Source organism: Dyadobacter sp. UC 10, from assembly GCF_008369915.1.
Taxonomy (GTDB): domain Bacteria; phylum Bacteroidota; class Bacteroidia; order Cytophagales; family Spirosomataceae; genus Dyadobacter.
This window is the reverse complement of sequence record NZ_VSRN01000001.1, coordinates 1,153,430-1,384,115: the sequence shown is the minus strand read 5'-3', so window position 1 is coordinate 1,384,115 and position 230,686 is coordinate 1,153,430. Positions and strand designations below refer to the sequence as shown.

Annotated in this window: 179 protein-coding genes, 1 pseudogene and 1 riboswitch (2 of these 181 cut by a window edge); of the genes and pseudogenes, 111 read left to right on the top strand and 69 right to left on the bottom strand. The window is 46.2% G+C overall.

All coding sequences use genetic code 11. The features are described 5' to 3' along the window. The 3 genes from FXO21_RS05390 to FXO21_RS05380 form a co-directional block, all read left to right on the top strand. Positions 1 to 62, top strand: the final stretch of a protein-coding gene (locus FXO21_RS05390) for a M20/M25/M40 family metallo-hydrolase (RefSeq protein ID WP_149639136.1). The gene continues 1,009 nt to the left of window position 1, outside the view; the window shows 62 of its 1,071 coding nt (coding positions 1,010–1,071); its start codon lies beyond the left edge, outside the window; its stop codon occupies positions 60 to 62. Between the two features lie 98 nt (positions 63 to 160). After that, entirely contained in the window at positions 161 to 1,213 is a 1,053-nt protein-coding gene (locus FXO21_RS05385) for a PA0069 family radical SAM protein (protein ID WP_149643377.1), read from the top strand. Between the two features lie 120 nt (positions 1,214 to 1,333). Then, positions 1,334 to 2,599 carry an exo-beta-N-acetylmuramidase NamZ family protein gene (locus tag FXO21_RS05380; protein ID WP_149639135.1) on the top strand — a complete coding sequence of 422 codons (1,266 nt, stop codon included), beginning with the start codon at positions 1,334 to 1,336 and terminating at the stop codon, positions 2,597 to 2,599. Here FXO21_RS05380 and FXO21_RS05375 read toward each other — a convergent pair. The 7 genes from FXO21_RS05375 to FXO21_RS05345 all read right to left on the bottom strand — a co-directional run bounded on the left by FXO21_RS05375 (position 2,590) and on the right by FXO21_RS05345 (position 9,057). Beyond that, a complete protein-coding gene (locus FXO21_RS05375) occupies positions 2,590 to 3,231 on the bottom strand; it encodes a hypothetical protein (RefSeq protein WP_149639134.1) in 642 nt (213 codons plus the stop codon). The genes FXO21_RS05380 and FXO21_RS05375 overlap by 10 nt on opposite strands. 3 nt (positions 3,232 to 3,234) lie before the next feature. After that, entirely contained in the window at positions 3,235 to 4,278 is a 1,044-nt protein-coding gene (locus FXO21_RS05370; protein WP_225865576.1) for an ATP-grasp domain-containing protein, read from the bottom strand. A gap of 10 nt (positions 4,279 to 4,288) precedes the next feature. Further along, positions 4,289 to 4,999: an NRDE family protein gene (locus FXO21_RS05365; protein WP_149639133.1), complete on the bottom strand. Its 711-nt coding sequence runs from the start codon at positions 4,997 to 4,999 to the stop codon at positions 4,289 to 4,291. Beyond that, positions 4,987 to 5,472 carry a DinB family protein gene (locus tag FXO21_RS05360; protein WP_149639132.1) on the bottom strand — a complete coding sequence of 162 codons (486 nt, stop codon included), beginning with the start codon at positions 5,470 to 5,472 and terminating at the stop codon, positions 4,987 to 4,989. Before FXO21_RS05360 ends, FXO21_RS05365 begins: the two co-directional genes overlap by 13 nt. 483 nt (positions 5,473 to 5,955) lie before the next feature. Next, a complete protein-coding gene (locus tag FXO21_RS05355) occupies positions 5,956 to 6,690 on the bottom strand; it encodes a LytR/AlgR family response regulator transcription factor (RefSeq protein ID WP_149639131.1) in 735 nt (244 codons plus the stop codon). 254 nt (positions 6,691 to 6,944) lie between these two features. Beyond that, positions 6,945 to 8,246 carry an ethanolamine permease gene (eat, locus tag FXO21_RS05350; protein ID WP_149639130.1) on the bottom strand — a complete coding sequence of 434 codons (1,302 nt, stop codon included), beginning with the start codon at positions 8,244 to 8,246 and terminating at the stop codon, positions 6,945 to 6,947. Positions 8,247 to 8,274: 28 nt separating this feature from the next. Continuing rightward, entirely contained in the window at positions 8,275 to 9,057 is a 783-nt protein-coding gene (locus FXO21_RS05345; protein ID WP_149639129.1) for a phosphatidylinositol-specific phospholipase C/glycerophosphodiester phosphodiesterase family protein, read from the bottom strand. Between the two features lie 197 nt (positions 9,058 to 9,254). Between FXO21_RS05345 and FXO21_RS05340 the strand changes: the two genes are divergently transcribed. Beyond that, positions 9,255 to 10,949, top strand: coding sequence for an amino acid permease (locus FXO21_RS05340; RefSeq protein ID WP_149639128.1), 1,695 nt, complete (start codon positions 9,255 to 9,257; stop codon positions 10,947 to 10,949). A gap of 2 nt (positions 10,950 to 10,951) precedes the next feature. Here the strand turns inward: FXO21_RS05340 and FXO21_RS05335 are convergent, their stop codons facing one another. From FXO21_RS05335 to hxpB, 4 genes are all read right to left on the bottom strand, one after another. Next, positions 10,952 to 11,410, bottom strand: a complete 459-nt coding sequence (locus FXO21_RS05335; RefSeq protein ID WP_149639127.1) for a hypothetical protein — start codon at positions 11,408 to 11,410, stop codon at positions 10,952 to 10,954. A 39-nt stretch (positions 11,411 to 11,449) separates the two neighbouring features. Then, positions 11,450 to 11,902, bottom strand: coding sequence for a hypothetical protein (locus tag FXO21_RS05330; protein ID WP_149639126.1), 453 nt, complete (start codon positions 11,900 to 11,902; stop codon positions 11,450 to 11,452). Positions 11,903 to 11,977: 75 nt separating this feature from the next. Then, on the bottom strand, positions 11,978 to 13,318 hold the full coding sequence (locus FXO21_RS05325; protein WP_149639125.1) for a sensor histidine kinase: 1,341 nt from the start codon (positions 13,316 to 13,318) through the stop codon (positions 11,978 to 11,980). 216 nt (positions 13,319 to 13,534) lie between these two features. Beyond that, a complete protein-coding gene (gene hxpB, locus FXO21_RS05320; protein WP_149639124.1) occupies positions 13,535 to 14,209 on the bottom strand; it encodes a hexitol phosphatase HxpB in 675 nt (224 codons plus the stop codon). Between the two features lie 89 nt (positions 14,210 to 14,298). Then, a riboswitch (TPP riboswitch) is annotated at positions 14,299 to 14,394 on the top strand. Between the two features lie 93 nt (positions 14,395 to 14,487). Here hxpB and thiM point away from each other — a divergent pair. The 7 genes from thiM to FXO21_RS05285 all read left to right on the top strand — a co-directional run bounded on the left by thiM (position 14,488) and on the right by FXO21_RS05285 (position 21,050). Further along, a complete protein-coding gene (gene thiM / locus FXO21_RS05315; RefSeq protein WP_149639123.1) occupies positions 14,488 to 15,285 on the top strand; it encodes a hydroxyethylthiazole kinase in 798 nt (265 codons plus the stop codon). Between the two features lie 14 nt (positions 15,286 to 15,299). Then, a complete protein-coding gene (gene thiE / locus FXO21_RS05310) occupies positions 15,300 to 15,956 on the top strand; it encodes a thiamine phosphate synthase (protein ID WP_149639122.1) in 657 nt (218 codons plus the stop codon). 51 nt (positions 15,957 to 16,007) lie between these two features. Further along, positions 16,008 to 16,850 carry a bifunctional hydroxymethylpyrimidine kinase/phosphomethylpyrimidine kinase gene (gene thiD, locus FXO21_RS05305; RefSeq protein WP_225865575.1) on the top strand — a complete coding sequence of 281 codons (843 nt, stop codon included), beginning with the start codon at positions 16,008 to 16,010 and terminating at the stop codon, positions 16,848 to 16,850. Continuing rightward, the gene (gene tenA, locus FXO21_RS05300; RefSeq protein ID WP_149639121.1) at positions 16,847 to 17,518 is read left to right on the top strand and encodes a thiaminase II; all 672 of its coding nucleotides are present in this window, start codon (positions 16,847 to 16,849) and stop codon (positions 17,516 to 17,518) included. The genes thiD and tenA overlap by 4 nt, the downstream gene beginning before the upstream one ends. Positions 17,519 to 17,719: 201 nt before the next feature. Beyond that, positions 17,720 to 20,038 carry a TonB-dependent receptor gene (locus tag FXO21_RS05295; protein WP_149639120.1) on the top strand — a complete coding sequence of 773 codons (2,319 nt, stop codon included), beginning with the start codon at positions 17,720 to 17,722 and terminating at the stop codon, positions 20,036 to 20,038. A 169-nt stretch (positions 20,039 to 20,207) separates the two neighbouring features. Then, entirely contained in the window at positions 20,208 to 20,477 is a 270-nt protein-coding gene (locus FXO21_RS05290; RefSeq protein WP_149639119.1) for a 2TM domain-containing protein, read from the top strand. Between the two features lie 78 nt (positions 20,478 to 20,555). Further along, positions 20,556 to 21,050, top strand: a complete 495-nt coding sequence (locus tag FXO21_RS05285) for a pyridoxamine 5'-phosphate oxidase family protein (RefSeq protein WP_149639118.1) — start codon at positions 20,556 to 20,558, stop codon at positions 21,048 to 21,050. 79 nt (positions 21,051 to 21,129) lie between these two features. Here the strand turns inward: FXO21_RS05285 and FXO21_RS05280 are convergent, their stop codons facing one another. Next, positions 21,130 to 21,669, bottom strand: coding sequence for a YciE/YciF ferroxidase family protein (locus FXO21_RS05280; protein ID WP_149639117.1), 540 nt, complete (start codon positions 21,667 to 21,669; stop codon positions 21,130 to 21,132). Positions 21,670 to 21,927: 258 nt separating this feature from the next. On the opposite strand from FXO21_RS05280, the gene FXO21_RS05275 reads away from it, so the two are divergent. Further along, positions 21,928 to 22,842, top strand: a complete 915-nt coding sequence (locus tag FXO21_RS05275; RefSeq protein ID WP_149639116.1) for an LEA type 2 family protein — start codon at positions 21,928 to 21,930, stop codon at positions 22,840 to 22,842. A 6-nt stretch (positions 22,843 to 22,848) separates the two neighbouring features. On the opposite strand, the gene FXO21_RS05270 is transcribed toward FXO21_RS05275, so the two are convergent. Further along, the gene (locus FXO21_RS05270; RefSeq protein WP_149639115.1) at positions 22,849 to 24,792 is read right to left on the bottom strand and encodes a glycoside hydrolase family 127 protein; all 1,944 of its coding nucleotides are present in this window, start codon (positions 24,790 to 24,792) and stop codon (positions 22,849 to 22,851) included. 114 nt (positions 24,793 to 24,906) lie between these two features. Here FXO21_RS05270 and FXO21_RS05265 point away from each other — a divergent pair, with 114 nt between their 5' ends. Further along, entirely contained in the window at positions 24,907 to 25,626 is a 720-nt protein-coding gene (locus FXO21_RS05265; RefSeq protein WP_149639114.1) for an outer membrane beta-barrel protein, read from the top strand. A 1-nt stretch (position 25,627) separates the two neighbouring features. Here FXO21_RS05265 and FXO21_RS05260 read toward each other — a convergent pair whose 3' ends face one another. Next, positions 25,628 to 26,995 carry a sigma-54-dependent transcriptional regulator gene (locus FXO21_RS05260; protein ID WP_149639113.1) on the bottom strand — a complete coding sequence of 456 codons (1,368 nt, stop codon included), beginning with the start codon at positions 26,993 to 26,995 and terminating at the stop codon, positions 25,628 to 25,630. Between the two features lie 340 nt (positions 26,996 to 27,335). Here FXO21_RS05260 and FXO21_RS05255 point away from each other — a divergent pair, with 340 nt between their 5' ends. Next, positions 27,336 to 28,583, top strand: coding sequence for an efflux RND transporter periplasmic adaptor subunit (locus FXO21_RS05255; RefSeq protein ID WP_149643374.1), 1,248 nt, complete (start codon positions 27,336 to 27,338; stop codon positions 28,581 to 28,583). Between the two features lie 98 nt (positions 28,584 to 28,681). Here the strand turns inward: FXO21_RS05255 and FXO21_RS05250 are convergent, their stop codons facing one another. Next, on the bottom strand, positions 28,682 to 29,032 hold the full coding sequence (locus FXO21_RS05250) for a four helix bundle protein (RefSeq protein WP_149639112.1): 351 nt from the start codon (positions 29,030 to 29,032) through the stop codon (positions 28,682 to 28,684). Between the two features lie 132 nt (positions 29,033 to 29,164). On the opposite strand from FXO21_RS05250, the gene FXO21_RS05245 reads away from it, so the two are divergent. The 12 genes from FXO21_RS05245 (at position 29,165) to FXO21_RS05190 (ending at position 53,621) form a co-directional block, all read left to right on the top strand. Further along, positions 29,165 to 29,842, top strand: coding sequence for an ABC transporter ATP-binding protein (locus FXO21_RS05245; RefSeq protein WP_149639111.1), 678 nt, complete (start codon positions 29,165 to 29,167; stop codon positions 29,840 to 29,842). Between the two features lie 180 nt (positions 29,843 to 30,022). Next, the gene (locus FXO21_RS05240) at positions 30,023 to 30,613 is read left to right on the top strand and encodes a hypothetical protein (RefSeq protein WP_149639110.1); all 591 of its coding nucleotides are present in this window, start codon (positions 30,023 to 30,025) and stop codon (positions 30,611 to 30,613) included. 12 nt (positions 30,614 to 30,625) lie between these two features. Continuing rightward, entirely contained in the window at positions 30,626 to 33,055 is a 2,430-nt protein-coding gene (locus FXO21_RS05235) for an ABC transporter permease (RefSeq protein WP_149639109.1), read from the top strand. Positions 33,056 to 33,235: 180 nt separating this feature from the next. Next, complete coding sequence (locus tag FXO21_RS05230) at positions 33,236 to 35,596, top strand: ABC transporter permease (RefSeq protein WP_149639108.1); 2,361 nt, start codon at positions 33,236 to 33,238, stop codon at positions 35,594 to 35,596. 95 nt (positions 35,597 to 35,691) lie between these two features. After that, positions 35,692 to 38,067: an ABC transporter permease gene (locus tag FXO21_RS05225; RefSeq protein WP_149639107.1), complete on the top strand. Its 2,376-nt coding sequence runs from the start codon at positions 35,692 to 35,694 to the stop codon at positions 38,065 to 38,067. A gap of 97 nt (positions 38,068 to 38,164) precedes the next feature. Further along, positions 38,165 to 40,552 (top strand): ABC transporter permease, encoded by a 2,388-nt coding sequence (locus FXO21_RS05220; protein WP_149639106.1) that lies wholly within the window; start codon positions 38,165 to 38,167, stop codon positions 40,550 to 40,552. A gap of 156 nt (positions 40,553 to 40,708) precedes the next feature. Beyond that, positions 40,709 to 43,090, top strand: a complete 2,382-nt coding sequence (locus tag FXO21_RS05215) for an ABC transporter permease (RefSeq protein WP_149639105.1) — start codon at positions 40,709 to 40,711, stop codon at positions 43,088 to 43,090. Between the two features lie 62 nt (positions 43,091 to 43,152). Continuing rightward, positions 43,153 to 43,374: a DUF433 domain-containing protein gene (locus FXO21_RS05210; RefSeq protein ID WP_225865574.1), complete on the top strand. Its 222-nt coding sequence runs from the start codon at positions 43,153 to 43,155 to the stop codon at positions 43,372 to 43,374. A gap of 279 nt (positions 43,375 to 43,653) precedes the next feature. Beyond that, on the top strand, positions 43,654 to 46,113 hold the full coding sequence (locus FXO21_RS05205; protein WP_149639104.1) for an ABC transporter permease: 2,460 nt from the start codon (positions 43,654 to 43,656) through the stop codon (positions 46,111 to 46,113). A gap of 177 nt (positions 46,114 to 46,290) precedes the next feature. After that, positions 46,291 to 48,705, top strand: coding sequence for an ABC transporter permease (locus FXO21_RS05200; RefSeq protein ID WP_149639103.1), 2,415 nt, complete (start codon positions 46,291 to 46,293; stop codon positions 48,703 to 48,705). A gap of 17 nt (positions 48,706 to 48,722) precedes the next feature. After that, positions 48,723 to 51,137 carry an ABC transporter permease gene (locus FXO21_RS05195; RefSeq protein ID WP_149639102.1) on the top strand — a complete coding sequence of 805 codons (2,415 nt, stop codon included), beginning with the start codon at positions 48,723 to 48,725 and terminating at the stop codon, positions 51,135 to 51,137. 108 nt (positions 51,138 to 51,245) lie between these two features. Continuing rightward, the gene (locus tag FXO21_RS05190) at positions 51,246 to 53,621 is read left to right on the top strand and encodes an ABC transporter permease (RefSeq protein WP_149639101.1); all 2,376 of its coding nucleotides are present in this window, start codon (positions 51,246 to 51,248) and stop codon (positions 53,619 to 53,621) included. Between the two features lie 32 nt (positions 53,622 to 53,653). Here FXO21_RS05190 and FXO21_RS05185 read toward each other — a convergent pair whose 3' ends face one another. Both FXO21_RS05185 and FXO21_RS05180 read right to left on the bottom strand, forming a co-directional pair. Continuing rightward, positions 53,654 to 54,034 carry a type II toxin-antitoxin system VapC family toxin gene (locus FXO21_RS05185; RefSeq protein WP_149639100.1) on the bottom strand — a complete coding sequence of 127 codons (381 nt, stop codon included), beginning with the start codon at positions 54,032 to 54,034 and terminating at the stop codon, positions 53,654 to 53,656. Next, positions 54,034 to 54,246, bottom strand: a complete 213-nt coding sequence (locus FXO21_RS05180; protein ID WP_149639099.1) for a DUF2281 domain-containing protein — start codon at positions 54,244 to 54,246, stop codon at positions 54,034 to 54,036. The genes FXO21_RS05185 and FXO21_RS05180 overlap by 1 nt, the downstream gene beginning before the upstream one ends. Before the next feature lie 229 nt (positions 54,247 to 54,475). Here FXO21_RS05180 and FXO21_RS05175 point away from each other — a divergent pair, with 229 nt between their 5' ends. The 14 genes from FXO21_RS05175 (at position 54,476) to FXO21_RS05105 (ending at position 84,207) form a co-directional block, all read left to right on the top strand. Next, complete coding sequence (locus tag FXO21_RS05175; RefSeq protein ID WP_149639098.1) at positions 54,476 to 54,844, top strand: hypothetical protein; 369 nt, start codon at positions 54,476 to 54,478, stop codon at positions 54,842 to 54,844. Positions 54,845 to 55,219: 375 nt separating this feature from the next. Continuing rightward, a complete protein-coding gene (locus FXO21_RS05170) occupies positions 55,220 to 57,658 on the top strand; it encodes an outer membrane beta-barrel family protein (RefSeq protein ID WP_149639097.1) in 2,439 nt (812 codons plus the stop codon). A 323-nt stretch (positions 57,659 to 57,981) separates the two neighbouring features. After that, positions 57,982 to 60,393: an ABC transporter permease gene (locus FXO21_RS05165; RefSeq protein ID WP_149639096.1), complete on the top strand. Its 2,412-nt coding sequence runs from the start codon at positions 57,982 to 57,984 to the stop codon at positions 60,391 to 60,393. A gap of 102 nt (positions 60,394 to 60,495) precedes the next feature. Further along, on the top strand, positions 60,496 to 62,898 hold the full coding sequence (locus FXO21_RS05160) for an ABC transporter permease (protein WP_149639095.1): 2,403 nt from the start codon (positions 60,496 to 60,498) through the stop codon (positions 62,896 to 62,898). A gap of 68 nt (positions 62,899 to 62,966) precedes the next feature. After that, a complete protein-coding gene (locus FXO21_RS05155; protein WP_149639094.1) occupies positions 62,967 to 65,339 on the top strand; it encodes an ABC transporter permease in 2,373 nt (790 codons plus the stop codon). Positions 65,340 to 65,491: 152 nt separating this feature from the next. After that, positions 65,492 to 67,924, top strand: coding sequence for an ABC transporter permease (locus tag FXO21_RS05150; RefSeq protein WP_149639093.1), 2,433 nt, complete (start codon positions 65,492 to 65,494; stop codon positions 67,922 to 67,924). A gap of 84 nt (positions 67,925 to 68,008) precedes the next feature. Next, complete coding sequence (locus tag FXO21_RS05145) at positions 68,009 to 70,384, top strand: ABC transporter permease (protein WP_149639092.1); 2,376 nt, start codon at positions 68,009 to 68,011, stop codon at positions 70,382 to 70,384. A gap of 291 nt (positions 70,385 to 70,675) precedes the next feature. Continuing rightward, entirely contained in the window at positions 70,676 to 73,051 is a 2,376-nt protein-coding gene (locus FXO21_RS05135; RefSeq protein ID WP_149639090.1) for an ABC transporter permease, read from the top strand. A 42-nt stretch (positions 73,052 to 73,093) separates the two neighbouring features. After that, positions 73,094 to 75,466 carry an ABC transporter permease gene (locus tag FXO21_RS05130; RefSeq protein WP_149639089.1) on the top strand — a complete coding sequence of 791 codons (2,373 nt, stop codon included), beginning with the start codon at positions 73,094 to 73,096 and terminating at the stop codon, positions 75,464 to 75,466. A gap of 222 nt (positions 75,467 to 75,688) precedes the next feature. Beyond that, positions 75,689 to 78,118, top strand: coding sequence for an ABC transporter permease (locus tag FXO21_RS05125; protein ID WP_149639088.1), 2,430 nt, complete (start codon positions 75,689 to 75,691; stop codon positions 78,116 to 78,118). A gap of 328 nt (positions 78,119 to 78,446) precedes the next feature. Further along, positions 78,447 to 79,943 carry a capsule assembly Wzi family protein gene (locus FXO21_RS05120; RefSeq protein ID WP_149639087.1) on the top strand — a complete coding sequence of 499 codons (1,497 nt, stop codon included), beginning with the start codon at positions 78,447 to 78,449 and terminating at the stop codon, positions 79,941 to 79,943. Between the two features lie 212 nt (positions 79,944 to 80,155). Continuing rightward, the gene (locus FXO21_RS05115) at positions 80,156 to 82,555 is read left to right on the top strand and encodes an ABC transporter permease (RefSeq protein ID WP_149639086.1); all 2,400 of its coding nucleotides are present in this window, start codon (positions 80,156 to 80,158) and stop codon (positions 82,553 to 82,555) included. Between the two features lie 64 nt (positions 82,556 to 82,619). Beyond that, positions 82,620 to 82,907 (top strand): hypothetical protein, encoded by a 288-nt coding sequence (locus FXO21_RS05110; protein ID WP_149639085.1) that lies wholly within the window; start codon positions 82,620 to 82,622, stop codon positions 82,905 to 82,907. A 97-nt stretch (positions 82,908 to 83,004) separates the two neighbouring features. Then, a complete protein-coding gene (locus FXO21_RS05105; protein ID WP_149639084.1) occupies positions 83,005 to 84,207 on the top strand; it encodes a YncE family protein in 1,203 nt (400 codons plus the stop codon). 58 nt (positions 84,208 to 84,265) lie between these two features. Here FXO21_RS05105 and FXO21_RS05100 read toward each other — a convergent pair whose 3' ends face one another. The 3 genes from FXO21_RS05100 to FXO21_RS05090 are packed head-to-tail and all read right to left on the bottom strand — an operon-like array spanning position 84,266 to position 86,905. Next, positions 84,266 to 85,123 (bottom strand): carbohydrate-binding family 9-like protein, encoded by an 858-nt coding sequence (locus tag FXO21_RS05100; protein WP_225865573.1) that lies wholly within the window; start codon positions 85,121 to 85,123, stop codon positions 84,266 to 84,268. After that, positions 85,107 to 85,577 carry a GNAT family N-acetyltransferase gene (locus FXO21_RS05095; protein WP_149639083.1) on the bottom strand — a complete coding sequence of 157 codons (471 nt, stop codon included), beginning with the start codon at positions 85,575 to 85,577 and terminating at the stop codon, positions 85,107 to 85,109. Before FXO21_RS05095 ends, FXO21_RS05100 begins: the two co-directional genes overlap by 17 nt. Before the next feature lie 8 nt (positions 85,578 to 85,585). Continuing rightward, the gene (locus FXO21_RS05090) at positions 85,586 to 86,905 is read right to left on the bottom strand and encodes a hypothetical protein (protein WP_149639082.1); all 1,320 of its coding nucleotides are present in this window, start codon (positions 86,903 to 86,905) and stop codon (positions 85,586 to 85,588) included. A gap of 205 nt (positions 86,906 to 87,110) precedes the next feature. Between FXO21_RS05090 and FXO21_RS05085 the strand changes: the two genes are divergently transcribed. From FXO21_RS05085 to FXO21_RS05070, 4 genes are all read left to right on the top strand, one after another. Beyond that, on the top strand, positions 87,111 to 87,692 hold the full coding sequence (locus FXO21_RS05085) for an RNA polymerase sigma factor (RefSeq protein WP_225865572.1): 582 nt from the start codon (positions 87,111 to 87,113) through the stop codon (positions 87,690 to 87,692). 780 nt (positions 87,693 to 88,472) lie between these two features. After that, entirely contained in the window at positions 88,473 to 90,929 is a 2,457-nt protein-coding gene (locus FXO21_RS05080) for a T9SS type A sorting domain-containing protein (protein WP_149639081.1), read from the top strand. 110 nt (positions 90,930 to 91,039) lie between these two features. Beyond that, positions 91,040 to 92,428 carry a GH1 family beta-glucosidase gene (locus tag FXO21_RS05075; protein ID WP_225865903.1) on the top strand — a complete coding sequence of 463 codons (1,389 nt, stop codon included), beginning with the start codon at positions 91,040 to 91,042 and terminating at the stop codon, positions 92,426 to 92,428. A gap of 64 nt (positions 92,429 to 92,492) precedes the next feature. Further along, positions 92,493 to 92,849: a hypothetical protein gene (locus FXO21_RS05070; protein ID WP_149639080.1), complete on the top strand. Its 357-nt coding sequence runs from the start codon at positions 92,493 to 92,495 to the stop codon at positions 92,847 to 92,849. 2 nt (positions 92,850 to 92,851) lie between these two features. Here the strand turns inward: FXO21_RS05070 and FXO21_RS05065 are convergent, their stop codons facing one another. Then, positions 92,852 to 93,079, bottom strand: coding sequence for a hypothetical protein (locus FXO21_RS05065; RefSeq protein WP_149639079.1), 228 nt, complete (start codon positions 93,077 to 93,079; stop codon positions 92,852 to 92,854). Positions 93,080 to 93,342: 263 nt separating this feature from the next. Here FXO21_RS05065 and FXO21_RS05060 point away from each other — a divergent pair, with 263 nt between their 5' ends. Next, positions 93,343 to 94,383: a DUF4097 family beta strand repeat-containing protein gene (locus tag FXO21_RS05060; RefSeq protein WP_149639078.1), complete on the top strand. Its 1,041-nt coding sequence runs from the start codon at positions 93,343 to 93,345 to the stop codon at positions 94,381 to 94,383. A 72-nt stretch (positions 94,384 to 94,455) separates the two neighbouring features. Here FXO21_RS05060 and FXO21_RS05055 read toward each other — a convergent pair whose 3' ends face one another. Together FXO21_RS05055 and FXO21_RS05050 are read right to left on the bottom strand one after the other, a co-directional pair. Then, positions 94,456 to 95,253, bottom strand: a complete 798-nt coding sequence (locus FXO21_RS05055; RefSeq protein WP_229245209.1) for an IS3 family transposase — start codon at positions 95,251 to 95,253, stop codon at positions 94,456 to 94,458. 41 nt (positions 95,254 to 95,294) lie between these two features. Continuing rightward, on the bottom strand, positions 95,295 to 95,813 hold the full coding sequence (locus tag FXO21_RS05050; protein ID WP_149638667.1) for a helix-turn-helix domain-containing protein: 519 nt from the start codon (positions 95,811 to 95,813) through the stop codon (positions 95,295 to 95,297). 128 nt (positions 95,814 to 95,941) lie between these two features. Between FXO21_RS05050 and FXO21_RS05045 the strand changes: the two genes are divergently transcribed. Then, positions 95,942 to 96,916: a ComEA family DNA-binding protein gene (locus tag FXO21_RS05045; RefSeq protein ID WP_149639077.1), complete on the top strand. Its 975-nt coding sequence runs from the start codon at positions 95,942 to 95,944 to the stop codon at positions 96,914 to 96,916. Positions 96,917 to 96,922: 6 nt separating this feature from the next. Here the strand turns inward: FXO21_RS05045 and FXO21_RS05040 are convergent, their stop codons facing one another. After that, positions 96,923 to 97,693, bottom strand: a complete 771-nt coding sequence (locus FXO21_RS05040; protein ID WP_149639076.1) for an LOG family protein — start codon at positions 97,691 to 97,693, stop codon at positions 96,923 to 96,925. A gap of 129 nt (positions 97,694 to 97,822) precedes the next feature. Between FXO21_RS05040 and rpiB the strand changes: the two genes are divergently transcribed. Beyond that, on the top strand, positions 97,823 to 98,254 hold the full coding sequence (gene rpiB / locus FXO21_RS05035) for a ribose 5-phosphate isomerase B (protein WP_149639075.1): 432 nt from the start codon (positions 97,823 to 97,825) through the stop codon (positions 98,252 to 98,254). Here the strand turns inward: rpiB and FXO21_RS05030 are convergent. Beyond that, on the bottom strand, positions 98,251 to 99,663 hold the full coding sequence (locus tag FXO21_RS05030) for a hypothetical protein (RefSeq protein WP_149639074.1): 1,413 nt from the start codon (positions 99,661 to 99,663) through the stop codon (positions 98,251 to 98,253). The genes rpiB and FXO21_RS05030 overlap by 4 nt on opposite strands. Before the next feature lie 206 nt (positions 99,664 to 99,869). On the opposite strand from FXO21_RS05030, the gene rbfA reads away from it, so the two are divergent. From rbfA to FXO21_RS05015, 3 genes are read left to right on the top strand one after another with little or no spacing between them, the layout of a single operon-like run. Beyond that, positions 99,870 to 100,253, top strand: coding sequence for a 30S ribosome-binding factor RbfA (gene rbfA, locus FXO21_RS05025; protein WP_149639073.1), 384 nt, complete (start codon positions 99,870 to 99,872; stop codon positions 100,251 to 100,253). 18 nt (positions 100,254 to 100,271) lie between these two features. Beyond that, complete coding sequence (locus tag FXO21_RS05020) at positions 100,272 to 101,498, top strand: FtsX-like permease family protein (protein ID WP_149639072.1); 1,227 nt, start codon at positions 100,272 to 100,274, stop codon at positions 101,496 to 101,498. A gap of 44 nt (positions 101,499 to 101,542) precedes the next feature. Then, a complete protein-coding gene (locus FXO21_RS05015) occupies positions 101,543 to 104,176 on the top strand; it encodes a M1 family aminopeptidase (RefSeq protein WP_225865571.1) in 2,634 nt (877 codons plus the stop codon). Between the two features lie 11 nt (positions 104,177 to 104,187). Here the strand turns inward: FXO21_RS05015 and FXO21_RS05010 are convergent, their stop codons facing one another. The 6 genes from FXO21_RS05010 to rplU all read right to left on the bottom strand — a co-directional run bounded on the left by FXO21_RS05010 (position 104,188) and on the right by rplU (position 109,404). Beyond that, on the bottom strand, positions 104,188 to 105,252 hold the full coding sequence (locus tag FXO21_RS05010) for a LacI family DNA-binding transcriptional regulator (RefSeq protein WP_149639071.1): 1,065 nt from the start codon (positions 105,250 to 105,252) through the stop codon (positions 104,188 to 104,190). Positions 105,253 to 105,759: 507 nt separating this feature from the next. Further along, entirely contained in the window at positions 105,760 to 106,812 is a 1,053-nt protein-coding gene (locus tag FXO21_RS05005) for a ferredoxin--NADP reductase (RefSeq protein WP_149639070.1), read from the bottom strand. Positions 106,813 to 106,817: 5 nt separating this feature from the next. Then, positions 106,818 to 107,930 carry a hypothetical protein gene (locus tag FXO21_RS05000; RefSeq protein ID WP_149639069.1) on the bottom strand — a complete coding sequence of 371 codons (1,113 nt, stop codon included), beginning with the start codon at positions 107,928 to 107,930 and terminating at the stop codon, positions 106,818 to 106,820. A gap of 80 nt (positions 107,931 to 108,010) precedes the next feature. Beyond that, positions 108,011 to 108,607 carry a NifU family protein gene (locus FXO21_RS04995; RefSeq protein ID WP_149639068.1) on the bottom strand — a complete coding sequence of 199 codons (597 nt, stop codon included), beginning with the start codon at positions 108,605 to 108,607 and terminating at the stop codon, positions 108,011 to 108,013. Positions 108,608 to 108,733: 126 nt separating this feature from the next. Then, positions 108,734 to 109,018, bottom strand: coding sequence for a 50S ribosomal protein L27 (gene rpmA, locus FXO21_RS04990; RefSeq protein WP_149639067.1), 285 nt, complete (start codon positions 109,016 to 109,018; stop codon positions 108,734 to 108,736). A gap of 74 nt (positions 109,019 to 109,092) precedes the next feature. Continuing rightward, a complete protein-coding gene (rplU, locus tag FXO21_RS04985; RefSeq protein WP_149639066.1) occupies positions 109,093 to 109,404 on the bottom strand; it encodes a 50S ribosomal protein L21 in 312 nt (103 codons plus the stop codon). A gap of 350 nt (positions 109,405 to 109,754) precedes the next feature. Here rplU and FXO21_RS04980 point away from each other — a divergent pair, with 350 nt between their 5' ends. The 7 genes from FXO21_RS04980 (at position 109,755) to FXO21_RS04950 (ending at position 115,142) form a co-directional block, all read left to right on the top strand. Further along, positions 109,755 to 110,408 (top strand): thioredoxin family protein, encoded by a 654-nt coding sequence (locus FXO21_RS04980; RefSeq protein ID WP_149639065.1) that lies wholly within the window; start codon positions 109,755 to 109,757, stop codon positions 110,406 to 110,408. Positions 110,409 to 110,425: 17 nt separating this feature from the next. Then, positions 110,426 to 111,337 carry an SMP-30/gluconolactonase/LRE family protein gene (locus FXO21_RS04975; RefSeq protein WP_149639064.1) on the top strand — a complete coding sequence of 304 codons (912 nt, stop codon included), beginning with the start codon at positions 110,426 to 110,428 and terminating at the stop codon, positions 111,335 to 111,337. 99 nt (positions 111,338 to 111,436) lie between these two features. Next, positions 111,437 to 112,114, top strand: coding sequence for a DUF1361 domain-containing protein (locus tag FXO21_RS04970; protein ID WP_149639063.1), 678 nt, complete (start codon positions 111,437 to 111,439; stop codon positions 112,112 to 112,114). Next, positions 112,089 to 112,463: a diacylglycerol kinase family protein gene (locus FXO21_RS04965; RefSeq protein ID WP_149639062.1), complete on the top strand. Its 375-nt coding sequence runs from the start codon at positions 112,089 to 112,091 to the stop codon at positions 112,461 to 112,463. The genes FXO21_RS04970 and FXO21_RS04965 overlap by 26 nt, the downstream gene beginning before the upstream one ends. Before the next feature lie 34 nt (positions 112,464 to 112,497). Further along, positions 112,498 to 113,610, top strand: a complete 1,113-nt coding sequence (locus FXO21_RS29135; RefSeq protein WP_149639061.1) for a hypothetical protein — start codon at positions 112,498 to 112,500, stop codon at positions 113,608 to 113,610. 24 nt (positions 113,611 to 113,634) lie between these two features. Next, entirely contained in the window at positions 113,635 to 113,931 is a 297-nt protein-coding gene (locus tag FXO21_RS04955; protein WP_149639060.1) for a winged helix-turn-helix domain-containing protein, read from the top strand. A gap of 251 nt (positions 113,932 to 114,182) precedes the next feature. Further along, positions 114,183 to 115,142: a hypothetical protein gene (locus tag FXO21_RS04950; RefSeq protein ID WP_149639059.1), complete on the top strand. Its 960-nt coding sequence runs from the start codon at positions 114,183 to 114,185 to the stop codon at positions 115,140 to 115,142. Between the two features lie 54 nt (positions 115,143 to 115,196). On the opposite strand, the gene FXO21_RS04945 is transcribed toward FXO21_RS04950, so the two are convergent. Continuing rightward, positions 115,197 to 115,697 (bottom strand): DUF2911 domain-containing protein, encoded by a 501-nt coding sequence (locus tag FXO21_RS04945; RefSeq protein WP_149639058.1) that lies wholly within the window; start codon positions 115,695 to 115,697, stop codon positions 115,197 to 115,199. A 188-nt stretch (positions 115,698 to 115,885) separates the two neighbouring features. Between FXO21_RS04945 and recG the strand changes: the two genes are divergently transcribed. Next, a complete protein-coding gene (gene recG / locus FXO21_RS04940) occupies positions 115,886 to 118,006 on the top strand; it encodes an ATP-dependent DNA helicase RecG (protein ID WP_149639057.1) in 2,121 nt (706 codons plus the stop codon). Positions 118,007 to 118,012: 6 nt separating this feature from the next. On the opposite strand, the gene FXO21_RS04935 is transcribed toward recG, so the two are convergent. The 9 genes from FXO21_RS04935 to FXO21_RS04895 form a co-directional block, all read right to left on the bottom strand. Further along, on the bottom strand, positions 118,013 to 119,356 hold the full coding sequence (locus tag FXO21_RS04935) for an FGGY-family carbohydrate kinase (RefSeq protein ID WP_149639056.1): 1,344 nt from the start codon (positions 119,354 to 119,356) through the stop codon (positions 118,013 to 118,015). A gap of 126 nt (positions 119,357 to 119,482) precedes the next feature. Then, on the bottom strand, positions 119,483 to 120,178 hold the full coding sequence (locus tag FXO21_RS04930; RefSeq protein ID WP_149639055.1) for a GDSL-type esterase/lipase family protein: 696 nt from the start codon (positions 120,176 to 120,178) through the stop codon (positions 119,483 to 119,485). Positions 120,179 to 120,254: 76 nt separating this feature from the next. Beyond that, the gene (locus FXO21_RS04925) at positions 120,255 to 120,950 is read right to left on the bottom strand and encodes a hypothetical protein (RefSeq protein ID WP_149639054.1); all 696 of its coding nucleotides are present in this window, start codon (positions 120,948 to 120,950) and stop codon (positions 120,255 to 120,257) included. Positions 120,951 to 120,955: 5 nt separating this feature from the next. Continuing rightward, positions 120,956 to 121,636, bottom strand: coding sequence for a hypothetical protein (locus tag FXO21_RS04920; RefSeq protein WP_149639053.1), 681 nt, complete (start codon positions 121,634 to 121,636; stop codon positions 120,956 to 120,958). A 286-nt stretch (positions 121,637 to 121,922) separates the two neighbouring features. Beyond that, complete coding sequence (locus FXO21_RS04915; protein WP_149639052.1) at positions 121,923 to 123,233, bottom strand: TolC family protein; 1,311 nt, start codon at positions 123,231 to 123,233, stop codon at positions 121,923 to 121,925. A gap of 15 nt (positions 123,234 to 123,248) precedes the next feature. After that, complete coding sequence (locus FXO21_RS04910) at positions 123,249 to 123,911, bottom strand: ABC transporter ATP-binding protein (RefSeq protein ID WP_056281229.1); 663 nt, start codon at positions 123,909 to 123,911, stop codon at positions 123,249 to 123,251. 223 nt (positions 123,912 to 124,134) lie between these two features. Next, the gene (locus tag FXO21_RS04905) at positions 124,135 to 126,555 is read right to left on the bottom strand and encodes an ABC transporter permease (protein WP_149639051.1); all 2,421 of its coding nucleotides are present in this window, start codon (positions 126,553 to 126,555) and stop codon (positions 124,135 to 124,137) included. Between the two features lie 3 nt (positions 126,556 to 126,558). Continuing rightward, the gene (locus tag FXO21_RS04900; protein WP_149639050.1) at positions 126,559 to 127,476 is read right to left on the bottom strand and encodes a winged helix-turn-helix domain-containing protein; all 918 of its coding nucleotides are present in this window, start codon (positions 127,474 to 127,476) and stop codon (positions 126,559 to 126,561) included. Between the two features lie 13 nt (positions 127,477 to 127,489). Beyond that, positions 127,490 to 127,738: a hypothetical protein gene (locus tag FXO21_RS04895; protein WP_149639049.1), complete on the bottom strand. Its 249-nt coding sequence runs from the start codon at positions 127,736 to 127,738 to the stop codon at positions 127,490 to 127,492. A gap of 188 nt (positions 127,739 to 127,926) precedes the next feature. On the opposite strand from FXO21_RS04895, the gene FXO21_RS04890 reads away from it, so the two are divergent. From FXO21_RS04890 to FXO21_RS04880, 3 genes are read left to right on the top strand one after another with little or no spacing between them, the layout of a single operon-like run. After that, complete coding sequence (locus FXO21_RS04890) at positions 127,927 to 129,171, top strand: MFS transporter (RefSeq protein ID WP_149639048.1); 1,245 nt, start codon at positions 127,927 to 127,929, stop codon at positions 129,169 to 129,171. A gap of 57 nt (positions 129,172 to 129,228) precedes the next feature. Beyond that, positions 129,229 to 129,450 (top strand): hypothetical protein, encoded by a 222-nt coding sequence (locus FXO21_RS04885; protein WP_149639047.1) that lies wholly within the window; start codon positions 129,229 to 129,231, stop codon positions 129,448 to 129,450. Continuing rightward, positions 129,443 to 129,856 carry a putative toxin-antitoxin system toxin component, PIN family gene (locus FXO21_RS04880; protein WP_149639046.1) on the top strand — a complete coding sequence of 138 codons (414 nt, stop codon included), beginning with the start codon at positions 129,443 to 129,445 and terminating at the stop codon, positions 129,854 to 129,856. The genes FXO21_RS04885 and FXO21_RS04880 overlap by 8 nt, the downstream gene beginning before the upstream one ends. Positions 129,857 to 129,892: 36 nt before the next feature. Here FXO21_RS04880 and FXO21_RS04875 read toward each other — a convergent pair whose 3' ends face one another. After that, the gene (locus FXO21_RS04875) at positions 129,893 to 132,295 is read right to left on the bottom strand and encodes an ABC transporter permease (protein WP_149639045.1); all 2,403 of its coding nucleotides are present in this window, start codon (positions 132,293 to 132,295) and stop codon (positions 129,893 to 129,895) included. Between the two features lie 111 nt (positions 132,296 to 132,406). Then, complete coding sequence (locus FXO21_RS04870) at positions 132,407 to 134,800, bottom strand: ABC transporter permease (RefSeq protein ID WP_149639044.1); 2,394 nt, start codon at positions 134,798 to 134,800, stop codon at positions 132,407 to 132,409. A gap of 207 nt (positions 134,801 to 135,007) precedes the next feature. Here FXO21_RS04870 and FXO21_RS04865 point away from each other — a divergent pair, with 207 nt between their 5' ends. Further along, positions 135,008 to 136,492, top strand: a complete 1,485-nt coding sequence (locus tag FXO21_RS04865) for a glycine--tRNA ligase (protein ID WP_149639043.1) — start codon at positions 135,008 to 135,010, stop codon at positions 136,490 to 136,492. 67 nt (positions 136,493 to 136,559) lie between these two features. Here the strand turns inward: FXO21_RS04865 and FXO21_RS04860 are convergent, their stop codons facing one another. Continuing rightward, a complete protein-coding gene (locus FXO21_RS04860; RefSeq protein ID WP_149639042.1) occupies positions 136,560 to 136,817 on the bottom strand; it encodes a helix-turn-helix domain-containing protein in 258 nt (85 codons plus the stop codon). Positions 136,818 to 137,522: 705 nt separating this feature from the next. On the opposite strand from FXO21_RS04860, the gene FXO21_RS04855 reads away from it, so the two are divergent. The 4 genes from FXO21_RS04855 to FXO21_RS04835 all read left to right on the top strand — a co-directional run bounded on the left by FXO21_RS04855 (position 137,523) and on the right by FXO21_RS04835 (position 143,029). Beyond that, positions 137,523 to 137,741, top strand: coding sequence for a hypothetical protein (locus FXO21_RS04855; protein WP_149639041.1), 219 nt, complete (start codon positions 137,523 to 137,525; stop codon positions 137,739 to 137,741). Between the two features lie 234 nt (positions 137,742 to 137,975). Further along, positions 137,976 to 139,190 (top strand): HlyD family secretion protein, encoded by a 1,215-nt coding sequence (locus FXO21_RS04845; protein WP_149639039.1) that lies wholly within the window; start codon positions 137,976 to 137,978, stop codon positions 139,188 to 139,190. Between the two features lie 115 nt (positions 139,191 to 139,305). Continuing rightward, positions 139,306 to 141,456: a peptidase domain-containing ABC transporter gene (locus FXO21_RS04840; RefSeq protein WP_192579356.1), complete on the top strand. Its 2,151-nt coding sequence runs from the start codon at positions 139,306 to 139,308 to the stop codon at positions 141,454 to 141,456. A gap of 97 nt (positions 141,457 to 141,553) precedes the next feature. Further along, complete coding sequence (locus FXO21_RS04835; protein ID WP_149639037.1) at positions 141,554 to 143,029, top strand: nicotinate phosphoribosyltransferase; 1,476 nt, start codon at positions 141,554 to 141,556, stop codon at positions 143,027 to 143,029. Between the two features lie 32 nt (positions 143,030 to 143,061). Here the strand turns inward: FXO21_RS04835 and FXO21_RS04830 are convergent, their stop codons facing one another. From FXO21_RS04830 to FXO21_RS04820, 3 genes are all read right to left on the bottom strand, one after another. Then, positions 143,062 to 145,872: a M16 family metallopeptidase gene (locus FXO21_RS04830; protein ID WP_149639036.1), complete on the bottom strand. Its 2,811-nt coding sequence runs from the start codon at positions 145,870 to 145,872 to the stop codon at positions 143,062 to 143,064. 148 nt (positions 145,873 to 146,020) lie between these two features. After that, a complete protein-coding gene (locus tag FXO21_RS04825) occupies positions 146,021 to 146,737 on the bottom strand; it encodes a lipocalin family protein (protein WP_149639035.1) in 717 nt (238 codons plus the stop codon). A gap of 182 nt (positions 146,738 to 146,919) precedes the next feature. Further along, positions 146,920 to 149,895 (bottom strand): DNA polymerase III subunit alpha, encoded by a 2,976-nt coding sequence (locus FXO21_RS04820; RefSeq protein ID WP_149639034.1) that lies wholly within the window; start codon positions 149,893 to 149,895, stop codon positions 146,920 to 146,922. A gap of 54 nt (positions 149,896 to 149,949) precedes the next feature. Here FXO21_RS04820 and FXO21_RS04815 point away from each other — a divergent pair, with 54 nt between their 5' ends. Beyond that, on the top strand, positions 149,950 to 150,231 hold the full coding sequence (locus FXO21_RS04815; protein ID WP_149639033.1) for a type II toxin-antitoxin system RelE/ParE family toxin: 282 nt from the start codon (positions 149,950 to 149,952) through the stop codon (positions 150,229 to 150,231). Positions 150,232 to 150,237: 6 nt separating this feature from the next. Beyond that, the gene (locus FXO21_RS04810) at positions 150,238 to 150,537 is read left to right on the top strand and encodes a HigA family addiction module antitoxin (RefSeq protein ID WP_149639032.1); all 300 of its coding nucleotides are present in this window, start codon (positions 150,238 to 150,240) and stop codon (positions 150,535 to 150,537) included. Between the two features lie 12 nt (positions 150,538 to 150,549). Here FXO21_RS04810 and dinB read toward each other — a convergent pair whose 3' ends face one another. After that, complete coding sequence (gene dinB, locus FXO21_RS04805; protein WP_149639031.1) at positions 150,550 to 151,779, bottom strand: DNA polymerase IV; 1,230 nt, start codon at positions 151,777 to 151,779, stop codon at positions 150,550 to 150,552. Between the two features lie 131 nt (positions 151,780 to 151,910). On the opposite strand from dinB, the gene FXO21_RS04800 reads away from it, so the two are divergent. Further along, positions 151,911 to 152,672, top strand: coding sequence for a LexA family transcriptional regulator (locus FXO21_RS04800; RefSeq protein ID WP_149639030.1), 762 nt, complete (start codon positions 151,911 to 151,913; stop codon positions 152,670 to 152,672). A gap of 5 nt (positions 152,673 to 152,677) precedes the next feature. Here the strand turns inward: FXO21_RS04800 and FXO21_RS04795 are convergent, their stop codons facing one another. After that, a complete protein-coding gene (locus FXO21_RS04795; RefSeq protein ID WP_149639029.1) occupies positions 152,678 to 154,459 on the bottom strand; it encodes an ABC transporter ATP-binding protein in 1,782 nt (593 codons plus the stop codon). A gap of 231 nt (positions 154,460 to 154,690) precedes the next feature. On the opposite strand from FXO21_RS04795, the gene nusB reads away from it, so the two are divergent. From nusB to coaE, 6 genes are all read left to right on the top strand, one after another. Further along, the gene (gene nusB / locus FXO21_RS04790) at positions 154,691 to 155,854 is read left to right on the top strand and encodes a transcription antitermination factor NusB (protein WP_149639028.1); all 1,164 of its coding nucleotides are present in this window, start codon (positions 154,691 to 154,693) and stop codon (positions 155,852 to 155,854) included. 100 nt (positions 155,855 to 155,954) lie between these two features. Continuing rightward, positions 155,955 to 156,257 (top strand): YtxH domain-containing protein, encoded by a 303-nt coding sequence (locus tag FXO21_RS04785; protein ID WP_149639027.1) that lies wholly within the window; start codon positions 155,955 to 155,957, stop codon positions 156,255 to 156,257. Between the two features lie 9 nt (positions 156,258 to 156,266). Further along, positions 156,267 to 156,707 carry a DUF1573 domain-containing protein gene (locus tag FXO21_RS04780; protein WP_149639026.1) on the top strand — a complete coding sequence of 147 codons (441 nt, stop codon included), beginning with the start codon at positions 156,267 to 156,269 and terminating at the stop codon, positions 156,705 to 156,707. 58 nt (positions 156,708 to 156,765) lie between these two features. Continuing rightward, positions 156,766 to 157,068: a preprotein translocase subunit YajC gene (gene yajC / locus FXO21_RS04775; RefSeq protein ID WP_149639025.1), complete on the top strand. Its 303-nt coding sequence runs from the start codon at positions 156,766 to 156,768 to the stop codon at positions 157,066 to 157,068. Positions 157,069 to 157,081: 13 nt separating this feature from the next. Continuing rightward, positions 157,082 to 157,771 carry a YbbR-like domain-containing protein gene (locus FXO21_RS04770; protein WP_225865570.1) on the top strand — a complete coding sequence of 230 codons (690 nt, stop codon included), beginning with the start codon at positions 157,082 to 157,084 and terminating at the stop codon, positions 157,769 to 157,771. A gap of 17 nt (positions 157,772 to 157,788) precedes the next feature. Then, the gene (gene coaE / locus FXO21_RS04765) at positions 157,789 to 158,394 is read left to right on the top strand and encodes a dephospho-CoA kinase (RefSeq protein ID WP_149639024.1); all 606 of its coding nucleotides are present in this window, start codon (positions 157,789 to 157,791) and stop codon (positions 158,392 to 158,394) included. On the opposite strand, the gene FXO21_RS04760 is transcribed toward coaE, so the two are convergent. From FXO21_RS04760 to FXO21_RS04750, 3 genes are all read right to left on the bottom strand, one after another. Then, a complete protein-coding gene (locus FXO21_RS04760) occupies positions 158,391 to 160,139 on the bottom strand; it encodes a DNA polymerase III subunit gamma/tau (protein WP_149639023.1) in 1,749 nt (582 codons plus the stop codon). The genes coaE and FXO21_RS04760 overlap by 4 nt on opposite strands. 35 nt (positions 160,140 to 160,174) lie before the next feature. Continuing rightward, positions 160,175 to 161,023: a glycoside hydrolase family 16 protein gene (locus FXO21_RS04755; protein ID WP_225865569.1), complete on the bottom strand. Its 849-nt coding sequence runs from the start codon at positions 161,021 to 161,023 to the stop codon at positions 160,175 to 160,177. A gap of 130 nt (positions 161,024 to 161,153) precedes the next feature. Further along, positions 161,154 to 161,591 (bottom strand): DUF6934 family protein, encoded by a 438-nt coding sequence (locus tag FXO21_RS04750; protein ID WP_149639021.1) that lies wholly within the window; start codon positions 161,589 to 161,591, stop codon positions 161,154 to 161,156. A gap of 112 nt (positions 161,592 to 161,703) precedes the next feature. Between FXO21_RS04750 and FXO21_RS04745 the strand changes: the two genes are divergently transcribed. The 6 genes from FXO21_RS04745 (at position 161,704) to FXO21_RS04720 (ending at position 170,651) form a co-directional block, all read left to right on the top strand. Further along, positions 161,704 to 162,705: a GSCFA domain-containing protein gene (locus FXO21_RS04745; protein WP_149639020.1), complete on the top strand. Its 1,002-nt coding sequence runs from the start codon at positions 161,704 to 161,706 to the stop codon at positions 162,703 to 162,705. A 59-nt stretch (positions 162,706 to 162,764) separates the two neighbouring features. After that, the gene (locus tag FXO21_RS04740; protein WP_149639019.1) at positions 162,765 to 163,871 is read left to right on the top strand and encodes an Mrp/NBP35 family ATP-binding protein; all 1,107 of its coding nucleotides are present in this window, start codon (positions 162,765 to 162,767) and stop codon (positions 163,869 to 163,871) included. Between the two features lie 69 nt (positions 163,872 to 163,940). Continuing rightward, positions 163,941 to 164,198, top strand: a complete 258-nt coding sequence (locus FXO21_RS04735) for a NifU family protein (protein WP_149639018.1) — start codon at positions 163,941 to 163,943, stop codon at positions 164,196 to 164,198. Between the two features lie 144 nt (positions 164,199 to 164,342). Next, on the top strand, positions 164,343 to 166,058 hold the full coding sequence (locus tag FXO21_RS04730; RefSeq protein ID WP_149639017.1) for a D-alanine--D-alanine ligase family protein: 1,716 nt from the start codon (positions 164,343 to 164,345) through the stop codon (positions 166,056 to 166,058). 112 nt (positions 166,059 to 166,170) lie between these two features. After that, positions 166,171 to 168,861: an MGH1-like glycoside hydrolase domain-containing protein gene (locus FXO21_RS04725; protein WP_149639016.1), complete on the top strand. Its 2,691-nt coding sequence runs from the start codon at positions 166,171 to 166,173 to the stop codon at positions 168,859 to 168,861. A 26-nt stretch (positions 168,862 to 168,887) separates the two neighbouring features. Then, entirely contained in the window at positions 168,888 to 170,651 is a 1,764-nt protein-coding gene (locus tag FXO21_RS04720; RefSeq protein WP_149639015.1) for a phospho-sugar mutase, read from the top strand. A gap of 56 nt (positions 170,652 to 170,707) precedes the next feature. Here FXO21_RS04720 and FXO21_RS04715 read toward each other — a convergent pair whose 3' ends face one another. From FXO21_RS04715 to FXO21_RS04700, 4 genes are all read right to left on the bottom strand, one after another. Next, positions 170,708 to 170,971, bottom strand: coding sequence for a Txe/YoeB family addiction module toxin (locus FXO21_RS04715; protein WP_149639014.1), 264 nt, complete (start codon positions 170,969 to 170,971; stop codon positions 170,708 to 170,710). Further along, on the bottom strand, positions 170,968 to 171,165 hold the full coding sequence (locus FXO21_RS04710) for a DUF2683 family protein (protein WP_149639013.1): 198 nt from the start codon (positions 171,163 to 171,165) through the stop codon (positions 170,968 to 170,970). The genes FXO21_RS04715 and FXO21_RS04710 overlap by 4 nt, the downstream gene beginning before the upstream one ends. Before the next feature lie 68 nt (positions 171,166 to 171,233). Then, a complete protein-coding gene (locus tag FXO21_RS04705; protein ID WP_149639012.1) occupies positions 171,234 to 172,988 on the bottom strand; it encodes a M56 family metallopeptidase in 1,755 nt (584 codons plus the stop codon). 32 nt (positions 172,989 to 173,020) lie between these two features. Beyond that, positions 173,021 to 173,389, bottom strand: coding sequence for a BlaI/MecI/CopY family transcriptional regulator (locus tag FXO21_RS04700; RefSeq protein WP_149639011.1), 369 nt, complete (start codon positions 173,387 to 173,389; stop codon positions 173,021 to 173,023). 188 nt (positions 173,390 to 173,577) lie between these two features. Between FXO21_RS04700 and FXO21_RS04695 the strand changes: the two genes are divergently transcribed. From FXO21_RS04695 to FXO21_RS04680, 4 genes are all read left to right on the top strand, one after another. Next, positions 173,578 to 176,694, top strand: coding sequence for a SusC/RagA family TonB-linked outer membrane protein (locus FXO21_RS04695; protein WP_149639010.1), 3,117 nt, complete (start codon positions 173,578 to 173,580; stop codon positions 176,692 to 176,694). Between the two features lie 3 nt (positions 176,695 to 176,697). Continuing rightward, a complete protein-coding gene (locus FXO21_RS04690; protein WP_149639009.1) occupies positions 176,698 to 178,125 on the top strand; it encodes a SusD/RagB family nutrient-binding outer membrane lipoprotein in 1,428 nt (475 codons plus the stop codon). Positions 178,126 to 178,152: 27 nt separating this feature from the next. Next, the gene (locus FXO21_RS04685; RefSeq protein WP_149639008.1) at positions 178,153 to 178,629 is read left to right on the top strand and encodes a hypothetical protein; all 477 of its coding nucleotides are present in this window, start codon (positions 178,153 to 178,155) and stop codon (positions 178,627 to 178,629) included. Positions 178,630 to 178,777: 148 nt separating this feature from the next. Next, positions 178,778 to 179,923, top strand: coding sequence for a carboxypeptidase-like regulatory domain-containing protein (locus FXO21_RS04680; RefSeq protein ID WP_149639007.1), 1,146 nt, complete (start codon positions 178,778 to 178,780; stop codon positions 179,921 to 179,923). On the opposite strand, the gene FXO21_RS04675 is transcribed toward FXO21_RS04680, so the two are convergent. Then, positions 179,924 to 181,474: an FG-GAP repeat domain-containing protein gene (locus tag FXO21_RS04675; protein WP_225865568.1), complete on the bottom strand. Its 1,551-nt coding sequence runs from the start codon at positions 181,472 to 181,474 to the stop codon at positions 179,924 to 179,926. Between the two features lie 213 nt (positions 181,475 to 181,687). On the opposite strand from FXO21_RS04675, the gene FXO21_RS04670 reads away from it, so the two are divergent. From FXO21_RS04670 to FXO21_RS04660, 3 genes are all read left to right on the top strand, one after another. Then, a complete protein-coding gene (locus FXO21_RS04670; protein WP_409014739.1) occupies positions 181,688 to 184,933 on the top strand; it encodes a SusC/RagA family TonB-linked outer membrane protein in 3,246 nt (1,081 codons plus the stop codon). Between the two features lie 56 nt (positions 184,934 to 184,989). Further along, the gene (locus tag FXO21_RS04665; protein WP_149639005.1) at positions 184,990 to 186,729 is read left to right on the top strand and encodes a RagB/SusD family nutrient uptake outer membrane protein; all 1,740 of its coding nucleotides are present in this window, start codon (positions 184,990 to 184,992) and stop codon (positions 186,727 to 186,729) included. A 97-nt stretch (positions 186,730 to 186,826) separates the two neighbouring features. Next, complete coding sequence (locus FXO21_RS04660) at positions 186,827 to 190,378, top strand: FG-GAP-like repeat-containing protein (RefSeq protein ID WP_149639004.1); 3,552 nt, start codon at positions 186,827 to 186,829, stop codon at positions 190,376 to 190,378. Between the two features lie 80 nt (positions 190,379 to 190,458). Here the strand turns inward: FXO21_RS04660 and FXO21_RS04655 are convergent, their stop codons facing one another. The 5 genes from FXO21_RS04655 to FXO21_RS04635 form a co-directional block, all read right to left on the bottom strand. Beyond that, a complete protein-coding gene (locus tag FXO21_RS04655) occupies positions 190,459 to 190,860 on the bottom strand; it encodes an Hsp20/alpha crystallin family protein (RefSeq protein WP_149639003.1) in 402 nt (133 codons plus the stop codon). 27 nt (positions 190,861 to 190,887) lie between these two features. Next, positions 190,888 to 191,091: a hypothetical protein gene (locus tag FXO21_RS04650; RefSeq protein ID WP_149639002.1), complete on the bottom strand. Its 204-nt coding sequence runs from the start codon at positions 191,089 to 191,091 to the stop codon at positions 190,888 to 190,890. Positions 191,092 to 191,095: 4 nt separating this feature from the next. Continuing rightward, positions 191,096 to 191,353 (bottom strand): hypothetical protein, encoded by a 258-nt coding sequence (locus tag FXO21_RS04645; RefSeq protein WP_149639001.1) that lies wholly within the window; start codon positions 191,351 to 191,353, stop codon positions 191,096 to 191,098. Between the two features lie 127 nt (positions 191,354 to 191,480). Further along, positions 191,481 to 191,846, bottom strand: a complete 366-nt coding sequence (locus FXO21_RS04640) for a hypothetical protein (RefSeq protein ID WP_225865567.1) — start codon at positions 191,844 to 191,846, stop codon at positions 191,481 to 191,483. 26 nt (positions 191,847 to 191,872) lie between these two features. Beyond that, positions 191,873 to 192,421, bottom strand: a complete 549-nt coding sequence (locus FXO21_RS04635; protein WP_149638999.1) for an RNA polymerase sigma factor — start codon at positions 192,419 to 192,421, stop codon at positions 191,873 to 191,875. 436 nt (positions 192,422 to 192,857) lie between these two features. Between FXO21_RS04635 and FXO21_RS04630 the strand changes: the two genes are divergently transcribed. After that, positions 192,858 to 193,223: a hypothetical protein gene (locus FXO21_RS04630; RefSeq protein ID WP_149638998.1), complete on the top strand. Its 366-nt coding sequence runs from the start codon at positions 192,858 to 192,860 to the stop codon at positions 193,221 to 193,223. A 76-nt stretch (positions 193,224 to 193,299) separates the two neighbouring features. On the opposite strand, the gene FXO21_RS04625 is transcribed toward FXO21_RS04630, so the two are convergent. Next, positions 193,300 to 194,337 carry a Gfo/Idh/MocA family oxidoreductase gene (locus FXO21_RS04625; protein ID WP_149638997.1) on the bottom strand — a complete coding sequence of 346 codons (1,038 nt, stop codon included), beginning with the start codon at positions 194,335 to 194,337 and terminating at the stop codon, positions 193,300 to 193,302. Between the two features lie 139 nt (positions 194,338 to 194,476). Between FXO21_RS04625 and FXO21_RS04620 the strand changes: the two genes are divergently transcribed. Next, positions 194,477 to 194,674, top strand: a complete 198-nt coding sequence (locus FXO21_RS04620) for a hypothetical protein (protein WP_149638996.1) — start codon at positions 194,477 to 194,479, stop codon at positions 194,672 to 194,674. Beyond that, a complete protein-coding gene (locus FXO21_RS04615) occupies positions 194,671 to 195,066 on the top strand; it encodes a type II toxin-antitoxin system VapC family toxin (protein WP_149638995.1) in 396 nt (131 codons plus the stop codon). The genes FXO21_RS04620 and FXO21_RS04615 overlap by 4 nt, the downstream gene beginning before the upstream one ends. Positions 195,067 to 195,072: 6 nt before the next feature. Here the strand turns inward: FXO21_RS04615 and FXO21_RS04610 are convergent, their stop codons facing one another. Then, on the bottom strand, positions 195,073 to 196,026 hold the full coding sequence (locus FXO21_RS04610) for a sugar phosphate isomerase/epimerase family protein (protein WP_149638994.1): 954 nt from the start codon (positions 196,024 to 196,026) through the stop codon (positions 195,073 to 195,075). 121 nt (positions 196,027 to 196,147) lie between these two features. On the opposite strand from FXO21_RS04610, the gene FXO21_RS04605 reads away from it, so the two are divergent. The 8 genes from FXO21_RS04605 to FXO21_RS04570 all read left to right on the top strand — a co-directional run bounded on the left by FXO21_RS04605 (position 196,148) and on the right by FXO21_RS04570 (position 205,959). After that, positions 196,148 to 197,434 (top strand): Gfo/Idh/MocA family protein, encoded by a 1,287-nt coding sequence (locus tag FXO21_RS04605; protein ID WP_149638993.1) that lies wholly within the window; start codon positions 196,148 to 196,150, stop codon positions 197,432 to 197,434. Between the two features lie 117 nt (positions 197,435 to 197,551). Continuing rightward, positions 197,552 to 197,983, top strand: coding sequence for a tRNA (adenosine(37)-N6)-threonylcarbamoyltransferase complex ATPase subunit type 1 TsaE (gene tsaE / locus FXO21_RS04600; RefSeq protein WP_149638992.1), 432 nt, complete (start codon positions 197,552 to 197,554; stop codon positions 197,981 to 197,983). Between the two features lie 31 nt (positions 197,984 to 198,014). Further along, the gene (locus tag FXO21_RS04595) at positions 198,015 to 199,241 is read left to right on the top strand and encodes an alanine dehydrogenase (RefSeq protein WP_149638991.1); all 1,227 of its coding nucleotides are present in this window, start codon (positions 198,015 to 198,017) and stop codon (positions 199,239 to 199,241) included. 199 nt (positions 199,242 to 199,440) lie between these two features. Continuing rightward, a complete protein-coding gene (locus tag FXO21_RS04590) occupies positions 199,441 to 199,845 on the top strand; it encodes a hypothetical protein (protein ID WP_149638990.1) in 405 nt (134 codons plus the stop codon). 143 nt (positions 199,846 to 199,988) lie between these two features. Continuing rightward, positions 199,989 to 200,426, top strand: a complete 438-nt coding sequence (locus tag FXO21_RS04585) for a DUF898 domain-containing protein (RefSeq protein ID WP_149638989.1) — start codon at positions 199,989 to 199,991, stop codon at positions 200,424 to 200,426. A 152-nt stretch (positions 200,427 to 200,578) separates the two neighbouring features. Then, positions 200,579 to 201,493 carry an ABC transporter ATP-binding protein gene (locus FXO21_RS04580; RefSeq protein WP_149638988.1) on the top strand — a complete coding sequence of 305 codons (915 nt, stop codon included), beginning with the start codon at positions 200,579 to 200,581 and terminating at the stop codon, positions 201,491 to 201,493. Between the two features lie 30 nt (positions 201,494 to 201,523). Further along, positions 201,524 to 202,849, top strand: coding sequence for an ABC transporter permease (locus tag FXO21_RS04575; protein ID WP_149638987.1), 1,326 nt, complete (start codon positions 201,524 to 201,526; stop codon positions 202,847 to 202,849). 134 nt (positions 202,850 to 202,983) lie between these two features. Continuing rightward, positions 202,984 to 205,959, top strand: a complete 2,976-nt coding sequence (locus tag FXO21_RS04570) for a glycosyltransferase family 117 protein (protein ID WP_149638986.1) — start codon at positions 202,984 to 202,986, stop codon at positions 205,957 to 205,959. Positions 205,960 to 206,040: 81 nt separating this feature from the next. Here FXO21_RS04570 and FXO21_RS04565 read toward each other — a convergent pair whose 3' ends face one another. The 4 genes from FXO21_RS04565 to FXO21_RS04550 all read right to left on the bottom strand — a co-directional run bounded on the left by FXO21_RS04565 (position 206,041) and on the right by FXO21_RS04550 (position 210,121). Next, positions 206,041 to 207,207 (bottom strand): endonuclease/exonuclease/phosphatase family protein, encoded by a 1,167-nt coding sequence (locus FXO21_RS04565; protein WP_149638985.1) that lies wholly within the window; start codon positions 207,205 to 207,207, stop codon positions 206,041 to 206,043. Between the two features lie 21 nt (positions 207,208 to 207,228). Then, complete coding sequence (locus FXO21_RS04560) at positions 207,229 to 208,134, bottom strand: alpha/beta fold hydrolase (protein ID WP_149638984.1); 906 nt, start codon at positions 208,132 to 208,134, stop codon at positions 207,229 to 207,231. A gap of 61 nt (positions 208,135 to 208,195) precedes the next feature. Continuing rightward, on the bottom strand, positions 208,196 to 209,362 hold the full coding sequence (gene dnaJ, locus FXO21_RS04555) for a molecular chaperone DnaJ (RefSeq protein WP_149638983.1): 1,167 nt from the start codon (positions 209,360 to 209,362) through the stop codon (positions 208,196 to 208,198). 96 nt (positions 209,363 to 209,458) lie between these two features. Then, on the bottom strand, positions 209,459 to 210,121 hold the full coding sequence (locus FXO21_RS04550; protein ID WP_149638982.1) for a nucleotide exchange factor GrpE: 663 nt from the start codon (positions 210,119 to 210,121) through the stop codon (positions 209,459 to 209,461). 110 nt (positions 210,122 to 210,231) lie between these two features. On the opposite strand from FXO21_RS04550, the gene queG reads away from it, so the two are divergent. The 12 genes and pseudogenes from queG (at position 210,232) to ppk1 (ending at position 229,480) form a co-directional block, all read left to right on the top strand. Beyond that, positions 210,232 to 211,179, top strand: a complete 948-nt coding sequence (gene queG / locus FXO21_RS04545) for a tRNA epoxyqueuosine(34) reductase QueG (RefSeq protein ID WP_149638981.1) — start codon at positions 210,232 to 210,234, stop codon at positions 211,177 to 211,179. Between the two features lie 79 nt (positions 211,180 to 211,258). Next, positions 211,259 to 211,672, top strand: a complete 414-nt coding sequence (locus tag FXO21_RS04540; protein ID WP_149638980.1) for a DUF1761 domain-containing protein — start codon at positions 211,259 to 211,261, stop codon at positions 211,670 to 211,672. A gap of 706 nt (positions 211,673 to 212,378) precedes the next feature. Further along, entirely contained in the window at positions 212,379 to 215,507 is a 3,129-nt protein-coding gene (locus FXO21_RS04535; protein ID WP_149638979.1) for a SusC/RagA family TonB-linked outer membrane protein, read from the top strand. Positions 215,508 to 215,526: 19 nt separating this feature from the next. After that, positions 215,527 to 217,110 carry a SusD/RagB family nutrient-binding outer membrane lipoprotein gene (locus tag FXO21_RS04530; protein WP_149638978.1) on the top strand — a complete coding sequence of 528 codons (1,584 nt, stop codon included), beginning with the start codon at positions 215,527 to 215,529 and terminating at the stop codon, positions 217,108 to 217,110. Positions 217,111 to 217,267: 157 nt separating this feature from the next. Next, positions 217,268 to 217,990, top strand: coding sequence for a porin family protein (locus tag FXO21_RS04525; protein ID WP_149638977.1), 723 nt, complete (start codon positions 217,268 to 217,270; stop codon positions 217,988 to 217,990). A gap of 34 nt (positions 217,991 to 218,024) precedes the next feature. Then, on the top strand, positions 218,025 to 218,228 hold the full coding sequence (locus FXO21_RS04520; RefSeq protein ID WP_149638976.1) for a hypothetical protein: 204 nt from the start codon (positions 218,025 to 218,027) through the stop codon (positions 218,226 to 218,228). Continuing rightward, positions 218,225 to 218,674: pseudogene (locus FXO21_RS04510) on the top strand (PIN domain-containing protein). The gene FXO21_RS04520 and the pseudogene FXO21_RS04510 overlap by 4 nt, the downstream one beginning before the upstream one ends. Before the next feature lie 206 nt (positions 218,675 to 218,880). Next, on the top strand, positions 218,881 to 219,753 hold the full coding sequence (locus tag FXO21_RS04505; RefSeq protein ID WP_149638973.1) for a ThuA domain-containing protein: 873 nt from the start codon (positions 218,881 to 218,883) through the stop codon (positions 219,751 to 219,753). 42 nt (positions 219,754 to 219,795) lie between these two features. Continuing rightward, complete coding sequence (locus tag FXO21_RS04500) at positions 219,796 to 222,969, top strand: PVC-type heme-binding CxxCH protein (protein WP_149638972.1); 3,174 nt, start codon at positions 219,796 to 219,798, stop codon at positions 222,967 to 222,969. Between the two features lie 185 nt (positions 222,970 to 223,154). Continuing rightward, complete coding sequence (locus FXO21_RS04495) at positions 223,155 to 224,852, top strand: hypothetical protein (RefSeq protein WP_149638971.1); 1,698 nt, start codon at positions 223,155 to 223,157, stop codon at positions 224,850 to 224,852. Between the two features lie 196 nt (positions 224,853 to 225,048). Beyond that, positions 225,049 to 227,004, top strand: coding sequence for a DNA topoisomerase (ATP-hydrolyzing) subunit B (gene gyrB / locus FXO21_RS04490; RefSeq protein ID WP_149638970.1), 1,956 nt, complete (start codon positions 225,049 to 225,051; stop codon positions 227,002 to 227,004). 166 nt (positions 227,005 to 227,170) lie between these two features. Beyond that, on the top strand, positions 227,171 to 229,480 hold the full coding sequence (gene ppk1 / locus FXO21_RS04485) for a polyphosphate kinase 1 (RefSeq protein ID WP_149638969.1): 2,310 nt from the start codon (positions 227,171 to 227,173) through the stop codon (positions 229,478 to 229,480). Between the two features lies 1 nt (position 229,481). Here ppk1 and FXO21_RS04480 read toward each other — a convergent pair whose 3' ends face one another. Then, positions 229,482 to 230,686 carry the 3' end of a bifunctional UDP-N-acetylmuramoyl-tripeptide:D-alanyl-D-alanine ligase/alanine racemase gene (locus tag FXO21_RS04480; RefSeq protein WP_149638968.1) on the bottom strand. 1,270 nt of this gene lie beyond the right edge of the window, so the window shows 1,205 of its 2,475 coding nt (coding positions 1,271–2,475); its start codon lies off the right edge, out of view; it ends in the stop codon at positions 229,482 to 229,484.

The window sequence follows — 230,686 nt, the reverse complement described above, 5'->3', positions numbered from 1 at the left end:
AGTTGATGTACGACGTGCTTTTGTCGCTCAAAGGCGACGAGGATTTCAGATATATTAAGTAAATTTAGCATACGCAGACTTTCCAGGCTCCATAACCTGGAAAGTCTTGACCCATACAACCCATTTTAACATCAACAAACATGAAAATCATCACTACAAAATGGACAACCGGGCGCGGGGCAGGGGAGCCGCTATCAATCCCCACAACAAATTCTTCAAGCAATCCACCGAGTATACTTCCGAAGACTGGCAGCAATGGGAAGACCCTGAGGTAAACCCCAAAACACAGTTTATTGAGGAGGAATCCAAAACTTTACTAAGCGTTTCCGACAGTCCCGATCTGGGGAACTTCCATTCCGTGAACCCTTATCGGGGCTGTGAGCATGGTTGTATATACTGTTACGCGCGTAATTCGCACGAATACTGGGGCTTTTCGGCAGGACTTGATTTTGAAACGAAAATCGTAGTCAAAAAGAATGCTCCGCAGCTTCTCGAAAAGCTCTTTAATTCTAAAAAATGGCAGCCGACCAGCATTCATATTTCGGGGAATACGGACTGTTACCAGCCCGGTGAAAAGAAATACCGCATTACGCGGCAGCTGCTTGAAATTTGTCTGCGCTATCGCAATCCCGTGAGTGTGCTCACCAAAAATGCATTGATACTCCGCGATGTGGATATTTTTGAAAAATTGGCGAAGCTTAACCTTGTTCACGGAGCTATTTCGATTACATCACTAAATGAGGACCTCAGGCACAAGCTGGAACCGAGAACGGTAACCGGCAAGAGGCGTTTGCAGGTTGTGAAGACACTGACCGAAGCCGGCGTGCCAATGGGCGTGATGACCGCGCCGATTATCCCCGGATTGAATGATCATGAGATTCCAACTATTATCGAAGCTGCTGCTGAAAACGGAGCGCTTTGGGCGAATTACACGGTGGTAAGATTAAACGGTGCGATCGCGACGATATTCGACGAGTGGGTGCATCACCACTTTCCGGATCGTGCGGCAAAGGTTTTGAACCAGATCAAGGAATGTCACGGCGGGAAGGTCAACGACTCGCGGGCTGGATACCGCATGGTAGGCGAAGGAAATTTTGCGGAGCATATCAGGCAGCTGCACCACCTGGCGTGTCGTAAATTTTTTAAGGGTTCAGAAATACCGGAGCTGGATGCCACGCAATTTATGCGGGCAGGGCAGATGCGCTTATTCTGATCTTTGTGCCACGAAAGCACCGCAGCGGCGGCCGCGAATATGGCACGAATAATTAGTGCCTTATTCGCGCATTCGTGGCAATAAAAACCTTAGTTTTAAAAATCTTCAATCCTGATCCCGATGAAACCAGTGCTGTTCACATTTTACCTCGCCGCCAACATTCTGCTGTTCAATAACTGCGTCAATTCTTCTGCCAACAAAAATCCGGTGTTGACGGGAAATGATTCGATCAGCACCGCAGGCGTCAATCCAGTGGCAAATGTGCCGATCACCGGCGCAGACCAGATCTCGGAATACATTCCATATCTGAAAGGAAAAAAGGTAGGAATCGTGATCAATCAAACCTCTATCATCGGCAATAAACCGATGGTCGACAGTTTGGTTGCATTGGGGATCAATGTAGTAGCCATTTTCGGGCCGGAGCATGGTTTCAGGGGGACTGCCAGTAACGGAGACAAAGTTAGCGACAGCGTGGATCCGAAAACGGGTATTCCGGCGATTTCACTTTACGGGAAATTAAAAAGACCTACGAATGAACAAATGGCCAAGCTGGATATTATGCTGTTTGATATTCAGGATGTAGGCGCTCGTTTTTATACCTATATCAATACACTAGGGCACGTCATGGAAGCCTGTGCCGAGAATAATAAGGAAATGCTCATTCTCGACAGGCCTAATCCGAATGGATTCCTGGTCGACGGACCGATATTGGAAGATCACTTACATTCGGGTATCGGCATGTATAAAATTCCGATCTCGCATGGATTGACGATCGCTGAATTGGCACAAATGATCAACGGAGAAGGCTGGCTACCCAACAAAATGCAGTGTAAATTGAAGATTGTCAAAATCGCGAATTACACGCATGATACCCCCTATATTTTACCCGTACTACCTTCGCCAAATCTGAATACGCAGCAATCCATTATGCTTTATCCGCACATTTGCATGTTCGAAGGCACGATCGTGAGCCAGGGGCGTGGGACTTATATGCCGTTTACAGTGTTGGGAGCGCCTTTGTTGAAAGACAAATACAAGTTTTCATTTACTCCAAAAAGCATAAAAGGAATGAGTGAAACGCCATTGCACCAGGATAAAGAATGTTTTGGGCTCGATCTGAGGGAATATGATATGAAGGATATCCGGAAGTCGGGCAAGCTGCATCTGGGCTGGCTGATCGACATGTACAAAGCCTATCCTGATAAAGAGCGATTTTTTGACAGGTCGCAAAGCAAGCAAATGGGTAATTTCGATTATTTGTCCGGAAATGAAAATCTGAGAAAACAGATCATCGCAGGGACGTCCGAAGAAGAGATCCGTAAAAGCTGGGAACCGGGACTTTCACAATACAAAGAGGCAAGAAAAAAATACCTGATCTATCCCTGAACCCTGTATTTTCTATAAAATTTCACGGCCTGCATGACCGCGAGCGAGATGAAAATGATTGAAAAAATGTGGGTTGATATCCAGGGACTGAGCGCTGAGGTCTTTTCCAGGATTTTTTGAAAGATCATTACAAAAAGAAAAACACCCGCAAACGTGCCCGCCGAGGTGCCGGAAACGTAAGCATATTTCTCGTTTCCCGTTACCGCGATCATCTCAGCATTCACCAGATACAGATTCCAGCCCAGCCAAAAGGGTATTTGCACGAGATTAATGCAATTGAGGAAGATACCGAGCAGAAAGGGCGGGTAACCCGATAAATAGTCCGGTATCGCATCGTTTCCCACCGTTTGCTGCGCATTGAAAAAAGAAGCTGCCAGCAGCAGCATAAAAAGAATGGACAGGATTTCAGTGGCTTTTGTGAAACGCTTGTGTCTGTGAAGCCACTTTGCGGCTTTCAGTGTTAATAAAATCAGCAAAAACTCGACGACCACGACACCCGCGACGAACATGACCAAACTGCTCATTCCCTGAGTGCTAAATATTTTCAGCGCAATTACATTGATATATCCGAGCGGCAGCGAGCCAACCATACTGACTATAAAACCAACAAGAATGTTTTTAAGATTTACCATTCGCTAGAATCTTTCCAGCTTTTTGACATGAAGTTTATTTTGTCTGAGCATATCCAGTCCTTCGAAAAAAGTCATAAAACGATGTCCGTTCTGGTGGTTTATTTTACTGATTTTGAAAAGCATTGAAAAATGCCTGACAATTTCCTTCCAGGCAGTAAATATCGACTGGCCCGGATCATAAATGTGGGTAGGCTCGCTTCCGGCCCCGTTCAGCTCTATAATCGAAAGATTCTGTCCGTTTTCCAGCTCTTCGATCGTATTATACTTAATATCCAGGCGACCATAGTGAAAGTGAGGTACTTGCAGGCAAATCCGGTTTAATACCGCCGTCAGTTTCACATTGGCCCAGGAAGTAGCATTGACGAAACGCGAGCCACGCGCATGGTTTCCGTACGGTACCAGGTTAATACGTTCGCCAGGAGCAGGGATATCCATGAGCCGGGAACCGTACATCTTTTGTAACGCATTCATTTGCAAATGGTAGCGTGGGTTTTTTTCGACTAATGCCTGTATGTTGGACCTGCCGTCACCCACGACAATCAGGAATTCTTTGGCGACGATCCCTGTAATTTTACCTTTTTCCTTGTTCGGAAACCGGACATAAAAAATCCCGATTTCATTAGGCAGATCCACATACTCCTGTATCAGAAAATCAAAGTCAACTTTATTGATATATGCGGCCAGATCTTCCTCGTTTTCCAGTTTTTGCACGGCCATGCCCCGCATTCCAATATCTGGCTTGGCGATCAGCGGAAAGCTCATTTTCAAATTAGTATACTTTGCACGGATGGCAGTTAATGCTTCGCCAGGTCTGGCCAGGACGGTTTTTGGATAAAATTCTGCTGGCAAAAGGTCATAAATTTCCTTTTTTGACTCCATTAAAAATCCCCCGTTCCGTATGGATGGATTGGAAGCGTTAAAGAAAAAAAACGACCGGGCACGCAACGAGTAGTAAAACCACACAAAGTACATTGGAATATAAACGATCCCGAAAGGCCAGTACTCCCAGTGCGTCAGCTTATGGAACAGAAGCGCGTATTTTTTCAAAACAGGTTCTTTAAACGGAAATGAAAGAATTTGATAATTTCTGTTCTTTCGACAGGTCGCAGTGGTACAGTTCACTCTTGTTATTTTCGATCACGGCCTGGGTTATACTGAATGTTCGCATTCCATTGCTCCTGCGAATAACCAGTCCGTTTTCCGTATCGTCATTCGCGGTCTGGGAATGAAAATGTTTTAACTCTTCCACATTCGCAGCTGGATTTTCTTCCAGGAAATTTTCAAACCACCTGGCCCTTTCCATTTGAACGGCAGGCGTATACAATGTACTGGAAGACCAGATATAATCTCCGGCTGCGGGTAACGGGACGGTTTCTTTTCTCTGTCCGTCCCACCTTAGCTGAAAAAGGGCCTTTTGCTGGACAAGGACAATGGTAAATGGCTCAATATCTTGTAAATCAGCATATTGCCAGGCGGTAACAGGCGAAAGGTCTGAGATAATATCCAGCAGTACCAACCCGCGGCTTTTCCGGTGAAATGCCGAAGGTGAATGAGCGACTGCCGCTCCGTTCAGTAAAACAGCCACATTTCCGAAATCATCGGTAGCAAACCAGGTACCGCCTGCTTTGGGATCTTTGGGAAAAGTGATCTTTTTATTTCCGATCAGATAAGGCGCGGGCGCCAATGAGGCCGGACGGTCCCGGTGTTCGTCGCGGTTTGAAGTAAGGATGATCTTATCTCCCTTCGCGACATATGTTACTGTGCACATTGTCTGTATTCGATAGTGGAAGGGGCGAGCCCGAAACTTTCGGCAACCTCAATATTGTCCATGTCCAGGATAGCGACCCTGATCAGCGCCTGATGGTGGATGCAATGTTCGAGATTATAAAGCAACTCCCTGTAATAATTGGTGGCGATAGTCAGCTCACGGCCTGCTACCTTTTGCAAAAGGGCCAGCAACTTATCCGGCTTGTCGATCGTTTCCCTGATCTTTTGAATGCAACTTCTCGCATAATCGGGCAACGTTTCGATTGTAGTGTTCCGCTGGCGGCTGTCGTAGTTGATTTCGCCCTGCTCGTACTGGATAACCAGGCACTGAAATAATTCGATAATATGCCTGGTATGCTGTCCAATACTCGACCCGCTGAGTTCGCGGCAGGGACTATTGTACTGTTCTTGTGTAAGCTGACTTAAAAATGAATCTACTTCGCCTAAAGTATGCCTGACTGATTGAATGAGCATATTGGTGTCATATTTTGTAAGGTGAGCGAATTTGTCGGCTAAAAAATTATTCCAGTCGATATTCCGGCAATTTTCGCTGCCTGTGCATATGGGCAAGCCAGGGATTTAGTTGTATTGTGTAAAAACGAAACATCCCAGGGATAACTTCCCAGGGATGTTTAATTATTCTCAACGATATTTAATTTAAGGGCAAACTGATTTAGTTTAGGTTATATAATGTGTGCACAATGCAATTTTATATGCATAAATGCCAATTTTTTATAGATACGAATGTCCGGATGAAATAGATGTCTGCAAGTAAAATTATTTTTTTAAAATTTAATTATTATTCCCTGATTATTTTGGAGAAAAATAAGATTTTTTTAAAGCTATTAAAAATAGTTCGATAGCATTGATCTCCCAAATTTATGGGGCGAACCAAAGCTTTTCAGGGGTGAAGTGGTAAAAAGTGTGGGTGATGCCTGGAAAGAAGTTGAAGTCTGCCTAGGAAAAGGTTTTCACCTTGCTCAAAAGCTCATTCCTGTTGTCGTTTGTGATCGGGATTTCAATGTCGTTGATCATTACGTGCACGTAGTCGATTGCAGTAATTGCATCCAGATTGATAATAAAGGATTTGTGAACCCTGAAAAACAGGTTTGCCGGCAGCTGTTGCAGCATGTTTTTCAGCGTTTCCCTGATCGTGTACTTTTTGTTTTTGGTGTGCAGTTCCAGGTAATTGTCGTCGCTGCGGATATACAGGACGTCGGAAAGCTGGATTTTAGTAAACATCTGTTTTTCCTTGATGAACAGCGAATCTTTAATTACCGTGGTATCTTCCTTCTCTTTACTGGTCGATTCGCCAGCCAGGGCTGCCAGACGATAGTTTTTAAGTGCCAGTTTTACGGCGGTGTAAACCGTTATCTTCTGAAAAGGCTTTTGCAGAAATGCATGCGGCGCGGATTGCAAGGCTGCATTTACGACCGCGATGTCATCGTGGCTGGATAAAAATAGGAATGGAATGCCCAGTCTCTCACGTATATAGTCTGCCAGGTCAATGCCGGTCTGATAGCCATTCAAATTGATATCGAGTATGGCAAGATGAAATATCTTGTCGTTCAATAACTCAATTGCAGTAGGATAATCTGTGGCAATATCATTTGCTTCATAACCGAATCCGTTCAAAAGAAATTGAAGGTGTCTGGCAATGATGAAATCATCTTCAACTATTAAAATGTTCATTTTTTTGAAATGCGTCGCTGCCCAGGCACCGGGCAATGAACTTGATTAGGATTTACGGTAGAGGCCTCAAAATTTTTATTGGAAATATATTGAAAATAACGATTAAAAACAGTTCGTACACAACTACTTATCAAAATTTATAGAATTATTTGTCAAAATAAGCCTTTGCCCACACTGCACCGGCAAAAATGCATGGTTTAAGTAGTAATAGTGGCATAGGGTTATTTAGTTTTCGCTTCATTCCATTCCTCACTCTAATGAGTTTTATGGCGGCCGGTTAACACAAATAGCAGTGTCACAATAGCAAGCCCGGCGAAAAACCACAGGCTGAGTATAACATTGTAATACACGATAGCGAACAGACAAACGCCGGAAAGTATCAGCGCGATTGCAGGGAAAAAGGGATACGCAGGCACGGTAAAAGGTCTTTCGAGACCAGGCTCTTTTTTTCTTAGTTTAAAAAGTGCAGCCATACTGATCATATACATCACCACCGCACCAAGAGCCGCAAGTATGATAACCTGATCGGTGGTTCCGAGCAGCAGCGCCACGCAGCCGGCTGCTCCCCCCGCGACCAGCGACCAGTGCGGTGTTTGAAAATGACTATTCACATTACCCAGAAAGGACGGCAAAAAACCGCTTCTTGCCAAAGCAAAAATCTGACGCGAGTAACCGATGATCGTTCCGTGGAAAGACGCGATCAGCCCGAACAGGCCCAGGCTGGCAAAAAGCTGCGTGAGACTGCTGTCCCTGCCCAGCACAATCCCCAGTGCGGCGGGCAAGGGATAGTCGATTTCGCTCAATGACTGCCAGGGCGCGATTCCGCCGGTTACGATCATCACTGCAAGTGCCAGTATAACCAGCGTGAGGATTCCATATATATAACCCCTGGAAATGGTGCGTTTGGGATCTTCCACTTCTTCGGCAACCATCGCAACGCCTTCGATTGCCAGGTAGAACCAGATTGCGAAAGGCAGTGCCGCAAATACGCCCGGCCAGCCAAATGGCATCGGGTCGGTTACGAATGTATCATAGGAAAAACTGGGTGCTATGATGCCGATGTAAACCAATAATTCTCCCACAGCGAGGAGGGTGACAACCAGCGAAAAAAGTGCGGATTCCTTGATACCCAGCAAATTGATCACGATGAAAATTGCATAGCAGGCGAATGCTACCTGAAGTACTTCAAGCGAAGGATATAAAAAGTGGGCATAGCTGCCCAATGCAAATGCGATAGCAGTGGGTGTGACCAGAAATTCGATCAGTGTTGCATATCCCGCGATCAGTCCGCCCCACCAGCCAAATGCCCGGTGCGCGTAAGAAAAAGGCCCGCCAGCCTGCGGAATGGATGTAGTCAGTTCAGTAAAGCTAAAAATAAAGGTTACATACATGACCGTCACCACCAGTGTGGCGATCAGAAATCCGACTGTGCCCGACACACCCCAGCCATAGTTCCAGCCGAAATATTCACCGGAAATAACAAGTCCGACGGCGATTGCCCAGAGGTGGATGGGTTTTAAAACTTTTTTGAGGGAGGCGCTTTGTTCGGACGACATGCAGGGTTTGGTTAGCGTTTGGTAATGCTTATCGGGGCGCCGTTCGCAGATAGTCGCCCATTTCTCTCACTTTGTCGGTATTCAGGTAATCGACGCCCATCGACATGAGTGTGCGCCAGGAATTAATGTTGTCGGGCGTGGCCCATATCCTTACTTTTTTCCCTAGGTCATGGACCTGGCCGATCACTTTTTGCAAATTCTTCTTTTCTTTTTCTGGCAGGGGGCCCTCGCCGTTCCATTTCGAATATTTCTGGAAAGACTGACTCACTAATCCGATCCGTTTCAGTTGCTCCGGCGTATAGGTATGCTCAGGGCGGCCGTCGAAAAAGATGTAGGCAGGATAATCTCCAAACCGGGCAGGTTCCGGCACGTTTCCGCTGATCACAATTTTCACCGAACCGGACGGGGCGAATCCCTTTTGATGTGGTTCTAATAGTTTTACTAGCGCGGCCAGCGTTTCGGGTCCCGAAGTTTTCAGATCGATCAGTAATTGAAGTGGTACGTTCCCCTGAGGGTAAATGCTACCGTTATTTTTTCGGGTCTGTTCAACAATGGGATTGAGGTAAAGGGTAGAAAATGTTCTTTTCGGTTTAATTTCCTTCAACTCGTGTGCTACAAACAGGCTGTCGTCGACCAGATAAAGATCGGCTTCCATGGAGCCAAATTGCTGCTCATAGGCGTCGTAAAAAGGGTTTTTTCTTATATAGTCATTATGCGAATGCGCCTGAGCAGTTGTGTAAGCCTTGCTATTTTGCGAAAAAGCGAGCGGTGCGAAAAGTAACAGAAGTATGGAAGTAAATATCAATCTCATATCGTTGTAAAAGAACAGGTAAGCCCCAAATCAGATCAATAACACAATCTTCTTCGGTTTCATTTATAAAGCAAGAATTTTCTTCGGAAAGACACGGGCAAATCAAACAAATTTGCAGCCGGCTCGGACATGCGTTGAGAATATCATTATTTTAGCCAAACTTATCGCATTCCGGTACAAGGTAAATCAGCTCCTTCATGAAACAAAATTCTTCCCTATTTCGTAAAAAAACAGTTGAGCAAATACTGAAAGACGCGCATTCAGGCGAGCATGGAGGACTGGCCAAGATACTGGGCGTGCGAGACCTGGTCTCTCTCGGAATTGCCGCAATTGTGGGGGCAGGAATATTCAGTACAATCGGACTGGCGAGTTACAATGGCGGCCCGGCGGTGTCATTGCTCTTTATTTTTACGGCGATAGCCTGCGTGTTCACAGCATTGTCGTACGCACAGTTTGCAAGCACGGTACCAGTATCCGGTAGTGCCTACACGTATGCATATGTTGCTTTCGGGGAGCTTTTTGCATGGATCATCGGCTGGGCACTGATCCTTGAATACGCCGTTTCCAATATGGTGGTGGCAATATCCTGGTCGGAGTATTTTGTGAGTATGCTCAAAGGATTCGGAATTACATTACCCGGCTGGCTGACGATCAATCAGGAAACTGCATCGGAGGCATTTGCCAAAATGCAGACTCTGGGTGCAGCGCAGCTTTCCACTTACGAAAAGTTTGCAGCTACTGCCTACGAAACCGCCCCGCGGATCGGCGATTTTGCGATTATGCTCAACCTGCCAGCCGGCATTGTGACCTTGTTGATCACCGCACTGGTATATGTCGGTATCCGCGAGTCGAGGACCGCAAGTAATATCATGGTGGTTTTGAAGATCGGCGTGGTATTACTCGTAATTCTGGCGGGCGCTTTTTACGTAAAACCGGAAAACTGGTCGCCTTTCGCACCCAACGGAGCGAAGGGTGTTCTGAGCGGGGTAGCGGCAGTGTTTTTTGCTTTTATAGGTTTCGATTCAATTTCTACAACAGCGGAAGAATGTAAAAACCCGCAGCGGGATATGCCCAAAGCGATGATCTACTGTCTGATTATCTGTACCGTTTTATATGTATTGATCACGCTGGTACTCACCGGCATGGTTAATTACACCGAGCTGAAAGTGAGCGATCCGCTCGCATTCGTTTTTCAGGAAAACGGCCTGGATTTTATGGCGGGAGTTATTTCGGTAAGTTCGGTGATCGCGATCACAAGCGCATTGCTGGTGTATCAGCTGGGGCAGCCGCGCATCTGGATGACCATGAGCCGCGACGGATTGTTATGGAAACGTTTCTCTAAAATCCACCCGAAGTATCAGACGCCGTCCTTTGCTACTATCGTCACGGGTTTTGTCGTAGGTATTCCCGCATTGTTTTTCAAAATGGATTTCTTCGTCGATCTGACGAGCGTAGGTACTTTCTTCGCTTTCATTCTCGTTTGCGGGGGAGTGCTTTATCTCGATCACAAAGGCATTTCGGCCCATTCCAAATTTCGCGTTCCTTATCTCAACGGGAAATACCTGGTTGGGATATTGCTTGTAATTGCCATAGCAGGCCTTGCGATGTACGGTCAGGAAGTTGTTGCGGAATGGTCAGGATTGTCGGCAGCGGAAATTGTTGAACATAAGCTGCTTACAATTATTTTCTGGATCACCTGGATTGTGATGGCGGGAATGAGCTTCAAATACAATTTTTCAATTCTCCCCGTTGCAGGTATATTAACCAATCTGTATCTGATGACCGAATTAGGCTCGTCCAACTGGCTGATCTTTGTGATCTGGCTGGCGATCGGGCTGGTGATTTATTTCAGTTACGGATACCGTAAAAGTAAGCTGGCAGTGCAGCAGTAACGTTACTTTTTCTCCACTTTCAGCATAATCCGCCGGACTTCCTTCTGACGGGTAGTATCAAGCGTCGGGCCCGGATAGAGGGATGTAAGTATGAAACGGTACTGTTGTCCTGCAAAGGATTTATCGAGTGTATCGGCCATATTGTAGCTGCTTCTCGTTTTCGTGCTGTCCTTCTGAAAGAACCTGCAATCGCCGAGGCACATTTTCACATGCTCACTGACTCTCCCTTCTGTCGTGACACCCGTCAGTAGCAGGTCTACCGTCGCATATCCTGCCCAAACACAGTTTGCACCCTCAGGACAGCGGCTGTCTCCGTAACCGTAAAAGGTGACGGTCGCTTTTGGAACATCGTTTATATCGATGGTTTCCTTGTACGCGATACCTTCCCGTTTATCGATAGTGTTATTCTGGCAGGAAAGTACACACCCCAAGGCGGCAATCGTCAACAGAAGCTTTTTCATAACGTATAGATTTTAGTTCCTGGAAGATCTGGGGAAGCCTTACTGCCTCTCCACTCTGAGCCTGATCCGGTGATTCTCTTTATTTGGGGTATCGGTTGATTTTCGGGCAGGAGTCAGTGATGAAAGTATGAATCTGTATTGTTGTCCCGCAAAAGATTTGACAACCGTATCATTCACCATGCGGGCAATCTCGGTTGTGTCTTTGCGCACAACCCCGCACTCTCCCAGGCAAATTTCAACGTGCTCTTCAACCCGGCCAGTAGCTGTCACGCCCGACAACAGCAAGTCCACAAAAGCATAGCCTCCCCATATGCAAGTGAGATCTTCCGGGCAGCGGCCGTCGTAAAAATCGAAAAAAGTGAGGGTAGCTCTTGGCACGTCATTGATCTCGATCGTTTCCTTGTAAGCAAGGCTGTTATCTTTATCAATGTAAGTTTTCTGGCAGGAAAAAACGCAGCAAATCCCGGTAACGATCAACAGAAGCTTTTTCATAGAACGCTGATTAAATTTCTAGAAAAGACTTGTGTGGGGTAAAAAAGGTTGTAAGTATGTACGATTCTTACCGGCTTAAAAAATCAACGTAAAAACAGTCCCTTTTCCAACTTCGGAAGTTACATTCAGCTGGCCGTTATGTTGCTGCAGGATCTGGCGGGAAAGACTTAATCCGATACCCGAACCCGTTTTTTTAGTCGTATAAAACGGGATAAAAATATTTTCAATTGCCTCAGGTTCAATGCCGTCACCATTGTCGGCTACCTCGATCATCACCGTGTTGTCCGTTTGGTATGCTGATAGGGTAATAAGCCGGTTGGTCTGGTTGGAGAACGATTCCGACGCATTTTTGACTAAGTTGATCAGTACCTGCTGAATTTGACTGGCGTCGGCTTTCACAATCAGCGTTTCCGGTTTGACCGACAACTTCCACAATACACCCGACCTGACAAGATCGGTTTGCAGCAGCTGCAATACTTCGTGCAAAAGCTCGGAGACATTGTTGTTAGCAATTACGGGCTTGGGCAATGTCGTAAAATCGCGGTATGCATTCACAAACTGCATCATCCCTTTACTCCTTTTTTCGAGGGTCGATAATGCCTCTTTGAGATCATTCACAGCCTCCTGGTCACTCGTGGATTTTTCGATGTCCTCATTCACAATGAGCCGCATGGTACCTACCAGGGAAACGATCGGTGTCATGGAATTCATGATCTCGTGCCGCAAAACGCGCGTCAGGTTCTGCCAGGATTCTACTTCCTGCTGCTGAAGCTCGGTTTGAATATTCTGCAGAACCACGATCCGCACCCACATGCCCCGCAGCTGGATCGCTGCTCCCTGCAATGCAAGCGGCTGGTCGGAAGGGGTACGGTATAGCTCTCTCACGCCGCTGTTCAGGTTGGAAAGCAGCTCGTATAGTCTTGGGTGCTTGTCTTTTAGTTCGATCAGTTGGTGTAGCCGGTAGATACCCAGCATTCTTAAAGCTGCATTATTGATCAGATTCACCTGCCCGGTACTGTCGAATGTGATGAGTCCCGTGCCGATATGCTGTACGATCGTATTCAGATATTGCAGGTTGGCTTCTTTCTCAGCCCTGGCCTGCCGGAATGCATGCAAAACTTCATTGAATTGCTGGTTCAGCTCCTTGAACGTCCGCCCCATTTTATTGTCAGACCGGAAGTTGATCGTAAAATCGGAGTACCGGACGGATTCCAGAAAGTAGGTCAGCTTGCGGTTGACATTCGTAACATACTGATATAGCAGCGAAGCCTGGACGAAAATAAAGATCGTTCCAAGCACGTAAACAAGCATTTCATTGGTATGTCTGGCCGCAAGCCATGCCAATGCGATCACACTCAGGATAATAATTGCGATCCTGATCATGATCATAATACTGAAATGCCGGAGTCCGATCATGCCTGTGGGAAGTTAGGAAAAGGGTGGGGATGGTTGGTCATTTTTGTCATTGGTGGTCATTAGTTGTTATTATATAGTCAGGTGTTGTTGCAATTCTTTTCCAATGCTTTATTTGAGAGTGTCCAAAAAAACATCAAACAATCAATGACAACTAACGACAATCAATGACCACTAATGATCAATGACAAAAGCATCAACAATTAATCAAAATCCTCCTCACTCCTCCACCACACTCTGAGGTACCCCCGACATTTCGCCCAATATATATTTTTCCAGCGAGCTGATTTTGTAATGCGCCATATCAAATTTCGGATCCTTGAAAACTTCGGCCGCAGGTACCGAAATCGTGACCATTCCAGCCGCGTGCGCCGACCGTAATCCGGCGTGGGAATCTTCAAATGCAATGCATTCTTCCGGTTTCACGCCCAGTTTTTTGGCGGTTGTCAAATACACTGCGGGATGAGGCTTGGTGAATTCTTCCAGTTCCCCAGAATGCCAGGTATCGAAGAAATCGGTGATTCCCAGCCTTTCCAGCACACCTTCGATCAGCTCCATGTGGGAAGCCGAAGCTACTGCCAGTTTCAAGCCCTCCGCTTTCAGTGTTTTGAGCAACTCTATCGCACCGGGCATTGCTATGGCGTTGTTCAGGATCAGGGTATGTGCTTTTTCCAGGATCTCTTTTTCAAGCTCTTCAAAACTCGGGGTGTTCCAGGGTTGGATTTTATGACAAAAATCAAGGAAGAGCTTGATTGACAATCCCGTTGTCTGCAGTTTCAATTCTTCGGTCAATTTAAAATTAACTTTCTGCATTACTTCATGCGCCGCCTGGTGCCACATCGGTTCCGAGTCGATAAGCAACCCGTCCATATCAAATATTGCTGCCTTGATCATTATATGTTTTCTGTAAATCGAAATCTGCGCTTTCGGATTAGGTGAAATGTTTTTTAATAACTCCTTAAAACTACTACTTTCGCAAATAAGAATGGCTTTGGGGGTGTCCAAAAAGAGGACTGAGATTCATACCCTTTGAACCTGAAACAGTTGATACTGTCGGAGGAAAAAGCGTGCAGGGTGTTACTAACCCGTTCTTTTACGCAAATACAAAACCAGAAATAAGTCGAAGTTTCCCCCGGTTTGCCCGTTCCATCAGTCCGATTAAATACATTGATATGGATTTTCATTTAGAACAAAACCTTGTTAACCTCAGAAATACCACACCGCTGGTGCACAACATTACCAATTTTGTGGTGATGAACTACACGGCCAATGCATTGTTAGCTGCGGGAGCGTCGCCTGTAATGGCACATGCGGTGGAAGAAGTGGAAGAAATGGTGTCGATTTCAGGGGCTTTGGTCATTAATATCGGCACCCTCTCTCCGCCCTGGGTTGCCGGCATGAAAGCAGCTATGAAAAAGGCCGGCGAGTTGAGGAAACCCATCGTGCTCGACCCGGTAGGCGCCGGCGCGACCAGTTACCGGAATAATACTTTGACGGAACTTTTAGACGTAGCTTCCCCGGCGATCATTCGCGGAAATGCATCGGAAATATTGGCATTGGCCGGTGCTAATGTGCAGACAAAAGGTGTTGACAGTACCGCCAGCTCAGATCTGAGCCTGGAAGCGGCCTGGGCATTGAGTAAGAAATTTGACTGCGCAGTGAGTGTAAGCGGCGCAGTGGACGTAATCGTAAAAGGGAATCAAACCGCCTATGTTTCAAACGGCGTGGCTTTGATGACGAAAGTGACCGGAATGGGCTGCTCGGCGACTGCGATTGCGGGCGCGTTTGCCGCTACGGTCGCAGATCCTTTCGAAGCGGCCGTATCGGCAGCGGTAATGATGGGCGTTTGTGGTGAGCTGGCATACCGGAATGCCAAATCTCCCGGCTCGTTTCAGGTTGCATTTCTGGATTGCTTGTCTGATATTACGCCGGCACACCTGGCCGAACTTTCCAAAATCAAAGTATCCTGATTAAACAATATGCAATGGCAACTCCCGAAACCGATATTCAGCTTTACCTGGTAACCGACGAAGCCGCCTGTCTTGGCCGCGACTTGCTCTGGGTGGTTGAGGAAGCTGTGCAGGGAGGGGTTACCATGGTGCAGCTCAGAGAAAAAACATTGTCCACCCGGGCATTTATTGATAGGGCTAAACGGCTGAAAGCTATTTTGGAACCTTACAATGTGCCTCTGATCATCAATGATCGTGTAGACGTGGCGTTGGCAGCCAATGCCGACGGTGTGCATGTAGGACAGAATGATATGCCATTTGAACTATTGAACCAAATGCTGCCGCCTGAAAAGATCATAGGTATCTCGGTCGAGAATGATCGGGATGTAATTGAGGCAGAGGAGTGGGATATTTCTTATCTGGGCGTTAGTCCGCTGTTTGAAACACCTACTAAAACCGATACGCAAAAACCCTGGGGGCTTGACGGGCTTCGCGGGATCAGCACGCAAAGCAAACATCCGCTTATTGCCATAGGCGGGATCAACCTGACCAATGCCGGCGCCGCCATGCAAAACGGAGCCACCGGAATAGCGGTAGTATCAGCGATTTGCAGCGCAACTTCCCCCTACGAAGCCGCTTTCCGTCTGAAATCCATGATCCTGGCCGCCAAAGAACCAAACCATACCTCCTAACAACCCCGAACCACCCCATCAACCCCGAACCACTCCCAACCACCCCTACCAATGCCCAACCGCCCCCAACAAGCCCTGAACCGCTACCCAACCGTACTGACCATCGCTGGCTCCGATAGCGGAGGAGGCGCGGGTATTCAGGCAGACTTGAAGACCATCGCAGCTCTGGGTGCTTACGGAACTTCCGCGATTACGGCGCTCACGGCGCAGAATACATTGGGCGTGAGTGCAATACACCCTGTGCCGCCTGCATTTCTAAGGGCGCAGCTCGAAGCGGTATTTGAAGATATCACTGTTGATGCGGTCAAAATCGGGATGGTCAATACGATTGAAGTAGCGCTTGTGATTTCGGAGATCATTGCTAAATACAAGCCGGGATTTGTGGTGTTCGATCCGGTGATGGTTTCCACAAGCGGATCGAGGCTCATCCAGGACGAAACGGTTTCTGTACTCTGGGAGGCGCTTTTTCCAAAGGTAAACCTGATAACCCCTAATCTCGACGAAGCGCAGATATTGATCTCAGAGCAGATTGAATCGGTTGAGGCGATGAAAATAGCCGCCGAGGAAATGGTACGGCGGGGTTGCAATGCGGTTTTGCTAAAAGGCGGGCATCTCGTTGCCCCGGTGCTTTCTGATATTTTTGCCCAAAAAAACCAGGATACCCTGATTATGGAAAGCGAATATATCGACAGTCCGAACGTGCACGGCACCGGTTGTACATTGTCCTCGGCTATTGCATCATTTATAGCAACAGGAAATTCACTTCCCGAAGCAATCATTTTTTCAAAAAAATACATTTCAGGCGCTATTGAGGCTGGCAAAAATGTGACGACAGGAGCCGGGCCCGGACCGCTGAACCATTCTTTTTCTCCCGTTCCAATGCAATTAATATGACGAAATTTACGGACCTGCTCTGGGAGCAGACTTTGCCGATTTATGAAAAAATAAAGCTTCATCCATTTAATCAGGAGCTCCAAAAAGGTAGTCTGCCGCCCGAAAAATTTAGATATTACATTTATCAGGATTCACTTTATCTCGCCGATTTCGCCCGGGCAATTGCAATGACCGGTACCAGGGCAGCTAACAGTCATGAGCTGCTGGATTTCCTGGAATTTGCGCAAAATGCAATTTTAGTAGAAAGGGCGCTGCATTTGAGTTATTTCAAGGAATACGAGATTGAATTTGATTCGGGAAAGGGACCAGGCTGTTTTGCTTACACCAATTATTTGCTCGCAACCAGTGCATTTGAACCCTATGAAGTTTCAGTGGCTGCATTGCTTCCCTGTTTCTGGATTTACAAAAAAGTCGGCGACCATATTTACGCCAATCAAACCACCCCTAATCCATATCAAAACTGGATCAATGCCTACGCGGGCGAAGAATTTGCACATTCCGTTCAGAAAGCCCTCAACATATGCAACCAGCTCGCAGCGTCCGCGTCAGAACAAACCCGCCAAAGAATGATCGAAGCCTATATTACGGCAACGAAAATGGAATATTTGTTTTGGGATGGGGCGTATAAGCTGGATGGTGGCTTTGGGCTGTATGGTTTAGGATGTTAGCTGTTAGCCATTAGCCGTTGGCCTTTTTATGTTTTACTGATTTAACTTTAATCGTGTAAGATTACTCAACAGCCAACAGCCAACAGCCAATAGCCAACAGCCTAAGGCCTAAAGCATACAGCCAAAATACCATTCAATCAATCTTTCCGAAAAAAATTAGGGTAGCCCGTAGCTAAGTTGTCAAGACCGAAACAACTAGCTATGAAAAAGTATTTCTTCTCTCTGATTGCCGCCGCATTCGGCGTTGCGGCTTTTGCTCAGCAACCTACGCAGACTGTAAAGGGTCGGATCGTAGACACAGAATCACAGCAGCCGGTGATCGGTGCGAACGTGATTATTACTTCCCTCAATCCTATTCAGGGAGGGGTTACAGATACCGAAGGAAATTTCAGGATCCCGCAGGTGCCTGTTGGCAGGCATTCCATAAAAGTAACCTCGCTTGGTTATGACGATGCATTTCTGCAGGAGATTTCAGTAGGGTCGGGAAAGGAAGTGGAGCTGAATATGAGACTGACAGAATCCTTTAAAGCATTGGATGAAGTGGTTGTAAAAGCGCAGAAGGAGACCGGTGCACCGCTTAACGATATGGTCAGCGTGAGCGGGCGATCTTTTACGGTAGACCAGACCAAGCGTTTCGCCGCTTCCGTAAATGATCCGGCGAGGATGGCACTTTCATTTGCAGGAGTGGCCACCAATGACGACGGCGGTAACCAAATCGTCATTCGGGGTAACAGCCCGAAAGGGTTACTGTGGAGAATGGAAGGCGTTGAAATTCCCAACCCCAACCACTTCGCTGCCGAAGGTTCATCAGGTGGTGGTGTAAGTGCTTTGAGTGCCAATGTGCTGGGAAATTCGGATTTTTTAACCGGTGCTTTCCCCGCTGAATATGGAAATGCTACTTCCGGGGTCTTCGATCTGAAATTAAGAAAAGGCAATAATGAAAAGCGTGAATACGCTATGCAGGCCGGTGTATTGGGGCTTGATTTCGCAGCCGAAGGGCCTATCGGAGCCAAAGGTGGTGCTTCTTATCTGGCCAATTACCGCTATTCTACCTTATCCATTTTAAGTAAAGTAGGAGTGCAGGTTGGCGGTGATGCTGTCAACGATTTTCAGGACGGAGCGTTTAAAGTTTACCTGCCTTATGATGAAAAAGCGGTGGTTTCGGTTTGGGGAATGGGCGGGATCAGTACTTCCACCATCAATAATGAAGAGACAAAGGAGAAATTTACGTCCAACAGGGGAATTATAGGGGTAAACTATCTGCGCTATATCAGTAACAAAGCGTACATGGAAACCATCGTCTCGTATGCCGCGACCAAGCAAAGCGGTGATTTTGTAGACAAGGAGGATGGGACTGCGTTTCAGCAGAATTTTATCAACCAGACTTTAAGAATTTCGACGCTCTTTAATTATAAACTGAATGCAAGAAACACGATCAGGGCAGGAGCGATTATCAATCATATGGACTTCAATCTTTTTGACCAGGATAATGAAGACGGACCCTGGGTTAAAAATGTCGATCAACAAGGCAGTACACAACTTTTTCAGGCTTACGGACAGTTAAAGTCGCGGCTTTCGCCGAATGTTACCGTCAATGCAGGGGTACATGCGATGTTGCTGGGGTTGAACAAACAGCATTCCATTGAGCCGCGTGTAGGACTAAAATGGGCAGTTGCGTCAAGGTCAACGGTTAGTTTCGGGGCTGGCCTGCATAGTAAAACGGAATCCATTTCTACCTACTTCACACAAATCAAGGCCAGTGAGGGCCAGGATAATCTGATCAACAAAGACCTCAAACTAATGAAATCGGCACATTTGGTAGCGGGGTATGAATTCAGGCCTTCGGCAAGCTGGCGGATATTGGCAGAAACCTACTATCAGCATCACTATCACGTCCCGATAGGCCCGGCGAACACAACCAGTCCGTTTTTGCTGCATAATTCCCTGATGAACGAAATATCAGGTTTCGTAAGCGATTCCCTGGTGAGCGAGGGGACCGGCAAAAGCTATGGTCTGGAGCTTACAATCGAGAAGTCGCTGACAGGCGGGATTTATCTGATGAGCACTACCTCGCTTTACCAGTCCAAATACACAGGCCGCGACGGCATTGAGCGGGACAGCCGGTTTAACGGGAAGTTTGTGCAGAATCTCCTGGCTGGGAAGGAGTGGCGTGTCGGTAAAAACAAAACGAACATTTTTGCAGCAAATATCAAGCTCCTGGCCGCAGGAGGCAATATGTCTACGCCGGTCGACCTCGGAAAATCGCGGGAAAAAGGCAGGACCGAGCGTGATTGGACAAGAAGCTATTCGGAGCAACTTCCCCATTATTTCAGGGGCGATGTGCGCGTGAGCTATACGAAAAACAAGAAACGTACCGCGTCGACGATTTCCCTGGACGTTCAGAATGTGACCAACCGGTTGAATGCATTTGACAGGTACTATGATAAAAAAACAGATCGGGTGAAGTTGATCACGCAAACCGGGCTGATACCCGTTTTAAATTACCGGCTTGAATTTTAGAAGGTACATTGAAGTTTACCCCTGCATTTCGTTCTTTCGTCGGGGAATTTCTACACTCCGTCGGGTGAAGATTGAATTCAGGCCGCCAGTTCGTTAGTTTTGAGTTATAGCTCCTGAACATCAGGATATTATAGGCAACTGATTCATCTAACCAAAAAACGAAAAGAAGATGGAAACTCCGCGTGATGCAGTTCTATGGAAAAAGGCGAAAAAAAGGGCAGCTTTCAAAATTCATTTGCGCACCTACCTGATCATCAACGCCGGCCTGTGGCTATTGTATTTCTTCACACACTATCCAAATTTCAACCCCATTCCCTGGCCGGTCTTTCCGATGCTGGGCTGGGGTATCGGGCTGGGAATGCATTATTTTACCGCATACGGCAATCTGGATGAAGATGCGCTGGCCAAACGGGAATATGAGCGGCTGGTAAGGGAATAGACTTTGCTCGTTTCCCCTATGGAATGGTTGTTTTAGGATCTTTTGATAAATGATTCATAAGACAAACTAAACACCATCATGGAAAAGGATTTTGAAGATCAAGAAGCGATAAAAAAATTGAAGTCGCTGGCTGAGGACATTCGTTTTTGTATGTACACCACTTACAAAAACAACCGGATCGATTCACGCCCGATGACTACGCAGGAGATTGATAATGAAGGAAATGTGTGGTTTTTTGCTAGTCGTAACTCCGAGCCGGCCAGTAATAACGGCGAGTCGGTAACCCTGATTTATTCAGAACCTAAAAACAATACCTACCTGAGTATTTCCGGTAATGCCGGACAGGTTCACGACGAGGCGAAAAAGGAGGAACTGTTCAATGTCATGTCGAAAGCCTGGTTTCCGGAAGGAAAAGACGATCCCGATCTGGTGCTAATCAGGGTTGTAACCGAAGAGGCTGCATATTGGGATGCTACATCTTCGAAAATGGTCGTATTCTTCTCGATGCTCAAGGCGGCATTAACCGGCACAACGCCGGAAGGAGGTGATCACGGAAAGTTGAATCTGACCTAGTGTACTATCTTTATACAGAAAAAAAGTGGTGACCCGCATCAGGCAGGTCACCACTTTTTGTTTTAACACATATGCCAGTTTATTCTACACTAGCCTCCTCGTTCACGTAAGCCTCTGCCAGCTCAGTCAGCTTGTGGTCGGTTTCACCTTCCTGATCAAGTGTTTGCTGAAGCATTTCTGCGGCATCGTTGTGGCCCAGTGTCCGGGCGATGTTGCGCAGGGTGCCATAGGAAGCAATTTCATAATGCTCCACTTTTTGCGCGGCCATAATGAGCCCGCAATCGCGCACCATTGTTCCTTTGTCCGTACTGGTAATGATCTCGTTAGCCTCCTCGATCAACCCTTCCATAGCAGCACATTTTTTTGCCTGCGCTTTTTCTCCTAGCATTTCAAAAACCTGTTCCAGGCGGGTCGCATGCTCTTCGGTTTCAGTGGTATGCTGCTCAAAGGCTGCTTTCAGTTCGTCGGAAGTTGCATTTTTGGACATTTTCGTCAATGCTTTTGCCAAATGCTTTTCAGCCCAGTAAATGTCTTTCAGGCCGTCTACAAAAAGTTCTTTTAATTTTTCACTGTCATTTCCTGTGATTTGTTTGGTGGCTTTGCCTTTCGTCGCTTTCATGATTGTTGATTTTAATGGTTAAGATTGTTGATTGGTTGAATGTGGTGCATCCAACTGAGGCAGCCGTTATAAAAAATCCATTCCAATACCCTGAGTGCATCCCAGCAGACTTCGTTCGGCTCACATGCAGAAATTAGTACACACATATTAGTTCAAACCCGGCAGTAGCAACGGCTAAGCATTGATCACATTGAGAACGCCGGGTCGGCGGAGAACGGAATGGTTTTAGTATTCTTCACCTAAATCATACCCACGCAAATGAAAAACCGTAAAACACTTATTACGCTCATAGTCATTATTATACTTGTGGTTGGTGGCTGGTTAGGATGGAATTACTACAAAAAGGAGAATGCAAACCCGGTTTCAGGGCTCAAACCCAGAGTGGAAATGGGTATCGGGCATATCACCAATATTACCGACAGTACCATTGATCTTTCACTTAAATTACTGGTACATAACCCTTTGCCTATCGAGCTTGATATCAAGCGTTTCGACTATTTTGTTCAAATGAACGGAGTAACTATTGTCGAGGATGAATATGCCAAACCATTGCTGATCAAGTCGCGTGACAGTACGATGGTCAGCGTGCCGGCAAAGTTGAAAATCAAGAAGTTGAAACAGGAGGGAGATTCGGAAGCCAGGCAGGGCGAGGACAGCGCCAACTACCATTTTGAAGGCAGGTTTACGCTGAACAGATCTTTCTTAGGCAAAGATTCCATCACGCTCAGCAAAGATAAACGACTACCCCTATATCGTCTTCCAAAAGTGGAGATCGTAGATTTTGACCTTACCAAGTTTCGTTTGGGGAAATCAGAAGTGATGTTGCAGTTGAAGTTTTCCAATCAAAATCCCTTCCCTGTGCAGTTTGAGGATCCTTCCTATGTGGTGAGCCTCGGCACGCAGGAGCGGCTTGCGGAGGGTAGTGTGAAAGGGGCTACCAAAATCAAGGGAAAAAGTAGTGAAATCTATCAGATCCCGCTCACTGTGGAAATGGGCAAATTACTCAAAGCGGTGGGGCAGGTGGTTACCAAAGGGAAATCCATTCCGTTTACTTTATATTTCAAAACCAAGCTCGTGTCCGACAATGACATTTTCAAGAAAAGTGATGTCAATGTCATTGTCGACGGTGAGCTGAAAGACCTGGAAACTGTCAAAAAGAATCTTGCGAAATGAGCAGGTTTATTTCGCTGAATCGAACCAGACGGTCATTTCGTTAGCGCCGCGGTTTGCCCAGGCGTAGTAGGGGATAAGCGTCGCGCTTTGCGATTTCAGCACATTGATACCTCCCAGTATATCTTTGCGAAATTCAGGGGTAAATGCCTGATCAGGTGAAATGGTAAGAGACAACGCTTTCCCGTTGTTATCGTGCCCCTCTGCACAATACAGAACCGGCCCGCGTTCTATGGCGACTTTCCCGTGGTTTGTCTTGATATTTTTATTTGAAACAACCTGACGAACCGGCATATCCAATGCAACTTCTATCACGTCACCTTTTTTCCAGGTGCGGTCAATGCGTACGTAGCCGTTGTTGGCTGCGGCATCGATTTTTTTGCCATTTACCTGTAACATAACCGGCTTGGGCTGGCCGGAAGTGTAGGTGTACAAGTCACCCGGAATGGCCTGTCCCGAAGCCCAGCCGGGAATTCGGACGGAGATCGGAAATGCGCCTGTTTTCTCCGGAGTAACGGTTATTTTGACTTTTCCTTCCCAGGGATAATTCGTTTCCTGCATTATTTTTACCGCATTTCCGTCCAGGGCGAGTGTAGCTTCATTTCCGGCAAATAGGTTGATAAAGACCTCTTTATCTTTAATAGCATATACGTAAGCAGGCATGGAAGGTAAAAAGCGCGACACATTAGTCGGGCAGCAGGCGGTACCGAACCAAGAACTCCGAACAGCGCCGGTACCTTTGCCAAAGTCATTTTTTCCATTGGAAGCCATCGGGTTTACATAAAAAAATTCGTTGCCCTTCACAGACATTCCGCCCAGAAACCCGTTGTACAGAACCCGTTCGAATACGTCCATATATTTGCTTTCACCTGTATGGAGGTACATTTTATGGTTCCAGAGCATATTGGCAATCGCCGCGCACGTTTCCTGATAAGCATTATCATTGGGCAATATGTAGGCTTTGTCAAATGCCTCCCCATCTTCCCGCGCACCGACTCCGCCAGTGATATATTGCTTTTTATAAGTCGCATCCTGCCAGATCGAATCCAGGGCATTCTGGTACTGCGCATCATTTTCAACCATCAGCATATCCGTAACGCCTGCGTACAGGTACTGTGCCCGCACTGCGTGACCCACCGCTTCCCTTTGCCTCACAAAAGGAACCTGGTCCTGGAAATACGCAGGTCCGAGTTTGTGCTCGTCGAGAAACAATGGCCGTTTATCAGACCGCCCGCGCATGGCGATGAAGAATTTGGAAAGTTCGAGGTACTCTTTCTTTCCTGTGGCGTGATAAAGGCGGATCAACGCAGTTTCGGTTTCTTCGTGACCTGGAACTACCATCAGCTGTCCAGGCTTTGGGCCAATGGTTTTGACCAGGTGATCCGCGTTTTTGATCGCTACATCCAGCAAAGTTTTCTTGCCTGTGGCCTGGTAGTGGGCAACAGCCGCTTCATAAAGGTGCCCCACATTGTAGAGCTCGTGGCTGCCGTTTTCGAAAGAATAGCGATAGGGGCCGGCAATCCAGTCGTAGGAGCCGGTAGTATCTTTGTTGATTGTCCTGATCGTGTATAAATATCCATCGGGCTCCTGGGCCGCTGCAAAAAGCGTGATCAGGCTGTCGACGTAATGATCAAGCTTAGGGTCCGGGTGATTTTGTAACACATAAGAAGCGCCTTCTACAACTTTGAAAACATCCGAATCATTGAAGCGCACACCCTTGAATTCGCCCTTTTTAAGCCCTCCTGCAACAGCAAAATTGTCAAACCGGCCCGACTCTTCGCATTGATGGAGCGCGTGGGGGATCGTGGTTGTCCGGGCAGTTTCCAGCCTTTCATGCCAGAATCCGGAGGTGGTTTTTACGTTTTTAAGGGGAACCGGTTCTAATGCAGGACTTTGCGCAAAAAGGGATATGGAGCAAAAGGATAATAAAACAGCCGAAAAGTATTTTGTCATTTTTGAAGCTTTTGTAGGTAATATCTTCCTGATTTTCCTAAATAAATATACCAGCCTGAGGCAACGGCTTGGCGCTGATTGCTGTCTGGAAAAAGTAATCTAACTCAAACTGATATGCGCATCTACTATACCATCGCATTTTTGCTAGTGAGTTTGTCCTGTTCTTTCGCGCAAAATTCTCCGTGGACCTTCGGTGTAAAGGCAGGTATCGGGAAAAGCGGGTCGAATAGAACGGTAATCCGCGACATTGAAGTGCGGGACGAATATCAACGGGGCAATAATTATAGTATTGGTCTGCGTACCGGCTACAGATTTCTCAAATATTTCACAGCCACTGCTGATATAGAATTCCAGCAGTTCAGCGACGAGCGACTTAGGGTCTTTAACTTCAATGCTGAGAATGTAGGGCGGATTGTTAATACAACACAGTACGATAATGAATTCCAGCGCGTCCAGCTGCCTGTAGCATTGCAGTTCTCTCCGTTTACAAAAGGCTTTCAGCCATACTTGAAAGCGGGCATTATGCCTTTCTGCATATTGAAAGGATCTTTTGATAATCAATTCAGGAGTTCGGTAACCGGCATAGAGGAGCCCAGAAAGCTGAAAGCGGATTTTGATCTGTTACCCAACAGAAAACTGGACCGGCAAATGCATTTTTTTGCAGGTTTTGGTATTAAAATCGGCAGGCATTTGTCCGTGGAGGCTGTGCGCTATTTTGCAGGCAGAATGGACTACGTTAGCGGGTACAGTCAATTCAATAAAGTACTCTACCCCACCTACTCTTCCTACGCCTTGCGTGGAACGCAGCTTTCCTTGACTTATCACATTTGGTAATTCACAGGCCGTACTTTTCCATTCTCCGGTACAATGCGGCCCGGCTTAATCCAAGCTCACGTGCTGCGTCGGTAATATTTCCGTTGAACCGCTTCATCGCTTTCACGATCATCGTTTTTTCCATGTCTTCCAGATCGAATCCGGTGGCGGTTGTAGGCTGTCCGGCCGAACTTTTAAGGAAGAGATCGTCGGGTTGCAGGGTTTTTTCCTGAGATAAGATCACAGCACGTTCTACCGCGTGCTGCAATTCCCGGATATTGCCTGGCCAGTTGTACTGCTGCATTTTCTTGATCAACGCATTGCTGATGTCGTTGACCGGGCGGTTGTATTTTTTCGCGTATTGTTTGAGATAATGATCTGCAAGTGCGCTGATATCCTCGGGTCGTTCACGTAGTGGCGGCAGGTCCAGCTCGATGGTATTGATCCGGTAAAGCAGATCCTGCCGGAATGTTTTTTCGGCCACCATTTTTTCGATATTCATATTGGTAGCACACAAAAGCCGCACGTCCAGGGAAATAGGCTTATTGGAACCCACCCGCGTGACCCTGCGCTCCTGAATTACTGTCAGCAGCTTGGCCTGCAATGCCAGGGTCAGATTTCCGATTTCATCCAGGAATATAGTGCCGCCTTTTGCTTCCTCAAATCTCCCGGCCCGGTCTTCCTTCGCGTCCGTAAACGCTCCTTTTACATGTCCGAAGAGCTCGCTTTCAAATAATGACTCGCTCAATGCGCCCAGGTCGACTACCACGAAAGGCTTGTCGGCACGCTTGGAATTTTGATGAATATGTTTGGCAAGCTGGGTTTTGCCGGTTCCGTTTTCTCCCAATATCAGCACATTGGCGTCGGTACCCGCCACTCTTTCGGAAGTACTCAAAAGTTGGCGCATGATCTCGCTTGTCGCTACGATCGCATCCCCAGGAGCTTTGGCTTTTTTAGGATCTTCCTTAGACCTTTCCTCCTGTACAACGACAGGTTTATCATTCCCGCTTTCCAGCGCAACTGCAATCGTAGCAAGTAATTTATCATTTTCCCAGGGTTTGAGGACGAAGTCAATTGCGCCGGATTTGATCGCGCGGATCGCCATTTCAATGTCCCCATAAGCGGTGATCATAATCACTTTCGCAGCCGGGTTGATGTCCAGAATGCGGTCCAGCCAGTGGAAACCCTCTCTTCCGCTGTTCACGTCGCGGGTAAAGTTCATATCCAGCAGGATCAGATTATAATCGCCGTTGGTAACCAGAAAAGGCAATTTCTGCGGATTTTTTTCTATGTCTACTGCCTTTGCATGACGTTTCAGCAAAAGTTTGGCGGCGCTCAGGACGTCCACATCATCGTCAATGATCAGGATTTTGGCTTCGGAGAGTTGCATGGCTATTTGAATATTGCACAATTGAATGTTTGGAAAGATAGCGGATACAATTTAAAATTCATTTTCAAAGCTGCCAAAAAGTCGGTATTTTACCCAAAATCATCAAAAAAACGGCTTGTCCGCCGCCGAACAAAAATGTCCGATAACGAACATTGAAGGCATATTCGCAATATATATAGCTATTGGTAATCAGTACTTTATAATCAATTATCCTCTTTGGCACAGGGATTGGATAATCAGAGGAAACTATAAAGGAGAATTTTCAATAGCACATATAATGGAAGTCAGGACACCTAACTCAACAAACACCAGTAACAACGGTTTCTCCGGAGGATCATCAATGGATAAAATCAAGCCAAAGAAATTCTGGACTACCCAGCGGATCGGCATTATCGCCGGCAGCACTTTATTGGTCGCTTTTCTGGTTTACCAGTTTTTCTTCGCCGACAAGCGCAGCAAACTGAATGTAGAACAGGACAAGCTTACTGTATCAACGGTTAAAACGGGCCGGTTCGACGAATTCATTGTGGTAACCGGTGTCGTTCAGCCCCTCAAAACCATTCAGCTGGATGCGATCGTGGGCGGATATGTTACCGAGAAACTTATCGAAGGCGGTAATATGGTAAAGCAGGGGGATATTCTTTTGCGGCTTGAAAACCAGAACCTGAAATTGAGCTTCCTGCAATCGGAAACAGAAGCGAGCCGATTGGTCAACGATCTTCAAATAACCCGGCAAAACCTGAAAATTGCGCGATTTAATCTGCAAAAAACATTGAGTGACCTGGATTTTCAATTGGATCAGGCGAAAGATGCGCACGACCGTAATACCAAACTTTATAAGGACAAAGTGATCCCCGAGGCGGATTTTCTTAAAACCAAAAGGGATTATGAAAAGCTGGTCCGCCAGCGTGAGATCGAGATTGAATCTCAAAAATACCAGGAGGAGAACGCCAGGATGACGATTACGCAACTGGAAGGCACACTGGCCAATACCCAGAAAAACGTAAGCCTGTGGAGGCAAACACTGGACAATCTTGTGGTAAAAGCGCCGGTTTCAGGATTACTTTCTTCCATGAATGTAGAGGTGGGTTCGAATATCAACCAGGGGCAGAATATCGGCCAGATCGATGATTTGAATGGATTTAAAATGCGTGTAAGTGTGGACGAACATTACATTTCACGGATTTTTGCCGGACTGCAGGGTTCCATGGAATTCAATGGAAAAGACTACGGATTAAAGATCATCAAAATTTATCCGGAAGTATTGAGCGGCCGGTTCGAAGTGGATATGCAGTTTGACAAAGGTGCTCCTGAGCTTATCAAGAGAGGACAATCAGCGCCGATCCGCCTGCAACTCGGCCAGCCTTCTGAAGCGACATTGCTTCCAGTAGGCGGATTCTTCTCCGAAACTGGCGGTAACTGGGTATACGTTGTCGGCGACGACGGCAAACGCGCCGCAAAACGCAGCATTACACTAGGCCGCAAAAACCCTGAATATTTCGAAGTACTGGAAGGCCTGAAGCCCGGAGAGAAAGTGATTACCAGTTCTTATGAGAATTTTGGAGATAATGAGGTTTTGGAGTTTTGAAAAATGGCTACTGGCCAATGGCTATTAGCTGTTAGCCAGTAGCTTTTAGGAATGGCAGTTAGTTATCAGGTGTTGCAGAAATAAATGGATTGTGAAAGCTAGCGTAGCTTCTGAATGAAACTGTTAAGCATCTTGCGAATTTCTGTCAGGCTTGCATTCAGTCTTTCATAATCTGCCAAACTAATGAGCAGAAGATCTTTTGAAAGTAAAAGCTGATATTCGAGCTCAGCTGCAGAACCGCTGGCAATGGTCATAAATCTGGCTAGTTCAGCCTCAGAGCTCCTGCCGCAGCCTTCTGAAATGTTTGATGGAATTGAAGTGGCAGAACGACGAATCTGACTGACCAAGCCATATAGTTCTTCCTTAGGGAAAGTTTTGGTGATCGAATAAACATACAATACAAGATGATGACTTTTTTGCCAAACCCTTAGATTTTTAAAATTTCTCATTTGCCGTGTAACTGGATTGAACAATGTGCTTTAGACTCCAACCCAACTAAAAAGTAACGCATACAAATCTCATCTATCATAAACCAACAGCTAAAAGCCAATAGCTAATAGCGAATAGCCAAAGAAAGACCAATGATCAAAATTACCAACCTGCATAAGATCTTTTCTACTGAGGAAGTGGAAACTACGGCCCTGAACGGGATTGACATGGATGTCAAAGATGGCGAGTTTGTAGCCATTATGGGACCGTCGGGATGTGGAAAATCTACATTACTGAATATCCTTGGACTGCTGGATAATCCGAGTGAAGGATCTTACGAGTTTTATGGCACGGAAGTAGCCAAAATGTCTGAGCGCCAACGCGCACAGATCCGTAAGGGAAACATCGGTTTTGTATTCCAGAGCTTCAATCTGATCGACGAACTGACCGTTTACGAGAACGTTGAGCTGCCATTGCTTTATCTGAAAACACCTCCGGCCGAGCGTAAGGAAAAAGTAGAAGCTGCATTGACCCGCATGAATATGATGCATCGCCGCAACCACTTTCCACAACAGCTTTCAGGTGGTCAGCAGCAACGTACCGCCATTGCGAGGGCCGTGGTAGCGACGCCGAAAACAATACTTGCGGATGAGCCAACAGGTAACCTCGACTCTAAAAACGGAGAAGAAGTAATGAACCTGCTCAGCCAGCTCAACGCATCCGGCACGACGATCCTGATGGTGACGCACTCCCCGTACGACGCCGGGTTTGCACACAGAATTGTGAATTTGTTTGACGGAAAGATTGTGACGGAGAAGGTGCATATCTAGGAGCTGTTGGCCATTGGCTGTTAGCTGTTAGCGATTGGCTGTTCGTTTTTTGTTTTACTTTTTTCGGAAAGAGTAGAGGTATTTGAAGTCGTTTTTTGCCTAAAAGCTAAAAGCTAAAAGCTAAAAGCTAAAAGCTAAAAGCTAAAAGCTAAAAGCTAAAAGCTAAAACCAAATTTAACCATGAAAAGAATCCTGACCATTTTGCTGGCATGTACCAGCACATTTTCTCTCGCTCAGAAAAAAAGTACGCTGAGCAGAAGTATTGATGATGACGGCAAAAAGATGTCGATCCGTGTTACGGGAACCATTGATGGTCGGGAAATCAATTTTAACCGGTCTTTTGATGTCGCCGGTATGAGCAAGGACGAACGGAAGGAGCTTCGTGACGAAGTTTTGGAATCGATCGATTCAGGCGGGTTGGATATACCGGAGCCGCCTGTACGAATGTCAATACCTGCACCTCCCATCCCGCCGCAGGTTTTGGAGCCCGAAGCGTATGTTTCAGTTGGTAAGTCGCCGGGGATATTCCAGTCGGGCGATAGCCACGGGAAAACTTTCCAGGGGCTGGATTCCGCTGGTTACCGTAAGCACGTAAAGTACAATCCGCACACAGGCGAAATGTTCCTTCAATATCATTTCAGGAAGAACAATGAAGAGTTCGTTTACGAAAAAACCGTAAATGCGGCTGACAAATCGGAGACGGAGCGTCAAAGCGTGATCGAGCGTTTTGAACAGGAAATTGAGTTGCCTGGTAAAGGTGTGGGAATGTAAGCGTCAGGAGCAATGCTGAGAAACTATCTGACAATTGCCTGGCGGAATCTGCTAAAACACAAGTTTTACTCGTTCCTGAACATTTTTGGTCTGTCGCTTGGTTTGGCAAGCTGCCTTCTGATCACACTTTATGTGGTCGATGAACTGAGTTATGATCGCTCATTCTCAGATTCTGACCGTATTTACAGGGTCAACTCGGATATCCGTTTTGGCGGAGCTGATATGAAGCTGGCCGTCGCGCCGGACCCGCTGGCTTTTACCCTTCAAAAAGATTATCCCCAGGTGGAATCCGTCGCAAGGTTGCGGGAAGACGGCAGCTATCTGGTTCGCCGGACCGGCGCTGCTGAAAATTTGAAAGAAGACGTCGTCAGTTACGCCGATTCGACCTTCTTCCATGTCTTTTCCATTCCCCTGGTTTCCGGAGACCCTGCGCGGGTACTCAGAGAACCCAATACCATGGTGATTTCAGAACGTGCTTCGAGGAAATATTTCGGTTCCGAAAATCCGATTGGGCAAAGCTTACTGCTCGATAACCAGGCTGTTTACACGGTGACTGGTGTTATGAAGAACATCCCGGATCACTCGCATCTGTCGCAGCTGAATATGCTCCTGGCGATGAGTGCATACGCCGATAGCCGCAGTAACAATTGGGGAAGCCATAATTTTGTCACTTACCTCAAATTGCGGGAAGGGGTTACTCCGGCACAGTTTGAAAAAAACTTTGATACCGTTCTCGAAAAATATACCGGGGCCTGGGTGAAACAGATCATGGGTGCTTCGCTGGATGAGATGCGTAAATCGGGTAGTTATATCAAATATTCACTGATGGCGCTGACTGATATTCACCTGCATTCGGACCGGACAGCGGAAATCAGTGCAAATGGAAATATCCAGTATGTTTACATTTTCGGGGTCGTAGCCATCTTTTTGCTGGGAATCGCTTGCGTAAACTTTATGAACTTGTCGACCGCCAGATCGGCAAACCGTGCCAAAGAGGTGGGCGTAAGAAAAGCTTTGGGATCGAAACGGGCGTACCTGATGGGCCAGTTTCTGACGGAAGCGATTATGCTGAGTTTTCTTTCACTAATCCTGGCAGTGGCTATTGGATATGCAGCATTGCCACTGTTCAATAACCTCGCCAGTAAGCAGATCGCTTTTCCTTTTGAAAGCGCTCTATTCTGGATCGTGGCCATTTTTACTGCTTTGGTCGTTGGCGTGATGGCGGGAAGTTATCCCGCGTTTTTTCTATCGTCATTTAAACCGTTGAAGGTGTTGCGCGGTGCGATTGAACAGGATGGAAAGGGCGGTTATCTGCGGAATAGTCTGGTAGTATTTCAATTTGTGATTTCCGTAATGCTGATCATCGGCACCGGCGTCATTTATAACCAGCTCAACTACATTCAAACCAAAAAACTGGGCTACAACAAAGACCAGATACTTATCATAAAAAACGCGTATGCACTGGATACGAAGGCGCGTGCATTCAAGGACGAAGTAGCTCAGTTGCCCGACATTCAAAGCAGCACGCTGACCAGCTTTTTACCGACCCCTTCTTCACGGACAGATAATACCTTTTTCCCCGAAGGTGAAATGCAGCAGGAGAAAGGTATAAGTATGCAAAAATGGGCCGTGGATCACGACTATATCAAAACATTAAATCTTAAAATGAAATCCGGACGTGGTTTCCAGCGTGATTTTCCTTCCGATTCTTCGGGGATTATTATCAATGAAGCCGCCGCCAGGATCCTGGGCTTTGCTGATCCGATCGGCAAACGCATTTATGATCTAAATACTAATTCAACCGAGAAAGATCAAACGTATACTATACTGGGTGTAGTCAGTGATTTTCATTTTCAGTCACTCAGGAAGAATATTGGCGCATTAAGCCTGGTGCTACGTCCGAGTTATGGGCTGGTAGCGGTTCTAATGAAGGGTGGAAATCACAAACAAACTGTCGCCAGGGTCGAGTCGCTCTGGAAGGAAATGGCGCCGGGACAACCTTTCAATTACAAGTTTATGGATGAAGATTTCGACAATGAGTACCGGAGCGAGCAGCGTATCGGTCAGATATTTATCACGTTTGCAGTCATTTCCATTATCATTGGGTGTCTGGGCTTGTTTGGATTATCTGCTTACACTGCGGAAAGAAGGACCAAGGAAATCGGAGTGAGAAAGGTTCTTGGTGCAAGTGTTCCGAATATCATCGCGCTGTTATCAAAGGACTTTTTGAAACTTGTTTTTATATCGATCGTTATCGGAAGCCCGCTGGCCTGGTTTGCAATGAATACCTGGCTGCAGGGATTCGCGTATCACATTGATATAGCCTGGTGGATGTTCGCCGCTGCCGGCATACTCTCAATCCTGATCGCACTGCTGACAGTTAGTTTTCAAAGTGTTAAAGCAGCGTTAATGAATCCGGTGAAGAGCTTGAAGAGTGAGTAGGGGGTGGCTGGCTATTAGCTGTTAGCCATTAGCCATTAGCTGTTGGCTATTCTGAAAATTAAATCAAGTATTACTGGCTGTGAGTTGACTATAAATCTGGTATCAATTAGCTAACCGCCAATGACTAAAAGCTAAAAGCTAATGGCTAACAGCTAAAAGCCAATCCCCAATCCCCCAATCATGCTAAAAAACTATCTGAAAATCGCCTGGCGGAATTTGCTGAAGAACAAGACATTCAGCTTTATTAATATCCTTGGCCTGGCGCTTGGGATGGCCCGCAGCTTGCTGATTATCCTTTGGGTACAGGATGAAGTCCGAATGGACCGGTTTCATGCGAATGATAAGCGCCTGTTTTCGGTGATGGAAAATCAGCATTATTCCGGCGTGATCAACACTTTTCCGGCTACGCCGGGTGTATTGGCTGAAAATATTGTAAAGGATATCCCCGAAATTGAATTGGCCAGCCAGGTACTTTGGGAGGAGGAGCCCGTTTTGATGGTCGGTAATAATTTCGATAATGAAAAAGGCCGGTATGTGCAGGGTGATTTTCTGAACATGTTTTCATTTGAACTGGCACAGGGTGACGCGAATACTGCATTGAAGAGGCCGGACGGTATCATTATTTCTCAAAAGCTGGCCGATAAATATTTCAAAGGGGCCGATCCCATAGGGAAAACCATTCGGGTTGATAATAAGGATGACGTAATTGTGACGGGCGTGCTCAAACCGATCCCAGAGGCTTCATCAATGAAGTTTGAGTTTTTGATGAGCTACGACCGTTGGCTTAAAAGCAATGCCTGGGCCAAAGAATGGGGTAACAACGGTCCCAGATGTGTTGTACTGCTGTCGAAAAATGCCAGCCTTGAAAAGGTTAATGCGAAAATCAGGGGATATATTAAAACCAAGAATAAAGGCAGCAATGTCGATCTGTTTCTGATCAACTATGGAGAGTCATACCTGTACTCCAATTGGGAAGCAGGTAAGCAAAACGGTGGTAGAATTGAGTATGTGCGCATGTTTACGGTGGTGGCGATTTTTATCCTGGTCATTGCATGTATCAATTTCATGAACCTGGCTACGGCACGGTCTGTGAAACGTGCCAAGGAAGTGGGCCTTCGCAAAGTCGTAGGCGCTTATCGCACAAGCCTCGTCGGCCAGTTCATGGGTGAATCGGTGCTGATCACTTTTCTGTCACTTCTTTTCGCACTGGCGATCGTGATCGGGTTGCTTCCATCGTTCAATACCCTCACTGAAAAGCGGTTATATGTGGATTTTCTGGATCCTGTCATCTGGCTCTGGCTCATCGGGCTCACATTGATAACAGGCATTATAGCAGGAAGTTATCCGGCTCTTTTCATGTCGTCGCTTAATCCTGTCACGATTTTGAAGGGTGCCTTGAAATTCAAACCGAATGCTACTTATTTCAGGCAGGGGCTTGTCGTTTTTCAGTTCGGCTTGTCTATTCTCCTGATCCTGGCCATGATCGTCATTTACCGGCAGATCAGTTACATTCAAAACAAAAACCTGGGATTCGCCCGTGAAAACCTGCTTTATCTTCCGGATATCGAGACGGGGATGAGCGAAAATTTTACTTCATTCAAGCAAGCGCTGGAAAATGAGCCTGGTATCAAATCTGTGTCCCATTCGCAGGCAAGTCCCCTGGAAGTGGGCAGCTCCACCATGGGTGTCAGCTGGCCGGGAAAGGATACCACGCAGCAGTTGCTTTTCAGCGTCAATCCCGCCGGTTATGACCTGATCAAAACGATGGGTGTAAAGCTGCTCGACGGGCGGGATTTCAGTCCTTCATTTGGTACCGATACGTCCAACTATCTCATCAATGAGGCGGCAGCAAAAAAGATCGGCTATAAAGATCCGGTAGGCAAGGAGCTTACGATGTGGGGTAAGAAAGGTAAGATCATCGGGCTGATGAAAAACTTTCATATCGGTTCCCTGCATGTTCCCATTGAGCCGCTGATCCTCAGCCTGCAACCGGCCAAATCTTCATGGGGGGTAGCATTGATCAGAACGGAAGCGGGGCAGACTGAAACAGCAATCAAAAACATCGAAAAGCTTTACAAACGCTATAACCCGGGCGTGCCTTTCAAGTATCACTTCGCCGATGAAGAATTTGGCAGACAATACAAGGCGGAAAATGTAGTGAGCAAGCTTGCCAACTACTTTGCCTTTCTGGCTATTTTTATCTCTTGCCTCGGTTTATTCGGGCTGGCTGCATTTACTGCGGAACAGCGAACTAAGGAAATTGGTGTTAGAAAAGTGCTGGGCGCCAGCGTCACAAACCTGGTTGGTATGTTATCGGCAGATTTTGTGAAACTGGTGGGTATTGCCGCAGTTATTGCCTTTCCGCTTGCCTGGTATTTTATGAAAAGCTGGCTGGAGAAATACGCTTACCGCATTGATATTGAATGGTGGTTTTTCGTTGTAGCCGGCATCGCGGCGTTAATCATTGCGCTGGTAACGGTAAGTTTCCAGGCAATCAAAGCGGCTCTGATGAATCCTGTGAAAAGTTTAAAAAGTGACTGAAAAGGGAGGAAGGAGGAAGGAGGAATGGAAGAGGTATTTATTCCCCTTTCTCCATCCTTCCTTTCTCCTTCCTCCCTTTACTACCATAAAAAGCTATGCTGAAAAACTACTTAAAAATCGCTATCCGCAATTTTACGAGGAACAAGGTATTCTCCTCGATCAATGTGGCCGGGTTGTCGCTGGGACTTACCTGCTGCATGCTTATTGTGCTGTATACCAAAGATGAGGTCAGTTTTGATCAGTTTCAGAAGCACAAAAACGAACTTTACCGGATCCAGGCTACAATGCCGGAAGAAAATGGCACGCGTACAATCGGTAGTTCCAACGCAATCCATGGACCAGGTTTCAAACGCGAAATTCCGGAGATAGAGGATGTGGTGCGGACACAAAGCAGCTCTTTCGTGATCAAAAAGGGTGGTGAGCTATTGAATGAAGAGATCCTTTTTGCCGATGATAACTTCTTTTCTATATTCTCCATGCCCCTGCGGTCGGGAGATCCGAAGAAGGTTTTAACCGATATCCATTCCATTGTTTTGTCGGAGGAACTTGCGGAGAAATATTTTGATACAAAAGACGCTGTCGGAAAGACTATTGATTTGAAGATCGAAGACGGTTTCGAGTCTTTTGTGGTTTCGGGTATCGCTAAAAACTGCCCCCAGAACTCGTCGGTGCAATTTAAAGCTGTACTACCTTTCAAATTCCAGGAAGCGAGGAACTGGACTGACAGCGAGTGGCTGGGTTTTTACATGAATACTTTTTTGCTTCTGCATAACAAAGCTGATTATCAAATGGTATCAGCCAAAATGAACCGGATTTTCACCAGCAAGCTTAAAGAAGCGGGTAAATTCGATGACCACGCCAAACGGATCACTTTCGGGTTACAACCTTTTCTGAAAATTCATATGGGCAGCGAAACCGGCGATTTGCGGAATGGCCTGGCGCATGGCAGCAGCCCTGTTTATACTTACATTCTTTCCGGAATCGCAATATTTATCCTCATCATCGCCTGTATCAATTTCGTGAACCTGACCGTGGCGAGATCGCTCAGCCGGGCAAAGGAGATCGGGGTCCGTAAGGTGGTTGGAGGACTCAGGAAGCAACTCATTTATCAGTTTCTGGGGGAGTCGTTTCTGCTATCGTTTGTAGCGTTCGGTTTTGCTATTGTGCTGACAATGATGGTTTTGCCGACATTTAACGAGCTGGCAAACAAGCGACTGGCGCTTTCCTATTTGCTTGATACCAATCTGGTAGCGGGTTATCTTGGCCTCCTGGTTGCCACCGGGCTCGTCGCTGGGTTCTATCCCGCTCTGATCTTGTCCGGTTTCAGTCCGGTGCAAACACTCTACAACCGCACCCGGTTTTCAAACAAAAACTATCTGACAAAAGGGTTAGTCGTTTTTCAGTTCGCATTGTCAGTTTGCCTGGTAATCGGCACGATTGTGATTTATTCACAATTCAAATACCTCACAACAAAGGATCTGGGATATAGTGATAAAAATCTGCTGTTTTTTAATGTAGGCAGAGGTGGTAACCCGAAAATGGATGTGATCCGGCAGGAGCTTCAAAATATGACGGGTATACAGTCTATCGCCGCCTTTAACGGAAATTACAATGGAACCGGTGCGAAGATTGGGGAAAAGGAAATAAGTTTCGGCTACATCGGTGTTGATGATAATTTCCTGAAAACCATGGAGGTGCCGGTTACAAAAGGCCGTAATTTTTCCAAAAGTTACCCTTCCGATCCAATGCAGTCCGTAGTTGTGAATGAGGCTTTTGTAAAGAAAGCCGGCTGGGCAGACGCGATCGGGAAAGAGATCAATTTCGAATGGAAAAATCAGAAAATGAATGTCATCGGAGTGATAAGAGATTACCATTATGCATCCCTGAAAGATACCATTAAGCCGCTTTTGCTTACCCAGGATCCCAATTACCGGCTTGGCGCTATCTACGCTAAACTGGATTCCCGGGATATTCCGGCGACCGTTAAAGCCATCGAAAAGGTTTTTCGTAAACACGTTCCATTTATGCCGTTTGAATACAGGTTCGAAGATGCCTCAAATCTGAAAAGGTATGAATCCGAGGCGAAATGGAGGGAAATGATTACACTGGCAGCGATCTTGTCCATTTTTGTTTCCTGCATCGGGCTGTTTGGGCTGGCAACATTCAATGCAGAAACAAGGGTGAAAGAAATCGGGATCAGGAAAGTGCTGGGGGCATCCGTCACAAGCATCGCTGCATTGTTATCTCTGGATTTCGTAAAACTGGTGATTATCTCAATACTAATCGCCCTACCGATCGCCTATTACGCCGCGGATAGCTGGTTGCAGGATTTCCCTTACCGTATTGCTATATCATGGATCTATTTTGCGGCAGCAGCTTGCCTTGCTATTATGGTAGCGGTCATTACGATCAGTTATCAAAGTATCAGATCCGCCATGCTGAGCCCGGTCAGGTCGCTGAGAAGTGAGTAAGGGTTGTTGGGTGCAGCTTCAAATTTTATATACTGAATAAATTAATTTTTTACACTAATGGAGCCGGAAGCTGATTGCCGACGGCCTACAGCCGAATATGCTTTCTAACCATCTGAAAATCGCATTCCGGAATCTGCTTGGTTCCAGGTTATTTACTGCGCTGAATGTCATCGGGTTAACCGGTGGTATGGTTGCCGCGGTATTCATTTTGATGTGGGTTCAAAATGAACTCAGCTTCGACGGGTACCATAAAAAAGCAGACAAGATCGCAAGGGTTGTAACCCATTTGAAATTGAGTAAGGAGGAAACCTGGCATTGGGCTACCACACCGCTTTTGCTGGCGGGACAGATCCGTGATTTGCCAGAAATTGAATCGGTTACCAGATTAAACAGCGCTACTAATCTGCCGATCAAAGTAGGAAACAGGAAGGTTTTGGGTGAAAATGCCGCGTATGTCGATTCGAATTGGTTTAGTGTTTTTGACTACCAAATCATCGACGGTTCGCAGAAGCAGTTTGCGTCAGGCGTGAGAAATATAGCCATGACGCAATCCAGGGCCAAGCAGCTCTTCGGCTTTGAAAATGCAGCTGGGCAGGTCGTAAAGATCGATACGCTTGATTATACAGTTGCCGCAGTTTTCAAGGACAACCCAGCCAACTCTACTTTTCAATACAACTTTCTGGTGCCTCTGTCTGCATATCTGGCCAATCCGCAGACCTTAAAGAACGAATCGAGCTGGAATAACTTCAACCAGCAAACCTTTATCGTTTTGAGAAATGATGCTGACTTGAAAAGGGTTGGGCAGAAGCTCACAAAGATTATCTCGGAATACAAAAGGGACGATAGCGGCAAACCTTCCAGCGATACGGTTCTGGAACCTGAACGTTTGACGGATATGCATTTCAATAGTGAAATTCAAAACGCGGACAGCAAGGGTGACAGGAAAACGAACTACATTTTCCTTGGTCTTGCTACTGTTATTCTGCTGGTTGCGTGTATTAATTACGTTAATTTAACCACAGCCAGATCAACCGTCCGATCAAAGGAAATAGGGGTGAAAAAACTGCTTGGTGCGGGCCCTGGTCACTTATTCAGGCAATTTATGACTGAGTCGATTCTTACTTGCCTCGCGGCGCTTCTCATTTCCTTATGCCTCATTTACATTCTTTTACCCCAATTCAATAACCTCACGGGCAAGCGTTTTGAAATCACCTTTTCAAACCCGGCAATCTGGGCCATTCTGCTTGGTACTACATGGCTTTCGATCGTTCTGACAGGCATTTATCCTTCGATACTATTATCTTCTTTCAAGCCTTTTGATATTTTGAGGGGAAATAATATTCTCGGTACCAGCAACTCAGGTTTTCGTAAAGCATTGGTTGTTACGCAGTTTACGGTTGCTGTTGTCTTTCTGATCTCAACATTGGTCGTGTGGCGTCAAATTAAATTTATCCGTGAGAGAGAATTGGGTTACGACCGCGCACATACGTTCACTTTCCGACTGCCCTGGGGAATGAAACAAAAAATTGATCCGGCTACTTTGAAAGCGAGGTTACAGAATGAATCGAGTATTGCGAATATTACCGTCGCCAGCCAGAATATCGTCCAGATCAATAGCAGTACGCAGGGATCATTTGACTGGGAAGGCCGCCCCAAAGATTTCAATCCAACCGTTTCACAGCTTGCGGTTGAACATAATTTTCAGAAAATGTTCGGCTTGCAGCTGCGTGAAGGCCGCTGGTTTGAAGCGAACCGTGAAACAGATCGCTCTAATGTGATTTTGAATGAAGTGGCCGTCAAAAAGCTCAATTTAAAGAAGCCGGTAATTGGCCGGAGATTTGATTTTCAGGGTAAGAAAGGGGTTGTTATCGGCGTGGTAAAGGATTTTCATTTCAAAAGTCTGCGCGAGAAAATTGAGCCACTGGTACTGTTCAATGACCTGAGCTGGGCTTCAGGTATTTATGTAAAGGCACATCCCGGAAAAGATGCAGCCGCAATAAGGGTGGTTGAGAAGGCTTGGAGTGAAATGGTACCTAATCACCCGTTTGACTATAAGTTTTTGGACGACACCTACGAAAAGCTGTATCAAACCGAGCAGCGCACTGCAACGCTTTTCAATACATTCACAATCACTGCCGTCCTGATTTCCTGCCTGGGGCTTTTCGGCCTGGCTACATTCACCGCCGAACGTCGTGTGAAGGAAATTGGGATCAGGAAAGTTTTGGGGGCTTCTGTCGGCGCAATTGTATCATTGTTATCCCGCGATTTTGTAATACTGGTTTTGATTGCAATCGTGATCGCCTCGCCGGTTGGGTACTATTTTATGAACAGCTGGTTGCAGGGTTTTGAGTACCGCATCGAAATCAACTGGCTCACATTCACCCTCGCAGCCCTCGTTGCGATCGGCATTGCAATGATCACAGTCAGTTACCAAAGTATAAAAGCCGCATTAATGAATCCGGTAAAATCATTGAAGAGGGATTGAGGGAAGGAGAAAGGAGGAAGGAGAAAGGGGATTAAAAGTGACTCAATTTTTCCCTTTCGCTTTCCTCCATCCTCCGTCGTCCCTTTCCTCCATCCTCCCTTCTTCCAAGTCCGTCCCTTTCCTCCATCGTCCCTTTCCTCCCTTTTTTAAAAAAATATGCTAAAAAATTATCTGAAAATCGCGATCCGTACTTTGTGGAAAAACCGGTTGTTTACTGCGATCAATTTTGTTGGATTGTCGCTGGGGCTTGCCAGTGCCGGTGTACTGATCCTTTTTATTCAGCGCGGAATCACATTTGATACATTTCATGAGGATATTGATCAGATATACTCTGTGCAAACCGAAATGAAGGACGAAAGGTATAATTCGACTGTTCACCCGATTTTGCAGCAGCTCGTCAAAACATTCCCTGAAATCGAAACAGGCACGCATTTTCAGCGCTGGAACGATGCCTGGATTAGTTATAAAGGCAAGGATATTCAGGGAGATACGAAATACGTTGATACCAGTTTCTTCGATGTTTTTTCTTTCAAACTCAAATATGGCGACGCAAAAACGGCACTTAAAGGCAGGCAGTCTATTTTGATCAACCAAAAAATAGCAGATGCACTTTTCGGTGACAAAAACCCGGTTGGAGAGACGGTTGCCCTTAACGATACACTCAATTTTACCGTGGCGGGCGTGTTGGACCACGTACCCGAGAATTCGTCCATGCAGTTCGAGGTATTGCTGCCCATTTCGCTTTTGGAAGCAGATGAAGGTTTCAGGAACGGCGCTGACTGGTATAATACCTTTTCTTCGGTATATCTGAAAATGAGGAAGGGGACTGATATCGCAAAGCTGGAAGCACAGTTGCCGAAGTTTGCTAAAACACATTTTGGTCCCGCTGGCGGCGACAGGAAAGTCCGTGTCGAAGAATTCAGAAACTATATTCACCGAAACAATCCCGGATTCAGGTGGATGATTTACGGAGCAATAGGCATTGTCGTTTTTATTCTGCTGATCATCAGTATCAATCTGGTCAACCTGAATACCGCGATTGCATTTACGAGGGCCAGAGAAGTAGCGGTCCGAAAGGTCACTGGCTCTACCTTGCGGCAGATTTTGATGCAATTCTGGACCGAGTCTGGAATAGTCCTGCTTGCTTCGCTCCTGTTTGCGATGGTACTGGGCGCATCTTACCTGGTACCTCAGTTCAACGAATTCAGGCAGGGCCGGATGCAGCTTACCCTTAATTGGGAGCAGGATTATGTGACGGTAATGGCGCTGGCTGGAATCATTAGTTTCATTGCACTTATAGCCGGGACTTATCCGGCCATTTATCTCAACCGTCTGGATTTACGCGATACGATCAAAGGAAAATTATCCAATAAAACGCATTCCAGGAAATGGGCGAGAGGATCAATGATCGTAGTTCAATTCGCGATAGCCTTCGCGTTGGTGATCGGAGCAATCGTAGTGCGCAAACAGGTGAGCTTCATGCGGGAAGCGAAGCCAGGCTTTGATAAAGAAAATGTGGTTATTGTACGATCCGATCTGCAATACAAGGACAGAAAATCCGCTGGTATCCAATTTAAATCCATTCTCGACGAGCTCAGCAGGGATTCCAGGGTGAAAAGTATAGCCACCTCCGGAGTAGTTCCTTCCAAATACTGGAGTAACTATAATACCTATATGCCCGAAGGCGGGACTGGTTCGGAAGTTCGTTTCAGGCATTCAGGCACCGGACCGGGCTATACGCAGACTTTCGGGATCAGGATGCTGGAAGGAAGGGATTTTTCTGAGGAAATCGATAAGGACGGGAAGAATCATCCGGTTGTAATCAATGAATCGGCGATGAAAGCGCTGGGCTGGACTACGGCTGTCGGCAAGCGTATCAGGCAAAACAATAACCCGGACGTGTATACGGTCATAGGCGTAATGAAAGACTTTCATTATCAGGAGTTAAAGGAGAAAATTGAACCGCTGCTGCATTGGTACAACGGTCCGGCAGCACTCGATAGCTATTTGAGTATCAGGCTTAACGATACCGGACAAGCCAAAGGTGTGCTGGCCGAACTGGAAGGTACAATGAGAACAATCCCTGCCAGAAAGCCTTTTGACGCTTTTTATTTGTCGGATGAGCTGAACAGGCAATACAACCATCTTGACGGGATCTGGAAGATGGTCAATTTCGTGGCTACACTTGCTATCGTAATTGCACTGGCCGGAGTATTCGGGCTAATCACACTTGCTGCCAATCAGCGGATGCAGGAAGTAGGGATCAGGAAAGTGCTTGGCGCGTCTGTTCAGGAAGTTACCTATCTGCTTGCAAAGGATTTTGTAATCCTTGTTCTGATCGGCGTTTTGGTCGGTGTACCCCTGGCCCACAGTTTTGAAGTCCGGTACCTTCAAAGCTTCAATTACCACACCCAGCTTACCTGGAACGTATATTTGCTGGTCGGCTGTGCAGCACTTGTACTTACGGTTTTAACTGTCGGCTTTCAAAGTATCAAAACCGCGCTGATGAATCCGGTGGATAGTTTGAAGAGTGATTGAAAGGGTGAGGGAATATGCTTTTTCGCGTTTTAATAGTTATTTTTGATAAAAACGTGAATGCTATGAATTTGGAACGGATAACATTTGACTCGCGAATGATGGGCGGGAAGCCCTGCATCCGGGGAATGCGGATTACGGTCGGAACAATTGTTGGGCTTGTGGCTTCGGGGCAGACCTTTGACGAAATATTGCGTTTTATCCCTATCTCGAATCTGAGGATATTAATCAGGCACTATCCTGTACAGCCTGGTGCTCCGAAGAGTTGGAATTACCTTTTCAGGTAGCATGAAAATTCTTATTGATATGAATCTGTCTTCCATGTGGACAGATTTTTTTTGACTAATGGGTTGTCGCAATTCACTGGTCGATAATAGGTAAAGCTACTGACGCAGACAGTCCAAGTCCAATTCTGAACAAAAGTGTCCGAAAGCGGACACTTTTGTTGTTTTAAATGAGTGATAATCATTTGATTTATAGCTGGTTATGTGCTTGGTGGGTGTGCTGGTATAATAATTCAATCGGGTTAACGGGACCTTTTGCAAACGACGCTCTATCTATTAGCCATGATTAAAAACTATTTGAAAATCGCATGGAGAAATCTGCTTAAAAGCAAGATTTTTTCCGGCATTAATGTCTTCGGACTATCGGTCGGAATGACATGCTGCATGCTGTTGCTCCTTTATATTCTCAGCGAAATTTCCTTCGATAAGCACCACGAACACGCCAAAGATCTGTACCTGCTCCGAAGTGAGAATGTGCAGCCTAATGGTGAAAAAATGGATAATCCGCGCGCACCCTCACCCTATGCGCAGGCAGTGAAAGCAGAATTTCCCGAGGTGGTCCAGGTAACCAGATTATGGCAAAACTTCCTGGAAGACAAAACCTTGCTGAAAGTGCAGGGTGAAGGGGATAATGTCAGGGCTTTTTATGAAACCAAAGGTATTCATGTAGACTCTACATTTTTTGATGTATTTACCTACGATTTTGTTGAAGGTGACGCCAGGACTTCCATGCGCGATCCACATTCGATTGCGCTGTCGGAGGAATTGGCGAAAAAGCTTTTTGGCAATGAGTCTGCATTGAACAAGACCATTCAGGTAGGAGGTAAGACCGGTAACAATGAAAATTTTAAAGTAACCGGCGTTTTTCGCGATGAGGCCAGGCGATCTCATATTGATGCACGCTATTTCATTTCCATGCAGGCCGGCTGGATAGGTGACTATCTCAGAGAATCAAAACAGGACTTCACAAGTAACAACATGTTTTACAGTTATTTGCGGCTGCGTCCGGGCACAGATCCGGGTCAGTTCAGCAAAAAGCTCCCTGCATTCATTGAAAAGTACGCCCGCGCCGATCTCAAATTTGCAGGTTTTGACAAAAAGTTGGCCTTACTGTCAGTTGCTGATATCCACTTGTTCAGCCTGATCGACAAAATTGTGACGCCTACCACGAGCACGACTTACCTGTACGTGCTGGCCTCCATCGCGATATTCACCTTGCTGATAGCCTGTATTAACTTCATGAACCTCGCTACGGCGCGCTCGGCTAAGCGAGCTGCGGAAGTAGGAATTCGAAAAGTGATGGGAGCAGGGAAAAACGGACTGATCGGGCAGTTTTTAGGTGAATCAATGGTGCTTACCTTCGTGGCGCTTGGCCTTGCATTCGTGTTCGTACTGCTTTTTCTGCCTTTTTTTAATCAGTTAGCGGATAAGTCACTACTGATAAGTGACTTACTGAAGCCAGAAATTATCCTCGCATTTGTGGCGCTTGCCCTGCTTACCGGTGTCATTTCAGGTAGCTACCCGGCCTTTTATCTTTCGCTTTTTAATCCGCTGGACGTCGCGAAAGGTAAATTCGTCAACTCCGTCTCGGCGACTACATTGAGAAGGGGGCTGGTCGTTTTTCAATTCGTGATCTCGATTGGGCTGGTTGTGGGTACATTGGTGATTCAGGAGCAGATACGTTTCATGCACGAGCAGCCATTGGGTTTTACCAAAGACCAACAAATAGTAATTCCATTCCGTAGCGGCGAATCGCGTAAAACCTATCCTGCATTACGGAATCAGTTGTTACAAAATAACCAGATCACGGCTGCTGCGGGCACTTCCTATTACCCGGGAATCATCAATCCCAGCGATATGACGGTGTATGTGGGCGGCCGGGCAGTGCGGGAAGATGGTATTGTTAAAACTAACTGGGTAGCGCCTGAGTTTATGGACATGATGGGGTTCAGGCTTGCAGCGGGCAGAATGTTTTCCAGCGAGTTTCCCGCAGATACCAATTTGAAAATCGTAGTGAACGAAGCCACGCTCAGAAAGTTTAATATCCCGCTGGAAAAGGCCGTGGGTCAAAAACTGAGCTTCGACGATCGTTTTGACAAACTGACCAAGGGCATTGAGATCATCGGTGTAGTGAAGGATTTCCATTTTCAGGACTTACATCAGGCGATTCAACCCTACGCTTTTTTTCTGCAGACGGGGCCTTTCCATAACTATATCATCGCGCACGTTAATACCAATGATGTTGCCAGAGTATTGCCTTTTATCGAAACTAAATGGAAAGCATTAAACCCTGACGAGCCATTTACTTTCAGTTTCTTAAATGAAGATTTTCAAAGAAATTACACTGCCGACGCCCGCACTTCGAGGATCGTCAACTCTTTCACGGTCATTTCAATATTGATCTCATGCCTCGGCCTTTTCGGGCTGGCAGCATTTGCGGCGCAACAAAGGATCAAGGAAATAGGGGTCAGGAAGGTACTAGGGGCTTCCATTGGCAGCATAGTCGGTCTGCTTTCCGGCGATTTCATTATGCTCGTTTGCATTTCAATCCTAATCGCTACGCCGCTAACCTGGTATGTCATGGACAAATGGCTGCAGGATTTTGCGTATAAGATCAGTATTCAGTGGTGGATGTTCGCACTAGCCGGCGCATTATCTGTCATAATCGCCATGATAACAGTGAGCACCCAGGCAATCAAAGCGGCGATGACAAATCCGGTAAAGTCGCTGAAAAGTGAGTAGGGGGGAGCTTAAGGCTCCAGGCTGTAAGCTATAAGCTTTTTGTTCGTGAAGTTGACTAGACTCTGACGGGATTTAAGATTGATTTTAATAACCAAAATTACTGGCTTTGAAAAAGCCTATTGCATAAGGCATATAGCATAAAGCCTAAGGCATAAAGCTCTAAGCATCTCACATAAAATGATTCAAAACTACCTCAAAATCGCGCTTCGTAACCTCTGGAAAAACAAGGGTTACGCTTTGATCAATATTGCAGGCCTCTCGGTGGCTTTCTGCATTAGCGTTTTTCTTTTTCTGACAGGCTATTTTGCGCTGTCATTTGACGAGTTCCATGCAGACAACGACCGGATCTTCAAAACTTATTTCTTTGAAAATGCGCCGCAAAAGGCAAAAAAGGCCGGTTCAATGCCGCATCCGCTCACGCCGGCCCTGAAAGCCGAATTTCCTGAGATAGAAGGAGCTGCCCGGATTTTGAACGGAGGCGATGTGGTGGTTTACAAGGGCAAATATTTCGATAAGGACATCAAGTATACCGATGCCGATTTCCTCAAGATATTTACTTTTCCCTTGCTTAAAGGCAATGCTTCCTCGGCGCTGAATGATCTCAGCAGCATCGTGATCAGCGAGGATATGGCCGAAAGCGTTTTTGGAAAGGAGGATCCCGTGGGTAAGGAGCTTCAGTTGGGTATGGATGCCAATAAGAGACAGTACATTGTCACCGGGGTCCTTGCCGATTTTCCGGATAACTCGACTATAAAATTTGATGCGTTTGTACGGGTTGAGAATGCAGGCGGCTTTCAGCGCGAAAAAGACCAGTGGGATGCGCATTCACATGCCGTTTTTGTAAAATTGAAACCAGGCGTAGACCAGGAAGCTTTCGAGCAGAAGCTGAGGCCGTTCACTCAAAAATATTTCAGTGAAAGTATTGCTTCACTTAAAAAGCAGGGTGCCAAACCGGATGGAAAAGGCGATATTTTTGCGTTGAGACTCTTGAAGCTGACGGACGTTCATTTTGATACCGATATGTCCGGTGGCGCACCGATCGGGCTGGTATATGCGCTGATGGCGATCGGTATTTTCATTCTGCTGATCGCAAGTTTCAATTTCATTAATCTCAATGTCGCAAGATCATTTATCCGTGCCCGTGAGGTAGGAGTACGAAAATCGCTCGGGGCATTGAAGCAGCAGCTTTTCCTTCAGATATGGGGCGAAGCCGGGGTGATCTGTCTGGCAGGTTTTTTGGTCGGAGTAGCGCTGACCATATCGCTGCTTCCAACATTCAACAGTACATTTCAGTCTAAGCTGAATCTAGATTACATTTTGCAGCCGGCTACAGTCCTGCTGATTATCAGTTTGTTCGTCTTTGTAGCACTGATTGCGGGTGGTTACCCCGCCTGGCAAATGTCGCGGTTCAATGCAGTGGAGGTTTTGAAAGGAAAGGTATCCATGAAAAAGCCTGGGTTGTTACGCAACTCGCTGATTGTAGCTCAGTTTACATTATCGAGCCTTTTGATTTGCTGCACGATTATCGCTGTTCAGCAGGTGGATCATTTGAAAACACAGCCGCTCGGATTTCAGAAAGAGGAGATCATCAGTATTCCGGTCGGGAATAAGGTGGACGGACAGTTGGCGCTCCGGCGTTTGAGGAACCGTCTCAAAGACGATCCGGGTATTCTCAGCATGACGGGCAGCGGCGTAAATTTGGGAATCGGAATGGACCGCAGCTCTTCCAGAAGTGTGCTCGGGTTTACATTCAACGACCGGGAAGTTTCCACCGATTGGCTTCACATCGATTACGATTATCTGAAAACCCTTAACATTAAACTGATCGCAGGCCGTGAGTTTGATCCAGCCTACTCAAGTGATTCGGTGGGCCGCGTGATTATTACCGAAAGCATGGCCAAAATGATTGGTGAAATGGATCCTGTCGGAAAATTTTTCCAGACTGACACAGCGGGCATCAAGCATCAGATCATCGGCCTCGTGCCTGATTTTAACCTGTATTCTTCCAAAAACGAAAAGAAGCCGATCACCATGTACATCTCGCCCTCGGGGGGGATCAGCTATATTTTTGTGAGGGTAACCCCGCAGAGCCTGGCAACTTCCATGAACAAGTTGAAGAATGCCTGGAAGGAAATTACGCCGGAATCAGAGTTCAAAGGCAGTTTTGTGGACGAGAACACGAATTCGTGGTACCGCGAAGAAGAGCGGCTTTCGCAGGTGTTCAGCCTGGCATCGGGTGTAGCGATTATATTATCGTGCCTTGGCCTGTTCGCAGTTGCACTGATCGTAATCGAGCAACGGACAAAGGAAATCGGTGTTCGGAAAGTACTCGGGGCGAGCATTTCAAACCTTGTGCTGGTGCTGTCAAAAGATTTTGTAAAGCTCGTTGTTGTGGCTATTCTGATCGCCACCCCGCTGGCCTGGTTTGCGATGCAGGCCTGGCTGGACAACTATCCTTACCGGATCGAAATCAACCCGATGATTTTCGTTTTTGTAGGTCTTGCAGCAATTGTCGTTGCAGTTGGAACGGTTAGTTTTCAAAGCATAAAGGCTGCATTGATGAATCCGGTAAAATCTCTGAAAAGTGAGTAAGCTATAACTATAAAGCCATGATCAAAAATTATCTCATCACCTCGTTCCGGAACCTGCGCCGGAACTGGAATTTTACAATCATTAATGTAACCGGTCTCACGCTGGGATTGACGTGCTGTCTGCTGATCTTTTTTACGGTCAGATATGAGCTGAGCTTTGATACGCATAACAAACACATTGACAAAATTTACAGGCTTTCGATACATACCAAAGCGAATGGTGATAAAGGGTATGGCACAGGCATGCCGCTGCCTGTGCTCGCCGCACTCAGGAGCGACTATCCCGAAATCAAGAACCTCGTTACCTGTACTTACGGAATCCGCGAAGTGCTCGTAACGATTGGTGAGGGAAAGAACCTCCGGAAACTTACTTCGCCGTCTTACGCAGTCGGGTTTATAGGTCCGGAATACTTCAACCTGCTAGATTACACCTGGATAAAAGGCTCACCGGCAACGTCGCTGAGCAATCCCGGCTCGGTGGTATTGACAGAAACCCAGGCAATGAATTATTTTGGTCCCGGCAGTCCGATGGGCAAGACAATCCGCGTCAATAACAATATGAATTTTGTTGTAACCGGTATCATCAAGGATCCCCCGGTAACGAGCAGTTTCCCATTTACGACCATGCTTTCTTTCTCTTCACTGAAAGAATATGGTTCATTCACGAACTGGGATGACTGGCAAAGTACTTATGGTGGCGGACAAATGTATATGCGCCTGCCGGAAAATATGAGTGAGGAGCGAATGGAGCGAAACCTGGCTGATCTGAGTAAAAAATACAGGGACCCAAAAGCGGTGGCGGAAACCGACATGGTGTTGCTGCCGGTGAAGGACATTCATTTTACAACTACCATGCAAAATTACGCCGGCCGTACGATCAGCAAAGGTATGATCTGGTCGATGGTATTAGTGGGCATATTCATCCTGATCACAGCCTGCGTCAATTTTGTCAACCTGGCTACGGCGCAAGCTTTGAGAAGGGCCAAGGAAGTAGGGGTAAGAAAAGTGCTTGGCAGTACCCGTACGCAGCTACTAAGGCAATACTTTTCCGAAACGGGTGTGCTGACGGTAATTTCAGTGCTGCTTGCCCTCGTGCTGGCGCAAATTGCACTTCCGTCTGTATCCGAAACCCTGAATATCAGCTCGGAGGGAGTTAGGTTTTTCGCGGATCCCTCTATTTTGCTATTTCTGCTGATTATGGCAGTTGTGACTACCGTCCTGGCCGGTTTCTATCCCGCGCTGGTTGTGTCGGGGTATCAGCCTATTCTTGCGTTAAAAGGGAAAATGAAGGCGTCGGGCGGAGGTCAGGCGAATTTGAGAAGGGGATTGATCGTGCTGCAGTTTACGATTTCGCAAGTTGTGCTGCTGGGTACACTGATTGCGTACATGCAGATGAAACATTTTCGCACAATGGATCTGGGGTTTGTTAAGGATGAAATTATCAATGTGCCTGTTCCTGACCGTAACCCCGGCCAGCTGGAAACGCTTCGCGCCAAGCTTGAAGGCGAGCCTGGGATTAAGAATATGAGCTTCAGCGCATTTACGCCCATGTCGGGCAGTAACTGGCAAACTGTATTTAAGTATGAAAATGACACTGAATTCCTGGATTTTGAGATCGTTATGCGCCCTGCGGACACGTCTTACATTAAAACTTACGGACTCCAACTGGTAGCCGGACGAATGTACCTGCCCGCGGACACAATCCGGGAATATGTGATCAATGAGGCATTTGCTCAAAAACTCGGATTTAAAAACCCGGAGGATGCACTCGGGAAGCGGCTGGCCATCGGCGGCTCTGATTACAAATTGCCGATTGTAGGTGTAATCAAAAATTTCAATACGTATAGTCTGCACCGGGAAATTATCCCCTGCGCGCTGACGAGCCTTCGGGGTAACTACAATACATTAGGTATCAAACTTGCAGCTGGCGCAGATCCGGCCCTGATTCGGAAAATTGAAACTGTGTGGTCGGCTACTTTTCCTGATTATTTATTTAAATACACATTCCTTGATCAGACTATGAACAGCTTCTACCAAAAAGAGGAGCGTTTGTTTGAACTCTTTAAGATACTTGCAGCAATAGCGATTTTTATAGGGTGCCTGGGGCTGTACGGCGTAGTCGCATTCATGGCCGAGTCGAGGACCAAGGAAATGGGTATCCGCAAGGCCGTGGGTGCATCGGCGCTTAATATTTTCGGTTTGTTCTCACTCGATTTCGTGAAGCTGGTATTAGTCGCGCTGGTGATTGCATCGCCGGTTGCCTGGTATTTTATGAATGAGTGGCAGCAGGATTTTACCTATAAAGTCAATGTCAGCTGGTGGGTTTATGTACTGGCAGGAATATTCGCAATTGTGGTGGCGATGATCACGATCAGCTTTCAGAGCATCAAGGCGGCACTTACCAATCCGGTGACGGCGCTGAGAAGCGAATAAATTTGGCTACCTGGCTTCGTACGTGCAACTTTCCAACAGAAAGTGTAATCTATTGAGCGCGAAGCCAGGTACCTAAGCCTGGCACATTCTGTAAAACCCCGTTTAGCCGTGATCAGGAACTACTTTAAAATTGCATTACGTAACCTTTCCAAAAACAAGGTCTATTCATTTATCAACATAATCGGGCTGGCAGTTGGTATTGCTGTTGCCATGCTGATCGGACTTTGGGTTTGGGACGAGCTGTCGTTTAATAAATACCATAAGAACTACGATAAAGTAACCCAGGCCTGGATCAACCAGACTTTTAACGGCCAGACTTTCACAGGAACCGCGGTTTCAATTCCGGCGGTGACCGAAATGGCTACCAAGTATGGCTCTGATTTTAAATTTACCTCACTGGCTTCATGGAATTACGGTCATTTACTGGCCAACGGCGACAAAAAGATCAACAAATCGGGCATGTACGCGCAGCCGTCGCTTCCCGAAATGCTTTCCCTTAAGATGATCAGAGGTGACTATAATGCATTGAAAAATCCGGGGTCAATTGTTATCTCCGAATCGCTGGCAAAATCACTTTTCGGAAAAGAAGAAGCACTTAATAGAACGCTGCAGCTGGATATTAAAAAGAATGTGAAGGTGACAGGGGTTTATGAGGATATTCCTTTCAACTCCAATTTTCGCGAACTGTATTTAATCCTTCCCTGGAGTGACTACCTGCAGGCGGAGAGCTGGGTGAAATCGGCCGAGAAGGAGTGGGGAAACCATTCCTTCCAATTCTTTGCGCAGGTTGCTGATAAAGCCGAGATAGCCAAGGTTTCATTGAAAATACGGGACGTGGAATTGCCGCATGCTTTTTCAAAAACCGATAAACCGCAATATTTCCTGCATCCAATGAGCCGCTGGCACTTGTATTCGGATTTTAAAAATGGGCTTAACATAGGTGGCGGCATCCAGTTTGTCTGGCTGTTCACAATTATCGGCATTTTTGTATTACTTCTGGCCTGCATCAATTTCATGAACCTCAGCACTGCCAGGTCTGAAAAGCGCGCCAAGGAAGTGGGCATTCGTAAGTCAATCGGTTCGCTTCGGAGTCAGTTGGTTTTCCAGTTCCTGAGCGAATCGTTTCTGGTCGTGTCCTTTGCGTTGGTGCTTGCGGTGTTAATCGTGCTTGTCTCGCTGCCTGCATTCAACGAGCTGTCGGGGAAACAGGTGAAGTTTCCATTCCTGGTACCACAGTTCTGGCTTGCGCTGATCGTATTCTCCCTGTTTACCGGCCTGGTTTCGGGCAGCTATCCCGCATTCTATTTGTCGTCTTTCAACCCCTTATCGGTGCTGAAGGGAACGTTCAAGATTGGCAAATGGTCGGCAGTGCCGCGGAAAATAATGGTTGTTATGCAGTTTACGGTCTCTATTACCCTGATCATCGGAACGATCATTGTTTTTCAACAGATACAACACGCCAAAAGCAGATCTGTCGGATATGACAGGCAGGGACTGCTGCAAGTCGAGATTTCCCCCAATCTGTACGGTAAATATTATCCACTTCGTGACGACTTGCTGAAAACGGGCGCAGTTTATGAAATGAGCGAATCGTCGAGCCCTACTACCAGTATTAACTCCAATCAGATCGGTTTTGAGTGGGATGGAATGGAGCCAGGCTCGGTACCATTGTTCGGTACAATTGCGTGCACCCACGACTTTGGCAAAACAATAGGCTGGGAAATAATCGATGGAAGGGATTTTTCGAGGAATTTCTCGACCGATACTGCGGCTTTTGTACTTAATGAAGCTGCCGTTAAACTGACGGGCCTTAAAGATATTGTGGGCAAAACGATCCGGTTTAATAAAAAGCCAATGCAGGTGGTCGGTGTGATTAAAGATATGGTCATGCAATCGCCTTACGAGCCTGCCGTACCTACTGTGTTTATGCTCAACTATGAGTGGGCCAACCTCATCAATGTGAAACTCCTGCCCGGCAAACCCGTCGACCAGGCGCTGAAGAAAGTAGAAGCGGTATTCCGTAAACACGATCAGGATTCACCGTTTGCATTCAAGTTTGCTGATGACGAATATGATGCGAAGTTCAGGGCCGAAGAAAGAATAGGCAAGCTGGCCCGTGTATTTGCTGTTTTGGCAATATTTATATCCTGCCTTGGCTTATTTGGATTGGCAGCTTATACCGCAGAACAGCGTACAAAGGAGATTGGTATCCGCAAGGCATTGGGGGCCAGCGTGGCGCAGATGTGGGCAATGTTATCCAAAGAATTCATTTACCTCGTCCTGATCTCCTGCATGATCGCATCCCCGATTGCTCTGTACTTCCTGAGTGACTGGCTGAAAAAATACGAATATCATATTGAGCTAAGCTGGATTGTTTTCGCGGTATCCGCGTTCACCGCGGTCATTATAACTCTTTTGACCGTCAGTTTTCAGGCTATCAAGGCCGCGTTGACTAATCCCGTTAAGTCGCTGCGCAGTGAGTGATGAAAAAAACAAAGGTATTCACCACATGATGTTTACCAAGGTACCGTACCAGTGAAATTTTGGATCCGCGAGATCAAAGAATAACCTTCTGTGATTGCGGTGGCAAGTATCATCCGGTCAAACGGGTCTTTGTGATTTGCAAATAGAGGGAGTTTTTGGTAAGAAATTGTATGTTCTTCCGAAATGCCTATTGTCGTGATCTGATTGAAGTTTGATTTCAGAATTGTTTCTGAAAGGGAATCCGGTAATATTAATTTTCCGGTTGTTAGTTTTACTGAAATCTCAAACCAGGTTGTGACGCTAACATTAATGTCATTGTCGAACGTCTCAATCAAAGCTTTTGTCTTTTTAGATAGCTTTGCATTATCCTCTAAAAACCATAACAAGGTGTGTGTATCGAGCAAGTATTTCATTACATGTATTCCTTTAAATCGTCTAGGGGATCATCGAAATCGTCGGACATAATTATTTTTCCACTCAATATACCGGCAATACGTTTTGTCGGACGGTCATTCTTTGTCTCCTCGATAAATGTAACCATCACCTCCGTTTTTTTTTCGACAGGCGGTTTTTCGCTTAATGTTACTTTTCCATTCTCATAAACTCCCTTCACAGTTACTAACATGGTACTGTTGATTTGTTGTTAATCAAATATACAAATTTTCGCCTCTGGATTTTTCGGCGGAGTACGAGCAATGAGCGAACGGCAGTACCCAAGTAACCATTCGTCGATAAAAATTACCTGGTGGTCTGGTGATTGGTCCAATTCGCAGATTGGCGGTTAAGGCGGATTAAACGCAAGGAAGAAAACCTCCTCTAACCACCATAAACGAACAAATTAAACATTGGAAACCATGAAAAAGACCATCTTAGCAATCGCCACAATAGTAACATTGACCATCGGAAACGGCTTCGCCCAAAGTTACAGAGGACACCAAACCCCTGCCGGCAACACGAGAGTCGACAACGCTTACGAGGAATTCCAGATCAACAAGCTCGACAACATTGTAAGACTGACCCGCAAGCAGGAAAACCAGATCAAAAAAATCGAAAACAAATATGATCGTTTGGCACCGCGAAATAAAAGATATCACACCTATCAGGGCGCGGTAAGATTGGAACAGCAGAAACAAAAAGAGATACTTTCGGTACTTACGCCTGTGCAGCGCCAGCGTTTATACGCCTACCAGAATGCCGGCAGACGTAACAACTGGAGAGGATAACATATATTGAAATTTAGCCATGAAAAGTAAGCCAGCCAGATCATACGATCTGGCTGGATTTGTTTAGGGCCAAATCGTCCGGCCATGAACCGGACTGCTGATCGGGGCGGGACTGCAACAGATCGACTTTGAAAAATTAACCGTTTAAAATTGGAAATAGCCGTTCATCATTTACCGGTGAAAATCTCACATAGTACCTTGCATCGCAAAGTACCTTCTTATACATTTGTTGTCATAGGGGCAGGATAGCCTGATTTTGTGCCTGCCGCACACCATTTACCTAACTACATATTCCTGATCAGTTTTTAAAAGAGCCGAAATCTCTTGCAGGATCCGCTTTGCCTATTGCATCTATTAGCCCCTAAATAAAATAACATGAAATCACTACTACTTATCCTGCTGACATTGCTGCTCTCGGGATTGCTTTGTATTCAAAACACCTTTGGCCAGGCTTCGTCCGATCGCCACGTCAGGGGTACCGTTGCTGATTCTGTAAGCGGCAAGTCAATGGATTTTATTACCGTGAACCTGATGGTTGACAAGGTCACCGCTGTAAAGGCCGATTTTACAAAAGAAGACGGATCTTTTGTATTTAAGAAACTGAAACCAGGCAAATACACGGTAGTTGTTGTGGGGGTTGGTTATAAAACTAAAACGCTACCCGCCGACCTGAGTGACAGCACTAAATCTTCCGTTGATCTGGGCAGGATCCAGCTGAGCCCCAATACAGTTGGATTAAAGGAAGTGACCGTGACAAGCGTAAAGCCCATTGTGCAGCAGGAGGTGGACAGGATTACCTACGATTTGCAGGCCGATCCCGAAAGTAAGATTTACAGTGTGCTGGATATGATGCGCAAAGTACCTTACCTGGCTCTCGACGGTGACGAAAACATACAGCTGAAAGGAAATACGGATTTCAAGATACTGATCAATGGTAAGCCTTCCAGTATGATGGAAAGAAGTTACAAAGAAGTATTGCGCAGCATGCCAGCCTCTTCGATCGACCGGATAGAGGTAATCACTACGCCGCCTGCCAAATATGATGCAGAGGGCCTTACCGGGATTATCAACATTATCACCCACAAAAAAATTGATAACGGTTATAATGGTACCATTAACGTCAGTGAGCGATTTCCGGTAGGCGGCCCGGGGGTAGGAGGGACATTTGCAGCGAAGCTTGGCAAGATCGGTATGACGGTTTTGATAGGTGGGAGCCAGTACCGCACACCGTCGACTTTGAATGCGGTCAACAGAAATACTTTTGGAGAACGCAGTAGCAATATGGGCCAGGACGGGTCGTCGCGGTCGGAAAACAATAGCGGATATTTGGGCTATGAGATCAGCTACGAGATTGACACGCTGAACCTGCTGAGCGCTCAGCTGAATATCAATGGAAGCTACTCGGACGGATCAGGTTACCAGCGCTCCCGGCTGAACGGAAATGGGGAGATACTCGAAGCTTACCGCATTAATAACAGCAATCGGGGAAATGGAAACGGGATGGACGCGGCACTGAATTTCCAGCGTACTTCCAAAGTGGATAAAAACCGGCTTCTCACTTTTTCCTACCGCTATTTTGGTTTCAATAATAAACAAAAGAGCATATTGGACGTCACAGAACAGATCAACTTCGGATTACCAGACTACCGCCAGGTAAACGATCAGGGTTTTTCTGAACAAACTTTTCAGGTGGATTATGTGTATCCCGTGAAAAAGCTGAGTATTGAAGCAGGGTTAAAAGGCATTATGAGAAATAACCGCAGCGACTTTCAATACGATACGTTTGACCCTGAAACCGGAAATTATCTCGTGAATAATGAGATGAGTAACAAGTTCAGCAATATTCAGAATGTGTTCGGGGCGTACAATACCTACCAGTACAATCTTAAAAAGTGGTCATTGAAAGCTGGGGTAAGGATTGAGCAGACGATTGTTGATGCGGATTTCATATCCACAGACTCGAAAGTGCGGCAAAGCTATTTTAATGTGATCCCTTCAGTTTCGGTCAACAGAAAATTGAAAAACAATAACGCGCTGAACCTGGGATATTCGCAGCGTATCCAGAGGCCTGGTATCTGGCAGCTGAACCCTTTTGTAGACCGTTCTAACCCTAATTTTGAACGGACCGGGAATCCTGACCTCCGTCCGGCCTTCGTTAATGACGTCCAGTTGAGTTACAGTATCAACAAAAAAGCATCGGTGAATGCAGGTCTGGGACTTACTGCTTTTCGCGACCTGATCTTTGGCGTAGCTGTTTACGATCCTGAGACTAACATCACGCAGACTTCCTTCGAAAACTCGGGGACGGCCCGGCTGATCATGGCTATGCTGAATATCAATTATCCGATTACCAAAAAATGGAATTTCAGCCTGAACGCGCGGGCGGCACATGGAAAAGTAAAAGGTACAGTCAACAACGTTCCGGTAACAAACCAGGGGATCATGTCACAAACTTCTGTTTCGACAGGTTATCGTCTGAAGAACGACTGGCGGATCAATGCAAACCTGAATATCAATGGCCGGAATATCAACTTGCAGGGTGTCAGCAACGCGATGACGAGCTATTCATTCAGCGTGAACAAAGATGTGATCAAGGATAAATTGTCACTTTCGGCGGCGGCCAATAATCCTTTTACGAAATTCAGAAGTTTCAGGAGAGAAACGTTTGGCCCGGATTTCGATCAGCTGGATTACCGCAGAGACTATTTCCGGACTTTTAATTTCAGCGTAAACTACAAGTTTGGTAAACTGAAAGAGGCCATTAAAAAGAACAAAAGGGGTATCCGCAACGACGACGTGCAAAGCGGGGGCTAGGCGATATCAGCCGACAGCGCGCAGGTAAGCCATCACGGTGTTTTCAGAAGGTTTTGATTGTTCATTTGTAATTGACAAAGTTGTCCATTACAAATGAACAATTTTGTTTATTACAAATGGACACCCAGGCGAAAGTCAATCGAACACTGGACAAAACTGTCCGTTTCCGAACGCATTAATTAACTCAAAATACTGAAATTGAGTGCTTTAAATTAATGGCACAAATTTATAGCCTTCTGAGCATCACAACCTAGGCCACCAAACACCGAACAGCTAATAGCCAACAGCCAATAGCTAAAAGCAAACAGCAAAATCCACCACCCATGCTAAGAAACTACCTGAAAATCGCCTTTCGCAGCCTGTGGAAATATAAAACCAACACGTTTATCAGTGTCGCCGGGCTGGCAATCGGCGTTGGCTGTTTTCTTCTATTGGCGACCTACGTTTTGCATGAGCTTCGGTACGATCGTTTTCAGCCAAATTCGGATCGCATCGCCAGGGTTAATTTGTTTTACCAATCGGGAGAAGGCGAATCGGTTTACATTGCAATGACCCCGACCGCCGTGGCGCCGCTTTTTTCGAGGGAATTCGGGGAGGTGGAAAGTGCTGCGCGTATTTATCCTTACAGTGGTAACGGGCCTGTTTCGGTTCAGTACAAAGATCAGCTGTTCAATGAGCGGAAGGTCGTATTTGCCGACTCTTCTTTTTTTAAAATATTCCCGTTTCCATTTGTAGAGGGCGATCCTGCAACTGCGCTATCACAGCCCAATTCGGTTGTGATAGACGAGACCACGGCAGCCAAGATTTTCGGGAAGGGTAATGCGATCGGAAAATCGGTGAAAATGAACGAGCGGCTTACACTGCAGGTGACAGGGGTGATTAAAGATGTGCCTTCTTACTCTCACCTCAAATTCAACTGGGTAGGCAGTTACAGCACATTGCCACGTTCCAAAACCGAGATTTTCGACTCTGCCAATGACTTCTCCTACGTTTTGCTCGAACCCAATGCCGACCTGAAAAAATTACAGGCAAAGGTGAACAGCTATGTTGAAAAAACGTTCAATAACCCACAAAATCCAAACTTTAAGGTAAGACTCGAACTCGAACCTTTCAACTCGATCCATCTCTATTCCAAAGCAACCGACGGTACGGAAGCGGCGGGAAATTATAAATACATCTACATCCTTTCAGGAATCGCAGTACTGATCCTCCTGATTGCCTGCATTAACTTCATCAATCTGGTAACAGCCCGCTCCGCGCTCCGCGCCCGGGAGGTAGGCGTTCGAAAAGTGATCGGTGCACTGCGTATGCAGCTGTTTCGTCAGCATATCCTTGAAAGCGGGATCATCACTTTTGCAGCTACCATCGCAGGACTTCTTCTGACAATGCTAGCGTTGCCCGGATTAAGCAGTCTGACAGGGAAAGTCCTGGACCTGGCTGTGTGGCCTGGTCTTTCTTTCGAAATAACACTTGTGGTACTATTTGTAGTTGTTACGATTTTATCAGGAGCATATCCGGCGGCTGTATTGTCCGGTTTTGAACCTGTCAGAGTCTTGAAAGGAACCCCGCTTTCCAGCAATAGCGGCGGCGGATTGCGTAATTTCCTGGTTGTGTTCCAGTTTACGATATCGATGCTTTTCATTATAGCCACGTTGATCGCCGGTCAGCAGTTAAGGTATATTCAGAATAAAAGCCTTGGTCTGGACCCTGAACAGATTATCGTGCTGGACATAAACGATGGTATTTCTCAGGGGAAACTGGCTGCGATTAAAAGTGAGCTGCTCAATCACCCGGCCGTGAAATCGGTGACAGCCTCCTACGATTCGCCGCTGAATGTACAGGGAGGCTACGGCATCACTGCCAGCGACAAGCCGGCGGATTTTGGAATGAATATCACGGCGATCCCGGTTGAAAAGGACTTTGTGCCGACGATGGGAATGAAGCTGGTTACAGGGGAGAATTTCAACGAAACCGATATAGCCCAGGCCACAGCAGACAGTTTTCAGCTGAGGACATACGCTTTTATACTGAATGAGTCGGCAGTGAAAAGCCTCGGATGGACACCGGAAACTGCTATCGGAAAAATGGTAGCTATGAATGGAAGGAAAGGGAAGGTAAAAGCGGTAGCGCAGGATTTTCATTTTCGGTCGCTTCATGAAAAAATCAGCCCGATCGCGATCATTCCTGAATACGATTATTTTGGTAAAATCCTCGTCAAAGTAGCCGTTGATGAAACTTCTGAGGCGACAGGATTATTGGAAAAAAGCTGGAAGGCCAGTTTTCCGTTACGCCCCTTCGAATACCATTTCCTCGATCAGGAGTTTGAAGAAATGTACAACGCCGAAAACAGAGTAAGCAGCGTTCTGGAGATATTTTCATTTGTGACGATCCTGATTTCCTGCCTTGGTCTCTTCGCATTGATCGCATTTATTGCCAGGCAGAGAACGAAGGAGATAGGCGTGCGAAAGGTACTGGGCGCTTCTGTTGCCAGCATTGTCATGCTGCTTTCCAAAGATTTTATCAAATTAATAGCCCTGGCGATCATCATCTCGTCGCCTATTGCCTGGTATTTTATGAGTGAATGGTTGCAGGAGTTTGCCTATCGCATTCATATCAGCGTTTGGATATTTGTATTCGCGGGAGCCATAGCAGTACTAATTGCTTTTTTTACAATCAGTTTCCAAACCATCAAAGCAGCCCTGATGGATCCCGTAAAATCGCTCAGAAGTGAGTGATGTTGATATAAAGTTATCATATAAAAACCCAACAGCTAATAGCCAACAGCCAACAGCCAATAGCTAAAAGCCAAAAGCCAAAAAGCCAACCGCCAAAACGCCATGTTTCGAAACTATCTTAAAATCTCCCTGAGAAACCTGCTGAAACACAAAGCTTTCAGTATGATCAATATTTCCGGCGTTGCGATCGGGCTTGCCTGCTTTTTGCTGTTGTCGCTCTATGTGAAGGACGAGTTGAGCTATGACAGGCATCACGAAAATGCGGAGAGAATTTACCGTCTTTCGCGGACATTTATTTCCAAAGACGGCACCGAATCACTTCGTCTCGGACACGCAGCACCGCCGTTTGGCCCCCTGATCAAACAGGATTTCCAGGAAGTGGAGGAAGTGGTAAGATTACTCAGCGTTGACGCCAATATCCGTTACGGAGAGAAAAATTTCAATGAGGAAGATTTCTTCGCAGCCGAGCCGAATATCTTCAGGGTATTCACATTTGACGTAAAGCTGGGTAACCCGAAAACCGCATTGACCAACCCATTTTCGATCATGTTTTCCAGACCGATGGCAGAGAAATATTTCGGGAAAGAAAATCCGATGGGCAAGATCATCCGCATGGACAACCAGCTTGATTATACAGTTACCGGCGTTTTTGAGCCGCTGCCGGCACAGTCTCATTTTCACCCGCAATTTCTCGTTTCGTTTTCAACTTTAAATGACGATCGGGTCTATGGGGCGGAAGGTTTACGCACCAATTGGGGAAATAATTCATTCTCAACTTTTCTGCTACTGCCTCAAAACTATGATCCTCAGAAACTTGTAAAAGCTTTTCCCGCATTTCAAAACAAACACATCGACGCCAATGCGTCGACGTATTCCCGCCTGGACCTGATGAAACTGACTGATATTCACTTGCATTCTCACATGGATTCGGAGCTGGAAGCGAATGGGGATATTCAGTATGTGTACCTGTTTTCAGCTATTGCGCTCTTTATTCTGCTTATCGCCTGCATTAACTATATGAACCTCGCAACGGCTAAATCCGCAACCCGCGCGAAAGAGGTAGGTATGCGAAAGGTGATCGGTGCGGTGCGTCACCAGCTGGTGCGGCAGTTTCTGAGCGAATCAATGCTGCTGGTTATCATATCGCTGTTTTTTGCTGTGGTGCTCGTAACGCTTTGTTTGCCGCTTTTAAACGAATTCACACAAAAGCAGCTTTCGTTCTCGGCATTGCTGGATCCCGTTTTTCTATCGATCCTGCTGGGAATTACCTTGTTTACGGGCCTCATTGCAGGCAGTTACCCGGCTTTTTTCATGACTTCCTTTCATCCGCTGAGCGTATTTAAGGGAAAGGTTTCGTCGGCACTAAAAAACGGAAAGCTGAGGCAGGTACTCGTCGTTACGCAATTTGCAATTGCGGTTGTGCTCATCGTGAGTACGACAGTGGTTTACAATCAGATGCAATATGTGCAAAATTATAAACTGGGCTATTCCAAAGATCAGGTTTTGCTACTGAGAGTTGGCGGGGATTCTACTATTAATCACGAAAGCATCAGGCAACAGCTTAAAGTCAATAGTAATATCATGGAAGTAGGCCGCTCGTCCCGCATTCCTTCCGGCAGGCTGCTCGATTCCTGGGAGGCTTATGTCATGAAGGGTGATTCGCTGACCCCTGCCGATATCAATATCAAATCATTGGGCGTCGACGAAGATTTTATTCCTGCCTACCAGATCAAAATGGCCGCAGGCCGGAATTTTTCACGCGATTATCCGACCGACAAAGTCAATGCGTTCATCCTTAATGAAACTGCTGTGAGGCTGCTGGGATGGAAAAACCCGGCGGAGGCAGTAGGCGCCAGGTTCGGCTACGGTCAGATCCGCGGTCAGATTATCGGGGTTACCAAAGACTACCATTTCGAATCGCTGCACCAGAAGGTTGCACCAGTAGTGATGTTCGCGCAGCACGGATCGCTGGGCTGGATGTCGGTGAAAGTGTCGGGAGGCAACCTTAAAAACGCCATCGCACACGTCCAATCCGTGTGGCAGCGCCAGTTTCCCGAAACACCTTTTTCTTATGAGTTCCTCGATCAGCGGTTTGGCAATTTATACGCCCGCGAGCAGACCCAGCAGTTGCTTTTCGGGATTTTTGCCGGGATAGCGATTTTTATCTCCTGCCTCGGATTATTGGGTCTTTCCATGTTCATGGCCGAAATCCGGACAAAGGAAATCGGAGTACGCAAAGTACTGGGTGCCTCAGTAACAAGCCTGGTGATCATGCTGTCCAATGATTTTCTAAAACTGGTACTGATCGCAATCCTGATCGCATCCCCGATTGCCTGGTACGCGATGACAAACTGGTTGCAGGAATTCGCATACCATACGAATGTCAATATCGGCGTATTCGTTTTTGCAGGCATTATTTCGGTGGCCATCGCATTATTTACAGTCAGCTTCCAAAGTATCAAAGCTGCTTTAATGAACCCGGTGAAGTCTTTGAAATCGGAGTAGGGAGGACGGAGGAAGTGACTAGTACTATTTAAAACAGCCAATAGCTAATAGCCAAGCCGACAAACACTATGCTTCTTAACTATCTAAAAATCGCTTTTCGGAACCTTTTCAGGAACAAGACCTACTCGGCTATTAATATTGTCGGGCTGGGTATGGGCATGGGGGTGTCGATTTTGATATTGCTGTTTGTGATGCATGAATATAGTTTCGATAAATTCCATGAAAAGCATGAGCGGATTTATAAAGTGTCAAGCAATGTTAAGATGGGAGAAAATCGAATGAATATCAGTGGTTTTTCCGCTGATTTTGGGCCGTCTGTTAAAAGGGATATTGCTCATGTGCAAGATTTTGTCCGGATCATGCCATCGTTCGGCAAAGCTGTTATTAAAAATCCGGCAAGGCCGAATGAAATGTTTTACGAAGAAAATTTCCTGTATGCGGATGCTTCCATTTTCAAAGTATTTTCATTTCCATTAAAACAAGGCACCTCTGATCAGGTTTTTGATAAAGTTACGGCCGCCGTCATTTCCGAAAAAATCGCAGCCAAATATTTCGGATCAGCGGACCCTCTTGGAAAAACACTGTTACACGAAAGTGGTCATACTTTGGAGATTACCGGCGTTGTAAAGAATGCGCCTTCCAATTCATCCATTGTTTTTGATTTTATAGTTCCACTGGCGGCATTTCCAATTTTGAATGGGCTTGATCGTACCCGGTGGGAGGCTGGCGGAAGTTTCACAACTTACCTGTTGCTGGATTCGGAATCATCCGTTGAAGCAGTTCAAACGGCTTTGCTGCAAACCAATAATGCCAGCAAGCTGGGCGAAGAAACAACTTACCTCCTCGAAAATCTGGCCAGCATTCGGTTAGGTGAAAAATCCAGCACCTCGGCGAATGCCAGACTCATTAACATCTTTGCAGGTATTGCCGTGCTGATATTATCACTTGCCCTTTTCAATTACATGAGCCTCACCACAGCCAGGGCGATGATCAGGTCCAAGGAGGTGGGCGTTAGGAAAATAATCGGGTCGGGGAAAATAGAGCTGATTAAACAGTTTTATGTAGAATCGGCCTTGCTATGTTTTTTTGCTTTTCTGATTTCGTTTTTTCTTTTTGAAATTTTAAGAAGCTCTTTCTTGTCTTTGCTGGGCTTGGAAGTCGATGTTAACTTTTTGAAATCACCTTTATTCCTAAGCTTGCTAGCCACATTGCTGGTCCTGACGCCCTTGATTGCAGGAAGTTATCCTGCCCTGGTATTGTCCGGATTTTCACCCCTGAACGCACTGAAAGGAAAAGTGCTCTGGGGACAGTCTGGTGGAACCGTAAGAAAGGCATTCATGGTATTTCAGTTCGTAGTTTCTGTGTCGCTCGTGGTATGCAGCCTGGTAGTAAGGCAGCAGATTTTCTACATGGAGCATAAAAAACTGGGGCTACACAAGGACCAGGTTCTGGCGATTCCAGTCGATCAAGGTGCAAAAGGAAACGTTTTTGCATTTCGTGATGAGTTGAAAGCTCGTACAAACGTACAGAGCGCGTCTATCGCGGATTATGGTTTGTTCAAAGGCTATTCGATCTGGTTTGTGAAACATCCCAAAACTCAGAAGGGTTTAGGGATCGTCAACCTTGTTACGGATCAGTATTTTGTCGAAACGCTAGCGCTCAACTGGCGAATCGAGCCTGATTCAGGGACATTTCAAAATCGTAATCACACTTTTTTGAATGAGTCGGCGATTAAGGCATTGGGCATTGAAAAAAATCCGCTTGGTAATCCGGTTTCTGAAATGAGTGAGGTTGCCGGCGTTTTGCAGGACTTCCAATTCTCCGGCCCACAGGACGGTATCAGACCAATGATGTTGACCATTGTAAACGATACTACGAATTTTAAAAGCAGCTTTGGCCATGACGGCATAATTTACGCCCGCCTCGATCCTAAGGCAGATATCAAGGCAAATGTCGAGGCAATCGCCAAAATCTTCAAAAAGTACGAAGCCGAAAAACCTTTCGAATACTACTTCCTCGATGAGGCTTTTAATGAAACTTTCAAAACGGAAATGCGCATGTCCAAAATGTTCTCGGCATTCACGGCGGTCGCCATTTTTATTGCCTGCATGGGACTTTTTGGGTTAGTAACCTTCACCGCCGAAACGCGGACCAAGGAAATAGGGATCCGTAAAGTGCTCGGTGCATCAGTTGCCGGGATCGTTGCACTGCTTTCCAGGGATTTTCTGAAACTGATCCTGCTTTCTATCATACTATCTCTGCCGATTGCCTGGTATTTCATGGAAAAATGGTTGCAGGATTTTGCCTACCGTATTCAGATCCCAATTTGGATTTACGCAGCAGCCAGCGCCGGCGCTATGATCATCGCACTGATCACGATCAGTTTCCAAAGTATTAAGGCCGCATTGATCAATCCGGTGGAATCGTTGAAGGGAGAGTGAAAGGGGGGAAAAGGGAAGAAGGGAGGAAGGGAGGAAGGGAGGAAGGGAGGCCCATTTAGGGACTTGAATATAGAAAGTAGAAACCAAGCCAATTGCCAAAAGCCAACAGCTAAAAGCTAACAGCCAACAGCCAATAAACACCGAACAAAGCCATGCTCTCAACCCATTTAAAAATCGCTTTTCGCACGTTGTTGCGGTACCGGAATTATACGATCCTGAATGTAATGGGTCTCTCGATTGGGGTGGCGGCTTGTTTGCTGCTGTATGTCGTCTATAATTATGAATCTGGTTTCGACCGGTTTCACGCGAAACAGGACCGTATTTACCGGATCGTACGGCAGACGCAATACCCGGGCGGACAGGTAGATTACACGCCTGGTAACCCGCTTCCTTTTGCGCCTGCATTGAAAGTGGACCTGCCGCAGCTCGAACAAATCGTTTCGGTGTATGGTACCATGGATGCGCAGGTGACGGTTTTAGGCAAAGATGCGAATAACAATTCCACTGATCAGAAATTCAGGGAAGAGGACGACGGCCTGATGACCGAGCCGGTATTTTTTGAGCTCTTCGATTTTCCGTGGCTATCCGGCACCAAAGCGGTTTTAAAGGATCCCAATGTAGTAGTACTATCGCAACGAAGGGCAGAAAAATATTTCGGTAACTGGCAGGATGCGGTCGGTCAGTATTTGAAAATCAATAACAAAACGGTCGTGAAAGTGGGCGGGATCATTGCCAATCCTCCAATTAACACTGATTTCCCGGTCGATATGGTCGCTTCCTATGAGACGAAGCGGCAGCATCCGTTGCTTTTCGGGTTTGGAGATTTTGAAAACTGGGGCTCGACCAGCAGCAGTGACCAGCTTTTTGTGCTGCTGCCGGAAAATATGGCCGTGGAAACGGTCAATAAGCTTCTCGCAAAATTTTCCAGTAAACATTATAATAAGAAAGACGATAAGAAGAAGATTTCCCTTTTCCTGAGCCCGCTGGCTGACCTGCATCACGACAGTCGTTTCAATAACTTTTCGGCACATCAAACCAGCCGGACCGTATTGTGGACGCTCGGCGTGATCGGCGTACTGATCATTTTTATGGCTTGCGTCAACTTTGTCAATCTCGCGACTGTGCAGTCTGCGCGCCGCTCCATGGAAGTAGGCGTGCGGAAAGTGCTGGGGAGCAGCCGGCGCGAGCTGATCAGGCAGTTTTTCAGCGAAACAATCCTGATCGTGAGCTTTTCGGTGATCCTGGGCACTTTGATAGCAATGCTGTGCATTCCGCTTCTCGGGAAAATATCACAGGTTCCCGCCGAGCTGCCGGTGGTCACCAATCCGGAAATCTGGCTTTTTATCATTGATATAACACTCTTAATCAGCCTGGCGGCAGGATCTTATCCAGCGCTTGTTATGTCTGGTTTTAAACCGATCGAGGCGATCAAAAGTAAGGTAGCGACCCGCTCGCTTACCGGGATTTCTTTGCAAAAAGCATTGATCATCATTCAGTTCGGTGTGTCGCAAATATTGGTAGTAGGGACCATTGTGACGATTACGCAGATGAATTTTGTGCAAAGTCTGGATTTAGGGTTTGTTAAAGAAAGTGTATATACGCTGGTTTTGGACGATGCTTATGCCAGTCGCAATCAGGCATTTAAAAACGAATTGTTACAAAACCCGGAAATTGAATCTGTGAGTTTTGCGTCTGATGTCCCTTCATCTGACGATAAATGGTCGGGCAACTTTGCATTTGATAATCGCGGTGTGGACGAGGAATTTCAGTTGTTCCAAAAATTTGCCGACGAAGATTACCTGGAAACTTACGGTCTACAACTTGTTGCGGGCACCGTATTTCGCGCGGGTGATTCTACCAAATCCTGCGTGGTGAACGAAACATTGCTCCGGAAACTGGGGATCAGCGACGCCAATGCGGTGATTGGTAAGAACATAAGAACGGGAGGCAGCGACTGGCGGCCAATCTCGGGAGTGGTGAAAGATTTCAAGTCCAGTTCTGCCCGGGAGGCATTGCAGCCAATCGTGATCATGCCGATGAGTCAGTTCTACTGGCAGGGCGGGATCAAAATCCGCACGCGTAATCTTTCAAAAGCAGTAAGTTACATTGAAAAGGCGCACGCGAAAATTTTCCCCGAAGTAGCATTTCAAGGTAAATTCTTTGATGAAACGATCGAAGATTTTTACAAACAGGAAAAGCAAATGAGCCTGCTTTACCAGATTTTTGCCGGTCTTTCCATTTTTATCGCCTGCCTTGGACTTTTCGGACTCGCCACATTCATGGCACAGCAACGCATGAAGGAAATCGGTGTGCGCAAAGTGCTCGGCGCATCGGTCGGAAGCATTGTAGGAATGCTTTCCAAAGACTTTCTCACGCTCGTTTTCATCGCAATCGTAATCGGCTCACCGGTTGCGTGGTATTTCATGACCAAGTGGCTGCAGAATTTTCAGTACAAGATTGAAATCAGCTGGTGGATGTTCGCAATCGGCGCGGTCCTGGGTATCGTCATCGCATTCATAACCGTCAGTTTTCAAAGCATCAAAGCAGCATTAACAAATCCGGTTAAATCTTTGAGAGGGGAGTAGGGGGAGGATGGAGGAAAGGGAGGATGGACTTCCCCCCTTCCCCCTTTCCTCCCTTCTCCCTTCCTCCCTTCCTCCATTTTTCCCATGCTCTCAAACTACCTGAAAATCACGTTTCGTAACCTGCTTCGCGCGAAGGGGTACGCGTTGATCAATATTACCGGGCTTGCTGTTGGAATGGCGGCTTCGGTTTTGATCTTTTTATGGATCAAAAGTGAATTGCAATTTGACCGGGTCTACCGGAAGGCAGACCGGTTGTATCAGGTTTATAACCGCGATGTATTTAATGACGAACCCACGGTTTGGGGCAGTACTCCGGCACCGCTGGCCCCTGCCTTGAAAGCTTCTTATGCAGATATCGAGCAGGCAACCCGCTATGTGCCTTTGACATTGCTGTTATCAGCTCAAAATAAGAGTGTAAACATGCAGGGTGCATTTGCCGATCCTGGTTTTCTGCAAATGTTCGACCTGCCGGTTTTAGCCGGAAATGCTAACTCTGCACTGTCGGCCCCGGATGGGATCATCATTACTAAAAAGCTGGCTGAGAATTTCTTTGGCACGGTCGACGCGGTGGGTAAGCCGATACAGGTGGAGCGTAAGGATAACTTTGTCGTTGCGGCAGTGCTGGAAGATTTGCCGCATAACAGCCAGTTTGCAGATCGTACCTATTTTCTTCCCTGGGATTATTTCAAAAAAATGGGCGTCCCTTCCGACGACTGGACTGCCAATAACTACACAACATTTGTGACGCTAAAAGAAAATGCGAGCGAGGCTGTTATAAATAAAAAAATCAGTAAACTAAGTGCCCGTTACCTGAAAGGAACGATCGAAAACGTTGACCACCGGGAAATTTTTCTGCATCCGGCGAGCAAATGGCATTTGTTTTCTAAAATCGAGAATGGACAGCTTGTGGGGGGCGGTATTGTTAATGTCAGATTGTTTGGCATCATCGCGGCATTTATATTATTTATCGCCTGCGTCAATTTTGTAAACCTGAGCACTGCACGCAGCGAAAAACGGGCAAAGGAGGTGGGTGTCCGGAAAGTGGCGGGGGCTACACGGAAAATGTTGATATTTCAGTTCGTCGGCGAGTCCGTTATGCTGGCTGCGGTCGCGGGCTGCATTGCCGGTTTGCTTATTTTCGCTTTATTGCCTGCATTCAACAATCTCGTAGGGAAACGGCTGGATGTAGATCTGAATACGCCTTATTTTTGGTCTACTTCAATCTCTTTCGTTCTTTTTACAGGCTTGCTGGCGGGAAGCTACCCTGCTTTTTTTCTGTCCGGTTTTCAACCTGCGAAGGTGGTTAAAGGGAATGTGAAGCCCGAGCGCGACTTCTTTTCACCACGGAAAGGCCTTGTCGTCATACAATTCACTTTCGCTATCATTCTTATTATTTCAACGCTGGTGATCAAAAAGCAAATCAGTCACGCAGAGAACAGGGATAGTGGATTTAACAGAGATCACCTTCTCTTTACCGTATTATCAGGGGATCTTGAAAAGCATTATCACGCACTAAAAGAAGAGCTTATCAACTCGGACGTGGCTGTTTCCGTTACCAAGTCGCTTGGGCCGGCCACGAGCCTGAATGCACGTCAATGGGGTGTTTCCTGGCCTGGAAGCGTTGAGTCGGATAAGAATGTCGAGTTTGATCTGTTCGGAGCGGACCAGCACTTTGTTAAAACCACCGGAGTGAAAATGTTGAAAGGCAGGGAGGTAGATATTGCACGTTACCCTTCGGATTCGAATGCCATTGTGTTGAATGAGACTGCGGTAAAGGCAATGCGTTTGCAGGAACCGATTGGGGGTATTGTTAATTTTCAGCAAAAAGACTGGCGTATAGTGGGGGTAGTGAAAGATTTTATTTTTGAATCTCCTTACTCACCGGTCAAGCCTGTAATCATTGCGGGGCCAGGCGGAGTCATGCCCTTTCAATGGGTGAGTATACGGTTAAACAGCCGGAATCCCATAGCTCAAAATTTGAAAAGCTCGGAAGCCATTTTTAAAAAATACAACCCGGGTTACCCGTTCGAATATGCATTTGCGGATGATACTTACAAAGCCAGATTTGCTCAGGAGCAGCTCACAGGTACGCTGACCGGTATTTTTACCACACTTGCAATCCTGATTTCCTGTCTCGGACTTTTCGGACTGGCTACTTTCACAACCCAGCAGCGCACCAGGGAAATAGGTGTTCGCAAGGTGCTGGGGGCCTCAGTTGCCAGCGTCGTTAAGTTGTTGACCGGGGATTTTCTAAAACTGATCGTCATTTCTTTTCTTATCGCCGCCCCGATCGGCTGGTATATAATGGAAAAGTGGCTGGGAGACTTCGACTATCGCATCACCATAGGCCCTGGTATATTCATTCTGGCAATTTTGTGCTGCACATTGGTGGTCATTCTCTCCGTCAGTTTTCAAAGCATCAAAGCCGCATTGGCAAATCCGGTGAAATCTTTGGAATAAGGGGAGGAAAGGGAGGATGGAGGAAAGGGAGGAAGGAGGATAATAAACCCTTTCCTCCTTCCTCCCTTCCTCCCTTCCCACCTTTCCTCCCTTCCCACCTTCCCACCTTCCCACCTTCCCACCTTTCCTCCCTTCCCACCTTGCCTCCCTTCCCGGACATGAATGTTCGATTTTGAACAATGTGGGTTATTGTATTTTATTTAAGTAGTTGATTATTAGCGTATTGAAAATATTTATCTGACTGGATCGTTATTTTTGGCTCTTCGTTGCTGTACTACTTAATCCCGGGTTATGTATCAAAACTACCTTAAGATCGCGCTGCGGAATTTCTTCCGGAATAAGGTGTTTTCGGCTATTAATGTGCTTGGACTTGCCTTCGGCATGACGGCAAGCCTGCTCATATTCCTGTGGATCAGCGATGAATGGAGTATAGGGAGAAATTACAAAAACGTGTCGCAGATTTACCGGGTCATGGAGCGGGAGTTTACTGACGGTAAGGTCGTGGCCGATGATGATACCCCCGGCGTCCTGGCCGACGAGCTCAAACGGCAGTTTCCGGAAGTTATGTACGCAGCCGGTTTTTCCTGGCAGGAAGGCCATTTACTTAGTTTGAATGATAAGTCTGAGAGGTTTAACGGTTGCTTTGCCGGCGCCGACTGGTTTCAGATTTACAGTGTTCCACTGCTCGCAGGCACCCCCAAAACAGCATTGAACGCGCCGCAAAGCCTTTCCATTTCGAGGAAAGTAGCAGAGCACTATTTCGGTACGCCGGCAGCGGCACTCGGGAAATCCCTGCAATTCGACAATTCCCAAAACTATCGGATAACGGCGGTGTTTGAAGACCTGCCCGCCACTTCTGCTGATCAATACGATTTTCTGCTAAGCTGGGACGTTTTTTTTCAAAGGGAACCGTGGTTGAAATTTTGGACCAATGCAGGTCCTCAAACGCGCCTCATGCTGCGTGAAGATGCGAACCGGTCTGTTGTTGATGCTAAACTGAAATGGTTTTTAAAAGGCAGGAATACCGATTTTAGCAAAACATTCCACATTAATCTTTTTCTGCAGCCGGAAACCGAGGCTTATCTCTATTCCAATTATAAAGATGGTTACCTGCACGGTGGCCGGATTGACCACGTGAGGCTGCTGGCAGTGGTGGCCGGCTTTCTATTGCTGATCGCCGTGATCAACTTCATGAACCTTTCTACCGCCAGGGCCGGGCGCAGGGCGAGGGAAGTGGGCGTCCGCAAGGTTGTAGGCGCGGGGAGACCTTCCCTGGTCGGCCAGTTCATGAGCGAGGCGATACTGCTTACCTGCCTCTCCATGTTGCTGGCGATCGTGATGATCGTGCTTTTGCTGCCTTTATTTAACAATTTGACTGATAAAACGCTGTCGCTGCCAATCGGTGAACCTTATTTTTGGGGGATTTTGCTGGGTATGCTGTTTTTTACGGGCATTTTATCGGGCAGTTATCCGGCCTTGTTCCTGTCTTCCCTCAATCCGTTGAAAACACTCAAAGGCCTGCTTCCGGTGTCGCAAATCAACTCAGGGGCGCATTTGTTCCGGCGGGCGCTGGTGGTCTTTCAGTTTGTGATGTCTATGTTACTGATTGTCGGTACGGTGGTCGTGTACCAGCAGCTAGAATTTATCCGGAGCAAAGACCTGGGATACAACCGCGAAAATCTGATCATAATAGCCTCCGATGGCGAGTTGCCGCAAAATTATGACACTTTCAAAGCAGAGTTGCTGAAAACAACAGGGGTGCAGGCAGTCACGCATATGTATGCCAATCCATTGGGTAATGGCAGCACTACGGAAGGAATTACCTGGCCGGGGAAAGACCCGCAGGCAGCAATATCATTTAATAATACGGCCGCAGGCTACGATTTTGCGGAAACCATGAAGATTAAATTTGTCGACGGACGGGACTTCTCACCAGAATTTGCTTCTGATTCTACGAATTATTTAATCAATGAGGCAGCTGCGAAAAGGATAGGTTACAAAAACCCGGTCGGCCAGCCATTGACGATGTGGGACAAGCCGGGCAAAATCGTGGGGTTAATGCAGGATTTCCATTTTAATTCCCTGCACGAGCAGATCAGGCCCCTGATCATCCGGTTTAGTCCGGGGCACTACGGGAATATCCTGATCCGCACGCAGCCGGGGCAAACAGCCGGGGCGCTGGCGAGCGTTGAGCGGCTTTATAAAAAAATCAACCCTAAATTTCCATTCAAATACAGTTTTGTCGACAGCGATTATGAGCGCACTTACAGGAGCGAAGATATCGTAGGAAGACTTGCAACGATATTTTCAGGACTGGCGATCTTCATTGCATGTTTGGGACTTTTCGGGCTGGCGGCTTTCACCGCCGAGCAGCGTACCAAGGAAATTGGTGTCCGGAAGGTTTTAGGCGCCTCGGTTGCCGGCATTGTCGCATTACTTTCAGGCGATTTTCTGAAACTCGTCTGTACGGCGATTTTGATTGCCACGCCTGTTTCCTGGTTCGTGATGAACAAATGGCTAACCAGCTATGCTTACAAAATCGAAATCAGCTGGTGGGTTTTCGTCCTGGCCGGACTGCTGTCGATAGGTATAGCGCTGCTCACGATCAGTTTTCAAAGTATCAAAGCGGCCCTGATGAACCCTGTCAAAAGTTTGAAAAATGAGTAAGAATCAAAGATTTCAATTTCAAATTAACTGATAACCAGCGGGATGTCTGTTAAAATCATTTTACGGAAACTGTACCGGCAGAAAGTATATGCAGCCATCAATATCACTGGCGTGGCGGTTGGGATGGCAGGCGCGATCATAATTTTTCAGCTCGTGTCTTTTCATCTGAGCGTGGATAAATACCATCTCAACGCGGAGAAAACCTACCGGGTTGTTGTGGATCTGCATTTGGACGACGGTCAAATTGAAAAGGAACGAGGCTCTGCGTTTGTACTTCATAATACCCTGAAAAAGGAATTCAGCTACGTTGAAAATGCCGCCTATCTGGCCAGCAGGGAGGTGACCGTCGATGTCCGGGACGGGCGTAAATCGAAGAAATTCCTGGAAAAGGGTAGCGCCGCATTTACCGGAACCGATTTTTTTAAAATATTCGATTATCATTGGACACAGGGAAGTCCGGCGGTTTTGAATTTGCCAAACCAGGTGGTTTTAACAGAAAGCTATGCATTGAAATACTTTGGAAATACGAACCCGATCGGTAAATTCCTTCGTATTGATAACCAGGAAAATGTGCGTGTAGCAGGTATTTTCCGCGATTACCCACAGCAAACAGACTTTAAAAAGGACATCTTCATATCTCTGCCCACCATTCGTAAGCTTGTACCTGATTACGGCTACGAAGATTGGCAATGGATCGACTCCGGGCGGGAAACCTATGTGACACTTCGCTCCGAAAAAGACAGGGCGACCTTCGAAAAGCAAATGCCGGCTTTCGCCAAAAAATATTATGGAGACAATAGTAAATACTTTCATTATCATTTACAGCCGCTTTCCGACGTCCATTTTAACATGGATTACAAAGGCCAGATCAAATATTCCACCATCGTTATTTTAGCGACAGTCGCGCTGCTGATGGTACTGATCGCCTGTTTCAATTTTATCAATCTGTCTACCGCCCATGCATTCAAGCGAAGCAAAGAAGTGGGTGTCCGCAAGGTGCTGGGTGTTTCGCAAACACAGATATTCTGGTCATTTATCCGTGAAACCGCGGTTCTTACGCTGTGCTCTACTGTATTGGCGCTGATTCTGGCGGTCGTTTTTTCTGCTGTTTTAAAAATCTGGCTTGGTCTGACGATAGAGGTTAACTATCTGTCAGACTATCGCTTGCCGGTTTTTACCGTCCTCCTGGTCCTGCTGATCCTGCTGCTGGCAGGTGTATATCCTGCACTGATCGTGTCCAGCTTTAACCCGCTGCGTGCGATAAAGGGTTTATTGAGAGAAAATAACCATACCCTGTTTTCTGTGCGAAAAGGGTTGGTTGTGACGCAATTCAGTATCTCTTTCGTCCTCATCGCAGTTGCTTTGCTGATCATGCTGCAATCCGATTATATCAGCAAAAAAGACCTTGGCATGGACAAGGACCTGATCATGCATATCAGATTGCCGACAACTGAAAATGACCGGATTGAGGTGATTAGAAACGAGGTCGTGGCGCTCAACCAGGCCGAGGGTTTCGCGCTTTTCCGGGGCGCTCCTTCGTCGCAGGAAGGTTACGGCGGCAGTATTAAATTTGAAAACAGGGACTGGGAAAAGTTTCCGGCCAGATCGAAGGTGGCGGATGAAAATTACATTGCTGCTTATGGTTTGAGGCTCGTCGCGGGCAGAAATGTAGTTAAATCAGACACGGTCCGAGAGCTGCTTGTCAATCAGAAAATGGTCCGGGCACTGGGACTGAAATCACCTGATGAAGCATTGGGCAAAAATATGGTTGTTGGCGAAATTGGAAAATCGGGCCGAATTGTGGGTGTTCTTGCTGATTTCAATAACACCGACCTCTATTCTGCCATCGAACCCACTGTTGTTTACCAGCACAAGGCACACTACCGTTATGCGGCGATCAAGTTCAACCATGTCGACAAATCGACGGTCGAAAGTGTGGCCGCCATCTGGCAGCGGCAGTTTCCGGATCATGTTTTTGAATACAGTTTCTTTGACGAAGAACTGGCAGGCTTTTACAAAAGAGAAGAACTGGCTTCGGGGCTGATTTCATTATTTGCAGGGGTCTCGGTGTTCTTGTCGTGCCTGGGCCTGTTTGGCCTTGCTATTTTTTCCATTGAACAGCGGACAAAAGAGATCGGGATCCGCAAAGTACTAGGTGCCTCAGTGGCAGGGATTATTGGCTTGTTATCGGCTGATTTTCTCAAGCTGGTTTTGGTAGCTATCGTTCTCGCCAGTCCTGTCGCCTATTATTTTATGGATCGCTGGTTGCAGGATTTCGCCTACAAAATCAGTATTGAGTGGTGGATTTTCGCCTCTGCGGGTCTGGCAGCAGCCGGTATCGCCCTGCTGACTATCAGTTTTCAAAGTATAAAAGCAGCATTGAAAGATCCGGTGGAAAGTTTGAGAAGTGAGTGAATGGGGTGGCTGTTGGCTGTTGGCTATTAGCTGTTAGCTGTTAGCTATTGGCTATAAGCCTTTAGCTATTAGGTTGATTGTATTTTGATCATTTCAAACCCTATTTGACCGAAAACCCGGAATCTCAAAACCATTACCTCAACGCCTAAAAGCTAAAAGCTAATAGCTAACAGCCAAAAGCCAAAAAGCCAAAAAGCCAACACCCATAACCAACTACCAGCCATGCTAACAAACTACCTGAAGATTGCATTTCGGAACCTAGTCAGGTACAAGGTATATTCTGCTATCAATATTGGTGGCCTGGCAGTTGGCATGGCAGTCGCGATGCTGATCGGTTTGTGGATTTATGATGAGTTGTCATTTAACAAATACCACAAGAACTATGACCGCATTGCGCAGGTCATGGAGGATCAAATTGTTAACGGAGAGCGGCAAACGAGTGAGACGGTGCCATTTCCTTTTATCAATGAATTAAAGGTCAACTATAAGGAAAACTTCAGGCGCATTGTTCCTTCTACGCATAACAGTGCCCATGTATTGGCAGCGGGTGAAAACAGGATATCAAGAACCGGGCAGTTTATGGGAGAAGAGGCGCCGGAGCTGTTTTCACTGGAAATGCTGGCCGGTACCCGGGCTGGCTTGCAGGAAATGCAGTCGGTATTGGTATCGGAATCAACTGCCACGGCTCTATTTGGGAAGTCGAATCCGATGAACCGGGTTGTCAAGATCGATACCGACAAAAATGTGCGGGTGGCTGGCATTTACCGGGACCTGCCGCAAAACTCACGATTCCATAAGGTACAGTTTATAGCGACCTGGGAGTACTTTCTGGCCACTAACGCCTATATGTCAAAGAAAAAATGGGACAACAGTGCGCTTTGGATTTTTGTTGAAATAAAACCTGAAACCAGTTTTGAAACGGCTTCTGCGGCGATCCGGGATGCAAAGCTGAACGTAATCCGGCACATTGACAATATGAAGGAAGAGGTTGCGACCCAGCCTAAAATGTGGTTGAACCCGATGCGAAACTGGCACCTGTATTCCGATTTTGTAAATGGACTTCCCGACAGCGGCCCCGTGCAGTACGTGTGGCTTGTCGCTGTTATTGGCTTTTTCGTTCTGCTCCTGGCGTGTATTAATTTCATGAACCTGAGTACCGCCCGGTCGGAGAAACGCGCGAAGGAAGTAGGTGTCCGGAAAGCGATCGGCTCGCTGCGCAGCCAGTTGGTCAGGCAGTTTTTTACCGAGTCGTTTCTCGTGGTTTTCATCGCATTTGTCATTTCTATTGTACTGGTATCCAGTTCGTTGGCCTGGTTTAACGAGCTATCTGCCAAGCAAATGTTCATTCCCTGGACGGATGCTTATTTCTGGTTTTTCTGCCTCGGCTTTATCGGCGTAACCGGCTTGCTGGCAGGAAGCTATCCGGCGCTCTATCTGACCTCCTTTCAGCCGGTCAAAGTATTGAAGGGCGTTTCAATCCGGCTAGGGCGATTTGCTTCTTTGCCGCGAAAGGTGCTGGTAACGATTCAGTTCACGGTTTCAATCACGCTGGTAATCTGCACCATTATTATTTATAGTCAGGTACAGTTTGCTAAAAACCGTCCGGTAGGCTATTCGCGAGACCTGCTTATGATGGTGCCTATGCGCACTGACGATTTTACTGATAAAACAGAAATTATACAAAGCGAGCTTAAAAAGACGGGAGTGACCTCGGAAGTAGCACTTTCCCAGAGTCCTGCGACGGGTGTCTGGAGCTCCAATACAGGATTTACCTGGAAGGGAAATGAACTGGGAACCGACGATTTTGCAACGCTGACCGTATCACCGGAATACGCTGGAGCAGTAGGCTGGCAATTTTTGGCAGGAAGAAATCTCTCAGGAGAATTGGCTTCGGATTCAACGGGATTTGTAATCAATGAAACGGCGGCGCGGCTGATGGGTTTTGAAGACGGGAAAATGAATGGCATAATAGGGCAGACCGTCAACTGGAAAAGCAAATGGATGACTAATGACGTTCAGAAGCAATTCAGAATAGTTGGTGTTGTGAAAGATATGGTCATGGAATCGCCGTTTGAAAAGATCCGTCCGACCGTTTTTTTTCTATTCGGAGATGCTAATTGGATCAATATAAAAATCAGTAAAGCGGTGGGGGCCGCTGCTGCAATACCAAAAATCGAAGCTGTTTTTAAAAAATTGACACCGGCCACGCCATTTGAATACCAATTCGCCGATCAGGAGTATGAGGCAAAGTTCAGGGCGGAGGAGCGCATTGGCAAGCTCTCCGGCTTTTTCTCGTTTCTTGCCATTCTGATCTCCTGCCTCGGTCTTTTCGGCCTGGCATCCTTCGTCGCCGAGCAGCGTACAAAGGAAATCGGAATCCGTAAGGTACTTGGAGCATCGGTTGCGAACCTATGGAGCATGCTCTCCAAAGATTTTGTGGTGCTGGTATTCATCTCTGCCATCATTTCAGCGCCGGTTTCGTTATTCGCCATGCAACAGTGGCTTTCCCAATACGATTACCGGACCGGAATATCGTGGTGGATCTTCTTAGCCACGGGGTTCGGTGCATTGTTTCTGACACTCGTGACAATAAGCTACCAGGCTATCAAAGCTGCTTTGCTTGATCCGGTGAAGAGTTTAAGCAGTGAGTAGGAGGCTGTTGGCTGTTAGCTCTTGGCTATTAGCTATTAGCTGTTGGGTATTAGCTGTTGGCTATTAGCATTTAGCTTTTTGGGTGGGTGTATTGCCTTGATTATTGTATTGATGGGATACCGGATCTTAAAGCCAGACCTCAACACCACCTAAAGCCATTAGCCAAAAGCCAAAAGCCAAGAGCCAAGAGCCAAAAGCCAAAAGCCAAAAGCTAACAGCTATTAACCACTTTAAAACCTCAGGGAGTAACGCAGCGTTTTTGCGGAATGCCACGCTAAATATATGCCGCAAGCCCTTATCTTGCAGTATATTATTTCATCTTCCGGAAATGCCACGGCCCAAATCCTTTACGTTTCTTGTTTTACTGATTGTCTGTATTTTATCAGTACCTTCCACTGCACAGCGGAAGTTTGTCGACCAACTGGAAGCCAAAGCCGAGGCGGGCGCATTTGTTTCGTCAAATGAGGATACGCCTTTCTGGCTGCGTACCAATCAGTTCGGTATTGTTCCCACCGAATCTCCGGCTGGTTTTTTCTCTGCCGGACTGCGTAAGAAATATGTCTTTTTCGATAGTCTCAGCAACAAACGGCGAAATTTCGACTGGAATGCATCGGTGAATCCGGTACTTACATACAATAAAAGCAACTCTGCAAGAATACTGCTGCCCGAGGCTTACGCGAGCGTGCGGTTCCGAAGTGTGGAGTTATATGCAGGCAGGAGAATGGAGTTAATGGGCCTGGGTGATTCCACGCTGACTTCGGGGTTTTATTCAGGCTCAGGAAATGCATTGCCGATCCCGAAAATCCAGATCGGGACGATCGGATTTACGCCGCTCCGGTTTACCAGAAATTTCCTTGCGCTTCATGTAGGATTTTCCCACGGCTGGTTTGGTACCAATTACCTGGCTGGAGTGCGCTTGCATCAAAAATTCATTTACTTACGATTAGGAAAACCGAAATCAGCAAGCAAATTCTATCTCGGTTTGAATCACAACGTGCTGTGGGCAGGGCAAGGGGAATATTTAAAACAACACCCCGAACTGGCAGTTGATGGAAAACTACCTTCTTCCTGGCGCTTTTTCCCCAATGTCGTTTTTGCCTATACTTCCAAAAAATGGTATGAAAAGAATGGTTATGGCGGTTTTGACAGTTACAGACTAGGTAACCATCTGGGAAGCTATGATGTTGGTTTCGAGACTAAAGTGCGGGGCCATAAGCTGTTTATTTACCACCAGCATCCATTTGAAGATGTGTCCAGTATGATATTCCTGAATGTGCCCGATGGCTTGTACGGAGTAAACCTGAAACCAGCTTATCAAAACAATCCGCGCGGGTTCAGGGTTACACATCTGACTTTGGAATTCCTGACCACGAAAGACCAGTCGGGATCAAGCTTTTACCTTCCTGGCAGCAAATTCCAGGGCGCTGATAACTATTTCAACCATTCGCAATACGTTCAGGGCTGGTCTTACCAGGGCAGTGCGATTGGGACACCGTTCATCGCTCCCGCTGCGGATATGGACCAAAGCAAACTGCAGAATCCGCGTTTTTATCCCAACAATCGCGTCAACGTCTGGTATGCCGGTGCACTGGCAAAACTAGGGACAAGCTGGGAGTTTGGACTAAGGAGTTCAATCAGCCGGAATTTTGGAATCCCCGGAGGTAGCTTTGAACCGCCCCGCAATCAATTGTCGTTGATGGCTTCTTCCCAATATCATTTGCCGAGGCTAAAACAAACAAGTATTATCCTTCGGCTTGGGGGTGATCGGGGCGAAGTTTTTACCAAAAATTTTGGCGGCTACATTGGTGTTAGCAAACGTTGGTGATCGTGCGTGTATAGTATTCAGTGGATTTGTTCAAAGGCGAACAAAATCTGTCCGCTTTTGAACAATTTCTGCTTCATGTCTGGTGTAAGTAATTTATAATCAGATCCTTATGTTGTCTGGCACAAAATTGATGCTGCTAGTCTCCATACAGGCTCCTGCGCGCATTATTTGATGCGGGTTGTTTCTGCTTTCAACTCCTTTACAACAGTCGCATGCTGAAAAACTATCTCAAAATCGCCTTTCGTAATATCTGGAAGAACAAAGTTTTTTCGGCTATTAACATCATAGGGCTGGCGGTCGGTATGGCTGCCTGTATCGTGATTATGTTGTTCGTTTTTTACGAGAAGGGTTTCGATAAAATCCATAGCAGAAACCTTTATCGGCTCGATGAAGTACAGAAGTTTGAAGGAATGGTCGCGCCTCAAAAAGTTGCACTCTCCATGTTTCCGATGGGGCCGACTTTGAAGCAGGATTTTCCCGAGATACTCAACTTTGTACGCATTAACGCCTCGAGAGATCTGATGATCACGAAGGGTGAAAAAAAAGTAGAGCTGCCGACAATCTTGTGGACAGATCAGAATTTTTTCAGCATGTTCGACTTCACCCTCATGGAAGGTGAAAAACAGAATGTGCTCAAAGAGCCAAACAGCGTGGTATTATCAAGGGCCAGTGCAGCACGTATTTTTGGAGAAGAAGACCCGATCGGGCAAACGATCCACCATTACGGCAGCGATACCCTTGCGATGAAGGTAACCGGGATCATGGAAAACGTCCCGGCAAACTCACATCTGCAGTTCGACGCGCTATTTTCTTTTAGTACCATTGTCCGGCCCGACTTTATGGATAACTGGGGTGGCAACTGGCTGGTAACCTACCTGGAACTTGCAAAGGGTACGAATGTCGCAGCGCTTGAAAAGAAATTTCCTTCGTTTCTGCAAAAGCATATGAAGGGAGATGGCTGGAAATTTTATGAATTGTTCCTGCAACCGATGAAGGACATTCACGCCAAATCAACAGATATTACCCACGACTACATTAACTATCAAAAATTTGATCAGAAGTATACTTATATCTTCTCCGTCATCGCGATCATTGTGCTCGTTATAGCCTGTGTGAATTTCATGAACCTTTCCACGGCACGGTCTTCGGGGCGGGCAAAAGAGGTGGGTATCAGAAAATCGATCGGTGCGCAGCGGTTTCAGTTATCGGCCCAGTTTATAGGCGAATCCGTTTTCCTGTGCTTTATAGCATTGATACTTGCACTGGCAATCGTTAAACTGGTAATTTCTCCGGTGGCAAATTTCAGTCAGCGCAAGCTCGATTTCTCCTTTTTTTCAAATCCCGGACTGCTCCTGATCATTGTGGCTGGAACGGTGTTGATCGGTATTTTTTCGGGTTTGTACCCTGCAGCATTTCTTTCTTCTTTCGAGCCGGTAAAGGTTTTGAAAGGAACATTGCGGACTGGTAAGGGTACATTCAGGAATGTGCTGGTGATCACCCAATTTACCAGCGCGGTGTTCCTGATTATCGCAACTGGATTTGCGGTGAGGCAACTCCGGTTTATGACCGATAAAAATCCGGGGTTTGACAAGGAACAGGTGGTGATCGTTCCACTTGACTCCAAATCGGACTCAAAATATGAGGCGCTGAAACAAGAGTTACTGGCTGCACCACAAATCGCCGCAGTGACCGGTTCACAGCAGCGGCTCGGAAATAATTTTCACCAGACCGGTGTGCGATTTCAGGGAACAGGCCCTTTGAAATCGATCGCATCGTCGCAGGTTGTGGTAGATCCCGATTATCTCACATTGTACAAGATCAAACTGATCGCCGGTCGAAACTTTACAAATAGTGTGGCTGATAATGCAAAAACGTACATCATCAACAAATCTCTCGCTAAAAAACTGTTAGAAGAAGAGCCGACGCTCACCATGCAAACGCTGATCGGAAAGCGTTTCGGTTTTGGCGGTATGGATTCCCTGTCGACGATCGTAGGTATTTCGGAAGATTTCAATTTCAATTCCCTGCATCACAAGGTTGAGACGCTTTGCCTGTTCAATCAGAAGGACTGGGGGTACTCCGAAATGTCGGTCAAAATAAGGGGTGCACAGACGAAAGAATCGGTTGCTGCCATCAAAGCAATCTGGGAAAAGATTGTTCCTGATCAGCCATTTACTTATTCTTTCCTCGACGAACATTTTGCCGAACTGTATCGCGCCGACAGCCAGGTGAGTGAAATAGTAGGTGTGCTGGCTGCATTGGCCATATTTATATCCTGCCTCGGACTGTTCGGCCTGGCTTCGTATTCAGCAGAACGTAGGTTCAAGGAGATTGGTGTAAGAAAAGTAATGGGCGCTTCGGTGGCCGGTATTGTAGCCTTATTATCGGGCGATTTTATCCGGCTTGTGTTAATTTCGATTCTGATCGCTTCGCCCATTGCCTGGTGGGCGGTTACCACCTGGCTCCGGGATTTTGCCTATCGCATCGATATGGAGTGGGGTATTTTTCTGACTGCCGGCGCAATGGCGATTATTGTCGCGCTTCTTACGATCAGTTTTCAGAGTATCAAAGCGGCATTAATGAATCCTGTCAAAGCCCTGCGGGCCGAATAGAAAGCGGCCTTATGTAAACCACCGATCGCTATATTTTAGTATTGAACTTTAATAAAACAATCTCATGAGCCACATTGCCATTCCTATCCCGCCGCTTCAAGGTAAGCAGGAGATTAAAGTTGAGGTGACTATTAACGGAATCAAACAAAACCTTTTTTATCGGGTCGAGCTGTTTTATTGGGAAGATTGCTCCAACCCGGTTGCACACCGCGCCGACTGTATCAGTGAAATGTTATCGCACCACGACCCGGAATGGACCGTTTACTACATCGGAGCGCCTAACGATGAGTTTGTGCCGATTACGTTTGTTAAAAAAGAAAGCAGAAACTTACTGAGGGAAGCTATCGCCTGACAACTACTAAAATTCACTGAAATCTTTATTTGCATCAATGTTGCATTTATTAATCTTGCGATTATATTTGCAACATCGATGCATTTAAAGATTTTTTATGAAGAAGCATTTATTCAAAATTGTTTTGATTACCGCATTCGCGGTAACTGCCTGCGAGAATGGCAAAGAAAACCCGATCGAGCCGGTCGTTGAACAGGAGTTCAAGTTTATCAGGATCCTCGTCAATGATGAGCTGACCAGCGAGCTCTCGCTGATTGACCCGCAAAAGCTTGCAGCTGAAAAGTTTGAAGCAAAATTTCCCAAATCCGCCTTGTACGGTACTGAGGCTGGACGTTTCGGTGCGCTTGTGAATGGAGCAAATAATAGCGTACAACTTTTCGACACCGGCCTGGAAGGGCATGGTGACCATGTGGATGTGAAAGGAACCCCAAAATTCGGTGCGCTGATCGGGGATGGCAACAGACCTACTCATTTCAAGAGCAAAGGTGATGAGATCATTACTTTCAATGATGGCGATGGCACGCTGAGCACAGCAGTTCAGGCAGATTTTCACACTGCCGGTGCAAAAATGAAGCTGATCAATGCGGGTAATGTCGCGCATCACGGTGCGATGACCAAGTTTGATAATGGTAGCTATGCGATCACCGAAAAGGATGGTTCGGTTGCAGGCAGCTTGCCGGAGCGGGTTAAAATAATTGATGCCTCCGGAAAGACGGTTCACGCTTCGACAATCCAGACAAAGGGTATCCATGGAAATGCTACTAACGGAAAAGTTTCCGTATTCGGCTCTGCGAGCGGAATCCTGGTAGTAGATCAAAGCGGAACGCAGAAATTGATCGCACATCCGGCTGACTTCGGAGAGGCATGGTTCGGTTCGATACTGGAAGCGGGCGGCGCTGGAAAGTTCATAGGATTCACAGCCAGCAAAGGCGCTTATCTGATTGATATTGACAAAAGTACAGTTACGCCAGCCGCACAAAATGCAGACATTATGCAGGCGAAGGTCGACTATGCAGGGAAGAACCTGGTCGTTTTGATGCACTCGGGCGAAGTCCAGGTTATCGATCTTGTTACCAATTCAGTGAAAACGAGCGGATCGGTTATTTCTGCGGTGGCCAAAGATGAAACACAAAAGCCTCAATTGGAGGCAACTGCCCGGTACATTTATATTACACAGCCCAAGTCGGGAGAAATATTGCAGATCAGTACGCAGGATCTGTCAAAGAAGCAAAAAATCAAAGTTTCGGCAACGCCTTACAGGCTTGCAATCCTGGGGCTGGAATCCAGTGAGGGTCATTAAGAGATAAATGCAGCATTCTTTACGTATCATTTTTGTGTAAGGAATGCTGCATAATAATTTAATTTCGGGCGGTTTCAGCAGTTTTTGATTGGCTGACCCGTTTTGATTTGAAGTGCAGAAACCCCCAGTACTCCGGGTAGTGCATATTAATAATCCCCTGCGGCGACCATACCCAATTGTATTCAGGAATAATCTTCCCCGTTTCCGGATCACGCTTTCGGCTATACTTACCATCCTCAGATATCTCGTGCTGCCAATTGACCCTTGAAAAGTTAATGCGCCATTCAGAATCGTTTTCAGGAATTAAGGCGGGGACAGTTTCAGTGGAAAGGCTTGCAAAAGGAATGGCAATTTCTACGGTCCATCTTTTGTCGCGGTCTGATGCATTATTAATTGTACCGTCAATGGTAACCGCGGATTTGAGGTCTTTGATGTCCCATTTGATCTTCGCCCTTCCGCCATTCCTATAAGTCTTAGGCAGGAAAAGATCGAAAATGTTATTCAGTGCATTGATTTCCAACTCATAATAATTTTCAGTATCTCCATCCGGATCTATGAAAACCTCAAAATCATTTTCGAGGTAAACGATCTGGTCCTTTTTATCCTGGTAAGCCCAGATGTGCTCTTCCTCGATCACCGCCGCAACATAAAGATAATCGTTGTCCCAAAGCATTTTTGCGCGCGTCTCCTGCGTGGGCCGCGGCTTTTTGTTGCCTTCAATATCTTCAAACTGTGAGGTCCAGGCTGCTTTCTTCCATGATCCTTCGTTCAGCTTTCCGTCGATCGTTATTTTTCTGTCAGGCTGATAGCACACATAGGTTTTAGGCTTTGATGGCGCCTGTGCCATACTTTTTTCGCAGGCAATGGAGAAGATAGCTGAGGAAAGAAGCAGGGCTGTTTTATAGCTGTTTTTCAAAATATAGCACTCCCTCGTGCGGATTAAAATTGTAAGGAACTGTTTCGACGAACCCGAAGGATTTGTATAGGTTGACTGCGGCGGGCATCTTGGGTCCAAGCGTATCCAGTTTGATCGTCTGGTATCCAAGTTGTTGCGCCTTTTGTATCAATGCATTCATCAATGCTTTACCCATTCCGGTACCCTGAAAACCGGGTTGGATAAACATGCGTTTAACTTCACAGGTGACGTCGTTTTCAATCCTGCGCAGGCCGGCAGCTCCTACAAACTTCCCTTCGTTCGCGACCAGCAGCAGCGCACCATCCGGTGGGCCGTACATTTTGGGCAATATTGTCAATTCGTCCTCAAAACGCTGGAAAGCCAACGTAAAATCGAGAGAATCAGCATATTCTTTAAATAAATACCCACCTGCCCGGTAGTGCTCGTCTTTACTAGCTTCAATAATTGTAAACATGGGTCACTTCAATGCTTTTTCAAGAGTTCACTTGCTCTTGATTGTTTACTAATTAATGCTTCAAAAAGTTTCCACCGGTGCTCGGGCGCATCAGCGGTACCTCCCTGCAATTCGATATATTGCTTTACCAGGTCCTGGCCGTAATTGTAGTTGATGACATAGCTCCGGTATTTTTTTATAAACCTCAAATAATCGCTCGCGCCCTTGCCGGTAAGCAGGCAATAATCCGTAAGCCAGCGAAGCGCTTCTTTCTCAGTCATTTTGTTGCTCAGCAGACCCCGCGCCACCTCATTTCTGGCATAGCCCAGGCCGGATTTAATGGACAATACTTTAAAATAAGCGGCTGTGCCGGTAGTATCTAACCCGGCCAGCGGCAGCAAGATATCCTTGCAGAACTGCTCCTGCTCATTGCCCGGAAATGCGACCGAAATCCCGTAGTTGGCACTGCCTTCCGCAATGAGCGACTGTGGACTGAATAGCGGGTAAAGTGAAACTTCAACCCAGCCGCGGTCTCGGAAAAGCACCTTTTCCAGCATTGCATTATATACATGGTGCCCCGGATACCCCTCGTGACAAGCCAGGTCGATTGCGCGCTCAATGAATATAGGCTGGCTCACATTGATCTGGATCAGGCTGTTATAGTTGCCTTTGTACCAGTTGTAACCCGACCAGGGCTTGTCTGTCACATATTCAAGCCTGAATGTTTCATTGGCTGGAAGCTGATAATGGGCCAGGGTACGTTTACGAGCCTCTGCGATCGCGGCCTGGAAAACCGTATCAATTTTACTTTTAGGAATAAGAAACCGGCTTGCCATCTGCTGATAGCGGTCCGGGAGGGTACCTCTACCCGGGAGCAGGCTTTCAAGCCTGGAAATAAGATCCCTGAAATGCTGCTCGGTATACACCGGCGCAGTGGCATCAAACAAATCTTTAGACTCCATATCGAAAGGCACTTGCTCATTGGAGAAAACCCTGATCCGCCTTTCAAAGGCAGTGAGCTGAGAAACGAGCCAGCTGGCGCGCTGCCCAAGGGTATCGTCCGGTGACTTGGCAGCCAGTGCGGAAAGCTGGTCTTTCAGGACAGCGGCTTTTTGCAGCAATTGCTGTTTAGGAAATGTGACGGATTTTGAAGTGAGTGGCTTGAGAGAATCCGGGCCGTAATATGCGTCAACAAAATCGCTATCATACAGGCCGATGGTAAGGCCGAGCCGCACATAATCCGCAGCAAGCTTATCGATGTCCGGATCACTACCCGAATTTCTATCTGACAAGCTGCATGAAATGAGCAATGTAGAAATCAGTACCGGAAGCAGATTCTTTTTAAACATGGTTATAACCGTTTTTAATTTTTGATCTTATCTCATATGGCCAATCCCGGTTTGTGGAATGGGCTTATTACAAGCTGCTCCACGAAATTGTGGAATCCTCAAAACGCGCGGAAAATACACAAAATTTTCCGGACAAGTCGCTGGAATGAAATTGATAATCTGACCATCGTAACCTGACAAATCGCTATTAATAATCAAGACGACCATGAAGGCTAATATGAACAAAAAGGCGGAGTATGCGGAGCCGGAGCTGGTATCCCTGCTAAAAAATAATAGCCGTCCTGCGTTTGATTATTTATACGACAATTATTCCGCCCCTCTTTACGGAATTATCCTTAAAATCGTGAAAAGCGAGGAAACCGCCGCTGATGTTCTACAGGACACTTTTGTCAAGATCTGGAAAAATATTGGCAGTTATAATTCGGAAAAAGGAACGCTGTTTACCTGGCTATTGAATGTGGCCCGCAATACAGCCATTGACAAATTCAGGGTTGAAGTTAAGTTGGGGCGGTTTGTAAAACTGCAGGCGATCGGGGAGGATGAAGTTCATTCATCCCTCGCATTGCATCCGGCGCACGCTACTATCGACCTGAAAGCGATCGTCGAGGCGCTTCCCCTCGAACGCAGAACATTGATCGACCTGGTTTATTTTCAAGGGTATACGCATGAAGAAGCGTCCGGATACCTTTGTTTACCAATCGGCACGGTTAAGTCCCGCATTCGCAAAGCATTACAAGAGCTACGTGAAGTTTTCGCTGTTCACGTTCCAAGCCTGAAAGCCGCCTGACCAGGTTTCCGGTTTCAAACATCCTTTTCATCCTTGTGTAACTAGCCGGATCGTGTGATACGGGAGAAAGATCTACGCTTCCGAATTCCAAATTCTGTGTATTAAATTGTGAAAATGTTGAAATATAAATCTGGAATTGCACAATAAGGCCGTGTAATAGTTGTAGTAGTTGAATTTTTAACAAAAAATATTTGTCGAAATTCTTCAATTTTAGTTAACGGTTATCCACATTTTTCCTCAAGAGCAGAGGGTGTTACATCTGTCTTTTGAAAAACTACTGATCTCCATATTACACGTCAGCCTCCGCCATTTTCGGTGGAAATAATTTTACTTCTTTTTATCGCATTTTTTCTCATTAAAGTTTTAGAAACGTTTTCCCAGCAGTGAGGTATCTGGCTGGCCAGAGCGTTTATGGCTTTAAATCCAGAGAATTAACTTTCAGCAATTAGCTGCCCGGTCTGCTGAGTAAATCTATTCAGGCCAAGCGCTATATTTAAATAGTTATATTACTATTTGTAACTGCTGGTACGAAATAGTAGAAGCATTTTTGCTGGCGATATTTTTATAAATACTTGAATAATAGCAATTTAATGCGTTATGAAACGTAGAATAACTTTGTTTTTACGATGTAATAATACTTTAAATTTTTACGTAAATATAGTTTAATTTAAATTGTAATATAAAAAAAGTGATATTTTTAAACGATCCGCAACTGTACATTTGTCGCTACATTTTGTTGACTTACAGTGTTAAGCTAATCGTTTAAAAATCAATCACGTTATGAAAAATTTTACAGTACTGGTTATGTTGTTAATGCTAAGTCTGGGGCTCGGTGGCCCGGGATTTGGTATGACCGGCGGCGACTGCGGTTGCAAGGATTCGGAAAATGCGCTGAAGAACGGGAGTTTTGAATCCGGAACTAATAATTGGAGTAAGACAAATGGCACCGACTTCGCTATCAACCAGTCGTATAACATGTGCGGCGAGAAAAATGGTGTTATCAATGGATCGGGCACTGTTTATCAGGTAGTCGATCTGGCCGGGGGCAGTGAAGTCGATCTTTCCATTTACGGAGGTACCCACAAGCCAGAAAAAAACCATCAGTTTAAACTTCTCTTCTATACAAGCGGTAACCAGCTGATCGAAGGAAACGACAATCAGGTTGTTATTGACATGAATTACAAGGTAACTAATAGCAAACTGAAACAATACACTGCCTCAATCACTGCTCCGGCAAATGCGGCGAAAGTTGTTCTGTATATTGTTTCCGGCGGTGATTACTTCAAGTTCGATGTGGCTTGCATGACGGTGACGCCACCAGCACCGGCAGACTGCGGTTGCCCGGATTCTGAAAATGCGTTGAAAAACGGAAGCTTTGAATCAGGCACAGCAAACTGGTCGAAAATAGGCGATACAAATTTCGGTACAGATACCAAATACAGCCAGTGCGGATACAAAAATGGAGTGATCAATGGCGCTGGTACTATCTATCAGGAAGTAGCGGTTACTCAAGGTGCAGACGTAAGTGTAAAAGTTTTCGGCGGTACGCATGATAGTGACAAAACACACGAATTCTGGCTTACATTCTATAACAGCTCGGGACAGAAAATTGACGGGAATCACAATGTAGTTGTCAAAATGAATTACGAAGTGACCCAATACCACAAATTACAGGAGTATACACTTTCAGGCAAGGCTCCAAGTGGTGCGGCGAAGGTTCGGCTTTCGGCTTATTCAAACGGCAATTATTTCAAAGTGGACGTAGCATGTATGAAAATTTCAACACCTCCACCATCGGATTGCGGCTGCCCAGACGATCAGAATGCGATCAAAAACGGAAGCTTTGAATCTGGAACGGATCACTGGTCGAAATTTTCAGGAACTAATTTTATCAGCGAGCCGCCTTACAGTGTTTGTGGCTACAAAAATGGATTAATCACAGGCTCGGGCACCATTTATCAGGAAGTAAATCTGACACCAGGCAGCAAAGTGACACTGAAAGTATTCGGAGGCACGCACGACACCAATCTCAACCATGAGTTCAAACTTGAATTCTACACCAGTGCCGGCGTATTGATCCCGATCCCAGTGGACGGAAACAACACCAAGCAGATGGATTACAAGGTTACTCAGCAGCATCAATTGCAGGAATACAGCCTTTCGGCCACGGCGCCTATTGGTGCGGGCAAAGTGCGTTTCTCTGTGATCTCAGGTGGCAACTATTTCAAAATAGACGGTGTATGTATGGGCATTACGCCTCCGCCAACGCCAACCTGTGAGACATGTAACAACAACAAGCTGACAAACGCCAGCTTCGAGGATGGTATGTCGAACTGGTCTAAAACAGGAAACGTCGTAGCAGATGCTACTATCGCAGTCTGTGGCGTTAAGAGTCTCATTCTTTCGGGTGAATCGAGTTTCAGCCAGAATGTGACAATGCTGCCGTCTTACGGTAACACAGTCACATTGATCTTCTGGGCCGCAGTGTTAGAAAATAGAAACCAGAAAGTTGAAATCGTATTCCTGGACGGATCGAGCAAAGTACTCGGCACCCTTACACAGGAGGTAGACAAGCTGGTTAATTCAGACCCATGGGGAATGCAGAGATATACATTGGCAGGGGCGGTTCCTCCGGGTACAGAAGTGGTTCGGGTTCAGGGATCACAATCAGAAAATTACCTGGCGATTGACGGTACCTGCCTTACATTCTCAGGACCTCCGCTTCCTGTAACACTTTCTTCTTTCAACGCCAAAAAAGAAGGCAGCACTACTTCACTTGCGTGGACAACCACGTTCGAAAGTAACTCTGATCACTTCGACGTTCAGCATAGCGAAGATGGTAAAAAATGGACAATACTTGCGACGATCCAGGCACAGGGTGAAAGTACTGATGATGTAACTTACACCTATACGCACACTAATCCTTTCGCAGTCAACCTGTACAGGCTTAAAATGGTCGATGCGGACGGTACATTCGCTTATAGCTCGATCAAGAGTGTGAAATTCAGCGGTGAAGAGCAGATGAGAATCTACCCGAACCCGGTTGTTGATCGTATCAAGTTTGACAGCAAGCAGCAGATCAGCAATGTGAAGGTTTACAATCAGAATGGTGTATTGGTCCTGAATACCAAGCCGGATTCTGCTAATGAAGTGGATTTGACGCGATTGGTTCAAGGAACTTACTTTGTGAAAGTAAACGATGGATTAATTGCCCGGAAAATCCTGGTAGTTCGCTAAGCCAGTTTTAAGACCCTTTTGTCAATTGAAAAACCCTTTGTCCTTTGCGGATGAAGGGTTTTTCTGTATTATGTTTATAACTTTCAGCAAAAACCAGCTTCAATTTGCCAGTGCCTGCCAATCAGATTTGTGAAGTTTCCGAAGAAGAGACATCTAGCCCTGACAAAATTTCCCGTGGAGATTTTGGGAGTGATTTTCACTGGGGAGTTGCTACCAGTGCCTATCAGATTGAGGGGGCGGTAAATACAGATGGCCGGGGCGATTGTATCTGGGATACTTTCTCGAAAAAGAAAGGTAAGATCAAGCTTGGGCAGCATGCGGATGTGGCCTGCGATTTTTATAATCATTACGAAAGTGACCTGGAACTGGTCAGAGAAATGGGTTTCAAAGAATTCCGGTTTTCGATCTCGTGGTCTCGTATCCTGCCGCAGGGAACCGGGGAAGTGAATAGCAAGGGAGTAGCATTTTATAACAGGCTGATCGACAAATGTCTCAAACTCGGCATTGAGCCCTGGATCACGCTTTATCACTGGGACCTGCCACAGGCCCTGGAAGACCGGGGCGGCTGGAAAAACAGGGAGATTGTAAAATGGTTTTCTGACTATACCCTGATTTGCGCGCAGGCTTTCGGTGACCGGGTGCGCTCATGGATTGTTCTTAATGAGCCGATGGCTGTGGCTGGTCTTGGCTACACAACCGGTTTGCATGCACCGGGGAAAAAAGGACTGTGGAATTTTCTGCCGGTCGTGCACCATCTCGCGTTATGTCAGGCAGAGGGCGGCAGAATTCTCCGGGCAGCGGTGCCTTACGCCTATATCGGTACTGCTGTGTCCTGTTCTTATGTGTACCCCAACAGCGGCAGCGCGGCAGATCTGCGGGCTGCGAAGCGGGCCGACGCTTTGATGAACAGACTTTTTGTCGAGCCCGCACTTGGCATGGGTTATCCGGCAGATGCTTTTCCTTATTTGCTGAAATTGAATAGATACATGAAACCCGGCGACCTTGAAAAGCTGCAGTTTGACTTCGACTTCATCGGACTGCAAAATTACTTTAGTGTTGTAGTCAGGCATTCCTATCTGGCGCCGGTGATCTGGTTAAAGGAAGTGCCGGCGAGCCTTCGAAAAGTTGAGGTTACCAGTATGGGCTGGGAAATTGATCCCGGGGGAATGTTTAAAATCTTGCAGCAGTTTTCCGCTTATCAGGGCATCCGGGACATTGTTGTGTCTGAAAACGGGGCCGCTTTCGAAGATGCTGAAAAGGACGGAAAAGTAGAGGACCCGGAGCGTACGCGTTACTTTCAGCAGTATCTAAAAGCAATTTTGAAGGCCCGAAAAGAGGGGATGCGTGTAAAGGGTTATTTTGCCTGGACGCTGATGGACAATTTTGAGTGGGCAGAAGGTTATCTCGCGCGGTTCGGCCTGGTATTTGTAGATTTTAAAACGCAGAAACGCATCATCAAAAACTCAGGTAACTGGTTTAAAGCTTTTCTAAATACCTGATCGGCAGTTGCAACCAATAAAATCAATCTCGCGTCTTCTGACAAAGCTGTAAACCGAAAATCAAATGAAAACGCTGATCGTACTTTTTGGATTGCTGGCCTGGATAGGCTGCCATGACGAAGACAAAATACCAAGTGAACAGATATTGGAAGCAGATGCCACCTGGACAAATATGCTTGCTGCCGACGGCTGCTCCTGGCATTTCAGCATTAAATCTGCCGACAGTACCTATTCAGTATTGCCTGACAAAGGCTCCATTCAAAAAATAGAAGATGAGCTGGGAGAAATAAATAGTTATTACAGCTTCACCCCTGTGCATTTGAAATACAGCCAGACAGGTAACAAATCCTCAGTAAAATGCGGCTGGGAACGAAATGCAACTTTCGATGAAATTAAGGTGATCTCAATCCGCAAAAAATAAACTTACAAATTCAGAATGTCCTTTGCTTCCTTCTCGGAATAGTAAGGGCCGAGTTCAGCTTCTTCAATAATTTCCTGAACCTGCTCCTCTGTGGCAGGTGTCGCTTTTTCTGATTCGAAGAGCTTTCCGCTTTTTACCGTAATCAGGCCCCTTTGTTCAAGCGTTTGCAGGATTTTCCATACAAGGTCAGTATCTGCCTCGTCAACTACCTCAATCTGATACGTTTTCATAAAATCTTGAATTTGTTTATGGAATTGAAAAAATCGTTCCTGTATTAAACAGAGAGCGGACTACTTATGATTTCATCTGTATGAGATGTCCGAAAGCGGACATGTTGTATTTGGTAATCTTCTGTTAGTCAGCGCAGTATAAACTGGCTTTATTCTTTGGTAATTATTTCAAAGGAGGACATTGAATAAGATCAGACCAAATGCATTTTCCACGCAACTTATCTCCCTGTTTTAACATCATTGAAAAAACAAATTGACAGATCATGAAAACAAAAACTTTACTCCTGGCTGCGCTGACCCTGCTTTTAAATATAGCGGTGAACGGCCAGTCCGACGATGAAAAGCCTTACGTAAGCAAAAAATTCACAAATGCATCTCTGAAAGAACTGAAAGTAGAAACTTCTGGCGGCTCCATTGCAGTAACAGGCGGGCAAAGTGACGGCTTCCGGGTTGACATGTACGTACGGCCCAACAACTGGAATGGAAAGAAAGAACTGTCGAAAGAGGAAATTGAGGACAGGCTGGAAGATTTTGACATTTTGATCGGTACCGAAGGAAATACGGTGGTGGCCACGGCGAAAAGGAAGAATGGAGTAAAGTGGAATGATAAAAGTGTCTCGATCGGGTTCAAGGTTTTTGCGCCCAGAAATGTGGCTACAAATCTTAAAACCAGCGGCGGCAGCATTAAAATCGCTTCCCTTACCGGCGAGCAAAATTTCAGTACCAGCGGAGGTAGTCTGAAAGTCGATGATCTTAACGGGCTGATCCGTGGTCGTACTTCGGGAGGTAGCATTGATGTGGCAAACTGCCGCGATCAGATCAATCTGCAGACCAGCGGCGGAAGTATCAAAGCAATGGAATTGAAAGGAAAAATAGAACTGAATACTTCCGGCGGCAGCATTCAGCTCAATAATATTGATGGGGATATTGCGGCCCATACCAGCGGAGGAAGTGTTAAAGGCGACAATATCAGTGGGGCACTGGATACCGGCACTTCGGGAGGTTCTGTGCGATTGGCTAACGTTTCGGGCAGCATAAAGGCAAGTACAAGCGCGGGTAGTGTGGAGGTAGAGTTAACAAAGCTTGGCAAATATGTCGATATTTCTACCTCGGCCGGTAGTGTGCGGGTTACCATGCCCATGGACGCCGGTATGGATTTGAACCTGCGTGGAAATAAGGTCAATATCCCTTTGAAAAATTTCAACGGACGTGCCGAAAAGGAACATGTGAGCGGAACAATGAATGGCGGAGGAATCCCTGTAAGGCTGTCGGCAAGCGCAGGCAGCGTTTACGTCAACCAGTAAAAACCGAAACGACTCACCCCGAAAAAACGTCACGTGTATGGACTGAACCCCAAAAGTTGGACGTTTTATAATTTAACGATTAGTGTGATGAGCCCGGTATTGTGCCGGGCTCATTCCATTTAAATTAAGCCTGATCCTGTCGTTGTTGTAGTAGTCGATATATTCCTTGATGTCTTCTTTCAGCTGGTCGGTGCTTTGGTATTTGTTCAGGTAGAACAACTCTGATTTAATGGTGCCAAAAAAGTTTTCAATAATCGCATTGTCCAGGCAGTTGCCTTTTCTGGACATGCTTTGGATAATACCCTTCGATTCAAGTATTTTTTGATATTTACTCATTTGGTATTGCCAGCCCTGGTCGGAATGCAGTACCAGATTTTCTGGCTTATTGATCTTTTTAAATGCCGTTTCGAGCATTTGTGTTACTTGCTTAAAATTAGCTGATTCGGACAGGTTGTAACTGATGATTTCTCCATTAAACAGGTCAATAATAGGAGACAGAAAAAGTTTTTTGTCTTTCACCCTGAACTCGGAGACATCCGTCGCCCATTTCTGTGATGGTTTTTCAGATTTAAAATCCCTGTTGAGAATATTGGGCGCAACCCTGCCTGTCTGGCCTTTGTAAGAGCGGTACCTTTTGAGACGGATCAACGATTTCAGGCCCATGGACTTCATCAGCTTTAAGACCGTTTTATGGTTGAGCTCGCTGCCCATCTTCCTGATCATCATTGTGATGCGACGGTAGCCGAACCTTCCCTTATGCCGATCGTAAACTTGCCTGATCTGCTTTTTCGCCTCCTTATACTTGCTGGCCTGAGCGCTATTTTTAATATGGTAGTAGAAATTGCTCCTGGGTATTTCAAAGAGCTCCAAAAGCAATTCAAGCGGATATTTCTGCCTTAACCCATGGATTGTCAACGCTTTTTCTTTTGCGCAGCTTCCTTCTGGCGGATTAAGGCATCCAACTTTTTTAGCAAGTCATTTTCTGCCCTCAGGCGCAGGTTTTCGTTTTCGAGCTGCTCTAACCGGGTCAATGGACCGTATGTTTTTATGATCTTGGGTTTGTTTTTCATAGACCTGGGCCTGCCACGGGCCGTGCTAAAACCATCTATACCAAACTGCTCATACTGCCGGACCCAAACATGTAAAGTACTTTTACTGGGTATTTTAAATTTGAAGCAGCACTCATTCAAAGATAAACCCTGTTTCTGATAAGCGAACACAACTTGTTGCTTAAATTCTATTGTGTAATCGCGCCCGTATTGCGGCAAAAGACTTGAACCGCCGCCTTGTTTATAGTGTCCCACCCATTTCTGTATACAGGACCTAGTAATCCCAAAGCGTCTGGCCAATTCATTAATACCACCTCCGCCTAAATAAGATTTTACAACCGCTAACCTCAACTCTGCACTGTGTTTTCTGTTTTTACCCATAAAAATACCCCCAAGAAGTGTCTAACTTTTGGGGGGCAGTGCAGTAAGTGTGGCGTTTTTTTTATTTATAAATATCTGATACCAATTACCGATTGTGACGTCAAAAGAGAAATCTGACTCTCTTGACTATGTTTAAAAAAATTGTAATCCTTTTTCAGGACTACTTCGGCGTTTCCAGGAAGGAAGCGCGTGGCGCATTGGCGCTGATCGTACTTTGTGTGGTACTGATCTGGACCCCATTCATTTTCAGGAGGTATATCCTACCCGTGCTGCCACCAGGTTCCGAACCTTTGACGGAGCAGAAACTGGATAGTATCGTTGCGAAAATTGAAAGCGAAAATGCGTTAAAACAGCAAAACAGGCGAAAATTCCCGAAACGCAATTTTGAGGCAAAGCCTGGAATGACGGTCAAACTCGTCCGATTTGACCCGAATACTGCTACGGTTAACGAGCTCAACGGAGTGGGAATACCGCTTTTTCTTGCCAGGAGGATCGATAAATTCAGATCGAAAGGAGGCAAATTCAGGAAAAAAGAGGACCTGCTCAATATCTATGATTTCCCTTCCGATCTTTACCAAAAGCTCGAAAATTATATAGTGCTGCCGGCTTCCCAGGTCACCAACCTTAAAGAAAAATTAAGTACAAAAACTCCCGACCAGCCTTCTAATACCACAAGTTTGCGTTCCGGGAAACCTGCGGTGGCTTCTTTCGATATTAATGCAGCCGATACAACACACCTGGTGAAACTTAAAGGAATCGGGACGAAGCTTTCCATGAGGATACTGAAGTTTCGCGACGGGCTTGGCGGTTTTTATTCCAAAGACCAGTTTGCGGAAATCTTCGGTCTGGACTCTCTGGCCTTGTCGGAACTGCACAGGTACGCCGACATAGCGGGCCCGATCAGGAAAATCCGGATTAATACAGCTACTGCTGAGGAACTTGGCAGTCATAGCTATTTGAAAAATAAAAAGCTGGTTTCCATAATCATCAATTATCGAAACCAGCATGGAAAGTTCAGCAACAGCGACGACCTGCGGAAAATCAGGGTGCTGGACGAAAAGCTGATAGAAAAATTAACTCCCTACCTATCGTTTGAAGACTAGTAACCATCAGAAGTTTGGTTTTAGCAGATATTTGGAATAGAAAGTATCGATCACCTTAACCGCTTCGTCGGGCGTGTCCACTAGACTGATGAGTTTAAGGTCTTCCGGGTTAATATTTCTCTCTGTCAGCATGGTACCCTTGATCCAGTCGAGCAGGCCGGACCAGTACGAGCTGCCTACGAGAACAATAGGGAACCGGCCGATTTTCTTGGTTTGAATGAGTGTCATCGCTTCAAAAAGCTCATCCAGCGTACCAAATCCGCCCGGCATAACCACAAACCCTTGTGAATATTTCACAAACATCACCTTGCGCACGAAGAAGAAGTCAAAGTTGATGCTCTTATCGTGGTCAATGTAAATGTTGCTGTGTTGCTCAAAAGGTAGTTTGATATTCAACCCGACCGACTTACCGCCTTGTTCGAATGCACCTTTGTTACCCGCTTCCATGATACCCGGCCCACCGCCGGTGATCACGCCATAGCCATGCCTGACAAGCTTGGCGGCAATTTCTTCGGCTGTTTTATAATGCGGATTATCAGGTAATGTTCGGGCTGATCCGAACAGGGAAACACAGGGGCCTATTTTGGCCAGTTTATCAAATCCTTCAACAAACTCGGCCATTACTTTGAATATAACCCAGGAATCAGCACTTTTTATTTCGTTCCAGTTTCTATCTTCAAATGCTTCCTTAATCCTTATTTCATCTTCGGGAACGGCAGGATTGAGAAGGGATACATCGACTAACTCTGCATTGGTTGGCTTTTTTTCTTCACTCATATTCTTTTACTCCATTTAATTGTTAAACGAGATAGTGGTATTTTTGTAATGTCAGCGTCCATAAAATAGCGACGTTTTTCAATAACCTGCACGTCGTAAACGAGACGGGCTTTAATTAACAGAAAAGTAATGAGAAAAATTGCTATTGGCTCAGATCACGCCGGATTTCCATACAAAGAACCCATTATTGAATGGCTGAACGCTAATGGTTTCGAAACGAAGGATTTCGGGACTTACAGTGCTGATTCTGCGGACTACGCCGATTTTGCCCACCCTGTGGCGAGCGCTGTGGAAAGCGGAGCGTACGAAAAAGGCGTTTTGCTCTGTGGAAGCGGGCAGGGAGTTTGCATTACAGCTAATAAACACCAGGGAATCCGGGCCGCGCTGGTTTGGGACATTCCTCTTGCCCCGCTTGCGCGCCAGCATAATGATTCAAATGTGATTTGTTTCCCTGTCCGGTTCATTGAGCTGGAAACTGCTCTGGCCAGCCTGGAAGCATTTTTGGCTACTGAATTCGAAGGCGGCCGGCACCAGACACGGGTTGATAAAATTTCCTGCTAGTTAATGCGCTGATAAATGCCTTTCCAGGGACTCGGCTCATATTGACTTTTGAGGGCCGGGACCCTTCCAAGCAGCTTCGGCATCATATTGACCTTGTCGATCACATAATCCGGGGGGTCTTTTTTGAAATTATCGTAAACGTGGATCACACTGTCGAAGTTGTCGAGATTTCTTAAATCGTAACTGGCGAGCTCCCAGTTCAGGTATGGTGTGGCGGTGAAGTTATCGATGTATTCTCCTGAGTGGCTGCCGAGTACCAGTATCCGCTTTCCGGTAATCTGCTCGGGAAGATTAGCCTGCCTGGCCCTCAGGTTTTCGAGCTTTCCCATTGAAATACCTGGTATGATGCCCCTCAAACCCTGGTATTGGATCAAAATAATGACTGCGCCCATTAATGTGAATTGCAGCTCGTCGGCCCAGCTGTTTTTCTTGAAACTCTGGAAATAATGCGTTGCAAAAAATGCGGCAGGAGGAACGAAGATCACAAACTGCATTGGTGCCAGGAACTGCATTAAAGGAATCGTGAAAACTGCCACGATGAACCATAGCGCCATAACCTGCTGAATGCGGGTCTGATAGTTGACAAACCGGAGCGTAGTAAATATCCTCATAAACCCCATGATACCGAATCCGAGCGGGAGCAGCAGCGAGGCGAGCAGCGATGAAAAATCATTGAGATTGTATTGTTTTACCTGGAAAACCGATGTAAGCAGGTTTCTGTTGAGGCTTTCGATCCCGTTGTTCAGATAGAAAAACAGGACAACCATCATCAATGGAAAAATAGATCCGAAGAGACCAAGCAAGTGATGCCTGAATGTGGAGCCTGTATAAAAAAGCAGTGCAAGAAACGCCCAGACAACAAATAACGAGGCAGGCAAGTAGAACAATGTGGCTATCCCAACGTATAGCCCCATTTCGAAAACCTGCGTGGTCACTTCCCGCCTGACAAGGATTTTGACAATTGAACCGAAAGCAAACAGAAGAAAAGTATTGGCCATCAGCATGGGTGACAACGTACCCATATCAAAGGAAATATTTAGAAAAAGCGCGTAGAGTGCGCCGGGCAAAAACGTGCGTTCAGGAAAAACTTCACGAGAGTGGATTACGTAGTTGAAATACAATATCTGGACTAGCGATACAGTGATGGCAGCGATCTGGTAAACCCACTGTGTACGTCCGAACAGGCTGTCGATCAGCCAGTAAGTGAGCCCGGAAAATGGGCTGACATTGTCCCACACATCCCGGTAAAGCATAAAGCCACGACCCATCTGCTCGCCAACAAGCATCCAGCTCAGTTCTGGGATCAATAGGGGAGATCCCCCCAGAAAGAACGGCAGGCGGAGCAGCAGGAAGAATACTACCAGGCTGATGGTCTGATACCTTGCGTTGACTCGGAAAAAACTAAGCAAGTAGTATGCGGATTATGTAACTTACGGGAATAACTTTTACGAAATTACAACGCTGCATTCTACAAAAACAAAATAAGTGCGGATATTTGTATTTAGTTGGGAAACGTGGAAGGATGATTTGGGAATGTAAGTTTGCATATCTCAAACTGAGAAGCAGAGAGGCCGATATGCAGCGTGCGAACCCTTCTCCGATAATGAAATAACTCATGGAATCGAAAAGACAACAGAAAGTAGGCAGGCAAATCCAGAAAGACCTGGGAGAGATTTTTCAGAAAGATGCACAGCATCTTGTCAGCGGGTCGATCGTTACGATTACGGCGGTGCGTGTCACTCCTGATTTAAGCATTGCCAGGGCTTACCTTAGCTTTTTGCCTGAAAAGAATAAGACTATATTGCTGGATTCAGTCAAAGAAAATACCCGGTTCATTCGTCAGAAACTGGCAGAGCGCGTGCGCCATCAGCTGCGCATTGTTCCGCATCTACAATTTTATCTGGACGATACAGCGGAATACGCCGCTAAAATGGAACTGTTATTCTCAGATCTTGTGATACCTCCGCCGGGACCGGACGAGGAAGAGGGAGTAAACTAATTTCTAATCCTTCCTGTCATGGATCTTTCGTACCGAATTGCAGTTCGATACTTTTTCTCGCGTAACAAACGAAGTTTTATCAGCCTGATCGCCCGTATCGCCATGACCGGCGTAGCGGTTGGCACTATGGCGATGGTTGTGGTATTGTCTGTTTTTAATGGAATGGAGGAGCTCAACCGGAAGATCTTTAAGACTTTTGATGCAGATGTAAAAGTTACCCCAGCCGCGGGAAAGCGCTTTGAAATAACGGATGCGATTCTCGGCGATATAAAGAAAGTAACTGGTGTTCGGTTAGTAACGCAGATCATAGAAGACAATGCACTTGCACGATACGGGAATCAGCAGACAATCGTTCGTTTGAAAGGTGTTGATTATAGTTTCGAGGAGCAAGGCAGGTTGGATACTGCACTCATTGAGGGCTCGCTGAAACTGTACGGAATGAACGGAACTCCCTATGCGATCGTGTCGGAGGGGATCCGGAATGCGCTTTCGATCGCGTTGGAAGACATTACTGTTCCGCTTGAATTTTTGTATCCCAAGACGAATACCAAGCTACTCAATCTGGCTTCCCCGGAGGCATTCAATCAGCTGGCACTGCGGCCGGGGGGCGTTTTTTTTATCGAAACCCGGTACGATGACTACGTGATTGCGCCGGTAGCGCTGGTGGATTCGCTGATGCAGTACCGTGGAGACCGGTCGGCACTGGAAATCAATGTGAAGCCTGGATTTTCGGAGCAGGAAGTAAGTGAACAATTATCTGCAGTACTAGGGAGCAGGTTTGTAGTGAAAGACCGCGACTCGCTGAACGCAGATCTTTTGAGGGCCATCAAAATGGAAAAGCTTTTTGTGGGAGTAACCCTTTCCCTGATTATTTTAGTTGCGGCAATCAACATTTTCTTTTCATTAAGCATGCTGGCTATTGAAAAGAAAAAAGATGTATCAATGCTTTACGCGCTGGGCGCAAGCCCGGGGCTAATCCGGCGGATATTTTTGGCGGAAGGGGCAATAGTCGCGCTTTCCGGCGCGATTGCGGGCCTTTTGGGTGGAATTTTGATTTGCTGGTTACAGATAAAATACGGTTTTGTTTCGATGGGGATGACAACCTCACTGGTTGATGCTTATCCCGTTAAATTAATATGGGAAGATATACTCTATACGGGCGTTATTGTCGTTATGATAACTATGGTTGTATCCTACATTCCTGCCCGGCGTGCCGCAGAGGCAGGATTGATCCTGAGAGTGTAACCGCTTTTGAGGCAGCCACGCATCGTTCATTAAATCCAAAGAATTTGACTTACTTACTAGCACACAATCTTAATGCAGATATGGCCGGTTACAATACCATTTTTTTGCGCCGATTGATCTTCACCGTTTTTGGTTTAATTCTATTTATACCTGTCACATACAGCGCGGCCGCGGGAAGTTTTCCTTCTGATACCGTTTACAGGAGAAATCCCGGCGCAGTTACTAAAAAAGGACCTTACAGGCCCGAGCGGACCACAAAGTCGGATATTCTCTACACCCGCCTGGATGTACAGTTCGACTGGGCCAGGCAGCAGGTCCCTGCATCTGCCATCATCATGTTTAAGCCGCACTTCAAGCCGCAGAATACACTTGAACTTGATGCAAAAGGATTTGATATCAAAGGTGTTTCGATGCTGGACACTGTCGGCGACTACGGATCTTTAAGTTCTGAGGAAATTGCCGGCAAAGTGACGAAGAAGCTGAATTTTACTTATGAAGACAAAAGGAAGCTGATCGTCAAACTGGAAAAGGATTATTCAAGGAACGATACCTTGCTTGTCAAAATAGACTATGTTGCCAAACCTAATGAAGTCCCACGGAACAAACCCGACGACAGTCAGACGGACAAGGGGTTATATTTTATTAATGCTGACGGACTTGATGAAGGTAAGCCACGGCAAATATGGACGCAGGGTGAAACAGAAGGTAGTTCGTGCTGGTTTCCTACCATTGATGCACCTAATCAGAAGTTTACGCAGGACATTTATATAACGGTTGACAGTACTTTTAAAACCCTGTCCAACGGCCTGCTGGTTTCACAAACGGAAGGGAAAAGAGGAACCCGAACGGATCATTGGAAACAGACATTACCCCACGCTCCTTATCTGACCATGATGGCCGTCGGGGATTTTGTGGTGGCAAAAGATATGATGCCCAACGGAATGGAGCTGAGCTATTATGTTGAGCCGAAATATGGTCCTGACGCGCACGCTATCTTTGGCCGCACGCCGGAGATGGTAGGCTTTTTCTCCAATATTTTTGGTGTCGAATTTCCCTGGGAAAAGTATGCGCAGGTTGCTGTCAGAGATTTTGTGGCGGGGGCAATGGAAAATACTACTGCGACCGTTCACGAGGAAGGTGTGCAAAATGACGCCCGCTCGCTGGTTGACGGGAATTCGGACGCTGTAATTGCGCACGAGCTGGCTCACCATTGGTTCGGTGATTATGTTACGTGCGAAGAATGGGGGCAGCTACCTCTTAATGAGTCATTTGCAAACTATTCCGAGTATTTGTGGAGTGAGTACAATGACGGGAAGTATCAGGCAGATTGGGGTAATCTGCAGGAGATGAGGTCGTATATGCTGGAATCTGAGACCAAGCAGGTTCCTATGATCCGCTATTTTTATAAGGATCGCGAAAATATGTTCGACAGCCATTCCTATGCAAAGGGCGGCAGAATACTTCATATGTTGAGATCGTACGTTGGTGACGACGCATTCTTCGCTTCCCTGAAATATTATCTGCGTAAAAATGCATTTGGGACGGCCGAGATCGATGATCTGAGAACAGCATTTGAGAAGGTCACCGGTGAGGATTTGAATTGGTTTTTCGATCAGTGGTTTCACAGGCCGGGGCACCCTTCTTTAAAGATCCAGCAGGAATACGTTGCTAATAGCGGAAAAGTATTGTTGAAGATCAAACAGGCACAGGATACGGTTGCTACTACGGTTTATCGCCTGCCGGTGAAGGTGGATGTTTGGGTGAGCGGAAAGAAAAATCAATATAATGTGCTGATTGACAAGGTTAACCAGACACTCGAATTTCCGGCCGCCAAAAAGCCCGACCTGGTTGTATTTGATTCCGACGCGCAGTTACTGGGAGTTGTCGAGCACGAAAAGAACCGCCTGGAAATGGAGTTCCAGTACCTGAACAGCGACCGGTTCTTGCATAAGTATGATGCGATTTCCCAGCTGGAAGGGGGACTGGCAGATAGTACGGTGAAAAATATACTTGAAAAAGCCATGGACGATCCGTTCTGGAAGTTCCGGCAAATGGCTGTCAGTAATTTCGCCGAGTACGCCGGGGCGGGTTTCGCAGACATTGAAAAGAAAATTCAAACCCTGGCCCGCACGGACCCGCATCCGCAGGTACGTTCAGAAGCGATCATTACCCTGGCTTCTTTTGGTGATAACAATAGCGACAGTATTTTCAAGGGAGCATTAAGTGATAGTTCCTATCAGGTAGTTTCGGTTGCGATTGAGAAATACCTGATGTCTCAACCCAACGATGCGAGTGCAATAGCAGCCGAGTTTGAAAATTCCCCGAATGACGCGATAGTAACTTCCGTTGCGAATTACTACGCCGGCCTGGCGCAACCTGAACGATTTGGCTGGTTTCTCGACAAGATGAAAGCCATGAAGCCAACTGAGAAGTATAACTTTCTGCAGGTTTTTGGTAAGTATCTCATCAAATCAAAACAGGATATCCAGCGGCAAAGCATTCCGGTGTTGGAACGGCTTGCGCGGGACAATTCCTCCTATTTTGTTCGTTTCGGTGCATTTCAGGCACTTGGCCTGCTGACCGACATCCAGGGCGTATCTGCACTGAGAAAAGACATCCGTGCAAAGGAAACTGAGCCAAAACTGAAAGAAATGTACAGCCAGTTTGGTGACCTGTAACAGGGCAGGTTCTATTGCGGATCGAGGTAGTAGTCCAGATTTTCCTTCGTAATGATATCCAGTGGCAGGAACTTGATGGGAGCTACTTCCTTTTTAAAAACGAGGTGGTTGGCAAGCTGGTGAATACCCCAATAACCCTGGCCTAGCGGATTTTGGTTGATCAGGAAGTGGATTATTTCCTTTTTAAGGTAATCCAGATTTCGCTCAACCAGATCATAGCCAACGAGTTTGATCTGTTTCAAATTTCTTTTTTCAAGATAGGCGGCTACTTCGAATGCTTTTGAATTAGTAACATAAATGGCATTGAGATCAGGATATTGTGCCCGGATTTCATCCAGCTCAGCGTCCGGGCTTGAGGTCTCCGGAAAATGGATTTCTCTGCTGATGATTTGGAAGTTATTCTCGCTGCTGTGATTTTTGAAATAATCCTTAAACCCTTCTTCCTTTGTGATCAGGTGAGCCGAATTGGATATGTCTTCGTTAATATGAGCAACGAGAATAGAGCCTGACGATTGCAAGCCAAAACTTAAAATCTTCGCCGCAAGCGACCCACTGCGATAAGAATCCTGTCCGATGTAACACAAGGGATTTACATGTTCAATCTGGGTATTGAACAGTACATAGGGGATTTCCATTTCATACCATTCTTTGAAAAACGGTAGCGCTTCTTTATAAAATACGGGTGCAATCAATAATCCATCGGGTTTTTCAGCAGTCACTTCATGTGCCCTTGCGATAAATGACTGGTCATCGTGTGGATCGAAATTAAACTGTGTGATGGACAGGCCATATTGTCTCAGCTCTTTCTCCGCTTTTTCGAGCCCCAGTTTCGGCGCTTGCCAGTAAGGATCCAGCTCCGGGTCGGGGACAAGAACAGCCAGATTGTAGGTACGCTGCGACTTTAGGGACTGCGCTATAAAGTTGGGCTCGTAGTTCAGCTCTTTGATAATGCTCAGAATTCGTTCTCTCACGTCGTCGGCTACCCGTCCCCGGTTATGGAGCACCCGGTCTACCGTTCCCTTCGAAGTCTGCGCTCTTTCCGCAATATCTTTTATTCTTACAATTTTCTTTTTCACAATCGGTTAAAGGTCATTGCTCTTTCTAAAAGCATGCAAAAGTAGTGATTAACATGGCTTGCCCGAATTATTATTGTATACGTTCAAGCCCGGTGGTGATATTTTCCCGAGCCCATTTGTAATAAAATCTGAATTACCTGCATGCTGTATCGTTTTATTCGCTTTGATACTCAGGTGAAATTGCAAATCGTGTACGATAACGCTAAGCAAATTCTAATGCGTGTTCGAGCACTTTTCATGTAAAATTGCTTTGTTAATTTAATTTTACAACTAATTTTGTAAAACCTTTAAGCATTGAAAGATTATTCTTGCGTTTTGCAGTTTAGCCGTAGAAATATTGACGCCAGTATGCTGAGATTCCTGAATGTAACCTTAAAGATTTAGCAGACTTTTCCTTACTCTTAATAACCTAAAAACACCTTTAACCTTTTCCACGTTAATTATTGTAAGTACCCACTAATCCTAAATCCTGAAAAAGCGTACGTCATAGACGTGCGCTTTTTTATTTCATGCAAGTGGGATTTCGATTACAACATCGTCACTGTCTACATAAGATGAGCACGTCAGGATCCAACCCTCCTCGAGATCTTTGTCGGTTAATACCTCGTTGACACTCATATGGACCTTCCCGTTTTTGCAAATGCCAGCACATGTCGAACACCGGCCCCCTTTGCAACTGTAAGGTAACTGAATGCCCTGTGCAAGAGCGGCGTCCAGCACGGTTGCGTGGGCGGGGACGTGTAACCGGTGCAGTTGCGATCGGAAGTTTACTATAATGTTGTGAGGATAAGAAACTGGCGGCGGAGGCGGAGGGGAGGCAATCACGAAATTCTCTTTCCTGATCTGTTCTTTGGAAAAACCCATAAAGTGAAGCGTGATTTCCGCCGAGCGCATCAGGTCAAACGGGCCGCATATAAAAAAACGGGCTTGTGTTTTCTCAAATTTTAACGAATTCAGTACAAGCTGTTCCAGCCGCGTATTATTGATCCTGCCGCGAATACCATTCCAATCGTCCGAAGGCTGACTATGTATGTGGACGACATTAAATCTGGCAGGGAAATCGTGCTGCCATTTTAGGATCTGGTGCCAGAAGAGCGTGTTTTTTATATTCCTGCTGGCGTAGATCAGCGTGATATGGGTTTTTATTTTGGAGGTTAATGATTGTTTTAAAATAGAAAAAAGAGGAGTAATGCCACTCCCGGCTCCAATCAAAACTATATCATGTTCAGTAGGTAGTGTATCGTCCAGTACGAAGCGGCCGGAAGGAAACAGGGTTGTGAAAATGTCACCTTCCTGCACCCGATCAATCCAGAATCTGGAAATCTCGCCATTGGGGACACGCTTGACCGTAATGGCCGGATAAGGATCAACTTCAGGCGCAGAGCTCATCGAGTAGGAGCGGCGAACCTCATGACCGTGCAGATCAATAATGAATGTTAGAAATTGCCCTGCCTTGTATATCAGTGGGTCTCCGTCTTTTCTTTCAAAAACGAAAGTCTTCGCTTCGTCACCTTCCCGGATAATTTGTCGAACACGTAATAATATCGTTGAATCTGACATGCCGGTCAATCGTATTTTGTTTTAAAATCGGATCCGCCATTCTCAGACAGGTTCCACAACGTTTCATACTCAGCAAGTAATGTCCAGCAGTGCGCCTCGCAAATCCAGTGCATATGAAATATCGGAAGTGCTGATAATTTGTAAAGCAGCGGATGTTCATATGCTGTGAGCAGGCCTGCTATAAAAAAAACAAACCCGTCGAAAGTTTTACTGGTAAAGTTTTCCACCGGCACCCGAACGGTTTTTACACCGAGCCTGATCAGAGAGGTAGACAGGATCACCTTGTCCATATCAGAAATGCCCGAACTGAGCAGTTTCTGCGTATCGAGAATCAGTTTTTCTCTGACAGGCTGCAAAGCTGGTGGGGAAAATCGGGCAATGAGACGCGCAACATGGTAAATAACAAGCGGCGTGCGCGGATATTGGTGTGCGCATCGAAAAGGCACGCGCAAGTAGCGGTCTGTTGCAATTACCGAGCGGATATATTCAAAACTATCGTCATCATGTTGATTTAAAGGTAGTTGAGAGTCTAATAGGCAGTACATCAAATTGCTCAGTACACACACATCAAACTCTACGTACATGTTTTTCCCAAACCAGGTAGAGTAGGCTTTCAGTTGACGGTACTCAGGGTACGTGTTTCGGATCCACTGTTTTGCTCCGTTGGAATGCATTCCCAGTTTTTCTTTCAGCCAAATCAACTCTGCTGTCGATCGTTCCGTGGTGAGGTAGATGAAGGCAGTGTCATCCACATCGTCGGGGATACGGAAATGCTCATAACGGTGGAAAATACGCCCGTTTGGGAAATGTCTTGAAGGTTTTGTTTTCCAGAAATTGTAGGTTTTCAAATCGTCCTTATTCCTGAAATCGGGGTAATTGGCAATAATGCTTTCGCAAATGCGATCGATGCGGGCCTTGGTATCGTCGTCAGCATAAGAGCGGATCGATTTCAAAGTGAAACAGCTGATCGCAGAAAAGAAGATAGTCGTGTCCGGACGCCGGTAACCGATGATTGGGTTGACTCTTTCTGCGGGAAATATGCCGGCAGGAAAAATTTCGTTGCCTTTGGATTGCAGGCTCTCTATTTGCTCAATAAACCGATGCAGCAGCTGCTTCATGCCCTGAAACTAACAAAAAACATTAAAAAAAAAGAAACCCCGCCGCTTGACAGGGTTTCTCGCTAGATGACCAAACCTATTTAAACTCCTTCGGCAACTACTTCCTTTACATCAGGGACCATTCTGGTGAGAAGGTTCTCAATACCGGCTTTCAATGTGAGGGTCGACGAAGGGCAGCCACTGCAAGAGCCTTGCAGCAATACTTTTACCCTGCCCGATTCTTCATCGAAAGAGTGAAAATTAATAGCTCCTCCATCGGATTCTACCGCCGGGCGGACGTACTGGTCGAGCGCTGCCTTAATTTTTTGAACGGTATCAGAATCGCGGGAATCGACGATCAGTGTATTTTTATCAATTGTTTGTTGTTCAAAAACCGGATGGTTTTCTTCAAAGTAGATCTTGATAAACTGTTTTGTATCTCTTAGAACCTCTTCCCAGGCAATGCTATCGTCTTTTGAAATCGTTATAAAATTACTCGCGATAAACACGCGTTTCACGTGTGGAAACTGGAAAAGGTCTGAGGCCAGCGGTGAAGCTTTGCCAGCTTCCAATGCGGCTTCCAGAGAAGGGTAATCAAAGGAAAGCCCGTCCGGAACCAGCTCGAAGTTCAGGACGAACTTCATAGAGTTAGGGTTTGGGCTTAACTCGGTATAAACAAAAACGGGACGTGTTAACATGTCAGCTGAAATAATGGGAATGACTTATATGAAGGGCAAACAAGCAAAGTGTCGTTTTGGTTTTGCGGAAATGAAAAAACCCGCAAGACACGTGGTCCGGCGGGTTTTAAAATGCTTTGAATGAAATTACGCTTCCGCAGTAGTTTCAGCAGCAACTGCGATCGGTTCGATGTGAACGTAAGATCTGTTTTCGCGGGTTTTACGGAAAACTACATTGCCATCAACCAATGCAAACAAAGTATGGTCGCGACCGATACCCACGTTTTTGCCAGGGTTGTGTTTGGTACCACGCTGACGAACAAGGATATTTCCTGCTTTGGCAACCTGACCACCGAATAATTTTACTCCCAGACGCTTGCTTTCCGATTCACGTCCGTTTTTCGAGCTACCTACACCTTTCTTATGTGCCATGATATCTTAACTATTAATTGTTATTTCCTGATTGAACAAACATTGATTTCCGTTGCCGAAAAAGAAAAGCAGCATTAAGCTACGATATCATCAATGCTGATTTTGGTCAAATACTGACGGTGACCATTCTTAACCCTGTAACCTTTACGTCTTTTTTTCTTGAAGACGATTACTTTCTCACCTTTCAGGTGTTCAAGAACAGTTGCTTTTACTGAGGCGCCTGCCACTGTCGGCAGCCCTACCTGTACTGTGCCTCCGTTATCAACGAGAAGGACTTTGTCAAATACAAGTGCAGCGTTCACGTCACCTTCAAGCCTATGCGTGAAGATTTCGCGACCCTTTTCAACCTTAAATTGCTGACCTGCGATTTCTACGATTGCGTACATGTTAATTAATTAGATATACTGATTCAAAATGAGGTGCAAAGATAAGTAGCTAATTACAGAAACACAATATTTTAGGAATAATATTAGGGCCCGTTCCGGTGGCACCTGCGGATTATTAAAAGTGTGAATAGGGAAACTGACGCATTGATTGTCTTTATGTTAAACCCGGGACCGCTGCCGTCCTTAGGAGCCAGCCACGTAGCTCCGAGAGGTGGTTTATATAAATAGCGGGGCGGGAAGCGTTTTGAGAATGGGCTGGATTTATTAGCTTAACAAACTTTAACATCCGGGATTGTTACTTCCGGGTTAAATATACGTCTAACCATAGATTGAACATTAAAAGGGACAATATGAAAATTCGTTTATGGGTTTCTCTGATTCTATGTGTAGGATTAACTAAGAGTTTAAATGCCGGCGCGTTGGAAGATCCGGAGGAACGTACCTCCCTGCGCCCCCAGGCAAGCTATCAGATCGGGGATGCAGTGGCTGGTTTCAGATTGAAAAATACCAACGGTAGTATGGTGTCGCTGGCGGATTATGCCAATGTGAAGGGAGTCGTTGTCGTTTTTACCAGCAATCACTGTCCTTTTGCAAAAGCTTATGAAGACCGTATCATTGCGCTGAATAACAAGTTTTCATCTCAGGGATTTCCAGTCGTCGCGATCAATCCCAGTGATCCGGGTACGCATCCGGATGATTCTTTTGACAAAATGAAAGAGCGGGCACTGGCAAAAAATTATAGTTATCCATACCTTGTAGATGATTCGCAGCAGGTTGCGAAAGCGTTCGGCGTAAGCCGCATGCCGCAAGTGTTCGTAATCCAGAAAAGTGGTGCAAAGTTTGTCGTTCGTTATATCGGCATGATCGACGATAATCCGCAGGATGCCGGCGGTGTCACCAAGCTATATGTAGAAGAAGCAGTAAGTAACCTGCTTGGCGGAAAGCCCGTTGTAACCACAGTCACCAAGCCGGTTGGTTGCGCAATCAAATGGAAAAATCAGTAATTGTTGTAAATATTTATATGAATAAATCTTTCCCTCTGCTCGTCACAATGTTGCTCATGATCGGACAATCCGCTGTTGGTCAGGTAAAAAGTAAGAAATTTTCCAATCAGGGCGAATTTACTAACAACTGCGAAGGCCCGGCTGTGGATAGCGAGGGAAATGTATATGCTGTCAATTTCGCCCGGGACGGTACGATTGCGATCATGAATAAAAAGGGTAACGCCAGTTTTTTTGTGACATTACCTAAAGGCAGCACCGGAAATGGGATCCGATTCGCTGATAAAAATACTTTCTACGTAGCCGATTTCACAGGCCACAATATTCTAAAGGTAGATCTGATCACAAAAGACGTATCCGTATTTGCCAATGAGCCTAAAATGAATCAGCCAAATGATTTGGCTATTACCGCCGCCGGGCACATCTTCTGTTCAGATCCTAATTGGAAGGATGGTACCGGGCAGATCTGGCACGTATCGCCCGAGGGGAAAACCAGGCTCGTGGCAGAAAATATGGGCACTACCAATGGAATTGATGTAAGTCCGGATGAAAAGAAATTGTATGTGAATGAAAGCGTTCAGCGGAATGTCTGGTCTTTTGACCTCGCAGCAGACGGGACATTAAGCAATAAAAAGCTGCTGCATCATTTCGAAGACGGAGGAATGGACGGAATGCGCTGTGATGTGGACGGAAACTTATACATCACCCGTCACGGAAAAGGTGAAGTGGCTATTCTGTCACCGGAAGGAAAAGTGATTCAAACCATTCAAACAATCGGTAAAAAGGTATCCAATATTTGCTTCGGGGGCAAAAATGGAAAGACCTGCTACATAACGCTGCAAGATCGTGGCTGCCTCGAGAGCTTTAAAGCGCCTACTGCCGGCCGGGAATGGGCCATGATGAAGGCTTTTCAGGAAAATAATAAAAAGTAATATCTAAAATTTTGCAAATTTCTTTCAGAAGCATTGCCAGTTGCTTTTTTGTAACTTACTTTGTATTTCAAAGTACTTTTATTATTTCTAAATAATTCAATGGAAAAACTGGCTCGCTACCTCCAAAGCAATCAGAAAGTTGCATTGCTCGCATTTGTCTCGTCCGCCGCGATGACCCTCCTGCTGATCAGAATCCTGATTCACGACTGGGGTTTCATTTTCCTCGCCTGGAACCTCTTCCTGGCCTGGGTTCCGCTGATCTTCATCAAAGGTGTCTGGGAAATGGAACGCAGGAAAAAAGCGCCGTTTTGGTTTCTGATAACCTGTTTATTCGTTTGGCTATTGTTTTTTCCCAATGCCCCCTACATTATCACCGATCTGAAACATCTGCGCGGAATTGATGACAATATGATCTGGTACGATTCACTCATGATCTTTATCTTCTCAGTTGCCGGCTTTTTGACGGGCCTGTACAGCGTCAGGATCGTGCACCGGATTGTTACGAAGCGCTGGAATGAACAACTTGCCTGGGCGTGGATATTGTTTGCTATGGTACTGAGCGGTTTCGGCGTTTATCTGGGCCGGTACGGAAGGTGGAACAGCTGGGATATCCTGACCCAGCCGGGGTCGCTGATCCGTGGTATTTTCGAAAGTGCACAGAACCCTCTTGCTATAAAACACACCGTCACGTTTTCGTTCGTGCTGATGTTATTGTACTTTGCGTTCCACATTTTTGCAGAATTAAAACAAAATGAAAGGACCCATCGATATCCGTAAGGCCCTGCGGAGCTTCACTTTTGCGGGAGCTGGAATCTTCAACCTTTTCAGGTACGAAAATAATGCGCGGATTCATCTCATTGCCTGCATTGCCGTTGTGATAACCGGCGTGGGCTTCAACATCTCACCCATCGAATGGGTAGTGATTGTTATTCAAATCGCCCTGGTGTGGGCTGCGGAGGCATTTAATACTTCAATCGAAAAGCTCGCGGACCTGGTGTCGGCAGACTATCATCCGGTTATCAAAGTTGTGAAAGATACCGCTGCGGCTGGGGTACTGATCCTGGCGATATCGGCAGTGATAACAGGCGGGATTATTTTTATACCAAAAATTATATTATTGTTTTGACTATCAGGCCAGTAATCTATTTGTAACTGATTTTATGAACTCCAACCAGGATTCACTTCATACGCTCCACGAGATCCGCAATTTGATGGAGCGATCTTCCAAGTTTTTGTCGCTGAGTGGGTTAAGCGGCGTTTTTGCCGGCATTTTTGCCTTGATCGGCGCGGGAGCAGCTTACCTGCGGTACAAAACCGACTGGTTTGCAGAGATATTAAGTCCCCTCGGTGCCTACCATGGCTCGTCCAGGGAAAGCCTGAAATGGTTTTTGTTCGTCGACGGCCTGATTGTCCTTGTCCTGTCTCTGACGGTCGGGATTTTCATGACGGTTCGGAAAGGGCAGAAAAAAGGGCTTACACTGTGGAACGGCAGTTCCAAAAGGCTATTGATCAGTATGCTCATTCCGCTGGGGACAGGAGGGGTATTTTGTCTGGCAATGCTGCATTATGGATTCATCTGGCTGGTATTCCCGGCAACATTGTTGTTTTACGGCCTTGCGCTGGTTAATGCAAGCCGGTTTACCTATCCGGAACTCTTTTATCTGGGAATGTCAGAAATAGCAATTGGCTGCCTCGCGTTGTTCATGACAGGTTATTCGCTGATCTTCTGGGCGATCGGGTTTGGTGTGCTGCATATCATTTACGGGCTTACCATGCATAATAAGTATGACCGGGAAAAATTGCATGGCGGCCAAACCCTTGTTAAAGGCATTGTCATTTTAGCGCTTTTGGGAGCAAGTATACAAGGAAAGGGCCAGGTGGTAGTGGCCGACAGTCTTACTAGCCAGGCAGTACGGTGGTATGATAAGGAGGCGATCTACCTGCGGGGAGGCAACGGTTTTGTCAAAAACAATGTGGTTTACTCCGGACAGCGTGCGCTCGCGAAAGAGTTTCTGGTTTCCGAAAGGGGGCTCAATCTATATTTGAAATCTCGTCGTGTCAGGAGTTTTGGCCTGGTGATTTCACTTGCCGGATCTGCTGGTTCCGTGATTTCGCTACTGTCGGGCAATCGAGATAACTGGAAAACCTTTTTCTGGGTGTCGCTTGGTACTGGCCTCGTTTCATCGGTGATGACAATGCACGCAAACAATTTAAGGGACGAGGCGGTGTGGACGCGCAACCGCGATGCGATGCAATTTATGCCAGCTAATTAGCAGCGGAGGAGGGAATCTGTAAATATGGAATGGTTAGAAAAATTTAATAAGGTTTTCGAAAGTAAGATCCGGCTGGGCCTGATGTCAGTGCTTGTTGTGAATGATTCTGTCAGTTTTAACGAATTGAAGGATTTATTGCAGCTGACAGACGGAAATCTTGCCTCACACCTGAAAGCACTTGAAGAGGCCAAATATGTTGCCTTCCACAAACAGTTCTCAGGCAGGAAACCCCTCACTACTTACAAAGCCACCGATCTGGGTCAAACCGCATTCGCCGAGCATTTGCAGGTTTTGGAGAACATGATCCGCGAGAATTTATAAGCCGTTCGGGTATCTATACTTACCATCAAATAATTAAATAATTTTCCGCAGTAGTTATGTTTTGAAATTAGGGCTTAAGTTTTTTTCTCTGTTTTAAAATATAATACATTATGGAACCACTTAAAAATTCCCAACCTAATCGGCTAGTCAGGCTCCGGTTTATGAGTTTGTGCTTTCTGTTAAACCTGACGTTAATATCCTGCAACGAAGAATTGCCACCAGCTGATACGGCTGAACCGCATAGGCCAGGTATGGTAGAAGACTTTCACGATAGCTCTGCTTCCTGCGATTCGGTTAGCGTGCTTATTTCCGGAGCGGTTAATGTAGCAAATAATAAATGGAATGCATGTTATTGGGAGAATGACACTGTACATATCCTGGAAACTAACCACTCATTAGCCAATGATATTCTGGTATTGGACGGAAAGATCATTATTGGTGGAGAATACGAAGGTAAACCTTGTTTTTGGGAGAATGGAAATCGTAAGGTTATAGACTGCGGTCACAACGGAACGGTTAAAGCGATTGGAGTCCTCAATGGGGATATTCATATAGTCGGGCAAATCTATGACGATCACGGTAATCCGAAGTCATTTATCTGGACAAAGGGAGCTATGAGTTTGTTGTCTTCCGGTACTGGCTATGCAAGTGATATTTCGTTCAGCGGAAAGGACGTATACGTGTCCGGAATGGATTCGGAAAAGGCTTGTTACTGGAAGAATGGTTCTATTGTAGTTTTGTCCAAAACCTTAGGACATGGGTATGGTATAGAAGTGAGAGGAACCGATGTTTACGTAGCTGGGGAATACCGGCCCTCAAATGGCGGGTACTATAAGGCGGGGTATTGGAAGAACGGAGAATTTATTTCACCAGCAGGAAATTCAGTTTATTTATGGAATCTGGGGGTGAATCTAGGCAACGTATACCTGGTGGGGCGGCAAGTACTTTTCGAGAAAAACGTACTGGACAATGCAGTATGCATTAAAGAAAACGAAAAAATATTTTTAGAGTCGAAGGGGAATGTATCGACGGCTGCAAGTGATATTGCTTTTAACGGAGCAACCGAATACGTGCTCGGTTCCTTCAATGGCGGGTCGGTGGATCAACAACAATTTGATCGTGTATGTTACTGGCGAAATAATAGATTACACGAGATACCAAGTAAATCACCGGCACTGGGTTCTGCGATATATTTGGAGCCAGTGCACTAACAAAAAAGCCGGGAGCTGGCCAAGCCACCTTCCGGCTTTTTAACTATCAATTCCTCAGAACTTCACAGGAACCGAAAATCCTTCTTTATCCCATTGAAAATCCACGGAGTTGTCTTTTACCGTGAAAGTCATTTTTTCCGCTGAGGTAGGATATTTTTTCGCTGGAACGGTTACTTTAAGGACATCTTTGGCTTTATTTTTCTCATATTCAGAAGCGCCTTGCTGACCTAAAACTGAGTTCAGGATAACCGACCATTCCTTTTCGCCAGGAATAGTGAACAAGCTGTAAGTGCCTGCTTTCACACTTTTGCCACCAAATGTTCCGTCTTTTTTGAAAGTGATTTCGGTGGACGCATTGGCACCGGTCCTCCAAAGTTTGTCATATTTCTCAAGGCTTTCGCTACCTTCTTTCCCAAACAGAACGCGACCTTTTTTGGACGGTTGACCGTAAGCAACACTTACATTTTTGCCGTCTGCGGTAACTCTCGGGCTTTGTGCGCAAGCTGACGTCAATGTGATCAGGGATACGAAAAGTGCTAAGAATGTTGTTTTCATAAAAAATTGATTTTAGTAAATTGAATTAGGTGATTGGGAAACTTAAATTTCAACGAAATACGTAAATGAAAAGTTGTTAACCAAGCTACCCCGTTCAGAAAGTAGCTGCGTAGGCTGCCATTAACTTTGATTAACATATTGAATGTGTCTAATCCGCGTTTCTAACGATTTGGCGCTATATTTGAACAATGACACCGGATACCAATTCAGCTGTAAGGCCCCGTTTTTTCGATACCAAAATTGAATTTCTGAAAGGCGTCGGGCCTCAAAAAGCGGCATTGCTGAACCAGGAACTCAGTATTTTCACATTTGGAGATCTGATCCAGCATTATCCTTTTCGCCACGAAGACCGCACCATTTTTCACAGAATTTCCGACCTGAACGAACAGCTTCCGGCAGCGCAGATCAAAGGCCGTCTGCGGGAAATTACAATGATCGGCGAGGGATCCAAGAAGCGGCTGGTAGCCTATTTTTCAGATGGCACCGGATTGATGGAACTGGTTTGGTTTCAAAGTATTACATGGTTTCAAAAGAGCCTCCGGCCAAATGTGGAATACATCGTTTATGGTAAACCGTTGTCCTTCGGAGGCAGATGGAGCATTACGCATCCGGACATTGATTTGCTCACCCATGAGAATGAGGGTGGGGGATACTGGCAGCCTATTTATCCACTGACAGAAAAATTAAGAAGACAGTTTGTTGATAGCCGTGCGATCAGTAAAATGATACGCGGCCTGCTCGAAATTTCCAGGTCGCATATCCGGGAGACACTTCCGGAAGATCTTACCCGTAAATACCGGCTCATCTCCAAAGCCGACGCACTCTGGCATTTTCATTTGCCTGAAAGCCAGAAAACACTGCACCAGGCGCAACGCCGACTTAAATTTGAAGAGCTATTCTATAATCAGTTTCGGCTGATCAAGAACAAGCTTTTGCACAAGACGGAATATCCCGGAATGGTGTTCAGTCATACCAATCTCGTTAAAACGTTTTATGACCAATTTCTCCCTTTTCAGCTCACCAATGCACAAATAAGGGTGCTCCATGAAATCCATGAAGACCTCAAAACCGGCAAGCAGATGAACCGCTTGTTACAGGGTGACGTAGGCTCGGGGAAAACAATCGTCGCTTTTATCAGTATGCTTTTTGCATTGGACAACGATGCGCAAGCCTGCTTAATGGCCCCCACGGAAATCCTGGCCGATCAGCATTATCAGGGGTTAAAGAAATTCGCCGAACTGCTGGGCATTAATATTGGCAAGCTCACCGGATCGACCAAAAAGAAGGAGCGGGAGGTCATACACAAGCAATTGCTGGACGGTTCTATGCAGATTATCGTAGGGACACACGCGCTGCTGGAAGATATAGTGCAGTTCAGAAACCTCGGGCTTTGCATTATCGATGAGCAGCACCGTTTCGGGGTGGCGCAACGCGCGCGGCTGTGGGCCAAAAATACGCGCATTTACCCGCATATGCTGGTGATGACAGCGACCCCGATTCCAAGGACTTTGGCGATGACACTTTATGGTGATCTGGACATATCTGCGATCAACGAGCTTCCGGCGGGGCGAAAACCGATCAAGACAGTGCATCGCTACGACGCGCACAGAACTTCTGTTTTTGGCTTTATTAAAGAAGAAATTGCGAAAGGACGCCAGATTTACATGGTATATCCGTTGATCGAAGAATCTGAAAAAATGGATTTAAAAGATCTCATGGACGGATATGAAAGCGTTTCCAGGTCTTTTCCCGGCGTGCCCCTCAGCATTCTTCACGGTAAGATGAAGTCTCAGGACAAAGATTATGAAATGGGCAGGTTCGTCCGTCATGAAACCAAAATCCTGGTCGCTACTACGGTGATAGAGGTTGGGGTAAATGTGCCAAATGCTTCGGTGATGGTCATTGAAAACGCAGAACGCTTCGGTCTTTCCCAATTACACCAGCTGAGAGGGCGCGTTGGCCGTGGGGCGGAGCAATCGTACTGTATTCTGATGACTGACTATAAAATTTCGAAAGACACGAAATTGCGCATTGAAACCATGTGCCGGACAAATGATGGTTTTGAAATAGCAGAAGTTGATCTGCAATTAAGAGGTCCGGGAGATATCTCCGGCACCCAGCAAAGCGGGCTTGTTGATCTCCTTGTCGCGAACCTGGCGCAGGATGGTGAAATATTGAAAGCGGCGCGTCTCTCGGCGGAAGATATTCTGGGAAGAGACCCCGATTTACTCCAGCCCGCCCACCAGCCGATCAGGCTGCATCTTGACAATCTCAAGAAAGAGGAAACGAACTGGAGTAGGATCAGTTGAAAAGTATCAGAGTTTAATCTCCCTTATTTCGTCGGAAAACTCAAAACTTTGCGGTCTGGTCACGTGCAAAGAAGCTCCCAGCGAAGTCGCATAAGGCAGGTCTGTTGCGTAAACGGTATGTTTTGGATAATGCCGCGCGATCAGCTTTGTGAAAATCTCATTTCTCGCAAAGCCGCCATCAATATAGATTGACTGTACATCGTTCACTGCAATCAGGTCAAGCGACACAAACAAAAGCTCAGTCAGCCCTTTCAGTAAATGGTGATAGGCAATCTCGGCAGATGCGAATGCGCTTATCTGCCATTCCTGCGTATTAGGTTCAGGGAAGGGGCCATTGCCGGTCATGCAGGCGCTGTAAAATGGCGGCGTGTCCATTGCCAGCAGGCTTTCATCGTAAACTACTTTTTTATAAAAATCAGCATCGACCCTAAAATATTCAGCGATCCTGGCTGTTTGGAAATCGTGTTCACGTCCAAGGAAAAGCCTCGACGCAGTCACGCCACTTCCTTCCGGCGTGAGATAGTTCATACAATCCCTTTCGAGCTGATAAGAAGTGAGCGGTTTCGAGGCGAATGAGTTGAAATTGATACACCAGGTACCCGTTGACAACAATACAAAAGGCTTTTTAACTGCCATTCTGTAAGGTATCAATGCCGACGAACTGTCATGCAGCCCAAATCCGGACTGGATTCCCTTGTCCCCGTGGCGGTAAATAAACGACGAAGAAGCCAGTACGGGTGCCAGCTTTTTGTGAATGCCTTCCTGTTTTACCCATTCGTGGTAATCCCACATCTCAAAGCTCCATAACGCTGTGTGACAGCCCAGCGAGGTATAATCGCTCACTTTTCGGCCTGTTAGCAGGTAAAGGATATACTGTGGCAGGTGGAGTGTCGTGGCAATCTGGCTATAAATCTCAGGTCTGGTGTGTTTCAGCCAATATAGCTGCATTCCCGAGTTGAGCATTCCCATTGCCGGCGAGCCGGTTTGCAATGAAAGCCTCGTCGGGTCTCCGTAAGCGCTGTAAAACTGCTTCAGCAGGTCCTCAGGAAAAGGCTTTAAATAAGAATAAAGCGGCGTCAACGGCTTGTTGGAAGCATCGAGATGTACGAGACTTGCACCATACCCTGCCACATTCACGGCTTTTATATCGTATTCCGGATCGGCAAGCAGCTCAGCCCAGCGGTCCTGGACCCATTTGGTTAGTAACCCGCAGTCTTCGGTCGGGAAGCCATCCTCATCGGTGGTTTCCGGTAACGACTCGGCAAACTCTTTAACTATCTCATACTTTTCGTTGAAAAGCACGTACTTTTTGTTAGTCCTTCCAATGTCAAAAACCGCTGTTACTTTCATTATTCAAAGTTGTATCACTTTTTACCCGGAATGTATTTTTCGGTTAATATAGTGACTTTACGTTAAAACCAATACCCTTAGTCGTTGTTTGTAAAATGTTTGTTATATCGCCCTTTCCGGGCAATGCTAGGCTGTTTTTTGAAGAATAGGCTTAAAAACCTGTGTCCATCTGCGGTAACCCTCTTCATTCATGTGCAGACTGTCGCTGGTAAAGATGCTGCCGTCGGGCCGGCCGTTTTTCAGCATCACCGGCCACACGTCTATATACTCGTGATTTTTGTCGGATTCAATAAAATCCCGGATCAGCTTATTGGCTTTAATCACATCCTCTTTTCTTTCCCACCGTGAGGGAGAAGGCTTCAAAGAAACGCCGTAAAGCAAAACGTCGGGCTGTTTGTCCCGTATCTTTTTGGTGAGTGCCACATAAGCGTCGCGTACCTGTTCCGGTGTTTTCTTTTTCTTGCCAAACATATCGTTCTCGCAATAGATCACGATGGTTTTAGCCTGGTATTTAGTTACTGCGCGGTCTGCATAATGAATTACTTCCGGCAAAGTGGAGCCGCCAAAGCCGCGGTTGATGATCGGCAGCGGCGCGAGGTCCTGCGCGGCTGCCTGCCATTTTGTAAATGAAGAGCTTCCTGTAAAAACAATTCCTCCCGGGGCGGGCATCTTTTCCGTGTCCTGTTTTTCGAAGTTCAGGATTGCATTTTCAGATCTGTCTACCTTATAATCAGGCTCCCAGGGAGCATCAATGCTATTATAATTGGGCTTGTGGCAGGAAGTAAGTCCGGCAATTAAGATAAGCAGGAAGTGTTTTTTCATTCTAACTAAAAAGTGGATATGCCCAAAAAAGGCATATCCACTGTGTTTTTAATGTATTTGCCGCAATTATCTTTTTCTATTTGGCTCCATAAAAATAACGCAGGCCTAACCCGATACTACCGGATGAAATGTTTGGAGAAAATGCATAAGTGACCGAATTTCCCTCATATTTGACGTTTTCGCCGTTCGGATATCTGTTCTGAAAATACTCGGTCTCCGAGAATCCATAACCAATGCTGAACGGATTGAGAAATGCGAAGCTACCTTGAATAGCCCATTTAGGTGAAAACCGCCAGGTAACACCCGCGCTGATGCCCGCACTTAGATTGATGGAATTGATCCGGCTTTCATAAACCAGCTGATTATCACTGATTGCGTTGTTATTTTTAAAGGAATAACCAAGGTTCAACGAAGGCCTGATATACAGTGCAAATTTTTCACCTACCGGCTTGTAAAACTCTGCAAAACGCTCAACCCCGAAGCCAAGTTCTCTCAGCTGTCTCGGCTCGGGTCTGGATAAGCTATTGTTTTCCATCACTAATCTATGCGTCAAACCCCAGCCAAGCGCCCGGTTATCACGGACAAATTTACCCATAGACAGGCCGATATAGTGGTTATAAGAGTTCATGCCAGAATTCGTGCCCGTTTCATTTACGTTAACAAGGTTGTTAAAAAAGGCGCCGCTGATAAACGATTCGCCGGTTTTGAATTGTGCCGTGGCGATGTTGCTGAATATCACCAACAGTATCAATGTGAATATGGAATTTTTCATGGCTTTCAGTTTTTAGGGAATATATATTTAGCAACACGGAGTGTGATCACGTTAGGAAAGCTCGTCGCAATGCCGGTTTGAAGTGTAAAGACACTGGGAGCTTCATTCTTGGAAGGGACGTAATTGGCGCTCAGGGAAAGGATATCCGCATAACCTTCGATCGCCCAGCCGTTTTTTCTCGAAACATAGGCGATTCCCGGCTTAACGCTCAAGCCATACTGCCAGAAGTCCCTGCGTTCTGTTTCCGGCGTGCTGCCTTGTGTATTGGTTTTCTTAATCCACTGAAACTGGGGTCCGAGTTCGCCGTGCAGAAAAACAGACCAGTTGCTGCTTCCCAGTGATTTATATTGACGGATAAAAGGCAGCAAGGCAATACCCTGAGATATCTGACTACTCGAAATGTCAGTTTCGTCATACTTCGTACGGTTCCAATTCATGTTGTAGCGGACACCCAAGCCAAGCATAGTTCGCTCGCCGATCATTTTTCCAAACTGTATTTCCGGTGCAATTCCATGCCGCGTGTTCCGGGCGGAATTAAGTGGATCGGCGATTTCTTTACTCCTCGAAGTTTCCCCGTCGAAACTAATTGTTCCGCCCACATACCCGGTTCCTTTTTGAATTTGTCCGTAAGCATTCCCGACCAGGAACCAGGTTCCCAGCAAGGCAAATAGAAGAAGTTGTCTCATGACTGTCGTTTTTAGTTAGATAGCGGCAATATACAGATCAATAAGTAACCTCAGAATTATTTAATTTTATTTAACAAAAACCATAAAAAAAGAGGCAATCCCAGGAAGACTGCCTCTTAAAAATTACCGATACCAAATTTAACCTAACAAGATCTTTTTTGCTTTTGGCTGTTAGCTTTTAGCCGTTAGCCGTTAGCCTTTAGCTTTATTAGGATAATGCTTACGGGTTCTAAATTTCAGACAAGTTAACAGCCAACAGCTAAGAGCTAAGGGCTGACCACTCCCCCTAAAACACCCCCTGCCAATTACCCTGGCGATAATATAGTAACAGTTTTTGCTGCATTAGAAAATCATATTTTGCCTGTATCGCATTGGCCTGGGCCTTTCCCAGATTTGCTTTTGCTAGTGTATATTCGAAACTGTTGGCCATTCCCGCGTTCAGCTTGCTTTCAACGATCGCGAAAGATGCAGTGAGCGATTCGACTTGCTGTTGAGCGGCAATGTGCCGGTCGGACATGGCACTCAAATTAAGTACGGCAACCTCGATCGCCTGTCTGAGGGTCTGGTTGGTGACATCGAGCGTATTCTGGGCCTGGCGCTCCTGTACCTTGGCCAGCTCCACGCGGGGACGGGTCACCCAGCGGCCCATAATGGGAATATTCAGGCCGAGGTTAATATATCCGTTTCGCGTCGAATTGAGTTGATTGAAGTAGCTTAGGTCCTTGTTTGATGTCGCGTAAAATGCCCGCATATTGCCGCCCAGTGATAGGGAAGGGAAATTATCGGCCTTGATGGATTTTACCTGGTAGGCAAAGCTCTGACGGTAAAGCTCAGCGCTCCTGATCTCAGGGAACGACCTGCGCGCTTCCTCATAAAGTGCCAGCGCATCCGAAGCAGCTACCACAGAGTCTTTGGGGGCAAGTGGTTCAAACTCGATTTTATCGTCCGGCGGAATGTTGATTCTCTGAAAAAGCGCTAGCCTGGCTGTCCGATAGTTGTTCAATGCCGTTACTTCCGCGAACTTGTCGTTCGCGAGCTGTGCCTTTATTTCGTAAAGCAGATTGGCGCCGACTGTACCCGCATTTACCTGCTTTTCGGTACGGTCTACCTGCTCCTGAGAAGACAGTACCAGCTGGCTGGCTGCTTCCAGTAGTGCTTTGGTTGCGAGGATATTAACATACCCCTGCATCAGCAAAATCGTCTGGTTATTTAAAATGGCAGTTCTGTTTTCCAAGGCCGATTCTTTCAATAATGTACCCTGGCGAATCTGGTTCTGCAATTTTAGGCCCTGAAAAATCGGCATCTGAAAACCAACTCCCAATACATTATTACTGTAAACCTCATCTATATACGCGTTGGTGTACTGGTCGATGCTGCGGCCGACATTGATGCTTTGATCTGCGCCGATGGAGATTTGAGGAAGGATCTGCGACTTAGTTTGCCTCAACTGTGCCTGTGCTGCCTCGGCCTGAAGGTTTCCGGCCTGATAAGTCAGGTTGTTCTTCATCAGAAGATCCACACATTGGGCCAGACTGAGTGTGTTCTGCGCCTGGGTCAGTGCCGGTAGCAGGCAAAGAATTAAAATGATACGTTTCATGGCTAATAAGAATTTTCAGGCTAACCACCCGTCTTTCAGGCGGACAACCCTATTGCCGTATCCGGCATTCGTTTCTGAATGAGTTACTTGTACAATTGTTACTTTATCTTCCTGATTCAATTTTTGAAATAATTCCATGATCTCGATTGACTGTTCCGAATGCAGGTTGCCCGTTGGTTCATCCGCAAAAATCACTTTTGGGTTATGGACGATGGCACGTGCCACGCCTACCAGCTGCTGCTGACCTCCTGATAACTGATGTGGGAAAAGGTCTTTTTTTGCAACCATATTGAAACGGTCCAGCAACTCTGCAACCCGGCTTTTTCGCTCGGAGGACGAAGTTCCTTTATATAGAAGCGGCGTCTCAATGTTCTCATAAACCGTCAGCTCGTCGATCAGATGGTATGCCTGGAATACAAATCCGATATGGTGGCGGTGTAGCTCCGTCCGTTTCTTTTCAGAAAGTTTCTGAACAGGCTCGTCGAGGAAAAGATATTCTCCCTCGGAAGGTTCTTCGAGCAAGCCCAGGATATGTAACAAGGTCGATTTGCCCGAACCGGAGGGACCCATAATCGAAACAAATTCACCTTCCTTAATGTGTAAATCAATGTGACGCAAAACGTAGGTTTTGCCAAATCCTGCCGGGTAATACTTTGATATCTTTTCTAGCTTAATCATAAAAAGTTTGGGTTTGAGATTTCAGGTTATAATTACGGACAAGCTGTTTGAAAAACAAAATCCGATAAACCGGCGTCTCTGATGTCAATGCTATTTTAAAAAGCCTTGCCAAAAATATAAACCGCTGTCCATTAGATATTTAAATAATGCTTCGCTGGGGCTGGCGTTCAAAACCGTACAAATGTGTACGGTTTCGGACGTAGCATTCAGAAAGTGCGAAATGTTATTCGGAGCGCAGGGATAGCGCCGGATTGACGGCCGCTGCGCGCGCACCCATGGTACCCACTGTCAATAAGGTAACGATTATCGCAACTGTACCTGCAATCGGAAACACCCAGTACGGGAATGGAATGCGGTAGCTGAAATCGCCCAGCCAAAGATTCATCAGATAATACCCGGCAGGACATGCGATGAGGATTGCGATTGCGATTATTTTGAAAAAGTCCCTCGAAAATAACACGATAATCCCCAGGGCGGTCGCACCCAAAACGAGCCGTATACCTGTTTCTTTTGTCCGCTGATACAATGCTAAATGTGCGAGTCCAAACAGGCCGAGGCAACACACCAATACTGAAATTGCCGTCGCGTAGCTGATCAGTACCTGCCACTTTTTTTCCTGATCATATTCTTTTGCATTCAGATCGTCGAGAAAAGTGTAGCTGAATGCTGCTTCGGGTAAAACCCTGTGAAATGCAGCTCCGACATCAGAAAGGGCTTTTTCCCGTGCAGTATGGTTGATTTTAAACAATAACGTTTCCCCGCCGAACTGGTCGCTCATCAGCATGACCAGAGGCTGGATGCGTGCCTTGAGCGAGGCATAATGGAAGTCCTGAACAACCCCGATTATTGTAAAGGGCGCCTCGCCGAAATGGGAATCTGCCTGAATTATTTTTCCGACCGGGTGATCGAGGCCGGCGGCTTTTACAAATGCTTCATTCACGATTGCTGCGCTGGCGGGGTCAGATTTAAATTTTTGTGAGAAATTACGGCCGGTCTTTAACTGCATTTCCAGCATTTCCAAATACCGTTCATCGACTGTCCGATAATAGCTCTCCAATTTCTTTCCTTCTACCTTCGCTTCCCGCAACCCGAATTCCCCTGTAAGTGACAATTGTCCTATATCGGGATTGTTTTTAAGGTTAGATTCAAAATTCGACCTTATTAAGCGCGATTCTGTGCTTCCTGCAATAGCGACTTTGACAACCTCCTGCGGGTTGTAACCCAGGTCTTTCGTTTTTATAAACCGCATTTGCAGATAAAAAACCAGTGAAACAATGCCGAGAACAATCGCTGTTGTGAATTGAAAAACCACCAGGACACTTCCCGATGCGCGTTTCCCTGTTAATTGCAGTTTCCCGTAAAGCACCTGTACGGGTGTGAAACCCGAGAGCAGATAGGCGGGATAGGCGCCTGATAAGAGGATGTTAAAAAGAAAAATAAAGGCCAGCCAGCCCAGGAGCCTGAATTGAAACAGCGATCCTGTAACGATCTGTTTTCCGGCAAGCTGATTGAAAATAGGCAGAAAAGCTATGGTCATCAATAGGGCCAGAATACACGCAGCCAGGCTGACAAATGCAGATTCTCCAATGAATTGCAGGAAAATCTCCGCGCGCTTTGAGCCAGTCACCTTTCTGATCCCGATCTCTCTTGCCCGCCGGACAGACGCCGAAATGCTGATATTAATGAAATTAATGCTCGCCATGAACAGAATGAAACCTGCGACAGTGAAGAACAAAAAAGAGTAGATCGGCCTGCTGCCATTGATCACACCTGCTTCACGGTTCTGGTTGGAAATTTCCTGGGGATTGAGATGGATATCGGTAATCTGTTGCAGGCCGTAACTGATTTCCGGCCGGATTCCGTGCTCTTTTTCATATTGGCCAAGTTGCTCCCGGGCATTTATTTTGCCGATCTGATCTAGCCTGCGGGTTACTGATTCCAGGTTCGCATGGGGTTGCAGAACAACAAATGTGCCTAGATAGGCATTCAACCAGTTGGTATCCTCAAATGATAATTGTAAAAACCTGAAAGGGAAGAGCACATCAAACTGGATGGATGAGTTGACTGGCGGATCCTGCACTACGGCGGTGATCACCAACGGCTTTCCGAGGCGTTGCGCCGAAGGATCCGCGCTCATTCGCAGTATTTCCCCGACTACATCCAGTCTTCCGAAGAATTTAAGCGCAGTTTGCCTGGTAATGACCACGGAGTTTACATCCTGCAATGCTTTATCCTGATTGCCGGAAAGGATTTTGAATGTAAAGACCTCAAAAAAAGTGCTGTCGACAAAGAGCATTTGCAGTTTGAATACCTTGCTTTTGTTTCGGATATCACCGTAAATATCGCCCCCCATAATGCGGGCATAGTTTCTTATTTCGGGGATTTGAGACTGAAATGCCGGACCCTGCACCTGGCCTGTGCCGCCTGAGGATTCACTTTTGCCTGCATTTTTAATGCGGGTGGTTATTCTATATAAATCAGGATTGTTTTGATGGAAACTGTCGAAGCTTTGCTCATCGAGGATGTAAATTGTCGCAAGCAGTAAACATGTCAGCCCGATCGCCAGGCCGGAGATATTGATGAACGCATAGATCCTGGTCCGCCAGAGGTGGCGGAAAGCAATTTTCAGAAAAGTCTTAAGCATAGATCAGGACTGGATTTCCATTTTGTAGCCTACACCGTGAATGGCTGAGATTTTGATGCTTTGATCAGAAGCAAGCAGTTTTCTAAGTCTGGACACAAATACATCCACGCTCCGGCCAACGATGATGCCTTCATCTTCCCAAACCGATTTGAGTATAAAATCACGTTCGAGTACCTGGTTGCGATGACGCACGAACAAATCAAGCAGTTTTGCTTCGCGGTATGTGAGCTGATGCTGGCCGGTCCCGGTAGTAAGCGACAGATTTTGACTGTTGAAAACAGAGTTTCCAAAGGTGGTTTCAAATTTGGGAACGGTCTCAATTTCAATATCAAAAGGGCTCGTTTTCTTGTTCCTTGATCGTTTCCAGGCAAACAAGCCTAACCCTGCGAGGCCGGTGCCGAAAGGAAATATCCACCAGGCATTGAAAGGCTCAGTAGTAGCCGCATTTTGCAAAACCGGTTCAAAACTGACCTGAACAAGATAACAGCCGGATTTTTCTGCTCTGGTCTGGCAGGGAACCCCGCCCGGTTGGTTCAGATCGAGCATATTGTAACCCAGTTGCAATGCTCCCGTCTCGCAGTCGAAAATCATGACATTGTAATTTCTGTCAATTTTCTGGATTGCGAAGGATTCTTCCAGGAGCTGGGGTAGCTCGCCATACTCGCCGGGACTCTCAACGCGGACTGCGAAAGTATTGGCGTCGATTTGTTTTACAGGAGGAATATTCGTGAGTGAGTCACCAGTTTCCAGCAATAAATGGTGGGCCGTGCGGCGCAGGGCTAGATTAACGTGCTCAGCAAAGCGAACCGACTCATTATTTGCAAAAGCACTTTGCATACCCGGCAACAGGACAACCAGCGCCCAAACGCAGCGATGCAGGCGTTTTTGTAAAAGTCCAAAACTGTTGCCGGGTATGATCATTAGCTGCACGCGATTAACATTTGTCTTTATTTAACGGATTTTTCTTGTCCAAAGCCGGGCCAAACCAATGGAATGCAGGAACTACCATCTGCTTCTTAACCGAGTTTACAGTTTTCGCCGGTTCAACTGCCTTTGCCGGTACTACTGCTTTTTTTGTTTCAGGCTTGCCAGTCTTCTTATCAGCGGCTTCGTCGGAAGGCAGCGCCGTGGAAGTAGTGACAACCAGCAGGATCATACAAATTAAACCCCATGCATTTTTCATAATTTCCGATGTTTTTGTGAATGAAACAAATGTATCGGTGAGCGGAGTCCTGCACGTAAAATGCCTGTAAAACCTTGTTAAGGAAATGTAAAAGAAGCTGGCAGTGCAAAATTTATTAAATTTTAATTAAAACAGAACATAATACCGCGTCTGAGGTGTTAGCTGAACATAACACCACCGTATCCGATTTGAAAACAGTATCTTCCCAAGATCCTTACGCAGCGCTCCGCTATTCTGACTTTCGGTTTTTTATTTCAAATACTTTTCTTTTCTCTGCATCGATCCTGATACAGGAAGTGATCGTGGGCTACGAATTGTATAAAATGACGCACGATCCGCTGGCACTGGGGTTGGTCGGGCTGGCTGAGGTGATCCCGTTTATCATCACCTCCCTGTTTGGCGGGCATATTGCCGATCAGAAGAATAAGATCACGATCATGCATATTAGTCTTGTTGTGATTTTGCTTGGATCGGTGATCCTGTATGCAGCTTTTCAGCCTGGTATTTATAATGCACTTTCGCAAACGCAGCATTTGATTGTGATCTATTCTGTTTTCGCATTGATCGGTTTTGCCAAAGGCTTTTATTCTCCCGCGTCCAGCTCGCTCAAACCGTTTTTAGTACCCAGGACGATTTACCATAATTCGTCGACATGGAGTAGCTCTTTCTGGCAGGCAGGATCTATCACCGGCCCTGCAATCGCTGGTTTTTTATACGCCTATGTCGGCCTGACCAATACTTTGCTTATCGTGATCGCCAATTTTGTGATCTGCTGGGTTTTGCTGGGTATGATCAAGACCCGCCCTGAATTTCCGAAGATCACCACCCCAATCGTAGAAAGTTTAAAGGAAGGTTTTCAATTCGTATTCCGCACAAGGATAGTACTTTATGCAATTTCCCTGGATTTGTTTTCGGTACTTTTCGGAGGTGTGGTGGCGATTTTACCCGTTTTCGCCGAAGATATTCTCAAAGTCGGGCCGGAAGGGTTGGGCTTGCTGCGGGCCGCGCCTTCGATCGGTTCGCTGCTTACGATGTTTGCAATGGCATACTATCCGCCCACGCACAATGCCTGGCGTAATATGCTCATTGCTGTCGCTGGTTTTGGTGTGTTTACGATCGTGTTTGCATTGTCGGAAAACTACCTGCTTTCCTGCGGCGCGCTTTTCGCGACCGGGGTTTTTGATAGTGTAAGTGTAATTGTGCGACAGACGATCCTGCAAATTTACCCGCCCGATGAAATGCGGGGCCGCGTCGCGGCCGTTAACGGCATGTTCGTTAGCTCCTCCAACGAGCTCGGTGCCTTCGAATCCGGCGTCATGGCGAAAGCATTCGGGACCGTCCCGTCTGTGGTGATCGGGGGCGTTTTCACGATCGTAGTAGTCACCTGGATCTATTTCCGTTCGAAGGATTTGTTTTCGGTTCGGTTGAGTTGAGGAAATGCGTAATTTTTGTAAATTGTACCTCATACACACTTAATATCGACCTATCATATGGAAAACAGAGAAACATTAAACGACTTGCAAGTCAGTATTTTGCGCCTTTTTGATCAAAAACTGACTTTTGAGGAGGCATTGGAAGTTCGCGAATTACTAATGAATTACTTTGATCAGCGCGTGAATAAAGAGCTGGACAAAGTTCTTGCAAAAAAAAACTACTCAACCGAAGACTATCGCAAAATGTTGATTGACGATAGCTTTGGTATCAATGGTTAGAGTTGTAATAGATACGAATTGTCTTCGAGCCTCAGTACCACCAAAAAGTCCCTATTACCAGCTCTACCTTGACTTTGTTACAGGAAGATTTGAGTGGTATGTCAGCAGCGAAATCTTATTGGAGTACGAAGAAATACTGAGCAGAACCTATTCTCCCAATACTGCTAATGAAGTCCTGCACCGATTAACGATTTCTCCCAATACTGTATTCGCAGAACCTTATTTTAAATGGAATTTAATAGAAAATGATCCCGACGATAATAAATTCGTCGATCTCGCAATTTGCACAAATTGCAATTTCTTAGTAACAAATGATAAAGCCTTTTCAGTCCTGCGAAATCATCCTTTCCCGAAATTGCGAGTAATCGATCTTGAATCATTCCTCCAATATCTGCTGACATTGTAACACTCAACTTTAATTTAAAGTCTTGGTACTTTACTTTCAATCCGCCCCCAAACTCTTCACCGGATTCATTCTCGCAGCTTTATAAGTTTGCATACAAACCATTAACGCAATCAATACCGCGAAGCCGCAACCGATTGCTGCGAATGTAAACCAGCCCGGCGTGATGCGGTAGGCGTAGTTTTGGAGCCAGTTTTTCGTAACAAAAAAGGCAGAGGGGAAAGAAATCAGCGTTCCGATCAGCATCACGATCAGAAATTCTTTTAGAAAAAGCATCACTACGCTCACTTCCGATGCGCCGAGCACTTTTCGGATTCCCAGCTCGCGCGTTCTTCTTGCTACATTCAGCGATACCATGCCGGAAATGCCCAGCAATACGATTACAACTGCGAGGATTGTAGCCAGTTGCGAGGCTTTCTTTAACTGGATCTCCGACTGATATAGTTTTTGTAATGTCTGGTCGATGAAGTTGTATTCAAAAGGCGCGTCTGGCATTACTTCGTGCCATTTCTGTTCCAGCGCCGCCATTGATCTGACCATATCAGATCCCAGGTGAAAAGTCAGGAACCGGTATGCATTGCTTCCACGGACGTGAAAGAATGCCAGTGGCTTGATCGCTTTATGCATGGATTCAAAATGAAAGTTGGTCGTTACGCCATTGATTGTAAGTGGATTAGGAAAAGTATGGATCCTGATCTGCCTGCCGACGGCGTCCGCTGGGTTTTTGAATCCCAATGCTTTCGCCAATGCTTCGTTTACTACGATGCGGTCGGTTTGCAGTGCGGTTTCTGAATTTTGAAAGAAATCTCCTGCCAGTAGCGGAATGCCGTAAGTAGCGGCGAAATGCTGATCCGTAGCCAGGAATTTGGTGTGCGTGGCACTGGAAGAATCCTGGCCAGGCTTATAAACCCCGTAATCTACGCCCGCATTTCCATTCGGTATCTCGTAAGACAGACTTACCGAGCTGACTTCCTTCATCCGCCTAAACTCATTCCTGATCGCCTCCATTTTTGCCAGGCCCTCAGGCGTCCAGTCGCGGGGAACTGCCACCGTAACGCGCGCATCTTTATGGAAACCCAGACTTTTATTAAAAAAATAATCTACCTGCTGAGAAACAATCGCCGCCGCCGCAAATACAAACAATGCAATCGTAAACTGTACAGCGAGCAGCATTCTTCGAAACCCGATGTTTTCTCCCACCGACTTGAATTTACCTTTCATCGACTCAACGGAAGGTATTCCCGATAGTACAAATGCAGGATAGGAGCCGGCCAGCAAGCCTAGGAGCAGTGCAATGAGTGGCACGACGAGAAAAGACCAGCCGGATAGTTGGGTTACGGAAGGAAGTTCGGTGCCGATGATATTACCGAAATGTCCTCTTGCGAGTACATATAAACCAATGGATAACAAACCCGCAAGTGCAGCCAGCAGTACGGACTCGGCCAGAAACTGTCCGATAATCTGCGTTTTAAGACTTCCCAATGCCTTTCTTACGCCAATTTCCTTCAATCGGGATGCGGAACCTGCGACAGAGATATTTACAAAATTCACCACCGCCATCAGCAAAATAAATGCGGTGATAGCGGATAATGTGTAAATCATTTTTTGCACCAGGCCATTATTGGCTTCCCGGTAGTAGCTTTTTAGCGGAGTAAGGTAAGCGCGCAGGTTGTTCCGCAGCTGCGGCGGGGCATTGGTAGCAAGTAATCTTGCGATCGGTTTTTCAAGATCTGCCGGTTTAACACCCTTTTGGAGCTGGATAAACGTGATCATATAGGGGAAATTCCAGTTAGTTTCCGCACCTTTCCTGCCATCCAGTGAGCTGAGCGGGATGAAAACTTCGGAAGCATTTCCCAGCAAATGATTGACGGAATTGTTGGGGAGATCTTCCAGCACGGCAGTTACTTCATATTCCTGCTTGCCGCCGATGAAATTATGAAGCGTGAGATTTTCACCCACAACGTCGGTTTTACCAAAATATTTAAGCGCTTTTCCGCGTGTGATGACCACCGAATTCGGCTGCTGCATTGCCGTTTTCACATCGCCGTGGAGGAGCGGGAAGCCGTACATGGTGAGTAGCGTCGAGTCGCCCGTTTGTACTTCCTCACGAAAATGTTTGTCGCCTCTGGAAACAGCCACCGTAATGCCGTCGTAGCGGTAATAACCCGCTACCAGATTCGGATATTCGTCGCGCAACGCTTTCCCGAGCGGGCCGAGCGTTGCCAGATCGACTCCCATATCCGGATTTCTCCATTCGCTTCGGATAATGAACTGGTTATCTGCATTACGCAAGCTGGAATTCACCTGCAACTCTGTGTACACATAACTGCCGACGAGATAGGCGAAAGTGATCCCGACAGACAGCCCGAGTATAGTTAGCAGCGAGTAAAACCTGCGTTTCAGCAAGTTGCGCCAAGCGATCTTGAAGTAGTTATGTAGCATAAATCCCGGCATTTGAGTCAGTTTGACAAAAATAGCCGGGAAAGAGAGGCAATTGGTCTGTTTAACTTTTTTTAACCTGAATGCGACGTACTGTGTAATTTCATATTATCCTTACTCGCTTCGCAAACTCTTCACCGGATTCATCAACGCAGATTTCAGTGCCTGCGCACTTACCGTAAGCAATGCGATAACGATTGCGATTAAACCGGCTGCGGCGAAGATCCACCAGGAAAGTGTTTCGCGGTATTCGAAGCTTTTCAGCCACTCCGTCATCGCGTACACAGAAACGGGAGTGCCTACTACAATAGCGATCAAAACCAGTTTGATAAAGTCTTTGGATAATAACAAAACCACGCTCTGAACACTCGCGCCGAGCACTTTACGCACACCGATCTCCTTCGTGCGTGACTCTGCGGAAAACGCGGCCAGCCCGAATAAACCAAGGCAGGCGATCAAAACTGCCAGTATTGCAAACGTGAGCATAATATCTCCCTGCCTTTTCTCAGACTGATACTGCTGCGCAAAATTTTCGTCCAGAAAGTGAAAATCCAGTGTCGCTTCCGGGTCAAATTCCTTGTAAGCCTGACGGAGAAATGCGAGCGCTTCGGTCGTTTTTTGAGGTGCGATCCTTACATATATATTGTCCTGATCCTGCGGGGCCGGAAGCTGCAAAACAAGCGGCTCGATTTTGTGCTGAAGAGAGTAAGTATGAAAATCACTGATCACACCTACAATCCGCGCCTCTTTCGTATTGCCTTTATCATCAATAAAATACCTGATCTTTTTGCCCACCGCATTTGTCCAGCCCTGCTTTTTGACCAGCGATTCGTTCACCATCGCCGAGGCCGAAAGGTCAGCTTCTGAATCGTTGAAAAAATTTCGACCGGCTAAAAGATTGATTTCCATCGTCTTGATGAAATCCCAGTCGACCGCCAGCTTCTGCACGATTTGTGTGCTCTGCGTCATTTCTCCATTCTCTTTTTCCATAAACATCCCCGAAGACCCCACCTTGTTGGTGCCGATCGGGTTACTCGAAGCCGCGATACTTTCTATAAACGGACTTTGCGACAGTTTCTCTTTGATCGACCTTACCTGATTGCGGACTTCGTTTTTGTCAATGTGAAACACAAGTACCTGACTTTTATTAAATCCGAGATCCTTATTGTTGACAAAATGAATCTGGCGGTAAACAACTGCGGAGCAGGCTATCATCACTACCGTTGCTGAAAACTGAAACACAACCAGCGACTTCCGGAAATAGTTGCTGCCAACCTGCCCGCCCACTTGTCCTTTTAATGCATTAACCGGCCGGAATCCTGAAAAACGCAGCGCCGGGTACATGCCGCTCAGCAGCCCGACAAGTAGCACAAACGCGCTGGCCAGCAGTGCGCTCAGTACATTGTTTTGGTGACCAATCGTCAGTGACTTTTCAGCAAGCTGGTTGAAGAGCGGCAGGAAGGCGGTTACCAGAAGAAAAGCAACAATGCCCGATAATATGGTCATAATCAATGATTCGGTGAGGAACTGACCGATCAGCTGCGACCTTTCTGAACCAATGGATTTGCGCACACCTACCTCACGAATCCGTTTCAGGGAGCGGGCTGTGTACAGATTAACATAGTTAATACAGGCAATCAGCAGAATCAGCAGTGCGATGGCGGAGAACACATAAACAGTATTTACATTTCCATTCGGGCTGAGCTCGAACTCCATTTGTGAATGCAGGTGAATGGAAGTCAGCGGTTGAAGCTCCATTTGGTAACTCACATTGCCCAATTCTTTCCGGAGGTATTTTGGGAAAAAGCCTGCGAGTTTCTTTTCAAACTGTTTGCTGTCAGTACCCTTCTTCAAAAGTAGGTAAGTATATAACTCAAATTGTTGCCAGCCTGCCGTGTAATCAGGAGGCAGCGAGCGCAATGCGCTGAACTTCAGATGCGAATTAGAAGGGATATCTTCAATAACCGCAGTGACTACATTCGGGAAGTTATTGCTGAACATCACCGTTTTTCCGATTGCCAGCGAAGCGTCTTTAAACAGTTTCTCAGCAAGTGTTTTAGTTAAAACGATCTTTTGCGGCTGCGTTAATGCAGTTTTCGCATTACCATAAAGTACCGGAAGAGAAAAGACATCGAAAACAGATGCATCTGTGAAATAGATATCATTGGCGACTACTTCATTTTTACCGTATTTGAGCGCGCCGCCGCCTTCCGGGTTAATCCTGACGGTATTTTCGATCTCAGGATAATCGTTTTTGAATGCAACAGAGAACGGCGCCGAGGTAAGCGGAACATTGAAGCTACTTTCGTCCCACGTCACATGCTGCGCAACGCGGACGATCCGGTCTGCTTTTTCGTGAAAACGATCGTAGCTCAACTCGTCGGCTACGTACAGCACCATCAGCCAAACCGCCGCCATTCCGATACCCAGTCCGAAGATATTGAGGCCGCTGAAAAGCCTTTGTTTTCCGAAGTTCCGGAAGCTGATTTTGATATAGTTGAGCAGCATGGCAGTTTAGGTTTGTTTGATTACTTTGTTTCAAAACGTATGCCATTCTTGGTAAGTGTTCATAATCAATATGTTAATTGTAGAAATGCAGATAATTTGTCCGGTTTCGAACATTGGGTTTACGTATGTCCGGTCAAAATACCTAATTTTACCAACTTCCTTATTTAGGATTTTTTAACAGTAATTTCTCTTTGATTTTTTAACAGAATGAACCCATCACCCGCTACCTCTTTACAAGACATCGTAGGGCACGCCAAAGAATACGGCTTCGTTTTTCCTTCTTCTGAAATATATGACGGTCTGCAGGCTGTTTATGATTATGGCCAGAATGGCGTCGAACTTAAAAATAACCTGAAAGCAGCCTGGTGGAAGGCTATGACGCAGCTTCACGATAATATCGTGGGTATCGATGCGGCCATTTTTATGCACCCGCTTACCTGGAAAGCGTCAGGCCATGTCGATGGGTTCAATGATCCTATGATCGACAATAAGGATTCCAAAAAGCGTTACCGTGCCGATCAGCTGCTCGAAGGCAAAGCAGAGCAGTATGCAGCGGAAGGTAATGAAGCTAAATCACAGGAATTGCTTGCGGAAATGGGCCGGTTGCTGAGTGCCGAAGATCTCAATGGCGTTCGCGAGCTGATCATTTCTGAAAATATCAAATGCCCGGTATCGGGTACGACCAACTGGACTGAAGTGCGCCAGTTTAACCTGATGTTCAGCACGCAGGTAGGCTCGGTTGCGGAAGATTCGAATATGATCTATTTGCGTCCTGAAACCGCACAGGGGATTTTTGTCAATTTTTTGAATGTGCAAAAAAGCGGACGGATGAAGGTCCCGTTTGGGATTGCACAGATCGGGAAGGCATTCAGAAATGAGATCGTGGCGCGGCAATTTACTTTCCGCATGCGGGAATTTGAACAAATGGAAATGCAGTTTTTCATTCGTCCCGGTACCGAAATGGCGTGGTACGAATCATGGAAAGAGGCGCGCATGAAGTTCCATAAGGCGATTGGACTACCCGCAGACAAGCTGAAATTCCATGACCACGAAAAACTGGCACATTACGCCAACGCAGCAGTTGATATTGAATTCCAGTTTCCATTTGGTTTCCGGGAAATAGAAGGTATCCACTCGCGTACAGACTTTGACCTGCGTAATCACCAGGAGCTATCGAAGAAAAAGCAACAGTATTTCGACTCCGATCTGGATGAAAACGGGAAACCTTACGGAAACTACATTCCTTACGTGGTGGAAACTTCGGTAGGTGCGGACCGTCTGTTCCTCGCTGCTTTTTGCAATGCATACACCGTCGAAACGGTAGGTGAAGGCGAAACCCAGAAAGAGCGTACTTATCTGAAATTGCACCCGGCACTGGCGCCTTTTAAAGTAGCTGTGCTCCCGCTCGTTAAAAAGGACGGACTGGCTGAGAAGGCACAGGCTATCGCGAATTCGCTTAAATCTTCATTTAGAACAACTTATGATGATGGAGCGGCGATTGGAAAACGTTATACCCGCCAGGACCTGATCGGAACGCCGTTTTGCATCGCGGTGGATTATCAGACCATGGAAGATGATACCGTAACGATCCGTCACCGCGATTCAATGGAGCAGGAGCGCGTTGCAATCAGTGAGTTGAAAGAAAAGATAGGTTACCAGGTGGCAATTGAGCGTATTCTGGAAGCGATCTGAAATCGAAATACTTAAACATTAAACGGGCTGATTCAATGCGAATCAGCCCGTTTTGGTTTGTTGATGTTTAGTCTGTTGTGTGCAATCTCACCAGATCTTCCGGATTACCTTTAATAAGGTCAACTGAATCTACTTCCAGGATTTGCGCAATCTGGATCAACCTTTCCAGCGTAATGCGCGTATAGGCAAGCTCAATCTTACTGTAAGCATTTTGTGAAATACCCAGTTTCATCGCGAGGTATTCCTGTGTGTAATTCCTATACTCCCTGATTTTACGGATGTTCAGCGCCACGGATCTGATTTTTGCCTCTATCGTCTGCTCCATGTAACATCATTTTTAGTGTCGTAAAAAGCGTGCTTTGGAAACATACGTCAGAAAGCGGGAAGACAGATCGATTTGAGGATGATTTAGATTCCTGTTAAGTCAGTGAATTATCAGATTTACGGTGAAAGAATGGTCCGTTAGCTGCAATAAATACCTGACAGTCAGTAAAGCGTTTGCCCGTATAAGAAAGCTCTGGCTACCTTATTTTTATGAGTTTTTTTGATCATACTATGTTTCGGTACATCTCCATTGTCTGTGGAAAATACCAGTATCAGATAGCTTTTTGAGTGCTTTGATAAGGTGTGAATTGCGTTTATGCAGACCGCATTTCTCCGATTGTAGAGAAAATCAACACTTGAAATTGCTTGCTCCGGTTTCTTGCCAGAATCGTTTATCGCGCAGGCTATCATTTCCATCTATATGTAGGACAAAATCAAAATGCAGACAGGACGACGGCGCTTTTACTCCTAACAAAACCTCCGTTTTTATATAAGGAACCGCGCGTGTAATACGATACGCTTCCCACTAGAGATCACTTTGGATATTCTTTGGAGGTGTATTTTACTCTTTTTAGTTGTTTGATAATCAGTGTGTTAATGGGAGTTTGGCATAGAAGTTTAAACTTCCACTGCGAACATGAGTTCAAACAGGGGGCGCTGAAAACCTGAGAAAGAGTAAGCTAGTTTTCATTAAATTTTAAGCATTATGAAATTTCAAGAATTGAATCTCGCAGAAATGAAAGAAATTAATGGTGGTCTGTTAGGACTTGGAAGCAGCAGCGATTCTTCTTCATCAGGTGGCCTCTTCGGATCATTGGGAATCGCGTTCAGCAACGAGTCAGTTGACGATGACGGTTCCTCAGAAAAAACACAGTTCGGCTTAGGCCTTGACCTTGGAGGGATCTTCAACTCTATAACTGAGTAACAGTGAAAAAGACGGATAAAAGTGGGGGTGGCATCGGTCGCCCCCACTTTTTTATGCCCAAAACCTGTGTCCCCCTGTACGATAAAAACAGCTTTTTAGATCGCTGATATTATTCTCTTAGGTTGTAACATATTCCGAAATGTTGTTTTGTAACATATTGATATATAGGTTATTGGCATGGTAATTGATCAGATTCCCATCAATCGCAACCTCTGAAAATCGGACATAAATTGTATGGAAAACGAGATCAGTACAGTCAATAACAAGATATTCCCACCCGAAATATTGCAGCATACCGCTGACTATCATTTCCACGAGCACAACACCCGGTCGAACATCGTATACCAGCTTGCGATGCTGATCATGATTGCCGCGTTCGTATCGTTGTTCCTGATCGTAGTGGATGTGAGTGTGAAAAGTACTGGCATTATCCGGTCGTCCGACGACCGCAACGAGATCAAGGCCCTGGTGAGCGGGCGTCTGGATTCGGTATTCGTTTCGGAAAACCAGCGGGTCGTGAAAGGGCAGACGCTGCTAAAAATTGAGTCAGAGATTTTGAAAGAGCAAAATCAACTCGTAAACGCGCAAAAAAGCGATTTCGACAATCAAATCAAAGATTTAAAGACGCTTCTGCATCTAAGCCGGACCAATAACTGGAGTAAAAAGCCCGGGTTGACCAGCGGCTTGTATAAGCAGGATTTTGCATTGTTCTGGCAAAAAATAACGGACGCAAAAACCACATTAATGACCGTTGAAAAGGATTTTGCGAGAAATAAAACACTGTACGATGTAAAAGCGATTTCAGAAGCCGAGTTTGACCGCGCCCAACTTATACACGCCACCGCCAGCAACAAGATCGTAACGATCATGGAAGAAGAGGAGGCTCGCTGGGAATCTGAACTGACCCAGTTGCAGATGAAAACCCGTGAACTAAGCTCACAAAACAAGCAATATCTCCGTGAAAAGGATTTTTACATTGTTAAAGCGCCCATTAGCGGCACGATCCAGCAGCTCAAAGGGTTACAGCCGGGAAGTATCGTTTCATCCAATGAATTCCTCGCCGAAATATCGCCCGATGAAATGATGGTAGCCGAAATGTATGTATTACCGAAGGATATTGGTCTGATCCAGCCGGGCACCAAAACCCGTCTGCAGGTGGATGCATACGATTACAATCAATGGGGACTGGTCACAGGAGAGGTGATATCGATTTCAAACGATGTGTACACGAACGGGAAAGAACCGCCATTTTTTAAAGTAAGGTGTAAACTTGATGCCAATTCACTTACCCTCAAAAATGGCTATGTTGGTAAGTTGAAAAAGGGAATGACTTTGCAGGCGCGTTTTCTGGTGACTGAAAGAACGTTATTCCAGCTCCTTTACGACAAAGCCGACGATTGGCTGAACCCCAATCTAGTCGCTACTACTGAAACCCCACCTCTAAACTGACCCTATGAAACCCGGCAACCTATCTGAAACCTGGAATGGTGCAAAGCGTTTGGCTGACAATATTTTCGAAAATATCCCTTTATTTAGCTCGGGACGGCGGTTAAAGGATGTTGTGATGAAGCAGCACGACCTTACCGACTGCGGCGCAACCTGCCTGGCGTCGGTCGCGGCATATTACAAGCTTGCTCTCCCGGTCGCACGTATCCGGCAATATGCCTCCACAGATAAAAAGGGAACTAATATCCTTGGTATCATTGAAGCAGCCACAAAGCTTGGGTTTAATGCAAAAGGTATCCGCGTGGAGTTTGACCAGTTGCCGCACGTGCCCGTTCCGATCATTGCACACGTGATAATCAAGCAGATATTGCATCATTATGTGGTAATATATCGTGTTACTGCCTCAACCGTGGAAGTAATGGACCCTGCACGCGGCGAGCTGATCCTGATGAGTCATGATGAGTTCAAAAGCATCTGGACGGGCGTAATGGTAATGATCCAGCCGGGCGATACTTTTACCGAAGGAAATGAGAAAATATCAGTAAAACAGCGTTTTATATTCCTGCTAAAACCGCACAGATCGGTGCTGATGCAGGTTTTACTGGGCGCGATCATTTACACGGTGCTGGGCTTATCTACTTCCATTTTTCTCCAGAAGATTGTCGATAACGTGCTGCCGGAGGGCAACCGTAACCTGCTGAATTTAATGGGCGTGATCATGATCATGATATTGCTATTCCGGGTTGTGATCAATCACGCTAAAACGTTGCTGACCATCAAAACCGGCCAGCAGATCGATACGCGGTTGATATTGGGTTACTACAAGCATTTGCTGCGACTACCCCAGCAGTTTTTCGATAATATGCGCGTCGGGGAGATCATCTCGAGGATTAACGATGCGGTAAAGATCAGGGTTTTTATCAATGATGTACTGGTCGGTTTCGCGGTCAACATGTTTATCCTGCTTTTTTCTTTTATGCTGATGTTCACGTACTATTGGAAACTGGCGCTGATCCTGCTGGGCGTAGTGCCGCTGTATGCGATCATCTACTATTTCTCTAATAAAATGAACAAAACTACTCAGCGGAAATTGATGGAAAGTTCAGCGGAGCTGGAAGCGCAGCTGGTCGAATCCATTCATTCCGTGAGTACGATCAAACGTTTCGGGTTGGAGGATTTCACCAATATGCGTACCGAAACCCTTTTTATCGGAATGCTGAAATCGGTGTATGAATCCAATACCAATTCACTCTGGATCGGCGATTTCAGTGGTTTTGTTTCGAGTGCGTTCACGATCATATTACTCTGGGCAGGTTCTCTTTTTGTTTTAAATAAGATCATTACCCCGGGAGAACTGCTCTCATTTTATGCGATTATCGGCTACTTCACCGGCCCGGTTTCCAGTCTGATCGGCATGAACAGGACGATTCAGGATGCAAGCATCGCAGCCGACCGATTGTTCGAGATCATGGATATTGAGCGGGAATCCATTGAAAACAAAGCGGTACTGACGCCGGACATGATCGGCGATATCCAGTTTCGCAATGTACATTTCAGGTACGGAACACGCGTTACCGTTTTTGAAGGGCTGGACCTGGTTATTCCTAAAAACAAAATTACAGCCGTAGTAGGTGAGAGCGGGTCCGGAAAAACTACGTTACTGGCCTTGCTACAAAACATTTATTCAGTCGAAAAAGGGAATATCCTGCTCGGGGGTTTTGATATTAAATACCTGACAAATGACAGTTTGCGTCAAATGGTGAGCGCGGTTCCGCAGGATGTACATTTGTTTGCCGGAAATGTAATCAACAATATTGCCGTGGGGGAATTTGAGCCTGATATGAAAAAGATTGTTTCTATTTGTCAGGAGCTGGATATTATGAAGTTTATTGAAAATCTGCCCAATGGTTTTAACACTTATATCGGTGAAAATGGTACCAGCTTGTCAGGCGGGCAGCGGCAGCGGCTGGCAATTGCCCGCGCATTGTACCGCGACCCGGAGATCCTTATATTAGACGAAGCCACTTCTTCGCTCGATTCGAAATCCGAGCAGCATATTCAGCTCGCAGTTCAGGCACTCAGAAAGCGCGACAAAACGATCATTATCATAGCCCACCGCCTCAGTACCGTGATGAATGCAGACAAAATAATAGTTTTGGAACAGGGAAAACTGATCGAGGAAGGTAGTCACAAGAAGCTTTTGAACAAAAAGGGCAAGTATTACGATATGTGGAAGCAGCAATTTCCGATGCTTGAAAGTGTCAACTAGCCGCAGGGAAACGTGCAGCAGCAGAAGGGAAAGCCGGTTAGAAATAATCGGCTTTTTTTATTAATTAGGCATTTCATAACAAACAGATAGCCGATCAATGATCAATAAATTGTATGATACATCCCTGAGCCTGCTGACCGATCTGTACCAGCTTACGATGGCTTACGGGTATTGGAAAGCCCGTAAAGCAGAACAGGAAGCGGTTTTTAATCTCTATTTCAGAAAACATCCGTTTCAGGGCGGATTCACTATTTCCTGCGGGCTCAATAGTGTGATCGACTATATTCAGGAATTCCGTTTCAGCCGCGAAGATCTCGGTTATATTGGCTCATTGAAGGGAAATGACGGGCATAGGCTGTTCGAACCGGGCTTTCTGGAATACCTCGAAAACATGGAACTGCAATGCAGCATCGATGCGATTCCCGAAGGCACAGTCGTTTTTCCAAACGAACCTTTAATGAGAGTTCGGGGGCCGATATTGCAATGCCAGCTACTGGAAACGCCGCTGCTGAACCTCGTAAATTTTCAATCGCTTATCGCTACGAAGGCTGCCAGAATGCGGCTCGTCGCGAAGGAAGATACGCTGCTGGAATTTGGTTTGAGGCGCGCGCAGGGACCCGACGGCGGTGTAACCGCGAGCCGGGCTGCCTATATCGGCGGTTTTGACGCTACTTCGAATTTGCTTGCGGGGAAACTGTACGATATTCCGGTGAAAGGAACGCACGCGCACAGTTGGGTGATGTCTTTTGATACCGAGCTGGAAGCATTTGAAACCTATTCCAGGTATTTGCCCAATAATGTCACTTTGCTGGTAGATACCTACGATTCGCTGGAAGGGGTGCGCCATGCAATCGAGGCGGGGAAGTCACTGAGAAAACGTGGCTACGATCTCGTAGGTATCCGGCTTGACTCCGGCGATTTGGCTTATCTAAGTATAGAATCGCGGAAATTACTGGACGAGGCAGGGTTTGAAAAAACGAATATCGTCGCCAGCAACGATCTCGACGAGTACATTATGGACAGTCTGAAAATACAGGGAGCGAAAATCAATGTGTGGGGGATTGGTACCAAACTGGTCACTGCTTACGATCAGCCTGCATTGGGAGGCGTATACAAGCTTGCTGCGATCCGGTCGAAATCGGGTGAATGGGACTACAAATTGAAGCTGTCTGAGCAGGCAATCAAGGTTTCCACGCCAGGGATTCAGCAGGTCAGAAGGTTCAGGGATAGTAAAGGGTTTGTTTCGGATATGATATTCAATATTGAAAATCCCCTGATCGGAAAATCTACGATGGTCGATCCCTACGACTTTACTAAAAACCGCTCATTTGCGGAAAACACGCATTTCGAGGATTTGCTGGTGCCCGTTTTTGCGAAAGGCCAATTGATTTACAGCCTGCCTTCCATTCATGAAGCCAGGGCCCGGGTCCAGGATCAGCTGGCGCATTTTTACAAAGGCATTAAGCGGTTTGTCAATCCGCACACTTACCCCGTAGGCCTGGAAAAGCATTTGTTTGATATGAAAACCGATCTGATTATGAAACTGAGAAACAATGAGCCCGAAGCTTTGTAGCTGCTCCGGGCTCATTGTTAAATTAATTCAGCCTATTTCTTCTCAGGCATCAATACAACTTTGATGAAATTATCGTCGCTGAAATACTTTTCAGCCGCAGCTTTGGTACTGGCAACGGTAACGGTTTTCAGTAACTTATCCTGCTGAAAAATCTCATCCAGATCGTCACCCAGAAAGGTATTGTCGTCCAGATAGTTGAGCCAGAAGTTGTTGGTTTTGACAGCAATTTCGGTTTTGCGTTGCGTTTCAGCCACGAACTTCTCAATGTCTTTTGGATCAGCGCCATTCTTTTTGATCTTCTCGATTTCTTCCTGCGTCCGTTTCACCAGTTTATCCACATTCTCCGGCGCGCAGCCGAAACCGATGCTGAACCGGTAATGCCCACTCGGAAATTTGTCCGCAGATTCTGAAACTCCTACTCCATAGACCCCGCTTTCTTCCTCACGCAGTGCCTCGATCAGCTTGATTTGCAGTACTTCCTGCAATGCCTCTATCTGGATATTGTTTTCGGGACTATATTCATATTCCCCGCTTGAAACCAGGGTAACCCGGCTTTTGGGCTCTAAACCCTTGTAGATGGTTTTCTCTATTTTTCCTTTTGGAGGATAGATATTCGGGTGCTTAAAATCGTCGTCGCGCTCCGTAGAAGGCAGGCTGCCAATGTATTTTTCGAGTAACGGTTTAATCGCATCGACCTTGAATGCACCTACGAATGTGAACACAAAATCAGAAGCGTCAGAAAAACGGTCTTTGTACATTTCAACGGCCCGGTCGAGAATGACTTTGTCTACACTCTCCGGTTTCAATGGTTGACGTTTCGGGTTGTAACTGGTCAAAACCGCATTCAATGAGTCGGAATACACTTTTTCTGGTGTCAATGTCTTCTGCATATTTTCCAGATAAGCTTTTTGATTAGCCAGAATTCCTTTTACCAGCTCGGCATCTTTTCTGGGTGCTGTGAAATACGCGTAAACCAGTTGAAGTGTAGTTTCCAGGTCCTTCGGGTTGGTACTGCCTCCTATTCCTTCTGTAAGTTCACTGATAAAAGGGCCCGCATTCGCTGTTTTTCCGGCGAGGAATTTCTGCAGTTGTGTCTGGTTATAAGGCCCCACGCCACCGGACTGGATCAGGTAACTGCTGAAAACACCTGTTTCGCGTTCGTCGGGAAACAAAGAGTAACCACCTTTTCCAGTCGCTTTGATCAGTATCTCATCATTTTTAAATTCAGTAGGTTTCAAAAGCACTTTTGCTCCGTTCGAAAGTGTAAGCTCCGTTACACCTAATTTTTCCAATGTTTTTTCCGCCGTCACTTTTCCGGCCACCGGTTCATTGCTGAGCAGCGGGCTATCGAGGACGTCATCTACATAAGCTGTTACATCTTTACCTGCATCTTTGAGCAAAGCGCGGATATCAACTTCAGTCGGCAATGCAGCCTTACTTTGTTCAGGCCCCATTACTACCACAGCGCGGTTTTGATCAGTAATGTATTTCTTCGCGAGCGCATTAATCTCCGCCAGACTCACGCTTTCCAGGTTTTTCTGGACAAATGCATAATAGGCTTCAATACCCATAAAAGGCTTATCGTGCAAAAAGTGGTTCAGATATTCCTGCACATAATTGGCAGATTTGGTCTTGTCCCGCTCTTTGTAATATTGCTCGATACTATTCATAAAATCCTTTTTCGCGCGATCCAGCTCCGGCTGCGTGAAACCGAATTTTTGAACCCTCGCATTTTCTTCCAGCAAGGCTGTCAGTGCAGTCCGCATGGAAGCAGCATCTTTGGCAAGTGCAACAGAAGTATAGGAGTCCAAATTGCCAAGAAAATCGCTGTACTCACTTCCTCCGTATAGAAATGGCGGATTTGGCTTCTGGGTAAGCTCCTGCATTCTTTGCCCCATCATGGCATTGTACAATTCCTGAGCGAAGTTGTTCCGTACGTCTAGCAGGTTTTTCTCTTTGCTGTTCGGCTGTTTATAGATCAGCTGGATCAGGTTCTGCGGGTATTCGGGATCCGTTACAATGGCTACCTGCGTAGTGCCGTCGAGGGGAATTTCGTATTTGGTCCTTTTCTTCGCATTGACAGGCGGCTTAATCGAGCTGAATTTCTCTGTAATGATCGCTTCCACTTTGGCTACGTCAAAATCTCCCACGGCAATCACCGCCATCAGATCGGGGCGGTACCAATCCTGGTAAAATGCCTTAATTGTTTCTGGTTTGAAAGATTTCAGAATGCTGTCCTTCCCAATCGGCAGGCGCTGCGCATAACGCGAATTATTCAATATTACTTTCAGGAATTTGTCACGCATACGTTGTTGTGCACCACGGCCCATGCGGGATTCTTCGAGTACCACTCCGCGTTCCTTTTCAATTTCAGATGGGTCGAGCAAAGCGCCGTGCGCCCAGTCTTCCAATACCTGAATCCCTTTTTCAAGAAGCCCGGCCGAATCCGTCGGGATAGGGAGCATATACACAGTTTCGTCAAATCCGGTGTAAGCATTCAAATCCGCGCCAAACCTTACTCCGGTCTTTTGCAGGAAGTTAACCAGTTCATTTTTAGGGAAATTGGTCGTGCCGTTGAAATTCATGTGCTCCATGAAGTGTGCCAGTCCCTGTTGCGCATCTGTTTCAAGAACGGAGCCGGCTTTTACTGCAAGTCTGAGCTCCGCCCGGTTCCTGGGCTCGCTGTTTCTTCGGATATAGTAGGTGATTCCGTTTTTCAGTTTTCCGGTTTTTACATTCGGATCAAGCATCACTTTCTGTGAGGCCAGATTTTGCGCTGAAACGGAGGATGAGCAGTAAATTCCCAAGGCGGCCACACACAAGGCCAGGAATGCCTTTTTCATTATTTTAATTTTAAATTGTTAAAATTCAGGAGAAACGAAATATATAGTTAAAGATCGCGATTGCAAAGTGGAAGCTGCAAATGTTCAACAAAAAAGCCGGGGCAATTCCCGGCAATGAGCATATCGAGTTGATTTGGCAGTTGTAGCCTCACGGACACCTGATCCCCTTAAAGGCCAAACCCTTTTCAAAACTGACCTTAGATCTGTCTTTAAAAACGGTTATTCCATCCTGTTCTTTTACATTTCCGAAACCCTCCACCCAATCAGGCCCGTTTTTCAGAAACGCCACTTCCCGGATTGATTCAGTGCCTTCGGACATGAATTTGTATCTTGCCAACAAGGTATCTCCGAGTATTTTACCTGCTATTGTTCCTCTGTTCCTGTCTTTTTCATGGAAAGCATAAAAGAGCTCCCCGGTAACCTGCTGGCCCGCCAGCTCGATATGCAGGAATGCTGAGTCTTTGGCTGAGCGATATACAAAGCATTTATGTGTTTCAAAGTCGGTAATAAGCTTGCTTGGGTTTTCGGTTTTTGAGTAACGGACCCGCTTTCCGTGGTTTTCCAGCACCAGTGAGCTGTCGGCTACGGAAATGATTCTCAGTGTGTCAATTACTTCACTTCCGCCCGCCTGACCTTCATCGCTCCCTTTGAGAATCAATAGGTTGTCCTGTCTTTCCCACGAATCATACCGCTTCGCATTCAGATTGATGGACGATGCCTGGCCATCGTCATGCAATGTAAATCCTTGTTTGTGAGTGGATTGATCGGATATTTGAGTTACCCAGTTTCCGGTGATCAGGCCCGGATCATTTGTGCAGTCCAGAAAAAAGATAAATAGCAGAAAAAAGAAAGTGTGCTTGGTCATAACGTAGTAATTTCGGTTGAGCTTGATCCGCAATGAGTAGTAAACTAAATAGGAACGAAAAAGCGCAATTGTAATTATTCAAAGAGGCATTAATGCAGAAAGTCTGGCAAATTATTGCCAGAGAATTCAGCCCCCTTAGTCCATTGCCGGGGACTTCAGTCCCCGGAAAACTGATTAAGGGGCTATTTTTCTCTTGTTGCCGAATCCATTCTGGTAATTTCGAGTACATCTACACTGAGGAATCCAAATTCTTCACTTACAATCCCTCGGATCTTGTACACGCCTTTAACCGAAAAGTTGGATTTAACAGGTACGGTCGGGAAGTGCACGGTGTCAATAAACTGTCCCTCCCGATCGAGGAAGGTTCCGAAATGCATAACTTCACCCCGCGCCGTCCGTGTATTTTTAATCGCTACCAAATAGCCATACTGAATGACCTCCTGATTTACATACTTATGCAAATCCCGGCTCATCACGCTCGGCGGCAGTGGATATTTGACCAGATCAAACGGGCTGCACAGCGGATAACCCAGCAGTTCGATCTGGTCATAAGCATCGTCGATAGGGGTGGAGTCAAAAACTGGTAGCTCATAGTCTTTGATCTCAGTTTCAAAAAGCTGCTTTTGCGGCACCTTGACTGGCGTTGTACTAAGCCTGAAATGCGCTTTCCATAGCAGCGTCTTCTTGTCCATACCGGTAAAACGGAATGCATCAATCTGGATGAGGATCGTCAGCTGTTCGATTGAAATGACAACGCGGTCGAGAAAATTATGAAGGGAAGTAAAAGGGCCCTCGGTTTGCCTTGCGTGGACAATGCGGGCGATGGTTTTTTCTTCCATTTCATTCAAAAACTGCATTCCAATGTAAATATCTTTCCCCTCGATCACCGTTTGTGCGAGACTGTGGTTGACACAAGGCGGCAGCACATTGCCACCCAGGAGCCGCGCCTCGTGGATATAAAGTTCCTGCCCGTAAAACCCACCGCCATTATTCAATACCGCCACCATGAATTCTAGCGGGAAATAGGTTTTCAGGAACAGTGTCTGATAACTTTCCACTGCATAGGAAGCGGAGTGCCCTTTTGCAAACGCATATCCGGCAAAACTGGCGATCTGGTTCCAGATCTCCTGGGTCATCGTTTCATCGTAACCCTTTTCCCGGCAGTTCTTGAAATACTTTTTCTTCACTCTTTCAAATTCATCGCGCCCTCGAAACTTCCCGCTCATACCACGCCGGATTACATCGGCTTCACCCAGGTCCAGGCCCGCAAAATAGTGCGCGACCTTGATCACATCTTCCTGATAAACCATGATACCGTAAGTATCTTCCATCAGTTCGAGCAGCTTGGGGTGCGCCTCTCCGCGACGCTCCGGGTTACGGTGCCGTAGAATATATTCCCGCATCATGCCGCTTTTTGCTACGCCCGGGCGGATAATAGAGCTGGCCGCCACGAGTCCCAGGTAATTGTCAACTTCCAGTTTTTTCAACAGCATCCGCATCGCGGGAGATTCGACATAAAAGCAGCCAATGCATTGCGCCTGTCTGATCAGGTTGTTGATATTAGGGTCCTTCTTGAATTTTTTAACGTCGTCGATATCGAACTCTGGCGCATCGGGGCGGTTGTAGCGGATTACTTCCAACGTTTCTTTAATCTTGGCAAGTCCGCGCTGGCCGAGGATATCGTACTTATTTAAGCCCACATCTTCTGCAATAACCATATCGAATTGAGTCGTCGGAAATCCTTTCGGAGGTACATCGGTGGCGGAGAAATGGTGAATCGGGCGCTCGGAAATCAGGATACCTCCGGCGTGGATGCTGAGGTGGTTAGGCTGGTTGTTTTTTTGAAAATAATCTGCGTAGCGAAGTACCAGGCCAGCATATTGATCAAGCTTTTTGGGATCGTATTTTCCGTTACTGAGCGCTTCAATTTCATAAGCAGGCAAACCAAAAACCTTCCCCAGCTCACGTACTGCTGCGTTGTGCTGAAAAGTACTGTAAGTCGCCAGCAAAGCCGCCTGGCCTTTTTTACCGAAAGTGTCAAAAATATACTGGGTAACATCCTCCCGGTCCCGCCATGAAAAATCAATGTCAAAATCGGGCGGATTTTTTCGGTACAGGTTCATAAAGCGCTCGAAGTAAAGATCCAGCTCGATCGGGTCTACATTGGTGATATTGAGCAGGTAAGCAATGATACTGTTAGCGCCACTCCCCCTTCCAACGTAGTAATAACCTTTCTGCCGGGCATAGCTGGTTATCGAATGGTTTACGAGAAAAAATGGTATGAAATTCTGTTTTTCTATCAGTTCCAGTTCCATATTGAACCGGTCAAGGATCACATCGTTTACATTAGATCCGTACCGGTAACGCAACCCATCGCAGCCTAGCTGGAAAATGCGCTGGTAATCGTCTTTTTTGCTTTTGCCGAACACCTGAAGGTTCTGGTGTTCACGATCGTCGCCAAACCGAAAATGAATGCTGCATTCGTCCATCAGCTTTTCGGTATTGTAAATGAGCGGGTCGAAATCCTTTTGTTTGAAGTGATAGGTCAAAACTTTCTGCGGCATCATTTGCTCGTCTTCGGCAGCAGTTTCGTCAGTGGAAAGCTTGCTGAGCATCGTATTCTGGTCGATCGCGCGCAGCAGCCGGTGCGCATTGAAATCCTTTTTATTTCTGAAACTGACGGGCTGCTGGATGACCAGTTTGTCTTTGTATTTAAATAATGGCGAAAACTGCAACCTGCTCAGGTCTTTGACTGAAATCCCAATGTATTCGTTCGCCAAAAGAGTCTCCTTGTTTGTGTTTTTTAATCGCTCGAACGGGTAAATAAAAACGGTGTCTTCGAGACAGGGAGCATTGGAAGGGAAATCTGCTTTTGTATTTAAATGGTGGGACAAAAATGCATTGAGAGCCTGAAAACCGGCATTACTCTTGGCAAGCCCTACATATTGCTGAGCAATTCCATTCCTGAAATCAATACCCACAACCGGCTTGATATCGTACTTCGGTGCAAGCCGGATAAAATTAAGGCAGCCGGAAGTATTGTTAATGTCCGTGAGGGCCAGGCACCCATATCCATTTTCCCTGCCCAAACGCAGCAATTCTTCTTCCGGTATGGTTCCGTAGCGAAGACTAAAATAAGAGTGGCAGTTGAGTAGCATGATTTGGAATAACAAACTTTTTACTTACTTTCGACGTTACTAACGCACTACGTTATGATTGTCAGTTTTGACTCAAAGGATACTGAAAAAATATGGTTTGGCGAGCGTGTCGCTAAGCTTCCGTTAGATGTTCAGGTGGTCGGGAGACGGAGTTTGAGAATGTTGAATAACTCACATAATCTGGCCGATCTCAGCATACCGCCATTAAACAGGCTGGAAAAGTTGTCAGTCAATAGGAAAGACTTTTATAGTATTCTTATTAATATCCAGTGGCGCATAGTGTTTAAGTGGCAGGACGGAAACGCATTGCAAGTCAGTATCATCGATTATCATTAGTACTCAATGGAAAAGCTAGCTAACATTCATCCAGGTGAGATTTTGTCGGAGGAATTTTTGGTTCCGATGGGCATTACTGCATATAAGCTCGCGAAAGACACTGCAATTCCTCAAACCAGGATAAGTGAAATCATTAAGGGCCGGCGCCGCGTTACTGCGGATACTGCGTTGAGGCTGAGCAAGTATTTTGGCACTACGCCCAAGTTCTGGCTTGGTTTGCAGGATGATTATGATTTGGAAGAAGAGCAGCATTTGATTTTCAACGAGTTGAGTAATATAAAAGCATTGGTGCAAAATATCGCCTAATCGCATTTTTCGTCAGGCATTCCGGTGAGCCGGAATAATTGGGGGATCACCGTTAAACGGGTTTCCCATGCTGGATATATTAGGTATGCCTAGTGTGGTAGCCCAGCTGATGATCGAGTTGCCACGGTCGTCGATTCCGTATTTGTTGCGGATATGGTCCATCGCCAGATAAAGGTTCAGCCGCTCTTCACAATCGTCGAACATATTGATCTGGTGATTGCCGGTCACCAGGTCGCTGAAATTAACGCCTACCAGCCTCACCATCATCCTCCGGTTGTGCAGTTGATCAAAAAGCCGCTCAATATGCGGGATCAGAATATGGTCGGCGGAAGTATAGGGTATCTTGGTCTGTTTTGAAAAGGTATTAAAATCGGAATAACGGATCTTGACAGACACGCAGGAGGTAAGCTTATTGCCGGTCCTTAACTGGTACGCCAGGTTTTCACCCATCGCCCGGATCATTTCCCGCATTCGCTTGATGTCGCCGGTATCCTTGCCGAACGTCCGCTCGTTTGAAATCGATTTGCGTTCGTGAAATGGAATGATAGGAGAGTTATCCAGTCCATTTGCACGGTTCCATAGCACCACACCATTTTTACCTAATACCTGGCTCATGACCTGAACAGGCATATCCTGAATGGTCTTCACGTACCTGATACCCATATTTTGCAGGATCTTGTCCGTCTTTTCACCTACCATCGGGATTTTCTTGACGAGCATTGGTGCCAGAAAGGACTTTTCACTCCCGGCGTCGACTTTTCTGTAATTGTTCGGTTTGGCCTCCTCAGTTGCCACTTTCGCAACTATTTTATTGGTTGAAAGCCCCAGGGAGATCGGTAAACCGCTTTCTTTTCTAATACGTTCGCCCAGGTTTTTTGAAAGCTGGTAGGAGCCAAGAAACTTATCCATACCAGACAAATCTGCATAAAATTCATCAATACTCGCTTTTTCGAATACGGGGACCGTTTCACTGATAATCTCGGAAACGATCTTGGATTCCTTGGAATAGACCCCGGCCTCTCCACGAATCACAGTTGCGTCCGGGCACAGCATTCGCGCCATCTTCATGGGCATTCCCGAATGTACGCCGAAAGCCCGCGTCTCATAACTGCACGCGGCTACTACACCGCGGTCTCCCGTCCCGCCAACCAGCACAGGCCGGTTTTCCAGCCGGCTGTCGTGCTTTCTTTCCACGGAAACGAAAAACGTGTCCAGGTCCATATGTAATATCGTGCGGTCCAAGGTTTGGAATATTTACTGATTAATGGATTTATTCCAAATATATGGAGTATATCCATTAGAAAAAAGGATTTATTCCAAAAAAAATGTAGATTTGAAAAAGGATAGTTTTCGTGCAACTTGACAAGGGGAAAATGCCAGCAGACGAAGAATTCAAACGGTTCAAACAAGTAAGAGAAGAGCTGAATCTTACCCAGGCGGCATTCGCGGAAGAACTGGGTATCAGCGCAACCACGGCGGATATCGAGCGGGGCAGGACCCGCATTCCCGGGCAGGTCGTAAAGGAGCTTTTAAAGAAATACCATATTAATCCTCTGTGGCTCTTTGGCGAGAGTACCCAGAAATTTCTGCATTCAGATAAATTGTCGGTCAGTCCGAAGGTCGTGACTGTTGATAGTGCGGGAAATGAAAACATCGTGCTGGTCAATGCAAAAGCAGCCGCTGGCTATCCCAGCAATATCGGCGATGCGCAGTGGTTCGAAAGCCTGCCTGCATTCGGAATTCCGCTTCCTGAATATCGAAACGCTAGTTTCCGCGGTTTTCAGGTGGATGGTGACAGTATGTCGCCGGTATTACAGTCGGGCGAATGGATCGTGGGAAAGGCTGTGGATGATCTTGAAAACCTGAGCAGTAAGCGGATGTATGTAGTCGTAACTAACGATAGTGTGCTGGTAAAAAAAGTGCAGAAAGAAGGTCAGTCAGGATTTGTAAACCTGGTTTCTCTCAATCCCGACTATGCCCCGATCCGCGTCGACCAGAATGAAATCAGGGAAATGTGGCAGGTAAGCAGTAAGCTGACATTCAACCTCGAAGCAGACACCCAGCAGGTAAGCCTGCAAAGTCTGCACAATGACGTGAAGGAATTGAAAGAGGAAATGAAAAAGCTGGCAAAATAGGTTTGTTACACTTCCTCGGCGACGAGCTGCTTCTCGTAAAGCTCCTTATAAGCTCCGTTCTGCTCCATCAATGCGGCGTGCGTACCCTGCTCGATGATCCTGCCTTCGTCCAGTACCACAATTTTATCCGCCAGTTTCGCAGAGGATACCCGGTGAGAAATGATCACCGAAGTGCGCTGGTCCATAATGCGTTTCATGTTATTGAGAATAATATTCTCCGTATTCGTATCAACGGCAGAAAGGCAATCGTCCAGTACCAAAATTTTCGGGTCGCGTGCGATCGCGCGGGCAATGGAAAGCCGCTGTTTCTGCCCTCCGGAAAGCGTAATACCTCTTTCTCCTAAAACCGTATCGTAGCCCTGTGGAAAATCCATGATGTTTTGATACAGATCCGCATCCCTGACTGCCTGCTCAATTCGCTCGAAAGGCATATCCTCCGTACCAAACCGCACATTGTTTTGTATCGAATCGGAAAAAAGGAACACATCCTGCGGCACATAACCGATCTGCCTGCGGTAAGCGTGCACGTCATAGTCTTTCATAGGGACGTTATCGATCAGGATCTGTCCACTTGTGGGGTCGTACAGCCGGCAGAGCAAATGTGCCAGCGTACTTTTTCCCGAACCTGTCGTGCCCAGGATCGCAACTGTTTCGCCCGGTTTTATTTCAAGATCAAAGTTCTCCAGTGCCTGAATGCCCGAATCGGGGTAAACAAAGTTTACATGCTGGAATTTAATACCGCCTTCCAGCTGCGTAACCAGATTTTTCTCGGATATGAGGGTCGTTTTTTCGTTTAAAAATTCATTGATCCTGGTTTGCGAAGATGCCGCCCGCTGGATTTGACTGGTAGTCCAGCCCAATGCCATCACCGGCCAGGTAAGGATATTGACGTACAATATAAACTCGGTGATATTCCCCGGGGTAAGTTTGCCTGCAATGATCTCCTGGCCGCCCACGTAAATGATCAGGATGTTGCTGAGCCCGATCAGCATGATAATGATCGGATAGAAAAAGGCGTCGACCTTGGTGAGTTTTAGAGACTTATTTTTAAATACTTCAGCCTCTTTTTCGAAATTATTAAAAGAGTGTTTTTCCTGAACAAATGACTTGATCACCCTGATTCCGGAGAAAGCTTCCTGAACGTAAGTAGACAGTGCCGAAAGTTGTTTCTGGATTTCCTGCGAACGTTTCATGATCATACTATTGACCACATAAACACTGACAGAAAGCACAGGCAATGGAAGCAGAACATATAAAGTAAGCTGTGGGCTCACAGAGACCATATAAGAGATCACGAGCACAAACAAAACCAGCAGGTTGATCCCGTACATGAGCGCAGGGCCGACGTAAATCCGCACATTGCTGACATCTTCGGAAATCCGGGCCATTAAGTCACCGGTGCTATGCTTTCTAAAGAAACTTGCAGGGAGCGTCTGGTAATGCTGGTAAATGTCATTTTTGAGGGCAAATTCAATGTGCCTCGACATGACGATGATCGTTTGCCGCACCAGAAACAGGAAGATACCTTTGAGCAGCGCCATCAGCAGGATCAGCAAGCCATAGAGCAGGATACTGAAAGCGAAGATATCGTACATTTCAGTTTGCAGTGAAACGCCATTGAAGAGGTAGTAGATGTCGAGCGTTTCGATCACCAGGTCCAGCGCATACCTGACCAGCTGAGCAGGAATAATCCCGAAAAGATTAGAGATTATGGTAAAAAGTATCCCCAGTATGAGATACCATTTGTATTTCCATAAGTACTTATTGAGGTACTTTAACGCCTTCACAGGTTAATACTTTGGGTAAGAAAAATGTGGCCTTGCCATAGGCAACATCCTATTTATTCAAAACGTTGCAAAATTAGGGACGCGCATTTCATTTTTTCGATTCTGAACAAAATAGTCTATTTTTGCGCTAAATTTTAGACATTCTCGCAAGGGGTATAAGTTTAACCTTGCTTTATATGAAGGAACGTTCTTTGAATTACTGTACTTTTTTTTCAATTAGTATCCCGGCTTATGCTGAATAGGAGATTATTAAGGACCAAAGCTGTTCAGGCGCTTTATGCCAGGCAATTGACTGCTGAGGCAAACCGCCTGCTGGCGTTGGACCACATTGAAGCGGCTTTTCAACCCGATTTGAACTCGATGGAGTTTCAGGACAAACCGAAGCTCGCCGGGATGAACAAACTGGCGAATATCGCCCTCGATGAATTTATCAAGAACGGAAAGCTGAGTGATGATGATCTTCCTGACCAGGTAATCAGGACAGCCAGAAGTGCCTATGAGGCATATGCCCGTCAGACCAAAACCGACGGTGAGAAGATGGTAAGAAGGGTTTTAAATGAAACCGAGCTTATCCATACCGATTTTATCCGGATACTCTCAATGCTTATCGAACTATCGCACCAGGCGAAGATCGACCGCGAAAGAAGATACGAAGATCCCGAAGCGCCTTTTCCGAAAAGTTCCGGCCTCAATTCCAACCGGGTTATCCAGGTGTTGACTGAGGATAAGGCATTAGAGGAGGAGATTATCCGCAGCGGGATCAACTGGAGCAATGAAATGGGCGTGATCCGTAAAACATACCGGGAGGCATTACGGAAAGACGAAGTTTACGAAGCATACTGTCGCCAAACCGAGCATTCTGCCGAGGAAGATCAGGCGCTGATCCAGCATATTTTAAGACAGGTAATATTGAAGCATGAAGTTCCTTTGGAATACCTGGAACAACGTGACCTGTACTGGGCCGACCATAGCGAACTAATCCGCGGCCTGGCTATTAAAACATTAAAATCAGCAGATAGCGCCCAAACTTTTCAATTGGCACCGCTTACGAAAGACTGGGAAGAGGACAGGGAGTTTGTGGAAGAACTTTGCCGCATTGTGGTTGCTGAAAGCGATCAGTATGATATTTATCTTGACGACCAGTTGAAAAATTGGGAGCTTGAGCGGATCGCCTTGGTAGATCTTATTATTCTCAAAACCGCTCTGGCAGAGCTTATTCATTTTCCCGGAATACCTGTTAAAGTTACTATTAACGAGTTTATTGAAATTGCAAAAAGGTACAGTACCCCAAAAAGTGGTAAGTTTGTAAACGGCGTCCTCGACGTTTTGTCAGTAAAGCTCGCGAAGGAAGGAGTGATTAGGAAGAGCGGAAGGGGGTTGATCGACAATAAATAATCGGGGAAAAGCCCGGGGTTTTTTTAATGGAATAATTTTTGGAGCTGTCGGATCATAGAAAGCTAATATGGCCGACTCAATAGCTAAAAACTAAAAAATCATGAGTAAAACCAGTAATAGTCTGATTGCATTTCTGACAGGTTGTGTCACAGGTGCTGCATTGGGAATTCTTTATGCGCCTGACAAAGGAGAAGTACTCAGGACGCAATTGACTTACCGACTTTCAAAATACCGGGAAAAACTTCAGGAAGTAGTTCAGGATTTAGTTGATAAAAAAGACCAGCCTGATAATTTTTCCCGCTCGGAAGGAGAAAGGGTAGTGAACGATGCCCGTGAAAAGGCGGAGAAACTGCTCGAAGATGTAGACCGTCTGATGGCGCAGATTAAAGGTCAGGCCAGCTGAGTTACCGATATGAGAAAAACTTTTGTTTGCATACTCTTCGGAATTGCGTTTTCTTTTTTCAATTGTTCTAATGAAGGAAAAAAGGAAGATGAAAAACAGGCATCGTCAAAAATGCCTGTTTTTGCATTGCTTGACAGTGCTTCCTTCGATTTTGGGACTATTCAGGAAGGTGCGGTAGTTGAGCACGATTTTAAGTTTAAAAATGAAGGGGAATATCCGCTGATCCTGAGCAATATATCTTCTTCCTGTGGCTGTACTACACCTGAATGGCCGAAAGAGCCGATCGGGCCGAATGAAACATCCAGCATCAAGGTACGTTTCGACAGCAAAAATAAGGTTGGGCCGCAGGTAAAAACGATCACCGTTTATGCGAACACCGAACCCGCAAACACGGAGCTGCGCTTGAAAGGCATTGTAAATGCTGCCCCAAAGCCAGCGACAGGCAAATAGCCACTCTATCTTGTTATGACCGGATACCGGTCTGAATTTTACTAATCTATCTCTTAAAATGAAGCTTTCTCTCTTAGCCCAGGCAGCATCCGACGGTTCACAAACCATGATTTATCAGGTTGTTATGTGGGTCGGTATTATCGGCGTATTCTATTTTTTCATGATCCGCCCGCAGCAAAAAAAGCAAAAGGAACAAAAAGAATTGCTTACCAACCTTAAAAAAGGTGACCAGGTTGTTACCATCGGAGGAATTCATGCCAGAATTTACACCGTGGAAGAGGCAACTGTGACCCTTGAACTGGACAAAGGAGTAAAATTAACTGTCGAAAAGTCGGCGATCTCACGCACCATAGCCGCATAAATTTTAACAGGCCGTGAATTACGTACCACCAAACCCAAACAGAATCAAAACTTTTATTGGATGCTTGCTGGCTGCGTCTTTCTTTTGGCTGATGAATGTGCTGAATACCGAGAACTATTCGATCAAGCTCAACTATCCGCTTGAAATTGAGTACGATAACTCATCCTATGTTCCTATGCAGCCCTTGCCGAGGAGGATTTCAGTGAATGTGTCAGGTGATGGATGGACTTTGCTGCAGAAATCGTGGCTGAACTTCAACGCAAATCCTGTGGTGTATAAGGTTTTAAACCCGAATGAAGCCAGCTTCATTAATTCAACGACACTCACAGATCAGGTTACAGAGCTTTTTCCAAACTTGCATGTAAACTATGTTGTCGCCGATACCTTTGAGCTGAGTTTCGAGCCTAAAATCAGGAAAATTATTCCGATTCGGATCGATAGTGCGGGGATCAATATCAAGCCGGGATACGTGATTTCCAGCATTATCAACGTTTCTCCATCATTGATTTCTGTTGACGGACCTGTTTCGCTGGTGAAATCGTATCCCGACACCATCCGCGTCTCGGTACCTACCCCCAAAATTCAGGGTAACTATGATGAAAGTCTCCCCATTCCGCTTCCCGTTTCACCTCTCGTTGATGTAAGTCACCGTGATGTATTCGTCAGCTTCGAAGTGGCGCAATTTCTGAATGTACCTTTATAGACTTCAACTGTTAGCCTATGTCAGCTCCTTTGCAAATTGGTGTTACCGGCGGAATAGGTTCAGGTAAAAGTGTGGTTTGCGAGCTATTTTCCTGCCTCGGAGTTCCTGTTTATAATGCTGATATCCGGGCGAAATGGCTCACAAATCATAGTTTGGAAGTCAGATCTGCTGTAACTGCGCTACTTGGCCCTGATGCATACGATGCAGCAGGTAAATACAACACTTCGTATGTAGCGTCCATTGTTTTCAAAGATGAGTTTTTGTTGAAAAAACTTAATCAAATTATACATCCCGCTGTTCTGCGCGACACCGAAGATTGGGTCAGCAAACATGGGAAATCACATTATGTGATCAAGGAAGCGGCGATAATGAACCGTGCCGGCGAGGGGAATACGCTTGATTTTGTGATTGTGGTAGAAGCAGAGGTCAACTTACGGATTGCCCGTATTCTGGAACGGGACCAACGGAGCGAATCTGAAATCAGGGCAATTATCGAAAGGCAGGTTTCTGATGACGCCCGTAAGAAAGTCGCAGATTTTGTGATTAACAACAATGAAAATTCTGCTTTGATCCCCCAGGTAATGCAGCTACACAGGCAATTTTTAGCCTTTAATAAAAACTAAAAATCTACATCCAGCCCCAGCACTTGTTTCAGTTCAAGAAGATAGGGGTTTTTTTCTGCCATATAATTAAACTTTTCGGCAGGCGTGTAAGGCAGGCGGTTGACTTCCTGAGGTGCTACCCTTGCATTAATATCGAGTTTTGGGGCGTCAAGGCGGCTTTTCAGAAAACCAAGCAAATCATAGCGGGCATTTTGAATCGCTTCCAGCTGGTGGGTATTGTCCAGGGCGATTTCGATAGAGGAGCCTTCGAGGCGGAACTCTCTTCTTAAAGTAATCTCCTCGGTTGTTGAATTCCCTTCTTCTCTTCTCTTTTCCGCAAATTCATACCAAAAGCGCTGCAAGTTTTCCAATGTCAGCTTCTCCTTCCGAATGTGCGTTACAGGGTCAATTTCTGGTCTGTTCTGGGCCGAACTTTCAATAGTTGCAGTTGCCGCCGGCCGGGTTATGGCGAGCGGGATTGTGTTTTTGAGTTTGGAAGACACCGTTGCTGGTGCAGCAGGTTGAATTGCCGGGGCCACATTTCCGTTGGAATGATCGGCCAGTACTGGCTCAGGCAATGCGGGAGCTGCAACTACTATAGGCTCCCGTGGGGGCTCAACTTTTTTTTTTGCCGTTTCTTCAACGGCGGCAAGAGAATTTAGTTGAAGTATATTCGGGAGATTGGCGAGTTTCATCAGACAAAGCTCAGCATGCAGCCGCTGATTTTTGGCCGCTTTGTAGTTGATATCGCATTGACCGGTAATGCTTAACGCAGATAATAAAAAGCTCATATCTGCCGCTGCAGACTGTTCCAGGTATTTGCGTTCGGCTGATTCGGAAACCTGCAACAATGTAACTGTCGCGGGATCTTTGCAAACCAGAAGGTTGCGGAAATGTTCCAGCAAGCCCACTACAAACAAATGTCCGTCAAAACCTTTTCTCAGGATTTCATCAAACAAAACGAGTGATCTGGCAATGCTGCCTGCCAGTAGCGCGTCCGTGATTTTGAAGTAATAATCATAATCCAGAATATGCAGGTTTTCAAGTACGGCCACATAAGTAAGGCGGTTATCGGTCGAAAATGTCACATTCAGGTCGAACATTGACAATGCATCGCGCAATCCGCCATCTGCTTTCTGGCCGATCAGTTCAAGTGCTTCTTTCTCAGCAGTAATACCTTCTTTTTGGGCAATATCAGCCAGGTGGTAAGCGATATCTTTCGACTGTATCCGATTGAAATCGAAGATCTGGCAGCGGGAAAGAATAGTAGGTAAGATCTTGTGTTTCTCTGTCGTAGCCAGAATGAATATTGCGTAGCTGGGCGGTTCTTCCAATGTCTTCAAAAAAGCATTGAAGGCAGCCTGCGACAGCATATGCACCTCATCAATGATATAGATTTTGTATTTACCGGTTTGAGGCGGATAACGCACCTGATCGATCAGGTTGCGGATATCTTCCACGGAATTATTGGAAGCGGCATCCAGTTCGTGGATATTGAAGGATGCATTATTCTGAAAGCTTACACAGGATTCACATTCACCGCAGGCTTCCGCATCGTCCCCCAGATTCTGGCAGTTGATCGTTTTCGCCAGAATTCTCGCACAGGTAGTTTTTCCAACCCCCCTTGGGCCGCAAAATAAAAAGGCCTGAGCGAGGTGATTGGTGCGGATTGCGTTTTTTAAAGTAGTCGTAATGTGTGATTGCCCAACCACCGAATCAAAAGTAACCGGGCGGTATTTTCTGGCCGAAACAACGAAATTATCCATGATGCAAGATAGCCCTGTGCACTGGATTTTCAAAGCTACTTTTTCTCGGCCAGCGGGTAAAAGCGGACGTAATCTATCTCTAATTTTTGTGGGAAAATGCTGTCATCCACACCCTCTTGCCCGCCCCAATTACCTCCGACGGCCATATTTAAAAGCAGGTGAAAAGGTTTGTCAAACGGCCACTCGGGCCATTGATAAGAGGCCTCTTTCGGGAATTTGAAGTAGGCTTTACCATCTACGAGGATAGTAACCAACTCAGGAGTCCATTCGCAAGAGTAAATGTGAAATTCCTCCGATGCCTTATCGACGATCACGCTATTGCCTTTATTGGTCTTCAGAACGTGGTTAAACGCTTTGGTATGCACATTCCCGTGAACACGGTTCTGATCAAAACCAACGTGTTCCATGATATCAATTTCGCCGTTGTCAGGCCAGCCTTTGTTGCCGTAACCCTCCTCGCTGCCCAGGGTCCAGATCGCAGGCCAGGTTCCTCTGCCCGTGGGCAGCTTGGCTTTTACTTCGATTTTACCATATAGAAAGTCCCCCTTACCTTTTGACACAATCCGGGCGGAACTGTAACCAGCCTTCCCGGATTTCTCTTTGATTGCTGTGATAATCAGGTGACCATTCTCTACTTTGGCGTTTTCGAGCTTGTCAGTGTAATTTTGCAATTCGTTGTTCCCCCAGCCGTGATCACCCAAATCATAAGACCATTTCGCCGGATCTGGCTTGCCTGAATAGTCAAATTCATCTTGCCAGGAAGGGGTTGTGGCGAAGGCATATGGTTTGTCTTGTGCAGTGACAGCTACCCGCGAGCAAGCAAGCGAAGCTATTGCCACAAATGCAAAAATTACCCTATTATTAAACATGGTTATCTGGTGCATTCTCCTTTGGCCAGGCTTCTGATTTTAGATAGATCAACCTTTTCCAAAATTGCGTTTACAATTTTTAATTCCTGCTGCACCAATTTTTGGGCGGACAGCTTTGTTATTGATGCTTCGTTTTTCATAGGTTTCATAGCTTATTCGTGATTATGTATAGTTTGTAGGATTGATCGGGTTGAAAATATTCGATTCTATCCTCATTGATCCCTAAAATAACATATTTTTCTGACAAGTTTTTTAGTTCTCTCGAGATAGCGATTCGATACAATCGGTGTCTCCTTGAATCATTTCCCCTGAAAACGACAACATATTCCTTATCTATTTCCAAAAAAGTTGCCACGATGCGGAAGATGGTTGCCATAACGGTAGTCATGTCCCGGTTCCTTGTCTCGGTGATATTACAGCATTCCCCTGAATCCAAAATGTCAAACAACGCGAGATTAAAGACGTTTTCCCGCCCGGTTTCTGTGAATGCAACAAGCTTCCTTACGTTTTTATCCTTGCTAACACTTACAAATTCATAAGTGTACTCTTTGAAGATTTCGTAAGGGTAAATGTTTTCGTCCATATAGTTGCGCGTTTTTGATATTCCCTCCAAACGTAAACCTTTCCGCAATAACCCTAAACATGCAATTCTCCAGCGGTAAGATGTTAACTTTGTATTCCGGATTTGAATTATCATGAGAGAAATAAAGCTGAGTACAGAAGTCAATATCATTCCATCCGAGTGGAAAATAGATCACAAATCAAAAGTGCTGACGATCGGCTCTTGTTTTGCGGAAGTGCTTGGTTCTCAGTTGAACGCGTACAAGTTTCCAGTATTGAACAATCCGCTCGGTACTATTTTCAATCCCCTTACCATTTGCAAAACACTCGACCTGGCGCTTGATAAAAATGACCCGGCCGGTGAATTGTTCCTGAAAACATCAGACGATATCTGGCTGCACCACGATTTCCATTCGTCATTGTGGAGCAATAGCCGGGCTGAACTGGAAAGTCAGCTTGTCAGGAAATTGAGTGATTTACGCACATTCATAACGGAGGCCGATGTACTTGTGATTACTTTGGGTACCGCCTATGGTTATCGCCACAAAGCGACCAATATGGTGATCGGAAATTGCCACAAACTGCCAGCCGAACATTTTATCAGGGAACTTCTGCACCCTGATCAGATTAGTATGGCGATGGAGCTATTGATCCAAAAACTGTTAATGTTCAGAAGAAATCTGCGCGTGGTACTTACAGTTAGTCCTGTTCGTCATACACGCGATACATTGCCACTTAATCAGGTCAGCAAATCAACGCTCAGACTGGCTTGTCACCGGCTTGCGGAAAAGTATAAGCATATTTCCTATTTTCCTTCGTATGAGATCATGATCGATGAACTTCGGGATTACCGGTTTTATAAAAATGACCTCATCCATCCGAACGAGCTTGCAGAGGAACATATTTTTCAATCTTTTGCGAAATCATTCATCGAACCCGATTCACTTGAATTAATGCAGGAATGGGACAAAATTATGCTGACAATCAATCACCGGCCTTTACACGGATTTACTAAAAGTCATTTGAAGTTCCTGAAATCGGTGTGGAGCAAACTGAACGAGATTTCGAGGAAAATGAATGTGGCAGAGGAAATGGAGGAGATTGAAAGACGAATTGGAGAATTTCCGGTTTTGTAACAAACTCATCAGGTGATTTCTGTGTTGCATAGTATTAGTTAAGGTCCTCAACCATTACAATGGGCGAATTTACAATCAATAAAGAAAAAGTATTACAGGCACTCAGCACTGTGGAAGAGCCGGACCTGAAAAAGGATCTGGTGACGCTTGGGATGATTCAGGATATCGAGGTCGGAGTCAATCAGGTTCGTTTTACAGTTGTTTTGACAACCCCGGCCTGCCCACTCAAAGAATTGATCAGGAGAAGTTGTGAGAATGCGATTCACGAGCATTTAAGTCCTGATGTTGAAGTGATTATCAAACTTACAGCAAACGTTACCACAGCCAGGCAAACCGGCCCGTTGATTCCCGGAGTGAAGAACGTGATCGCGATTTCGTCCGGGAAAGGTGGGGTAGGGAAGTCAACTGTTACGGCTAATCTGGCGATGGCACTGCACCGTTCCGGTGCAAAGGTGGGTATTATCGATGCGGATATTTTTGGGCCGTCGATTCCGGTGATGTTTGGGGTCGAGCATATGCAGCCGACCATTACTCCGAAAGACGGTAAAAATTATATCAATCCGATACGTCAGTTTGGCATTAAACTAATGTCCATAGGATTTCTGACGCCGCCTGACAGTGCAGTTGTGTGGCGGGGGCCGATGGCAAGCCAGGCCTTGAAGCAGTTTTTTGCAGATACCGACTGGGGCGACCTGGATTACCTGCTGATTGACCTGCCGCCAGGTACCAGCGATATTCATCTTACCCTGGTGCAAACTGTGCCCGTGACCGGCGCGGTAGTTGTTACGACACCTCAAAAAGTGGCGCTGGCCGACGCAACAAAAGGGTTGTCCATGTTCCGGCAGCCACAAATCAATGTGCCGATCTTAGGTATTGTAGAAAATATGGCGTGGTTTACGCCGGAAGAACTTCCTGATCACCAGTATTTCATTTTTGGAAAGGGTGGAGGGCAGTCACTGGCAGATAAATTTGATGTGCCTTTAATTGGTCAGATCCCGCTTGTGCAGGGTATCAGAGAGGCGGGAGATGAAGGAAGACCGGCTGTAATGGATACGAACCCGATCGTAAATGACGCTTTCAGGGATGCCGCGGAGTCGCTTGCACAGCAGGTGGCGATCAGAAATGCGAGCAAAAGTAAGACCCAGCCTGTTGAGATCCAGGTGTGATTTTCGGGCCGGTCAGGATTTGATTTTTTGAATATTATCTTGCATCTTAGCAAATACATAATTGAAACAATGGATTCCAAAGAAAAAACAATAGAATTGATCGAGCAGGCACTGGAAACGGTGCGGCCGTATTTGCATGCTGACGGTGGTGATGTGAAGCTGGTGGAATTGACTGATGATAACGTTGTCAAGCTGGAATTACAGGGATCCTGCCAAAGCTGCCCAATGAGCGCTATGACGTTCCGTGCTGGTCTGGAAGAGTCGATTCGCAAAGCAGTTCCTCACGTTAGTAAAGTGGTTGCAGTGAACGTACCGGCACTGGCTTAGTCCCGGATTATATAACATTCAAAAGGCGGTTCTCTGAAAAGGGCACCGCCTTTTTGTATTCAAAAGCAGCCCGTTTCGCAGTTCCGATTGATTCATCCCGATTAGTAGCTTATCTTGCGTTCCTGACTAGAAATTGGAAATACTATGCGCATCGGAATATTTTTTGGAGGCCCTTCACGTGAAAGAGAAATATCATTTGCAGGCGGAAAAACGGCATTTGAGTATCTGGATAAATCACTTTTTGAACCGGTACCTGTATTTGTCGACAGTTTTGGACGGTTTATTCTTTTGGAAAAACAATTGATGTATTCCGGTGAGATAAGGGAATTTTACCCCCCTAAAAGCATTCAGAAACCAGGCTTTAAAACGTACATTGAATCCTATCCCGAACTGGCTGGTAAAGCGGTTGGTGAAGATATCGGCGTAATGATCACGCCCGATCAGTTCAAAAACCATTTCGAATTCGCATTCCTGGCCATGCACGGTCCTGATTGTGAGGATGGCGCAATTCAGGGTTTGCTGGAATGGTACAAAATTCCTTACAGCGGCCCGGGCCTGATGGGCTCTGCGGTGGGGATTGATAAGATCTTACAAAACGACATGATCGCCCTGGTGAACGGGCAGGAAAAGAAAAGCTGGACGCTGACGTACAAAAACTGGGTTCCGGAAGAATATTCGCTTCTTTTTCAAGTGCTTAAAAAGCACCTAGGCCTGCCGCTGGTGATCAAAGCGCCGCATCAGGGTTCTTCGATCGGCGTTGCCATCGTTAAAGAAGATTCGCTCGACGAATTTGTCGCAGCTGTGAACCAATGCTTTTTCAGGATCGAACTGGAAGCTGATACCTGGAAATCATTTTTTGATGCTGATAAACAGGCCTGGGGGCAGAAAGTCGCCAATCTGGACGAGGGGATTGGCTTTCCGGTCGTGCTGGCTGGTGAAACCATTTATCATCCAGCCGAACTGATCCGCGAACTGGACTCCTACTTTGCCGGGGGGCGTACCTTGGCGGTTTTGAGCAGCTCGAATGCAGAAGATCAGGTGCTGGTGGAGGAATTCGTAAACGGCCAGGAGTTTTCGTGCGGCTGTATTCAGTTTGACGACGGGAAACCACTTGCATTACCGCCGAGTGAGGTGATCAAAATGGTGCAGGTTTTCGATTTCAATGCAAAATATAAACCCGGCGCCAGCCGCAAGCGCATTCCTGTGGACACTTCTCTTGAAAAAAATCAGGAGATACAAAAAGTGATTGCCGAGGTTTTCGAGCAGCTGGGAATTAATGTGTGCGTACGAATCGACGGATTTTTGACGCCGGAAGGTCGCATTGTCCTGCATGACCCGAACACGATTCCGGGTATGTCGCCTACTTCATTTATATTCAAACAAATGGCGGAAATCGGTCTTAACGTGACGCATGCGCTCACTTATCTGGTCCGTCAGTCCATTCGCGAGCGCATTCGCACCGGAAAAAACACCTGGGCGTTGAGAGCATTGCTGGCAGAGCTGGACGAAAGAATTTCGGTAAACAACGCTCAGCCGAAGCCAGTTGAATACATTGTTTTCGGCGCAACGGACGAAGAATATGTCAATGCGCGTCTCCGATATGGCCGTTTGAATGCAGAAGGCAAAGTCCAGCCAACACCAGTTTTGAAAGCCAGTGACGGGCAGGTTTATAGATTGCCTAATCCGCTGATGTTCAAGGAGTACGTGGCTGATGTGGAAGTGTTACTTCGTGCTGAAAGGCACCCGTTGCTGACAGAAACGTCACAGAAAGCAGATTCGCTCACCAGATTTTACGCTGGCAATGTTTCTTTTGAAATAACAGCTTATCCCGACCTGGCGGCCTTACAGCTGGCCGTATAGTGTATCCCTGATTTTTTAACTTTTAACTGGTTTTTGCTGTTTTTGAAAACCGGTTTTCTAAATTGGGTCGATTTTAAGTTGAAATTCATTCCTTTCGATAACTAATACATTAATGGCAAACGGTGCTGAAAAAGTAAGACTAAGCCTTCAAAAAGATAACCGGGGATGGAAAAAGTGGGGGCCTTATCTGTCTGAACGCCAGTGGGGTACCGTGCGGGAAGATTATAGTGGCAACGGTGACGCCTGGAACTATATCACCCATGAAATGGCACTCTCCAAAGCATATCGCTGGGGGGAGGATGGAATTGGCGGATTTTCTGATAACAAACAGCATATCTGCCTCTCCTTCGGATTCTGGAACCATAAGGATAAGATTTTAAAAGAAAGGATTTTCGGACTCACGAACCGGGAGTCTAACCATGGGGAGGATGTGAAGGAAATGTACTATTACCTCGATAGTACGCCTACGCATTCTTATACTAAAATGCTCTATAAATATCCGCAGCAGCTCTTTCCTTATGACAAACTGCGGCAGGAGAATGGCAGGAGAGGCAAGCAGGATCCGGAATATGAGATCATGGATACCGGCGTTTTTGAGAATGACGAATATTTTGACATTTTCATAGAACACGCCAAAGCCGACGAGGAGGATATCCTGATGAAAGTGACGGTTTTTAACCGCGGCAAAGAAGACGCGCCGATTACCGTGCTGCCGACGATCATGTTTCGCAATACCTGGTCGTGGGGATACGAAGCATTCAATTATAAGCCTATCATGAACGGGATTTCAAACCGTTTGATAGAGGTTACCCACCGCAAACACGGGAAATATAACCTTTACCTGGATAATGCGGATGAGCTGCTGTTTTGTGAAAATGAAACGAACTTCAAGAAGCTCTACGGTACAGCCAATAATACGGCGTATCCAAAGGATGGGATCAATGATTTTATAGTTTCAGGAGGTAAAACAAGCACGGTCAATCCAAATCATATAGGTACCAAAGCCTCAGCACGTTTTACGCGGACAGTGAAGGCTGGAAGTAGTGAAACATTTCGCCTGCGCTATGTAAACCATACCATTTCTGAGCCTTTCGGTGGGTTTGAAGATCTCTTTGCAAAGAGGATCAGGGAAGCGGATGAGTTTTATGATGACTTGCAAAGGGACGTTTCGGACGCAGATCTGCGCTCGATCCAGCGGCAGGCTTACGCGGGCATGCTCTGGAGCAAGCAATTTTACTATTACAATGTATATGAATGGCTGAAAGGCGATCCCGCGCAACCCGGGCCGAATCAGGGCCGGAAATGGGGCAGAAATTCCGGTTGGAAGCATTTGTATGCCGCCAATATTATTTCAATGCCCGATAAGTGGGAATATCCCTGGTTTGCTGCCTGGGACCTGGCTTTTCACTGTGTGCCGCTCGCAAGGGTAGATGCTGATTTCGCTAAAAGACAGCTCGAAATCCTACTCCGGGAATACTATATGCACCCCAATGGGCAGATCCCGGCTTACGAATGGAATTTCTCTGACGTAAATCCGCCGGTTCATGGCTGGGCTACCTGGAAAGTTTACGAGATCGACCGGGAGCAAAATAATGGCGTAGGTGACATTCAGTTTCTTGAAAAAATATTTCATAAACTGCTGCTGAACTTCACCTGGTGGGTTAACCAGAAGGACGATACCGGAAATAATATATTCAGCGGCGGATTTTTGGGGCTGGATAATATCGGTGTTTTCGACCGTTCTACGCCTATGCCTTTTGGCGGCAAACTGCAACAGGCCGATGCGACAGGCTGGATGGCGATGTATACGCTCAATATGCTTCGTATCTCTGTGGAAATTGCATTGGTACACCCTGTATATCAGGATATGGCGTCTAAATTCTTCGAGCATTTTCTGCACATTGCGGGTGCGATGGAGTCGATAGGAGGGAAAAATTCTTCCATCAGTCTTTGGGACGAAGAAGATCAGTTTTATTACGATGTGATCCATATTCCGAACGGTCAGAGTATTTTGCTGAAAGTAAGGTCGATAGTGGGTTTGATTCCGTTATTCGCAGTTGAAATCCTTGATCCTCAGAATCTTGACAAACTGCCGATATTTAAAAGGCGCGTTGAATGGGTATTGGCAAACCGACCTGATCTGGCGCGTCTGATTTCCCGGTGGTTTGAGTCGGGTAAAGGTGAAAATCGCCTGCTATCCATATTGCGCGGGCACAGGATGAAAATGATCCTGAAACGGATGCTTGATGAAAGCGAGTTCCTTTCAGATTATGGTGTGCGGGCGTTGTCCAAATACCATGAAGAGAATCCTTACAAATTCTATATCAATGGCGAGGTGCTGCAAGTGGATTATACCCCTGCGGAGGCTTTGACGGATATTATGGGCGGAAATTCAAACTGGCGCGGGCCGATCTGGTTTCCGTTAAATTACCTGATATTTGACTCGCTGATGAAATTCCATGCTTACTACGGGGAGGACTTCATGGTGGAATATCCGACCAATTCCGGCAACCTCGTTACGATCAAGGAAGCTGCGGTTGCTATTGCCTGTCGTCTTATTGATATATTCAAAAAGGACACGGAAGGTAATCGTGCGGTGTACGGGCATGATCAGAAGATGCAGAAAGATGATAATTTTAACGATCACGTGCTCTTCTACGAATATTTTCACGGCGACAATGGCCGCGGCTGCGGGGCAAGTCACCAGACGGGCTGGACAGGCCTTGTGGCTGAGCTGATCCTGAAAACGGCAAAAGAAACGGTCCGCGAGAGCGAAACGCAGGAAGCCGAGATCATTAAATAAACCTTAACTAAATACTTCAACTACTTATGACTGCAATTCTCGAACCGAATGTAATGGCCAAAGTCAACAGCTGGCTAAACGGTGATTATGATATTGATACGAAGCAATCTATACAGCAACTGATTGATGAAGGAAATGATACCGAGCTGACGGATGCTTTCTATAAAGACCTTGAATTCGGAACGGGTGGTTTGCGCGGCCTGATCGGCATCGGTTCCAATAGAATGAACCGTTATACTGTTGGTACGGCAACACAGGGACTTGCCAATTATTTAAACAAAGCGTTTTCGGGCGAAGAAATAAAAGTGGCCATCGCATACGACAGCCGCATTAAGTCTGATGAATTTGCAAAGATCATCGCTGACATCTTTTCTGCGAACGGGATTAGCGTATATCTTTTTGAAGCATTGCGCCCAACTCCGGAGCTTTCATTCGCGATCCGTTTGCTTGGTTGCAAAAGCGGCGTTGTGGTAACTGCTTCTCACAATCCCAAAGAATACAATGGCTACAAAGCATACTGGGACGATGGTTCTCAGGTAGTGGCTCCGCATGATACCAATATCATTGGCGAGGTTAACGCGATCCAGTCTATTGATGATGTGAAATTTGATGGGGATGCTTCGAAAATCACAAAGATCGGTGCCGAAGTCGATGAGAAATATGTAGATCATATTTTGTCTTTGTCTATTTCAAAAGATGCACTGGCGCGTCAGAAAGACCTTAAAATCGTTTACACGCCGCTGCATGGAACAGGTGTTACCCTGGTTCCCTCCCTGCTTGCCAAAATGGGTTTTGAGGCTGTAACGGTCATCGAAGAGCAGGCCGAGCCGAAGGGTAACGGACAATTCCCGACGGTTGTTTACCCGAATCCGGAGGAAACGGAAGCCATGTCCAAAGCCGTAGAGAAGGCGAAAGAAATCGACGCAGACCTGGTCCTGGGGACGGATCCCGATGCCGACAGGGTAGGTATTGCAGTTAAAAACCACCATGGCGAAATTCAGCTTTTAAATGGGAACCAGACAGCCAGTGTGCTGATTTATTACCTGTTGAATGCATGGAAAGATGCAGGTAAATTGACCGGTACCCAGTTCGTATGCAAAACGATCGTAACGACCGATCTGATCGACAAAATGGCGGACGCATACGATGTTAAATGTTATAACACGCTGACGGGCTTTAAATATATCGCTCAGGTAATCAGGGAGAAAGAAGGCCAGGAGCAGTTCATTGGCGGTGGCGAAGAAAGCTACGGTTACCTCATCGGTGACGCGGTTCGTGATAAGGATGCGATCGCTTCGTGCGCTATGATCGCCGAATTAACAGCATATGCGAAGGACAAAGGTCTCAGCCTTTTTGATATGTTGATGGAAATCTACAAGCAGTTTGGTTTCTATTATGAAGGCTTGATTTCCCTGACTAAAAAAGGAAAAACAGGAGCTGACGAAATTCAGCAGATGATGGCGGATTTCCGTGCGAATCCTCCCAAAACCATCGCGGGATCACCGGTGGTCAGGATGGATGATTACAAAGCATTAAGTACGGTAGATTTTAAAAGCGGTACGACGCATTCTATTCCTTCGGGCGAAATGGGTATAGAGCCTTCGAATGTGCTGCAGTTTTTCACCGAGGACGGTACCAAATTTACCTGCCGCCCGTCAGGTACAGAGCCGAAGATCAAATTCTACGTCGGTGTCCGGGCTGCTTTGGAGAAAAACGAGGATTTTGACAGTGTGTATGCTTCATTGCAGCAAAAAGTAAAAGCGATAGGCGAGGAGCTGAATTTGAAATAGTAGTTTTTGATTTTTGTAAAATTAAATGGGGTAGCCGGGATTTCTGGCTGCCCCGTTTAATAATGCCCTTTTAATGATTCAATTTTAATGAATTCGTCGTCTACCCGATATACTACCCGGTGTTCACGATTTATTCTTCTCGACCAGGATCCTGCGAGCTCGTGTTTTAGAGCTTCCGGTTTTCCTATGCCCTGAAATGGCGTTTCGATTATCGATCTGAGTATTTCTTCAATTTTTTTCTGAATACTCGAGTTGCCTGTTTTTTTCCAGTATTGAAGATCTTCGTAAGCTTTGGCGGAGAAACTGAGCTTTCTGCTCATTTCCAGAGATCTTCGATCTCGACGACTTTAAAGTCTCCGTTTTCAAACTGCTTTCTGCTTTCCTGGATTTTGGCAACAAATTTTGGATCATAACCATCAGGGTTTGATACAAATGATATTTTTAACGCTTTGGCAAAAGCTTTCAGCGCTTCCAGTTGTTCCTTGTTTTCAGGTCGAAATACCAGTGTTTCCATTTGAATCTTTCGTTTAAGTAAAGATACTTCAACCAGGGATGTTTGCAATTTCTGGCTGCCCCTTTTATTTATCGCGCATACACAATCATGTACTTTTTACCTGCATTGTCTTCAAAAATGCTAGCTTTCTCGAATTGTTCGAAAGGCAACGCGTTGAGTTCCGCCAGAGTGGTCGGCCTGGTATTCAAGTAGAGTTCAGCATCCTTGTAAAGTTCTGTGACCTTTAGAGTCTTCTCCGGAGATTTACCTATACCACCTCTCTCCAAAAATCTGGCGGCATATTTGCCTTCCAAAATTTCTTTGGAGTAACCGCTGCCAGAATTTGGCCCGATCGTTGCTTTTAAATTGTGCTCAAAATAGGCTGTTGCGTTTTGTTTATGCTGCGAAAGCGCCTTTTGGTAGTCATTTTCTAGTTCCTGGCTTAAAGGCGCAGGTGGCCATTGACCCATGCCGATCCCATCCTTTTTAATATAACCCGAATATCCCTGGATAGGCATAAATTCGTTTTCCGCAGTTTTGCGGCGTTCGTCCGTGGATCCGCTGCCGCTCGATCCCTGACTTTTAGAAGCTACCCTCACACTTACGGAAGTGATGAAATGCTGGAAAGGGTCATACTGTATTCCGTTAATCTGGATTTCACCTCCAAATTTGTTAACAGCTTTGCGCATTTCACTAACATCTTCCCAGGTAGTCAATGCAGAAATGCCCCAGTAAAGTGTATCGTTTCTGATCAAAACTCCCTTTATTCTTTTTCGATCGGGAGTCTCGGAAACTGAGTCTGCCACAGGAATAATGGTGGCTTTCAGTATTGCTTTTTCCGGCTTCACTTCCAACTTTTGTTTTTGCTCCTTGGAAACTGTGTCTTCCATCAGCTTCATCACCGCCGTTCTTACAACTTTCGGCGCCATTACTACCAATTTATGTCGATAAGGTGCCACAAATGCGGAGGATAGATAAAGTATCGCGATTAATAGCACATATTTAACCCAGGCTAAATAGTGCGAAGGTTTTTTGTTCATCATTTTGATGCGGTTTTTAAGTAATGACTGAGCAAAAGAAGTGGTGAGCGGCAACTCTTTATCCTGTAATACCGCTGTAAGCAGACTATATTGATATTGCTTTTTCTCAATTCCACCTTCCAGCACAGCCCCATCGGCAAGGTATTCGAGGTTTGCCTGCACGAGCTTTTGATGATACCAGGCGAAAGGATTGAACCACAGCAGAATGCGCTGGATTTCGGATAGCAGCAAATCAATGCTGTGCCATTGTAAAGCGTGCTCCGTTTCGTGGGCAAGAATATGGCGCATTTCCTGCGGCGTGTGGTTTTCGGGGTTAACTAAAATCCAGTGGAAAAATGAGTAGGGAGATTTGATTTTCCTGTTCCTGACTAAATAAACCCTGTTGTTTGACTCCTCGAAATCTGATTTTGCCAGCACATAAATGAGTTTTCCAACCTGATACAGAAAGCGGACAGCCAGGATCGTAACTCCTGCCAGGTACGCGAGCAGCAGCCAGTCTGCCAAACCCAATCCTTCCCATTTGCTACTTTTCATTGCCAGAGAACCATTATCAGGTATTATTTGCTGAGCAACAGTCGGGATAACCTTCGCGATTTTTGGGATCGACTGATGAAATTCCGTTTGAACCTTCACTGGCCCCCAGTCGGGCATCGGGATCAATGGAAGGGTCCAGGCTGCCATCACATTCAGCCAGAGCAGCGCACGATTAAGTTTGGAAAATGTTTCAAACTGCACCATCCAGCGATAGCCCAGGGTCAGCACTGCCAGCAGCAAGCTGACTTTCAAAAGGTAAGGGAATAGCATAAGCGGGTGGATTAATGGTGGTACATTAACTTTTAATCTCCTTCCTCGATCATCCTGATAATCTCCCGGAGATCGTCGGGAGTTACTTTCTCATTTTTAGCAAAATAGGCGACCAGATCTTTGTACGAATCATTAAAATAGCTGCCTACCACTTTGTTCAGCACGAAATGGTTTTGATAATCGTCCTTTTTCACCACCGGGAAATATTCGTAGGTATTCCCAAACTGCCGATGACTCACGTACCCCTTTTCTTCCAGGTTCCGGATAATGGTCGAAAGGGTGTTGTAATGCAGTTTTGGTTCTGTAAACAATGGAAGCATATCCTTCACATATGCATTTTCCAGGTTCCAAAGCACCTGCATTACCTGTTCTTCTTTGTTAGTCAACTTTTGAAATTCCATGTTCCGAAAGTAGAAACTATTTTTATAGTTAACAAACTATTTTTCTAGTAATTAAAATTAGAGGTTGTTCGGCTGGTGACCTTGACGGTTCACACACCGCAAGTGACCGTTAGATTATTTGCTGGTAATAAATGTTAATTTTTAAAGAGAGAATATTAAATTACACGTATCTACATAACAAACCAAATATGATGAATCAATTACTTTACAAGATTTTAAGCGCTTTCCTGCTCTTCGCGATGCTATCCGTGGACAGAGGTAATGCCCAGAGCGGACTGGTCAGGGGCAGGGTAACCGATCAGGACGGGTCAGAGATCCCGGGGGTGAGTGTAAGTGTCAAAGGCACTTCACAGGGAACCTCTACCAATGAAAAGGGGGAATATAGTATTTCAGTGGCTCCCGGCGGAATATTGGTTTTTAGCTTTATCGGTTTCAAACGAACCGAAGTCAATGTTACAGATCAGCAGGTTGTAAACGTGACGCTACAGTCTGAGGCCTCCATCCTGGACGAAGTCGTGGTGACGGCGCTCGGGCAGACGCAGGAGAAGCGTGCGATCGGATATTCAGTGCAGTCCATCAAATCGGATGAAATCAAAGAGTCGGGAAACCCGAATATGATAGGTGCGTTGCAGGGCAAAGTGGCAGGGGCCGTGATCACGGGGTCGGGTGGAGCGCCCGGGGCAGGTGTTAACATTATTTTGAGAGGCATCACCTCTCTGAGCGGCAGCGCCGATAACCAGCCGTTATTTGTAATTGACGGGATTATCATCAGCAATGCAACCACTGCCGGAAGTCCCCTTCCAAGTGCTGGAACAGCCTCGCCGGGAGCTTCTGAACAATTTGCCAATACTAACAGAGCGGCCGATATTAACCCCGACGATATCGAAAGCATCTCTGTGCTGAAAGGCCCGGCTGCTACTGCGCTGTACGGTCTGCGTGCATCCAACGGGGCCATCATCATCACTACAAAACGTGGTAAAACAGGTAAAATGAATGTCTCCGTTTCACTTTCCGGCGGAGTTGATGTATTGGGCAAATCGCCGGATATTCAGAAACGTTTCATTCAGGGTAGATTTGGTGAATTTATCTCGCCCACAGAAGTGCGGCAGCGGACCCCCTACCAATCGTTCGGGCCGTCGGTCATTGGTAATGACACGGACCGTATCTACGACAACTTTCGCGGATTTTACCAGACAGGCTTTCGTACCAACAATACGGTCACGATTACAAAGGGCAGTGAAACGGGAAATATTTACTTTTCAGCCGGGAATAACTACCAGCAGGGTATCGTTCCCACAACGGATTTTTCCAGGACTTCAGGAAAGCTGGCAGGATCGTACAACCTGACCAGGAATTTCACCGTGTCGGGGTCGTTCAACTATATTCGGTCCGGTGGAAAGAGACCGCCAGCCGGGGATAAATCGATTTTTAGTGCATTATCCTACTGGCCAAATACCTATGATGTAAATGATTACCTCCATGCTGACGGTTCCTACAAGAACCTGCTGCCCGGCTTTACCGACAACCCGAGGTATCTGGTTGAAAAGAGTCCAAGGATCGATAAAGTTAACCGCTACATCGCCGATGCAACTTTAAATTACAAGGTAAACGACTGGCTGACTGCTAAATACCAGCTCACTTTTGATGCTTTCAATGAGCGCCGGTTCCGGCAGGTTGACAGCACTTTTGATGTAGGCACAGCGGTGAAGGGTTTTTTGATCAAAGAGTACATTAACTACCGCGAGATTAATTCAAACCTTTATATCACAGCAACCAAAAACTTCAATGAAAGCTGGTCAGGCTCGCTGATGGTGGGGAATTCGATTGTTGACAGCAAAAGGCCGGACAGTTATTATGAACGAGGCGAAGGCTGGCGGGCACCTTTCACGGACGAAATCAGTAGCTACCGCAACCAGCAGACGCGGCCGTATTCTCCGCTTCAATACAGGATAGTCAGCTTTTTTGCCGACGTGAAGCTGAGCTATAAAGATGTGCTTTACCTGAATGCAACAGGGCGGAATGATATTGTTTCAACTTTACCTGTCGCGAGCAATTCATTCTTTTATCCTTCTTTTAATGCCGGATATATTTTTACCGAAAATCTTCCAAAAAACAATGTGCTTTCCTACGGTAAGCTGCGTGCGTCGTGGGCACAGGTTGGGAAAGGTACGGATCCATACGTAATCGGGGCCTACTACGAAATTGCAGATAACTTCCCTTATGGAAATACAGTACCGGGTTTTATCAGGAGGTCAACGACGGCATCCGACAATCTGAGACCGGAGAGGACCACTTCCATTGAATTCGGGACTGAATTAAGGTTTTTTCGGAACCGTTTAATGGTTGATGCGACTTATTTTACGATGGATAGCAAAGACCAGATCGTTCGTGCGCCGGTTTCCAATGTGTCCGGCTATTCCTTTTACTACACTAATATTGGTTTGATACGTAACAAAGGCGTAGAGCTGTTGCTGTCGTTCAAGCCGGTTCAGACTTCGAGTTTCAACTGGGATATGTCACTCAACTTTACAAAAATGGACGGCAGGGTGATCGATATGCCCGACGAGCTCGAAGAGATCTCTTATTTTGACAACGGTAGCCGCGGTGTTTTGAAAGTAAGGGAAGGAAGCCGGGTAGGCGACCTCTGGGGACTTGATTATATGCGCGCCCCCGATGGGCAGAAGCTGATCCAGGCAAATGGATTTCCATTAACCAGCTTAGTCACAACCCCCTACGGAAATGCCTTGCCCGACTGGACAGCTGGCTTGACCAACTCCTTCAACTATAAAGGTCTCGGTTTATCCTTTCTGCTGGAATGGCGAAAAGGGGGCGACGTAGTGGATCTGGGCGAAAGAAACGCATTCCGCGCGGGTTCTATCAAGATCACAGAGCGGCGGTATGAGCAGGTGGTGTTCAAAGGAGTGGTGGAACAGAAATCGGAGGAGGGGCAAATCAGCTACGTGCCTAATACCAAAGCCGTGGTGCTCGACGATGCATTTTACAACCCTTCCACTGCACGCTATATGGGTAATGCAGCCGATTTTAATATCCAGGACGGTTCCTGGATACGGCTTAGAACAGTCAGTCTCAATTATGCATTGCCCAAGAGCCTGCTCGCTAACTCTGTTTTCGCAGGAGGTGTCAGATTTACGCTTACCGGTACAAACCTTTTCTTGAGCACACCCTTTCGTGGCTATGATCCAGAGGCGCTTACGTTTGGATCGGGTACTAACCTGATCGGTTTTGTGGGGCGGAACAATCCGGCGACGAAGAGTTTTCAATTTGGTGTGAATGTAAATTTCTGATGTATGAAAAATATCAAAAGACTTTGGATAATCTGCGTCCCGATCATTCTGCTCACGGGCTGCAATAATTACCTCGATATCAACGTCGATCCAACGCTCAAAGCGGACGCGACCATGCAGGAGTTGCTTCCGACTGCCCAATTCTACACCGGCGAGGCGAGTTATCAGCAGGCGTATGTTGCTTGTCAATACTCGCAACAATTGGGAAACGCAATTGGTGAAGACGGGATCGACACTTACGCAGAGACCGATAATACCCTCGGCTGGTCGAACATGTACTTATATGTGGTTCCTCAGTTGAACGCAATCATTTCAAAAGGCGGGAGCGAAGATGCGCCGGTATATGTCGGCGTTGCGAAGGTACTGATGGCCTACAACCTGGGTATTGCGACAGTCAACTGGGAGAATGTACCCTATTCGCAGGCTGATCAAAAGAACTTTTCGCCCGCTTACGACACGCAGGAACAGATCTACGGGACTATTCAGAAATTGCTCGACGAGGCAATTGTCGAACTCGCCAAAAACACCGGTACCCTGCCTTCATCGGACGATTTGATCTACAATGGTGATGCGGCAAAATGGACCCGGCTGGCTTATTCTCTAAAAGCGCGCTATGCCATGCATTTGTCCCTCAAAAACCCGCAGCAAGCCGCGCAGGCAGCAATAGCCGCCCTGGAAAAAGGCATGACAGGGAATGCGGACGATTTTCAGTTACAATACAATTCCAAAAACCTGAACCCCTGGTACAGCCGGGTCGCGATACCGAACACGACCAGCAACTTGTCGGTCACTTTTACTAATACATTTGTCAATCTGATGAATGGGACCGTACAGGGGATCGAGGATCCGAGGTTACCGAAAGTAATTTCGTTGAAAAACAACCAGACGGTATACGCCGGTGTGGTACCGGGATCCGGGAGCGGCTCCACCGTCGATCTGACCGCGAAAGCCTGGCATTCGAACATCAATTCACCTCTGGTGATGATGACTTACTCGGAAACTGCCGCCATTAAGGCCGAGGCGCTTTTCCTTTTAAACGGAGGAACGCCCACTTCCACCGGGACGTCGGCAGCAGGGTACGGGGCTTACCTGGAAATGATATCTTCCAATATGAAAAAGGTAGGCGTAACGGATGCTGACATTGCCAAATACCTGGCTGCGGCGCCGGTGAATGTAAGTGCGGCAAAACTGACTGCGAAGCACATTATCACCGAAAAATTTAAATCGATGCTTTTGATTGGGGATATCTGGACGGATATCAGGAAATACAGTTACCTCGATTTTCCAATGCCGGTCAAGCCCAATCCCGACCTGGGCGGAAGCCGTATTCAGCGGATGCGCTACCCGGATTCTGAGATTACGAGGAACTCTAAAACAGTTCAGGCTAACCAGAAAGACCCGGAAATGCCGATGTGGTGGATGTCCAAATAACCCGTGTTTTACTAAAAAACGACTATCATGAATAAGCGTATAAAAGTGGCTCTGCTATCATTTGCAAGCCTGTTTCTGCTGAGTGGCTGCTATAAAGAGCCGGATTTGTTTGAAGACCTTTTGACGAGCAACGGGAAAGTAGCGCAGATTGCGGTACTGTGGCTGGGAGAGACAAAGACCTTTTCAGCTGCGGGCGTGTTACAGCCCGGTATCACCGTGGATTCTGCCACTACGGTGAATGTCAACATTGAATATACCTCCGAAATAGCGGTTAAAGAGTTCAGGATTTATTCCGCTGCTACGACCACCGGCGTTCAAACGCTTGTAACGACGTTGCCGGCAGGTACTCAGAAATATGACAGCGAGCTCCGGAACTATGTGGTAAAAGTGCCGGTAAAAGCGCCTCTCACCAAAAACATGTCGCTGGTTCTGTTCGCAGAAGTGGTTGCGGAAAACAATCTTCCCTCTTCGCAGCGAAACGTGACTTTAAAAACCAATCCTTAGTATTTTTACTTCCCAAACTGCCTGCGCCTTTCGAATGTATCTGTTGTGCGCAGGCAGTTTAAATTCCTGTTGGAATAGGAAAGGGGCAATTTTCGATACTTTATAAGGTGCTTCATTTTATATTTGGCCGAAAGATTAAAAATTGTCGATGCGGCTGCTTCTTAGGATTGAATATTTAAATTGCTGTAAACGGTTTGGATTTTCCTGCCTGTCGCTGCTGATCGTTATGCAGGCGACTGCGCAAACTGGTACGGTTACACTGGTTGGAAAAGTTACCGACGAGAAAACGGGGAAGCCGCTGCCTTTTGCAAATGTTTTTATCAATAATTCTTCAATAGGAACTAATGCTGACGAAAATGGCAATTACAAACTCCCTAATCTGACGATCGGTAACCTGGAAATGGCGGTCTCCTTTCTCGGCTATGAAACCGTCAAGCAAACACTTCGTTTCGAGCAGCCGGGTACTAAAACGGTGATGTTCAAATTACGCGAGGGGATGGAGTTGAAGGGGGTTACCATTTACGCTAAAAAAGACAAGAAGCGCGAACGGTATTTGAAAATTATTACCCGTGAGTTGCTGGGCACCAACAAGTTCAGTAAGCAATGCAAAATCCTGAATCCGGAGGTACTCCGCATTTCAATGGAAGATGACGGGCATTTGACAGCGCAGACGGTGAGCCCGCTGATCATTGAGAATTATGCACTGGGTTACCGAATTCATCAGGATCTGGACGAATTCGACTACTTTAACCCAACCCTCTATTACGGCGGCAGTACCCGGTTCGAACACTTGAAGCCAAAGGACAATGCACAGAAAATTTTGTGGCGAAGTAATCAAAAGATCGCATACCAGGGATCGCTTAAGCACCTGATCGCCAGTATGGTCTCGGATAGTTTGCAGGAACATGGTTTCAGGGTTTACCAGGAAATCCCCGATTCGCTCCGCATTTTCAAATCTGTCAGGGTCCAAAACGGCTATAACACAATCAAAAACCACCTGCATAACCGCATTGAACAGGTGAGGGGCGTTCGGCTGGTACAGCCTGGCCAGCTGGAAACGGAGCGCCTGATCGTATCCGGTACGAGGCTTGAGATATTCAATATGCGCAAAAAGAGCCGGTCGCCTTATGCTGATATGCCATTTTCATACACACAGATCAATTTCCCGAGTGGCTATATGGTCGTCACGCCGCAGGGTTGGGTAGTAATGCCGATGGGCTATCAGATTTCCGGCGAGCTTGGCAAAGACCGTTTTGCAAACCTGCTTCCCGCCGACTGGAAACGCGAAGACTAGCTATTTAGCGCTAGTTTTGGCTGTATTGTTTTCCAAAATCACAAACGGCAGGTTTACATTCCAGTCAGGTTGCACATTTTGTTGGTTCAAAAAGCCGCTCGAAAAGTTGCCCAATGCAATATCCTTGTCGCCATCACCGTCCCAATCCTCCACATCCATACAGATCCACCGGCCTAGTTTGTCGAGCGGCAGGGTGAACGGGGTGAAATCCGGAGCATCGGTCCGCTTTTGCTGGAAGTAAAGAAACTTTTCGAAGGGCTTGTTTTTCAAATCGGCGAAGAATGCAATGGTTGCAAAATCCATTTTTCCATCCTCGTCGAAATCGGCGGCGATGGCTTTTGTGCAGCCATTAACCGGGTAAAAGAATGTTTGTTTAAATGTCAGATTTCCTGTGTCGGTAAAGATATAAACACCGTGGTAGGGTTTCAGTATCCTTGAATAATCGCTGTTGTCGCCTGCTGTATAAAGTATATCTTCCCTTCCGTCGCTGTTCAAATCGACCAGTTGAAAGCTGCTCGAACCATAGACAGGTGGAAAGCGGAGGAGGTTACGTTCCGAGAAACCGCCTTTTTGATCATTGATAAAGATCCAGATGCCTTCATCTCCATGTGCAAACAACGTCATAACATCAGGCCAGCCATCGTGATTGAAGTCGCGTATAGTGGCATGCGTTGCGCCGGGTACTTCCTTTACAATTATTTTCTGAAAGGTGCGGTCCGGTAGCTGCCTTAAGATATATAATCCCCCCAGATTGTGGCCAAAGGCGCAAACGAGATAGTCGGTCAGCCCGTCTTTATTGAAATCTATCGGTGTGGTTTCGATAGGACGTATCAGGTCTCCGGAAATTTGAATTATTCCGGCACCGGAGTCAGGCCCAATCAGTGAGATCTGGCCGCGTGTCTCGTCAAGAGCGCGCATTCCGCCCATAGCGGTAACCATATATTTACCTTTATTTTCAACTAGAAGGTTGACGTCCACGGGCGGGGACAGGAGTTCACCGATCAGGCTTTTCTTCAATAGTCGATTATAACTTAACAAAGCTGGCTTTCCGGCAACTCCCACGATTACTTTTCCAGCCGACGAATCAAGTTTAACGACCATCGTACTGGCTGTCACCGAATCTGCTGTCGGTTTACGCAAAGTAAAAAGTGCGCTATTTAATGGTTCAGGAAAAGGCTGCTGATGATGTTGCAGCGAATCGGGAGCGAGCGATTCATAGTATTTCAGGAGCTTTTGCCAGTCAGGGGAAGAGATGGCGGATTGCTTGTTGTGGAGATACATGTTTCCTTCCAATAATTCAATTCCCAGCCGTTCAGCCATGGCGGGAAGTACATGCTCCAGCCAGGTGTTCTTATCCAATAGCGCTGGGGTAGGTACCAGGTGGCAATTTCCACAATATTTACCAGCCAGTTGTTTTTCCTCTACCCTTTGATTTTCGTCTTCACCCTTCGCGCAGGACAGTAGTAGAATCACCAATTGCAGAGCGTAGTATGGGATTTTAGCTTTACCGGAAAAGTAGTGTTTCATCAATGTAAGCTTGGGAGTGGTCATGAATTTTATATCAATATCGTATAGTAATCTTTGGTGATAATGTTAAGCAAAATGAAGCAATTTGGTTCAAACAGTATCCTAACTGACACTATTTTATCTTTTTGTAATACAATTATATATTCGAATAAAAATATTAATTAAGATGAGTCAATTATTTGTGCGAATAATGATAGATTTGATTGCTTAATAAATTATTAACCTAGACAGGAAACTATGAAAAGAATCTACAAGAACTCCGCATGGAGTGCCTTCTTCTACTTCATGCTAAGTTTTGCAACGATTGCTGTTGCACAAGATCGAAAAGTTACCGGGAAAGTCACTGATGTCGCAGGGGTTGGTATCCCGGGAGCAACCGTAGTGGTCAAAGGTACACAGAGCGGAACCAACACAAATGCAGACGGCGAATTCTCGATGAACGTTGCGTCGCCGAATGCGACATTGATCATCAGCTTCGTTGGTTACAAAACCCAGGAAGTGCTGGTAGGGAACCAGACCTCTCTCGACATTAAAATGGACGACGACGTGTCTGCGCTGGAAGAAGTGATTGTAACTGGTTATACCGTCGACAGCCGCCGTGAAACAACAGGAGCGGTTTCGACCGTCAAATCCAAAGACCTTACCGCAACACCATCCGGTAATGTGGAACAACAACTACAGGGACGGGTTGCCGGTGTTACCGTGATCACAAACGGACAGCCGGGAACCACCAGCCAGATCCGCGTACGTGGCTTTGGAGCTTTTGGAGGTAATGAGCCACTTTATGTAGTTGACGGGGTCCCGACAGGTTCTACAGATTTTCTTAATCCGGACGACATTGAATCCACTACCGTACTGAAAGATGCAGCAGCAGCATCCATTTATGGAGCCCGCGCTGCGAACGGGGTAATTGTTTACACCACTAAAAAAGGAGCCAAGAAAGCCAAGAAATTATCCATCACTTACGATGGGCTTTTCGGTTTTACTACCCCGGGGAAAGGCCAGCCCATGCTGAACCCTCAGGAGCAAGCCGACTGGACCTGGCAGGCAATCCGGAACGATGCATTTCAGGGCGATTCTCTTCCTAAATTCAACAATGTAGCAAGTGGCCAGTACGGTTCGGGCGATAAACCGGTTTTACCTGACTACATCAACGTAGGCGGTGCCACCGGTGTACGCGGCACGCTGGATCTGGAAGCAGAAAGAAAGAAATACAATGTGAACCCTGCGGCTGGTACTATTTATCAGGTGGTTAGGGCGAATAAGCAAGGTACAGACTGGTATGATGCAATTACCCGGAATGCCCCTCTTCAGCGCCATACACTCGGATTTTCCGGTGGCGGCGAGAACAGCCGTGTTTATGCGGGATTCAGTGTTCAGGATCAGAAAGGTATCCTGAAGAACAATAGCTTCAAGCGCTATGCTTTCCGTATCAACTCCGAATTCGATGTCTTGAAAAATGTGAGGATAGGGCAGAATGCTCAATTTACTTACCTGCAGGTGCTTGGCCTCAATGGTGGTGCCGGCGGACAGGGCGTTGCGTCGGAGGAAAATGATATTCTTTCAGCCTTTCGTATGCCCTCGATCATTCCGATTTATGACGAGTTTGGAGGGTACGCTGGTACTGCTGCCAAAGGATTCAACAACCCGAGAAACCCGGTGGCTAGCCGCGACGGGTTGAAAGATAATAATGCATTTGCAGGAAACGGTTTTGGTAATTTCTATGCAGAAGTCGATGTGATCCCGGGCCTTACTCTAAGATCGAGCATTGGCGGGCAATACAGTAATTACGCCAGCCGCGGTTTTAACCGGCTACAGTACGAAAACTCTGAGAATAACTCGGCATTCGGGTATAACGAAGGGTCAGGGCACCGTTTCTCCTGGACATTTACCAATACTTTGAACTTCAAAAAGCAGTTGGGACTGCATAGTATAGACGTGTTACTGGGTCAGGAAGCGTTGAACACGGGAGTTGGTAAAAATCAGAATTCTTCCGGTTTAAATCCTTTCTCAACGGATATCAACTACATTAACATGAACAATGTAGGATCCAGGATCGTAGGCAGCGATTTTTATAAAGGCGTAAATTTCTACTCCCTTTTCGCAAGAGCCAACTATACTTTCAATGACAAGTATATCCTGACCGGTGTTGTTCGTCGCGACGGATCTTCCAGATTCGGATCCAACAACCGTTACGGTGTATTTCCCGCGTTCTCAGCTGCATGGAGAATGTCTTCGGAAGAATTCATGAAAAGCATTCCGTTTATTACAGAGCTGAAAATCAGGGGTGGATATGGTTTGATGGGTAACTCCAATAACGTTGACCCGAATAATCAGTACAGCTTATATGGTGCGAGCCTGGGTCAATCTTCCTACGATTTGAACGGTACCAACTCTAGTGCGCTGGAAGGCTATTACCGGACACGCATCGGAAACAAGGATGCGAAATGGGAAACCAGTATCACAAAGAACATCGGTATCGACGCCACATTGCTGAAAGGTAAGCTGGATATTATCGTGGATTTCTGGCAAAAAGATACCAAAGACCTGTTATTCCAAGTTCCGGTGACGGCTACTGCCGGATATGATGCGGCTGTTCCTTCGGTGAACGTGGGTAAAATGTCAAACAAAGGAATTGACCTTCAAATCATCACCCGCGGCCGCATTTCAAATGACCTGGGGTACGAAGTCAATTTTACTGCCGGTATTCTTAAAAACAACATTGAATCTCTGGCGCCAGGTATTGAATATCTGACCGTTAACCCTGATTTCCGCGGAATCAAGCCGATCAGAAACCAGATTGGTTATTCGATCTCTTCTTTCTACGGGTACAATGTAGTTGGTTTGTTCAAGGATGATGCAGAAGTGGACGCGGCTGCCACACAGGAAGGCGCTGCACCTGGGCGCTTCCGGTATGAAGATATTAATGGCGACGGTGCGATTACTACCGAAGACCGTACTTACCTGGGTAGCCCGGTTCCGAAATTCACAGGTGGTATCAACCTCCGGTTTACTTACAAAGGGTTTGATCTGGAAACCTATATGTACACGTCGGTTGGTAATAAAATTTTCAACGTCTCGAAATGGTTTACCGATTTCTATCCCTCGTTTACGGGAGCGGCGGTCAGCTCACGCGTGAAAGATTCCTGGTTGCCAGACCGTACAAACACGGAAACGCCGATTTTTGAAAGCACTTCCAATTTCAGTACCAACACACAGGCTAACTCTTTTTATGTGGAGGACGGTACTTTCTTCAGAATGCAGAACGTGACTATCGGCTACACATTACCTGGTAACCTTTTGAGCAAAATCCGCATGCAGAAGGTTCGCGTGTTTGCTTCTACCAACAACCTGTTCACGGTGACCAAATACCAGGGACTTGATCCGGGTGTAGGCGGAAGTGCGGATACTAACTTCGGTATCGACCTGGGTAACTACCCTATTACAAGAAGCTATACAGTTGGAATCAATTTGGGCTTTTAACAAACAGGAAAAGCAGATTCGATCAGTTTAGACACATGAATAAAATTTCTGAAAATATGGAAAAATTAATATCAAAGGGTGGGGTAGTTATTTTGGCGCTTTTAATGCTGATTGGCTATTCCTGCAAGGAGAGCTTTTTGGAAATACCTGCAACGGGACAGCTGGATGAAGGCCAGTTGGCAACGAAAAAAGGGATAGAGGGAGTGCTTGTCTCGGTTTATGGGCAGTTGAATGGCCGGGCTAACAGGATGGCGAGTGCGAGTAACTGGGTCTGGGGAAGCATCCGCGGCGGGGACGCCAACAAAGGGACTGACCCGGGCGATTTCAGTGACATCAACCCAATCCAGCGCTTTGAGTATCAATCCACTCAGGGTGTGATTGTCGACAAGTGGAAGGGGAACTACGAGGGAGTAGCCCGTGCAAACCTGGTGATGAAATTATTGGGAGTTGCGCAAACCGATGTAACCGATGATGATAAGAAACGCATCGGAGCCGAGGCCAGATTTTTAAGAGGCCATTATTACTTCGATCTGAAACGCGGCTTTAACAACACGCCTTACGTAGATGAAACGGTGGATTACGGAACCGGGATCGAGAAGGTGCCCAATACCTCGGATCTGTGGCCGATGATTGAGGCAGATATGAAGTTTGCCTACGAGAATCTGCCTGAAACGCAAACTGCGGCAGGTCGCATCAACAAGTGGGGTGCAGCGGCTTATCTGGCAAAAGTGTATATGTACCAGAAAAAGTTCGCCGAAGCAAAAGCACTTTACGATTTGATCATTGCGAGCGGTAAAACGACTAATGGTAAAAAGTATGCGCTGGTTCCGCGTTTTCAGGATGCATTTAAAGCCGCAAATGATAATAATCCGGAGTCGGTTTTTGCGATTCAGGCGGCCGCAAACACAGGAAGTGTGAACAATGCTAACCCTGACTTTGACCTCAACTGGCCTTACAACACCGGTCCGAACGGGCCTGGTAACTGCTGCGGGTTCTTTTCGCCTAGCTTTGAGCTTGTCAACTCGTTCCGTACAGATGCAAACGGCCTTCCTTTGCTGGACGGTTCTTACAATGTAGGTTCGAATGAAGTGAAATCGGACATGGGTGTCAAGAGCGATGCTGCATTCACGCCCGACGCCGGCCGCCTCGATCCGCGTCTGGACCACTCCGTAGGCCGTCGTGGTATCCCGTACCTCGACTGGATAGACCATCCGGGCGCAGATTGGATTAGGAACCAGGCGAATGCAGGACCTTATTCACCGAAAAAATATGCTTACTATAAATCGGATGTAGGTTCGTTGCAGGATAACAGTTCCTGGACACCGGGTTACACAGCGATCAATGTGAATATTATTCGTTTTGCTGATGTATTGCTGATGGCGGCAGAAGCTGAAATCGAAGTGGGCTCTTTGGAAAAAGCGCGCGAATACACCAATATGATCCGGGAGAGGGCTTCTTTGCCTGCGAGTTTTGTGAAAAAAGGTGCTGCGAATGCTGCAAACTATGTAATTGGTTTGTACAAGACGCCGTGGGCATCCAAGGACGACGCACGTAAAGCTGTCAGGTTCGAGAGAAAACTTGAATTGTCAGGGGAAGGCCACCGCTTTTACGACCTGGTTCGCTGGGGTACTGCTGCAACCGATATCAATGCTTATCTAACTTACGAAAGTAAAAAGCTGAGCGGTGCCCTGGGCGGTGCGAAATTCACTCCGAACAAAAACGAATATCTGCCGTTGCCACAAGAACAAATTGACCTCGTTGGAAAAGATGTCCTGGTTCAGAACCCGGGTTACTAGAATAATTTGATTGATAAAACAGAGGAGGTGGTATTCATTTGCCATCTCCTTTATTAATTTAGAGCAATACCTGAGACCATTAATTGTACCCTGCTTGATGTCTGTGAAACATTTACTTCTGACAATCGTCCTTTCATATCTTCTTCTGGCTTGTAAGAAGGAGGTCAAAACATTTACCCAGCTTGATCCTGATGAAACCGGTATAACTTTCTCCAACCGGGTCTCAGAAAACGATACGATGAATATCCTCGCATTTGAATATGTGTATAATGGGGGCGGGGTGGCTTTGGGGGATTTTAATAATGATAGTCTGACCGACGTATACTTCACGGGGAATACGGTTGAAAACCGGCTATACCTGAACAAAGGAGACTTTAAATTTGAAGACATAACAAAGCAGGCTGGCGTCGCGCCGAAAAATAAATGGTCCACCGGGGTGGCTTTGGTGGATATCAATAATGATAATCTGCTGGATATTTATGTCTGCGCTTCGGTAAGGGAAGTGGCGGGTGAGCGCGAGAATTTGCTTTATGTCAACCAGGGACTTGACAAAAATAAGACACCTGTTTTCAAAGAAATGGGTAAAGAATATGGCATTGCCGACACTACCCACACGACCAACGCTGCCTTTCTGGATTATGATAACGATGGCGACCTGGATCTTTTCCTGCTGGTCAACGAAATGGACGACAATAATTTTCCCAATAAATACCACAAGAAAATTGTCGACGGCTCCTCCCGCAGAACTGACAGGCTTTACAGAAACGACTGGAATGCAGACCTGAAACATCCCGTATTTACGAATGTTTCCAAAGAGGCGGGCATTCTGATCGAAGGTTATGGGCTGGGTGTCAATGTGACGGACGTCAATCAGGACGGTTGGAAGGACATTTATGTAACCAATGATTATCTGACGAACGACCTGCTTTATATTAATAATGGTGACGGAACATTTACTGACAAAGCCGCTACGTATTTCAAACACACCTCGCATTCGGCAATGGGGAATGATGTAGCCGATATTAATAACGACGGGTTGGTTGACGTGATCGCGGTAGATATGATGCCCGCCACCAACAAGCGAAAAAAAATGATGACGCCGGCGAACAGCTACGTTACCTATCAGAACAATGATCTGTTTGGTTACCAGTACCAGGTTGCCCGGAACACATTGCAGTTGAATCAGGGAAAGATCGGGAATGGCAAAGATCCGGTTTTCAGCGAAATCGGATTGTTGAGCGGCATTGCAGAAACGGACTGGAGCTGGGCGCCGATGGTGACGGATTTTGATAATGACGGTTTGAGGGATATGATTGTTACCAACGGTTTTCCGCGCGATATAACCGACCTGGATTTCATCGCCTACCGCATGGAAGTGTCGAGCGTCATGGAGCCGATGATGATGCTTGATTATATTCCGGCTGTCAAGCTGAAAAATTTTGCATTCAAAAATGAGGGTAACCTGGGCTTTAAGAATGTTACCGACGCCTGGGGGATCGAGGCGGCGAGCTTTTCAAATGGCGCGGCTTATGCGGATCTCGATAATGATGGCGACCTGGATTATGTCGTGAACAATATCAATGATTCAGCGGCGGTTTTCCGGAACAATAGTGTTCAGATAAAAAAAGCAGAAAGCAATTACCTGCGGATTGGCTTTAAAGGTGATCGTTCGAATAAAAATGGTATCGGAGCAATTGTGGAGATCGCCTATGCAAATGGTCAAAAGCAGATTGCTGAAAACTCACCTTACCGCGGATATTTGTCCTCTGTGGAGCCTGTGTTGCATTTTGGTTTGGGAAAAGAAAAAAATGTAAAGGAATTGAAGGTTACGTGGCCCGGGGGCAATACGCAGTCTTTGAAAAACATCGCAGTGAATCAGGTATTGGTATTGAATGAAAAGAATGCAAAACCCGCCCCGCCAGCAAACGCAGCTCCTGCTGACTTACCTCTTTTTGAGGATATTACCGCGAAGTTGAACGTTTCTTACGTGCATAAAGAAACTGACGTGATCGATTTTAATGTGCAGAAACTGTTGCCGCACAAATTATCCCAATTCGGACCGGCTTTGGCAGCGGGAGATGTAAATGGCGACGGGCTGGATGATATTTTCGTCGGTGGTGCCATGCAGCACAAAGGCCGGTTCCTGATCCAGCAGGCTGGCGGTGGCTTCAAGGTGTCGGATTTACTCCCCGGCCTGGAAGGAGCAGCCAAGGACACGGAAGATATGGGTGTTTTGCTTTTTGATGCCGATAGTGACAAAGACCTCGACCTTTTTATCGTCAGCGGGAGCTATGAGATCAACAGGGACTCGCCGGGTTTGCGCAGCACTTTATATATCAATAATGGTAAAGGCGGGTTTACTTTGGACGTGCCGGCTTTGCCGCAGCTTTCGGTCAACGGTTCCTGCGTAAAGGCGGTAGACTACGACAGGGACGGCGATCTGGATCTTTTTGTAGGCGGCCGCGTTGAGTCCGGCATGTATCCCAAGCCGGTTTCCAGTTATATTTTAAGGAATGACACTAAAAATAGCGTTGTCAAATTTTCAGATGTAACCGCCGTCGTGGCGCCAGCGCTTGTAAACCTCGGACTTGTTTGTGACGCACTATGGACTGATTTCGATCATGACGGCTGGCCGGACTTGCTGGTTGCCGGAGAGTGGATGCCGCTGACTTTTTTTCGAAATGAAAACGGGAAATTCCGTAAGGTTACCTCAGGACTCGAAAACAAAAAAGGCTGGTGGGGTAGTCTGGTTGCGGGAGATTTCGATAACGATGGTGATATGGACTATATCGCCGGTAACCTGGGGCTGAATTCGCTAAGCAGGGCCTCGGAAACCAAGCCGGTAAGTATGTATGCCAAAGATTTCAACAACGACGGCTATTTCGATGCAATACCAACTGTCTTCTATAAGGCTGAGGATGAAACGTATAAGGAATTTCCCTACAACACGCGGGATGATCTGGGCAAGCAGATTATCCAGGTACGTCAGCGGTTTCAGGAATACAGCAAATTCGCACAAGCTTCCTTACCAGACATTTTGAAGCCGGAAGAGTTGAAGGACGCGCTGCATGTTACAGCCAACTGGATGAAGAGCAGCTATATTGAAAATCAGGGAAATGGGAAGTTCGTTATGAGTGAGCTGCCGCTGCAGGCCCAGTTTGCGCCGATTTTCGGAATGATCGCGGATGATTTTGATCAGGATGGAAACCTGGATGTAATGCTTTCGGGTAATGATTATGGGTCAGAAGTATCTGTCGGGCGGTACGATGCATTTTATGGATTGATTTTGAAAGGAAATGGTAACGGTACATTTAAGCCGTTGAGCCACTCTCAAAGCGGGTACCTGACAAAAGGGAATGCGAAAGGGCTGGTGAGACTAAATGCCGGTACTAATAAATTCCTGACTGCTACTTCCCAAAACCGCGATTCGATCAGGTTTCACCAAAATACCCGGGTGTTGCGCGTTGTTCCGGTGAATACGCTGGAAACTTCTGCGATATTGAAACTTAAAAACGGCAAAAGCAGGAGAGAAGAGATCAATTATGGTTCTTCATTTTTGTCGCAATCCGCGCATTCACTTGTCTTGCCACCTTATGTGACTGAGGCAGTTATTATGGATTCCAAAGGATCCAGGCGGGTGGTTAAGTAAGATTTGATTCAGTTTTTTGATCAATAGACATGAAAAAGCCTCTTTGCAGCAGCATTGAGGCCTTCTCTGTTCAAGGTAGATCAACTTACCCTGATTTCCTGGGCAGGTTTTTCTGAGCCGGGAATAATCGGGAGGGTGAGTTGTAAAATGCCATTTTCGTATTCTGCGCGAATATTTTCGGAATCGACAGTCTCGTCGATCATGAATGTCCTTTCAAATGATGCTTTGCTGAACTCGTGCCGGATCCAGTTGCGTTTCTCCCCAGCTTCATCTTTCTGATGGTAGGAAATACTGAGCTCGTGCCCTTTGATATTGATCCTGAAATCCTCTTTGGTACGAGCGGGGGCAAATACGTACAGTTCGTAGCTACCTTCATTTTTAACAATATTCACAGGAACGCGGTATTCGCGGTGGTTTCCCGGAAAGCGGCTGTAATGATCGTGGCGTATTCCAAAGCCACGATTTCCATATCTGTTACACATAATTGTTCTAGTTTTTAGAGTGACTGTTTAGTTAAATTGATGCTCGGTCTCCGATTGCGGGGCTTTTGTTTTGAGATCCTGGTTTTTGTGGTTCCAGTTTCCTCCGCAATGCATCGAGCCGTGACGGCCAAATGCCCGGTGATGAAAACGGTCGCCTACGGTAAAATGAAGGTTGGCTGCCGTGATCAGTGCTACACTCACGCCGAGCAAAATCCTCGTTTGTCTTTTCATGGTTTCAGATCTGTTTTGGTTGTTGGTTGAATTGGTCCCTCAGGCTTTCCTTGTCCTGATAACCGGCAAAATCTTCCCGGAAATGCTGGTAATCGTGGTACCTGCGCCAGCGTCCAAAGTGGCGCCTTCCACCGAATAGCCGGAAAATCAGACCGATGAACAGAAAGAAAAAGAGCGCCTTCAGGAGCAGGAATGGAATCAAAAACAGGAGGGTACCGCCCAGGATACCAAATAAAATTACTTTCAAAACGGATGTAAACATGGCTAGCTAAATTTGATTGATAAATGATTTTGATACACGCGATGTGTATATGGTAGCTGACGTACATATTCGATTTTTACTTTAAAAGTTGGAAAATAAAAAACCCGGCTGTCGGGCCGGGCTGTTCTTATATGTTTTCGGGAGGTTTTCCGCAACGTCGTCGCATTTCCTGTTTGAATCGTGTCCTTTCTTCGGGCGTCATTTCTCGCCATTTGTTCCGCCACTGCCCGAAACGCTGGCCGCCGCCAGGCATTCCTGGTTTGCCATTTTCCCAATTGCCCCATCTAGGTGGTCCTCCACCAGGTCGACCGAAATTGCCGAACAATATACGGCTAAGTACCAGCAGGCCAACAGATTGCCAGTAAGTAATCGGGTTAACATTTAAAAGCTGTGGTAAAATGGCATTCCACAGCCACTTAACCACAGCTCCGAGCAGGAGTGCGGCCAGAAGTGCAAACATTGGAAAGAGAAATGCAAATCGCCTCCGTTTCATACTTCGCTGGTTCATGATTGACAAATTTAATAATTTACAAACTCCCGGTAAACCGTTTCCAGCCGCTCACGCAAATGCTTCACGGCGTATCGTTTCCGGGAAATCAAAGTCTTGATGTTATCTCCCGTCCTGTCAGAAATTTGCTGAAAAGTCTGGTCTTCCAACTCATTCCAAATGAATACATTTCTCTGGTTCTCCGGAAGTTCTTCCAGTGCGAGTGTAAACTGTTCCCAGAATAGTTCTTTCAAATAGGCGGTTTCAGGTGAGTTGTCGTCAGCAAGCAGGATTTCCTTGAAGCTGAACTCACCGTCTTCATCTTCATAACCGTAATCTTCCAGAAAATCAGGCTTTTGCTTGCGGTATTTGTCAATGATACGGTTGCGCGCCACGCGGTAGAGCCAGCTGCCCACTTGTTCAATCGCCTCGATCTCCGGAACGCTGCTCAGCTGGTACCAAACATCCTGTAAAATATCCTCCGCATCCTCGTCGGTATTCACCCGCGGGCGAATAAAGCCAAGCAGCTGCTTGCTATATGCGGCTACGGTTTGAATGATATTTGGTTTTTTCTGCGACAAGCGACCTTGGTTTTGTATTCACTGACGAATAGCTGCGGAAATTACTTTAAGGGTTTGCCACGAATCGACCAATGAACACGAATATTCGTGCACATTAGTGAATTCGTGGCATTAAACAAAAGCTCTATTTTTATTCTATTTCTATAAAAAATACAATACAATGCAATTGTACTATGTAAATTCCTCTGTCAAATTTCAAACGACTTGTTGTACTTTTAGTATAATGATAGGATTATTTTAATGTTTATAGATAACGACAGAAAGAACTTTTACTAACTAAAAACCAGCCTGTTGACATTTGATATGCATATATCCTACCTTTGAATCGTCAAAACGGGGAAATGAACAATCCGAAACAGTTTTGAAATTAATAGTAAGAGTAAAAACATTGAAAATATAAATAGTACAATTCACTATCACATTAACATTTAGAAAAATGAAAAAGACAATTTTGGCAATCGCAGTTTTGGTGGGAGTATCAACTGCAAACTTTTCAGTAGCTGCGGACAAAGCAAAAGAAGCAAATGCATCGATTGAAGTGGTAGCAGCTGGAGAGCTTAAATTCAAATTGAAACTGGATGGCGTTAAAGAAAGATCTACAGTAGCTATCAAGGATTTCAGCGGCGTGACTGTTTACAGCACTTCAATCCCTAAGTCTGAAAGCTATACCAAGGTATTCGATTTGTCTAACCTTGCTGACGGTTCTTATACCTTCGTGATCAGCAACGGAAGCGAAGTTTCTACGAAACCTTTCTCTATCTCAACTGAAACCAAACGTCAGGTTACAGCAGTAGTAAGATAATTAAGATATTTGTTGATCAAGTTATGAAAAAGGCAGCCCGATTTTGTGGCTGCCTTTTCTCGTTTGTAATGCACTTTTAGAAATTGAGTACCTTTTTCTCTGCGCTGCTCCGCATAGCCAGGTCGATCACACGGGTAGTGCGCAAAATTTCTTCCGGCTTCACAGCGAGCTCAGCATTGCCGACGATTGCGTCATATACATTCTGATAAAAGGAAGCATAATCACCCGCCTCGCTTTTAATAACTCCTGAAAAATTCTCAGTGTAAAGCTTGCCCCAGCGACTTTCCGGTTCCACTCCCCAGGGTTCGGTATTTGGAAGTATATCTTTGCGTAAAGTCTCTTCCTGTGGATCCAGGCCGCCTTTGATGAATGATCCTTTGGTGCCGTGCAACACATAACGCAATTGATTTTCATAAACCATCAGGCTCGATTTCACGATCACCAGCTTGTCTTTATAGCCCAACCGGATATCGAAATAGTCGTCAATCTCACTATTGGGACGCACCGCTCTTACGTCGGCGGTTACCGTTTCAGGTTCGCCGAAGAGCACCAGCGCCTGGTCGATCAAATGTGGCCCGAGGTTGTACAAATTGCCACCCACCGGCACCGGCTTTTCTTTCCAGGATTCGGTAGGCACCACTTCTCGGAACCGGTCATAGCGGCTTTCGTATTCTACAATATCGCCGAGCTTACCTTCGGCGAGTAGTTTTTTGAGCGTTAAGAAGTCAGAGTCCCAGCGCCGGTTTTGATATGCGGTCAATATCAGGCCTTTCTTTTCAGCAAGGGCGAATAGTTGCTTTGCTTCTTCTTCTGTTGCTGCAAAAGGCTTTTCGATCACGACGTGCTTGCCGTTTTCGAGCGCATCCATCGCATAAGGGAAATGGGTATCGTTGGGGGTGCAGATAAAAACAAGGTCGATCGATTGATCGCTAAGCAGCTCATCCACGGACCTTGCATTTCCGATTTCGGGATCAAATGCCTGCGCATCGTTCTTTGTTCTTTCAACAACCGTTTTGATTTTAAAGCCGGGATTCGTGCTCAGGAACGGTGCATGAAAATAACGTCCCGATAACCCGAAACCTATCAGACCAACATTCAGGATTTTTGAAGACATAGTTGTAATTTATTATTTGTACTAAATGCAAATGTAAGTTTTGTTCTGGGACTGCTCAACCCGCTGTTTGGAATGAGTATTTGATAGTGAATTTTTAGCCGAATGACATTATATTTGACTAGGATAAAACGATTTTGCCATGACTATTGAGGAAAAGAAAATCGAGATAATTTCGAAAGTGGTAGATCTGGACGATGACAAATTGATTGATGCGGTGAATGCATTGTTGAAAGACAGACATGAACAACCAAGCCCAAAGGCGGGCTGGGGAAAAAAGATGATTAATCATATTGCTTCCGATTTCGACGATTTCATACCACCAGGTTTCAACCAATGACAAAATACCTTCTAGATACACACATTTTACTTTGGCATTCGGAGGACAACCGACAACTTTCAACGGACATTCTTACCCGGATAAGCTCACCCGATTCAAGCTTGTTTGTAAGTCAGGCAAGCTACTGGGAATTAACTATTAAGAAAAGCCTGGGCAAGCTTGATCTGAGCGTTTCGGTACAGGCATTTTGTCAATCTGCCATAGAAAATTCGTTTCAAACACTTGCTATTCAGACTGAGCATTTCGCTTGCCTGGAAGCGCTACCCTTACTTCATTCAGATCCTTTCGACAGAATGATTATCGCACAAGCGATTTCAGAGCATATGGTCGTGATTACTCAGGACCAGAAGTTCCGTTTCTATGAGGGCATGGTAGATATTCTCTGGAACTGAATTTCGCTACGCCTCCGCCCACAGCTCTTTTGCTTTTTGTAAATCCCTTTTCATTGCGTCGAAAACCACTTTTTTATCCACGGTGATATTGAATGCACCCTGGTCGGCACCGCCCAGCGGATATTCGAGGTGAAGGCAGATCGGTACGTCTACTTTGTTGTCTTTCAATAGTTTGAAATAAGTTTTGAAATCGACCATTCCTTCGCCGAGGGGCACACTTTTCGGTCCCCATTTTCCATTTGTTTTCTCCCACATAAAATCTTTCAGCACAATCGTCCGGATACTCGGTTTGATCAGGTTAAAGCCTGTTTGCCACGATAATCCGCCTTCGAGCGTGGCGTGGCGGATATCGTATTGCGCGCCCATTGTCTTAGGATTGGCTTTCTGAAGTATTTGCCAGACCTCGAACATCGACGCACCTACGAGCCGCCCAGCGTGGTTTTGATAGCAACCGATTAGGTTCAATTTTTCATTCAATTTACCCAGCCCCGCCATTTTCTCCCGGTACTGGTCCAGAAGCTGCGGGATGGTTTGCTGATCATTGTATTTGTACCAGTTCATCCGGTAGTATTTAAAACCCAGTTTAGAGGCGGTTTCCAGCAGTTTTTTATCCACAGGATTGGTCGCATCTTCTACCGCTGTACAGAACATCGAAGGTGAAAAGCCAACTTTTTTCATGGCTTCAACCGCCAGCGGAAGGTCCGTCTCTACTTTGTCAGGAAGCACGTGGCCCTTCGGACGGACAGTCAGGTCAATTCCGTCAAAACCGATCTCTTTGGCAGCTTCCGACATGTCCTGGAAATTCAGGAATTGCAGGTGCTTTGAAAATATGTTGATTTTCAAATTATCCGCAGGCTGGCTTAGCGACGCTGTTATGGTTTGATCAAATAATAATGGCGCAGCTGCTCCTGCAAGCGCTGATTTTACCAAAAAGTCACGGCGGGAAATAGGTGGGGTCATGGAATATGAATGGTTAACAAAAGGATAAAACCGCTAGTAATTTACAAAGACGCGAATTTCAGTAGAAATACTGACTTTGGGCTTTATTTAACTTTCTATCAGGATATTTCTACCAAAAAATATGAATGCGGAAAGTATAAACAGAAGGGATTTCTTAAAAGCCGGAGCGGTCATTTCTTCATTTATGATCGTACCGAGGCATGTTTTGGGAAAAGGCTTTACGGCGCCGAGCGATAAGATCGTTTTTGGCTTTATAGGCTGCGGCCGGCAGGCTGGTGGATTAAGGAACCGCTTTATGGCTCTGCCTGATGTGCAGGTTTCGGCTGCCTCGGACGTTTACCCGGTTAAGTTGGAAACGTTTGTAAGCCTGGCCAACAAAGGTAATGCGGAGAAAACGGGAAAAGCAGATTACAAGGCCACGCAGGGATTTGCAGATTTCAGGGAACTACTGAATAAGAAGGATATCGACGCGGTGGTAATTGCGTCGCCCGATCACTGGCATGCTTCCATGGCAGTAATGGCGGCCAGGGCAGGTAAGGATATTTACTGTGAAAAACCGCTTTCATTGACAGTTAGGGAAGGCAGAGCTATGGTAGATGCGACCCGAAAGAACAAGCGTGTTTTCCAGACGGGAAGTATGCAGCGATCCGCGCCGGAATTTACCAAAGCCGTGCAGCTGGTGCGAAGCGGCGCGATCGGGAAGGTGGAAAAAGTGTATATTAATGTAGGTGGGCCGCCGAAGGTGTGGGATTTACAGGCGGAAACTCTGCCGGCTGGTCTCGACTGGAAAATGTGGATGGGGCCGAATACCATTGAGCGACCATATAACAACCAGCTGGCGCCCGCGATGGACGCGAAATTCTGGCCGGCCTGGCGGAATTATGATGAATTTGGAGGTGGCGGCATGACCGACTGGGGAGCGCATATGTTTGATATCGCCCAATGGGGCCTGGATATGGACAACAGTGGGCCGGTAGAATTGATTTATTCCGATCCGCAAAAGGGGATGATATTCAAATACGCAAACGGCGCGGAAATGATCCACCGGCCAATGGAAGGGAAGCAGCATTGTCATTTTGTAGGAACTGAGGGGGAGGTTTTTGTTGCGAGAGGAGAATTGAAAACTACTCCTGAAACGCTGAAAGACAAGGCTTTTGCAGAGGGTGATGCTAATGTATATGTGAGCACGAGCCACTATCAGGATTTTGTCGATGCGATCAGAAGTCGTAAGCCGCCAATTTGTGACGTCGAGGTAGGGCATCGGACTGCGTCTGTTTGTAATATCGGCAATATATCCTATCGGCTCGGGAGGTCGCTCAAATGGGATCCGGCAAAGGAAACTTTTGAAAAAGATAAGGAAGCGAATCAGCTTTTGGGAAGAATTATGCAGAAAGAGTGGAAGGTGTAGACACAGTACATTTATTCAAAACCGGAGATCCTTATCGGGCTCCGGTTTTTTTTGTTTTAACGCAAGATCACATTTGACAATACATCCCGGTTCTTTCAAATTGTGTATTTTTGCAAAATGAAGGATCTGCCTGTCACAATTCATTTCAATACCCTCGATGAACTGGAAAAAGTATCTTCCGAACTTTTTAAATTAGGAAAAGACACGCCCGTTTGGCTGTTTGAGGGACATATGGGTGCAGGTAAGACAACACTGATCAAGGCACTTTGCAAGTATCTGGGTGTCGGATCTAACGTGCATAGTCCGACGTTTTCACTTGTAAATGAATATGTGGCCGAAGGGAATCCTGTCTATCATTTTGATTTTTACAGGATCAAAGATGAAACGGAAGCGCTGGATATGGGTATTGAAGAATATTTTGATTCAGGGGCCTACTGTTTTGTAGAATGGCCTGGAAAAATAGAGTCGCTTTGGCCAGCCGCGTATCTGTACCTGAACCTGCGGGCAGACGAAAACGGCATGCGAATATTAGAAGTAGCAAAAGCATAGAAGGCATTTATAGATTTACTTTCTTCATTCAATGGCGCAACCACAGATTACCGGCTTTGAAGAGCTAGCCAAGCAGTCGATTTTGTATCCGCAGGAATCATTAATGGCTGTAAAAAAGGATCAGAATGCATTGCATATTGGTCTGCCGAAGGAAGTTTCTTTACAGGAAAACAGGATCGCGCTGACACCCGACGCCGTCGGTATCCTTGTCAGGAACGGGCATGAAGTATGGGTGGAACGCGACGCAGGAAAAGGGGCCAACCTGTCGGACCATGAATACAGCGAGGCGGGGGCGAAAATTGTTCAGAGCGCGGAGGAAGTTTACCAGGCCAAGGTTATTCTCAAAATTGAACCCCTGGTAGAAGAGGAATTCCGGTACATCAAATCGGGTACCACGCTGATATCCGCTCTCAATCTGCCTGCACTCGAAAAGCCATATTTCGAAAAACTGAATGAGCAGAAAATTACAGGTATCAGCTATGAACTGATTGAAGATAAGGTGGGGGGCAAGCCTATTATCCGGGCTATGGGGGAAATAGCCGGAAGTACCGTGCTGCTGATTGCTGCCGAGTACCTGTCAACCCCCAATGGAGGCAGGGGGATCATTTTAGGTGGCATCACCGGAGTCCCGCCGACTAAGATCGTTATTCTTGGAGCAGGTACTGTTTCCGAATATGCTACCCGCGCGGCGATCAGCGTCGGTGCGGATATTAAAGTTTTTGACAAACACATTTACCGGCTGCAACGACTCAAATACGCGATCGGACAGAATCTTTACACTTCAATCATCGATTCGGATATACTTGCAGAGGCTATTGCGAGGGCAGATGTTGTGATTGGCACCATGCGTGCCGAAAATGGAGTTAGCCCGCTTGTAGTAACCAAAGAAATGGTGTCGAAAATGAAACCGGGCTCGGTAATCATTGACGTTAGCATCGATCAGGGCGGATCATTTGAAACTTCAAGAATGACCACACATAAAAACCCGATTTTCCGCTATAATGACGTAATCCATTACTGTGTTCCTAATATCCCGTCTCGGGTTGCACATACGGCCAGTAATGCTTTAAGTAATGTTTTTCTGCCATTTTTGCTGCAAACCGGAACAATTGGAGGCATTGAAGAAATGATTTATGCCAACCGTTGGTTTATGAAGGGAGTTTACTGCCACAAAGGAACGCTCACCAACTCACACATCGCCAGAAGTTTCAACATGAGGTACAAAGATCTGACGTTGTTGCTGGCTGCGAGGATGTAGGGATAGCTTTTGGCTTTTTGCTATTAGCTGTTAGCTCCCGGCTGATAGTTTTGACTTTGAGTGTTTAATAAATGGTTTTACCGATCAGCCCGGTAGATAAGTGGCTGACAGTTAATAACTATTGCCATCAAGTATTATATTAATTTTTAAAAAGCTAACAGCCAAAAGCTAATGGCTAACAGCTAATAGCCAACAAACAATGATCAACAACAGCAACGAAAATGTCCTGATGGATGATGCCAATTCTCCGGAATTGAATCAGAAGTTGATGGGTTATATATCTCAGGATTTTATCAAAGTGGCCGACCAGCTGAAAGAGGCTTCGTACCAGATCCGCAAACGCGGTTTTTCGGATTATCCGATCTTCGCCGTCACCAATAATGAATTGCAGATCGGTGCTTTGCTAATCGATTCGCAGGAACTCACAAATCTTTATGTGTACCGCGCTTCTTATATGCAGGAATTTGTAGACCGGAAGTTGATCGGAGAGGAGTCGGTTCTGATGTTTACGGAAAACTTCAAAAACCCGGACGAATATTGCTGCCTTTTTGCGCTGATCGGTGAATTTTCCGGCTTCGTTTTTGTGCCGTACCCGGAGGATTGATTTAGGTTTCTTGCTCGTTTACAGCAATTCTTTACCGCTTGCTAAACAATCGCAGGATGAGGCAGACCGAGGCAGCTGGTTTGAAAGTAATATGATTAGTTTTAATTATTGTTATTAAATAACCAACAAAAAAAAGTAGCCCTATGGAATCAAAATTACTTTTGGAAAAGGAACTGGAACCTATTTTCCTTGGTAAATTCCCTCCCTTTTCGGAATCTGTCAAAGAGTTTCTGGTCGAGTACGGTCCTTATTTTATTCTTGTCCTTTCTGGTATTGCGGTTTTTGGCCTGCTGGTCGCGTTTGGTTTTGGCGGTGCGGCGGTGGGGCTGGGGGCAGTTGCGCCGGGAATTGGCTTTAACTTTTACCTTGGTGTCGCACTCGGAGTCATTACCCTTATTATGTATTTAATGTCGTTTTCGCCGCTGCGTGCCAGGAGGCGTGCCGGCTGGAACCTGCTTTATTATGCATTGCTGATTGGTATCCTAAGTAATTTGATCCAGCTGAGCATTTTTGGAGCCGTGGTCGGGGCGATTGTAGGTTTCTGGGTTCTGTTTCAAATCCGGGAAAAGTACGTGCACTAGCATTTATCCTGAGGTTATTTCATCGAGCGAGCGGTTTCCGCCCGCTTTTTTATTTTTACCACTAATCAGCCAAAATGCGCTTTCTTACTTGTAACTTTAATCATACCCCTCTACTTTGCATATTTGGGGCATAATCACGGATTTCTCAACTTATGAATATCATTGAAGTCAGGAATGTTACAAAAGAGTATTCCAACCATATTGCCCTCGACGACGTAAGCATTTCCATTCCGAGGGGTAAGATCTTCGGTCTGCTTGGGCCGAACGGTGCGGGGAAAACTTCACTGATCCGCATTATCAATCAGATTACCGGGCCAGATAAAGGGGAAATATTGTTTGACGGGCAGAGACTTAATGACAGTCACATTTCGCGTATCGGCTATCTTCCTGAGGAGCGTGGGCTCTATAAGAAAATGAAAGTGGGCGATCAGCTTCTTTACCTCGCGCAGTTAAAGGGATTATCACAAAAGGAGGCGTTAGAGAAGTTAAAGGTCTGGTTTATCAAATTCGATATTAAAACCTGGTGGGACAAAAGCGTATCGGACCTTTCCAAGGGTATGCAGCAAAAGGTACAGTTCGTCTCTACCGTGCTCCACGAACCTGACCTCATTATTCTTGATGAGCCTTTCTCCGGTTTCGACCCTATCAATGCGAACCTGATCCGCGATGAGATCCTGGAGCTGAAACAAAAAGGAAGCACGATCATTTTTTCAACCCACAGAATGGAAACGGTGGAAGAACTTTGCGATCATATTGCATTGATACATAAGTCGAAAAAAGTGCTGGACGGGCCGAAAAACGAAATTAAGGAGCAATTTAAAACGCATACCTATTTTGTAGAGTACCGCGGCTCATTGACTGGATTGAGTGGCTTTTACGAAATATCAGCGGAAAAGGAACTCGAAAATGAATATCGCCGCGCAACTATTCATCTGGAAGAAAACAGAAGTCCCAATGAATTGCTCGCCAGTCTGTTACCGAATATCGAGATCAGGTCTTTCGGAGAGAATATCCCGAGTATGAGCGAAATTTTCATGCGTTCCGTCAACGAAGTGCCTGAGGCCTGACAGTCACTTAATCATCTAAAAACCTTCACAATGCGAAATATTTTCCTTGTAATTAAAAGAGAATACCTGGTCCGGGTCAAAAAGAAGTCGTTTTTGGTCATGACCCTGCTCGGCCCTTTGCTTTTTGTTGGCTTCTACGCGGCGGTGATCTGGGTCGCTATCGGCTCGGTCGACACCAAAACGGTGCAGGTACTTGACGAGAGCGGATTGTTCCGGAGCGAGTTTAAAAATTCCGAGACACTCGCTTTCACTTTTATCGATGGGAATATTGACTCTGCGAAAGCAGACTTCCGGAAAACGGATGCAAATGCATTGGTTTACATTCCTAAAAATGTGATCAAAGAGCCAAAATCAGTGCGGATTTATGCCTCCAAGAATGTCAGCATGGACCTTAAATCGGAAATTGAAAAGGTAATTGAGAAGGAAATTGAAGATATCAAGCTCTCGGAAGCAGGAATTACGCACAAAATCCTGGAAGATTCGCGGGTTAATGTGAATTCGGAAACGATCAGTCTCAGTGAAGAAGGCGAAAAAAACAGCAGCTCGGCAGCTGCCACTGCAATAGGCGGGGTCTGTGCTTTTCTGATCTATATGTCCGTTTTTATTTACGGGACGCAGGTAATGCGGGGAATTACCGAGGAAAAAACGAGCCGCATTGTCGAAGTGATTATATCATCCGTCAAGCCTTTTCAGCTGATGCTCGGTAAGATCATTGGTGTCGCGCTGGTGGGGCTGACACAGTTTTTGCTCTGGATCATTTTAACAACCGCTTTGACGAGCGCCACTTCTGCGATCGTGAGCAGTCAGATCTCAAAAGAATCGCCGCAGGTACAGCAGGAAATGGAAAAAATGCAGAACGGAATGCCATCAAAGGGTGTGCCTGGAAGTAATGTGGAAAACCCTATGACCGAAATTCTGGGCGCGGTAAGCAGCCTGAACCTTCCCCTGATTATCGGCTGTTTTCTGTTCTACTATCTGGGTGGATATTTATTGTACAGTGCGTTGTTCGGCGCTGTTGGAGCGGCTGTTGATAACGACGCGGATACACAGCAGTTTATGCTTCCGATCACGCTGCCGATCATATTTTCATTTGTATTTGCACAGTTTGTGCTGCGCGACCCGGATGGCAGCCTCGCTTTCTGGACGTCGATTATCCCTTTCACCTCACCAATCATCATGATGGTACGAATCCCGTTTGGCGTACCGGCGTGGGAGATCGCCCTGTCGATGCTCTTGCTGGTGATCGGTTTTATGGGCACCACCTGGCTTGCAGCGCGCATTTATCGGGTCGGTATCCTGATGTACGGAAAAAAAGTCACTTATAAAGAGCTCGCCAAGTGGATTTTTTACAAATAGTTCTTAACACTTTTTAAGAGACGGAAAATCTTGACCTTGTGGTAATTTTGCTAATTTTGGCCGATCATTGATAAAACTGCTCCAAAAGAGTTACCATCTTTGCATATAACTTTTTCTAATTTACTGTCTCTCAGATGACCCGTTTCAACCGTTCCAACAACCTTGCGGGTTGGATTGTATTCGCAATTGCATTCATCACATACGCACTTACAGTAGAACGAACCGCCAGTTTTTGGGATTGCGGCGAATTCATTGCCTGTGCATTCAAATTGCAGGTGCCCCACCCCCCGGGAGCACCCTTTTTTCTTTTAATAGGCCGCCTGTTCTCGCTTTTTGCATTTGGTGATCTTACCAATGTAGCCTACTGGGTCAATATGGTATCTGTGCTGAGCAGCGCCTTTACGATCCTGTTCCTTTTCTGGACGATTACATTGCTTGCCCGCAAATTCGTTTCCAAATCCGATAGTGAATTGACAACGGCTGATACCATTCTGGTAATCGGGGCAGCATTGATCGGGTCGCTGGCTTATACCTGGTCTGACTCGTTTTGGTTTTCGGCAGTTGAGGCTGAGGTTTATGGTATGTCGTCGTTTTTTACTGCGATCGTGATCTGGGCGGTATTTAAATGGGAGCGTGTAGAAGATCCTGCTGCTGAAAATCGCTGGCTGATCCTGATCGCATATTTGGTTGGTCTGTCAATTGGGGTCCACTTGTTGAACCTGGTGACGATCCCTGCGCTTGCATTGGTTTATTATTTCAAGAAATACCCAAAAACAAGCGTTTTTGGAGGAATACTTGCATTTGCTGGCGGTTTGGTGATTTTGGGAATTATCAATTCAGGTATCATTCCCGGGCTGCCGAGTATCGCTGGTAAGTTTGAAATATTCTTCGTCAACTCGCTTGGCATGCCCTACAAATCAGGGGTTATATTCTTTATCATTCTGTTTCTGGGCGCACTGATCTGGGGAATTCGTTATTCTCACCAGAAAGGTAATGTACTGTTAAATACCGGCTTGCTTTCACTGGCTTTTGTATTGATAGGCTACGCGAGTTACCTGATGGTACTGGTTCGCGCTGAGTACAACCCGCCGATCAACGAAAACAATCCAAACGATGTGCTTAGCTTCGTTTCCTACCTGAAAAGGGAACAGTATGGAAGCCGCCCTCTGCTATTCGGTCCGTCATTTGTTTCGCGGCCGGTAAGCCAGAAACGCGGAGCACCAATGTACCGGAAGCAAAACGGTAAATATGTCATCTACGATTACAGACCGGAATATGAATACGAGCCAGGCAGCAGCATGCTCCTGCCCCGTATGTACAGTACCCAGCCCGGACACCCGCAGCTATACCAGCAAATGACGGGACTAGCCGAAGGGCAGAAGCCGACCATGGGGCACAATCTCTCTTTCATGTTCTCCTATCAGATCGGACACATGTACTGGCGGTATTTCCTTTGGAATTTCGTCGGACGTGAAAGTGATGAAGAAGGTGCGGGTAATATGCTTCCCTGGGACGTTACCAAAAAATATCCCGAGCCGATCGAGAACAACAAGGCACACGATAACTTCTTCATGCTGCCGTTTTTACTCGGGCTGTTTGGTATTGTGATGATGTATTTCCGGCAAAAACGTGACCTGCTGGTACTTGGATTACTATTTGTCCTGACTGGGGTTGCACTCGTAGTTTACCTGAATTCACCGCCCACAGAACCCCGGGAGCGTGACTATATCTACGTTGGATCGTTCTATATCTTCTGTATCTGGATTGGATTCGGCGTTTTGGCCATTGCAGATGCGATCAGCAAATTTGTGGGCAATGCATCTTCTCGCGCAGTAGCTGCTACGGCCGTTTCGCTGGTGGTACCTGTGATTATGGGTGTAAAAGGTTGGGATAACCATAACCGCAGCCACCGTTACCACTCTGTTGATTTTGCCAAAAACCTCCTGAATTCCTGTGCGCCGAATGCAATCCTGTTCACAGGAGGTGATAACGATACTTTCCCGCTTTGGTACGTTCAGGAAGTGGAAGGTTTCCGTACGGATGTTCGCGTTTGTAACCTTAGCTTGCTTGGTACCGACTGGTATATCGACCAGATGAAACGTAAAACTTATCTTTCGGAGGCGCTGCCTATTTCTTTGGATAAAAACAATTATGCTTTCGGTAAAAACGACATTGTGCCATTCTACGAAATCCCAAGCGTAAAAAATGGCATTAACCTGAAAGAATACCTTGGCCTGGTAAAACAGGAAAATAAGGCGATCCAGGTTCCGTTGACCAGCGGAGATATGACCTCGATCCTCCCTTCGTCTGTATTGTTTTTGCCTGTCAATGCGGAGGCCGTTAAGAAAATGAATATCATTAAATCCGACCTGGTTCCTTTCGTAAGTGATTCTATCAGCTGGACGATCGGGAAAGGTGATTTGTACAAATCGGATTTGATCATGCTGGATATTATCGCAACCAACGATTGGCAGCGTCCCATTTACTTCTCGTCAACGCTGGGTGGATCCAGTTATCTGAACCTGAAAGAATATATGCAGCTAGAAGGTTATGCATACCGGCTGCTGCCTGTGAAAGTGCCTGGCGCAAGCGATGGTTACGTGAATGCGGATGTGATGTACAACAACCTCATGACGAAAATGTCGTGGCGCGAGCTGGACAATCCGAACACCTATTACGACAATACATATCTGGGTTCTCCGGTAGCCACAGCCAGGATCGCATTCCTTAGATTGGCAGGTCAGCTGCTGGCAGACGGTCGCAAGGACGAAGCGAAGAAGGCGATTGACAAATCACTTGCCACGATGCCGGATAAAAGCATTCCTTACGATCAGTTCTCGGCCAACTTTATCGGACCATTGTTTGATTTGGGAGAAACTGCCCGTGCTTTGAAAATTGCCGATACAATGGCATTGCGAGCTGACGAAGTGCTGACCTGGGCAAAAGAAAACGGTACAACCAAGCGGCGCGACAGTAACGTTTATCTGTATATCCTGCAAATCATCGTTCAGGAATGCCGCGAAGCGAAACAGGAGGTTGCCGCCAAGAAGTACGAAACAATATTCCAGAAACACCTGGCCGCATTTAATATGTACGGCGGCGGGCAATAGCCCCTCGACCGCCCGGCTGCCCGCCGCCATTGTCCTCCAAAGCGAAGCAGAGGGACATGTCAGTCTGAGCGCAGCCGAAGACTAATCCAGCTCAACCTTCACCCAAACCAAACGGTGATCTGAGCTGGATTCTCTTTTTTCAACCAGTTCCGCCATCGGTTCGCCCTTTGCCGGCCAGAAAACACCGCTATTGACAACTTTGAAGCCTTTTCTCGACGGAAGTACATAATCCGCCCGCATACGCCAGAATGCGGTATGGTTTTTGGCAAATGCATTGGAACTGCTGTGTTGCGCCCCGCCGCTGCTTGCCGGCGGCATTTCATTATTGATTTTTGAGTGGGATAATAAAGAGCGGATTCCCTCACCGATCGCATTGCCTTCGTCAGGTGAAGCGTTCTGATCGCCAAGAATAACGAATGCCGCATCGGCAGCCAGTCCGCCCTTTTTGCCTTTGTCATCATAAATATAGGCGCCGTCGCTGATGTAATCTTTCCAGAAACGTATTTCGTCGTGGTTGCGCTTTCCGTTACGGTCTTCCGGGCCGTCGAAAGAGGGCGGGGTAGGGTGGCTGGCGAGGAAATGGATCGTTTTTCCATTTACTTGTACCGGTACGTCCCAATGTGATTTGGAAGAAAGCGGAAAAAGCGCCCAGGCTTCGGGTGAATACCAGTCGGTACCGTCGGCATTGGTGGTTTTCAGTGCGCCAGGCATGTCCTTCCATTTGAAATGCTGAAAAGTTCTCACGTTGGCAGTATCGATTGGGAAGCGCGAGAGCAATACCATTCCATACTGACCCGGGTAATTTCCAAAACCCCAGGCATCGGCGCCGTACTGCTCGGCTTTTCCATTCCTGTCGAGGTCAAACGGACTTGGCTGGCCGGTGTTGACAGTCGAATAATAGTAATAGGGATAATCGATTCCTTTCACACCGTCGGAATCATTTTGAAGGTAATTTCGAATAAACGCACCTACTCCGCTGTTGGGGTCTTTCACATAATCAAACTCGTTCAGCAGGATCACATCCGGTCTGACGGTCTTGATAATTTTGGCGATGTTCTTAATCTGCTGATTGCTGCCCGTGGAAAGTTCCTTGACCAATATCTGTTCAGAAAGGCCCTTGGTGCCCCGCGGATAATAATTTTCGGCTTCCATGCTTACATTGTAAGTAGCAAAGGTCAGCGTGGCAGATTGTGCCTGCACGATAATCGGAGTGGTTGAGATCAATAGCGGAAGGAGTAATTTTTTCATTATTTTGAAACTAAGTGATTGTCAATGAAGCGTTAACAAATGCTTTTGAATGATTTCATAATGCTGCCACGGAATGAAGTGATTTGCGCCGGGAATGATAATGACATTAACTTCGACACGGTCGCCCAGTTTCTTTTTACCGTAATCCACATTTTTTACGCTCACAAAAGTATCTGCATCGCCGTGAATAAATGTTACCGGAATTTGAATTTTGTGAAACATCGAATCCAGGTGATACAAATCCTTTTTGAAATACACGATCTCTGTATTGGAAGGCCGGAATGCACCGGGGATTAAATACCTGAATGGAATCCACCGCGCTACGTACCGCCAGCGTTCGCGCGGCTCCTCGAATGGGGATATGGAACCAGCCAATATAGTAAGGGAATTATAACTATCCGGCTCGTCTTCGGCCATTTCCACGATTACCGGCCCGCCAATACTGTGGCCGATCAAATGTACGGGCCTGCCATTATGTTCCTTTTCGATGATTTGCCGGATCATTGCAGCTTGTGGTTGCAGGTGTTTGGCTTTTCCAAAATCACTATACCCGAATCCCGGACGGTCTACGGAGATCATGCGGAAGCGGCTGAGTAATGCGGTATCCTGCATGTAACCGGAGAATGCGTCCCAGCTACCCGGTGAGCCGTGAACAAAAAACAGGGTAGGGAGTGATTCAGAGCCGGTTTTCGCGTAGTGCAATGTTCCGCCGTTTACCGGGAGGTTTTTAAATTCAATGGAAACTCCTGCTTTTTTAAAAGCCTCGGCAGCATCCGCATCTTTGGTCCGGAACTTCATACAGCTCTGCGAAAAAATCAGCCAGGCGAAAAGCAATATGAAGGCGCTGATTTTTAACCATTTGAATTTTCGGAAAGCTGGCGGGAAAGGCATTTGATCCGTAAGATGCGTGATACAATTTAAATGCATTTAGGGGAAATAAAAAAACCGCCCGGTTAAGGGGCGGCTCGTTATTCGGAATGCAATATAATCAGTGAAAGAAATCTTTCATTTTGTCAAAAAAGCCTTTTTCATTCTTTCCGGGCTTCGGCTGGAAGTTAGGAGAGTGACGAAGAGATTCTAACGTTTCACGTTCGTCAGAAGAAAGCTGCTGTGGTGTCCAAACGTTAATATGGACCAGCTGATCTCCTTTTCCGTATCCGTTCAGGTCTTTAATACCTTTACCTTTCAGTCTCAGGATTTTGCCGGCTTGTGTCCCGGATTCAACCGTAATGCGTGCTTTTCCGTCGATGGTAGGTATTTCAACAGACGTACCCAAAGCCGCGTCGATAAAGCTCAGGTGCATATCGAATACGACGTTGTTACCGTCGCGTTTCAGTGAAGCATCCTCTTCTTCCTCGATCACGATCAGCAGGTCACCTGCCATGCCGCCGCGTGCAGGCACATTACCCTTGCCCGACATCGAAAGCTGCATTCCTTCCGCTACGCCACCCGGTATGTTCAGGGTGATCAGGTCGTCTTGCAACAATCTTCCTTCTCCTGCGCATGAATCGCAACGCTCGCTGATGATCTTGCCGTCGCCGTTACAGGTTGGGCAGGTGCTGGTCGAAACCATCTGGCCGAGCATCGTGCTTACCACTTTGCGTACCTGGCCGGTTCCGTTACAGCTGTTACAGTTGGTGAGGGAAGTACCGTGTTTCGCGCCATTTCCCCCGCAGGTATTGCAGGTTACGTGGCGTTTCACCTTGATTTTCTTCTCCACACCATTGGCAACCTCTTCCAGGTTCAGTTTCAGCTTGATCCGGAGATCCGATCCCTTACGTACCCGGCGACCTCCGCCTCCACCCTGGCGTCCGAAAATATCTCCGAACGGGCTGCTGTCTCCGAATATATCCCCGAATTGGGAGAAAATATCGTCCATGGTAAAGCCGCCGCCACTGAATCCGCCGGCCCCGCCTCCGCTTGCTCCACCTACGCCCGCATGTCCGAACTGGTCGTAACGCGCGCGCTTATTATCATCGCTCAAAATGCTGTAAGCTTCGGCAGCTTCTTTAAATTTATCTTCTGCCGTGGGATCTTCCGGGTTTTTATCCGGGTGAAATTTGATTGCAAGCTTGCGGTAAGCTTTTTTAATGTCTTCTGCCGCAGCCTTTCTGTCTACGCCCAGTACCTCATAATAATCTCTTTTCTTTGCCATTATTTTGTCCTAATGTATCATGTAAAGCGGCTGTGCAATGTATTTAACAATGGATAGATGCCTTTGGTCATTATACATCATACATTATTGATTAAATCAGGCACCCACGATCACTTTCGCGTAGCGGATCACCTTATCGTTTAAATAATATCCTTTTTCAATCTCATCGATCACCTTGCCTTTCAGGTCTTCCGAGGGCGCAGGGAATTGCGCGATTGACTCGTGAATTTCAGCGTCAAAAGCTTCTCCTTTGGATTCCATTGGTTTTAATCCTTTGGATTCCAATGCTTTGAATAGCTTAGTGTAAATCAGGTCGACACCTTCTTTTAATGCTTCCACATCTGTTGAAGAGTCAAAAGATACCTTTGCGCGCTCAAAATCGTCCACAATCGGCAGTATCAGCTTCACCATATCAGCTCCCGCACCGGAGATCATTTCCAGCTTTTCCTTTGCGGTTCTTCTGCGGAAGTTCTCAAAATCTGCATAAAGACGGATGTATTTGTCCTTCAATTCTGCGATCTCGATTTTGGCTGCTGTTACCGGATCGGTTTCTACCGCTTCGACGGGTGCCTCAGCAGAGGGTGCCTCACCAGAGGGTGCCTCACCAGTTATCTCCTGCCCTGCATTATCGAGAGGGACGGAATTGGAAATTTCATTGTTTTCACTTGTTGCCGTGTTGTCAGTTTCCAATGGCGCATTTTCCTCGTTCATTTCGTAGTTTTTGTCTTGATCTATGTTGAATTCTGTATTTTCCGGCATAATTCTCAATAATAACGTGACTGTTGCAATGTCACAGGAAGAGTAAATTATTTTGCCAGGGCTAAATTACTGACAAGATGGCATTTTACAATAATTTGTAAATTTGCAAGATGACGACCGCAGATCTAGTATGCCAGGAAAGAAGTCAGTTCGTGAAGATGAAAGCAAGGGAAGCTGGCTTTGATTTTTGTGGTATCTCGAAAGCGGAGTTTCTGAAAGATGAAGCTCCAAGACTGGAAAACTGGCTGAAAAAAGGCAGTAATGGTGCTATGGGGTACATGGCGAACCATTTTGACAAACGGCTCGATCCGACGAAGCTGGTTGAAGGAGCGAAAAGCGTTATTTCCGTACTGCTTAATTATTATCCCGAAAAACGACTGCCCGAGGGAGAAGAGGATCTCAAAATTTCCAAATATGCTTACGGCACCGACTATCATATTGTATTAAAAGAAAAACTGGCTGCATTAATGCTCGGGATCAGCGAGGAAGTGGGTGAAGTGAATGGAAGAGTATTCACAGATTCCGCGCCGGTGATGGATAAAGTATGGGCGGCAAAGAGCGGACTGGGCTGGGTCGGCAAGCATTCCAATCTCCTGAACCGCGAAACCGGCAGCTTTTTCTTTATAGGAGAAATCATCTGCGACCTCGAACTGGCACCCGACGGGCCCGTCCAGGATTATTGCGGCACCTGCACCCGCTGCATCGACGCCTGCCCGACCGATGCGATAACCGAACCATTCGTGGTTGATGGAAGTAAATGTATCAGTTACTATACCATTGAACTCAAAGATGCAATTCCTGAGGATGTGCGGGGGAAATTCGACAACTGGATTTTCGGATGTGATATTTGTCAGGATGTTTGCCCGTGGAACCGCTTTTCCAGGCCGCATGCCACGCCCGAGTTCAATCTTTCTGAAACTTTGTCAGCGTTCAGCAAGAGTGATTGGCAGGAAATTACGGAGGAAGTGTTCAGAGAAATTTTTAAACGGTCGCCTGTAAAAAGAGCGAAATTTGATGGTTTGAAGCGAAATATAGATTTTGTTATATCATCTAAATAAAAAGCACAACTAATACCTAATCCTTTTATATTTGGGCTTGGGAGTTTCCTTTCGATTACCGAAAAACACACTCAATATTATGAGAAGACAATCTGTCAATCTTTGGGCCGTGCTGGTATGCGTAGTTATAGGGCAAGTGGTTCCGGCTTTATGGTATGGCGCTTTTTCTGATAAATGGATGGCGTTGAACGGGTTCACACCGGAGCAGATCAAAGCAGCCACCAGTCCGGCTCCCTACCTTGCCAGTATTGTTTCTTCCTCTTTCGCCGCCTATACCATCGCGTGGGTGTTCACTAAAATCCCTGTCAAATCTTTGTTTGCCGGTTTCGTCATCGGGCTCTTGTTCGGAGTGGTTTTTGTATTGTTCGAAACGATTGTAAAGGATATGTTTTCCCTGAAACCATTGCTGCTGTCCCTGATCGACGGAGGGGTGAGTGCAATCGTTTATGCTATCACCGGTAGTATTCTGGGGGGATGGCGCAAATATGAATAATCCAGAGCCAGCTTCCTTACAGTATTCAATCTTCTTTTAGTACTAGTTCTCTTTATCTCGTCCTTAATCAGGCTGCCGGGGCAATTCTATTTGTCATTGTTTTGCTTAAAGCAGTTTTCGAAGCACCTCATTTTACCTAATCAATAAGATATGGAAGTGTGTCTTCGAGCACGCAGTAAAAAGTTTCGTTTTAATAAATGTTTTTTGGACAAATAATATTTTACAGGAAGTAAAAATGCACGGCTTTTGGTGCCATAAATTGTATTTCTACCAGAATATTAGTTTAGTGCAATTAAATTTTTCGAAATAAATTGCTAGTGTTGTGAATTACATTTAAATTTCATCGATTTAATGAACACCGAATATTCTATAAGGCTAGTATAGTTTGTCAGCAACCCCAGTTCTATCGGCCGCATTTGATAATTGACCATCTGAATCCCTTTAATGCGGACAGCTTATCACAGAGGTCAGAAATAGCAAGCTCACGTATATTGATTGCAAGCGTCCCAAAATTCGGTAGAAGAAGAAATTAAAAAATTTTAAATACTCGTTCCGGTTTGCCTATGATTTGATACTTTACTCTCATCCCTAACAATGATAAGGAACTTGAAGTCAGTACTTTAAGGTCTTTTACTGCTCTGATCACCTTTTCAGGTGTATGGAGTTTACTATGCCAAATTTTTCTTAACAATTAACATTCAAGATTATGAAAAGAAAGAAAGAAGTAAAGTGTCCCTTGTGGATGAAACTTACTTTTTACCAGATGGTCGCCATGGCGGCTTCCGTGAGTGCATCACTTGCTGTACCGATCAAATCGGGAAGTAGCTTGAATCACACAGTAGCAGTCAAAGTTAACGTAAGAGCCGTTTCTGGTACGGTAACCGACACCAAAGGGGAGCTTGTTCCAGGCACGACTGTGCTGATTAAGGGTACTGAAACAGGTACGATCACCGATGCCGCCGGTAAGTTTTCTATCGACGTTCCTAATGACCAAACTATCCTGGTGTTTTCATCTATCGGTTTCAATACCAAAGAGGTGACCGTAGGATCGCAAAGTACATTGAACGTTGTGCTCGAAACATCCGCTTCCGTGCTTGAGGAAGTAGTAGTAACAGCTCTCGGTATCCAAAGGGATAAGAAAGCGCTAACCTATGCAACGCAGCAGATCGGGGGCACTGAACTGCGGCAGGCTGCCAACACCAATTTCGTTGACGCCCTGAACGGTAAGGCAGCAGGTATCGACATTAAGGTAAGTAGCTCTGGTGCAGGTGGTTCTACAAGGGCTGTACTGAGAGGTAACAAATCTTTGCAGGGCTCTAGTGAAGCGCTTTATGTAATTGATGGTATTCCGATGGTCAATAACAAAGGCGGTCAGCCTGGCTCTTATGGTGGAACGGATGGTGGAGATGGTCTATCGGCGATCAACCCTGCGGATATTGAAAGTATCAGCATTTTGAGAGGGGCAAATGCTTCTATTCTTTATGGTAGCCAGGGCGCCAACGGGGTGATCCTGATTACAACCAAAAAAGGTAAAGAAGGTAAACTGTCTGTGGATTTGAATTCCAGCGCTGTGGTGGAACAAGTATCCGGTCTGCCTGATTTTCAGTATCGTTACGGAACCGTGGGCGGTGATTACAGCTGGACTCCCATCGGGACACCCGAGGTTAAGTCTGACAATTACCAGAAAGATTACATCAAAGATTTCTTCCAGACAGGAGCTACTTTTACCAACTCGGTGGCAATTACCGGCGGGAACGCTAAAACCAACGTTTACTTCTCCTATGCCAATATCTCTTCTAAGGGCGTCATGCCAACGAATACTTATGTTAAGAACAACTTCTCGTTCAGACAAAGTACCAAACTGCTTAAGGACAAGATTACAATCAGCTCTGGTGTGATTTTATCGGCTGAAAAATCCAAGAACCGCCCGGGTGCAGGGTACTACAACAACCCGCTGACTGGTTTATATCTCTTCGCCAGGGACCGCGATTTTAATAGTTACAGAGATAACTTCGCTGTCTTCAATGAGGAGAGGAATATGGATAAGATGAACTGGTATTCGACGGAGGAAAAGCAAAACAATCCTTACTGGGAAATCAACAGAAACCCGAAACTGCAGACCTACAAAAGGATCATCGCCAATGCTAAATTATCCTATGATATTCTGGAAAGCCTGAGATTTGAAGTAAGGGGTAACATTGATTATAACAATGTTCTGGACGACAAGCGGTACGCGGCAGGCGGTAACTCGGTGAGTGTGAGTCCTAACGGTACCTGGGCTTATAACAGATATACCGATCAGTCGGTCTACACGGACGGTATCCTTACCTATAATAAGAGCTTTGGAGATTTCAGTGTAATGGCGCTGGCTGGTCTGAGCTATCAGAAAAACACGTACTTCGATGGTCTGAGAGTTGGCAACGGGACTGTATCATTACAGTATCCCAACGTATTCACATTCGCGAACATGCCGTACAATGTGATTTTCAACAATCACCCGGATTATAGCAATACGATCAAGCAGGGTGCATTTGCAAACTTGTCCCTGGGGTTCAAAGACTTTCTTTTCCTGGATCTCGCGGGGCGTAATGACTGGGCTTCTACCCTGGCGCTTACTGGTAACCAATCCTACTTTTATCCATCTGTCGGAGGATCTGCTGTGATAAGCCAGATGCTTGACTTGCCTCAGGCGATTTCATTGCTGAAAGTACGGGCATCGTTTTCACAAACGGCAAACGAAGTACCCTATAACAGAGTGCTTCCATTGAGCAGTATCGGTGGAGCTGGCGGACCAACCGGCATAGGCGGTATTAACAGGCCCACGCAGGTCCCCTTTACCAACTTAAAACCTGAAAAGATCGTAGCCAATGAGTATGGTGTTGAGGTTAAGTTGTTCAAGAACAGGTTGGGAGCTGACTTCACATATTACAACGGCGCAAGTACCAATCAGTTTCTTTCGCTGACAGCACCATCCGGTTCGGGATATACCACCTACTATGTCAATGCAGGAAGGATCGAAAACAGCGGATTTGAGTTAACGATCAATGCAGAGCCTGTCCGCACCGACAAGTTCAGCTGGAACACTACATTGAACGCCTCCCAAAACAAAAACAAGATTGTGGAATTGATTGCATCTAATCCTAATTATCAAGTAGGTGGTGATGACGAGGGTTTTGCATCCATCATTAGAGCAGGCGGTCGTTTCAATGACGTGTATATTTTCAAATTTGCGAGAAATGAAGCCGGAGCCATTATTTTGGATAAAAATGGTGTGCCTACAAAAGCTGCTAAGCAAGAACTGGTGGGTAATGTGAACCCTAAGCTTCTTATGGGGTGGACCAACAATATCAGTTATGGTAACTTCTTTGCCAGCGTATTGGTCAATGGAAAATTCGGCGGCGTTGCATTCTCTAAAACAGAGGCATTCCTGGATTCCTACGGTGTAAGTGAAAGGTCTGCGGAAGCGAGAGATGCCGGAACAATGGCTATCAATGCAGTTACACCCGAAGGTGCAGCCGTGAATACGATCGCTCCATATACGTACTATTCTGCCATCGGTGACAGGAACAAAATTATGGAACCTTATGTGTATTCCAGGACAAACGTCAGGTTAGGGCAGTTTGTGATCGGCTATAATTTTAAAAGCAAAGCCACAAACCCTGTGTTTAAAGATGCTTCCCTGTCGTTTGTAGGAAGGAACTTGTTCTTCCTATACAAAAAAGCGCCTTTCGATCCTGAGCAGGCAATGACTACCAGCAATGCAATGCAGTCTACTGACGTATTTGGTATGCCGGCTACAAGGTCATATGGTTTGAACCTAAAGGTCACTTTCTAAAAACTTTAAAATTTCTATCATGAAACAAATATTTCTCGCACTGGTATCCCTGATTGCGTTCGCGGGCTGTACAGGTAATTTTATTGAGGCAAACGAGAACCCGAACCAGATTTCAGATGAATTGCTTAAGCAGGATTTTAACCTGGTAGGTTCTCCTTTTTCGAACATGATCTTCAATTTGAATGGTCATCAGATTGAAGAGGACCTGTGTGCCGACAACTGGATGGGGTATATGGGTACACCTACGGATTTTGTCGGTAATGTGAATAATACCACCTATTATATACGCTGGAATGCTTATTGGGGGCGGGTCTATGGTAGTGTCATGTCCCCTGCAAAGCAGGTTATCCAGCTGGCTGCAGACAATGACCTTCCGCTTTTTGCTACGTGGGCAAAGTTGATCCGTATCCTGGCCATGTCCAAATTGACGGCAGTACACGGGCCGGTCATTTATACGCAATATGGTACCACCGCTAACTCAATCCTGTACGATAAAGAATCAGACCTGTATCCGCTATTCTTTAAGCAGTTGGATTCTATACAGACGGATCTCGGAGCAAACAAAGAGTACGCAGGGTTTAAGAAATTTGACCCTAGTGCATATGCCGGAAGTATTCCTCAATGGCAAAAAGTGGTTAATTCCCTGCGTCTGAGACTGGCAATGCGCCTTTCGAAAGTGGATCCTGCATTAGCTAAAACTGAGGGAGAAAAAGCTTTGGCTGATCCTGCGGGTTTGATAACCGTCAATGCTGACAACTTTATCAATTCATTGAATGGATCTAAGATACCTGTTGCCCAGATATCTTATGAATGGGACGATACCCGCATGGGCGCCCCAATGGAATCTTTCCTGATTGGTCTGAAAGATGGCCGGATTTCGCAGTTCTACGCGCCAATGTCTGCGGCGAATGCTGCACTGTATAAAGATCATCCGACGATGCCTTACAAAGGAGTTCGGAACGGCGGTTTTGTAAAAGCAAAAGCGGACCATGTACCTTTCTCGAAAGTAAACGAAAGCTTCCAGACTGTGCAGACAAGAAGGAATTTTACTGCTGCGGAAGTTGCTTTTCTTAAAGCAGAGGCCGGGCTCAGAGGATGGGCGGGTGCAGGCGATCCAAAGGCCAATTATGAAAATGGCGTAAGGTTATCTTTCGCTGATTGGGGCGCAGCCGGTGTAGACGCCTACCTTGCTGACGCTACCAGCAAGCCGATCAATTACGTGGATCCGATCGATGCCCGTAACAGTTTTACTGCTGCTTCAACCATCACTGTGGCCTGGAACAATGCGGATTCGAATGAATTGAAACTGGAAAAAATCATTACCCAGAAGTACATCAATACATTCACGAATACCATCGAAGCCTGGGTCGATTTCAGACGTACAGGCTACCCGAAAATCCCACATGTAGCCAAAAATGACAGTAATGGTGACTGGGGAGTAATTCCTGCAAATGAATGGATCAAAAGAATGCCTTTTATCAATGATGAAAGGATTGGCAATACTGCCGCAGTTGCAGATGCTGTAACAAAAATGGGTACGGGTGCAAAGGATGATATTGCAACCCGTCTATGGTGGGATACCGGAAAAGTTGCGAACTTCTGACATCCAGGCAGGCAGCATTTGAGTAACTTAAAATTCTGCTTTACAGCGGTAGGGGATATAGATCCCCTACCGCTTTCTGATTTATATGCCAGTTAGTAACCAATATTGCACCAAAATTGGATAGTTTTGGCAAAACAATTCCTGATAATTCTTAACGATGACCAAAGCACTGATCCTGCTGATTATGACCCTGGCACTACCTGTTTTGCAATCTTATGCGCAAAACACAGTCGGGGCAGAGTGGAAAAAGGATCGGATCGAGGATACCCTGAAAGTCAAGGAAAAGGAGGCCGAAAAGCATTACATTCCTACGTGGCAGTTCGGTTTGAACGGAGGGCTGGCGAAAAGACTTTTCAGGTCGGGAATAATCGCCAGTTCGGCGGAGGAAAAATACATGGATGATCTGAAATCAGGGATATCCTTCGGTGCAAACGCTTCTTATTTTCTCTGGCGGCAGGTCGGTTTCGGTCTGGTTTACGACAGGTATCAAAGCAAAGCCAGCGCAGCGGACGGATTGTCTGAAAATGTGCTGATCCAGCATCTCAGCGGTTCAGTTATCCACAGGGCCGTTTTAAAGAGTCTCAAAACTTCGGTGATCAGCTCTTTCATGCTGGGTTACCAACCTTACCATAATAAGGCCAGCGTGGACGCGGAGCACCTGAATTTTTCGGCAAACACGATGGGATGGGGGCTGAGCGTCGGGATTGAACGGCGGCTTGGTAATCGTTTCGCATTGAACCTCACAGGCAGCGCCATGATGGGCGCGGTTTACCGTTTGAAAAAGGAGACCGCCTTTAATACATCGACTCTGCATTTATCAAAAGACGACCACGTAGATTTGTCGAGAGCATCGCTGACGCTTGGTCTGCGGTTCTTCTAGGGTTTTTTATTAAATTTGAATAAACAGCTTTGTCATGGTAATAGAAAGAACTGATAAGGAAGTGATAATCAGACTGCCGGCGACCGTGGATATAGAGGAGTTGCAAGATTTGATTGATTTTGCCCGCTATAAAGAAATTACTTCTGCATTTCAGGTGGATCAAGAAAAGGTCGACGCACTTGCCAGCGGTATCAATGCTGCTTGGTGGAGTGAGAATAGAGAGCGCTTTGCTGAATGAAAATTGTTGTTGATACCAATGTCGTTTTTAGCGGCATACTTAATTCTTCAAGCCGGATTGGTCACATCCTGATCGATTCAAAAAAACATTTCGAATTTTTTAGCTGTGATTTTCTTCAGTTTGAAATTTTAAAACATTAGCAGAAGCTTTTGAAATTTACAAAGCTCACGGCAGGGCAGTTAACCGAGCTGCAAAAACTCGTCACAGCCCATATTATTTTCATTAACGAAAAACTGATTCCTCCCAAGGAAATTGCCATAGCAGAAGCACTTTTGTCGGATATTGACATCAATGATACCCCCTTTGTTGCTTTAACCAACCATCTTGGTTGCAAACTATGGACCGGCGACAAAGTGCTTATAGAAGGGTTACGGGGCAAGGGTTATCAGCATATTGTTACAACTCCCGAATTATTCAAACTTCTATTTGATCTCGAAACTGCGTGACGGCCAGCTGCTTTGTTCTCAAAAAATGCTCATACAGAATTGCTGGTTATTTCAAACTATCATTAAGTAAGGGATATATTGGATTTTAGAGTCTGATAATGGAAGCTGTGTTAATCTGCATATCTTAAAATAATATTAAGATGCGCTTAACCCGGGTAGTATTCCATTATTTTAGATTTTTAATTCTAAACTCTTAATAGCCTGACATGATTAAATTGCGTACATGCCGCCTTATCTGGCTCGTTATCTGTGCAGTAGCCTTTACAATCTTCGCAAACAGCGTCTCCCTGGCACAAAAAAAGAAGCCGGTTGTTGTGTTCGTAACCGGCGATCACGAATATAGCGGAGAAGAAACCCTGCCGATTGTAGCAGCCGAGCTGGAAAAGAATTATGGTATGAAAACCATTTTTCTGAAAGCGAAGGACGGTCCAAACGATGAAAAGAACATCCCCGGGCTGGAAGCATTGAAGGACGCTGATCTGGCTATTTTTTACCTCAGATGGAGACAGCTGCCGAAAGACCAGCTTGCACATATTGATGCTTATTTAAAATCGGGAAAACCGGTAATGGGCTTCCGAACCACCACTCACGCATTTAATTATCCAAAAGGCCACGAAAGTGAAAAGTGGAACGCCTTCGGGGAGTTTGCTTTAAACTCGCCTCCGGGCTGGGGCGGCGCAGCCAAGCACACGCACTATGGTCACGAAAGCAGTACCGATGTAACGGTCAATGCCGACCAGGCCAGCAATCCGATATTGACAGGGGTAAAAGGCCCGTTTCATGCCAGGTCATGGCTGTACCGCGTCCTGCCTGATTATCCTACCAAAGGATCGACGTTGCTTTTGACAGGGAAGGCGGTGAATGCGGACAAAGAGGCGATTGAGAACCCGGTGGCCTGGACCGGCACGAATTCATTCGGAGCCAAAATATTTATGACCACTCTGGGGCACCCGGAGGATTTTAAACTCGAACCTTTTCAGCGACTGGTTATCAATGCGATACACTGGGAGCTAGGGCTTCCAATCCCAAAATGGAAAGGCAAAATGAATATTGACGTGGCATACCGCGGCATGAAATAATACCTGCATACTTCCTAATCCAACCTAAGAATTACTAACAAGATGTCTAAACCCAAAAGAATCAGCGTTCACATATCGCTTATTGTATTTGGATTGGCCCTGATCGCGTTCAGTGCTTTCAAATTCAATCAAACAGCCTCCATCGCCATTCAGAAAGGCTCGCACATTGTTTTGCTCGGAAACAACCTGGGATCCAGAATGATGAATTACGACAACTTCGAGACGGAGTTGCACGTACGCTATCCCCAAAATGAACTTTTCATCCGTAATATGTGCGACGGTGGCGACACCCCAGGTTTCAGACCGCACGCAAGCAGAAACTCTCCCTGGGCATTTCCGGGAGCCGAAAAGTTTCAGACGGAACTCGCTAATCCATCGCAAAGTGAAGGTCACTTCGATACACCGGACCAATGGTTAACCCGCCTGAAAGCAGATGTTATCGTTGCTTTTTTTGGCTATAATGAATCTTTTCAAGGCAAAGAGGGGCTTGCGAATTACAAAGCTGAGCTCGATGCATTCATCAAATACACATTGACCCAAAAATACAACGGCGCCACTACCCCTAAGCTGGCTATTGTTTCTCCTATTGCATTTGAAGATTTGTCTGGCCAATATGATTTACCAAACGGTAAGAAGGAAAATGAGAATCTTTCGATGTACTCGAAAGCTATGAAAGAGGTAGCAGATCAGAATAAGATTCTCTTCGTAGATGCATTCACACCCTCGCAAAAATGGTACGCAGAAAGCAAAGAGCCGTTAACGATCGATGGTTCTCAGCTGAATGCGGAAGGTTATAAAAAGCTGGGTGTATTGCTGGCTGATCAGGTTTTTGGTAAAGCTGCTCCCAAGGCCGAGGCTAACAGGCAGTTAATCCATGCAGCTGTTGATGAGAAAAACTGGATGTGGCACAACGATTTTAAAGTCCCGAACGGGGTGCACGTTTATGGTCGCAGGTATAACCCTTTCGGCCCAGATAATTATCCAGCGGAAATCGAGAAGATCCGGGAAATGACAGATATTCGGGATAAAGCCGTTTGGCTCGCTGCTTCAAAAGGTCAGAAAACAGACCTGGCTGCTGCTGATAAGAACACGAAACCATTGCCACCGGTCAAAACCAACTTTAACCCGGAAAAAAACGGCAGTCTTCAATACCTGTACGGTCAGGATGCGTTGAGTAAACTAAAAGTGCCTGAGGGTTATAAAATAGAGCTTTTTGCTTCCGAAGAAGAGTTTCCGGACCTGGCGAAACCAATGCAGATGTCTTTCGACAACAAAGGCCGGCTGTGGGTTGCGACCATGCCGAGTTACCCGCATTACAAGCCGGGAGACACGAAGCCTGACGACAAGATCATCATTCTGGAAGATACTAATAACGACGGAAAAGCGGATAAGCAAACCGTTTTCGCCGATGGCCTGCATTTGCCACTCGGTTTCGAAATAGCCCCGGAAGGTGTGTATGTTTCAGCGGGTACCAACCTTAAATTTTTTGCGGATACGAATGGAGATGATAAGGCGGATAAAATGGAGATCCTGCTCAGCGGTTTCGATGACCACGATACGCACCACAACAGCCACGCATTCACAGTCGACCCTTCGGGCGCCATTTATTCGGGAGAAGGCGTTTTTCTGCACACGAATGTAGAAACTTCTTACGGACCGGTTCGTGCAACGAACGGTGGCTTTTACCGTTATGCGCCACAATTGAAAAAGCTTGAACGTACCGCGCAGCTTTCAATCCCTAATCCATGGGGTATTGCATTCGATGATTGGGGGCAGCCATTTTTTGCGGAAACTTCGAGTCCTGATGTGCGGTGGATGATGCCGGGCAGCGTTTTGCCGAGATACGGCGAAGCGACGCACAAATCGGTGCAGCTGGTAGAAGACAAGCACCGTGTGCGGCCGACTTCCGGTCTTGAATTTGTATCAAGCCGCCATTTCCCCGAGGAATTGCAGGGAGATTTTCTGATCAACAATACGATCGGCTTTTTGGGGACGAAAGAACATACTTTGGTAGATGACGGAACTGGTTACAAAAGCCGCCACCGGCAGGACCTGGTAGTAAGTGAAGACCGCAACTTCCGCCCCGTGGATATGGAATTTGCACCCGACGGCTCCCTCTACGTGATCGACTGGCATAATATCCTGATCGGACACATGCAGCACAATGCGCGCGACCCGTTGCGTGACCATTCTCACGGCCGCGTTTACCGCATTACCTATCCTTCTCGTCCGCTGGTTATTCCAGCTAAAGTCGATGGTGCTACTATTGAACAACTACTGGATAACCTGAAATTGCCTGAGTACCGCACGAGATACCGTACCAGAAGAGAGTTGAGGGGACGTGACGCAGCACAGGTTTTATCTAAAATGAATACCTGGATTGCAGGGCTCGACAAGAATGACCCACGTTATGAACACCATTTGCTGGAAGGTTTATGGGTGAGCTGGGGTTTGAATAAAGTAGATCAAAAGCTATTAAAACAACTACTGAAAGCCAAAGATTACCATGCGCGCGCTGCGGCAGTTCAGGTTGTGCGCTATACCGGACACCAGGTGCCGGATCAGGCCGAACTGCTGATGCAGGCCGTGAAAGATGAAAATAGCCGTGTACGACTTGTAGGTATAGTTGCTGCATCGTGGATTGGTAAGGAAAAAGGGCTGCCTATTCTGGCGGAAGCTAAGAAGATGCCACTTGACGAATGGACAATTCATGCCTTTGAAGCAGCTGAGGCACACTTGAAAGGGGAGAATGTGAAGAAAGACAAAGAAGCTGTGGCCAAAACTTCGCTGAAAGGAAATGATCTGATCCTCTTTAACCAGGGAAGACAGATTTATGCGAAGGAAGGCTACTGCGCGACTTGCCACCAGCCTGACGGAAAAGGACTTGCCGCAGCTGGTTTTCCTCCATTAAATAACACGAACTGGGTATTGGGTAGCGACGAGAGATTGATCAAACTGGCACTGAAAGGATTACTGGGGCCTATTGAAGTAAGTGGTAAGAAATATCCCGGACAAGTTCCGATGACACCTTTCGGGGGACTCTTAAAGGATGACGAAATTGCCGCAGTGCTTACATATGTGAGGAATTCGTTTGGCAATAAGGGGCCGGCCATTTCGCCTGAGAAAGTGAAGCAGGTTCGGGCCGCTACGGAGAGCAAAAAGGATTTTTATTCACCCGAACAGCTGCTGAAAGAGCATCCGATGGAAAAGATGTAAGTACGCATTAAACCAGCATAAAAGCCACCTTAAAGTGGCTTTTATGCTTTAAAGTGTTCCGTTAAGTATGTTGTGCATAGGCTGGAATTTGAGAATAACGACTAATAAATTAGATTTGCTACGTCCTGCCTTCTATATCTTTGGTTTGGGGGCCGGATAAGCTCTTCATCTATTTAGTCTGGCCTATGCAGCGAATTTTAGCGGGTGTTGTTCTTATTCTTGTTGCCCTCATTTTTGTAGCCTATAATTATTACTACTCAGTAAATTTTCCTTATCAGGACGATTTCCTTCTGATCCAGTTCATTGAAGCGATTTCCCCGAGCGGCCTTGGATTGGCCGGCGTGTTAAAGGAACTGTTCAGGACATTCAATGACCATAAAGCGGCTGTTCCGCGGTTCGTTGCCCTCATGGAATATTACGTTACCGGCCAGCTGAACTTCCGGTTTTATATTGTCCTGGTCTCTTTCAATCTGATCTATATTTTCTATTTTCTGTATTTGCAGTTCAGGAAAACCAGATTGCCGCTTATCTATTTCCTGCCAGCCCCGTTTCTCTTTTTTCAGCCCCTGTATCACGAAATCTCGAACTGGGCTTTGACTGGTATGCAGCATTCTTACCTGACCGCATTTACTGTCACGGCCATCATACTTGTTTCGCGCCGCAGTGCTTCCGCTTTTTATGGCGCTATGTTGTGTTGTTTTCTGGCCACGTTCACGCATGGGAACGGTATCTTGTCCTTTCCGGCCATCATCCTGTACTTTCTTTGCCTGAGAGATTTTAAAGGGGCGATTATGACGACGGTTTTTATGATCTCCTGCTTCCTTATTTACATTATTGGTTACGAATCCGGACAGGCGGGAAGGCTACCCAACGATGTAATCAGCTTTCTCTCATCGCTTTTTGGCTTTATAGGATCGAGCATGTCGCTTTGGGCCGAGCCAGAGCTATGGTCGGCAGTGTGGGGTATTGTGATGGTCGCATTCATGGCATTTATTCTGTTTAAAATAGCGCGGGTTTACTTCGGCAAACCGGTTACTGCGAAGCCGGGGACAGTTGAGCTGCTCGCGTTATTTGCCTTTATATTCATAACCAGCACAGTGATCGCCCTTTTTCGCTCATGGGCAGGAAGCACAATTGCCAGTCGCTTCCAGATTTATGCTGCGCTTGCTACCGTCATCTTTTACATTATGCTGATTGATTACACGTCCTTTTTCAGAAAAAGGACTGTGCTGACTGCCATGATCGGATTGAGCATTTTCTACTGGGGTTACTCATATTACAAATTTACAGGCATGGTGGCCGGGCAAAAAACCATGTACCTGGCCGACGTCTATAACTGGAAAACAAATCATAATATGTTCTCCGTTGAGAAGGCGATTACGCGGAATGCAGACTTTTATCTGACGCCCGGATATGAAAAAGGTTTTTTCAGCTTACCTAAACCTGTCGTCGAAATGGCGGAACTTGACTCGATGTTTAACGCTGCGACGAGTACGACGACAGATTACAAGATGTATGTGGAGAAGTGGAAAATGGAGCGACTGTCTCGGGAAAGAACCGAAATCCTTACACACTATTTCATTTCAAGCAATAAGCAACCGATAAGAAAAGGACTGTCCGGCAACCGTTTTCTGGTTTTGAAAGACCAGGGGAACGGACAGATACATCTGGCAAATGCAAATCCGAAAGTGGAGGCAAGAAAGGAAATTATCACGAGGGGTACTTACTACAAGCCGGGCTTCAATGCTTTTTTCCGGATAGACGATCTGAAACCCGGAGGCTACGAGCTGGGTGTTCTGGATGTGAGTGACGAGGGTAAAAAAACTTTTTTCCGGCTTGATAAATCGCTGCTGGTAACTGCCGGAGGACTTACTTTGCAATAGGTTGCAAAGCGTACTTCCCGACTTGTTTTAGCGCATCACTAATCAATATCAATATTGGTTATTTAATATTTTCCGATGCTTCCGGGATATGGATTAAATACTGCCTGAAGGCTGGAATCCTGCGAAAAAAAACGTATCTTTGCATGCTTAAAAGGCCACAAATCGGTTCTTTTTGTCCAGGTGAAAAATAAACTATATGTCAAACGAAACAGTGCTTGAAGTGAACAGCTATTCAGCTGAAAATATCCAGGTTCTTGAAGGTTTAGAGGCCGTTCGCAAGCGTCCGGCAATGTACATCGGTGATACCGGCTTCAAAGGGGTTCACCACTTGATTTGGGAGGTTGTCGACAACTCCATCGATGAGGCAATGGCCGGGTATTGTGACACGATCAATGTCACCATCGAAAAGAATAATTCTATTACAGTTCAGGATAATGGCCGTGGTATCCCGACCGGGATGCACCCAAAAGAAAAAAGATCTGCATTAGAGGTCGTACTGACTGTTTTGCACGCAGGCGGTAAATTTGATAAAGACACTTATAAAGTTTCAGGAGGTTTGCATGGAGTAGGGGTTTCCTGCGTAAATGCACTTTCTATACACCTTCGCGCGGAAGTCCATAGAGAGGGGAAAATATTCGAACAGGAGTTTAGTGAAGGTAAGCCATTGTACCCGACAAGGGTAATCGGTGAGTCTGAAAAAACAGGGACTTTTATCCACTTCTTGCCGGATGCCACCATATTCAGCGTTACTGAATTCAAATATGAAACTGTCGCAACACGTTTGCGGGAATTGTCCTATTTGAACAAGCGGATCCGCATTACGCTGGAGGATAAGCGTGAGGAAGATGAAGATGGTAAATTCCGGGGTGAGGAATTCTATTCGGAAATTGGTCTGAATGAATTTGTAACCTACCTGGACGCTACCCGGACACCGCTTATTCCCGAGCCGATCCATATGGAAACGCTGAAAGGAACAGTGCCGGTAGAGGTGGCTATGATGTACAACACTTCTTACAGTGAGAATGTGTTTTCATATGTCAACAATATCAACACCATCGAAGGCGGAACGCACGTTTCGGGTTTCCGGGCTGCATTGACGAGGACCCTCAAAAATTACGCGGAGAAATCGGGTGTTCTGGCCAAAGAGAAAATCGAAATCAGCGGCGACGATTTCCGCGAAGGACTTACAGCTGTCATTTCTATTAAAGTCCAGGAGCCGCAGTTCGAAGGTCAGACCAAAACGAAACTGGGTAACTCGGAAGTAACCGGAGTAGTAAGTCAGGTAGTTTCAGAAATGCTGGACACTTACCTGGATGAACATCCGAAGGAAGCGCGTGTTATTATCGATAAAGTGATTTTGGCTGCCAAAGCGCGTATTGCTGCGAAAAAAGCGCGTGAGATGGTTCAGCGTAAAAATGTACTCACAGGTACAGGTTTACCGGGGAAACTCTCCGACTGCTCAGAAACTGACCCTAACGTATGTGAATTGTACCTCGTTGAAGGGGACTCGGCGGGCGGAACTGCCAAACAAGGCCGTAACCGTGCTTATCAGGCCATATTACCTCTTCGCGGTAAAATCCTGAACGTAGAAAAAGCACAGGAATACCGCATTTACGAAAACGAAGAGATCAAAAATATGTTCACCGCAATGGGTGTGCAGATTGGAAAAGACGGAGACGAACGCGCGTTGAATATCGACAAGCTCAGGTACCACAAGATCGTGATCATGACGGATGCTGATATCGACGGTAGTCACATCCGTACCCTGATCCTGACTTTCTTCTTCCGATATATGAAGATACTGATCGACCACGGGTACATTTACATCGCCCAGCCGCCGTTGTATCTGGTTAAAAAAGGACGTGAAGAGCGGTATTGCTGGACAGAATTGCAGCGCGAAGAAGCGATCAGAGAGATTGGTGCCGGGAAGGAAGACTCTGTGGGGGTGCAGCGATATAAAGGTTTGGGTGAAATGAATGCAGAGCAATTGTGGGAAACGACTATGAATCCTGAAAGAAGAAGTTTGAAGCAGGTTTCTATCGAGTCGGCCGCAGAAGCGGATCACCTTTTCTCTATGCTCATGGGTGATGAAGTTGCCCCGCGGCGCGATTTTATTGAGAAAAATGCAAAGTATGCGCGTGTAGACGTATAGCCTTTGATTTCATACCGGATTTGTAAGAACGGGTGGCTGTCATTGGCAGTCATCCGTTTCTTTTTGATGCCAAAATTTAACAGAAAGTTCATCCGGGCAGAAACAATAGATTATTTACATTCGTTGAAATTTTAGTAGGTTTTACATTTATCAACATTGATTTTTTATGTCCGATTCAAGCGACCACACATATAGCAATGAAAAGAAGGGTAAGCTGACCAATTTGCTCGCCTTTTTCAAAAGCACCAAAGAACCGGCACCCACTGAAGAGAACAAGGTGGTAAGCTCGTCGGAGAAGGCGGCTAGCCTGGTGCAGCAAAGCGATATGATCAGTAGGGACCTGAGCTGGCTGAAATTCAATGACCGGGTGCTCGATCAGGCTTTGGACGAAGAAAGAAACCTCTTTGACCGCCTGAAATTCCTCGCCATTACATCCTCCAACCTCGATGAATTCTTTACCATCCGGGTCGGTAGTCTCTATAATTACCTCGATTTCGGTAAGGAACGTCTCGACTACTCGGGTTTACGGGAAATACCTTTCAGGAAAGTAATGATGCGCGAAATCCATGATTTTGTGCGCAGGCAGAACGAATGCTACACGAACCAATTGAAGCCACTTTTTGCCAAACACGGTTTCAGGATCGTGGGTTTCGATGAAATCGTGGAAGAAGAGAGAACGGCTGTTGAAGAATATTTTGAGCGCACGGTGTACCCGATGCTCACGCCAATGCTTTTTGACTACACGCATGCATTTCCTGTTTTGCTTGCCAAAGTACTGGTGCTGGGTGTGATTACACAGGTCAAAGGAACCACGTCCGAGGAAGACCGGAAGCTGTCATTTGTGCAGTTGCCGCTTAACCTGCCGCGTTTTTACGTCATAGAGCGGGAAGACGAGCTGCTTTTCGTACCCATTGAAAATATCGTCCGAAAGCATATTAATAAACTGTACCGAAATGTCGATATCGTTTCCACAAACCTTTTCCGTATTCTCAGAAACGGTGATTTTACACTGGAAGAAAGCGACGATATCGAGGCGGACTTTATTGATGAAATCAAGCAAAAGATTAAAAGCAGGAGGCTGGGGCGCGTCGTGCAGGTTTCTATTGAGCCCGATATTAACCCTGATCTTTTAAATCTTATTAAAAAACGCTGGGAAATAGATGATTACAATGTCTTTCCGACCGAGGGACTGATCGATTACACCGCATTCTGGAATATTATCAAACATCCGGAGTTCAAAGACCAGATCCCCCCGATTCACCCGCCGGTACCGCCGCTCGGCCTGGATCGTGAGCGCATTCCTGATATTTTTGAGACCATGCGTGAGCGGGATATTCTGCTGCACCATCCTTACAATAATTTCGAGCCGGTTTTGCAGCTTCTCGAGCAGGCAGCCGAAGATCCGAAAGTACTTTCCATCAAGCTGACAATTTACCGGCTTGCCAAAAATTCGCGCGTTACCGAGGCGCTCTTGCATGCTGCTGAAAACGGCAAGCACGTGGCGGTCTTATTTGAAGTAAAGGCGCGTTTCGACGAGGAGAATAATATCCGAGAAGCGCAGCGGCTACAAAAGGCTGGCTGCTTTGTGATTTACGGGATCGGTTTGTTAAAAACGCATACCAAGTTGCTGCTGATCGTCCGCAATGAAGGCAACCGCGTTTTACGCTATGCGCACCTTTCAAGCGGAAACTATAACGAAGATACGTCGAGGCTTTATACAGATACCGGCCTGCTGACTTCGAATGAGGAATATACGCATGATATTTCCGAATTTTTTAATGTCATAACCGGGCATTCGATCCCGACCGAATACCAGAACCTGATCACAGCGCCGCGCTACATGCGGGCCAAATTGATCGAACTGATCCAGCAGGAAGCAGAGAATGCAAAAGCCGGATTAAAAAGTGGTATCTGTATCAAAATCAACTCGCTGGAAGACCGGGATACCATTTTGGAATTGTACAAAGCTTCCGAAGCCGGCGTACCCATTCGTTTGATAGTAAGAGGAATGTGCTGTTTGCGGCCTAAACGGCAGGGATTGAGTGAGAACATTACGGTGAGATCGCTTGTTGGAGATTTTCTGGAACATTCGCGTATCTTCTACTTTCATCAGAACGGTAACCCGCTTGTTTACGGAGGCAGCGCCGACGCCATGGTACGGAGTTTTGACAAGAGGATCGAATCACTTTTCAAGCTGGTTGACCCTCGCGTACGTCAGGAAGCGATCCATATTCTGGCTTATAGTCTGATGGACAATGTGAATGCTTATGAATTGCAGGAAGACGGTTCGTACATCAAATGCGAAATTGAAGAAGGTGTAGAGCCACTCAACGTGCACAAAGCCTTTTATAATGTGAGACTGGACGAAGTAATGGCTACACACCTCTTTCAATCGGAAGATAAAAAGTTGGAGTCGCAGGGAACGGAAACAGAACAGGCAGAACCGGAAGTCCAGGAGGAAGCGACCGGTCAATAAGCTATTCTTTATAAAAAACCCTTTTTACGCGATCGCCTATTCCTGTCAGTATTTCGTAGGGAATGGTGCCGATCGCTTTCGCGAGGTCGATAATCGTCACTTCTTTGCCAAAAATAATTACCTCGTCACCTTCTTCGGCATGTGCGTTGGTTACATCCACCATGGTCATGTCCATGCAGATATTTCCGATGGTCGGGCAAAGTGTTCCATTCACGAATACTTTGCCTACACCATTTCCGAGCCGTCTGTCGTAACCGTCTGCATAGCCTATTGCAAGTGTAGCAATGGCCGAATCATGATCGATCTGACCTTTTCTGCTGTAACCGACGGTTTCGCCGCTGGTCAAATATTTGATCTGGGAAATCACGGTTTTCAATGTGCCTGCGGGCTGTAACGCGTTTTGATCCTGGCCGGTAGCCTCCACGCCATAAAGCCCGATTCCCAATCTGACCATATCCAGCTTGAAATCCTGGAATCGAACGATACCTGCGGAATTGAGTATGTGCTTGATCGTTTTATACCCAAGTACCTTTTCGATCTGCGCGGCCCCTGCTGTGAACATCTGGTACTGATGTTGAGAAAATTCATTGTGTACCCCCTCATCGGCTCCAACCAGATGAGAAAAAATACTTGAGACTTTTACAGATGGATTTTCTGTCAATTTTTCAATCAGCCAGGTAAGGTCGTCTGCCACAAAACCCAGCCGGTGCATGCCGGTATCCAATTTTAAATGGATAGGAGGGATATATGCGCCTTTTTCTTGTTTGTCGATATAAATAATCCAGTCTTCCAGAACGCTCCGGCTGTAAATTTCCGGTTCCAGTTTATATTGTAAAAGAAGGTCAAAAGTGGGTGTGGCCGGGCTCATCACCATAACCGGCAGCGTGATACCATTCTGGCGAAGGGCTACACCCTCGTCCGCATAAGCTACTCCGAGGTAATCTACACGATGGTATTGGAGCAGAGATGCTACCTCAGCACTGCCGCTTCCATAGGCAAATGCTTTCACCATCGCCATGATTTTCGTTTCCTTGCCCACCCGTGACCGGTAGTAATTAAGATTGTGGGAAAGCGCATCCAGGTTGATTTCCAGTACGGTAGCGTGTGCTTTTTGCTGTAAACGCTGTACGATCTTCTCAAAGGAAAACGGCCTGGCACCTTTCACAAGAACGAGGCTGTCTGTCAGGGAGTGAAAGGAAAATGATT

Excerpts from the sequence above, each read along its gene's own strand:
- FXO21_RS04810 (WP_149639032.1), top strand. The coding sequence starts at position 150,238 with ATGGAAAAGCTAGCTAACATTCATCCAGGTGAGATTTTGTCGGAGGAA.
- FXO21_RS04815 (WP_149639033.1), top strand. The coding sequence starts at position 149,950 with ATGATTGTCAGTTTTGACTCAAAGGATACTGAAAAAATATGGTTTGGC.
- FXO21_RS04945 (WP_149639058.1), bottom strand. The coding sequence starts at position 115,697 with ATGAAAACAACATTCTTAGCACTTTTCGTATCCCTGATCACATTGACG.
- FXO21_RS05195 (WP_149639102.1), top strand. The coding sequence starts at position 48,723 with ATGATCAAAAATTATCTCATCACCTCGTTCCGGAACCTGCGCCGGAAC.
- FXO21_RS05355 (WP_149639131.1), bottom strand. The coding sequence starts at position 6,690 with ATGAACATTTTAATAGTTGAAGATGATTTCATCATTGCCAGACACCTT.
- FXO21_RS05385 (WP_149643377.1), top strand. The coding sequence starts at position 161 with ATGGACAACCGGGCGCGGGGCAGGGGAGCCGCTATCAATCCCCACAAC.
- FXO21_RS04605 (WP_149638993.1), top strand. The coding sequence starts at position 196,148 with ATGAATGCGGAAAGTATAAACAGAAGGGATTTCTTAAAAGCCGGAGCG.
- FXO21_RS05330 (WP_149639126.1), bottom strand. The coding sequence starts at position 11,902 with ATGAAAAAGCTTCTGTTGATCGTTACCGGGATTTGCTGCGTTTTTTCC.
- FXO21_RS04710 (WP_149639013.1), bottom strand. The coding sequence starts at position 171,165 with ATGGAAACACTGGTATTTCGACCTGAAAACAAGGAACAACTGGAAGCG.
- FXO21_RS04750 (WP_149639021.1), bottom strand. The coding sequence starts at position 161,591 with ATGGACGAAAACATTTACCCTTACGAAATCTTCAAAGAGTACACTTAT.
- FXO21_RS05165 (WP_149639096.1), top strand. The coding sequence starts at position 57,982 with ATGCTAAGAAACTACCTGAAAATCGCCTTTCGCAGCCTGTGGAAATAT.
- FXO21_RS04840 (WP_192579356.1), top strand. The coding sequence starts at position 139,306 with ATGAAGCAGCACGACCTTACCGACTGCGGCGCAACCTGCCTGGCGTCG.
- FXO21_RS04715 (WP_149639014.1), bottom strand. The coding sequence starts at position 170,971 with ATGAGCAGAAAGCTCAGTTTCTCCGCCAAAGCTTACGAAGATCTTCAA.
- FXO21_RS05105 (WP_149639084.1), top strand. The coding sequence starts at position 83,005 with ATGAAGAAGCATTTATTCAAAATTGTTTTGATTACCGCATTCGCGGTA.
- FXO21_RS04980 (WP_149639065.1), top strand. The coding sequence starts at position 109,755 with ATGAAAATTCGTTTATGGGTTTCTCTGATTCTATGTGTAGGATTAACT.
- FXO21_RS05375 (WP_149639134.1), bottom strand. The coding sequence starts at position 3,231 with ATGGTAAATCTTAAAAACATTCTTGTTGGTTTTATAGTCAGTATGGTT.
- FXO21_RS04670 (WP_409014739.1), top strand. The coding sequence starts at position 181,688 with ATGAAAAGAATCTACAAGAACTCCGCATGGAGTGCCTTCTTCTACTTC.
- FXO21_RS04740 (WP_149639019.1), top strand. The coding sequence starts at position 162,765 with ATGGGCGAATTTACAATCAATAAAGAAAAAGTATTACAGGCACTCAGC.
- FXO21_RS04780 (WP_149639026.1), top strand. The coding sequence starts at position 156,267 with ATGAGAAAAACTTTTGTTTGCATACTCTTCGGAATTGCGTTTTCTTTT.
- FXO21_RS05175 (WP_149639098.1), top strand. The coding sequence starts at position 54,476 with ATGAAAAAGACCATCTTAGCAATCGCCACAATAGTAACATTGACCATC.
- FXO21_RS04630 (WP_149638998.1), top strand. The coding sequence starts at position 192,858 with ATGAAAAAGACAATTTTGGCAATCGCAGTTTTGGTGGGAGTATCAACT.
- FXO21_RS05180 (WP_149639099.1), bottom strand. The coding sequence starts at position 54,246 with ATGTTAGTAACTGTGAAGGGAGTTTATGAGAATGGAAAAGTAACATTA.
- FXO21_RS04760 (WP_149639023.1), bottom strand. The coding sequence starts at position 160,139 with ATGGATAATTTCGTTGTTTCGGCCAGAAAATACCGCCCGGTTACTTTT.
- FXO21_RS04495 (WP_149638971.1), top strand. The coding sequence starts at position 223,155 with ATGCAGCGAATTTTAGCGGGTGTTGTTCTTATTCTTGTTGCCCTCATT.
- FXO21_RS04835 (WP_149639037.1), top strand. The coding sequence starts at position 141,554 with ATGATCAATAAATTGTATGATACATCCCTGAGCCTGCTGACCGATCTG.
- FXO21_RS05215 (WP_149639105.1), top strand. The coding sequence starts at position 40,709 with ATGCTAAAAAATTATCTGAAAATCGCGATCCGTACTTTGTGGAAAAAC.
- FXO21_RS04900 (WP_149639050.1), bottom strand. The coding sequence starts at position 127,476 with ATGATCATACCCGGCAACAGTTTTGGACTTTTACAAAAACGCCTGCAT.
- FXO21_RS05245 (WP_149639111.1), top strand. The coding sequence starts at position 29,165 with ATGATCAAAATTACCAACCTGCATAAGATCTTTTCTACTGAGGAAGTG.
- FXO21_RS04930 (WP_149639055.1), bottom strand. The coding sequence starts at position 120,178 with ATGAAAAAACACTTCCTGCTTATCTTAATTGCCGGACTTACTTCCTGC.
- FXO21_RS04565 (WP_149638985.1), bottom strand. The coding sequence starts at position 207,207 with ATGAAAAAATTACTCCTTCCGCTATTGATCTCAACCACTCCGATTATC.
- FXO21_RS04860 (WP_149639042.1), bottom strand. The coding sequence starts at position 136,817 with ATGGAGCAGACGATAGAGGCAAAAATCAGATCCGTGGCGCTGAACATC.
- FXO21_RS04615 (WP_149638995.1), top strand. The coding sequence starts at position 194,671 with ATGACAAAATACCTTCTAGATACACACATTTTACTTTGGCATTCGGAG.
- FXO21_RS04925 (WP_149639054.1), bottom strand. The coding sequence starts at position 120,950 with ATGAAAAATTCCATATTCACATTGATACTGTTGGTGATATTCAGCAAC.
- FXO21_RS05335 (WP_149639127.1), bottom strand. The coding sequence starts at position 11,410 with ATGAAAAAGCTTCTGTTGACGATTGCCGCCTTGGGGTGTGTACTTTCC.
- FXO21_RS05230 (WP_149639108.1), top strand. The coding sequence starts at position 33,236 with ATGCTAAAAAACTATCTGAAAATCGCCTGGCGGAATTTGCTGAAGAAC.
- FXO21_RS04645 (WP_149639001.1), bottom strand. The coding sequence starts at position 191,353 with ATGTTTACATCCGTTTTGAAAGTAATTTTATTTGGTATCCTGGGCGGT.
- FXO21_RS04585 (WP_149638989.1), top strand. The coding sequence starts at position 199,989 with ATGGAATCAAAATTACTTTTGGAAAAGGAACTGGAACCTATTTTCCTT.
- FXO21_RS29135 (WP_149639061.1), top strand. The coding sequence starts at position 112,498 with ATGAACTCCAACCAGGATTCACTTCATACGCTCCACGAGATCCGCAAT.
- FXO21_RS05085 (WP_225865572.1), top strand. The coding sequence starts at position 87,111 with ATGAAGGCTAATATGAACAAAAAGGCGGAGTATGCGGAGCCGGAGCTG.
- FXO21_RS04700 (WP_149639011.1), bottom strand. The coding sequence starts at position 173,389 with ATGGAATTTCAAAAGTTGACTAACAAAGAAGAACAGGTAATGCAGGTG.
- FXO21_RS05125 (WP_149639088.1), top strand. The coding sequence starts at position 75,689 with ATGCTAACAAACTACCTGAAGATTGCATTTCGGAACCTAGTCAGGTAC.
- FXO21_RS04845 (WP_149639039.1), top strand. The coding sequence starts at position 137,976 with ATGGAAAACGAGATCAGTACAGTCAATAACAAGATATTCCCACCCGAA.
- FXO21_RS05340 (WP_149639128.1), top strand. The coding sequence starts at position 9,255 with ATGAAACAAAATTCTTCCCTATTTCGTAAAAAAACAGTTGAGCAAATA.
- FXO21_RS05270 (WP_149639115.1), bottom strand. The coding sequence starts at position 24,792 with ATGACAAAATACTTTTCGGCTGTTTTATTATCCTTTTGCTCCATATCC.
- FXO21_RS05325 (WP_149639125.1), bottom strand. The coding sequence starts at position 13,318 with ATGATCGGACTCCGGCATTTCAGTATTATGATCATGATCAGGATCGCA.
- thiD (WP_225865575.1), top strand. The coding sequence starts at position 16,008 with ATGCCCAACCGCCCCCAACAAGCCCTGAACCGCTACCCAACCGTACTG.
- FXO21_RS04955 (WP_149639060.1), top strand. The coding sequence starts at position 113,635 with ATGGAATGGTTAGAAAAATTTAATAAGGTTTTCGAAAGTAAGATCCGG.
- FXO21_RS04655 (WP_149639003.1), bottom strand. The coding sequence starts at position 190,860 with ATGTGTAACAGATATGGAAATCGTGGCTTTGGAATACGCCACGATCAT.
- FXO21_RS04865 (WP_149639043.1), top strand. The coding sequence starts at position 135,008 with ATGAACCCATCACCCGCTACCTCTTTACAAGACATCGTAGGGCACGCC.
- FXO21_RS04550 (WP_149638982.1), bottom strand. The coding sequence starts at position 210,121 with ATGCCGGAAAATACAGAATTCAACATAGATCAAGACAAAAACTACGAA.
- FXO21_RS05250 (WP_149639112.1), bottom strand. The coding sequence starts at position 29,032 with ATGAGAAATTTTAAAAATCTAAGGGTTTGGCAAAAAAGTCATCATCTT.
- ppk1 (WP_149638969.1), top strand. The coding sequence starts at position 227,171 with ATGTCCGATTCAAGCGACCACACATATAGCAATGAAAAGAAGGGTAAG.
- FXO21_RS04525 (WP_149638977.1), top strand. The coding sequence starts at position 217,268 with ATGACCAAAGCACTGATCCTGCTGATTATGACCCTGGCACTACCTGTT.
- FXO21_RS05360 (WP_149639132.1), bottom strand. The coding sequence starts at position 5,472 with ATGCTCATTCAATCAGTCAGGCATACTTTAGGCGAAGTAGATTCATTT.
- FXO21_RS04745 (WP_149639020.1), top strand. The coding sequence starts at position 161,704 with ATGAGAGAAATAAAGCTGAGTACAGAAGTCAATATCATTCCATCCGAG.
- FXO21_RS04880 (WP_149639046.1), top strand. The coding sequence starts at position 129,443 with ATGGTTAGAGTTGTAATAGATACGAATTGTCTTCGAGCCTCAGTACCA.
- FXO21_RS04875 (WP_149639045.1), bottom strand. The coding sequence starts at position 132,295 with ATGCTACATAACTACTTCAAGATCGCTTGGCGCAACTTGCTGAAACGC.
- FXO21_RS04935 (WP_149639056.1), bottom strand. The coding sequence starts at position 119,356 with ATGAAAGTAACAGCGGTTTTTGACATTGGAAGGACTAACAAAAAGTAC.
- FXO21_RS04920 (WP_149639053.1), bottom strand. The coding sequence starts at position 121,636 with ATGAGACAACTTCTTCTATTTGCCTTGCTGGGAACCTGGTTCCTGGTC.
- FXO21_RS04855 (WP_149639041.1), top strand. The coding sequence starts at position 137,523 with ATGAAATTTCAAGAATTGAATCTCGCAGAAATGAAAGAAATTAATGGT.
- FXO21_RS05065 (WP_149639079.1), bottom strand. The coding sequence starts at position 93,079 with ATGAAAACGTATCAGATTGAGGTAGTTGACGAGGCAGATACTGACCTT.
- FXO21_RS05345 (WP_149639129.1), bottom strand. The coding sequence starts at position 9,057 with ATGAGATTGATATTTACTTCCATACTTCTGTTACTTTTCGCACCGCTC.
- rbfA (WP_149639073.1), top strand. The coding sequence starts at position 99,870 with ATGGAATCGAAAAGACAACAGAAAGTAGGCAGGCAAATCCAGAAAGAC.
- FXO21_RS04640 (WP_225865567.1), bottom strand. The coding sequence starts at position 191,846 with ATGAAACGGAGGCGATTTGCATTTCTCTTTCCAATGTTTGCACTTCTG.
- FXO21_RS05205 (WP_149639104.1), top strand. The coding sequence starts at position 43,654 with ATGATTAAAAACTATTTGAAAATCGCATGGAGAAATCTGCTTAAAAGC.
- FXO21_RS04730 (WP_149639017.1), top strand. The coding sequence starts at position 164,343 with ATGCGCATCGGAATATTTTTTGGAGGCCCTTCACGTGAAAGAGAAATA.
- FXO21_RS04950 (WP_149639059.1), top strand. The coding sequence starts at position 114,183 with ATGGTAGAAGACTTTCACGATAGCTCTGCTTCCTGCGATTCGGTTAGC.
- FXO21_RS04720 (WP_149639015.1), top strand. The coding sequence starts at position 168,888 with ATGACTGCAATTCTCGAACCGAATGTAATGGCCAAAGTCAACAGCTGG.
- FXO21_RS05280 (WP_149639117.1), bottom strand. The coding sequence starts at position 21,669 with ATGAAAGCGACGAAAGGCAAAGCCACCAAACAAATCACAGGAAATGAC.
- FXO21_RS04675 (WP_225865568.1), bottom strand. The coding sequence starts at position 181,474 with ATGACCACTCCCAAGCTTACATTGATGAAACACTACTTTTCCGGTAAA.
- FXO21_RS04540 (WP_149638980.1), top strand. The coding sequence starts at position 211,259 with ATGAGAAGACAATCTGTCAATCTTTGGGCCGTGCTGGTATGCGTAGTT.
- FXO21_RS04995 (WP_149639068.1), bottom strand. The coding sequence starts at position 108,607 with ATGTTAACACGTCCCGTTTTTGTTTATACCGAGTTAAGCCCAAACCCT.
- FXO21_RS05145 (WP_149639092.1), top strand. The coding sequence starts at position 68,009 with ATGCTCTCAAACTACCTGAAAATCACGTTTCGTAACCTGCTTCGCGCG.
- FXO21_RS04530 (WP_149638978.1), top strand. The coding sequence starts at position 215,527 with ATGAAACAAATATTTCTCGCACTGGTATCCCTGATTGCGTTCGCGGGC.
- FXO21_RS05090 (WP_149639082.1), bottom strand. The coding sequence starts at position 86,905 with ATGTTTAAAAAGAATCTGCTTCCGGTACTGATTTCTACATTGCTCATT.
- eat (WP_149639130.1), bottom strand. The coding sequence starts at position 8,246 with ATGTCGTCCGAACAAAGCGCCTCCCTCAAAAAAGTTTTAAAACCCATC.
- FXO21_RS05150 (WP_149639093.1), top strand. The coding sequence starts at position 65,492 with ATGCTCTCAACCCATTTAAAAATCGCTTTTCGCACGTTGTTGCGGTAC.
- rplU (WP_149639066.1), bottom strand. The coding sequence starts at position 109,404 with ATGTACGCAATCGTAGAAATCGCAGGTCAGCAATTTAAGGTTGAAAAG.
- FXO21_RS04895 (WP_149639049.1), bottom strand. The coding sequence starts at position 127,738 with ATGAAAAATGCATGGGGTTTAATTTGTATGATCCTGCTGGTTGTCACT.
- FXO21_RS05080 (WP_149639081.1), top strand. The coding sequence starts at position 88,473 with ATGAAAAATTTTACAGTACTGGTTATGTTGTTAATGCTAAGTCTGGGG.
- FXO21_RS05120 (WP_149639087.1), top strand. The coding sequence starts at position 78,447 with ATGCCACGGCCCAAATCCTTTACGTTTCTTGTTTTACTGATTGTCTGT.
- FXO21_RS04975 (WP_149639064.1), top strand. The coding sequence starts at position 110,426 with ATGAATAAATCTTTCCCTCTGCTCGTCACAATGTTGCTCATGATCGGA.
- tsaE (WP_149638992.1), top strand. The coding sequence starts at position 197,552 with ATGAAGGATCTGCCTGTCACAATTCATTTCAATACCCTCGATGAACTG.
- FXO21_RS04620 (WP_149638996.1), top strand. The coding sequence starts at position 194,477 with ATGACTATTGAGGAAAAGAAAATCGAGATAATTTCGAAAGTGGTAGAT.
- FXO21_RS04625 (WP_149638997.1), bottom strand. The coding sequence starts at position 194,337 with ATGTCTTCAAAAATCCTGAATGTTGGTCTGATAGGTTTCGGGTTATCG.
- FXO21_RS05040 (WP_149639076.1), bottom strand. The coding sequence starts at position 97,693 with ATGAGTGAAGAAAAAAAGCCAACCAATGCAGAGTTAGTCGATGTATCC.
- FXO21_RS04755 (WP_225865569.1), bottom strand. The coding sequence starts at position 161,023 with ATGCACCAGATAACCATGTTTAATAATAGGGTAATTTTTGCATTTGTG.
- FXO21_RS05255 (WP_149643374.1), top strand. The coding sequence starts at position 27,336 with ATGGATAAAATCAAGCCAAAGAAATTCTGGACTACCCAGCGGATCGGC.
- FXO21_RS04965 (WP_149639062.1), top strand. The coding sequence starts at position 112,089 with ATGAAAGGACCCATCGATATCCGTAAGGCCCTGCGGAGCTTCACTTTT.
- FXO21_RS05265 (WP_149639114.1), top strand. The coding sequence starts at position 24,907 with ATGCGCATCTACTATACCATCGCATTTTTGCTAGTGAGTTTGTCCTGT.
- FXO21_RS05380 (WP_149639135.1), top strand. The coding sequence starts at position 1,334 with ATGAAACCAGTGCTGTTCACATTTTACCTCGCCGCCAACATTCTGCTG.
- tenA (WP_149639121.1), top strand. The coding sequence starts at position 16,847 with ATGACGAAATTTACGGACCTGCTCTGGGAGCAGACTTTGCCGATTTAT.
- FXO21_RS04535 (WP_149638979.1), top strand. The coding sequence starts at position 212,379 with ATGAAAAGAAAGAAAGAAGTAAAGTGTCCCTTGTGGATGAAACTTACT.
- FXO21_RS05160 (WP_149639095.1), top strand. The coding sequence starts at position 60,496 with ATGTTTCGAAACTATCTTAAAATCTCCCTGAGAAACCTGCTGAAACAC.
- FXO21_RS05045 (WP_149639077.1), top strand. The coding sequence starts at position 95,942 with ATGTTTAAAAAAATTGTAATCCTTTTTCAGGACTACTTCGGCGTTTCC.
- FXO21_RS04610 (WP_149638994.1), bottom strand. The coding sequence starts at position 196,026 with ATGACCCCACCTATTTCCCGCCGTGACTTTTTGGTAAAATCAGCGCTT.
- FXO21_RS05135 (WP_149639090.1), top strand. The coding sequence starts at position 70,676 with ATGTATCAAAACTACCTTAAGATCGCGCTGCGGAATTTCTTCCGGAAT.
- FXO21_RS04820 (WP_149639034.1), bottom strand. The coding sequence starts at position 149,895 with ATGCTACTCAACTGCCACTCTTATTTTAGTCTTCGCTACGGAACCATA.
- FXO21_RS05210 (WP_225865574.1), top strand. The coding sequence starts at position 43,153 with ATGAATTTGGAACGGATAACATTTGACTCGCGAATGATGGGCGGGAAG.
- FXO21_RS05155 (WP_149639094.1), top strand. The coding sequence starts at position 62,967 with ATGCTTCTTAACTATCTAAAAATCGCTTTTCGGAACCTTTTCAGGAAC.
- FXO21_RS05240 (WP_149639110.1), top strand. The coding sequence starts at position 30,023 with ATGAAAAGAATCCTGACCATTTTGCTGGCATGTACCAGCACATTTTCT.
- FXO21_RS04520 (WP_149638976.1), top strand. The coding sequence starts at position 218,025 with ATGGTAATAGAAAGAACTGATAAGGAAGTGATAATCAGACTGCCGGCG.
- recG (WP_149639057.1), top strand. The coding sequence starts at position 115,886 with ATGACACCGGATACCAATTCAGCTGTAAGGCCCCGTTTTTTCGATACC.
- FXO21_RS05130 (WP_149639089.1), top strand. The coding sequence starts at position 73,094 with ATGTCTGTTAAAATCATTTTACGGAAACTGTACCGGCAGAAAGTATAT.
- FXO21_RS04685 (WP_149639008.1), top strand. The coding sequence starts at position 178,153 with ATGAATAAGCGTATAAAAGTGGCTCTGCTATCATTTGCAAGCCTGTTT.
- thiE (WP_149639122.1), top strand. The coding sequence starts at position 15,300 with ATGGCAACTCCCGAAACCGATATTCAGCTTTACCTGGTAACCGACGAA.
- FXO21_RS05020 (WP_149639072.1), top strand. The coding sequence starts at position 100,272 with ATGGATCTTTCGTACCGAATTGCAGTTCGATACTTTTTCTCGCGTAAC.
- FXO21_RS05275 (WP_149639116.1), top strand. The coding sequence starts at position 21,928 with ATGAAAAACCGTAAAACACTTATTACGCTCATAGTCATTATTATACTT.
- FXO21_RS04905 (WP_149639051.1), bottom strand. The coding sequence starts at position 126,555 with ATGCTTAAGACTTTTCTGAAAATTGCTTTCCGCCACCTCTGGCGGACC.
- FXO21_RS05365 (WP_149639133.1), bottom strand. The coding sequence starts at position 4,999 with ATGTGCACAGTAACATATGTCGCGAAGGGAGATAAGATCATCCTTACT.
- FXO21_RS05050 (WP_149638667.1), bottom strand. The coding sequence starts at position 95,813 with ATGGGTAAAAACAGAAAACACAGTGCAGAGTTGAGGTTAGCGGTTGTA.
- FXO21_RS05110 (WP_149639085.1), top strand. The coding sequence starts at position 82,620 with ATGAGCCACATTGCCATTCCTATCCCGCCGCTTCAAGGTAAGCAGGAG.
- FXO21_RS04665 (WP_149639005.1), top strand. The coding sequence starts at position 184,990 with ATGGAAAAATTAATATCAAAGGGTGGGGTAGTTATTTTGGCGCTTTTA.
- FXO21_RS04910 (WP_056281229.1), bottom strand. The coding sequence starts at position 123,911 with ATGATTAAGCTAGAAAAGATATCAAAGTATTACCCGGCAGGATTTGGC.
- yajC (WP_149639025.1), top strand. The coding sequence starts at position 156,766 with ATGAAGCTTTCTCTCTTAGCCCAGGCAGCATCCGACGGTTCACAAACC.
- FXO21_RS04735 (WP_149639018.1), top strand. The coding sequence starts at position 163,941 with ATGGATTCCAAAGAAAAAACAATAGAATTGATCGAGCAGGCACTGGAA.
- FXO21_RS04595 (WP_149638991.1), top strand. The coding sequence starts at position 198,015 with ATGGCGCAACCACAGATTACCGGCTTTGAAGAGCTAGCCAAGCAGTCG.
- FXO21_RS05060 (WP_149639078.1), top strand. The coding sequence starts at position 93,343 with ATGAAAACAAAAACTTTACTCCTGGCTGCGCTGACCCTGCTTTTAAAT.
- FXO21_RS04870 (WP_149639044.1), bottom strand. The coding sequence starts at position 134,800 with ATGCTGCTCAACTATATCAAAATCAGCTTCCGGAACTTCGGAAAACAA.
- nusB (WP_149639028.1), top strand. The coding sequence starts at position 154,691 with ATGCTGAATAGGAGATTATTAAGGACCAAAGCTGTTCAGGCGCTTTAT.
- FXO21_RS05290 (WP_149639119.1), top strand. The coding sequence starts at position 20,208 with ATGGAAACTCCGCGTGATGCAGTTCTATGGAAAAAGGCGAAAAAAAGG.
- FXO21_RS05000 (WP_149639069.1), bottom strand. The coding sequence starts at position 107,930 with ATGAAGCAGCTGCTGCATCGGTTTATTGAGCAAATAGAGAGCCTGCAA.
- FXO21_RS04500 (WP_149638972.1), top strand. The coding sequence starts at position 219,796 with ATGTCTAAACCCAAAAGAATCAGCGTTCACATATCGCTTATTGTATTT.
- FXO21_RS04725 (WP_149639016.1), top strand. The coding sequence starts at position 166,171 with ATGGCAAACGGTGCTGAAAAAGTAAGACTAAGCCTTCAAAAAGATAAC.
- FXO21_RS04680 (WP_149639007.1), top strand. The coding sequence starts at position 178,778 with ATGCGGCTGCTTCTTAGGATTGAATATTTAAATTGCTGTAAACGGTTT.
- dnaJ (WP_149638983.1), bottom strand. The coding sequence starts at position 209,362 with ATGGCAAAGAAAAGAGATTATTATGAGGTACTGGGCGTAGACAGAAAG.
- FXO21_RS05070 (WP_149639080.1), top strand. The coding sequence starts at position 92,493 with ATGAAAACGCTGATCGTACTTTTTGGATTGCTGGCCTGGATAGGCTGC.
- gyrB (WP_149638970.1), top strand. The coding sequence starts at position 225,049 with ATGTCAAACGAAACAGTGCTTGAAGTGAACAGCTATTCAGCTGAAAAT.
- FXO21_RS05200 (WP_149639103.1), top strand. The coding sequence starts at position 46,291 with ATGATTCAAAACTACCTCAAAATCGCGCTTCGTAACCTCTGGAAAAAC.
- FXO21_RS04660 (WP_149639004.1), top strand. The coding sequence starts at position 186,827 with ATGTCTGTGAAACATTTACTTCTGACAATCGTCCTTTCATATCTTCTT.
- FXO21_RS04695 (WP_149639010.1), top strand. The coding sequence starts at position 173,578 with ATGATGAATCAATTACTTTACAAGATTTTAAGCGCTTTCCTGCTCTTC.
- FXO21_RS05225 (WP_149639107.1), top strand. The coding sequence starts at position 35,692 with ATGCTGAAAAACTACTTAAAAATCGCTATCCGCAATTTTACGAGGAAC.
- coaE (WP_149639024.1), top strand. The coding sequence starts at position 157,789 with ATGTCAGCTCCTTTGCAAATTGGTGTTACCGGCGGAATAGGTTCAGGT.
- FXO21_RS04830 (WP_149639036.1), bottom strand. The coding sequence starts at position 145,872 with ATGAAAAAGGCATTCCTGGCCTTGTGTGTGGCCGCCTTGGGAATTTAC.
- FXO21_RS04915 (WP_149639052.1), bottom strand. The coding sequence starts at position 123,233 with ATGAAACGTATCATTTTAATTCTTTGCCTGCTACCGGCACTGACCCAG.
- rpiB (WP_149639075.1), top strand. The coding sequence starts at position 97,823 with ATGAGAAAAATTGCTATTGGCTCAGATCACGCCGGATTTCCATACAAA.
- FXO21_RS05115 (WP_149639086.1), top strand. The coding sequence starts at position 80,156 with ATGCTGAAAAACTATCTCAAAATCGCCTTTCGTAATATCTGGAAGAAC.
- FXO21_RS04650 (WP_149639002.1), bottom strand. The coding sequence starts at position 191,091 with ATGAAAAGACAAACGAGGATTTTGCTCGGCGTGAGTGTAGCACTGATC.
- queG (WP_149638981.1), top strand. The coding sequence starts at position 210,232 with ATGACGACCGCAGATCTAGTATGCCAGGAAAGAAGTCAGTTCGTGAAG.
- FXO21_RS04580 (WP_149638988.1), top strand. The coding sequence starts at position 200,579 with ATGAATATCATTGAAGTCAGGAATGTTACAAAAGAGTATTCCAACCAT.
- FXO21_RS05170 (WP_149639097.1), top strand. The coding sequence starts at position 55,220 with ATGAAATCACTACTACTTATCCTGCTGACATTGCTGCTCTCGGGATTG.
- FXO21_RS04970 (WP_149639063.1), top strand. The coding sequence starts at position 111,437 with ATGGAAAAACTGGCTCGCTACCTCCAAAGCAATCAGAAAGTTGCATTG.
- rpmA (WP_149639067.1), bottom strand. The coding sequence starts at position 109,018 with ATGGCACATAAGAAAGGTGTAGGTAGCTCGAAAAACGGACGTGAATCG.
- FXO21_RS04705 (WP_149639012.1), bottom strand. The coding sequence starts at position 172,988 with ATGCTATTCCCTTACCTTTTGAAAGTCAGCTTGCTGCTGGCAGTGCTG.
- FXO21_RS04590 (WP_149638990.1), top strand. The coding sequence starts at position 199,441 with ATGATCAACAACAGCAACGAAAATGTCCTGATGGATGATGCCAATTCT.
- FXO21_RS05220 (WP_149639106.1), top strand. The coding sequence starts at position 38,165 with ATGCTTTCTAACCATCTGAAAATCGCATTCCGGAATCTGCTTGGTTCC.
- FXO21_RS04560 (WP_149638984.1), bottom strand. The coding sequence starts at position 208,134 with ATGCATTTAAATTGTATCACGCATCTTACGGATCAAATGCCTTTCCCG.
- thiM (WP_149639123.1), top strand. The coding sequence starts at position 14,488 with ATGGATTTTCATTTAGAACAAAACCTTGTTAACCTCAGAAATACCACA.
- FXO21_RS05185 (WP_149639100.1), bottom strand. The coding sequence starts at position 54,034 with ATGAAATACTTGCTCGATACACACACCTTGTTATGGTTTTTAGAGGAT.
- FXO21_RS05235 (WP_149639109.1), top strand. The coding sequence starts at position 30,626 with ATGCTGAGAAACTATCTGACAATTGCCTGGCGGAATCTGCTAAAACAC.
- FXO21_RS05260 (WP_149639113.1), bottom strand. The coding sequence starts at position 26,995 with ATGCAACTCTCCGAAGCCAAAATCCTGATCATTGACGATGATGTGGAC.
- FXO21_RS04800 (WP_149639030.1), top strand. The coding sequence starts at position 151,911 with ATGCCAGCAGACGAAGAATTCAAACGGTTCAAACAAGTAAGAGAAGAG.
- FXO21_RS04690 (WP_149639009.1), top strand. The coding sequence starts at position 176,698 with ATGAAAAATATCAAAAGACTTTGGATAATCTGCGTCCCGATCATTCTG.
- FXO21_RS04785 (WP_149639027.1), top strand. The coding sequence starts at position 155,955 with ATGAGTAAAACCAGTAATAGTCTGATTGCATTTCTGACAGGTTGTGTC.
- FXO21_RS05295 (WP_149639120.1), top strand. The coding sequence starts at position 17,720 with ATGAAAAAGTATTTCTTCTCTCTGATTGCCGCCGCATTCGGCGTTGCG.
- FXO21_RS04570 (WP_149638986.1), top strand. The coding sequence starts at position 202,984 with ATGACCCGTTTCAACCGTTCCAACAACCTTGCGGGTTGGATTGTATTC.
- FXO21_RS04505 (WP_149638973.1), top strand. The coding sequence starts at position 218,881 with ATGATTAAATTGCGTACATGCCGCCTTATCTGGCTCGTTATCTGTGCA.
- FXO21_RS04825 (WP_149639035.1), bottom strand. The coding sequence starts at position 146,737 with ATGACCAAGCACACTTTCTTTTTTCTGCTATTTATCTTTTTTCTGGAC.
- FXO21_RS05285 (WP_149639118.1), top strand. The coding sequence starts at position 20,556 with ATGGAAAAGGATTTTGAAGATCAAGAAGCGATAAAAAAATTGAAGTCG.
- FXO21_RS05005 (WP_149639070.1), bottom strand. The coding sequence starts at position 106,812 with ATGTCAGATTCAACGATATTATTACGTGTTCGACAAATTATCCGGGAA.
- FXO21_RS04575 (WP_149638987.1), top strand. The coding sequence starts at position 201,524 with ATGCGAAATATTTTCCTTGTAATTAAAAGAGAATACCTGGTCCGGGTC.
- FXO21_RS05095 (WP_149639083.1), bottom strand. The coding sequence starts at position 85,577 with ATGTTTACAATTATTGAAGCTAGTAAAGACGAGCACTACCGGGCAGGT.
- FXO21_RS04885 (WP_149639047.1), top strand. The coding sequence starts at position 129,229 with ATGGAAAACAGAGAAACATTAAACGACTTGCAAGTCAGTATTTTGCGC.
- hxpB (WP_149639124.1), bottom strand. The coding sequence starts at position 14,209 with ATGATCAAGGCAGCAATATTTGATATGGACGGGTTGCTTATCGACTCG.